174 protein-coding genes, 1 other RNA gene and 1 riboswitch (2 of these 176 cut by a window edge) are annotated in these 230,686 nt (G+C 47.8%); of the genes, 105 read left to right on the top strand and 70 right to left on the bottom strand.

The features are described 5' to 3' along the window. The 6 genes from LL912_RS10695 to LL912_RS10670 all read right to left on the bottom strand — a co-directional run. Window positions 1-1,430 carry the 5' portion of a TolC family protein gene (locus LL912_RS10695; protein ID WP_235553569.1) on the bottom strand. Its footprint begins 19 nt before the window's first position, so 1,430 of the gene's 1,449 nt are visible here — the first part of the coding sequence; the start codon lies at window positions 1,428-1,430; the stop codon falls past the left edge of the window. After that, window positions 1,420-4,584 carry an efflux RND transporter permease subunit gene (locus LL912_RS10690; protein ID WP_235553568.1) on the bottom strand — a complete coding sequence of 1,055 codons (3,165 nt, stop codon included), beginning with the start codon at window positions 4,582-4,584 and terminating at the stop codon, window positions 1,420-1,422. Before LL912_RS10690 ends, LL912_RS10695 begins: the two co-directional genes overlap by 11 nt. 85 nt (window positions 4,585-4,669) lie before the next feature. Continuing rightward, window positions 4,670-5,755 (bottom strand): efflux RND transporter periplasmic adaptor subunit, encoded by a 1,086-nt coding sequence (locus tag LL912_RS10685; RefSeq protein ID WP_235553567.1) that lies wholly within the window; start codon window positions 5,753-5,755, stop codon window positions 4,670-4,672. 132 nt (window positions 5,756-5,887) lie between these two features. Further along, window positions 5,888-6,238 carry a hypothetical protein gene (locus tag LL912_RS10680; RefSeq protein WP_235553566.1) on the bottom strand — a complete coding sequence of 117 codons (351 nt, stop codon included), beginning with the start codon at window positions 6,236-6,238 and terminating at the stop codon, window positions 5,888-5,890. Between the two features lie 237 nt (window positions 6,239-6,475). Next, complete coding sequence (locus LL912_RS10675; RefSeq protein ID WP_235553565.1) at window positions 6,476-6,685, bottom strand: putative signal transducing protein; 210 nt, start codon at window positions 6,683-6,685, stop codon at window positions 6,476-6,478. Window positions 6,686-6,893: 208 nt separating this feature from the next. Then, the gene (locus LL912_RS10670; protein ID WP_235553564.1) at window positions 6,894-7,562 is read right to left on the bottom strand and encodes a TMEM175 family protein; all 669 of its coding nucleotides are present in this window, start codon (window positions 7,560-7,562) and stop codon (window positions 6,894-6,896) included. 303 nt (window positions 7,563-7,865) lie between these two features. Here LL912_RS10670 and LL912_RS10665 point away from each other — a divergent pair, with 303 nt between their 5' ends. Next, window positions 7,866-9,287 (top strand): glycoside hydrolase family 125 protein, encoded by a 1,422-nt coding sequence (locus LL912_RS10665; protein ID WP_235553563.1) that lies wholly within the window; start codon window positions 7,866-7,868, stop codon window positions 9,285-9,287. A 205-nt stretch (window positions 9,288-9,492) separates the two neighbouring features. Here LL912_RS10665 and LL912_RS10660 read toward each other — a convergent pair whose 3' ends face one another. The 7 genes from LL912_RS10660 to LL912_RS10630 all read right to left on the bottom strand — a co-directional run bounded on the left by LL912_RS10660 (window position 9,493) and on the right by LL912_RS10630 (window position 13,445). After that, a complete protein-coding gene (locus LL912_RS10660; protein WP_235553562.1) occupies window positions 9,493-10,248 on the bottom strand; it encodes an SDR family oxidoreductase in 756 nt (251 codons plus the stop codon). Window positions 10,249-10,308: 60 nt separating this feature from the next. Further along, window positions 10,309-10,884, bottom strand: coding sequence for a Crp/Fnr family transcriptional regulator (locus LL912_RS10655; RefSeq protein ID WP_235553561.1), 576 nt, complete (start codon window positions 10,882-10,884; stop codon window positions 10,309-10,311). After that, window positions 10,881-11,462 carry a Crp/Fnr family transcriptional regulator gene (locus LL912_RS10650; RefSeq protein WP_235553560.1) on the bottom strand — a complete coding sequence of 194 codons (582 nt, stop codon included), beginning with the start codon at window positions 11,460-11,462 and terminating at the stop codon, window positions 10,881-10,883. The genes LL912_RS10655 and LL912_RS10650 overlap by 4 nt, the downstream gene beginning before the upstream one ends. Before the next feature lie 96 nt (window positions 11,463-11,558). After that, a complete protein-coding gene (locus LL912_RS10645) occupies window positions 11,559-11,987 on the bottom strand; it encodes a VOC family protein (RefSeq protein WP_235553559.1) in 429 nt (142 codons plus the stop codon). 35 nt (window positions 11,988-12,022) lie between these two features. Further along, entirely contained in the window at window positions 12,023-12,490 is a 468-nt protein-coding gene (locus tag LL912_RS10640) for a helix-turn-helix domain-containing protein (RefSeq protein ID WP_235553558.1), read from the bottom strand. A gap of 123 nt (window positions 12,491-12,613) precedes the next feature. Beyond that, complete coding sequence (locus LL912_RS10635) at window positions 12,614-13,009, bottom strand: VOC family protein (protein ID WP_235553557.1); 396 nt, start codon at window positions 13,007-13,009, stop codon at window positions 12,614-12,616. 34 nt (window positions 13,010-13,043) lie between these two features. Next, window positions 13,044-13,445 (bottom strand): helix-turn-helix domain-containing protein, encoded by a 402-nt coding sequence (locus tag LL912_RS10630; RefSeq protein WP_235553556.1) that lies wholly within the window; start codon window positions 13,443-13,445, stop codon window positions 13,044-13,046. A 452-nt stretch (window positions 13,446-13,897) separates the two neighbouring features. Here LL912_RS10630 and LL912_RS10625 point away from each other — a divergent pair, with 452 nt between their 5' ends. From LL912_RS10625 to LL912_RS10610, 4 genes are all read left to right on the top strand, one after another. Next, entirely contained in the window at window positions 13,898-14,221 is a 324-nt protein-coding gene (locus LL912_RS10625) for a transposase (protein ID WP_235553555.1), read from the top strand. Between the two features lie 14 nt (window positions 14,222-14,235). Continuing rightward, complete coding sequence (locus tag LL912_RS10620; protein WP_235553554.1) at window positions 14,236-15,123, top strand: IS3 family transposase; 888 nt, start codon at window positions 14,236-14,238, stop codon at window positions 15,121-15,123. A gap of 343 nt (window positions 15,124-15,466) precedes the next feature. Then, window positions 15,467-16,576: a pyridoxal phosphate-dependent aminotransferase gene (locus LL912_RS10615; RefSeq protein WP_235553553.1), complete on the top strand. Its 1,110-nt coding sequence runs from the start codon at window positions 15,467-15,469 to the stop codon at window positions 16,574-16,576. Window positions 16,577-16,649: 73 nt separating this feature from the next. Further along, a complete protein-coding gene (locus LL912_RS10610) occupies window positions 16,650-17,054 on the top strand; it encodes a contact-dependent growth inhibition system immunity protein (protein WP_235553552.1) in 405 nt (134 codons plus the stop codon). 89 nt (window positions 17,055-17,143) lie between these two features. On the opposite strand, the gene LL912_RS10605 is transcribed toward LL912_RS10610, so the two are convergent. The 4 genes from LL912_RS10605 to LL912_RS10590 form a co-directional block, all read right to left on the bottom strand. Continuing rightward, a complete protein-coding gene (locus tag LL912_RS10605) occupies window positions 17,144-18,028 on the bottom strand; it encodes a glycoside hydrolase family 43 protein (RefSeq protein ID WP_235553551.1) in 885 nt (294 codons plus the stop codon). Between the two features lie 131 nt (window positions 18,029-18,159). Further along, the gene (locus LL912_RS10600; RefSeq protein ID WP_235553550.1) at window positions 18,160-20,514 is read right to left on the bottom strand and encodes a TonB-dependent receptor; all 2,355 of its coding nucleotides are present in this window, start codon (window positions 20,512-20,514) and stop codon (window positions 18,160-18,162) included. A 622-nt stretch (window positions 20,515-21,136) separates the two neighbouring features. Further along, window positions 21,137-21,535, bottom strand: a complete 399-nt coding sequence (locus LL912_RS10595; protein ID WP_235553549.1) for a hypothetical protein — start codon at window positions 21,533-21,535, stop codon at window positions 21,137-21,139. Window positions 21,536-22,041: 506 nt separating this feature from the next. Continuing rightward, window positions 22,042-22,929 carry a dienelactone hydrolase family protein gene (locus LL912_RS10590; protein ID WP_235553548.1) on the bottom strand — a complete coding sequence of 296 codons (888 nt, stop codon included), beginning with the start codon at window positions 22,927-22,929 and terminating at the stop codon, window positions 22,042-22,044. Window positions 22,930-23,126: 197 nt separating this feature from the next. Here LL912_RS10590 and LL912_RS10585 point away from each other — a divergent pair, with 197 nt between their 5' ends. The 25 genes from LL912_RS10585 (at window position 23,127) to LL912_RS10465 (ending at window position 67,067) form a co-directional block, all read left to right on the top strand. Beyond that, window positions 23,127-23,888: a hypothetical protein gene (locus tag LL912_RS10585; protein ID WP_235553547.1), complete on the top strand. Its 762-nt coding sequence runs from the start codon at window positions 23,127-23,129 to the stop codon at window positions 23,886-23,888. A gap of 92 nt (window positions 23,889-23,980) precedes the next feature. After that, window positions 23,981-24,232 carry a hypothetical protein gene (locus LL912_RS10580; protein WP_235553546.1) on the top strand — a complete coding sequence of 84 codons (252 nt, stop codon included), beginning with the start codon at window positions 23,981-23,983 and terminating at the stop codon, window positions 24,230-24,232. A 22-nt stretch (window positions 24,233-24,254) separates the two neighbouring features. Beyond that, the gene (locus tag LL912_RS10575) at window positions 24,255-26,942 is read left to right on the top strand and encodes a family 78 glycoside hydrolase catalytic domain (protein WP_235553545.1); all 2,688 of its coding nucleotides are present in this window, start codon (window positions 24,255-24,257) and stop codon (window positions 26,940-26,942) included. Next, on the top strand, window positions 26,939-28,042 hold the full coding sequence (locus LL912_RS10570) for a glycoside hydrolase family protein (RefSeq protein WP_235553544.1): 1,104 nt from the start codon (window positions 26,939-26,941) through the stop codon (window positions 28,040-28,042). Before LL912_RS10575 ends, LL912_RS10570 begins: the two co-directional genes overlap by 4 nt. Before the next feature lie 43 nt (window positions 28,043-28,085). Continuing rightward, on the top strand, window positions 28,086-30,512 hold the full coding sequence (locus LL912_RS10565) for a glycoside hydrolase family 2 TIM barrel-domain containing protein (protein WP_235553543.1): 2,427 nt from the start codon (window positions 28,086-28,088) through the stop codon (window positions 30,510-30,512). Between the two features lie 211 nt (window positions 30,513-30,723). Then, on the top strand, window positions 30,724-31,419 hold the full coding sequence (locus LL912_RS10560) for a DUF3826 domain-containing protein (protein ID WP_235553542.1): 696 nt from the start codon (window positions 30,724-30,726) through the stop codon (window positions 31,417-31,419). 39 nt (window positions 31,420-31,458) lie between these two features. Next, entirely contained in the window at window positions 31,459-34,791 is a 3,333-nt protein-coding gene (locus tag LL912_RS10555; protein WP_235553541.1) for a SusC/RagA family TonB-linked outer membrane protein, read from the top strand. A gap of 35 nt (window positions 34,792-34,826) precedes the next feature. After that, window positions 34,827-36,800 carry a RagB/SusD family nutrient uptake outer membrane protein gene (locus LL912_RS10550; RefSeq protein ID WP_235553540.1) on the top strand — a complete coding sequence of 658 codons (1,974 nt, stop codon included), beginning with the start codon at window positions 34,827-34,829 and terminating at the stop codon, window positions 36,798-36,800. A 49-nt stretch (window positions 36,801-36,849) separates the two neighbouring features. Further along, window positions 36,850-38,484, top strand: a complete 1,635-nt coding sequence (locus LL912_RS10545; RefSeq protein ID WP_235553539.1) for a polysaccharide lyase — start codon at window positions 36,850-36,852, stop codon at window positions 38,482-38,484. A gap of 167 nt (window positions 38,485-38,651) precedes the next feature. Next, window positions 38,652-40,316 carry a polysaccharide lyase gene (locus tag LL912_RS10540; RefSeq protein ID WP_235553538.1) on the top strand — a complete coding sequence of 555 codons (1,665 nt, stop codon included), beginning with the start codon at window positions 38,652-38,654 and terminating at the stop codon, window positions 40,314-40,316. Between the two features lie 136 nt (window positions 40,317-40,452). Next, the gene (locus LL912_RS10535; RefSeq protein ID WP_235553537.1) at window positions 40,453-43,554 is read left to right on the top strand and encodes a DUF6298 domain-containing protein; all 3,102 of its coding nucleotides are present in this window, start codon (window positions 40,453-40,455) and stop codon (window positions 43,552-43,554) included. 729 nt (window positions 43,555-44,283) lie between these two features. Then, window positions 44,284-45,684 (top strand): glycoside hydrolase family 140 protein, encoded by a 1,401-nt coding sequence (locus tag LL912_RS10530; RefSeq protein ID WP_235553536.1) that lies wholly within the window; start codon window positions 44,284-44,286, stop codon window positions 45,682-45,684. 100 nt (window positions 45,685-45,784) lie between these two features. Then, window positions 45,785-46,699, top strand: coding sequence for a glycoside hydrolase family 43 protein (locus LL912_RS10525; protein ID WP_235553535.1), 915 nt, complete (start codon window positions 45,785-45,787; stop codon window positions 46,697-46,699). 269 nt (window positions 46,700-46,968) lie between these two features. Continuing rightward, window positions 46,969-48,807 carry an exo-alpha-sialidase gene (locus LL912_RS10520; RefSeq protein ID WP_235553534.1) on the top strand — a complete coding sequence of 613 codons (1,839 nt, stop codon included), beginning with the start codon at window positions 46,969-46,971 and terminating at the stop codon, window positions 48,805-48,807. A gap of 1 nt (window position 48,808) precedes the next feature. Next, window positions 48,809-50,329, top strand: coding sequence for an MGH1-like glycoside hydrolase domain-containing protein (locus tag LL912_RS10515; protein WP_235553533.1), 1,521 nt, complete (start codon window positions 48,809-48,811; stop codon window positions 50,327-50,329). Further along, entirely contained in the window at window positions 50,326-51,795 is a 1,470-nt protein-coding gene (locus LL912_RS10510) for a sialate O-acetylesterase (protein WP_235553532.1), read from the top strand. Before LL912_RS10515 ends, LL912_RS10510 begins: the two co-directional genes overlap by 4 nt. A 66-nt stretch (window positions 51,796-51,861) precedes the next feature. Beyond that, window positions 51,862-54,636 (top strand): glycoside hydrolase family 2 protein, encoded by a 2,775-nt coding sequence (locus LL912_RS10505; protein ID WP_235553531.1) that lies wholly within the window; start codon window positions 51,862-51,864, stop codon window positions 54,634-54,636. After that, window positions 54,633-57,353 (top strand): glycoside hydrolase family 78 protein, encoded by a 2,721-nt coding sequence (locus LL912_RS10500; RefSeq protein WP_235553530.1) that lies wholly within the window; start codon window positions 54,633-54,635, stop codon window positions 57,351-57,353. The genes LL912_RS10505 and LL912_RS10500 overlap by 4 nt, the downstream gene beginning before the upstream one ends. A 7-nt stretch (window positions 57,354-57,360) precedes the next feature. Further along, the gene (locus LL912_RS10495) at window positions 57,361-58,014 is read left to right on the top strand and encodes a DUF3826 domain-containing protein (RefSeq protein ID WP_235553529.1); all 654 of its coding nucleotides are present in this window, start codon (window positions 57,361-57,363) and stop codon (window positions 58,012-58,014) included. A gap of 191 nt (window positions 58,015-58,205) precedes the next feature. Then, the gene (locus tag LL912_RS10490; protein WP_235553528.1) at window positions 58,206-59,324 is read left to right on the top strand and encodes a sialidase family protein; all 1,119 of its coding nucleotides are present in this window, start codon (window positions 58,206-58,208) and stop codon (window positions 59,322-59,324) included. A 174-nt stretch (window positions 59,325-59,498) separates the two neighbouring features. Then, window positions 59,499-60,440: a dihydrodipicolinate synthase family protein gene (locus LL912_RS10485; RefSeq protein ID WP_235553527.1), complete on the top strand. Its 942-nt coding sequence runs from the start codon at window positions 59,499-59,501 to the stop codon at window positions 60,438-60,440. A gap of 77 nt (window positions 60,441-60,517) precedes the next feature. Next, window positions 60,518-61,915 (top strand): alpha/beta hydrolase family protein, encoded by a 1,398-nt coding sequence (locus LL912_RS10480; RefSeq protein ID WP_235553526.1) that lies wholly within the window; start codon window positions 60,518-60,520, stop codon window positions 61,913-61,915. A 218-nt stretch (window positions 61,916-62,133) separates the two neighbouring features. Then, window positions 62,134-62,991 (top strand): sugar phosphate isomerase/epimerase family protein, encoded by an 858-nt coding sequence (locus LL912_RS10475; protein WP_235553525.1) that lies wholly within the window; start codon window positions 62,134-62,136, stop codon window positions 62,989-62,991. Window positions 62,992-63,234: 243 nt separating this feature from the next. Next, window positions 63,235-64,392 carry an alpha-hydroxy acid oxidase gene (locus tag LL912_RS10470; protein ID WP_235553524.1) on the top strand — a complete coding sequence of 386 codons (1,158 nt, stop codon included), beginning with the start codon at window positions 63,235-63,237 and terminating at the stop codon, window positions 64,390-64,392. A gap of 389 nt (window positions 64,393-64,781) precedes the next feature. After that, window positions 64,782-67,067, top strand: a complete 2,286-nt coding sequence (locus LL912_RS10465; RefSeq protein ID WP_235553523.1) for a GH92 family glycosyl hydrolase — start codon at window positions 64,782-64,784, stop codon at window positions 67,065-67,067. A 13-nt stretch (window positions 67,068-67,080) separates the two neighbouring features. Here LL912_RS10465 and LL912_RS10460 read toward each other — a convergent pair whose 3' ends face one another. After that, complete coding sequence (locus LL912_RS10460; protein ID WP_235556520.1) at window positions 67,081-67,296, bottom strand: ORF6N domain-containing protein; 216 nt, start codon at window positions 67,294-67,296, stop codon at window positions 67,081-67,083. A gap of 367 nt (window positions 67,297-67,663) precedes the next feature. On the opposite strand from LL912_RS10460, the gene LL912_RS10455 reads away from it, so the two are divergent. From LL912_RS10455 to LL912_RS10410, 10 genes are all read left to right on the top strand, one after another. After that, window positions 67,664-68,113 (top strand): MaoC family dehydratase, encoded by a 450-nt coding sequence (locus LL912_RS10455; RefSeq protein ID WP_235553522.1) that lies wholly within the window; start codon window positions 67,664-67,666, stop codon window positions 68,111-68,113. Next, window positions 68,106-69,263 carry an ABC transporter substrate-binding protein gene (locus LL912_RS10450; protein ID WP_235553521.1) on the top strand — a complete coding sequence of 386 codons (1,158 nt, stop codon included), beginning with the start codon at window positions 68,106-68,108 and terminating at the stop codon, window positions 69,261-69,263. The genes LL912_RS10455 and LL912_RS10450 overlap by 8 nt, the downstream gene beginning before the upstream one ends. Then, on the top strand, window positions 69,260-70,402 hold the full coding sequence (locus LL912_RS10445) for a CaiB/BaiF CoA transferase family protein (protein ID WP_235553520.1): 1,143 nt from the start codon (window positions 69,260-69,262) through the stop codon (window positions 70,400-70,402). Before LL912_RS10450 ends, LL912_RS10445 begins: the two co-directional genes overlap by 4 nt. Next, complete coding sequence (locus tag LL912_RS10440; protein ID WP_235553519.1) at window positions 70,403-71,578, top strand: CaiB/BaiF CoA transferase family protein; 1,176 nt, start codon at window positions 70,403-70,405, stop codon at window positions 71,576-71,578. Between the two features lie 42 nt (window positions 71,579-71,620). Continuing rightward, a complete protein-coding gene (locus LL912_RS10435) occupies window positions 71,621-72,469 on the top strand; it encodes an amidohydrolase family protein (RefSeq protein WP_235553518.1) in 849 nt (282 codons plus the stop codon). A gap of 62 nt (window positions 72,470-72,531) precedes the next feature. Next, on the top strand, window positions 72,532-73,557 hold the full coding sequence (locus tag LL912_RS10430; protein ID WP_235553517.1) for an L-rhamnose/proton symporter RhaT: 1,026 nt from the start codon (window positions 72,532-72,534) through the stop codon (window positions 73,555-73,557). A gap of 1 nt (window position 73,558) precedes the next feature. Continuing rightward, window positions 73,559-74,608 carry a Gfo/Idh/MocA family protein gene (locus tag LL912_RS10425; protein WP_235553516.1) on the top strand — a complete coding sequence of 350 codons (1,050 nt, stop codon included), beginning with the start codon at window positions 73,559-73,561 and terminating at the stop codon, window positions 74,606-74,608. A 97-nt stretch (window positions 74,609-74,705) separates the two neighbouring features. Then, window positions 74,706-77,414, top strand: a complete 2,709-nt coding sequence (locus LL912_RS10420) for an alpha-d-galacturonidase (RefSeq protein WP_235553515.1) — start codon at window positions 74,706-74,708, stop codon at window positions 77,412-77,414. Window positions 77,415-77,528: 114 nt separating this feature from the next. Beyond that, entirely contained in the window at window positions 77,529-79,079 is a 1,551-nt protein-coding gene (locus LL912_RS10415; protein ID WP_235553514.1) for a glycoside hydrolase family 28 protein, read from the top strand. A 259-nt stretch (window positions 79,080-79,338) separates the two neighbouring features. After that, a complete protein-coding gene (locus tag LL912_RS10410; protein ID WP_235553513.1) occupies window positions 79,339-82,167 on the top strand; it encodes a glycoside hydrolase family 95 protein in 2,829 nt (942 codons plus the stop codon). Window positions 82,168-82,232: 65 nt separating this feature from the next. Here the strand turns inward: LL912_RS10410 and LL912_RS10405 are convergent, their stop codons facing one another. Continuing rightward, on the bottom strand, window positions 82,233-84,539 hold the full coding sequence (locus LL912_RS10405) for a DUF5703 domain-containing protein (RefSeq protein WP_235553512.1): 2,307 nt from the start codon (window positions 84,537-84,539) through the stop codon (window positions 82,233-82,235). 220 nt (window positions 84,540-84,759) lie between these two features. On the opposite strand from LL912_RS10405, the gene LL912_RS10400 reads away from it, so the two are divergent. The 4 genes from LL912_RS10400 to LL912_RS10385 all read left to right on the top strand — a co-directional run bounded on the left by LL912_RS10400 (window position 84,760) and on the right by LL912_RS10385 (window position 90,287). Then, window positions 84,760-85,671, top strand: a complete 912-nt coding sequence (locus LL912_RS10400) for an AraC family transcriptional regulator (RefSeq protein ID WP_235553511.1) — start codon at window positions 84,760-84,762, stop codon at window positions 85,669-85,671. Window positions 85,672-85,680: 9 nt separating this feature from the next. Beyond that, window positions 85,681-86,493, top strand: coding sequence for an endonuclease/exonuclease/phosphatase family protein (locus LL912_RS10395; RefSeq protein WP_235553510.1), 813 nt, complete (start codon window positions 85,681-85,683; stop codon window positions 86,491-86,493). Window positions 86,494-86,760: 267 nt separating this feature from the next. Further along, complete coding sequence (locus LL912_RS10390) at window positions 86,761-88,791, top strand: sulfatase-like hydrolase/transferase (RefSeq protein ID WP_235553509.1); 2,031 nt, start codon at window positions 86,761-86,763, stop codon at window positions 88,789-88,791. A gap of 86 nt (window positions 88,792-88,877) precedes the next feature. Beyond that, window positions 88,878-90,287 carry a sulfatase gene (locus LL912_RS10385; protein ID WP_235553508.1) on the top strand — a complete coding sequence of 470 codons (1,410 nt, stop codon included), beginning with the start codon at window positions 88,878-88,880 and terminating at the stop codon, window positions 90,285-90,287. A gap of 79 nt (window positions 90,288-90,366) precedes the next feature. On the opposite strand, the gene LL912_RS10380 is transcribed toward LL912_RS10385, so the two are convergent. Continuing rightward, window positions 90,367-91,452, bottom strand: coding sequence for a glycoside hydrolase family 43 protein (locus LL912_RS10380; protein ID WP_235553507.1), 1,086 nt, complete (start codon window positions 91,450-91,452; stop codon window positions 90,367-90,369). 11 nt (window positions 91,453-91,463) lie between these two features. Then, window positions 91,464-92,870, bottom strand: a complete 1,407-nt coding sequence (locus LL912_RS10375) for a sulfatase (protein WP_235553506.1) — start codon at window positions 92,868-92,870, stop codon at window positions 91,464-91,466. 398 nt (window positions 92,871-93,268) lie between these two features. On the opposite strand from LL912_RS10375, the gene LL912_RS10370 reads away from it, so the two are divergent. The 20 genes from LL912_RS10370 to LL912_RS10275 all read left to right on the top strand — a co-directional run bounded on the left by LL912_RS10370 (window position 93,269) and on the right by LL912_RS10275 (window position 126,032). Then, window positions 93,269-96,430 (top strand): SusC/RagA family TonB-linked outer membrane protein, encoded by a 3,162-nt coding sequence (locus LL912_RS10370; RefSeq protein WP_235553505.1) that lies wholly within the window; start codon window positions 93,269-93,271, stop codon window positions 96,428-96,430. A 29-nt stretch (window positions 96,431-96,459) separates the two neighbouring features. Continuing rightward, complete coding sequence (locus LL912_RS10365; protein WP_235553504.1) at window positions 96,460-98,148, top strand: RagB/SusD family nutrient uptake outer membrane protein; 1,689 nt, start codon at window positions 96,460-96,462, stop codon at window positions 98,146-98,148. Between the two features lie 49 nt (window positions 98,149-98,197). Beyond that, complete coding sequence (locus tag LL912_RS10360) at window positions 98,198-100,252, top strand: arylsulfatase (RefSeq protein ID WP_235553503.1); 2,055 nt, start codon at window positions 98,198-98,200, stop codon at window positions 100,250-100,252. 1 nt (window position 100,253) lies between these two features. After that, complete coding sequence (locus LL912_RS10355) at window positions 100,254-101,579, top strand: alkaline phosphatase family protein (protein ID WP_235553502.1); 1,326 nt, start codon at window positions 100,254-100,256, stop codon at window positions 101,577-101,579. 11 nt (window positions 101,580-101,590) lie between these two features. After that, a complete protein-coding gene (locus LL912_RS10350) occupies window positions 101,591-102,961 on the top strand; it encodes a sulfatase family protein (RefSeq protein ID WP_235553501.1) in 1,371 nt (456 codons plus the stop codon). 51 nt (window positions 102,962-103,012) lie between these two features. Next, window positions 103,013-104,422: a sulfatase gene (locus tag LL912_RS10345; RefSeq protein WP_235553500.1), complete on the top strand. Its 1,410-nt coding sequence runs from the start codon at window positions 103,013-103,015 to the stop codon at window positions 104,420-104,422. Window positions 104,423-104,427: 5 nt separating this feature from the next. Beyond that, the gene (locus LL912_RS10340; RefSeq protein ID WP_235553499.1) at window positions 104,428-108,522 is read left to right on the top strand and encodes a hybrid sensor histidine kinase/response regulator transcription factor; all 4,095 of its coding nucleotides are present in this window, start codon (window positions 104,428-104,430) and stop codon (window positions 108,520-108,522) included. Next, window positions 108,482-109,912, top strand: a complete 1,431-nt coding sequence (locus LL912_RS10335) for an arylsulfatase B (RefSeq protein WP_235553498.1) — start codon at window positions 108,482-108,484, stop codon at window positions 109,910-109,912. The genes LL912_RS10340 and LL912_RS10335 overlap by 41 nt, the downstream gene beginning before the upstream one ends. 100 nt (window positions 109,913-110,012) lie before the next feature. After that, entirely contained in the window at window positions 110,013-110,894 is an 882-nt protein-coding gene (locus LL912_RS10330; protein ID WP_235553497.1) for an aldose 1-epimerase family protein, read from the top strand. An 88-nt stretch (window positions 110,895-110,982) separates the two neighbouring features. After that, window positions 110,983-112,992 (top strand): site-specific recombinase, encoded by a 2,010-nt coding sequence (locus LL912_RS10325; protein WP_235553496.1) that lies wholly within the window; start codon window positions 110,983-110,985, stop codon window positions 112,990-112,992. A 62-nt stretch (window positions 112,993-113,054) separates the two neighbouring features. Then, the gene (locus tag LL912_RS10320) at window positions 113,055-115,376 is read left to right on the top strand and encodes a TonB-dependent receptor (protein ID WP_235553495.1); all 2,322 of its coding nucleotides are present in this window, start codon (window positions 113,055-113,057) and stop codon (window positions 115,374-115,376) included. Window positions 115,377-115,382: 6 nt separating this feature from the next. Then, a complete protein-coding gene (locus tag LL912_RS10315) occupies window positions 115,383-116,189 on the top strand; it encodes a DUF4249 domain-containing protein (protein ID WP_235553494.1) in 807 nt (268 codons plus the stop codon). Between the two features lie 29 nt (window positions 116,190-116,218). Beyond that, window positions 116,219-116,635, top strand: a complete 417-nt coding sequence (gene mce, locus LL912_RS10310) for a methylmalonyl-CoA epimerase (protein ID WP_235553493.1) — start codon at window positions 116,219-116,221, stop codon at window positions 116,633-116,635. A 67-nt stretch (window positions 116,636-116,702) separates the two neighbouring features. Beyond that, a complete protein-coding gene (locus LL912_RS10305) occupies window positions 116,703-117,734 on the top strand; it encodes a glycoside hydrolase family 76 protein (RefSeq protein WP_235553492.1) in 1,032 nt (343 codons plus the stop codon). 26 nt (window positions 117,735-117,760) lie between these two features. Then, window positions 117,761-118,402, top strand: a complete 642-nt coding sequence (locus LL912_RS10300) for a DUF2306 domain-containing protein (RefSeq protein WP_235553491.1) — start codon at window positions 117,761-117,763, stop codon at window positions 118,400-118,402. Further along, on the top strand, window positions 118,399-119,289 hold the full coding sequence (locus LL912_RS10295) for a YARHG domain-containing protein (RefSeq protein WP_235553490.1): 891 nt from the start codon (window positions 118,399-118,401) through the stop codon (window positions 119,287-119,289). The genes LL912_RS10300 and LL912_RS10295 overlap by 4 nt, the downstream gene beginning before the upstream one ends. Window positions 119,290-119,489: 200 nt before the next feature. Further along, window positions 119,490-120,395, top strand: a complete 906-nt coding sequence (locus LL912_RS10290) for a polysaccharide deacetylase family protein (protein ID WP_235553489.1) — start codon at window positions 119,490-119,492, stop codon at window positions 120,393-120,395. A 120-nt stretch (window positions 120,396-120,515) separates the two neighbouring features. After that, window positions 120,516-121,337, top strand: a complete 822-nt coding sequence (locus LL912_RS10285; protein ID WP_235553488.1) for an alpha/beta hydrolase — start codon at window positions 120,516-120,518, stop codon at window positions 121,335-121,337. 62 nt (window positions 121,338-121,399) lie between these two features. Continuing rightward, window positions 121,400-122,185 (top strand): nucleoside triphosphate pyrophosphohydrolase, encoded by a 786-nt coding sequence (gene mazG, locus LL912_RS10280; protein WP_235553487.1) that lies wholly within the window; start codon window positions 121,400-121,402, stop codon window positions 122,183-122,185. 1 nt (window position 122,186) lies between these two features. Continuing rightward, window positions 122,187-126,032, top strand: coding sequence for a sensor histidine kinase (locus LL912_RS10275; RefSeq protein ID WP_235553486.1), 3,846 nt, complete (start codon window positions 122,187-122,189; stop codon window positions 126,030-126,032). Between the two features lie 259 nt (window positions 126,033-126,291). Here LL912_RS10275 and LL912_RS10270 read toward each other — a convergent pair whose 3' ends face one another. Next, a complete protein-coding gene (locus LL912_RS10270) occupies window positions 126,292-127,974 on the bottom strand; it encodes a helix-hairpin-helix domain-containing protein (RefSeq protein WP_235553485.1) in 1,683 nt (560 codons plus the stop codon). Window positions 127,975-128,029: 55 nt separating this feature from the next. Between LL912_RS10270 and LL912_RS10265 the strand changes: the two genes are divergently transcribed. Further along, the gene (locus LL912_RS10265; protein WP_235553484.1) at window positions 128,030-128,293 is read left to right on the top strand and encodes a hypothetical protein; all 264 of its coding nucleotides are present in this window, start codon (window positions 128,030-128,032) and stop codon (window positions 128,291-128,293) included. A gap of 93 nt (window positions 128,294-128,386) precedes the next feature. On the opposite strand, the gene rpmA is transcribed toward LL912_RS10265, so the two are convergent. Beyond that, a complete protein-coding gene (gene rpmA, locus LL912_RS10260; protein WP_018630198.1) occupies window positions 128,387-128,647 on the bottom strand; it encodes a 50S ribosomal protein L27 in 261 nt (86 codons plus the stop codon). Window positions 128,648-128,739: 92 nt separating this feature from the next. Next, window positions 128,740-129,039 (bottom strand): 50S ribosomal protein L21, encoded by a 300-nt coding sequence (gene rplU, locus LL912_RS10255; protein WP_235553483.1) that lies wholly within the window; start codon window positions 129,037-129,039, stop codon window positions 128,740-128,742. Between the two features lie 154 nt (window positions 129,040-129,193). On the opposite strand from rplU, the gene LL912_RS10250 reads away from it, so the two are divergent. The 4 genes from LL912_RS10250 to LL912_RS10235 all read left to right on the top strand — a co-directional run bounded on the left by LL912_RS10250 (window position 129,194) and on the right by LL912_RS10235 (window position 134,595). Beyond that, window positions 129,194-130,690 (top strand): GH3 family domain-containing protein, encoded by a 1,497-nt coding sequence (locus LL912_RS10250; protein WP_235553482.1) that lies wholly within the window; start codon window positions 129,194-129,196, stop codon window positions 130,688-130,690. Window positions 130,691-130,771: 81 nt separating this feature from the next. Further along, entirely contained in the window at window positions 130,772-131,926 is a 1,155-nt protein-coding gene (locus LL912_RS10245; protein WP_406603605.1) for a 1-deoxy-D-xylulose-5-phosphate reductoisomerase, read from the top strand. A gap of 160 nt (window positions 131,927-132,086) precedes the next feature. Next, window positions 132,087-133,442, top strand: a complete 1,356-nt coding sequence (gene rseP / locus LL912_RS10240; protein ID WP_235553480.1) for an RIP metalloprotease RseP — start codon at window positions 132,087-132,089, stop codon at window positions 133,440-133,442. A 37-nt stretch (window positions 133,443-133,479) separates the two neighbouring features. Then, window positions 133,480-134,595 carry a hypothetical protein gene (locus LL912_RS10235; protein WP_235553479.1) on the top strand — a complete coding sequence of 372 codons (1,116 nt, stop codon included), beginning with the start codon at window positions 133,480-133,482 and terminating at the stop codon, window positions 134,593-134,595. 277 nt (window positions 134,596-134,872) lie between these two features. Here LL912_RS10235 and ssrA read toward each other — a convergent pair. Continuing rightward, window positions 134,873-135,250, bottom strand: a transfer-messenger RNA (tmRNA) gene (gene ssrA / locus LL912_RS10230). Window positions 135,251-135,364: 114 nt separating this feature from the next. Next, the gene (locus LL912_RS10225) at window positions 135,365-135,988 is read right to left on the bottom strand and encodes a hypothetical protein (protein ID WP_235553478.1); all 624 of its coding nucleotides are present in this window, start codon (window positions 135,986-135,988) and stop codon (window positions 135,365-135,367) included. Between the two features lie 185 nt (window positions 135,989-136,173). On the opposite strand from LL912_RS10225, the gene LL912_RS10220 reads away from it, so the two are divergent. From LL912_RS10220 to mnmD, 3 genes are all read left to right on the top strand, one after another. Continuing rightward, a complete protein-coding gene (locus LL912_RS10220) occupies window positions 136,174-136,881 on the top strand; it encodes an HAD family hydrolase (RefSeq protein ID WP_235553477.1) in 708 nt (235 codons plus the stop codon). A 61-nt stretch (window positions 136,882-136,942) separates the two neighbouring features. Continuing rightward, complete coding sequence (locus LL912_RS10215) at window positions 136,943-138,793, top strand: outer membrane protein assembly factor BamB family protein (RefSeq protein WP_235553476.1); 1,851 nt, start codon at window positions 136,943-136,945, stop codon at window positions 138,791-138,793. Then, the gene (gene mnmD, locus LL912_RS10210) at window positions 138,793-139,485 is read left to right on the top strand and encodes a tRNA (5-methylaminomethyl-2-thiouridine)(34)-methyltransferase MnmD (protein WP_235553475.1); all 693 of its coding nucleotides are present in this window, start codon (window positions 138,793-138,795) and stop codon (window positions 139,483-139,485) included. The genes LL912_RS10215 and mnmD overlap by 1 nt, the downstream gene beginning before the upstream one ends. On the opposite strand, the gene LL912_RS10205 is transcribed toward mnmD, so the two are convergent. Both LL912_RS10205 and LL912_RS10200 read right to left on the bottom strand, forming a co-directional pair. After that, window positions 139,465-140,160, bottom strand: a complete 696-nt coding sequence (locus LL912_RS10205) for a DUF4126 domain-containing protein (RefSeq protein ID WP_235553474.1) — start codon at window positions 140,158-140,160, stop codon at window positions 139,465-139,467. The genes mnmD and LL912_RS10205 overlap by 21 nt on opposite strands. Before the next feature lie 116 nt (window positions 140,161-140,276). Beyond that, on the bottom strand, window positions 140,277-140,951 hold the full coding sequence (locus LL912_RS10200; RefSeq protein ID WP_235553473.1) for an NAD(P)H-binding protein: 675 nt from the start codon (window positions 140,949-140,951) through the stop codon (window positions 140,277-140,279). 36 nt (window positions 140,952-140,987) lie between these two features. Between LL912_RS10200 and murB the strand changes: the two genes are divergently transcribed. Beyond that, window positions 140,988-142,004 carry a UDP-N-acetylmuramate dehydrogenase gene (gene murB, locus LL912_RS10195; RefSeq protein ID WP_235553472.1) on the top strand — a complete coding sequence of 339 codons (1,017 nt, stop codon included), beginning with the start codon at window positions 140,988-140,990 and terminating at the stop codon, window positions 142,002-142,004. A 202-nt stretch (window positions 142,005-142,206) separates the two neighbouring features. Continuing rightward, window positions 142,207-142,887, top strand: coding sequence for a porin family protein (locus LL912_RS10190; protein WP_235553471.1), 681 nt, complete (start codon window positions 142,207-142,209; stop codon window positions 142,885-142,887). A 126-nt stretch (window positions 142,888-143,013) separates the two neighbouring features. Here the strand turns inward: LL912_RS10190 and yiaA are convergent, their stop codons facing one another. The 4 genes from yiaA to LL912_RS10170 all read right to left on the bottom strand — a co-directional run bounded on the left by yiaA (window position 143,014) and on the right by LL912_RS10170 (window position 145,441). Continuing rightward, window positions 143,014-143,469, bottom strand: coding sequence for an inner membrane protein YiaA (gene yiaA, locus LL912_RS10185; RefSeq protein ID WP_235553470.1), 456 nt, complete (start codon window positions 143,467-143,469; stop codon window positions 143,014-143,016). Window positions 143,470-143,550: 81 nt separating this feature from the next. Next, window positions 143,551-144,114, bottom strand: coding sequence for a Crp/Fnr family transcriptional regulator (locus LL912_RS10180; protein WP_235553469.1), 564 nt, complete (start codon window positions 144,112-144,114; stop codon window positions 143,551-143,553). Window positions 144,115-144,246: 132 nt separating this feature from the next. Next, on the bottom strand, window positions 144,247-144,642 hold the full coding sequence (locus tag LL912_RS10175) for a hypothetical protein (protein ID WP_235553468.1): 396 nt from the start codon (window positions 144,640-144,642) through the stop codon (window positions 144,247-144,249). Window positions 144,643-144,700: 58 nt separating this feature from the next. Further along, window positions 144,701-145,441 carry a hypothetical protein gene (locus LL912_RS10170; protein WP_235553467.1) on the bottom strand — a complete coding sequence of 247 codons (741 nt, stop codon included), beginning with the start codon at window positions 145,439-145,441 and terminating at the stop codon, window positions 144,701-144,703. Between the two features lie 216 nt (window positions 145,442-145,657). Between LL912_RS10170 and LL912_RS10165 the strand changes: the two genes are divergently transcribed. The 8 genes from LL912_RS10165 (at window position 145,658) to LL912_RS10130 (ending at window position 156,499) form a co-directional block, all read left to right on the top strand. Further along, on the top strand, window positions 145,658-146,443 hold the full coding sequence (locus LL912_RS10165; RefSeq protein WP_235553466.1) for a HipA family kinase: 786 nt from the start codon (window positions 145,658-145,660) through the stop codon (window positions 146,441-146,443). After that, window positions 146,421-146,807, top strand: coding sequence for a DUF3037 domain-containing protein (locus tag LL912_RS10160; RefSeq protein WP_235553465.1), 387 nt, complete (start codon window positions 146,421-146,423; stop codon window positions 146,805-146,807). Before LL912_RS10165 ends, LL912_RS10160 begins: the two co-directional genes overlap by 23 nt. Next, window positions 146,729-147,502: an RNA polymerase sigma-70 factor gene (locus LL912_RS10155; protein WP_235553464.1), complete on the top strand. Its 774-nt coding sequence runs from the start codon at window positions 146,729-146,731 to the stop codon at window positions 147,500-147,502. Before LL912_RS10160 ends, LL912_RS10155 begins: the two co-directional genes overlap by 79 nt. 65 nt (window positions 147,503-147,567) lie before the next feature. Beyond that, complete coding sequence (locus LL912_RS10150) at window positions 147,568-148,602, top strand: FecR family protein (protein WP_235553463.1); 1,035 nt, start codon at window positions 147,568-147,570, stop codon at window positions 148,600-148,602. A gap of 507 nt (window positions 148,603-149,109) precedes the next feature. Further along, window positions 149,110-152,556 (top strand): SusC/RagA family TonB-linked outer membrane protein, encoded by a 3,447-nt coding sequence (locus tag LL912_RS10145; RefSeq protein ID WP_235553462.1) that lies wholly within the window; start codon window positions 149,110-149,112, stop codon window positions 152,554-152,556. Between the two features lie 12 nt (window positions 152,557-152,568). Continuing rightward, window positions 152,569-154,320, top strand: coding sequence for a RagB/SusD family nutrient uptake outer membrane protein (locus tag LL912_RS10140; RefSeq protein ID WP_235553461.1), 1,752 nt, complete (start codon window positions 152,569-152,571; stop codon window positions 154,318-154,320). Between the two features lie 88 nt (window positions 154,321-154,408). Continuing rightward, window positions 154,409-155,212, top strand: a complete 804-nt coding sequence (locus LL912_RS10135; RefSeq protein ID WP_235553460.1) for an endonuclease/exonuclease/phosphatase family protein — start codon at window positions 154,409-154,411, stop codon at window positions 155,210-155,212. 90 nt (window positions 155,213-155,302) lie between these two features. Next, window positions 155,303-156,499, top strand: a complete 1,197-nt coding sequence (locus LL912_RS10130) for an FN3 domain-containing metallophosphoesterase family protein (RefSeq protein WP_235553459.1) — start codon at window positions 155,303-155,305, stop codon at window positions 156,497-156,499. A gap of 91 nt (window positions 156,500-156,590) precedes the next feature. Here LL912_RS10130 and htpG read toward each other — a convergent pair whose 3' ends face one another. Further along, the gene (gene htpG, locus LL912_RS10125) at window positions 156,591-158,477 is read right to left on the bottom strand and encodes a molecular chaperone HtpG (RefSeq protein ID WP_235553458.1); all 1,887 of its coding nucleotides are present in this window, start codon (window positions 158,475-158,477) and stop codon (window positions 156,591-156,593) included. Between the two features lie 447 nt (window positions 158,478-158,924). Here htpG and LL912_RS10120 point away from each other — a divergent pair, with 447 nt between their 5' ends. Continuing rightward, window positions 158,925-161,363: a bifunctional YncE family protein/alkaline phosphatase family protein gene (locus tag LL912_RS10120; RefSeq protein ID WP_235553457.1), complete on the top strand. Its 2,439-nt coding sequence runs from the start codon at window positions 158,925-158,927 to the stop codon at window positions 161,361-161,363. 218 nt (window positions 161,364-161,581) lie between these two features. On the opposite strand, the gene LL912_RS10115 is transcribed toward LL912_RS10120, so the two are convergent. Next, window positions 161,582-162,928: an MATE family efflux transporter gene (locus LL912_RS10115; protein ID WP_235553456.1), complete on the bottom strand. Its 1,347-nt coding sequence runs from the start codon at window positions 162,926-162,928 to the stop codon at window positions 161,582-161,584. A 156-nt stretch (window positions 162,929-163,084) separates the two neighbouring features. Between LL912_RS10115 and LL912_RS10110 the strand changes: the two genes are divergently transcribed. After that, a complete protein-coding gene (locus LL912_RS10110; RefSeq protein ID WP_235553455.1) occupies window positions 163,085-164,344 on the top strand; it encodes a DUF445 domain-containing protein in 1,260 nt (419 codons plus the stop codon). Between the two features lie 10 nt (window positions 164,345-164,354). Here the strand turns inward: LL912_RS10110 and LL912_RS10105 are convergent, their stop codons facing one another. The 5 genes from LL912_RS10105 to eat all read right to left on the bottom strand — a co-directional run bounded on the left by LL912_RS10105 (window position 164,355) and on the right by eat (window position 170,441). Continuing rightward, window positions 164,355-165,722: an aldehyde dehydrogenase family protein gene (locus LL912_RS10105; protein WP_235553454.1), complete on the bottom strand. Its 1,368-nt coding sequence runs from the start codon at window positions 165,720-165,722 to the stop codon at window positions 164,355-164,357. Window positions 165,723-165,725: 3 nt separating this feature from the next. Further along, the gene (locus LL912_RS10100) at window positions 165,726-166,421 is read right to left on the bottom strand and encodes a gamma-glutamyl-gamma-aminobutyrate hydrolase family protein (RefSeq protein ID WP_235553453.1); all 696 of its coding nucleotides are present in this window, start codon (window positions 166,419-166,421) and stop codon (window positions 165,726-165,728) included. A 3-nt stretch (window positions 166,422-166,424) separates the two neighbouring features. Then, a complete protein-coding gene (locus LL912_RS10095; protein WP_235553452.1) occupies window positions 166,425-167,573 on the bottom strand; it encodes an iron-containing alcohol dehydrogenase in 1,149 nt (382 codons plus the stop codon). Between the two features lie 202 nt (window positions 167,574-167,775). After that, entirely contained in the window at window positions 167,776-169,131 is a 1,356-nt protein-coding gene (locus LL912_RS10090) for a glutamine synthetase family protein (protein ID WP_235553451.1), read from the bottom strand. After that, on the bottom strand, window positions 169,128-170,441 hold the full coding sequence (gene eat / locus LL912_RS10085; protein WP_235553450.1) for an ethanolamine permease: 1,314 nt from the start codon (window positions 170,439-170,441) through the stop codon (window positions 169,128-169,130). The genes LL912_RS10090 and eat overlap by 4 nt, the downstream gene beginning before the upstream one ends. Before the next feature lie 217 nt (window positions 170,442-170,658). Here eat and prmA point away from each other — a divergent pair, with 217 nt between their 5' ends. The 4 genes from prmA to LL912_RS10065 all read left to right on the top strand — a co-directional run bounded on the left by prmA (window position 170,659) and on the right by LL912_RS10065 (window position 173,785). Then, window positions 170,659-171,480 (top strand): 50S ribosomal protein L11 methyltransferase, encoded by an 822-nt coding sequence (gene prmA, locus LL912_RS10080; RefSeq protein ID WP_235553449.1) that lies wholly within the window; start codon window positions 170,659-170,661, stop codon window positions 171,478-171,480. Between the two features lie 82 nt (window positions 171,481-171,562). Then, the gene (plsY, locus tag LL912_RS10075) at window positions 171,563-172,210 is read left to right on the top strand and encodes a glycerol-3-phosphate 1-O-acyltransferase PlsY (RefSeq protein ID WP_235553448.1); all 648 of its coding nucleotides are present in this window, start codon (window positions 171,563-171,565) and stop codon (window positions 172,208-172,210) included. 146 nt (window positions 172,211-172,356) lie between these two features. Further along, a complete protein-coding gene (locus LL912_RS10070; RefSeq protein WP_235553447.1) occupies window positions 172,357-173,169 on the top strand; it encodes a M48 family metallopeptidase in 813 nt (270 codons plus the stop codon). A gap of 172 nt (window positions 173,170-173,341) precedes the next feature. Next, window positions 173,342-173,785 (top strand): hypothetical protein, encoded by a 444-nt coding sequence (locus LL912_RS10065; RefSeq protein ID WP_235553446.1) that lies wholly within the window; start codon window positions 173,342-173,344, stop codon window positions 173,783-173,785. A 679-nt stretch (window positions 173,786-174,464) separates the two neighbouring features. Here LL912_RS10065 and LL912_RS10060 read toward each other — a convergent pair. The 3 genes from LL912_RS10060 to LL912_RS10050 form a co-directional block, all read right to left on the bottom strand. Beyond that, window positions 174,465-174,962 carry a CAP domain-containing protein gene (locus tag LL912_RS10060; protein ID WP_235553445.1) on the bottom strand — a complete coding sequence of 166 codons (498 nt, stop codon included), beginning with the start codon at window positions 174,960-174,962 and terminating at the stop codon, window positions 174,465-174,467. 84 nt (window positions 174,963-175,046) lie between these two features. Continuing rightward, window positions 175,047-175,487 (bottom strand): hypothetical protein, encoded by a 441-nt coding sequence (locus LL912_RS10055; RefSeq protein ID WP_235553444.1) that lies wholly within the window; start codon window positions 175,485-175,487, stop codon window positions 175,047-175,049. Window positions 175,488-175,765: 278 nt separating this feature from the next. After that, window positions 175,766-177,646, bottom strand: a complete 1,881-nt coding sequence (locus tag LL912_RS10050) for a chloride channel protein (RefSeq protein WP_235553443.1) — start codon at window positions 177,644-177,646, stop codon at window positions 175,766-175,768. A 146-nt stretch (window positions 177,647-177,792) separates the two neighbouring features. On the opposite strand from LL912_RS10050, the gene LL912_RS10045 reads away from it, so the two are divergent. Next, window positions 177,793-178,485: a Crp/Fnr family transcriptional regulator gene (locus tag LL912_RS10045; protein WP_235553442.1), complete on the top strand. Its 693-nt coding sequence runs from the start codon at window positions 177,793-177,795 to the stop codon at window positions 178,483-178,485. Between the two features lie 156 nt (window positions 178,486-178,641). After that, window positions 178,642-179,067 (top strand): hypothetical protein, encoded by a 426-nt coding sequence (locus LL912_RS10040; protein WP_235553441.1) that lies wholly within the window; start codon window positions 178,642-178,644, stop codon window positions 179,065-179,067. Between the two features lie 315 nt (window positions 179,068-179,382). Here the strand turns inward: LL912_RS10040 and LL912_RS10035 are convergent, their stop codons facing one another. From LL912_RS10035 to msrA, 4 genes are all read right to left on the bottom strand, one after another. Further along, window positions 179,383-180,684, bottom strand: a complete 1,302-nt coding sequence (locus LL912_RS10035) for a radical SAM protein (RefSeq protein ID WP_235553440.1) — start codon at window positions 180,682-180,684, stop codon at window positions 179,383-179,385. A gap of 122 nt (window positions 180,685-180,806) precedes the next feature. Next, on the bottom strand, window positions 180,807-181,412 hold the full coding sequence (locus LL912_RS10030; protein ID WP_235553439.1) for a hypothetical protein: 606 nt from the start codon (window positions 181,410-181,412) through the stop codon (window positions 180,807-180,809). A 29-nt stretch (window positions 181,413-181,441) separates the two neighbouring features. After that, a complete protein-coding gene (locus tag LL912_RS10025; RefSeq protein ID WP_235553438.1) occupies window positions 181,442-182,485 on the bottom strand; it encodes an agmatinase family protein in 1,044 nt (347 codons plus the stop codon). A gap of 173 nt (window positions 182,486-182,658) precedes the next feature. After that, window positions 182,659-183,201 (bottom strand): peptide-methionine (S)-S-oxide reductase MsrA, encoded by a 543-nt coding sequence (gene msrA, locus LL912_RS10020; RefSeq protein ID WP_235553437.1) that lies wholly within the window; start codon window positions 183,199-183,201, stop codon window positions 182,659-182,661. Window positions 183,202-183,511: 310 nt separating this feature from the next. Between msrA and LL912_RS10015 the strand changes: the two genes are divergently transcribed. From LL912_RS10015 to LL912_RS10005, 3 genes are read left to right on the top strand one after another with little or no spacing between them, the layout of a single operon-like run. Then, entirely contained in the window at window positions 183,512-185,623 is a 2,112-nt protein-coding gene (locus LL912_RS10015; protein ID WP_235553436.1) for an endonuclease MutS2, read from the top strand. Window positions 185,624-185,675: 52 nt separating this feature from the next. After that, window positions 185,676-186,740 carry an NAD(P)H-dependent flavin oxidoreductase gene (locus LL912_RS10010; protein WP_235553435.1) on the top strand — a complete coding sequence of 355 codons (1,065 nt, stop codon included), beginning with the start codon at window positions 185,676-185,678 and terminating at the stop codon, window positions 186,738-186,740. Window positions 186,741-186,767: 27 nt separating this feature from the next. Continuing rightward, on the top strand, window positions 186,768-187,244 hold the full coding sequence (locus LL912_RS10005; RefSeq protein WP_235553434.1) for an SRPBCC family protein: 477 nt from the start codon (window positions 186,768-186,770) through the stop codon (window positions 187,242-187,244). 68 nt (window positions 187,245-187,312) lie between these two features. On the opposite strand, the gene LL912_RS10000 is transcribed toward LL912_RS10005, so the two are convergent. The 6 genes from LL912_RS10000 to LL912_RS09975 form a co-directional block, all read right to left on the bottom strand. Continuing rightward, entirely contained in the window at window positions 187,313-187,972 is a 660-nt protein-coding gene (locus LL912_RS10000) for an MgtC/SapB family protein (protein ID WP_235553433.1), read from the bottom strand. 339 nt (window positions 187,973-188,311) lie between these two features. After that, on the bottom strand, window positions 188,312-189,406 hold the full coding sequence (locus LL912_RS09995) for an Imm5 family immunity protein (RefSeq protein WP_235553432.1): 1,095 nt from the start codon (window positions 189,404-189,406) through the stop codon (window positions 188,312-188,314). A 14-nt stretch (window positions 189,407-189,420) separates the two neighbouring features. Then, window positions 189,421-190,992, bottom strand: a complete 1,572-nt coding sequence (locus tag LL912_RS09990; RefSeq protein ID WP_235553431.1) for a hypothetical protein — start codon at window positions 190,990-190,992, stop codon at window positions 189,421-189,423. Next, a complete protein-coding gene (locus LL912_RS09985; protein ID WP_235553430.1) occupies window positions 190,982-191,194 on the bottom strand; it encodes a hypothetical protein in 213 nt (70 codons plus the stop codon). The genes LL912_RS09990 and LL912_RS09985 overlap by 11 nt, the downstream gene beginning before the upstream one ends. A 38-nt stretch (window positions 191,195-191,232) precedes the next feature. Continuing rightward, window positions 191,233-192,117, bottom strand: a complete 885-nt coding sequence (locus LL912_RS09980) for a hypothetical protein (protein ID WP_235553429.1) — start codon at window positions 192,115-192,117, stop codon at window positions 191,233-191,235. Between the two features lie 10 nt (window positions 192,118-192,127). Further along, window positions 192,128-193,972, bottom strand: a complete 1,845-nt coding sequence (locus LL912_RS09975) for a type VI secretion system Vgr family protein (RefSeq protein ID WP_235553428.1) — start codon at window positions 193,970-193,972, stop codon at window positions 192,128-192,130. Between the two features lie 353 nt (window positions 193,973-194,325). Between LL912_RS09975 and LL912_RS09970 the strand changes: the two genes are divergently transcribed. Then, window positions 194,326-196,380: a M13 family metallopeptidase gene (locus tag LL912_RS09970; RefSeq protein WP_235553427.1), complete on the top strand. Its 2,055-nt coding sequence runs from the start codon at window positions 194,326-194,328 to the stop codon at window positions 196,378-196,380. A 297-nt stretch (window positions 196,381-196,677) separates the two neighbouring features. On the opposite strand, the gene LL912_RS09965 is transcribed toward LL912_RS09970, so the two are convergent. The 5 genes from LL912_RS09965 to LL912_RS09945 form a co-directional block, all read right to left on the bottom strand. After that, complete coding sequence (locus LL912_RS09965) at window positions 196,678-197,259, bottom strand: alpha-ketoglutarate-dependent dioxygenase AlkB family protein (RefSeq protein ID WP_235553426.1); 582 nt, start codon at window positions 197,257-197,259, stop codon at window positions 196,678-196,680. 55 nt (window positions 197,260-197,314) lie between these two features. Further along, window positions 197,315-198,157: a methylated-DNA--[protein]-cysteine S-methyltransferase gene (locus LL912_RS09960; RefSeq protein ID WP_235553425.1), complete on the bottom strand. Its 843-nt coding sequence runs from the start codon at window positions 198,155-198,157 to the stop codon at window positions 197,315-197,317. 524 nt (window positions 198,158-198,681) lie between these two features. Continuing rightward, window positions 198,682-199,362, bottom strand: coding sequence for an ABC transporter ATP-binding protein (locus tag LL912_RS09955; protein WP_235553424.1), 681 nt, complete (start codon window positions 199,360-199,362; stop codon window positions 198,682-198,684). Next, window positions 199,359-200,276, bottom strand: coding sequence for a hypothetical protein (locus LL912_RS09950; protein WP_235553423.1), 918 nt, complete (start codon window positions 200,274-200,276; stop codon window positions 199,359-199,361). Before LL912_RS09950 ends, LL912_RS09955 begins: the two co-directional genes overlap by 4 nt. Next, window positions 200,277-200,807, bottom strand: a complete 531-nt coding sequence (locus LL912_RS09945; RefSeq protein WP_235553422.1) for a DinB family protein — start codon at window positions 200,805-200,807, stop codon at window positions 200,277-200,279. It abuts the gene before it with no gap. A gap of 196 nt (window positions 200,808-201,003) precedes the next feature. Between LL912_RS09945 and LL912_RS09940 the strand changes: the two genes are divergently transcribed. Next, entirely contained in the window at window positions 201,004-201,981 is a 978-nt protein-coding gene (locus LL912_RS09940) for an aldo/keto reductase (RefSeq protein WP_235553421.1), read from the top strand. Window positions 201,982-202,006: 25 nt separating this feature from the next. On the opposite strand, the gene LL912_RS09935 is transcribed toward LL912_RS09940, so the two are convergent. Next, window positions 202,007-203,176, bottom strand: coding sequence for a trans-sulfuration enzyme family protein (locus LL912_RS09935; RefSeq protein WP_235553420.1), 1,170 nt, complete (start codon window positions 203,174-203,176; stop codon window positions 202,007-202,009). 142 nt (window positions 203,177-203,318) lie between these two features. Then, window positions 203,319-203,421: riboswitch (SAM riboswitch) on the bottom strand. A 640-nt stretch (window positions 203,422-204,061) separates the two neighbouring features. On the opposite strand from LL912_RS09935, the gene LL912_RS09930 reads away from it, so the two are divergent. Together LL912_RS09930 and LL912_RS09925 are read left to right on the top strand one after the other, a co-directional pair. Beyond that, window positions 204,062-207,331 (top strand): SusC/RagA family TonB-linked outer membrane protein, encoded by a 3,270-nt coding sequence (locus tag LL912_RS09930; protein WP_235553419.1) that lies wholly within the window; start codon window positions 204,062-204,064, stop codon window positions 207,329-207,331. A gap of 22 nt (window positions 207,332-207,353) precedes the next feature. Then, the gene (locus LL912_RS09925; RefSeq protein WP_235553418.1) at window positions 207,354-209,117 is read left to right on the top strand and encodes a RagB/SusD family nutrient uptake outer membrane protein; all 1,764 of its coding nucleotides are present in this window, start codon (window positions 207,354-207,356) and stop codon (window positions 209,115-209,117) included. Here the strand turns inward: LL912_RS09925 and LL912_RS09920 are convergent, their stop codons facing one another. From LL912_RS09920 to ubiE, 3 genes are all read right to left on the bottom strand, one after another. Further along, window positions 209,118-210,119 carry a DMT family transporter gene (locus tag LL912_RS09920; RefSeq protein WP_235553417.1) on the bottom strand — a complete coding sequence of 334 codons (1,002 nt, stop codon included), beginning with the start codon at window positions 210,117-210,119 and terminating at the stop codon, window positions 209,118-209,120. It lies immediately after the preceding gene. A gap of 285 nt (window positions 210,120-210,404) precedes the next feature. Next, the gene (locus LL912_RS09915; RefSeq protein ID WP_235553416.1) at window positions 210,405-211,130 is read right to left on the bottom strand and encodes an ABC transporter substrate-binding protein; all 726 of its coding nucleotides are present in this window, start codon (window positions 211,128-211,130) and stop codon (window positions 210,405-210,407) included. A 101-nt stretch (window positions 211,131-211,231) separates the two neighbouring features. Continuing rightward, complete coding sequence (gene ubiE / locus LL912_RS09910; RefSeq protein ID WP_235553415.1) at window positions 211,232-211,978, bottom strand: bifunctional demethylmenaquinone methyltransferase/2-methoxy-6-polyprenyl-1,4-benzoquinol methylase UbiE; 747 nt, start codon at window positions 211,976-211,978, stop codon at window positions 211,232-211,234. Between the two features lie 202 nt (window positions 211,979-212,180). On the opposite strand from ubiE, the gene LL912_RS09905 reads away from it, so the two are divergent. The 3 genes from LL912_RS09905 to LL912_RS09895 all read left to right on the top strand — a co-directional run bounded on the left by LL912_RS09905 (window position 212,181) and on the right by LL912_RS09895 (window position 215,139). Beyond that, window positions 212,181-213,203 (top strand): GntR family transcriptional regulator, encoded by a 1,023-nt coding sequence (locus LL912_RS09905; RefSeq protein ID WP_235553414.1) that lies wholly within the window; start codon window positions 212,181-212,183, stop codon window positions 213,201-213,203. 10 nt (window positions 213,204-213,213) lie between these two features. Further along, window positions 213,214-213,855, top strand: coding sequence for a ribosome biogenesis GTP-binding protein YihA/YsxC (gene yihA / locus LL912_RS09900; protein ID WP_235553413.1), 642 nt, complete (start codon window positions 213,214-213,216; stop codon window positions 213,853-213,855). 222 nt (window positions 213,856-214,077) lie between these two features. Then, window positions 214,078-215,139 (top strand): TonB-dependent receptor, encoded by a 1,062-nt coding sequence (locus LL912_RS09895; RefSeq protein WP_235553412.1) that lies wholly within the window; start codon window positions 214,078-214,080, stop codon window positions 215,137-215,139. Window positions 215,140-215,942: 803 nt separating this feature from the next. Here the strand turns inward: LL912_RS09895 and LL912_RS09890 are convergent. Together LL912_RS09890 and LL912_RS09885 are read right to left on the bottom strand one after the other, a co-directional pair. Continuing rightward, window positions 215,943-217,259, bottom strand: a complete 1,317-nt coding sequence (locus tag LL912_RS09890; RefSeq protein ID WP_235553411.1) for a MutS-related protein — start codon at window positions 217,257-217,259, stop codon at window positions 215,943-215,945. 84 nt (window positions 217,260-217,343) lie between these two features. Next, on the bottom strand, window positions 217,344-218,705 hold the full coding sequence (locus LL912_RS09885) for a dihydroorotase (protein ID WP_235553410.1): 1,362 nt from the start codon (window positions 218,703-218,705) through the stop codon (window positions 217,344-217,346). Between the two features lie 130 nt (window positions 218,706-218,835). On the opposite strand from LL912_RS09885, the gene LL912_RS09880 reads away from it, so the two are divergent. Together LL912_RS09880 and LL912_RS09875 are read left to right on the top strand one after the other, a co-directional pair. Further along, window positions 218,836-220,569 carry a hypothetical protein gene (locus LL912_RS09880; RefSeq protein WP_235553409.1) on the top strand — a complete coding sequence of 578 codons (1,734 nt, stop codon included), beginning with the start codon at window positions 218,836-218,838 and terminating at the stop codon, window positions 220,567-220,569. 3 nt (window positions 220,570-220,572) lie between these two features. Continuing rightward, the gene (locus LL912_RS09875; RefSeq protein ID WP_235553408.1) at window positions 220,573-221,178 is read left to right on the top strand and encodes a hypothetical protein; all 606 of its coding nucleotides are present in this window, start codon (window positions 220,573-220,575) and stop codon (window positions 221,176-221,178) included. A gap of 8 nt (window positions 221,179-221,186) precedes the next feature. On the opposite strand, the gene LL912_RS09870 is transcribed toward LL912_RS09875, so the two are convergent. From LL912_RS09870 to LL912_RS09850, 5 genes are all read right to left on the bottom strand, one after another. Next, the gene (locus LL912_RS09870; RefSeq protein ID WP_235553407.1) at window positions 221,187-221,618 is read right to left on the bottom strand and encodes a hypothetical protein; all 432 of its coding nucleotides are present in this window, start codon (window positions 221,616-221,618) and stop codon (window positions 221,187-221,189) included. A 98-nt stretch (window positions 221,619-221,716) separates the two neighbouring features. Beyond that, window positions 221,717-221,986, bottom strand: a complete 270-nt coding sequence (locus LL912_RS09865) for a Uma2 family endonuclease (protein ID WP_235556519.1) — start codon at window positions 221,984-221,986, stop codon at window positions 221,717-221,719. Between the two features lie 14 nt (window positions 221,987-222,000). Further along, on the bottom strand, window positions 222,001-222,234 hold the full coding sequence (locus tag LL912_RS09860) for a Uma2 family endonuclease (RefSeq protein ID WP_235553406.1): 234 nt from the start codon (window positions 222,232-222,234) through the stop codon (window positions 222,001-222,003). A gap of 34 nt (window positions 222,235-222,268) precedes the next feature. Then, entirely contained in the window at window positions 222,269-223,627 is a 1,359-nt protein-coding gene (locus LL912_RS09855; protein ID WP_235553405.1) for a pyridoxal-phosphate dependent enzyme, read from the bottom strand. A gap of 1 nt (window position 223,628) precedes the next feature. Beyond that, window positions 223,629-225,218, bottom strand: a complete 1,590-nt coding sequence (locus tag LL912_RS09850; RefSeq protein WP_235553404.1) for a S41 family peptidase — start codon at window positions 225,216-225,218, stop codon at window positions 223,629-223,631. 155 nt (window positions 225,219-225,373) lie between these two features. Here LL912_RS09850 and LL912_RS09845 point away from each other — a divergent pair, with 155 nt between their 5' ends. Further along, on the top strand, window positions 225,374-226,216 hold the full coding sequence (locus tag LL912_RS09845; RefSeq protein WP_235553403.1) for an N-acetylglucosamine kinase: 843 nt from the start codon (window positions 225,374-225,376) through the stop codon (window positions 226,214-226,216). A gap of 27 nt (window positions 226,217-226,243) precedes the next feature. Further along, window positions 226,244-227,071, top strand: coding sequence for an N-acetylmuramic acid 6-phosphate etherase (gene murQ / locus LL912_RS09840; protein WP_235553402.1), 828 nt, complete (start codon window positions 226,244-226,246; stop codon window positions 227,069-227,071). A gap of 243 nt (window positions 227,072-227,314) precedes the next feature. Here murQ and rpsT read toward each other — a convergent pair whose 3' ends face one another. After that, complete coding sequence (gene rpsT, locus LL912_RS09835) at window positions 227,315-227,572, bottom strand: 30S ribosomal protein S20 (RefSeq protein WP_235553401.1); 258 nt, start codon at window positions 227,570-227,572, stop codon at window positions 227,315-227,317. Window positions 227,573-227,805: 233 nt separating this feature from the next. Here rpsT and LL912_RS09830 point away from each other — a divergent pair, with 233 nt between their 5' ends. After that, window positions 227,806-230,550, top strand: a complete 2,745-nt coding sequence (locus LL912_RS09830) for a 2-oxoglutarate dehydrogenase E1 component (protein WP_235553400.1) — start codon at window positions 227,806-227,808, stop codon at window positions 230,548-230,550. Between the two features lie 66 nt (window positions 230,551-230,616). Here the strand turns inward: LL912_RS09830 and LL912_RS09825 are convergent, their stop codons facing one another. After that, window positions 230,617-230,686, bottom strand: partial view of a response regulator gene (locus LL912_RS09825; RefSeq protein ID WP_235553399.1) — the final stretch only. The gene runs 572 nt beyond the window's last position; the window shows 70 of its 642 coding nt (coding positions 573-642); its start codon lies beyond the right edge, outside the window; the stop codon is at window positions 230,617-230,619.

Genomic DNA, 230,686 nt, shown 5'->3' with positions numbered 1-230,686 from the left:
AGCGCTTTGTACAGCTGGATGAGCACATGGGCCTGATCCCGCTGGGCCCTGATGAGATCAAGATCTGCTGTAATCTTGCTTTTCTGTGCGGCAATGATTTCCAGGTAACTGGCATAGGCGGTTACATAAAGATCGTTGGAAACCTCGATGCCCTTACCGAGCGCTTTTACCTCCTTGTTTTTTTCGGCCAGTATTTTTTCATTGGTATCCATATAGCTCAGCAGGGTGCGTACTTCCTGGAAGGCTTTGTTGATCGTACCCTGGTAATTCAGGAATGCAATTTCCTGTTCTGCCGTTGCGATATTAAAGTTCGCTTTCAACTGTTTCTTTTGAAATACCGGCGCACTGATACTTCCCAGCAATTGGGCAGCGATTGATGTGGGATTCAGGAGCCTGGCGGCATTGAAGGATTGCAAGCCGGTTGCAGCACCCAGGTTTACGGTTGGAAAAAAAGCAGCGCGGGCAGCCTGTGCATCGGCATGGCTGGCCTTCAGTTCGTGATAGGCAGCGCGGATATCAGGCCGGTATTGCAGTAGCTGCCGGGGATGCCCATGGCCTGCCAGATACCGGATGGCATGGATATCAATAGCGGCGCTGCGTTCAATGGACCCGGTATAGCTTCCGGTAAGTTCCAGTAATTTGTTTTCGGTGGCGGTAATCTCCTGCTGTACGCTGTAAAGCGCAGCCCTGGTGTTGGCCAGCTGGGCATCAAACTGCTGCACGGCCAGTTCGGTGGCACGGCCTACCTCTTTATGGATTTTTACGATTTCAAGCGCCCGGTGTTGCAGGTCGATGTGCTCATTCAGGATGGCCACTTCTTTGTCGAGCATGATCAGCTCGTAATAAAGCGTAGCTGTATGAGTGATCAGGGCTGCGGTAAGCAGGTCTTTACCCTGCCGGGTGGCCAGGAACCGTTCCCGTGCTGCTTCCCGAAGGTTTCCAAGCCTACCCCAAAGATCAATTTCCCAGGAAGCGCTCAATCCCAGCCAGTAATCCGGTGTGATTACGGTGGGGATGCGTTGGCTGTTTTCAATATTGGAAGAAAGATTGGTGTCGAAATTGCCTACGCCTTCCATGGTGTGCTTGCCATAATGCGTTCCGGAAGCGCGCAGTCCGGCTGTCACCGAGGGTAGCAAGGCGGCCTTCCGTACTTCGAGATAGGCTTCGGCAATTTTTATCCGTTCGCCTGCGATCCGGTGATCGATATTATGAGTCAGCACCCGGCTGATCAGTGCTACCAGGTGTTGGTCGCTGAAAAAGTCGCGATACTGCAGCCGGGCGATACTCAGGCTGTCGCCGGAAGTTTGTGTATATTGTTCAGGAAGCAGGACTGTCGGTTTAACGGCCGTTGTTTTTGGTGCTGCACAACCGACGGAAAGTACGGAAACCGTTAGTGCTGCCAGGATGGTATGCGAATGGTTAATTTTCATGCTCAATGATTTTTATATCGGATTTCTGAAGGGGTACGTCGGCAGACTGCTTTTTACCACGTTCCGACAGCGAGGCAAAAAGTACATAGAGGCCGGGGATGATCAGCAGGCCGAACACCGTCCCGATCAGCATACCGCCGGCAGCTGCCACACCGATGGAGCGGTTGCCGACAGCGCCCGCTCCCGTGGCGATACACAGTGGGATCAGACCGGCAATAAAAGCAAAGGAAGTCATCAGGATGGGACGCAGCCGTTGAGTGGCGCCCTCAATTGCTGCCTGCAATATTGAGTTTCCTTCTTTGCGGCGCTGGATGGCAAACTCAATGATCAGGATGGCATTTTTACCCAATAACCCGATCAGCATGACCAGGGCTACCTGCGCATAAATATTGTTATCCAGGCCGGCCAGTTTCAGGAAGATGAAGGACCCGAATATACCGGCAGGTAAACTCAGGATTACCGGTAAAGGCAGTAAAAAGCTTTCGTACTGAGCCGCCAGCAGCAGGTACACAAACAATAAGCAAAGCGCAAAAATGTATATGGCCTGGTTGCCAGACAGGATCTCTTCGCGCGTCATGCCGCTCCAGTCAAAATCATAGCCACGGGGTAGCTTCTCCGCGGCCACCTTTTCCACTGCTTTAATCGCATCGCTGCTGCTGTAGCCGGTTGCAGCTTCACCGTTGATCATAGCGGAAGTATACATGTTGTAACGGGTAAGCTGTTCCGGTCCGTATACGCGCTCCATACGGATAAAGGAGGAGAATGGTACCATTTCGCCGTTGCTGTTCTTTACATATTGGTGAAGTACATCTGCGGGCTCGGCGCGGAACTGCGGGCTGGCCTGCACCATTACCTTATACATCTGGTTAAAACGTATAAAGTTGGTGGCATAGTAGCTGCCCAGCAGGGTTTGCAGCGTGTTCATTGCATTGTCTACGGTCACATTTTTTTTCGCTGCCATGTCATAATCCACATGGATCAGGTATTGGGGAAAGGAGGCGTCGAAACTGGTAAAGGCATTATTGATTTCTCTGGTACTGTCGATGGCAGCAACAAAAGCCCTGGTGATTTCAGAGGTTTCCGTAATGTCATCCCCTCCTCTGTTTAGCAACCGCAATTCAAAACCGCTGGTATTTCCAAAACCTGGCACCGTTGGAGGCGCAAATACCTCGATCTTTGCATCCGTGAGTTTCGCGGTCCGCGTTTCAATTTCGTCAATGATCTGATCTACGTTTTTCTTCCGTTCCTTCCAGGATTTCAGGTTGATCATGCCCATGCCGTAAGAGGCACCGGCAATTTCATTGGTAAGACTATAACCGGCAAGGGTAGTTACGCTTTCGACACCCTCGATGTCTTTGGTTACAGCGTTCAGTTCGTCCAGCACCTTTTCTGTACGTTCAACGGTGGCGCCCTGTGGGGTGGTCACATTTACATAAATCATGCCCTGGTCTTCTGTTGGAATAAAGCCTCCGGGAAGCACGGCGCCTGCGCCCCAGGTGGCCAGGAAGAACAATACCAGCATGCCGAGCGTTACGATGCGCCGGCCGGCTATTTTACCAAGCACCCGGCGGTATTGAGTGGTGGTTTTATCGAATCCGCTATTAAAGGCATCGAAGAACCGGCCCATCCATCCTTTTTTTCGCGGCCCGGTGTGTTTCAGCATCAGGGCGCAAAGCGCGGGTGTAAGGGTAAGGGCGTTGATGCCGGAAATGACAATGGAAAACGCAAGGGTCAGGGAGAACTGGCGGTAGAATACGCCCACCGGTCCGCTCAGGAAGGCTACGGGTATAAATACGGCCGACATTACCAGGGTGATGGCAATGATCGCCCCCGTGATCTCCTTCATTGCGGCAATGGTGGCTTCCAGGGGAGACAGGTGTTCTTCCGTCATTTTTACATGGACAGCTTCAACCACGACGATGGCATTGTCCACCACAATACCGATGGCCAATACCAGGGCAAACAGCGTCAGCAGGTTGATGGAAAAGCCCAGCAGCAGCATAAACGCAAGAGTGCCTACCAACGCCACGGGAACCGCCAGTACCGGGATCAGGGTAGACCTCCAATCCTGCAGGAAAATGAATACCACGAGGGCTACTAATACAAATGCCTCTACCAGCGTGGTGAGCACGGCACTAATGGAAGCATCCAGGAAACGCGATACATCATAGGCCATACTGTAGTTCATACCGGGCGGAAAACTCGTTTGTTTCAGCTCCTCCATTTTTAGCTTGATATTGTCGATCACCTCGCTGGCATTGGAGCCGGGACGCTGTTTGATCATAATGGATGCCGCCGGTCTGCCATCGCTTTTTGAAACCATGCTGTAACTCATGGCGCCAAATTCCACATCGGCCACATCTTTTAATTTAAGAATAGAGCCGTCGCTATTGGAGCGGATGGCAATGTTCTCATATTGTTTGGGTTCGGAGAATTTTCCGGTGTACCGCAATACATATTGTAAGGCATTCTTTGTTTTACCCGAGCTTTCTCCTGTTTTTCCGGGGGCGGCAGAAACGTTCTGGTTTCGCAGTGCGGTGATCACTTCGTCGGTGGATACATTGTATGCAAATAATTTTTCAGGATTCAGCCATATCCGCATGGCATAGTCTTTATAACCCATAATCTCGGCGCGGCCCACGCCGTCGATGCGTTTCAGCTCTTTCAGGATATTGATGTCGGTGAAGTTATAAATGAAATCTTCATCTGCAGCTGCATCCGTACTGGTGATGTTCAGGTACATCAGCATGCTGTTTACTTCCTTTTCGGTGGTAACCCCTGCCTTGATTACTTCTTCGGGCAGTTCGTCCAATACGGTGGTAACCCGGTTCTGTACGTTCACGGCTGCTACATCAGGATCGGTACCTACCTTAAAGTAAACGGTGATCATGGTAACTCCGTCGTTACCAGAAACGGTAGACATATAGGTCATGCCGGGAACCCCGTTGATGGCGCGTTCCAGGGGAACAGCCACGGCGTCTACAGATACTTCGGCATTGGCACCGGTGTACCGGGCGGTTACCGCCACGGAAGGTGGTACAATATCGGGGAATTGGGTAATGGGCAAACTGAATAGGGCCAGTACACCAATGAGGGTGATAAAAATGGAAAGCACGAGTGAAAGAACCGGCCTCCGGATAAAAGTTTCAACCATGTTTTTTTATTATGCAGATGGTATAAATAAAATTTCAGCGGCCATGGTTTAAAACCCGGCCGGCAATAAAGGAACCAGATGATGGTTATCCTTTTGGAGTGATCTTTTCACCCTCGCGGATGGTCTTGATGCCTTCGTATACGATGCGGTCCTCAGCATTCAATCCTTCGGAGATCACATAGTAATCGGCCAGACGCTGGTCTACCCGGATACTTTTCATTCGCGCAATATTGTTTCGATCCAATACGAATACATAGTTTTTGTCCTGTATTTCAAAAACCGTTTTTTGGGGTAGCAGGATCACATTTTGAAGAGGCCGTGTAATCAGCAGTTTCCCGGAGGCGCCGTGCCGCAGCGTTTTATCGGGATTGCTGAAGCGGGCCTTATAGGCAATGTTGCCGGTATTTTCGTCAATTTCACTTTCAGCGCTTTCCAGGTGCCCCTCGTAAGGATAGCGGGTACCATCCGGCAATACCAGGTTGATCGAAGTGATCTGTTGTGCCTGGCGCCCGTTCAGCAAAGTCTGGAAGTATTCATTTTCCGAAATGTTAAAATAAGCGAATACCGTGCTTACATCCGATATGGTGGTCAGCAGGGAGGCAGTAGTAACCAGACTGCCTTCTTTAAGCGGGATCCGGTCAACAACGCCATCAAAGGGGGCGGTAATGCTGGTATAGGAGATCCGCTGCTGTACGGCGTTTTTATCCGCTAGTGCTACATCGGCTTTCGCCAGCAGCGCTTTGTACTTTGCAGTAACGAGGTCCAGTTCGGTATTGGTGATCACTTTTTTGTCTACCAGCATCTGCACCCGCTCCACTTCCACCTGGGCCACTTTTGCATCGGCCATTGCACTTTTATAGGCGGCAGCAGCTTTATTCAGTTCAATTCGCAGTTCGCTGTCATTAATCTTAAACAGGAGTTGTCCCTTGCGTACCTGCTGTCCCTCCTTAATGTGAATCCTGTCCAGCAATCCATCCATGCGCGGATGGATCTCGATGTTGCGACCCGCCTGTATATTGGCTACATAGGGAATCGCCAGGGTGGTATCTTTTGGCCGGAGGGTAACGACCGGGTATTCTTTGTTGTTAGGAGTGCTGTTTTCCTGGGAATTACTGTGACAGGCTGCAATGGTCGTAATGAGAAACCCGTAAAAAATATAATTTTTTATCATGATCAGTTAATTTAAAAACGATGGGATGGATACCTGGCGGATCGGTGCGGTATGGGCAAAAACATGCACGGACTGCGTATTGCTGATTACGCAGACAGGTATTGATTGAGGAAAAGTGAAGCTATATGGGGCTTAAAAGAGGTAGTAGCGAAAAAGATGCCCGTAGCCCGGCTGTTGCAGTGGTGTAGGGTTATGGTGCTTCCATGCAGGAAGCATTACATTGAAATGAAAAAGGGGCAGGGAAAGGATGCTGAAAAAAGTCCGTTGCGATACCTGGTCCGCCCGGTTAATAAAATGATTGCAAAACCGGTTGATGATAATATGATCACCAGAGTCCTGCGCATTGCTGTTCTTCTGTTGTTGCCTGTCTTTTACTACGGAATTACATGTATGATTTTTTGCGGGCACCAATGCCTCCAGCGTGTCAGCGCTGCTGCCGATAAACAGTATAATTAAAGCAAGTATATGGGCGAATTTCTTCATTTCCCCTGGGTCCGTAATAATTTAAATTTTTAGTAAAAGCTTGCAGATGGCGCGAAGTAAAGAAATATTTAAATAAAATGCAACAAAGCAATTTAAAAAAAATATTAAAATAGTTTTACGTTCCGGCGCTCCATCATCTGGTAGGTTAAAACAACGGAACGTAAAAAAGGTTTAAAAAAAAATACAAAAGGCCGCTCCGTTTGATAAATGGAGCAAGGCGATGAAAAGCAGCATGCATCAGCCTTCCAGGACCTGGTTGGCTTTTTCAAGGTCTTTTGAAAAGATTTTTACTTCGATGCCGGCCAGCGGCGTCATACCCACCACGTCCATGTCATCAATGGTGGCAGTGATACCGGCTTCTTCCAGTTTTTCTTTTGCAGAAACGGCAGCTGCTATATCACTATATGTTCTTATAACAATAATGGTATCCTGGTTGTGATCGGTCATAAGAAAAGATTTTCCCTAAAGTTACAATCTCCCTTCGGGAATTTAAAATATTGAATATTAAAAATCGAATTCAAAAGTATGGGGGGGACTGTTCGATGATCTGCCATCGGCCGATGTCAATATTGATATTCTTACGGAATGAATTTTAACCTTGAGTGTTAAACATTGAACCTTAAACTTTAAACCTGAAACAAAACAAAAGCTAGCGTTAGGGGATAACGTCTTCCTCCGGTATTGCAGTGCCGGAGCCTCTCTTTCGTTGCGAGAGAAAGGCAAAGGCATAATTCAGCTGCACGAGGATGATAAACGCAATGCTTAAGAGCGGGCTGATGAAGCACAACAACGCTCCGGAAAGATATAAAGACTGGGCGGTGATAATTCGCCTGCGAAGCGGGATGTCTACTACTGCTCTTACTTTTTCGTCTACAAAATGATGTCTGCAGGCATAGGCCCAGTTGATATACAACATGGTGCCCATTAAAAAGATATTCAGCCAATATACGGCAATGGGGAACTTAAAATGGGTGTAGTCGCCCAAAAAAGCTGTGGTAAAGGGTAACATGGTAACCGATAGCAGGAAGAGCAGGTTGATCCAGTTCAGATTCCGGTCGCTTCCCTCAATGTATTTGTACTGCGAGGAATGGCCTACCCAAAAAATACCGGTGGTCATAAAGGCCAGAAGGTATACCAGGAACTTGGACTTTAATGCCAGGAAAGCCGCTATCAGGTCCTGCTCAGAGCGGATGGAGTCCATGAAGGGTATGCGGATCTCCAACACCAGCAGGGTTAATGCAACACCAAAAACCCCATCGCTGATGGCGATGATGCGACCGGTATCATGGCCGGCAATTTTATTATATGTATTGTCTTTCCTCATATTTATGCGTTTAGCCAGTGTTTTAATGGTAAGGATTTCTTTCAGTATGCAACTACGGTTCCCCAAAGAATCCTATTTCAAATATGCAATATCAAAAGTAGAATTTGTGGTGAACTTTTCGGAATTTTTGAGTGGTGAGATCGCTTTGTTGAAACATTTGCTCCGGCCTTGGCCTGCGGCGGCCGGATCCGGTGATCGGGCGGAGGACAAACGCCGGTTTGGGAATGGCCCGCCAGGTTTTTGAAAAATCAAGTAGCTTTACAGCAAACAACAAATTTTTGCTTCATCCCAAGCAGGTAAACCATGAACCGTAAAACATTTCTACAGCATACAGGTGTGTTAAGCGCCGGGCTAACATTAAGTCCTTTTTCTTTTGCACAAGGCAAAAACGATTTTCCTTTGGTGCGGGTTCCGGAGGGGGAACGGCACTTTAAAAGCGCGGCAATAGAACAGGCGATAAAGGCATTCCAGTTGAAAGTAAAGAATAAGGAACTTGGCTGGCTCTTTAATAACTGCTTTCCCAATACACTGGATACTACGGTTTTTTATACCGAGAAGGACGGGAAACCAGATACCTATGTCATTACCGGGGATATTGATGCAATGTGGCTGCGGGACAGTTCTGCGCAGGTATTTCCTTATCTGGCATTTACGAAACAGGACCAGGCGCTGCACCGGCTGATAGCCGGCGTGATCCGTAAGCAAACGCATTTTATTTTAAAGGATCCCTATGCAAATGCGTTCTATAACGACGACAGCAAAGTGAGCGAATGGAAGGAAACGGATATTACCGATATGAAGCCTGGTATCCATGAGCGGAAATGGGAGATCGATTCCCTCTGTTATCCCATCCGGCTGGCCTACCGTTTCTGGAAGGAAACCGGCGACACGCTTCCTTTTGATGCTTCCTGGAAGGAAGGAATCGCGCTTACGTTAAAAACGTTTAAAGAGCAGCAACGGAAGGACGGCCCCGGTCCGTATAAGTTTGAACGGAAAACCTCCTGGGCCACCGATGGTATTCCGATGGGTGGTTATGGCTACCCGGTAAAACCAGCGGGTCTCATCTGTTCCATGTTCCGTCCCAGTGATGATGCTACGATATTTGCTTACCTGGTCCCGTCTAACCTCTTCGCTGTAGTAAGCCTGCGGCAGGCATCAGAAATGGTGGGTACGATTTCAGGCGATGCAAAACTGGCAAACGAACTGCTGCGGCTGGCCAATGAAGTGGAAGCAGCGGTAAAAAAGTACGCAGTTGTCACGCATCCGCAGTTGGGAAAAATGTATGCTTATGAAGTAAACGGTTACGGTAGTCATAACCTGATGGACGATGCCAATGTGCCCAGTTTGCTGGCGCTGCCTTATCTGGGTGCGGTACTGCATACCGATCCTTTATACAAGGCTACACGCCACTATGTATGGTCATCGGAAAATCCTTTTTTCTTTAAGGGAAGAGCGGCAGAAGGTATTGGCGGCCCGCATATCGGCAAAGACATGATCTGGCCGATGAGCATTACCATGAAAGCGCTTACCTCCGGTGATGACCGGGAGATCCGCTGGAGTATTGACACATTGCGGAAAACACACGGCGGTACCGGTTTTATGCATGAATCCTTTCATAAGGATGATCCGAAGAGGTTTACCCGGAAATGGTTTGCCTGGTCCAACACCTTGTTTGGAGAATTGCTCTGGAAGACCTTTAATGAGCGGCCGGGCTTATTGGGTTAATCCTGTTGCAGGTTGTTTGTGGTGAGCACGAAAGTGCGCGTAGACAAGGGTTCCTTACTGCGATGTTTGTAATGGCTGACAACGATCCGGAGTTCTTTGTTTTGAAATTTTCAGTTATACTGAAACAGAATGATGTATCGGTAACATATAATGACAAGGACAAGCGGATTGCCTGTTCTTGTCATTTTGTAATACAGTTGCGTGGTTATCGCAGATTTCCGGGCTGGGTAATCCAGTCGGCGTATGTTGTAGCGCCCAGGTATGCGGGTGCTTCTGGAACCAGGGTATCGGTTTCCAGCGGGGCGCCCGAATATAAAGCCGTACTACTGGTAAGCACTTCATTGTTTTTATGAGTGGCTTGCAGGTATTGTTGGATCCATGCGTTCATATCGAACTGCTCGGGGCCGCCAATTTCCAGGATCTTATTGGCAGGGGCGGCCGATGCTACCGAAGCCAGGAATGTGGCTACATCTTTACTGGCAATGGGCTGTATCTGGGCATCCGGCAAAACCACCTGATCGCCGGCCTGGCTCATCTGTGTAATGCCTCTTGCAAATTCGAAGAACTGCGTGGCATGCACAATAGTATAGGGTATGCCTGATGCTTTAATCAGGTCTTCCTGTACCTGTTTGGCGCGGAAATAGCCGCTGGCCTGCAGTTTTTGTGTTCCAACAACAGATAATGCAATATGATGTTGCACGCCGGCTGCTTTTTCTGCCGGAAGCAGGTGCTCGTTGGAGGTTCTGAAAAAATGCATGACAGGTTCATCTGCAAAGGAGGGGGAATTGGACACATCTACAACTACCTGTGCGCCCTGCAGCACTTCGTTCAACCCTTCGCCAGTAAGGGTGTTGACACCCGTATTGGGTGATGCCGGTATGGCCTCATGCCCGGCTTCTTGTAATTGTTGCACTAGCTGACTACCAATAAGGCCGGTACCGCCGATAACTACTATTTTCATCTTTGTGGTTTTTAGTACTGCAAAGATGAAATAAGCAATGGCCGGAAAAGTTAAGCTGGTTTAAGAAATGAACGCCTCCCGGATGGTGCACAGTTCTTCGGTGGATACGCCCATATAAGAGGCAAAAATGGGGTCCGGGATGCGTTGCAGTATTGCGGGATATGTCGTGCGGAAGTACCGGTAAAAGTCGGCTTTGGTTAAAGTGGCATAGGTTTTTTGCTTAAACAGGGCCGCACCATAAGCCCGCTCATGGATTTTATTAAAGTACAGGGCCAGCAGCGGAAAGCGCAGGAGCAACTGCTCATAGTCGTTGCGGCTGATGCTGGTGATCTCCGAATCTTCAAGCGCGGCTATTGCATACACAGCAGTACCTTCATCACAGAAGGTTTTATAATCGGTCAGCCACCAGTTCTCCAGCGCAAAATGGATGACTTCTTTTCGTTGATCCTGGTGATAGAACAGGTACAGGCATCCCTTATTTACAAAATGAATATGAGTGCAGGGCTGCCCTTCTTCTAAAAGCAGCGTTTCCTTTTTTACGACACGGGTGCTAAGAAAAGGTGCCATTGCGGCCAGCGGAATATGAAATTCCGGTACAAGCCTCCGGATATGAAGTTGTAACGGTTCCGGTATCATCGCTTTTTTTCAGTTCTCTTTTTACGTAGTTCACTCAGGTATTCCGGTGTAAAGCCCAGGAAAGAGGCCAGGATCTTCTGGGGCACCCGCTGTATAAAATCAGGATATTTTGATTCAAACAGTTCATAAAATTCATGCTTGGGCATCCGTGAGATCATCTGCACACGAAGTAAAGAAGCCGCATAAGCACGTTCGTATACCCGGCGGAAATATTTTTCCATCAGCGGAACTTCGTCCAGCATCCGGGAATAATTTTCCGGGCCGATGATCATTACCTCTGTAGCCTCCAGTGCCTGGATGGAATAGGCCGATCTTCTTCCTGACCGGAAGGCCTCCAGGTCGGTCATCCACCAGTGCTCCAATGCAAATTGCATCGTTTGCTCGATCCCGTTCTGGTCTGCAAAAAACAGGCGCAGGCAACCCCTGATCACAAAAAAATACGCATGACAATGGTGGCCTTCTTCCAAAAGAAAAGCTTTTTTCCGGAAGCTGCAGGTTTCGAAAAACGGGAGGATGGATGCTTCGGCAGCCTCTCGGACGCCCGTTATTCTTTGTATATGCTGTATCAGTGGGTGCATGCTGCAGCAATATATAGAAAAATAGGGAAGAATGCGGGCTCGGATGAAGGAGGCATCAGCCGCCGGTAAAAAATGGATTTCAAAGAAACGGTGATCCTATGCCTCTCTGTTAAAATTGTTCAACGGCTGAAGTGAGAAAAAATTACCGGAGTCGTCCTTGAACAAAGCTTCGGTGCCATAAAACTCTTTGGTGGGAGGCTTTATAAATTCAACGCCCTTGGCCTTCAGCTCCTCGTACGTGGCAAAGATATCGTTGCAGGTAAGCACCCCGCAGCCAAAAATGCCCTGCCGGATGAGCCTTGTCAGCGTTTCTGCGGTTTCCTTAGGAAACATTTTACTTTCCTTTACCGGAAAAAGCACCAGCTGCAGGTCCGGCTGATCGGGAGGAGATACTGTAAGCCACCTGCTGTCGGGACCCATCGGGATATCATCCACGAGGATAAAGCCCAGTTTGTTTACATAAAAATCATAAGCGCTGTCCTGGTCCAGTACATGGATGTTGGTAACGGTCATTTTTGTGATCATATCTTTCGTTTTAGTGGTGAATAACGAAAGTAAAATTAACCGGCCGGGTGTGGTTCCGTTTCTTCAAAATTGCTATTTTCCGTCCAGCCGTGCTGGTACGCATAGCAGCCGGGTACAAAGGCCAGCGGTGTTTTTGCTTTTTGATCCTGGCGCTGCTGGTAGTGCGCGGCATAGGCAGAAGCGGGCTGGCCTACCATCCGTTTAAATAAACCGCTGAAAGAGCTCAGGCTGTCGAACCCCACCTCAAAGCAGGCATCCGATACCGTGTTGCCCTGGCGCAGCAATTGCTTGGCTTTTTCAATGCGGGTGGCCTTCAGGTATTGGTGAGGCGTTTTGCCGTACACCGTTTTAAAAAGGCGTATAAAATGGTACTTTGAAAAATAGGCCTCATCGGAAATATTATCCAGGTCGATCTTGTCTGCATAGTGCGCATCAATAAACAGCTTTGCCTGTACAATCCTGCGGTACAAATAAACTTTTGGGTATTCCTGTGCTGGGTTCATTTTTGCGTTGCCGGCGTTTCAACCTGGTATTAAAATTAAGATGATCGGCTGAATTTACCGCAATGTTTTGGTTATTCAATCCCGCGTGTAGCATTCAGCCGTTATTGCAAGTGATAAACGCGGTTATAACATCTCCACCAGCTGTATATGATTGCCGCAGGTATCATTGAATACGGCAATTTTCACGGTGCCCATTTCGGTGGGTTCTATACTGAATTCAACACCGAGCCGGGTAAGCCGCGCGTGTTCCGCTCCAACGTCGTCTACATTAAATTGGGTATAAGGAATCCCGGCATCAAAAAGCGCCTCCTGGTAAGCTCTGGCTGCTTCCAGGTGGTTGGGACTGGGTTCCAGCAATAGCTCCGGACCATCCGGCTCTTCTTTGGATACTACCGTCAGCCACCGGTCATCGCCGGTAAGGGGTACATCGTGTTTTTTTACAAAGCCCAGTTTGCCGGTATAAAAATCCAGGGCCTTTTGCTGATCCAGTACAGGAATGCTGATGACTTTTACTCTCATTCTTCAGGATTTAAAAATTAAAGCGGCAAATTCCTTAAAGAACGGCCAGTGCACTTTGCAAAAATTGCTTTTTTTGAAATTCGGCCGGTGACAATCCCGTTTTTTGTTTGAAGAGCGTGCTGAAGGAACTCGGGCATTCAAAACCCACCGCAAAGCAGGTATCGGTCACCGTCATTCCCCTTTTAAGGCAGGCGATGGATTGAACAATGCGCTTATGGATAAGGTATTGTTTGGGCGTTTGCCCGTAGTATCGTTTAAAAAGCCGCAGCAGATGGAACTTGGATGTAAAACCGGCCCGGGCCAGTTGTTCCAGGCTCAGTTCCTTTTCAAAATTGGCATTGATAAAACGCCGGGTCCGGATCACTGCCATCAGGTGTGCTTCATTTGAATAAACGGTGCTCCGGATCCGGTTAATTTCCTGTAGATAAAACGTCATGGACTAAAATTAAGAAGATCCGCCCAATACTGGGTTTGAGGGGTGGCTTGTTTGGCAGAGTATCATACCAAAACCGGTGTCCGTGCAAGGATCGAATGCTAAAATGCAATATCTATTCCTTTCGATAATACTTTTTACACCGGGGCAACAGCCAGCAGTGGAATGATCTTTCAGGGAAGGTAAAGCAGGCAATAATGCTCCTGAATTGGGAGGGAATGAGGCGCTGCTATTGCAATGCCCAATAAAGGATTGGGCAATATTGGATCTGATAACCCAAAAGCTGAATGATATTCAAATTGAGACTATTTCCGGCAATTCTGGTACCGGTTACCTCATTGCCAGTGGTCTGCCGGCGAGCGTTGCAATTCAAATACCTGCTTCCGGTTTTGCCACAAACTGTCTTGTCCTGAAATAGGTTTACACAAAAGGTGTACATTTAAATCGGACAGGTTATGATAAAAGTTAATAAGGAAACAAAAGAGGCAATAGTAGCGGAGTATTTATCAGGCGGCACGAGTTTTCGTAAACTGGCGTCTAAGTATGGGATAACTTCTCGCAGAGTTTATTATTGGGTAAAATGCCATCAGGACAATCAGAAAGAGCAGAAGCAATTGGAAATTGAAGCGGTAGAACCATTGCCCACTGAGGTAAAGCAACTTCAGGCTGAACTGCGCAGGGCAAAGCTGCACAATGAGCTATTGGAGGAAATGTTGCGTTTATCGGAGAACCTTACAGGCGTTGAGCTCAGAAAAAAGTTTGGCACCAGGCAGTTATAAATGTAGGACAAAGGATGCCGAAGAACATTTCTACCCTTTGTTCATTGCTTGGTTATAGTCGGCAAGCTCTTTATCAGGGCGGGCGCCAACAACAGCAGCAAGCATATAAGGAAGCACTAATAATACAACAGGTACAAATGATCCGCCTGACGCAAAAGCGTCTGGGAGGCAGGAAACTACTGGGCCTGCTGGGCAATTTTTTTAAGGAGCACAAGATCTCTATAGGCCGGGATGCTTTCTTTAACCTGCTTTGCCGCAATGGCTTGCTGGTGCGCAGACGTAAGCGTTCAAAACCAATCACTACAGACAGTGTTCATCATTTTAGAAAATATAAAAACATTGTAAAAGGATTTACTCCCATGGCAGCCAACCAACTATGGGTAAGCGATATTACTTATATTCCGCTTGCTGAAGGTTTTGGCTACCTGAGTCTGATCACCGATGCTTATAGTCGCAAAATTGTTGGGTTTGATCTGCATCCGACACTGGGTGCCACGGGTAGTGTAAAAGCCTTGAAAATGGCCTTGCTGTCATTACCCGCTCATCACAACATAATCCACCATAGTGACAGGGGGATCCAGTACTGCAGTAATGAATATGTCCGTGTTTTAAATAAAAATAATATCACCATCAGTATGACCGAAAACGGGGATCCGCTGGAAAATGCAATTGCGGAGCGGATTAATGGTATCTTAAAACAAGAATTCCTGGAAGCACAATATTCTGATTTCCAGGCGGCGCAAACCGCGATAACCCGAGCCATAAACATTTATAACTACCAGCGGCCGCACAGCAGTGTAGATTATTTAACCCCGGTTGCCGCACACCAACAAACAGGCAGGCTCACCCGGCGATGGAAAAATTATTACAACAAAAAGGAGGTAGCAATGGCAGAACCCTAAACGCTTAGCCTGCAAAACAATATTTTCTTTAGCTGTGGGCTACAAAAATATTGTTTTATTACTGGCTTAAAACAGCAGTGTAAACAATATACAGGACTAAACTATATTTGTAAACTTGTAACAGGACTAACACCATTCAAGTGTCAACTTTTTTCAGGACGAGTCAAACTGTTGCAGGGATTTTTGTTTCAATTGTTTTTGCAACAAAAATAGTTGCAACATTTCTGACCCTCCCTGAGAAAAATAGGCAGCGGTGGTGGGCTCAGCTTTTTAAATTTGTACATTAGCATACCTTTCAGGTCGTTGAATGACCAATCTACTCTATACGCATTAAAAAATAAATATGATGCAGACAAACAGGCGAACCTGGCTTCAGCAAATCGGTATTGTAACGGCAGGCTTTAGCGTGGCACCGTTTAAAGCTCTGGCGTTGCCGTCAGTGAAGCATCCAACAGTGACCACTACAGCCGATCAAGCCATCCGCCTCAGCTCCAATGAAAATCCTTACGGACCGTCTCCCTTGGCCCGGGAGGCCATGGCCCGGAGTATCGGCAGCAGTAACCGGTACAACTGGAATACTGCAGAACAATTAATGGCAGCGCTGGCCCAAAAGAACCAGGTAACGGAAGATAATATCTTAATTGCTGCGGGTTCTACGGTGATTCTGGACCTGGTGGTGCAATCTTTCGCCGCTCAGGGCGGAAATTTTATTGTGCCCCATCCGTCCTATACCAATTGGACGAAACGGGCAGAACAACTGGGTCTTGAAAAAAGATCAATACCCTTAACGCCGGCCAAGCAGCTCCCGCTGGATGCTATGCTGGCTGCCATGAATTCCGCAACAAGGATGATTTATGTGTGCAATCCCAACAACCCTACCGGAACCCTTTGTGAACATAATGCGCTTCTTAGCTTTATTAAGACTGCTGCAAAAAAAGCAACCGTGATAGTGGATGAGGCCTATATCGATTTTACGGATCAGCCTTCTGTAAGCCATCTGGTTGCAGAAAACAAAAACCTGATCGTTGTAAGAACATTTTCCAAGATATACGGCCTGGCAGGCGCAAGAACCGGCTACGCCATTGCCCACAAAGATACCATTAGCCGGATTTCCGCTTTACAAACCTGGGCAAACGGTGATGTAAGCGTTGTTTCAAGAGCCGCAGCCCTGGCATCCTTATCGGACACCGGTTTTGTAAAACAATGCTACGCCCAAAATATAGCCGTGCGCAAGTATACCATAGAACAGTTGACCCGGCTGGGCATCACCTGCATTCCTTCTCATACCAATTTTATTTATTTTTCACTGGCCGGTTATAAAAAGGATTTTTTTGGTGTGCTTAAAAATAATAACATACAAGGCACTTTTATCTATGAAGCGGATGGACAATGGACCCGGATAACAGTGGGCACGTTAGATGAAATGCAGCGCTTTATCAGCGTTATTCAATAAACGGATCTTCCGGAATCAACCAAGAAGCAGCCTGCGGAGCACTTGTGCTTTACAGGTAAATCAACCGGCAAAAATGCAGGCAATACAGGATAACTGGCGTCATAAAACGATCTACGAGTTGGAACAGCGTGATTTTGGTACCCCCGGGGATGCACCTACGGGTTTGGTGAAACGCTGTATTGAATTAACCCGGGTGCCGCTCGGTCAATTTTCCATAGAAGATCTGTGCCTGATGATCGGGCAGGGATTCTCGCTGCAATATCTTATTCCCCTGGCAATAGAGCACCTGGAAGCCAATCTTTTTATTGAAGCGCGGTATTTTCCCGGGGACCTGCTTACAAAGATACTTTCAGCCGGCAGGGATTTTTGGTTAAATAACCGGGGGCTTTGGATAACGATAAATGAGCTGGTTAAGGGGCGAAGGCCTGAAATAGAGGAACGGAACATCCCAACGGGGATGTTTGATTCGGTTTGGTAGCGTTGTTGAGACAGTTTCGACTGGCAAACCCTGCGGCGACATAGCGGACAGCTTTACAAAGAATTGCACAAAAAAACGAGACTAGCTGGTCAGACGATTACCCCTTCCGATGTCATTATGATTCTCCGCATGGTGCCATCTTCGTTGTAAAAGAGGTCATCTGCACAAACAGACCTGCGGTGGCTGCCTCCGTTTTTCAACCCGCCATTATGGTAAAAGAAATAAGACCTGCCCTTAAAGTCTACAATACAGGGCCGGTTGGTAGCGCAGTTGCCGGCCAGTTCGTTCAGGATGCCTTTAAACTGCCACGGGCCGTGAATGCTGCGGCTCATGGCATAAGCTACTTTTTCTGGCATTCCGTAGCCATAGGATAAATAATACCAGCCGTTCTTTTTGTGGATATGAGCACCTTCTTCAAATCCCGGGAGGTCCAGTTGTTGTATTTCGCTGCTGAGTCCTAAAAGATCGTTTCTGAGTTTTGCATAATGGCAGATCTTGTTTCCCCAGAAAATATAGCCCGTTCCATCGTCGTCAATGATAACAGATGGATCCAGATTGATCTTTTCATTATCCGTAGGCGGCAACATATCACGGGTAATGAGGGCGCCATTGAGCGCATCGTGAAATTTTCCATCAGGTGCATCGGATACCGCCACACCAATGGCCGAGCCCTCTATGGTTTTGTGATTCACCGCAACATACCAGTAAAAGTGGTCGTTGTGCCGGATGATGCTGGTGGCATAGGCTCCCCCGGAAGCCCATTTAAAGTCCGTTGCTTTTAAAACATGGGCATGTTCTTTCCAATGCAGCAGATCGGCGGAGGAGAAGCAGCGCCAGTCGTTCATTACATAGGCTTCGGTACCAGCCGGCGCCTCGTCATGGCCGGTGTACAAATAGACCCTGTCTTTAAAGACAAGCGCGGTAGGGTCTGCAGTAAACAGATGCCTGATAATGGGATTTCCGGAATGTGTCATAGTACCTGCTTTCAGGTACTCCCTCAAAAGTAATACCAATGATGGGTTACCGCTAAGAATCGGGGGATGCCGGGTTGGCCCGGGCACCTGTTGCTGGTAGATTTGAAAACTTCGTGGAACAATCTGTATGTCTAATAACCGATGGTTATCCCTACATTCACCGAACGGCCCCGGCCTTTGGAGTAAAACCCGGGCTGCATGAACCACTGCGCACGGGCAGGGAAATAATCTTCGTTAAACAGGTTGTCTACACCCAGCGTGATACGGGTGTTTTTACGCACTGCATAGCTGCCCAGCAGGTTGAAGAGGTTGTACGCTTTTACCGCTCCTTCGTTACCGTTGTATACCCCCTTATCATTTTTGTCAAAACGGTTACGGGAGCCAATTCCGGTATAATACAGGGTAAAGTTGAGGTCGGTAAGGGGGGTATAGCTGACCATACCTGTAATCTTGGGCGGCGCAATGCGGCGTCCGTTCAGGTACTTGTCCTCCTTATCGTTGTATTTACCATTATCGTTGATATCGCGCTTGCCTTCTGTATAGCTGTAAGAAGCACCCAGCTGCAGTTGCGGCGACACCGTGTATTGCGCAGCGGCCTCAAATCCGTAGATCTTTTCCGGGTTGCGGGCCGTGTTAAAGAGATCCGTGGCCGGATCATATACCACCTCGATGCCCAGTCTGGAGGTGCTGGTATAACCGGATATGGTCAATTGAAGATTCCGGATGCGGGTATCAAAACCGGCTTCATAGTTGTTTACCAATACCGCGTCGGTATTGATCTTGTTGATATTGTTTACTTTGGCATCGCGCAGTGCCAGCCCGATGTCCATTACGGAAAAGCCCTGGGAGAAACTCACATACGGACTGAAGATGGCCCATTGATTATACTTCAGACCGGCATTAAACAACCGGGCATCGTATTTTAACGTGCCGCCGGTTACTGCAAAAGAAGGAGTTATGGTAGCGCCGCTGGCATTGGTGATGCGCAGGGTCTGGTAGTCATCTACCGCTATGTTTACCTTTTCATAGCGAAAGCCCGCTTTTGCAATAAGGTGACGAAACAGGGTGGCATCAGCCTGAACGAAAGGCGCCAGGTTGTTCATGTTCATGGTGGGTACCCAGGTGCGGCCGTCAACCAGGGGTTGGGCCGTTTTGTCATTCAGGAAATCAAATCCATAAGAAAGATTGGTATTAGCAGTCGTGCCTTGTACTACCGGTGTATGCAAAAACAGGCGGGCACCTTTTTTATCATTAGTGGCCAACGACTGGCCGTCGCCGCCATCAAAACGCCCTACGGATACATAAAAAATATCCTTGCGGGTTTCATAATAGGCATCTGCCGTAAGACTCGTATTTTTAAACAGGCTGTCGATGGTGTACGTCAGGTGCAGGTTGTGATTGTACTTTACACCGGTGGGGATGCCTGCAGGCTTGCCCAGTACGCCGGTGGCTTTTTTGCCATTGGCAATATCTCCGTTCACCAGGGTAAAATTGCTGTTCTGCAAACTGCTGTATAAATTATAAATAAGTTGCAGGCGCTGGTTGGCGACCGGCGTATAGCCCAGCTTGGCAAAAGCATTATAGCTGTCTGTTTCGCCCAGGCTGTAATTGGGCCCTACAATGTCGCCGTCAGCGTCCTTGTATTCTCCTGTTTGCTCATACATGCCGCTGATCACATAATCGAATTGATTCAGTTTCCCGTAGAACTGCTGGCTGATGCGTCCGCCAACCGAGTTCTTCAGGTTCACCAGGGATCCGTTAAGATTGAGCTGGGTTTTGCCGGCAAAGCGGTCGGCAGTACCGGGTACCAGAGTTGTATAGTTCACCAGTCCACCTGCGGCACCGTTCCCATAAATGGCCGTAGCACCTTTAATCACTTCTATCTGTTGCAGCACACCGGGGTCAACCGATCGCAGATCTACTTCTGCATTGCGCAGGGGAGACGACTGGCTGACGCCATCAATCATTACCAGCATGGGGCGTCCGCGCAGGTTCTGCCCTACATTGTTGCCGGTTTGCGCGGTAGGACCAAAGCCCGGTACCTGGTTGGCCAGGATCGTGCTTGGATCGGGGTTGAGCGCGATCTCTTTCTGTAGCGTGGCATGGTTTACTACACTTACGGATGCTACAACATTCCGGATATCCTGCGGGCGGCGTGTAGCGGAAACGATCACTTCTTCCAGGCTGTTTTCACCCGCAGCGAGCTCAATGTTGATCAGCGTATCCTGCGCGAGCATTGGTATTTTTATGAATTGCGGCAGATAACCGGCAGCAGATGCCTCCAGCTGAACCGGTCCGGTTTTTTCCGATACCAGCCGGTATTGCCCGTTTTGATCGGCCGTGGTTTTACCTGCACCTTTTATGGAAAGGGTGGCATAGGGTACCACTTTGTTTTGTTGTTTTACGGAACCCTGTATGGTAACCGATTGTGCAGCGGTCATAGTACCAATGAACAGGCCGGAGCCGAGTATGCAAACCTTCTTCATGTAGCGGATCAAAAATTTTTGCAAATGTAGCGGCTGCAGGGCTGGCGCCGTTTTCGAAATGCGGAAAAATGTGCGATTAAATGATTTCCTTATGAAGCAAGGATCGCATCTGGTGCTTGCTTTCCAGCCCGAGACGGGTTGCATGGCTTTGCGCTGGTACGCGGCAGCATTGCGATGGGTCCTCATAACAAGCTGAAGTCGGTTGTTGTAAGAGGCAACGAAGCGTTGCCTCTTACTTTTTATAGGCTGCCGGGTTTTGTTTAAGGCTTGTTTCCGGAGCGCGCTGCCTTTAGCCTTATTAATGTGAAGGCCGTCGACCTGAGCATTCTTTTAAAGGGCTTTATTAAAAGTCTTCTATTGGGCATCCTGAGTTTTTGATAGGAGGCCCTAATCAATGTGGCAATGACAACACTTCAGAAAAACCGGTATGTTGGAAGATCCAGCATCCTTCCTTTTCACTTTTCCGGCAATGGAAAGTGGAGCAAAATCTGTTCCGCAAGGAGGCAGGCAGGAAATCGACGCTTCAGGCTTTGGCGCCGGCTACACAGTTGCCCGGGGCATCCGCCGCCATTCCGCTCGTCCCGAACCTTCGGGATTCCTTTTCACTACCCGGCGAACTATTTTATAAGAAAGAACACGTTGCCTTTTCTTGTTTTACTTTCATCGGAAGGATTCTTTTACTCAGCAACAGAATGGCAACTACAGCCACCAGCAGGTTTCGCAGCTTCTTTTTTTTACCTGGGGAGGTTTTCAAAAGAAGCATCCCGCCTGTAAAAAAGCAGTGCAGTAAATATTGTACAGTAAACAAGGAGCAAGCGCTTCCGCTTGCTCCTTTGAAAAAGGGAGCATGCTGCTTTTCGATTCGGGTCTGCAGTGTGTGGTTGGTCAAACGCGGTCCGCCACGGCGGATGAGCTTGACTTTTGCTCCATTCCTGGTCAGGCAAAGCGGAAGAAATAAGAATGAAATGTGGCTGGTTATCAACACACCCTGCCATCTGTCATTGGCAACTTGTTTCAGCATCTAAGTATATGATCACTCACCAGGCCCTGAAACAGGAATAGATACTGGACAAGCCCGGATGAGATCCTCGGGGTGATGGTAAATGTGTTTTGTCGTCGCCTCCTCGATTTTGCTATACAAATAAAAATACCCAGAATGAGATTGCGTTTAAAGGACCTTTGCTACAGCCCTATAGCCCTGCCATGGAGGCTGCAGTTCGCGGGCGTAGGGCCGACTGCTTGTTGCAGTATTAATAATTGTTTCAGAGTTTGCAACAAAAATGTTGCAAAATTTCTTGTTGCTATTTTTACTGCAACGAAACGAGTTGCAACAAGAGCAAGTGTGTTTGCCCGTATCCGCTATTGGTCTTTTAGGGGTATGCTGGCATTAAAATGGAGCATTATGCAGGGCGAGCATGAAGCCGGCCATTTTCTGGTTCGGCCTGACATTGGCGATTGTATGGGGCAGGTAATCTTCCTGAGCGCCGCTGGCAGGACCTTTAAGGCGTTCTGAATAAAATTTCTGCCTTATAACAAATGCTTCTTAAAAAAATCAATCGTCCGTTGCCAGGCCAGATCCGCAGCGTCTTTATCATAACGAGGGGTAGTGTTGTTATGAAAGCCATGATTGGCATTGGGATAAATGTATGCCGTATACTTTTTATGATTGTTTTTTAGTGTGGCTTCATAAGCGGGCCATCCCTCGTTAACACGGGTATCCAGCGCCCCGTAATGTAATAACAGGGGGGCTTTTATCTTTGGAACATCGTCTGCCGCGGGCTGTGTACCATAGAAGGGAACGGCGGCCGATAAACCCGGCATCCGCACCGCCATCATATTGGCGATCCATCCGCCAAAACAAAATCCCACTACACCCACTTTCCCATTGCAATTGGGTTGGGTTTTCAAATAATCCGCAGCCGCAATGAAATCTTCCAGCATCTCGTTTTTGTCGCGCTTAGCCTGGAGGTCGCGCCCGGCATCATCATTGCCGGGGTAACCACCAAGCGGCGTTAATGCATCCGGGGCAAGTGCAACAAATCCTGCAAGAGCCACCCTCCGCGCTACATCCTCGATATAAGGATTTAGTCCACGGTTTTCATGTACCACAACCACACCACCGGTCTTCTTTTTCAATCCCTCCGGCCATGCCAGTAACGCCTTGATCGAACCGCCGCCCTTTGGCGAATCGTAATGGATATATGTCGTTTTTACCCGGCCATCCTCCGGCTTTACCTGTGCGGTGGTGGCATAGTCCGGCATTAGAAAACTCATGAGTGCCGGCACCGTAAGCCCGCCGATGGCATAGGTCGAAAGCCGTTGCACAAAGCTTCTGCGGTCGATGCGGTTATGCGCATAATCATCATACAAGTCAAATACTTCCTGGCGGATATCTTCTTTTTTGATGGGATGCATATTGCTGTTTTTGAGTGGAAAATGGATGTTGCAGATACGGGCACTTTCAAATTTAAGCTTTTTTTTGTATGCTCCACGCGGAGAATTCTATTTGAGTTGCAGCGGCCGGAAATACGTAAACGCCCCGGTAGTGTTCATTTTCGCAAATAAGAAGCCATATGCGCAGATCTTCTGCTGATTTTTTTTAACTTAACCCTATGAAATATCGCACCCTTCTTTTATGGCTGTTTACAATGATACCACCGGCACTGTATGCGCAATCGAGCAGATTGAGTGGCGCTCAGCAAATGGTTGTAGAAAAATTGGTCCGGGCTGCAAGCGCCGGTGATAAGCGGCAGATCGCCACTGCGGTTGTTTACCCTTTACGAAGAACGTATCCGCTGGCCGACGTAAAAAGTAAGGCGGAACTGCTGATCCGTTTTGATACGGTCTTTGACGATGAATTGCTGCACCGGATTGCCCGATCTAAAATGGATGATTGGTCGGCCGTTGGTTGGAGAGGCCTGATGCTGGACAATGGTATACTCTGGATGAATGATACAGGCGGCATAACCACCATTAATTACCAGTCGGAGAAAGAAAAGATACTCCTGGAAAGAGCCATACAAAAAGATAAGCAGCAACTCCCGCCTTCTCTGCAACAATTTGTTGCTCCCCTGTATAAGATTGTTACAAACCGCTACCGGATCCGGATCGATGAGCTGGCGGGAGGGCAATGGCGTTATGCGTGCTGGAGTTTGAAGAGCAGAAAGCAGGAACCGGACCTGGTATTGTGTAACGGTGTTTTTGAAGCACAGGGGTCGGGCGGAAATCATACGATTACTTTTGCAAACAACCTGTACCGGTATATGGTTGCTATAAACCGGTTGGGAACCCGTGAAACCCCCGAAGCCGTACTAACCGTATATAAGGGCGCAACGCCTCTGTTAAATGACCCCGGAAAAATAATAAGGAATTAATAAGGTAGCAAGATCCTACATCATTATAGTCGAATTCTACAGCTGTTTTTACAAAAAAAATCGAATCTTTAGGGTTGGTGAAGAAGCGATGTATGAAAGCGATTGCAGCAATCCGGAATTTTTTTATAGCAACAGCGTCCATGCGGACGGGAGGTGGTTATTATAATGATGCAGGAGGCAACAGGATGGTGGAACAGCAGATTCCACTTAAATTTACCCGGTCCGGCCCCGATAAGTCAGGGGAACCTGGTCAGGGTAACCACAGGCATCATGATCAATGCCGGACCTTATACTGCGCGGCTCTTGTTAAAAAGCGCAAAGGGCGTGGTGGTATCCGGAATTGACATTCAGTAAAACGATTGATGTATGAAAAAATGGTTTGTTCTTGGTTGGCTTCTTTGGATCGGTCTTTGGGGCAATGCCCAGCTAAAGGCAGTATACCTGCGTTGCGAATACCTGCAAAATCCGCTGGGGGTGGAGGATCCGCATCCCCGGCTGAGCTGGGAGTTGAACAGCGGTCAGAAAAATGCACGGCAGTCGGCCTACCGCATCCTTGTGGCCGACGATCCGGAGCTGTTGAAAAAAGACCTTGGCAATGCATGGGATTCCCGCAAAGTGCTTTCCGATGCATCTATCCAGATCCGGTACGCCGGCAAACCCTTGGTTTCTGGGAAAAAATATTATTGGAAAGTAATGACCTGGGACGCAAACGGACGCGCGGCTTCTTCCAGCGAGTCCGCACAGTGGCAGATGGGACTGCTCAATAATACAGACTGGTCCGGCGCCCAGTGGATCGCGCGCGACGTATTACCCGATTCCGGCATCATTGTACCCTTTGCGCATGGCAATGGTAAGAAAGAATGGGGCAAACGCCCGGATGTGTTGCCGTTGCTGCGTAAGCGCTTTACCATTACAAAACCGGTAAAGCAGGCCACCGCCTTTGTCAGCGGATTGGGTCATTTTGAGATGTATGTGAACGGGAACAAAACCGGTGATCATTTCCTCGATCCTGGTTGGACACAATATACAAAGCATGCACAGTATGTAACCTTCGATATTACCACCCAGCTGCAAAACGGATCGAATGCCGTAGGCGTAATGCTGGGCAATGGATTTTACTATATCCCCGGGGAACGCTACCGGAAACTGACCGGTGCTTACGGCTTCCCGAAAATGATCGCCAAATTATGGATTGAATATAAAGACGGTTCTGCCGATATGGTAGTATCGGACCAAAGCTGGAAAACCGCGGAATCACCCATCTGTTTTTCCAGCATCTACGGCGGTGAAGATTATGATGCCAACCTGGAACAAACAGGCTGGAACCGGCCGCAGTTCAACGATGCCGGCTGGACGGCAGCCCTGGTTACCAGTGGTCCGCCGCAGTTACAGGCGCAGCTGGCAGAACCGGTGCGGGTGCTGCAAACCTTTAACCCGGTTTCAAAAAAAATGATTGCTAAGGATACCTGTGTATATGACCTGGGACAAAATTTTTCGGGCATCCCGGCCATAAAAATTACGGGTAAAAAAGGCGATACCATCCGGCTGCGGCCGGCAGAGCTGATCAGTGAAAATGGCACAGCCAATCAAAAAGCCACCGGCTCACCACATATTTACACCTATGTACTTAAAGGAGATGGCGTAGAAGAATGGCAGCCCCGGTTTACCTATTATGGATTCCGCTACGTGCAGGTGGAAGGCGCTACACCGGAGGAAAATACCTCGGGATTACCGGTAATAAAAGAATTGAAAGGATTGCATATCCGCAACAGCGCCCCCGAAATCGGTGCGTTTAATAGCTCCAACGAATTGTTTAATAAAACCAGTGATCTGATCCGCTGGGCAATCCGCAGCAATATGGTAAGCGTATTTACCGATTGCCCGCACCGCGAAAAGCTGGGCTGGCTGGAGGAAACCCATCTCATGGGCAGCTCGGTACAATACAATTATGATATTGCGGCGCTTTGTAAAAAAGTAGTAAGGGATATGATCAATGCGCAAACTGAAGATGGCCTGATCCCTGATATAGCCCCGGAGTATGTACATTTTGATGGCGGCTTCCGCGATTCGCCGGAATGGGGCAGTGCGGGCATTATCTTTACCTGGTACGCTTTTCAATGGTATGGGGATACGGCCTTGCTCAAAGAAGCCTATCCGATGATGAAAAAATATGTTTCCTACCTAAAAGCGAAATCCAAAAATCACATCCTGGAATTTGGGCTGAGCGACTGGTATGACATCGGTCCGGAGCATCCCGGTGTTTCGCAGCTTACGCCGATGGGCGTTACGGCTACCGCTACTTACTACTACAACCTGACCATCCTTTCGAAAGTGGCGGCATTGCTGGGAATCAACACTGATGTGCCATTTTTTGACAACTGGGCGAAAGAAGTAAAAACTGCCTTCAATGAAAAATTCTTTAACCGGCAAACCAACCAATATGCTACAGGCAGCCAGGCAGCCAATGCCATGGCCCTGTACATGAACCTGGTGGAACCGGAACACCGCGAAGCTGTAGTGCAGAACCTGGTAAAGGACATTCGCGGCCGCAACAATGCCCTTACCGGTGGTGATGTTGGGTATCGTTATGTATTGCGTGCCCTTGAAGACGCGGGCTACAGTGATGTGATCTATGATATGAACAACCGCAGCGATGTACCGGGATACGGGTACCAGCTGGCGCATGGGGCTACCGCGCTTACAGAATCCTGGGCCGCATTGTCTTCAGTATCCAATAATCACTTTATGCTCGGGCACCTGATGGAATGGTTCTATTCCGGCCTTTGCGGCATTCGTCAGGCCGAAGGTTCCGTTGGGTTTAAAGACATTGAAATAAGACCGCACCCCGTAGGAGCGATGGATCATGCCGAGGCCAGCTATCATTCGGTGCGTGGGTTGATCAATGTTCGCTGGCAAAAACAGGGGGATCAGCTTACGATCGATGTCGTGATCCCTGCTAATACCACGGCTACGGTTTATTTCCCGCAAGGCTATGACAAAGCACCCGTAAAAACAGGATCGGGCAGCTATCGCTTTACCGCAAAGAAAAAATGATGAGAGCATCTCTGTTTATCGGATGTATTTTACTGAACTATGTTGCTTGTACGCAAAACAGGGAAGTGCCGCAGGCCATAATGCAAAAAGTATATGAAGCGGTAAAAACCCCATATAAATATGGGCTGGTGTTGGCTCCGGGGAGCTCGTCAAAAAAACTGGACTGTCCTACCGTGTTCTGCAGCAACGGGAAATGGTATATGTCCTATATCGAGTTTGATGGCGATGGATATGAGACCTGGCTGGCACAAAGCAGCGACCTGCTACACTGGAAACCGCTTGGGAAAATGCTGTCCAAGGCGAATGATTCATTAAAATGGGATGGTTACCAGAAAGCGGGCTATATAGCATTGATTGATCCTGCATGGGGCGGAAGTTATAGCGCAGAACCATACAATGGGAATTACTGGATGAGCTATATCGGCGGGCATACACCCGGTTATGAAACCGGGTTGCTGTCCATTGGTATGGCGTATACGCCGCACGATATCCAGCGCCCGCATGAATGGCGTACGCTGGAGCAACCGGTATTAAAGGCCACCGACCCGGATACACGCTGGTGGGAGAATAAAAAGCTGTATAAGAGCTCCGTGATCTGGGATAAAAAAAAGACCCTGGGCTATCCTTTTGTAATGTACTATAACGCCAATGGAGATACCAGCCACAATACGCCCAAATGGCGCTGGTTTGAGCGCATTGGTATGGCGGTATCAAAGGATATGGTGCACTGGAAACGCTACCAGGTAGATCCCGTAGTACACCACCGCATTGGCATCACCGGAGATGGCGTAGTGCAAAAAATGGGAGATCTTTGGGTGCTGTTTTATTTTGGTGCGTTCTGGGAAAACAGGAAGAATGAAACCTTTAACCGCTTCGCCTGTTCGTACGACCTGGTGCATTGGACGGATTGGAATGGGGCAGACCTGATCCGCTCTTCGGAGCCCTATGATCGGAAATATGCGCACAAGCCCTGTGTGATCAAACATAAGGGGGTGGTCTATCATTTTTACTGCGCGGTAAACGATAAGGATCAGCGGGGCATTGCGGTGGCTACATCGGTGGATAAGGGAAAAAGTGCGGTGCGTTTTGCAAACGAATAGACCTGTGCGGTTTGTAAAATCTCACAGGGTTTTAAAAAAGAAAATGAAGTACCTGTTATCATTAAGTATTTGCTTGTTATTGATTACCGTTTCCGCTGCGCAGCAGGGCCCTCGCCGGGTGATCGATTTTGACAAAGGCTGGCGCTTCCGCCTGGGCGATGCGGCATCCTGGAAGGAAAAGGAATGGAATGATGTTTCTTGGCGGCCGCTGGATCTGCCACATGACTGGAGTATTGAAGGCCGGTTTGATTCCACCCATCCCGCGGGAAATGCCGGCGGCGCATTGCCCGGAGGAGTGGGTTGGTACCGCAAGACCTTTACGTTGGATAAGGTTACGGCTAAAAACAAAGTCCGTATTGAATTTGACGGAGTGTACCGCAATGCCGAAGTGTGGGTCAACGGACAATATCTTGGGAAATGGCCGTATGGGTATACTTCTTTTGATTATGATTTGACGCCATACCTCAGGTTGGGCAAACAAAAAAATGTCATTGCTGTAAGAGTTGATAATAGCCGGCAACCCAATTCAAGATGGTACACCGGGTCCGGTATTTACAGAAGTACCCGGCTGGTGATCACAGAAAAGATTGCTTTTGAACGCTGGGGAACTTTTGTGTATACGACCCGGGGCGATAAGAGACAAATGGTATTTCATGCCACCTCGGTAGTTTTAAATCCCGCCGCCAGTAAATCAAAACTGAAAGTGACTTGTACACTTTCCGACCCTTCCGGAAAAAAAATCGCAGTGATCGACGGAACGCCGGAGGCAGCCGGCCGGTTTCGTTTTAAAACGGTATTGAAGGATCCTGTGTTATGGTCGGTGGCCGCACCACAGCTTTACAAGGCCGTATTTAAAATAGTTGACGGCAGCCGGCAAACCGATCAATGGGCGACATCTTTTGGGGTCCGCTATTTTGCATTCGATGCACAAAAGGGGTTCTCATTGAACGGTGTGCCGATGAAGATAAAGGGTGTATGCATGCATCATGATCTGGGCGCATTGGGTGCAGCCTTTAACCGGTCGGCGGCACGCCGGCAATTGCGCATTATGCAGGAGATGGGGGTGAATGCCATCCGTACTGCGCACAATCCACCGGATCCGCAGTTCCTGGATCTCTGCGATGAAATGGGATTCCTGGTAATGGATGAATCCTTTGATATGTGGGCAAAAAAGAAGAATAAATATGATTACTACAGCGATTTTCCCGGGTGGTCCCGGCGCGACCTGGAACATATGGTAAAACGCGACCGTAATCATCCAAGCGTGTTTATGTGGAGTATCGGGAACGAAATAAGAGAGCAGTTCGATTCCACAGGGATCACACTTGCAAAGGAGTTGGTGGGTATTGTAAAGGCCCTGGATACCACCCGGCCGGTTACCTGTGCATTGAGTGAGAACCGTCCGGAGAAAAATTTTATTTATCAGTCGAAAGCACTGGATGTGGTGGGGCTCAATTATCATATTGAAGCCTATGAAGATTTTCCTAAAAATTATCCCGGCGAAAAATTTATTGCCACTGAAAATGTATCCGGACTGGCGACGCGTGGGCGTTATGACGGACCGGCAGATTCGCTGCGCCTTTGGCCATCCAGTTCAAAATTTAAATTTGTTGAGAACGGAAACCCGGATTATACGGTTTCCGCATACGACAATGTAGCCGCATATTGGGGATCTACACATGAACAGACCTGGCGCATCATTAAGAAGCATGACTATTTATCGGGACTCTTTGTTTGGTCGGGGTTTGATTTCCTGGGAGAGCCCGTACCGTATCCTTATCCCGCCCGAAGTTCGTATTACGGCATTGTAGACCTGGCTGGCTTTCCAAAGGATGTATATTATATGTACCAGAGCGAGTGGGCCAGCAAACCCGTACTGCATATTGCGCCGCACTGGAATCCGGCTAAAGGCGATGGGACAGGCTGGGAGGCAGGGCAACCCGTAGATGTAAAAGTCTATTACAGTAAGGCCGATGAAGCCGAATTGTTCCTGAATGGTCGTTCGCTGGGAACCAGGAAGAAGGCCGATACGGCGTTTCATGTATTGTGGCGGGTACCCTATGTGCCCGGCGAGTTAAAAGTAATTTCCCGGAAGAACGGGAAAGCCGTTCTGGAACAGGTTGTACGTACCACGGGTGCACCGGCGCGGATCGTATTGGAGATCGAAAACCCGGTATTGCAACTGGAAAGAGATGATCGCGCGTTTGTATCCATCCGTATTTTGGACGAGGATGGGAACCTGGTTCCGGATGCAAGGAACGAAGTACATGTTGCCAATACTGCCGCTGCAGCGGTGGTAGCAATGGATAATGGTTATCAGGCGGATCTGATGCCATTTCAAATCCCTCGCCGACGGGTATACAATGGGCTTGGGCTGGCCATTATAAAAGGGCTTAAAAAAGGCACTGCTGTCATTACCGTGACATCGCCTGGATTGAAGCCGGCATCAATCCAGGTTCTGGTGAAATAATTCATTTTGTTAAAAGTAATATTGAAACAGGCTCCAACGTCTGTTTTTTTATTGGGCACGATCGCTCGGTACATAAAAACAATGCAAACCATTGCGGAGAATAGGAATATTTTCCATTTTATTAGTGAAACCGTACATTGCACAGCGGTCTCCGGCGTTTTACTTTTAACGTCGGATTTAGAATAAGGATTTCAGCCAAATAGCGATTGTCATGAAGTATATTTTTTACCGAAGAAAAAGCGGGGATATTTTTACGAAAAGTGTATTAATTGTTGTTTCTACAATTTTTAATCTGTTGCATGTGTGTGGGCAAAATACCAGTAAAGATACAACCTATCGTCAGGCAATCAGCCAGCGGGCGTATAAGATTGTGGCCCCGCTGAAATTGAAAGACTCGGTGACGTTTTATAAAGTGAAAGAGGCGATTGCAACACAGTATATGAATCTGAGCGGGCTCGATGAGAAGCTGGAAGCCGCCATCCGGAACATAAAGGAGACCACAGCTGATAAAGAAGCTGCGGCAAAAAAGGTTAATGGTTTGGCGGCGACAACAGAAGCGGCCCGTATTCAATTGCACAACGACTATATCCGACACCTGGCAGCCCTGCTCACGAGGGAACAGATCGATGTTATAAAAAACGGTATGACCTATAACGTACTGCCCATTACCTATAAGGGATACCTGGAAATGATTCCCCGGCTCACAACAGAGGAACAGAAATTTATTATGGATGCACTTGTTGAGGCAAGGGAGCATGCCATGGATGCCGGTACTTCGGATAAAAAACATGCCTGGTTTGGCAAATACAAGGGAAGGATCAATAACTATCTTTCCGCACATGGGTATGATATGAATAAGGAAAGCAAGGCCTGGCAGGAACGGGTCAAGGCCAGTCAAAAGCACTAAACAGCAACCAGAACCATAAAATTAAAACAGCAAAGCCATATGTTTTATCAGACTCTTTTAAAGGTCGTATTTGTATGCACGATTAGTTGTTGGGGACTACGCATTGCGGCCCAAACAAAAACAATAACCGGCCAGGTATTGGAGGATTCTACCAATACGCCGGTGCAGGGTGTTACCATTAAAGTAAAAAATGGCCCCCAGACCGCAGTAACGAATCTACAGGGAAATTTTACGCTTAATGTTCCGTCTCAGGGAGCAACGCTTCAGTATTCGCATGTAGGCTACCAGTATGGCGAAAGGGTGGTGGATCCATCCAATGCGGAAGCCCTGGTGATCCGGGTGAAAAAACTGGAGGTGAACCTGGATGATGTGGTGGTGATTGGGTATGGAAGTCAAAAACGGGAAAACCTTACCGGTTCAGTAGCCACCGTTGATATGGGAAAGATCTCAGATTTTCCGGTAAGCAGTATTGCTGAAGCGCTCAAGGGACAAATACCGGGTTTGAATGTAACCGGAGGGAGTCAGCGTCCGGGTGAAAATGCAACGTTGAGTATCCGGCAACAATTCGGATTTAGTAAGGATGGCAGTAGCCCGCTGCCACTAATAATTATTGATGATGTGATACAGTTGGACCCCAGTTCTGGTTTGCCAACCATGGATCAATTTAATGTACTAGATCCTTCTGAAGTGGAAAGCATCACCGTACTTCGCGATGCCAGTGCAGCCATTTACGGCTCCAGAGCTTCGCAGGGTGCTATTATTGTAAAGACCAAAAAAGGAAAAACAGGTGCGCCTAAAATATCCTATTCCGGAAAATTTGAATTTAATGATGCTGTCAGCTTTGGGAAAACCATGAGCGCCTACGAACATGGTATTTTTGCAAACCGGTTTGGCCGTGCCTCCGGTTGGTCGCCCTCCTCATTTTTTGACGCAACAGAGCTGGAAAACCTGAAAAGTACGAACTATGATTGGCTGAAAGAGGCATGGAAACCTGGCGGTGCTATGCAGCATTCATTGAATGTGAGCGGGGGGTCTGAGCGAGCTACTTATTTTGCCGGGGTAGGCTACTATACGCAGAAACCCAATCTTGGTAGTCAGGATTATAATAAATGGTCATTTAGAACCGGCGTGGATGTCAAGGTTGTGAATAATTTAAAACTGTCGGCAACAGTTTCTGCCAATAATTCAAAAGTAGAAAAGTCATTCACTAAAATAAGCATCAATGACGGAGCCTATACTTCCGGAGCGGAGCAAACAGATTACGCTATTCTGGCCCATATGCCTAAGTATATCCCCTGGCAATATACCGTTAATGGAGCAACAGAATATATATCTCCGGCCCTCGGACCGCATCGTGTTCAAACCAACCCTTCAGGGCAAAACAATATTTCCGGATGGAACTATTTTGGATTGCTCAACAACGGATCATTTACCATGGATGATGATAATGCGTACAATGCGAATTTTTCGTTGCAGTATAATGTGCCGTTTATTAAAGGACTGGCGTTTCGTGTTTCTTATGGGCTTAGTTATTCGACCGGTAACAACGAGCAGGCAATGCTTGGTTTAAGACTGGCGGCCGCTACCAATACCAACGCAATGGGGTATCACCTGTATTCGGATTCTTCTCAATGGAATGTTGCGGTGAATAACAATCGTTCTACTGTACGCTATTCAGATGAAATCGGCAAAGTGCAGCAGTCCAACTTCTTTATCAACTATGATAATAAATTTGGTAAACATAACATCTCGGCAATGGCTTCTGTAGAAAAGGGGCAGCAAAATTATCAGAAGAAATTTATTATATATGATACTCCCATCATGGGAGCCTATAATGGCTCTTCACCCTCTGCAGGTACGTTGAATACATCCAATACCTATGTAAACCGTACTGAGGGTGGTAATTTAGCCTACCTGGGCAGGGTGAATTACGACTATGATGGTAAATATCTTTTGCAGTTTGTATTCCGTTCAGATGCATCTACAAAATTTGCGCCGGCTAATTACTGGGGATTTTTCCCGGGTGTGTCGGCGGGTTGGGTTGTATCCCGTGAGCGTTGGTTTGCTGATCATGTTAGCTGGATCAATAACCTGAAACTGAGAGCTTCTTATGGAAAAACCGGGAAAGACAATCTGAAACCCTGGCGCTGGATGCAAACCTATGGTTACGCTGCTGATAAAGGACTTGGCTTTGGAAACGTGAACGGCGGACTTTTGGTGTCTGGTCTCACACCAGACGCAACGCCCAACCCGAATGTGACCTGGGATAAGACCATCAAAAAGAACATAGGTGTAGATATGTCGGTTCTTAATAACAGGCTGACGCTGACTTATGACCGGTACTGGGAAAATAATTATGACCTGTTAATGCCGATGGCCGGTATGGTAGGTGTACCCATTTCCGTTGGGGGCGCATTTGCAGAACAGAATTATGGTGCTGTAAAAGCATGGGGATCGGAGTTCAGCGCTACGTGGAAAGACCAGGTAGGCGATTTTGGTTATAGCATAGGAGTGAATTTTGGTACCAGTGATAACCGGGTTACAAAATGGCTGCCTGTGGCATTTGATTATCCCTCAAAGAACCAGACCCAGGAAGGCTATTCTACAATTACTCCTGCCTGGGGTTTCTTAACCTGGAAGGGAAATGCAGCCGGTGACGGATTACTGCGCACAGATGCAGATATCGATGCCTACTGGAATTATTTGACAGACCTTGCTACCGCTGCAGGCACTACACCTTCTTATCTTGGTTTTACCACGAAAACAAGCATAAAAAAAGGAATGCTGGCTTACCAGGACCTGGGAGGAGCTTTGGACGCGAATGGAAAAACGATTGCAGGGCCCAATGGCCGGGTGGAGGAGCACCAGGATTACACACAGCTGGCAAGGAAGAACAGGTCTCAGGGCTTTGTAGCCAATCTTGGATTTTCCTGGAGAGCATTTACTTTAAATACGCAAATTGCTACTTCATGGGGCGGATACAACAGTATCGATTATGTGAAGCAGGGCACCAGCTCCGGGCAGATCCTCTGGTCGCATGAATCTTATTTAAATAACATGTATGACACCTTGGATAATATAAATGGAAGATGGCCCAATCTTGGGTATTATAGTCAAAATGGCTATTCATCCGATTTCTGGCAGATTTCTTCCTTCCGCAGCTATGTGCGTAGCCTGGTTGTAGGGTACACGCTTCCCAGACGTATTTCTTCAAAGCTTAAAATGGATGCACTCAGAGTAAGCCTGGCCGGGTTTAATCTTTGGGATTTTTATAATCCTTATCCCGATAAGTACCGTAATATGTATGATGATCCTAAAGTGGCTTATCCCACTTTGCGTACCTGGTCATTGGGAATTAATGCCAGCTTCTGATAAAAAAATAGTTTAACTAAGATACTTTCAAAATTATGAAAAAGATAATATATGGTTTCCTTGTAATGACGGCTTTTTTAGCCACCGGTTGCAAGAAGGACTTTTTGGAGGATATGAAGAGCTACGATAAATATGACGAAAGCATATTTGGCAACGAGGTACTAACCGGTTGGTATATTGACCGGCTTTATTATGATTATTTTTCGGCCTACAAGTCGCCGGTGGTTTCGGTTGTTGGGTTGTATAATGATACAAGAACCAGGTCAACTGAAGAGATGGGCGGCACGGTTACGGATATGATCAATTCGCAAAAAACACTAACAGATGCCAGTCAGGCAGACGGATACTTCGGAACGGCACTGGCCGCAAATGCAGGAAATACACCCTATACCCGTATCAGGACAGCAAACTTCCTGATACAAAAGATCGACGAAAAAGGACAGTCCCTGTCGGCCGATTTTAAAAATAAAGCAAGAGGACAAATGCTTTTCCTGAGAGGACTTCAATATTTTGATCTCATGCGTATTTATGGCGGTGTTCCAATAGTGACCACGGTCGAAAATGCCACGGCTAGCGATCCATCCATTCAACATCCGCGTGCGAAAACTTCGGAGGTGGTTGACCAGATTATTTCGGATCTTGACTCAGCGGCCTTGCTGTTGCCAACCGCCTGGGGCGCCGGAGATTATGGCCGGTTCACAAAGGGAGCGGCGCTGGCGATGAAAAGCCGCGTGTTATTAACCTTTGCCAGTCCGCTGTTTAATCCGGATTGGGATAACCCTGGCAATGACCGCTGGCAAAAAGCGCTGGATGCGGGTCTGGCAGCAGAAACTGCATTGACGGCTGCTGGTAACGGTTTATATGGCACTACTGCAAGGGATTGGGCTGAAATGTGGTATAAGAATGATAATGCTTTTAATAAAGAAGTTATTATGGTTCAGCTATTGTCAAACTCTACAGCCTCATCGGGTGTAAACAGCAACGGATGGGAACGGAGTATACGGGTAACCAAACAAACAGGTGCCGGCGGGGTTTCTGCTCCCAAAGAAATGGTTGACCTCTTTCCTCTGGCTGATGGTTCACGTCCCACGATCGCTAATGGCTATGATTCACTACATTTCTTCATGAACAGAGATCCGCGCTTCTACCGCACGTTTGCATTTTCCGGTATGAAATGGCCAACAAAGGAAGCGGCGGCTGATGTGGTTTGGTTGTATCGCTGGATGTACAGTTCCAATAAAACGGCTTATAGCGATGGTAACCAGGTTTCCAGTGCTGTGGTTGTTCGTAAGATGACCAATCCCGCAGGCTCCAGCACGGTATCCGGACTGGCTTATTCCGGTACCGATATTATGGAATACAGGTATGCGGAGTTGCTGTTGAATATCGCAGAATGTTATGCGGCTAAAGGCGATATTGCAAACACACTTGTTTATCTTGGAAAGATCCGTGGGCGCGTAGGGATCCCGTCGGCGAACAATTATGGTATCGGCACATTAGCCACCAAATATGCAGCTATCGAAGCATGTTTATATGAACGAAGAGTTGAACTGGCGTATGAAGGCAAGCGTTTCTGGGATGCACAACGCTGGATGTTATATAACGACGACGCTGCAGCGGGAAATAATACCTGCGAAAAACTGGGTATTGCTCCCATTAACGGAACCGCGCGTACGGGGCGGCTATGGCAGTATAAAACCATGGCGGCTAACAGTACCGATCCACTTGCAGCGGCCCGTGGTTCCATTGCCGTTGATCCCGATGCCGCAGATTTTACTACACAACTAAATAATCTGAAAACGTTTTTTGACAACAATCTGGTTGTGGTAAGTACCGACCAACCCATGGATAAGGATGGATCCGGTAATCCATTGTTTATATCCTTCCGGCAGAACTATTATATTTCCGGTTTGAATAATACGGCATTGTCGCTTAATCCCTGGCTGCAGCAAACCATTGGTTGGAACGACTACAATAATGCTCCAGGAGCATTTAACTACCGGCAGTAATAGAAACAACTAAACCAATACGTGCTTGGAATTGATTAAAAAAAAGAAAATGATTAAAAGACTAAAATTTACATCGTTATTATTTTGTATTGGAATTAGTGGGTTCGTTGCAGCACAATACCCCAAAATACCACAGGAGGACCAGGCGCGTTCCAAAGCACTGCTGGAAGCAGCAGAAAAGCATTCGGATTCTATGTGGGCCATTGCCTACCCGATCATACAAAAAGAAGCAAGAGAAGGCCGGCCCTATATTCCATGGGCTTCGCGCTATGACGAATTGCCACATGCTGATATTCCTGCATTTCCAGGCGCCGAGGGCGGTGGTAAGTTTGTAAGAGGCGGCCGCGGTGGGCGCGTGATCGTGGTTACCAACTTAAACGATGATGGCCCGGGTAGTTTCCGCTGGGCCTGCGAGCAGGGCGGTGCCCGGGTAGTGGTATTTAATGTGGCAGGGATTATCCGGCTGAAATCGCCGGTGATTGTAAGAGCACCATATATCACCATTGCCGGGCAAACAGCACCGGGTGACGGGATTTGTATTGCCGGCGAAACCGTGTGGATCAATACGCACGATGTCATTATCCGTTATATGCGTTTCCGTCGTGGCGAAACCTGGGTGGGAAGAAGGGATGATGCCATCGGCGGTAATCCCATTGGAAACATCATGATCGATCACGTATCTGCCACCTGGGGGCTGGATGAAAATATGAGCATGTACCGCCACATGTATAACGACAGTACCGGTAAGATCGAAGATAAATTCGGAACGGTAAATATCACCATTCAGAATTCCATTTTTGGCGAATCGCTCGACACCTGGAATCATGCGTTTGGGAGTACACTGGGCGGGGAGAACTGCAGTTTTATGCGGAACCTCTGGGCCAATAATACGGGCCGTAACCCTTCGGTAGGCTGGAACGGGGTGTTCAACTTTGTAAACAACGTGGTATTTAACTGGGTACACCGCTCCATCGACGGAGGCGATTACCGTGCACAGTTCAATATCATCAATAACTATTTTAAACCCGGACCTGCCACACCTAAAAATACCAACGTCGGGCACCGGATCTTGAAGCCTGAAAGTGGACGTAGTAAATTAAAATACAAAGTATATGGCCGGGCCTATGTGAACGGCAATGTGATGGAGGGTTATCCGGAGGTAACCAAAGATAACTGGAATGGTGGTGTGCAGGTAGAAGAGGAAAAGAATGCCGGGGAGTACACCGACTATATCCGTCAGCCGAAACCGCTGATCATGCCGACGCTCACCATCCTGGATGCCAATTCGGCCAAAAGCTATGTGCTGGCCAATGCTGGTGCTACCTTGCCGAAGCGCGATGCGGTCGATGCGCGGATCGTAAAACAGGTGGAGACGGGCAGGATCAATAATGTGCCGGCCTGCCCATTGCCCAAAACCCAGTTTGAGCACCGGCGGCTTCCGATCGATTCCTACAAGATAGGAATTATTACCGATCCCTGTCAGGCGGGTGGCTACCCGGATTATAAAGGAACACCTTATAGGGATTCCGATAATGACGGCATGCCGGATGATTATGAAAAAAAGGTGGGATTAAATCCCAATAGCGCTTCCGATGCGCAGCTCATTGCAAAGAACGGCTACAGCAATATAGAGAATTACCTGAACAGCGTGGTGAATATCAAAAACGTGGTGCCTTCAAAATGATAATATCCGGGCGAATACTTTTCGCCTGGATAATCTTTCTTAGAGAGCGTCCGCCGGGCTACATATCATGTTGAGCCTGACGAAACATGATTCCGGGATCCATGGTTCGTGTCCTGAAGTCGCAGTTCGTGTCCTCATGAACCTTTTATAAAACAGCAAATAACTACATGCAAAGAAATTGGTTCTATCTTTTTAGTTTTATAAGCCTGCTGGGTTTACAACAACAGGCTACTGCCCAATATCCGGTGATACCCAAATCCGTCGAAGATGCTGCCGATGCCGTGATGGCAGGTTACCGCAAATTATCCGATGCTGCCTGGGAAAAAGCATTACCAGCTGTTGAAGCGGATGCAAAACAGGGCAGGCCCTTTGTGCCCTGGGCTTCAAAACCTTCTGATCTGATAAAAGCAGCCCTCCCCGCATTCCCAGGCGCTGAAGGCGGCGGAGCCTATACGCCGGGCGGAAGAGGGGGCAAAATATTTGTAGTAACCAACCTGAACGATAGTGGCCCCGGTAGTTTTCGCTGGGCCTGCGAGCAGGGCGGCGCGCGGATCATTGTATTTAATGTGGCCGGGATCATCCGGTTGAAAAGCCCGGTAAACATCCGCGCGCCGTATGTTACCATCATGGGACAAAGTGCGCCTGGTGATGGGGTTTGTATCGCCGGAGAATCGGTGCTCATCGATACCCATGATGTCATTATCCGCTTTATGCGTTTCCGGCGTGGCGCCACAGAAGTGACCCGCCGCGATGACGGACTGGGCGGCAATCCTGTGGGTAATATCATCATTGATCATGTGTCTGCGAGCTGGGGGCTGGATGAGAACATGAGCATCTACCGCCACGTATACGATCGGAAGGCAGACGGCAAGGGAGAGAAACTGCCTACGGTAAATGTGACCATCCAGAATTCGATCTTTTCGGAAGCGCTGGATACCTACAACCATGCATTTGGCAGTACCATTGGCGGACGCAACAGCACCTTTATGCGCAATCTCTGGGCAAACAACATCGCCAGAAACCCTTCCGTGGGGATGGATGGCGATTTTGGATTTGTAAACAACGTGATCTTTAACTGGTGGAACCGCAGTGCGGACGGCGGCGATCATAAATCGCTGTATAATTTTATCAATAACTACTACAAACCCGGGCCCATCACCCCTAAAGACCGGCCGATCGGTTATCGTATTTTAAAACCGGAATCCGGCAGGGCATTTAAGGACAGCCTGGTGTTTGGAAAAGCCTATGTGAACGGGAATATTGTAGAAAGGAATGAGCGTGTAACAAAGGATAACTGGGACGGCGGTGTACAGCTGGAAGATGTAAAAGATGCTGCAACATACCTGCAGCAGATACGGGTTGACCAGCCATTTCCCATAGCAGCCTTCCCGGTGTTGCCGGCAGCTGATGCTTACAGTTATGTATTGCAAAATGCAGGAGCGTTGTTACCGGTACGAGATGCGGTAGACAAACGGATCGTGGAAGATGTGCGTACGGGAACAATCACGTATAGTCCGGATGCACACACCGCGCCGGTATCAAAGTTCCTGAAACGCCGGCTTCCGGCCGATTCTTATAAGAACGGTATTATTTCCGATATCGCCCAGGTAGGCGGTTACCCGGAGTATAACGGCACGCCTTATAAGGATTCGGATAATGATGGCATACCGGATGCCGTTGAAAAGAAGATGGGACTAAATCCCAATAAGGCATCCGATGCCGCAGCTATTGCTAAAAACGGCTACAGCAATATCGAAAATTATCTGAATGGGCTGGTGGCATTGAAGACGGTAACGCCGGAAAATGGGAAGCCCTTGTCTACGTTTAAATAGGACTCCAGGATCCCCGTTCCGGATTTATTGCTGCTGCAGGCTGAGCGCTGAATGCTGATAGCTGAGGTCTCAAATCTCAATCCTGGATTCTCAATTCAACCGATTAGCTTTGTAGAAGCGCAGTAAATTTGCAATAATGAAGTTTTCCCTTTCTCTTTTATTGAGTTTTGTGTTTGTTACAGCAAGCGGACAAAAACCAAAACCGCCCAAACCGGTATTACCCGTTTCGGTTGAAAAGGGTCAGCTCATTTACAATGCAGATTCCATAACGGGGGACCGTATCCCGGATTATTCTTATTGTGGGTACAAGGCATCCGAAGCAGCGATACCATTGGTGCCGGTAAAGGCCGTAGTACCTGTTAAGGCTGGAGACGCCACCGCGCGTATCCAGGCAGCCATTGATTATGTAGCTGCGCTTCGCCCGGATAAAGATGGGTTCCGGGGCGCGGTGCTACTTCAAAAAGGCACCTATGCAATAAGCGGACAGCTGGTCATCCGTCAACCGGGTATTGTATTGCGTGGATCCGGCGCCGCTGGTGAAACGGTTTTGCTGGGAACAGGCGTCAGCCGTGATGCGTTGATACGCGTAGTGGGAAAAAATGATAAAATAGTTGGTGCAAAGACGGAGGTTACACAGGATTATGTGCCGGTAAATGCTATAGCATTAACGGTTGCCAATGGAAACAATTTTAAACCCGGCGATCGAGTGGAGATCCGTCGTCCGTCCACCGCGGAATGGATCGATGTGCTGGGTACCCGTAGCTTTGGTGGTGGTTTGTCGGCCCTGGGCTGGAAGCCCGGAGATGCCGACCTGGTTTTTGAACGGACGATTACTGCCGTTAAAGGAAATACGATCACTATTGACGTACCCCTCACCAATTCACTGGATAAAAAATACGGCGCCGGTACGGTAACCGCTTTTTCATGGCCGGGAAGGATTGATCATGTGGGGATCGAGAATCTGTCGCTGGTTTCTGAATTTGAGAAAAAAAATCCCAAAGATGAAGACCATCGCTGGATGGCCATCACCATGGAAAATGTGGAAGATGCCTGGGTACGCCAGCTGTCTTTTAAACATTTTGCCGGGTCCGCAGTACACCTGCTGGAAACAACAAGACGCATAACGGTGGAGGATTGCATTTCAACGGAACCGGTCTCCGAGATCGGCGGGCAGCGGCGGTATACCTTTTTTACACGCGGTCAGCAAACACTCTTCCAGCGCTGTTATGTAGCTAATGGGTATCATGATTTTTCCGTAGGGCACACAGCTGCCGGTCCCAATGCCTTTGTACAGTGCGTTTCAGAACGGCCGTACAATTTCTCCGGGGCCATTGATAAATGGGCTTCCGGGGTTTTGTTTGATATTGTTTCTGTAGATGGGAATGCGATCCGTTTTGGTAACCGCGGGCAGGATGGCCAGGGTGCCGGATGGGCCGCAGCCAACAGCTTGTTGTGGAACTGTTCAGCGGCGCGCATCGATTGTTATAAACCGCCAACAGCACAAAACTGGGCCTTGGGCTCCTGGAGTCAGTTTGCGGGCGATGGTTACTGGGGCGAATCGAATAACCATCTTAATCCAAGGAGTTTTTATTATGCCCAGTTGCAGCAACGCCTGGGTAAACCCAATCCGCAGCAATCCTTTATTTTAGAGACCGGCACCGAAGCTTCCAGCAGTCCGTCGGTTGAAGTGGCACAAGAGCTCACAAAGGAGGCCATACAACCAAAAGTGCAACTGATCGACTGGATAAAGGAGGCAGCGATACACAATCCGATAGCGGTAGACCCAAAGGGCGCGAAAGTTGTTGATAAAGCCCCGAAGGGCGAATGGACTGTGTATCCGCCCCTTGGGCGGGTAGTAAACGGATGGCTGGTAGGAATGTATGGTAATATACTCACAGGTACAGTACAGGAAGTGCCCTGGTGGAATGGTGGGGTGGAAGGCAGAGACCTGGAGCAGGCTGCAAAGAAACTGGCGATCACCCGTTTTGTACCCGGGCGCGTGGGGCCGGGGCTTACAGATGATCTTGAATCCGTGGTAGATTCGATGAAAGCCAATAATATCGTGGGTTTGAACCAGCACTATGGCCTGTGGTATGAGCGGCGCCGGGATGACCATGAGCGGGTCCGGAGGATGGATGGCGAAGTGTGGCCGCCTTTTTATGAACTGCCTTTTAAAAGAAGCGGGATCGATACGGCCTGGGATGGATTGAGTAAATATGATCTTACAAAGTATAATCCCTGGTACTGGGATCGCATGAAGCAATTTGCCGGAATGGCAGCAATAAATGACCGGGTCTTATTACATCAGAATTATTTTCAGCATAATATTATCGAGGCTGGCGCGCATTATGCCGATTTTCCCTGGCGTACGGCCAATAACATCAACAACACCAGGTTTAATGAACCGGTGAATTTTGCGGGAGATAAGCGTATCTTTTATGCGGAACAGTTTTATGATGTCACCAACCCCGTGCGCCGAAAGCTGCACCAGCAATACATCCGGCAATGCCTGGAAAATTTTAGAGGCTGCGTCAATGTGATCCAGTTTACCGGGGAAGAGTTTACCGGTCCCCTGCATTTTGTACAGTTTTGGCTGGAAACCATTAACGAATGGGAGAAAAAGAATATAAAAGAGTTGATTGGGTTAAGTACTACCAAAGATGTACAGGATGCCATTTTAAAGGATCCGGAATATGCATCGGTAGTAAATGTGATCGACATTAAATACTGGCATTACCAGGCCGATGGCTCCGTATATGCACCAGAGGGTGGAAAGAACCTGGCACCCCGTCAGTGGGCACGATTATTAAAACCCAAAGTCAGTTCTTTTGAGCAGGTTTACCGCGCGGTAAAAGAATACCGGCTCAACTATCCGGATAAAGCGGTCATGTATTCCGCCGATGGTGCGGAGAAATTTGGTTGGGCGGTGTTGATGGCCGGTGGATCGCTACCGGCACTGCCTGCTACGGTCGATAAAGAATTTATGAAAGCCGCGGCGGAAATGCTTCCGGCAACTTCGGATGGGATCGTGTTGCAGGGCACAAACGGCATGATCGTTTACGCCTTACAAGGCAGCAAAGTTCAGGTTGATCTAAAGGCCTTCACCGGAAAAGTGAAGATGCATTATATCAGTGCAAAGACCGGGAAAATCATAAAGACGGAGCTTGTTACTTCCACCAGTACAGCCAAAGCAGTGGATCTCCCGGAGGATGCTGCGCTGTTATGGATCAGTAAGTGACCCGGATAAAATACATATTGCCGGGCGGTATGTGGCATATTTTTTATTGTTCCGGCTGTAGTGCCAGTGGCATCCGCGTTGTGTCACTCACTTGTGCTGCGGTGCAGGTGGCGGCAGCCCTGCGCCTGTCCCGCTGAAAGCGGGATCACACACTTCAGCAACAGAATACAAAGCAACTTATATGATCCGAGCCTACGGCTCTCCATGTTCCATAGATGGCGTTGATCAACAAACTGAAGTTTGTTGTTGAAGGATTAGCACGAGGCGCTGCCTCTTACCTTTTCAGACTTATCGATCTTCGGTTTAAATTTGATTCAGAAGTACGCTGGTGCTGGGGCATAAAAGATAAAGACCATCAGCCTGGAGATTCTCACAACTCTGGAATTTATTCCGGAGGCAGAACATACTACAGAGTGAGGGAGTGCCGTAGGCACGGCGTATATATGCACCTGCATGTCCCACCAGTCTCCCCGTCTCCTGTACTAATAATAAGCAAATTGCAGTGAGCTGAGATTCGAATTTCTGCCAGGAGTTAAAAGCATAAGATATGTAGAGAAGCCGCTGTTTCTCTTGATGGAATATCTTTCTAAACTAATGGAAATATTTACCGGCTGCCTGCTTTTCTCCGCTATCCGTTCTATCTTTAGTTGATAGCTGTTAAGCACCATAAATGCTTGTCTTTTTTGATTGCAATGTTTAACGGCCGGTATCATCGAACGCCTTGTTGTTATGAGCAGACTATTGTACATTTTCGTTTTCTTTTTGACCGGATGGCTCCTCCCGGCCGGGGTGCAGGCACAGGAGTTGCAACCGGTAAAGATCTCCCGGAATAAACGTTTTTTTCAAACCGCAGATGGCAAACCCTTCTTTTGGCTGGGAGATACGGGGTGGTTATTGTTTGTACGACTGACCCGCGAAGAAGTGATCACCTATCTGGATGCCCGGAAGCAACAGGGCTTTAACGTGATTCAGGTGATGGTGCTGCACGATGTAAAAAATGCCCGGAATGTATATGGCGATGATGCTATTGAAGGCGGTGATGCATCCAAACCCATTACGACACCGGGTGCTGATCCGGCCGACTCCGTGGCTTATGATTTCTGGGACCATATAGATTTCGTGATCCGCGAGGCGGCAAAGCGCGGACTGTATATGGCATTGGTTCCCGTTTGGGGCAGCAATGTAAAAGAAGGAAGGGTTACCACGGCACAGGCTGCTGTATTTGCAAAATTCCTGGCGGAGCGGTATAAAGATCAATCCAATATTATCTGGATGAACGGAGGGGATATAAAAGGGACCGATGGCCTTAATGTGTGGAATACCATCGGATCAACTATCAAAAAATATGATCCTCGTCACCTGATGACCTTTCATCCCCGGGGGCGCTATTCTTCTTCCGACTGGTTTCATACAGCCTCCTGGCTTGATTTTAATATGTTTCAAAGTGGGCACCGTACGTATGCACAGGATACCAGTGTGAGCGAGAACAATCATTTCGGAGAAGATAACTGGAAATACGTCAACGTGGATTACCGCCTGAAGCCGGTAAAGCCCACACTGGATGGCGAACCTTCGTATGAAAATATTCCGCATGGATTGCATGATAGCTTACAACCAAGATGGAAGGCGGCCGACCTGCGACGATATGCCTACTGGAGTGTGTTTGCCGGTGGTGCCGGGTTTACCTATGGCGAGAACGCGGTAATGCAGTTCAATACAAAGGGATTTAAGGACGCCAACTATGGAGTAACGCAAGGGTGGAAGCAGGCCGTTCATGCTCCCGGGGCACAACAAATGAAGTTTATTAAAGAGCTGCTGCTGGCGTATGATTATAATAGTCGCGTTCCCGCACAGGAGCTCCTTGTTGACAATAAGGGATCACGCTATAATTACCTGCTTGCAACAAAAGGACGGGGATACGCGATGGTTTATACATACAGCGGCAAACCATTTAAGGTAGATCTTTCCCGCCTCGGTTTTAAGCCGGCAAAAGCAAAATGGTTTTATCCGGCAAATGGAAAATATGCGCCGGTAAAATTAAGCCGGCCGGCTGGGGTGGTGTCATTTGATCCGCCGGAGGCGAAGACAGATGCCGAAGGCACAGACCGGGTGCTGGTGTTGGAGGAATAGAAATAATGGAATGGTCACCCTTCGGCAGGCTTAGGATGACGTGAGCACTTTCTGTCATGCTGAGCCTGTAGAAGCATGAACCGGAGTAATAAACGAACAATTGAAAAGAATTATAATCATACTAATCACGGCGATCGCTGTCAGCTCCTGTTCCAACCGGGCCTACCTCTTCACATCCTTTCATGAACCGGCGGATGCGGGATTGCGTATGCTGTACAGTTACGACGGCTATCACTGGACGGATTTTGATACGGTCTTCCTGAAACCAACAGTGGGACAGCAAAAAGTAATGCGCGATCCTTCGATGGTACAGGGGCCGGATGGCGTTTTTCATTTGGTATGGACCAGCAGCTGGAGGGGCGATAAAGGATTTGGTTATGCTTCGTCAAAAGATTTGATTCACTGGAGTGAGCAACGAATGATCCCGGTAATGGAACAGGAGCCTTCAACAGTAAATGTATGGGCGCCGGAATTATTTTATGATGATGCGGCAAAGGATTACAAGATCATCTGGGCCAGCACCATTCCCGGTCGTTTTGAGCGGGGCGCGGAAGAAGACAGCAATAACCACCGGATGTATGTGACCACTACTAAGGATTTTAAAACATTCACGCCCGCAAAATTATTCCTGGATCCCGGTTTTAGCGTGATCGATGCCGTGATCGTTAAAAAACAAAAAGAGGATTATGTACTGGTGTTAAAGGACAATACAAGACCGGAGCGGAACCTGAAAGTGGCTTTTTCAGATAATGCATCAGGACCCTGGAAAAACGTATCAAAGCCATTCTCCGATAATTTTACGGAAGGCCCTTCGGTAGTGAGGGTAAAGGACCGGTGGCTGATCTATTATGATTCCTATCGCAAAAAGATCTACGAGGTAAAGGCCACAAAGGATTTTCATCATTTTGAGGATGTCACCGGTCAGGTTACGGTACCGGAGGGACATAAACATGGTACGATCGTGCCGGTAAAGAAAAAGATCGTACGGCGATTGCTCAGGTGGTTTAAAGAATGATGAGGAAGGAGTGGTGTGGTACCTTCAATAACCAGGATTAAGGTATTGAAACGGGTCTATGTTTAGGAGGCCGTCCGCCGGACAGTGAAAAGAAAAATCAAGCGGAATGGCGTTCCGCTGGAAGCGGGACAAAGCCTGAAGCGCATATTTTTCTGGTCCCGCCTCGCTGACAAAGAACAGGGAAGGCGGGATTCACCTTTCGGCGGACAAGATTTTTGCTCCACTTTTCATCGACTGGAAAAGTGGAAAAAGAAAAATATAAAAACAACATGCAATTGAAACACTACATACTGGTATTTCTGATTTCAACAGCATCGCTCCTGCATGCGCAGAACGATACCGTCCGTTATACCGGTGAAATCTTATCCAATGTGGATTATCATCACGGGCAGTTGACGCCGGCAGTGGGCGTGCACAATATACAGGTGTTCCGCGCCAATCGTCAGCACCCGGAATGGGCGGGTGGTATGAACTGGACCTACAATCACCAGCCTATGATCTGTTACTGGAACCATACCTTTTATCTTCATTTTTTAAGCGACCCTGTTGGAGAACATATTGCACCGGGCGCCACCTACCTGCTCACCTCCAAAGATGGTTATACCTGGAGCAAGCCGGTAACCTTATTCCCGGTATATCGGATACCCGATGGATTTAAAAAGAAAGAGGATTCGGTGGTTGCAAAAAGTACCGACGCGGTGATGCACCAGCGCATGGGTTTTTATGTGACAAAAAACAACAAGCTACTGGCGCTGGGTTATTATGGTATTGCCCTGCATCCGAAAGATGACCCCAATGATGGAAACGGCATCGGTCGCGTGGTGCGGGAAATAAAGCCGGACGGCAGTTTTGGCCCGGTGTATTTTATCCGTTATAATCATGATTTTAATGAAAAGAACACGCATTATCCTTTTTATAAAAGATCGAAAGATAAAGCCTTTGTTGCCGCCTGTGATGAATTGCTGACGCAACCCCTGCAGATGCAGCAATGGGTGGAGGAAGCCGACCGGAATGATCCGCTGATCCCATTGAAGAAAGAATTCAAGGCCTTTAATTATTACCATTTGCCGGATCAGCGTGTAGTGGGTCTTTGGAAATATGCCCTCACCAGCATCAGCAGCGATGGCGGCCGTACCTGGCAGTACAACCCTACGCGCGCGCCCGGTTTTGTAAATGCCAATGCAAAAATATGGGGACAAAAGACAGGGAGCGGTAAATATATCACGGTTTATAATCCTTCTGAATTCCGCTGGCCGCTGGCGGTTTCTACAAGCGATGACGGGCTGAACTATAAGGATCTGTTGCTGGTGAATGGTGAAATTACATCCATGCGTTATGGAGGTAATTATAAATCATATGGACCCCAGTATGTACGCGGCATCCAGGAAGGGAATGGAGCGCCGCCGGATGGCAGGACCTGGGTAGGATATAGTATGAACAAGGAAGACATCTGGGTAGCGGCGATTCCTCAAAAGATCACCGGTTATGTAAATGAAGATGTAAGCGAAGTGTTTTCACAGATGGATGCGGGAACAGCGCTCGCCGGATGGAATCTTTACAGCCCGCTGTGGGCAAAGGCAGGTATTGAACAACAGGAGGGCGAAAACGTATTGAGATTGCATGATGAAGATCCTTTCGATTATGTAAAGGCGGAGCGGGTAGTGCCGGAGTCGGAACATATGCGGATCGCGTTTGCTGTAACGCCCCGGCAATCGGATCATGGGCGCCTGGATATTGAATTCCAGGATGCGCGGAATACACCCGCCATCCGTATCAGCTTTGACTCCACCGGTTCGCTGATCACAAAAGCGGGTTACCGCGATAAAGGACTGATGAAGTACGAATCCGGAAAAAAATATGAGTTGGTGATCGAGGTAAATACCCGCACCCGTTTTTATACGGTGACCATTAACGGTAGCAAACCTTCCAACAATATTTTATTTGCGCCCATACACCGGCTGCATCACATCAGTTTCCGTACGGGCAGCGTGCGGCGTTTTCCCGATGCCGATACGCCTACCGACCAGCTATATGACCTGCCAGGTGCTGGTGAAAAAGATAAAGAAGCGGTATTTGATGTCCATTATTTTAAATCGACAAAGTTGTAACATGCGGGTAAGATTGCTATATAGTGTATTGTTCTTGATGATAGCTACGGGATCAAAAGCCCAGGTATTGCAGGCGGATGCATTTAAACATTATGTAGACCGGTTCAATACCATGGAAGATGAGAACATTGTTCAGGCCATCCCCAATGCGGCTTCCTGGGAATGGATGAAGGCTAATATCCCGCTTTTTGAATGTCCGGATAAAAACTGGGAGGAGTTGTATTACTATCGCTGGTGGACCCTGCGCAAGCATATAAAACAAACAGATCAGGGCTATGTATTCACCGAATTTCTTGTACAGCGTTCTTATGCAGATAAATATAACCTGATCAGCAGCGGGCTGGGGCATCATATTTATGAAGCCCGCTGGCTACATGATAAAAAATACATGGATGATAACCTGCATATTTGGTACAGGGGAAATGGCGGAAAGCCGATGAAAAAGCTCCGGTTTTACAGTGGCTGGAATGCGGATGCGGTTTACCATCGCTACCTGGTAAATGGCGACAAGAATTTTCTGCTGGATCTGTATCCCGACCTGGAAGCTGATTACAAAGGATGGGAAGAAGAGCGCAAGGCAAAAAGTGGGCTCTTCTGGCAATATGATGTGCGGGATGCCATGGAGGAAACCATCAGTGGAGGCAGAAGAGAAAAAAATCCAAGACCATCCATTAACGGGTATATGTATGGCAACGCAAAAGCACTGGCGCTAATAGCCACCATGAAGGGATTCTCTGAGGATGCGGCCTTATTCAATAAAAAAGCAGATACAATAAAAAAGCAAACCGAGGCCTTACTGTGGAATCCGGCTGCGGATTTCTTTGAAGTACGGAAAGAAAAGGGTGATACCCTGGCCAATGTAATGGAGGAGATCGGATTTATTCCCTGGTACTTCAATATGCCGGGCGGTCAATACAACAAAGCCTGGAAGCGATTGATGGATGCAAAACATTTTTATGCTCCTTTTGGCATTACCACGGCCGACCGGAGTCATCCCGGTTTCCGGACCCATGGCTGCTGCAATTGCGAATGGGATGGCGCGGTATGGCCCTTTGCCACGGCCCAGACCCTTACCGCGATGGGCAATTTCCTGCGCAGTTATCAACAATCGATCATTTCCAGGAAGGATTACTACCAGTTGATGGATACCTATGTACGCTCGCAACACCGGGATGGGAAACCTTATATCGGCGAATACCTCGATGAAAAAACCGGCGCCTGGCTGAAAGGAGAAGAGCGGAGCCGGTATTATAATCATTCCACGTTTAATGACCTGGTGATCTCCGGTATCGCCGGCCTGGTGCCAAGAGCCGATAACCGGATCGAAGTGAACCCCTTGCTCCCCGCGGGAACATGGGATTGGTTTGCGCTGGATAATGTTTTGTACCACGGAAAGATCATTACGATCATCTGGGATAGGACGGGAAAAAAATACCATAAAGGAAAAGGCTTGTCGGTTTGGGCAGATGGTAAACTGGTGCAGCGTTCCAAACGGTTAACAAAGATTACAGGAGAGTTATGATAAAATATGGATTGATCCTGATAATGATGATGGTACTTGTGCCGAGGCTGGATGCACAATTAGCCCTTGCAAAGATTATCGGTCACAATATGGTATTGCAGCAGGGACAGCCGTTGCCCATTTGGGGACAGGCTCGGGCAGGAACACTTGTAACTATCCGGTTTAAGAAACAGCAAAGAGAAACCAGGGCAGATGCATCCGGGAACTGGAAGGTTATACTGAAACCGGAAAAGGCGTCTTTTGATCCGGCGATGCTGGAGATCCGGTCGGATAACGAAACAATAAGATTACAAAATATCCTGGTAGGGGAAGTGTGGCTTTGCTCAGGGCAATCAAATATGGAATTTGCCATGCGCAAGATCGGTAAGCTACAGCCGCCACCGGGGGCGCATTGGCCGGTTGACGAACTGGAAACGGCGCATAATACGCATATCCGCATTTTTTTAGCCGAGCGCAAAAAAATGATGCCTGATTCCACGCACGCGGGGTGGAATCAGGCGGAAGGAACGGCCTTGCGCAGCTTTTCAGCCGTTGGGTATTTCTTTGCAAAAGAATTACAGGCCCGGCTGAAAGTGCCGGTAGGTGTGATCTCCGCGGCCATACCCGGTAGCCGGATTGAACCCTGGATGCCGAGGGATGCTTTTATGGAACTTGATTTTTTTAGCAACCAAAGAGACAGTACGCATAAAATAGACGGCGATCCGGGCAAGTTTTATACCACGATGATCCAACCGTTGATACCCTTTGCGCTAAAAGGATTTTTATGGTACCAGGGAGAATCCAACTGTTTTTTGAACGAACGCCAGCAATACAGTTATAAAATGGAGGCGCTGATCCGGTACTGGCGTAAACAATGGGGTAATGACCATTTACCTTTTTATTATGTGCAGATCGCGCCCTATTATTATTCAAAAGCAACGGACCGCCCTTATACAGTATATAGTGAACCGGAGTTCTGGGAGGCACAGGCCGCGGCCTTAAGGATCCCGCATACGGTCATGATCAGCACCCTGGATCTGAACGATGATCCGGCGGATCTGCACCCGGTAAATAAATGGGACCTTGGAAAGCGCATGGCCGGAACGGCGCTTAGTGCTGCTTATAAGGTTAGCAGTGCTGCGCCAATGGGGCCGGTATTTAAAAGCGCCGTAAAAAAAGGGGATACATTTGTAATTGATTTTAACTATAAAGGAAAAGGGCTGATAAGCCGGGAGGGAAGGCCGCTGGAAGGATTTGAAGTGGAAAACGAAAACGGCGATTATGTAAAAGCAGATGCCGTTATTAAAGATAGCAAGATTCAGGTACATGCGGCAGGAGTGGTGGCCCCCCGTGCGGTGCGTTATGCCTGGCGGGAAGATGCCCGGGCATCGTTATATAATAAAGAAGGCTTGCCGGCATTGCCGTTCCGTACCGCTCCGCGAAACTATAAGTTTCGCGGCATTATACCTGCACTGAAGCTGAAGTGAGTGATCCACCACGGCGGACAGGCAACAAGGGAGCCGATAGCAGCACTGCCGATGACAACATAAAAAATGCGCAGACTTATTTATATATTTTTCTTATTCTTCTTTGTGAGCGCCAACGCTCAGCAAACGGAGGTGAAATACCTTTCTGGCAAGGGAAGCGGCGATATGGTGCAGTGGAACTTTTATTGCACGGGCGGTATGAACGCAAACAAATGGACCACCATCGGAGTGCCCTCCTGCTGGGAGTTACAGGGGTTTGGGAAATATAACTACGGGTTTGCAAAGGAGAGCGTTAAAGGGAAAGAAAAAGGATTGTATAAGCATCGGTTCACCGTTCCTGCGGATTGGAAAGACAAAATGGTGAACATTGTTTTTGAGGGTGTGATGACGGATGCGGAAGTAAAGGTGAACGGAAAGCTGGCCGGTCCGGTGCACCAGGGGGCCTTTTATGCCTTCCGGTATGAGATCAGCAAGCTGTTGAAATACGGAAAGGAAAACCTGCTGGAAGTAACGGTGGCCAAACACTCGGCCAATCAATCGGTAAATGCGGCAGAGCGCGAAGGCGATTTCTGGATCTTCGGTGGCATCTTCCGCCCGGTATGGTTGGAAGTCTTGCCACCCTTGCATATCAGCAAAGTAGCCATCAATGCGGGAGCGGATGGATCATTTGCTGCTGTTGTAAACACGAATGCTGCTAAACAGGAACAGCTAAAGGTTGAACTCCTTAATAGCAAAGGTGAAAAACTGCCTGGTAATATGTCCGGTGTTTTTGACTGGAAAAAGGGTTCCTTTTTTATAACGGAGGCCGTAAACGATATTCGACCCTGGACGCCGGAAACACCGGAATTGTATACCGCTGTTTTTACTTTATATAAAAGTAATCAACCGGTTCATAGCCTGTCGAAAAAATTTGGTTTCCGTACCGTCGAGCTCCGGAAGCGGGACGGCATTTATGTGAACGGCGTAAAAGTGAAGTTCAAAGGCATCAACCGGCATTCCTTCCGCCCGGAGACCGGTCGTACACTAAGTAAACAGAACAGCATTGAGGATGTATTGCTGATAAAGGAAATGAACATGAACGCGGTGCGGATGAGTCATTACCCGCCCGATGGGCATTTCCTGGAGGTATGCGATTCGCTGGGGTTGTTTGTGATGGATGAACTGGCGGGCTGGCATGGGCACTATGATACACCCACGGGTACAAAGCTGCTGAAGGAAATGATCGATCATGATGTGAATCATCCATCCATTGTGTTATGGTCGAATGGAAATGAAGGGGGGCATAATGTTGAACTGGACTCCCTGTTTACGGCGTTCGATCTGCAGCAGCGACCGGTGGTGCATCCCTGGCAGTTGTTTAACGGGATCGAAACTCAGCATTACCGGCAATACAATTACGGAATTGGCAATTATGATAACGGACATGATATCGTACTGCCCACCGAGTTTTTACACGGACAATACGATGGCGGTCATGGCGCCGGACTGGGAGATTACTGGGATAAAATGTGGCGAGACCCGCTGCATGCAGGCGGCTTCCTGTGGGATTTTGCCGACCAGGCCGTGGTGCGGAAAGATCTGCACGACTCCCTGGATACCGATAAGCACCGTGGGGCGGATGGTATTGTGGGGCCGCACCATGAGAAGGAGGGTAGCTTTTACGCCGTGAAACAGATCTGGAGCCCGGTGTATGTTGAACGAAGGGAGCTGACACCGGATTTTGATGGCAGGTTAACGATCGAGAACCGCTACCTGTACACCAACCTGGATCAATGCCGTTTTAGCTGGGAGTTGAAACGGTTAGGTCTGAGTGCAACAGCAGAGAAAAAGGGAACCGCTGTGGCGCCCTCTGTGGCACCTGGTGGCAAAGGTGTGCTGGAGCTGCAATTGCCGGCTGACTGGAACACCTATGATGTGTTGTATGTAACGGTCAGGGATAAAAATCAAATGGAGCTCTTTACCTGGAGCTTCCCGATCAGCTTGCCGGATAAAAAGGCGATGGAAATGGTAAAGCAAGACGGAGAAGGGGCGGTGCAACTGGTTACCGTAGATTCCATTTATAAAATCCGCGTAAGTGATGTGCAGCTCAGCATCAATAAAAATACGGGATTGCTGCTGTCGGTCGAAAATGCAAAAGGGCGGATGCCGCTTGCAAATGGTCCCCGCATCCAGGAAGGGGTAACCAATTTTAAGAATTTTTCCCATCGCTTTGAAGGAAAGCAGCTCATTATTGAATCGGCATTTGATAAAAAAGAAAGCTTTAATACATTGCGGTGGACGATCTATCCCAGCGGATGGATCAAAATGGAGGTGCATTATTTCCCTTTAGCACTGCACACGAATATGCTGGGCGTTAATTTTGATTACCCTGAAACACAGATGCGCTCGGTAACCTATATGGGCAATGGTCCCTACCGGGTATGGAAGAACCGGATGAAGGGCACAACCTTCGGTGTTTGGAACAAGCAATACAACAATACGGAGACCGGCGAACAGTGGGTATACCCGGAATTTAAAGGGTATTATTCCAATTTTTATGGCGGGTATTTCGATGGAAAAGACCAGCGGTTTACGGTGGCCACAGAAACGGAAGACCTGTTTTTGCGGTTATTTTCTGCAGCGCCAAAGACCGATCCCTGGCACAATTACGAACCGCTTTTCCCGGAGGGAGATATTTCCTTTATGCAGGCGATCCCTTCCATCGGCAATAAAACACAGACCAGCGAGAGCACCGGTCCCATGGGGCAAAAAAATATTTTTTACGATTACGAGAAAGATCCCGGCAGGGCGCTGAAAATGATCCTGTGGTTTAATTTTTCCGCAAATACAACAAAGCAATGAGCAGGCGGATGATCATCTTATGGCTACTGGCCTTTCCCGCTGTAATGCAGGCCCAGCTGGCCGTACAGGAGTTGAAATGCGAGCAGCTCAATAATCCTGTTGGCATTGATGTGGTACAGCCCCGGCTGAGCTGGCAATTAAAAAGCGATCAGCACCATGTAAAACAGACAGCCTACCGGATATGGGTGGCTTCCTCAAAAGCATTGCTGGATACGGGTAAGCCGGATCTCTGGAACAGTGGTAAAGTTATTTCGGATGAGTCATTATTGATTGCATATAAAGGAAAGCCGCTTACCAGTAATGATAATTGTTATTGGAAAGTGCAGGTCTTTTCCAATAAGAACGACAGCGCCTGGAGCGATATGGGGCAATGGAGCATGGGACTATTGCAAGCCGGCGATTGGAAAGCAAAATGGATCGGTTATGATAAAGCATCGTCCTGGGATAGTATTACACAATGGTCGCGGCTTTCTGCCAGGTATTTCCGGAAAGGATTTGATGTAGAACAAAAAATAAAGACCGCAGTATTGCATATTGCGGGTTTGGGGGTATATGAACTCTACCTGAACGGAAAAAAGATCGGCGGCCAGGTACTGGCGCCCGTACCCACCGATTACCGGAAATCGGTACGGTACAATAGTTTTGATGTATCGGCTAACCTGGTTGATGGAAAAAATGCGATCGGTGTGGTGCTGGGCAACGGCCGCTTTTTTACTATGCGTCAGAATTACAAGCCCAAAAAGATCAACACCTTTGGCTATCCCAAACTGTTGCTGCAACTGGAGATCACTTATGCTGATGGCAGTCGGAAGCTGATTGTGTCGGATGATTCCTGGAAATTTACGGCAGATGGTCCCATCCGCACCAACAACGAATACGACGGGGAAGAGTATGATGCCACTAAAGAATTTCCAGGATGGACAACCGCCTCTTTTGACGACACAAAATGGACCCGACCGCGACTGGTAAGCGCGCCGGAAGGAAGGCTGCGGGCTCAGCTGACACCCGGGATGCGGGTCATGGACTCGATGCTGCCAAAAAAAATTAACCGGTTAAAGGATAGCGTTTATATCCTGGACATGGGACAGAACTTTGCCGGATGGCTGCGGATGAAAGTAAAGGGCATGCGCGGACAAAAAGTAAAATTACGTTTTGCAGAGAGCCTGCAACCGGATGGATCGCTTTATACGGCTAACCTCCGGGATGCGCGGGTTACAGACATTTATACCTTAAAAGGCGGTGCAGAAGAACAATGGCAGCCTTCATTTGTATACCATGGATTCCGCTACGTGGAGATCACCGGCTATCCCGGTATTCCATCAGTGAATAATTTTATGGGATTGCTGATCTATGATCAGATGGCCACCACCGGTAAACTGGAAACCTCCAATGTCACGCTGAACCAGGTGTTGAAAAATGCCTGGTGGAGCATTGCTTCCAATTACAAAGGTATGCCGGTGGATTGTCCGCAGCGCAATGAGCGGCAGCCTTGGCTGGGCGATCGCACCCAGGGCGCTCTGGGTGAAAGTTATTTGTTTAACAACGCTACCTTATATGCCAAATGGCTGGATGATATCCGGGAATCGCAAACAGAGGAAGGCGCGGTCCCCGATGTGGCACCGGCCTTCTGGAATTATTACAGCGACAATGTGACCTGGCCTGCCGCTTATATCCTGGTGGCGGAAATGCTGTACCGGCAGTACGGCGACCGGCAATCGATCGAGAAGCATTATCCTTCCATGAAAAAGTGGATGGAATATATGTGGCGGAAATACAGGAAGGAGGACCTGATCACAAAGGATAAATACGGCGACTGGTGTGTGCCGCCGGAAAGCCTGGAACTGATCCGTTCAAAAGACCCGCTGCGGAATACGAACGGAACCTTGCTGGCCACGGCTTATTATTATCACCTGCTGAAAGTAATGAAACAGTTTGCTGTGTTGACCGGCAGGCCCGGAGATGTGACCGGTTATGATCAGCGGGCGGCCCGCATAAAAGCGGCCTTCAACAAAACATTCCTGAAGAATGGTAATCACTATGATAATAATACGGCAACCGCTAACCTGCTGCCACTGTATTTTGGGATGGTACCAAAGCCAAAGATAGCAGCGGTGAAAGAGCAGCTGTTACAGAAATTAAAAAAAGATAATATGCACATCAGCACCGGTGTGATCGGTACCCAGTGGCTGATGCGCGGGTTGACAAAATACGAATATGCTGATGCTGCATTTACAGTGGCTACTAATAAAACTTATCCCAGCTGGGGGTATATGGCAGCACAAGGAGCTACCACCATCTGGGAATTGTGGAATGGAAATACCGCCAACCCGCAGATGAATTCGCAGAACCATGTGATGCTACTGGGCGACCTGGTCACCTGGGGTTTTGAAAGCCTGGCGGGTATTCAAACCGAACCGGGCGCTGCGGCTTTTAAGAAGATCCGCATGCAGCCGGCATTTGCAAAAGGTCTGGATAGCGTGAATGCCTCTTATGAATCACCCTACGGGCTAATAAAAAGTTCCTGGAAACGGGACGGGAATGCACTAGATTGGGCGATCGAACTACCGCCAAATACATCGGCGGTAATCAGCATTCCGTCAGATAAGGTAACGGTATCAGGTCAACCATTAAAGCAGGTGGCCGACCGGAAAAATAATACCACGCACCTGGAATTGGGAAGTGGCAGGTATTCGTTTAAAATAAGATTAAATCAATAAGGCAGGAATGAAACAGGTATGGTGTTTTTGTTTGTTATTGCTGTTTGGTAATGTAAATGCCCAGGATGCGGGAGCACCGGATGAATTGCAGCAAAAGGCGCAGCGTTGGGTAGACAGTCTGAAGCTGAATGATAAAATGAAAGCCGATAAGATACGACAAGCAATCGTAACGCATTTTACAGCGGTAAGGGACTGGCATAATTCCCATCCGTTTACACAGGTTCCTGCCGGGATCAATCCGGCTACGGGCAATAAGTTATCCGATCTCGACCGGCAGTTGATCGTTTGTTCTTCTAAACCCGCCACCATTCATACATCGCTCATGGAGGTATTAAATGCGGAGTTGAATGCGGAGCAGGTAGCCTTTATCCTGGACCAGTACACGATCGGAAAAGCGGCTTTTACCTTAAAAGGATATGAAGCCATTGTGCCGGACCTTACCGAAAAAGAACGCGCCGAGATCCGCAAAAACCTGGAGCAAGCACGTGAACAGGCGATCGACTATAAGAATATGAAAGAGATCTCGGCCATCTTTGAGATCTATAAAACAAAATGCGAGCAATACCTGAATAACAATGGCAGGAACTGGCGGCAGTTGTTTAAGAATTACGTGGATAAGGTAAAAGCAGAAAAGGAAAAGAAAAAAAGCGGAGCTTTGTAAGCGTGGATTTTACCTGTCATGCCGAGCCTGCCGCCTGTCCGTCGTGGCGGGAAGCATGACCCGGTGCCTCCCGTACCACAGTACAAGAGTGCGATCCGCCACGGCGGACAGGCGCAAGTAAAGCCGCCATCCCGATAGTTATCGGGACTGCTGCCGGGCAAAAAATGAATAATGATAAAGCATAAATAACAATGATAAAAAAACTAAACCTGTTGATCGTTTGTTTGTTAATAACCGTTTTAGCTACCGCGCAGGCCAACCGCTGGAAACAAGGCATCCTGGTAGATGAATTTATCTATGATACCGCATCCTTCCCGCAGGCGCATGCCTCCACCATTGCTGAAACGCCGGACGGATTGATCGCCGCCTGGTTTGGCGGTACAAAGGAAGGCAATAAGGATGTCTGCATCTGGACGAGCCATTTGGTAAACGATCAATGGACCGCTCCTGAAATGGTGGCGGATGGCGTGCTGAACGACTCTACGCGCTATGCCTGCTATAACCCGGTGTTGTACTATGCACCTACGGGAGAATTATTATTGTTTTATAAGATAGGACCCAATGTAGCGGGGTGGACGGGTTGGTTGAAACGTTCCAAAGACAATGGCAAGACCTGGAGTGAGCGGGAAGCCCTGCCCGATGACTTCCTGGGACCCATCAAGAACAAGCCCGAGCTGGTCAATGGCGTTTTGATCTGTCCGTCCAGTACTGAGAAGAATGGTTGGAAGGTACATTTTGAATATACGAAGGACTGGGGTCATACCTGGACAAAATCGGCACCCATCAACGATGGCGTGCAATTTTCGGCCATACAGCCTTCCATTTTAAAATATAAGAACGGGGATCTGCAGGTGGTAGGTCGCACCCGCAACACGGTGATCTATCAAAGCCAGAGTAAAGACAATGGCATGACCTGGTCGCCCATGACAGCGCTGGACCTGCCCAACAACAATTCGGGTACGGATGCCGTAACCTTAAAAGACGGCCGCCAGCTGCTGGTGTACAATCATGTGCTGCCGGATTCCTCCTGGAAGAAAGGGAAAGGACCACGCACGCCGCTGAACGTAGCACTTTCAAAGGATGGCAGGCAGTGGATGGCAGCCCTGGTGCTGGAAGATTCGCCCGTTAGTCAGTATTCCTATCCCTCCGTGATCCAGGGAAAGGATGGCATGGTGCACATTGTGTACACCTGGCGTCGGCAAAAGATCAAGTATGTAAAGCTTGATCCGGCAAAGCTGAAACTTACTCCCATAAAGAACAAGCGGTGGCCTGGCGCCATCAGCTCGAGAGGCGTGGTGACAGACGATTAAGAAAGTTTCGCATGGTCGGTCTACCCCAATGACCACGTGTTGGGATGGTAGTTGCTGTATTGCGTGAGGCATATGCCCTCCAAAAAATAACAAAATCCTACATCTGGTTAGTAGTATCGTGCAGTTCTTAAATAAAAAAAAGTACAAACTTTATCGGTCTCAAAAAATGGATGCATGAAAGCGATTGCAGGAAAGTTTGTCCCCGTAATGATCACGCCTTTTGATCTGAAAGCCGGTATCGATTATGATGCCGTTACACAATTAGTGGAATTCTACCTGGAAGCTGGTGTGGAAGGTTTTTTCGCCAACTGCCTCAGCAGCGAGATGTTCAGCATTACCGAAGAAGAGCGGCTGGCACTCACACAGCATGTAGTCAAATGCGTGAACGGCCGCGTTCCGGTGGTGGCTACGGGCTCCTTTGGACTTGCAATAGAAGATAAAGTACAGTTTACAAAAAAGATCTATGACACCGGTGTGGATGCGGTGATCATGATCAGCGGACATTTTGCAAAACTGGAAGAGGACGATGCCGTACTGTTACGCAATTTTGAAAAATTGTTTTCGCTTACAGGCGATATCCCGCTGGGCATTTATGAATGCCCGGCTCCTTACAAACGCATACTGGGTGCGGATGTGTTTAAACAGCTGTTACAGTCCGACCGCTTGGTTTATCACAAGGATACGTCCATCACGCATGAAAACGTAATAGCCAAACTCGGCGTGTTAAAAGAAACAAACAGTTCGCTTGAGTTCTATGATGCGCATACGCCCAATGCCTTGTTCAGCATGTTGCAGGGCGCAGTAGGCATGTCATCCATCTCTGGGAACTTTTATCCCGAGGTGCTGGTGTGGATGGTGAAGAACGCAAATAACCCCGGGCAGCAGCAAACGGCGAAATGGTTACAGGCGGAACTTACAAGTGTGGATCCCATGATCCACCAGGCCTATCCCATGAGCGCCAAGTATTTCCTGGAAAAGCGCGGACTGCCGGTGCGCACCATCAGCCGGGCTTATGCGCTGCATTTGACGCCCGATCAGAAAAAGGAAGTGGATGCGCTCTACAATCGGTTCCTGGGTTGGTGCGACCGGTTAGGGATTCAACCCGTGGGATTGTAATTTACCATGGTACCTGTCTGCACGTACCGCTTTATGGTTAATTTTATTATTATTTGGTCAGCTTCAGTACTACTATTATGCTTTACTTGCGTCGCACTCTTGTACTTTGGGTATCCTTGCTCGGTTTTTTTTCCAGGGCGCAGGAAAATACGGACAACCGCTATGCGGAGCCGTTGGATCAGGTATTAAAGAAGATAGAAACACGCTATGGCGTTGCCATCCGTTACCCGGATGCATTGGTAAAAGGAAAGATATTGAACTATGCCCGCTGGCGTTTTCGCCAGGATGTGGAGGAAACGCTCAATAATGTGCTGGCACCTTTTGATCTGAAGGCAAAAAAAGACGGCGATAAGAAATATAAGATCAGCGATTATGAATACTATCGCTGGTCGGTGGAAGACGGCTGGGCCGAGCTGGATCGTATCGCGGCGCAGTATAAAAATATACCGGAATGGGAATCGCGGAAAAAGGAACTAAAACAATGCATCCTTGAAAAATTACGGCTGGCGAAATTACCTGCCCGGCCTGTCAGCAAACCCATTATCACCCCGTTAAGAAAATACAATGGCTATACGGTAGCGAACATCGCGCTGGAAATATTGCCGGGTGTGTGGATTAACGGATCGTTGTATAAGCCGGAAACATATAAAGGAAAGATCCCGGTGATCCTGAATCCCGATGGCCATTGGCCGCAACAGCGGTACCGTGCTGATTGTCAGTTGCGCTGTGCGGCGCTTGCCAAAATGGGCGCGATGGCTTTTAGTTATGATCTCTTTGCCTGGGGAGAATCCTTACTACAGTTTAAAACGGAAGATCATCGCCGCAGTCTGGCCATGACCATACAGGCACTGGGGGCCATCCGCATCCTGGATTATATGCTGGCGTTAAAAGACGCCGATACCAGCCGGGTGGGCATTACGGGCGGCTCCGGCGGCGGAAGTCATACGGTATTGATGACGGCGATTGATGATCGTATCAAAGTATCAGCTCCCGTGGTTTCGCTCTCTTCTTATTTTTATGGCGGCTGCCCTTGCGAAAGTGGGATGGATATTCACAGTTGCGCCCGTGGCACGGATAATGTGGAGATCGCTGCCATGGCTGCTCCGCGTCCGCAATTGGTCGTAAGTGATGGGGGCGACTGGACGGATAAAATGCCGGAGCATGATTTTCCCTACCTGCAGAAAATGTACAGCTGGTATGGGAAAAAAGCCGATGTACAGAATGTACACCTGCCCGCCGAAAAGCACGACTTCGGTATCAACAAAAGAATGGCGGTATACCGTTTTATGGCACAATACCTGGGGCTGAATATTAAAGCCATCGAAAATAAACAAGGGCAGATTGATGAATCAGAGATAACGATCGAAGAAGAAAAGAAAATGTATGTCTTTGGTGATCATGGTGAGCGATTGCCGGCGCATGCGGTAAAAGGATTTGACAATCTATCAACCATTTTTGACGCTGCGGTGAAATAGTGTATAGTTGATGGCTCATAGCCGCTATAACGGATTATCGTCACCTCGACCGAAGTGGAGAGGTCTTTGCGGATACCTCCTTATATGTATGATTTTGATGCTTACTTGTTGAGATGGATTTTGTAAAGGTTTCTCGGCTGCGCTCGAAACGGCGATGATTTTGTCTCGAGGGATGTTCGAGACGTCCACGTCTCGAGCAAATATTAAACTTACTAAACATGAAAAAAATACTCTTATATCTTCTCATCCTTGCACTACCGCTTGCCGGCATGGCCCAAAAATCGCAACGCTATAAAATCGCATTGATCGACCTGATGCTGTTAAAACGCCAAAAGCTCAGTGCGCTGCCATTAGCGAAGGGACTCAATGCCGATGGAATAGAAATTGATATGGGCGGACTGGGTAACCGCACCACCTTCGATAATAAGTTGGCCGTGGATTCCATAAGAGCGCAGTATCTCCAAAAAGCAAAAGAGCTGAATCTGGAGATCCCTTCGCTGGCTATGACAGGGTATTATGCACAATCCTATTGTGGTAGGGAACACTATAAAGAATCGATCGCCGATTGTATTGCCACGATGAAACAGATGAATGTTAACATGGCTTTTCTGCCCCTCGGTATACAATGCGATCTGAAAACAAATCCGGAAAAACGGCCCGCCGTCGTAGCCCGTTTAAAGGAAGCAGGCAAAATGGCGCAGGATGCTGGTGTGGTCATTGCTATTGAAACGGCATTGCCGGCAAAAGAAGAGATAGCGTTGTTAAAAGAGATCGCTTCTCCAGCCATTAAGATCTATTTTAATTTCTCTAATCCGCTGAAAGAAGGCCGGGATCTGTATAAGGAACTCCGGATACTCGGGGCAAAGAATATTGCCATGATCCATTGCACCAATAAAGACAGCGTGTGGTTACAGAACGATCCGCAACTGGACCTGTATACGATAAAGAAGACCCTGGACAAAATGAAATGGAGCGGATGGTTGGTCGTAGAACGTTCCCGCGACGCACAACGCCCCCGGGATGTAAAGTATAATTATGGCGCCAATGTGGCTTACCTGAAAAAAATCTTTCAATAACAGGCCAGCAAAGTATTGGTCCCTGTCTCCCATGTCTCCCCGTCACCCCAACCACAAAGCAGGCAACAATAATGAAATTAAGCCCCTGCTGCAACCAAAGATCCCACTCCAATAAACCATTTTTACCAATTATAAAACAATTTATTCAGGAAAGGCTGCTACCGGATGGCACAGGACAGGGATTTGGATTTTATTTGCTAATCTTGCTGTTTTTGATAAACGGTTTTCTTTGCGAACAGAATTATGAGCACAAATTTACTGCAGTATAATCCTCAATATCCTTCCGTGGCGGATCTGAAAAGAAAGGCCAAAAGACGGCTTCCGAAATTTGCCTTCGATTATCTCGAAGGGGGATGTAACGACGAACTGAATGTATGGCGGAATGAAGAGGATTTTAAGCATATTTTCCTGATGCCTCAGTACCTGAAAAAGCACAGGGGGGTGGATATGCGGACGGAATTATTCGGTCATGTTTATGATGCGCCCTTCGGAATTGCCCCGGTTGGTTTGCAGGGTCTCATGTGGCCCAATGCCCCGGAGATCCTGGCCAAAGCCGCATTAAAGCATAATATCCCTTATATTTTAAGTACGGTATCCACCAGCAGCATTGAGCGTATTGCCGAAGTTACCGAAAGCAAATTCTGGTTCCAGTTATACCATCCCACGGAAAATGAATTGCGGGATGATCTCCTGCGCCGGCTGGAAGCCGTGAGCTGTCCCGTCCTGGTGGTGCTCATTGATGTGCCCTCTTTTGGGTTGCGCTATCGCGAAATAAAAGCCGGACTTTCCATGCCTCCTAAAAATACGATCGGCAATTTTGTGCAGGCCGCCCTGCATCCGGTCTGGGGATTGGAGACGCTACGCGTGGGAATTCCTTCCTTTGCTACATTGAAGCCCTATATGAAAAAGGGTATGGACATGAAACAGCTGGGCAAGTTTATGAATGCTACATTTACGGGAAGAGTGGATGCGGATAAGGTTGCGGCCATAAGGGATAAGTGGAAGGGCAAACTGGTAGTGAAAGGTGTGGTAAGTGAGCAGGATGCCGAGTTGTGCGCAAAGATTGGGGCGGACGGCATTATTGTTTCCAACCATGGTGGTCGCCAGATCGATGCGGGGGAATCAACCATTCGTCCGTTAAAAGGACTGGCTGAAAAGTATAAAGACAAATACAAGGTGATGATCGACAGCGGGCTTCGCTCGGGTCCGGATATAGGCCGGTCGCTGGCCTGCGGTGCTGATTTTACCTTTATGGGCCGGCCCTTTATGTATGGAGTGGGAGCCCTGGGCAAAGCGGGGGGGGACCATACCATCGCGATGCTCAAAGCCCAATTGAAACAAGTGATGGAGCAGCTTTGCTGTGAGACCATCCACGATTTTCCACAAGCATTGATACAGTAAGGTTGATTTTTGGAGCAACTCGTTAACGATAGATAGATCATGCAATGTATTGACGCCAAGCGATAATGAGTTCATGGAACTCCGGAGCAGATCCGGAGTTTTTTTTGCAACGGTTGGTTTGCAGGAAATGAAAGTGCCGTCTGTATGAAAGACGATCGGTATGTTCTTCCATCGATATCGGAGCTGGATTGCAACCGGAGGCTCGAATTAGTATAAATTCGTGGACTTTTTTTTCGATAAAAAATAACGTAATAGTGCTGTTCAAATTGCTGCTGAAACGGGTGTGCCCGGCCTGAAATCGTTAAAAAGCAGCAAAATTAACACAAAGCCGTTATTTTTGTAAGGCATTGCAAAAACGATTTTGTTATTTAAAAATAGTATTATTGCTCATGAAGAAGATTGCACGCTACGCCTTTTTGTTATTGGCCGGAGGCTTTTCGCTCCTCTTACATGCTCAGAAGAATGATCCTGTAGAATTGGTGAATCCGCTGATGGGTACCCAGTCCAAACCCAGTCTTTCGAATGGGAATACCTATCCTGCAGTGGGCGTGCCCTGGGGGATGAACCTCTGGAGCGCGCAGACCGGCAAAATGGGTGATGGTTGGATGTATACGTATGACGCCGATAAGATCCGCGGCTTCAAACAAACGCACCAGCCCTCACCATGGATGAACGACTATGGCCAGATCTCCATTATGCCAGTTACTGGGAGAATGGTTTTTGAACAAGATGCACGTGCCAGCTGGTTCTCACACAAAGCGGAGGTTTCGAAGCCTTATTATTACAATGTGTATCTGGCGGATCATAATGTAACAACCGAGCTCACACCTACCGAGCGGACGGCACAATTCCGGTTCACATTCCCAAAGAGCGATAGTTCTTTTGTAGTGATCGACGCATTTGATAAGGGGTCTTACATTAAGATCATCCCTGCAGAAAAAAAGATCATCGGATATTCTACCAAACATGCCCGCGGACCATTGCCGGATTTTAAGAACTACTTTGTGATCTATTTCGACAAGCCATTTGCCAATGCGCATACCTGGGAGGGTAATAAGCTCAATGAATCGGCATTGGAGCTTACGTCTGATCACAGCGGTGCTATCGTGGGATTCAAGACGGTTAAAGGTGAAAAAGTACATATGAAGATCGGCACTTCCTTCATCAGTTTTGAACAGGCCGAGTTAAACGTGAAACGCGAGCTGGCCAACGATGACTTTGAACAAACGATGGCTAAGGCCAAGAAGGCCTGGAACGACCGCCTGGGGCGGATTGAGATAGAGGGTGCATCCATCGACCAGCAGCGGACCTTCTATTCGGCGATGTATCGTACCCTGTTCTTTCCGCATAAAATGTATGAGCTGGATGCTTCCAACCAGGTGGTACACTACAGTCCACATAACGGGAAAATCCTTCCCGGCTACCGTTTTTCTGGTACCGGTTTCTGGGATACCTTTCGCGCATTGTATCCCTTCCTGAATTTCCTGTACCCGTCCATTAATAAGGAAATGCAGGCCGGGCTCGTAAACGATTACAAAGAAGGCGGCTGGTTGCCGGAGTGGAGCAGCCCGGGTTATTCGGATGTAATGGTGGGCAATAACTCTGCATCGGTAGTATCGGATGCCTATTTAAAAGGACTTAGAGGGTACGATATCAATACACTGTACGAAGCATTATTGCACGGTGCCAACAACGAGGGGCCAAGGGCTACTGGCCGCCGGGGCGTAACCTATTATAATGAGCTGGGTTATGTGCCCTATGATGTAAAGATCAATGAGAATGCAGCGCGTACCCTGGAGTATGCTTATGACGACTTCACCATTTATCAATTGGGCAAGGCCCTGGGTCGGCCAAAGGCGGAATTGGCCCTGTATAAGAAGCGCTCTCAGAACTATAAAAATCTTTTTGACCCGGAGCACAACCTGATGAGAGGCAAGAATAAAGACGGTAAATTTCAAAGTCCGTTTAACCCTTATAAATGGGGGGATGCGTTCACAGAAGGCAATAGCTGGCATTACTCCTGGAGTGTATTTCACGATATTCAGGGTTTGATCGATCTGATGGGCGGGAAATCTAATTTTGTAAAACAGCTGGATAATGTGTTCAGTCTGCCCCCGGTTTTTGACGACAGTTATTATGGCGGCGTGATCCATGAGATACGCGAAATGCAGATCGCTAATATGGGCCAGTATGCACACGGCAACCAGCCCATACAGCATATGATCTATTTGTATAATTATGCCGGTGCACCCTGGAAGGCTCAATACTGGGTGCGTGAAACAATAAACCGGATGTATAAACCAACGCCGGATGGCTATTGTGGCGATGAAGATAACGGGCAAACAAGTGCCTGGTATGTATTTTCAGCGCTGGGCTTTTACCCTGTAACGCCAGGCGTGGATCAGTATGTGGTGGGCGCACCGTTATTTAAGAAGGCTACCGTACATCTGGAGAACGGTAAAAAGATCGTCATCAACGCCCCGGCCAACAGCGATCAGAACCGGTATGTGCAGTCTGCTTCTTTTAACGGACAAACCTATACTAAAAACTGGTTGAGCTTTAGTACGCTGCAAAAGGGAGCCGTTATCAACTTTACCATGAGTGCACAGCCCAATAAAACCCGCGGAGCGGCAGATTCAGATGTACCGTATTCTATGAGCCGCGACGATAAATAGTGATATTTTAATGTTATAACAGGATCCGGCTTTCCCAGGAGAGCCGGATTTTTTTGCTGTATGATGCAGGCCGGATCCTACCTGCGTATTGCCGCAACAACTTGATGTCGCAAATTGCGACATCAAGTTGTCGAACTCTTTTGCCGGAGCGTAAACATAAAATCCTTTGGAAAACGGTTCCGTTACGTTTTACCTGTTCATTTAAGCGTCTGGTTTCCACGTTGTACATTTCAGCAAGATCCTGGTCCTGTATTACTTTTTGGCCACGGATGACATAGATCCGGTTCAAAATTTTTTGTTCGGCCACCAGAAGTTACAACTCTTGTTTTGCCATCGGTGCTGTTTTTAGGTTTGTTAATGATTGACTTCCGTCTTGGCGCTGCTGTATTAGCAGTCAATCTCTATAAAGTTAACAAAAAAAGATAAAAGGATGAAGTGTCGATTCTAGAGACAACCGCTTCCAGGTATCGTAATCGTATAGTAAAATCTTCCATTAGCTTAGTGAATCCTAACATTTCCCGGCAGAGCGATTCGATCTATTTTCGAGTTGTTGGCAAAAGGGAGTATTGCGCCCGGTAGCCATTAAATGCTGTCATATGGCTGTAAAGATATATTTCGAAGATTTTGTACCGGGGGAAAAGCGAATCACTACCGGAAGAACCATTACTGAGACCGATATTGTATTGCATGCGGGGCAAACCGGTGACTTTTATCCCCATCACATGGACGCAGAATGGTGTAAAACACAGCCTTTTCAACAACGGATCGCACATGGTACGCTGATCTTTAGTGTAGCAGTAGGATCAACGGCCGGGATCATCAATGAAGTGGCCATGACCTATGGTTACGAACGGTTGCGGTTCATCGCTCCGGTTTTTATCAATGATACTATAAGAACTACGGTGACAATAAAGGAAAAAAAAGAGCATAAAAAGCCGGGATACGGCATCGTTTCAGAATTGCTGGAAGTACACAATCAACACGGACAGCTGGTGCTGGTTTGCGAACATCTATTACTGGTTGAAAAAAAAGAGCAGCATGGATAAGGTGGTACTAAAGGGCATTACCTGGGATCACAGCAGGGGTATTGTACCGCTACAGGCTGCGGCGCAGCGGTTTAATGAACTGCACCCCAATGTGCAGGTGCTTTGGGAAAAACGGAGCCTGCAGGCCTTTGCAGATTACTCCATTGAAAAGCTAACGGAGACCTATGATCTGTTGATCATTGATCATCCATGGGTGGGTAGTGCTTCCGTGACCAATTGCGTATTGCCGCTCGATGAATATCTGCCGGAAACATTTTTAAATGAACTTAAGGAGCATTCGGTTGGTGCTTCTCATAACAGTTATGCTTATGATGGCAAACAATGGGCCCTGGCCATTGATGCAGCTACGCCTGTTGCAAGCATGCGTGCAGATCTGTTGAATCAGGAACAGATACCTGTGCCGCAAACATGGGAGGAAGTGATGTCGATAGCAGAAAGAGGAAAGGCTGCAGCACCAGCTATCCCGATTGACCTGCTGATGAATTTTTATACCTTCTGCCGGGCAGATGGAGGCAGCCTGTTCCGGGATGGGGAAGTGATTGATGCTGTAACAGGTGCTACTGCATTAGCTACAATGAAAGAATTTTACAGTTTGTTGAATCCCCACTTTTTTTCAATGAATCCCATAGCCGTAGCGGAGGCAATGAGCAATTCGGATGATTACTGGTATTGTCCCTTTGCTTATGGGTATTCCAATTATTCGAGAAGGCATTATAGCAAGGAACTGCTGACATATACGAATGTCGTTTCATTTAATGGACAGCCCCTGCAGACGACCCTGGGCGGTACCGGTATTGCGGTATCAGCGCATGGCCGCTATCAATCGGTAGCAGTGGATTTCGCGCAGTTCGTTTGTGCGCCGGGGTGGCAGGGAACGGAATATATTTTGACCGGCGGACAGCCGGGATATGATTTTGGATATGAAGATGCTATGAATAATCAGGTAAGCAATGGGTTTTTCAAAAATACACGCAGAACCCTGGAACAGGCATATGTGCGCCCGCGTTATCATGGCTACCTGCATTTTCAGGATGCTGGAGGCTTTTATATCCAAGAGTATTTGAAAGGAAACAACCGGTCGCCGCAAATGGTGCTTGCTAAATTGAATATGCTTTATGAAGAAAGTTTAAAATCGGAATTGACCCTATGAGGCAACTACCATTAAACGGATTAATTGTGCTGGAATTCAGCCAGTATTTGTCGGGTCCTTCTGCTGGTCTGCGCCTGGCGGATCTGGGAGCGCGCGTTATCAAAATAGAACGGCCGCAGGGAGGTGATCCTTGCCGGAAGCTGGCGGTAAAGAATTTATGGGTAGATGGAGATGCGCTGAACTTCCATGCGATTAATCGCAATAAAGAAAGCTTTACAGCCGATCTGAAAAATAAGGAAGACCTGGAATTGGTAAAAAAGCTGATTGTGAAGGCAGATGTGATCACGCATAATTTCCGGCCGGGGGTGATGGAAAAGATTGGCCTTGCTTATAAAGATGCAAAGGCGATTAACGAAAAGGTCATTTACGCAGAGATCAGTGGCTTTGGCCGTAAAGGCCCCTGGGCCCAAAAGCCGGGTCAGGATCTGTTGGTTCAGTCATTATCGGGGCTCGCTTATACTACCGGGAACAGTGAAGGACCTCCGGTTCCTTTTGGGTTGTCGGCCGTAGACGCGATCAGCGGCATCCACCTGGTACAGGCCGTGCTCGGGGCGTTGATCCGCAGACAACGGGAAGGAAAAGGCGCATATATCGAGCTCAGCCTGATCGAGTCGGCGATTGGTATGCAATTTGAATTGTTTACAACCTTCTTTCATAGTAAAAACGGCATTCGCCGCAGCCGGGTTAACAATGGAAATCCCCTACTGGGAGCACCTTATGGAATCTACAAAACAGCGGACCACTTTATTTCACTGGCGATGATGGATCTGAAAGACCTTGCGGCGGCATTGGAATGGGAAGAGTTGAACGCCTTTGAGCAGCGGGATGTTTTTCAAAAGCGCGATGAAATAAAAATGCAGATCGCAAAAAAATTAAAAACGAATACCACGCAGTTTTGGCTGGAGCGCCTGCGGAAGCACGGACTTTGGGCCACTACAGTGTACAACTGGAAGGATCTTACACAAGCAGAAGGATACCAGGGGCTGAAAATGGAACAGGCGTTGGTGGCAGGTGATAAACCGATCCGGACGACCAGATGTCCGGTTACACTGAACGGGGAAAAATTGGTTTCATCAAAGGCAGCGCCAGCGCTGGGGGCTCACCGGGATGCGATCATTAAACAATTAATTGAAGAGTAGATGAGCTTTCTAAACGAAATCTTGGTGGTTGACTTCAGCCAATTCCTTTCCGGGCCATCGGCTTCCCTAACACTTGCCGATCTGGGCGCCCGGGTGATCAAGATCGAGCGCCCGGTTACCGGTGATATCTGTCGCGAACTGTATGTGTCGGATGTGGTCATCGACGGGGAGTCTTCAATATTTCAGGCGATCAACCGGAGTAAAGAAAGTTATACGGCCGATCTTAAAAATGGGGTGGATCTTCTTAAAATAAGAAAGTTGCTAAAGTACGCGGATGTGGTAATCCACAATTTCCGGCCGGGCGTGATGGAGCGGCTGGGCCTGGATTACGAGTCTGTAAAACAGCTGAATCCATCCGTAGTGTATGGCAGCATCAGTGGTTTTGGTACAGAAGGCCCCTGGAAGGGCCTGCCGGGGCAGGATCTTTTGTTGCAATCGACAACCGGCATTGCTATGTTGAACGGTACTGCCCACGAAAACCCCACCCCCCTGGGTGTTTCCATTGTCGATATTTTATCAGGGGCGCACCTGGCCCAGGGAATCTTATCCTTGCTATATCAAACAATGATATCGGGGGAAGGTGGCAAAGTAGAGGTGAGCATGCTGGAAAGCGCACTCGATTTTCAGTTTGAATTACTGACCTGTTATTATAACGATGGCGGCGAACTGCCACAGCGCAGCGAGGTGAACGGCGGACATCCTTATGTAGGCGCGCCCTATGGCATTTATAAAACAGCCGATTCATGGCTGGCGCTGGCGATGACGGATATTGTACGGCTGGGACAGTTAACAGATTGCTATGCGCTGTTAGCCTATACGAATAGCAATGAATGGTTTACCCAACGCGACGCGATCAAACAGGTATTGGCTGCACATCTGCAACAGCGCGCTACAAAGGAATGGCTGGCAGTACTGGAGCCGGCGGATATCTGGTGTTCGGAAGTACTGGACTATGCTGCGCTTAGAAATCATCCGGCATATAAGGAACTGGAAATGGAAATGACCGTAAAAAACAGCAACGGTACGGTAATTACTACCACGCGCTGCCCGTTCAGGGTAGATGGACAGCTGCTTATCAGTAAAACCGGGGCTCCGTTGCTTGGAGAGCACACCATGGCCATCGATAAAGAATTTGGATTAAATCAATTGCAGAAAGAAGGCGCTGTAGTATCTTAGTTGATTTTAAACAAAGCAATTAAAAAAATAAACGACAGCAGAATGATCATTGATACACATATACATATCTGGGATACTAATAAATCATCGTACGGCTGGTTATCCGGCGCACCGGAGCTGTTAAAGCGAACGTATACGATTGATGAGCTGGATGCGGCAAGAAAAACAGCAGGCATAGATGCGGGGGTTTTTGTACAGGCTGATGTGCAGATGGAAGATTCATTGCATATGCTGGAAGTAGCCCGGAACTCGGAATGGATCAAAGGCGTTGTAAGCTGGCTGCCATTGGCAGATACAGGATGGACGGCGAAATTGTTAGAAGAAAAATTACTGAAGGATGAATATTTTGTCGGCGTTCGGCACCTTATTCATGATGAAAAGGACCCGCAATGGTTATTACAACCTGCAGTAATAGAAAGCCTGAAAATACTGGCAGCTCATAACATTCCGTATGATGTGGTGGGGGTGCTGCCAGAACATATTGAAACCATTTTAAAAGTTACGGAACTGGTCCCGGATTTGCAAATGGTTTTCGATCACCTGAATGCACCGCCCATCAGTAGCGGTGCGCATTACGGGCGTTGGGGGGAATTGATGCAGGAAGTAGCAAAAAATAAAAATGTATACGCAAAGATCTCCGGTTTGGGAACAGTAGCGGGAGCACAGAAGTTTACCGCGGAAGAACTAAAGCCCTACATTGGCTTTGTACTGGAACATTTCGGTGCAGATCATTGTTTTTGCGGTGGAGACTGGCCGGTATCCTTGCTGGCAAAGGATTATGTGTATACCTGGGAAGTTTATAAAACGGTACTGTCGTCTTTGCTTTCAGGCGAAGCATTGGCGTCTGTGTACGCTGGCAATGCGATCGGTTTTTATGGTTTGAAGCTGTAACGCATAAGTCAATTGTTGCCTCCTATGGACCCGGCGTCGGGGCATAAACGAATTAATAACAGATGCAATTATTCAACGGTATATTTTTTCACGGAGTAGGTGCTTCATCTGCGGCACTGTGTTATACGCCGGAAAAAAAAGTAAGGGGCTGGTCCTGGCAAACTTATTGGCTGGCGCAGGCTGCTGTTTGCTGGCTGCTCCTGCCGGTGGTGGTAGCCTTGATCACCGTGCCGTCCCTGGGCCAGGTTTTAAAAGAAGCACCGCGGGCTGCTATGATCCAGTCTTTTTTGCTGGGCATGGCCTATGGTGTGGGTGGAACGGCATTTGGTATGGCCATTCGTTACATCGGTTTTTCACTGACCTACGCGGTTTCTGTTGGGTTGTCCTGCGTGCTGGGCACATTGATTCCTCCGATAATGGATGGTTCGATCAGTACGGTAATAAACAGCAGCGGCGGCAACTGGATCCTTACCGGGGTTTTTCTCGGAGCGGTTGGTATCGCGTTTTGTGGGGTTGCCGGGCGGATGAAGGAAAAAGCGCTCAGCGGCGCACAGGGATATTCTTTTAAAAAGGGATTGCCGTTATGCATAGTAGCAGGCATCCTCTCTGCTTTTTACGGGTTTGCCATCAATGCCGGCAAACCGATTTCAGATCTTGCTGCTGCCCATGGCGCGGGGAATTTTCAGGTAAATGCGGTATATATCTTTTCCAATTCGGGCGCATTTTTAACCACTCTGTTTTATACGTTGAACCTGCATCGGAAGCATCGCACATTTGGAGAATATAAACAGGTTGTTGTGAGTGGTGCCCTGATCACGAATTATTTAATGGCGGCGCTCACCGGGTTCTTCTGGTATGGACAGTTTTTCTTTTACGGCCTGGGCCATGTGAATCTGGGGAAATATGAGTTCTCCAGTTGGGCCATACACATGATCCTGCTGGTGCTGTTCAGTACGGTGGTGGGCATGGTATTCAAAGAGTGGAAATTTACCAATGCCCGTACCCGGCAGGTACTGATAAGTGCGCTATTGATCTTATTACTTTCGGTGATCTTGTTAACCTACGGTAATTATATTGGAGGATCCTGATATGAATGAACGTGCCGTCGACATATGTATGATTGGGGCTGGTGGCATTGTAAATGATGCGCATTTGCCGGCCTACCGTATTGCAGGGTTTAACGTAAAGGGGATCGTCGATCGTAATCATCAGAAAGCGGTTGTTCTTGCCGGAAAGTTCAATATCCCAAAGGTATACGATTCACTGGATGCAATGGTGGCCGACCAGGACGAACACGTTATTTACGACTGTGCCTTGCCGGCTTCAGAAATAGTGGGTGTATTACAGGAGCTGCCGGATGCGGCAACCGTGCTGATTCAGAAGCCGATGGGTGAACGTATTGAAGATGCCAGGATCATACGGGATACTGCACACGCAAAAAATATGCGGGCGGGGGTAAACTTTCAGCTCCGGTTTGCGCCCTCAGTTCTGGAGGCAAAAAAAATGATCCATAATGGACAGATTGGAACCCTTACAGATATAGAAATCTATGTGAATGTATATACACCCTGGGATCGCTGGTCCTTCCTGTTTGGTAAGCCACGCATGGAGATCAATTACCACAGCATTCATTATATCGATTTGATGCGCTCCTTTCTGGGCAATCCTTCCAGTATATACGCAAAAACATTCAGGCACCCGGATGCATTGCAACTGGCTTCTGTTAAGAGCTCTATGATCATGGATTACGGTGATCTTATAAGAGCGACCATTCATACCAATCACCACCATGATTTTGGGTACCAGCACCAGAAATCCTATATAAAAATAGAGGGCACCAAGGGTGCCATAAAAATGAGCCTGGGCGCACTGATCAATTATCCACACGGCATACCGGATACATTTGAGTATATAACGATCATTCCGGGCACAGTGCCGGAATGGAAATCGAAAAAAATAGAAGGCTCCTGGTTTCCCCACGCATTCATCGGTACCATGGAGCAGATGATGTTGGCAAAAAAGGGAATGATTGAACAGCCGGAGCATCATATTGAAGATGCATATGATACGATGCGATGTGTGGAAGCGGCCTACATCAGCAGTGAGCAGGGCGGAGTGTCGTTGTCATCGATACGATGAACGCATTACTCATGTCGTGGCCAATGAATGATGTGGCTTCCGGCCAACCCCAACACAGAACAGATTATTTTACTATTGACTATAGAATTCTTGAAGGATGAGAGGAGGAGTAACGATTTTTTTACTGGCGCTTGCCATAAAACTGTATGCTTTACCGGGGAAGGGATCTGTAACCATCGGTGTTCCGTCAGCCGCAACAGAACGGGTAAAGTATGGAGCGGACCAATTGAAAAATACGCTTATTGCTGCAGGTTATACGGTTCATGTTAATCCCGCATCAATGAAACAGGCAAATGGCACCTATATCGGCTTGCACAGCGACGCTGGCGGGAAAAAGGAAAGCTTTTCAATTGAAGCAAGGGGAGTAGAGATTACCATAACCGGAGCAGATGCTACTGGAATCTTGTATGGCTGTTTGGCGCTGGCAGATAAGGTTAAAGAAAGTGGCGAACTGCCAAAAGCGTTATCCTTTTCAGATGCACCGGAAATGGTGCTACGCGGCGCATGTATCGGTATCCAGAAACCCTATTATCTGCCGGGGCACAATGTGTACGAATACCCGTATACACCCCAAACCTTTCCCTGGTTATATGATAAAAAACTTTGGATCCAGGTGCTGGACTCGATGGTTTATAACCGGATGAATTCCTTATATCTCTGGAACGGGCATCCCTTTGCGTCCCTTGTAAAACTAAAAGATTACCCTTATGCCGTTGAAGTAGATGAGGCTACCTTTAAAAAAAATGAAGAAATGTACCGCTTCCTGACCACTGAAGCAGATAAGCGGGGAATCTGGGTAATACAGATGTTTTATAATATCATCGTGTCAAAGCCTTTTGCAGAAAAGAATCACCTGAAAACGCAGGAACGTGAGCGGCCCATCATTCCCGTTATTGCCGACTATACCCGTAAGTCGATCGCTGCTTTTGTAGAAAAATATCCCAATGTCGGGCTGATGGTCTGCCTGGGCGAAGCCATGGAAGGAATAGGCAATGACGATATAGAGTGGTTTACAAAAACCATTATTCCAGGGGTGCGGGATGGCATGAAGACCCTGGGCATTACAGAAGAACCGCCGATCGTATTGCGGGCACATGATACCGATGCCCCTGCTGTGATGAAGGCAGCGCTGCCCTTATACAAAAATTTATACACGGAGGCAAAGTTTAATGGGGAGGCATTAACCGTGCCGAGGCCCAGGGGTACATGGGCGCAGCTTCACCAAACGCTGAGTCAGTTGGGAAGCATGCATATTGCCAATGTGCATATCCTGGCTAACCTGGAGCCTTTCCGGTACGGGTCACCGGATTTTATTCAGCAAAGCGTACTAGGAATGAATGAGGTGCTGGGGGCACATGGGTTACACCTGTATCCCGAATCTTCTTATTGGGACTGGCCGTATAGTGCGGACAGTATCCGGGGAGGAGAACGACTGTTACAGATTGAACGCGACTGGATCTGGTATAAGGCCTGGAGCCGCTATGCCTGGCGGTCAAAACGTAACCGGCAGGAAGAAATCGGTTTCTGGAGTGAGCGGATGGGAGATCAGTTTGGCATTGGCAAGGAAAAAGGTGCTGCCGTCTTACAGGCCTATGAAGCAATGGGTGAGATTGCGCCGAAATTGTTACGCCGCTTTGGCATCACGGATGGTAACCGGCAAACACTGACGCTGGGCATGCTGATGACGCAGCTCATCAACCCCTATCGCTACGGGTTGTTTACCCTGTTGTATGATGGAGAGAGCCCGGAAGGCGAAATGCTGATCGACTATGCCGATAAGGAATGGAAGGGGAACGCTCATCACGGAGAAACCCCGGTGCAGATCGCACGTGAGGTGCGGGCGCATGGCGATGCAGCCGTTGCAGCTTTGAAAACGATCGGGAATGTGTCAAAAAATAAGGAAGAATTTGCGCGCATTGAAAACGATGCGGCCTGCTACAGGGCGCTGGCTTATCATTATGCAGCAAAGACTGAAGCCGCTTTGTTGGTATTACGATACAAATATTCGGATGATATAAAAGATCTGGAAAAGGCATTGCCACTGTTAAAGGAAAGCGTGGACTGGTATAAAAAACTGGTGTCACTAACGGAGGGAACATATCTCTATGCCAACAGTATGCAGACCCAACAGCGGAAGATCCCGATCCGGGGCGTAGATGGCACTTTTAAAACATGGAAGGAAGTACTGGTCCCGTTTGAAAAAGAGCTCACGGTGTTTCAACACAAACTGGATTCCCTAAAAAGTAATCCGAAGGTTAATGCGGTTAAGACAAGGCCCTACATAGCAGCCAAAATCATGAACAAAGACAAACCGGTGGCCCGGTTTTTTGTTGACAGCCTTGCACAACCTTTTTCAGACACCACCTTATCCATCCGGTCATTGGCACCTGAACTGAAAGGATTGAAAGGGTTGAAGCTTTCTTATAAAGCACAATTACAGCAAGGAACGTTCTATACATTTAGTAATACCCGGCCTGTAAAAGTGCTCGTAGGCTTTTTTCAACCGCAAAAATCAGCTTTTGCGAAGGATACATTTTTCCTGAAAGCACCAGAGCTGGAAACCAATGCGCTGGCCAATGATTATGGTCAGGCAGAAACCAGGATCGCCAATGCGTTGGTGATCCCCGGTATGCCGCAATTAAATGTACACATGTACGAATTTAAACCGGGTATCAATACGCTTAAGCTCGAAAAAGGAGTAGCCATTGTGCTTGGATTTATAGAGGGTAGCCAACCGGTAAAGGTTTATGATGCCGGTTTGTATGAGAGTGGCAATAAAAAGCAGGTAGACTGGTTGTTTGAGTAACAATATGGTACGGTTTGAAGCCTCGGACAGGGAGCTTCACAAACCGAAGAGATGGCAGATGCTGGCGATGATTCTTTCGCGGTTGATTCCTTAACTAAATAATGAATAGATATTATGAAGGTTTTTTTTGCAGTTGCAGCTTTTTTTGCCTTTTTTTCCGGAGGTGCCCGGCAATACTATGATGTTACTAAATTCGGCGCCAAAAAAGACAGCAGTGCGAAAGCAACAGCTGCTATTGTGAAAGCCATCAAAGCCGCATCGGCGGGGGGAGGCGGCACAGTTTATTTTCCGGCTGGAAAATACCTCACCGGCCCTATTCATTTGCAAAGTAATATTACCATCCTGATCGATGCCGGTGCAGAACTGCATTTCAGCGATAATTTTGATGATTATCTGCCCATGGTAGAAAGTCGTTACGAGGGTGTGGATGTGACGAGTTTTTCACCGTTGTTTTATGCAAACAGAGCCGAAAATATTACGATCACAGGGAGGGGCACGATCTACGGGCACGGTAAGAAATGGTGGGATTTTGTAGAGGGGTATAAAGAAGGGCAGGCACGTTCCAAATGGCAACTGGAATTTGACCGTCTGAATAAGGATATCTTATTGCCGGATGATCCACGGCAAATGAAACGTGGATTTCTACGTCCGCCTTTTATCCAGTTCCTGCACAGCAAAAATATTCTTATCCAGGGGATCACCATCAGAAATTCACCATTCTGGACCATCAACCCGCAGTTTTGCGATAATGTGACCGTACACGCGGTTACTATTATTAACCCTGGTCAGAACGCTCCCAATACAGACGGTATAAACCCCGAAAGTTGCAGCAATGTGCATATCAGCGATTGCCATATTAGCGTGGGTGATGACTGCATTACCATCAAATCGGGAAAAGATGCCCCGGGACGGGCAAAGGCCCGCTCGGCAGAAAACTACACCATTACCAATTGCACCATGCTTAGCGGGCATGGCGGTGTGGTGATCGGCAGTGAGATGAGCGGGGGCATTAAAAAGATTGTGATCAGTAATTGTGTATTTGACGGCACCGACCGGGGCATCCGTATTAAAACAACCCGCGGGAGAGGTGGCGTGGTGGAGGATATAAGGGTGAGCAATATTGTGATGAAGGATATAAAGCAACAGGCTATTGTGCTGGATATGGAATATGCAAAGGCGCCGGAAGAACCGGTATCGGAGCGAACGCCCCGTTTCCGGAACATCCGCCTCAGCAATATTACGGCGTATACCAGGGAAGCCATGTATGTGAACGGACTGAAAGAAATGCCCGTTTCGGAGATTAGCCTGAATGACGCGGTCTTTGAAGCGGAACGAGGTATTACGCTTAAAAATGCGATAGATGTTTCACTTAATAATGTACGGGTGAACACGCAAACAGGCCCGGCATTAAAAGTGGATGCTGCAGAACGGCTGTCGATCCTTAATTTTGAAGCCGCGAAGCTTCCGGCGGATGTGCCCCTGTTGCGTTTGAATGATGTAAAAGGGGCGCGCATCCAGGATTGCTGGCCATTTAGTAGCGAACAAAAATTTGCAGAGATCTCGGGGAGCGCTTCTGATCATATCATGTTTGAAGACAACGTGGTAACAGATGCGCAGATCAGGGTGGGGAGCGAGGTAAGAAAAGAAGCGGTAAAGCTGGACTAGTGTTTTCCGGAGGGGCAAGGTTTCCCGCAGATAGTGCAGATGGTTCCGCAGATGAGCGCGGAGTAGGCAGCGAGGGGATGCATTATACTGTATTCATCCGTGAACAAGATCAGCGGATCTCAGCGGGTAACTTTCCCGCAGATGGATCTGCAGATGAGTGCAAAGAGGATTCATTTATACTGCGTAATCAACGAATGAGATCAGCGGGCAAAAACATCTCCCGCAGATTTTACCCCGATCATTTATAGAAAATCTGAAAATGAAAAAATATAAGTATCTGTTTTTACTGGCGGCGGTTCTTTTGGAAGGGGCGGCCACACATTCACAGGAGTTGAAGCTTTGGTACAATCGGCCAGCAACGGAATGGGTGGAAGCATTACCCATCGGTAATGGTCGCCTGGGGGCCATGGTTTTTGGCGGTATAGCAGATGACCGGCTCCAGTTTAATGAAGAAACATTATGGTCGGGTGGGCCACGGGATTATAACCGCAAAGGGGCTTACCAATACCTCGATTCCATACGCGGGCTGTTGTTTGCCGGTAAACAAAAAGAAGCAGAGGACCTGGCCGGGCGTGAATTCCTGGGATTGAAATCCGCCGAAGGCGACCGCGAAGCCTGGTCCAGAAAAATGAAGGATATTCTGAAACAAAAGAACAATCCTTCCATAGCAACTTATAACGACCGCAGCTGGAAAACGATTCATGTGCCCAATTATGACGGTTGGGAAAAAGAAGGGCTTGGAGAACTGGATGGTGCCGTATGGTTCCGCACCAGCTTTGAACTGCCTGCAGATTGGAAGGGCAAATCGTTGGAACTGGACCTGAACAAGATTTCTGAAGAGGACATCAGTTTTGTAAACGGGATAAAAGTGGGCGCGCAAAACAATAGTGAAGCGCGTATATACAAAGTACCGGAGGCTGCATTGAAACCCGGTAAAAACAGCATTGCGATCCTTGTGCTGAATGTGGCAGGCAAGGGTGGAATCCTGGGATTTAAAGATGCGGGAAAACCGATCGGCATTTATCCTGCAGGCAAACCGGATGCAAAACTCCCGCTGAACGGGCAGTGGAAATATTGGATTCAATCCGACAAAGTACCACCTGTAGGTGAATACCAGGCCCGATATCAGCCCTTCGGCGATGTCCATTTTCATTTTGACGTGGATGCTGCCTCGGTTACGGAGTACCGGCGTACGCTTAACCTGGAAGATGCTACCTTAACCACTTCTTATAAAACGAATGACATAACATTTAAGCGTATCTATATCGCCAGCGTACCCGACCAGATAATAGCGGTTAACTTTACAGCCGACAAGGCCGGCGCCATCCATTTTGAAACCCTGCTTTCCAGTCCGCACCGGAATTTTATCCTTACAAAAATAGATCCGCATACGGTGGCACTTCATGTACAGGTAAAAGACGGCGCTTTGTTTGGCGACAGCTATGTGCGGATAACCACGAGGAACGGAACGGTTACGGTAAACGACAACCGCCTGGTGGTAAATGGCGCCGATGAAGCAACGGTATGGATCGCGGCCGCCACCAATTACCGCAGTTACAAAGATGTGTCGGGACAACCGGCTGTGCTTTGCAAAGCAACATTACAGAAGATCGGACAAAAATCATTTGCTGCGGTATTGAATGACCATGTAAAAGAATACCGGCAATATTTCAATACACTTTCGGTTAATTTCTCGAACCCGGCCCTGCCCACGGTAAATGCAAAATTACCCACGGATCAGCGCCTGGCCCAATTTGCTCGTACCGGAGATCCGGAGTTCGTAGCGCTGTACCTGCAATACGGGCGTTACCTGCTTATCAGCAGCTCAAGACCGGGAACCTATCCGGCGAATTTACAAGGCATTTGGAACGACCTGTTGTCACCTCCCTGGGGAAGTAAGTACACTACGAATATCAATGCAGAGATGAACTACTGGCCGGCGGAATTGTTGGGACTTTCGCCTTTGCACAGTGCGTTTTTTAAGATGACACAGGAAGTAGCTGCATCGGGCCGGGAAACGGCCGGCGAATATTATAAGGCTCCAGGCTGGGTGTTGCATCATAACACGGATCTTTGGCGGGGAACCGCACCTATCAACGCATCTGATCATGGTATCTGGGTTACGGGTGGCGCCTGGTTTTGCGAGCACCTCTGGGAGCGGTACCTGTTTACAAAAGACGAACGCTTTCTGAGAGATACCGCTTATCCGATGATGAAGGATGCCGCTTTATTCTTTAACAGCTTCCTCATCAAAGACCCGCTGACCGGTTACCTGATCAGTACGCCTTCCAATTCACCAGAGCAGGGTGGGTTGGTAGCAGGGCCAACCATGGATCATCAGATCATCCGGGCCTTGTTTAAGAATACGATTGAAGCATCAAAGGTCCTAAACAGGGATGCCGCATTCAGAAAAGAACTGGAGGATAAATACAAGCGGATTGCACCCAATAAAATCGGGCGTTATGGCCAGTTACAGGAGTGGATGCAGGACGTGGATGATACTGCGAATAAGCACCGCCATGTGTCCCATCTCTGGGGCGTATACCCCGGTAACGAGATCAATTGGGAAACAACCCCGGAGCTGATGAAGGCGGCCCGCCAGTCGCTGATCTACCGCGGCGATGCAGCCACCGGCTGGAGCCTGGGCTGGAAGATCAATCTTTGGGCGCGTTTCAAGGATGGCAATCATACCTACAAACTCATTCAGATGTTGCTGAGCCCTGCGGGAAGAGGTGCAGGAAGCTACCCTAATCTATTTGATGCGCACCCACCCTTCCAGATCGACGGGAATTTTGGCGGCGCGGCCGGTATCGGTGAAATGCTGGTGCAATCGCATACCGCATTTGTTGATATCCTGCCGGCACTGCCGGAGGCATTGCCTGCTGGTCGGATCAACGGCATTCATGCCCGCGGAGGCTTGGTACTGGATCTGAAATGGGAAAACAAACAGCTTACAGCGCTTACTATAAGGGCGATTGCAGATGGCAAGGTTACCTTACGTTACAATGGCACCGTACTGCCTTTGGCATTTAAAAAAGGAAGCAGTTATAAAGTGGCTTCTGGTTTTAAAAGCATTGACGCATTATAACAGTCTGTTTGTTCCGGTAATGCAACGCTTGCTCCCGGGGTATACATGGTTCATAGATCACCAGATCAGTGCAGCAGATTTACCACATCTTTTTCCCGGCTTTGGGGAATGACTTTTAACGCGGTCAGTTTACCGTTTTTTAAGATGCCTTCCACTGTTGTTTGGCGGGGTGCATGAAGTTTAAAGGATACATCCCATTCTTTCGGCCAGGCAGGAAAAAGATAAATCTTGTTGTCCACAGCTTGTAACAACATTTCCTGCAGACCGATCATGCCCGAACCACCCCAGTTGTGATCAGGTACCCAGTCATAACCCGGCCCCCAGAACGCGGGAAAGCGGCGGCCGCTGTTTTTCAGTTTTAAGATCGCCAGTCGCCTGGCTTCCACTGTTAATCCAAGCCGGGCGGCAAAAATATGATCCTGTTTCCAGCCCACAGCACTTCTGAACTTCAGGGCAAAGGTATCCAGCTGATAGGTGTTGATGGCGGTATCCAGACCAGGTCTTCCCACACCAAAGATACCCCAGGGAAAAACCGGGTAAAGCATGGAAGACTCCGTATTGTTTATCCTTGCCCATACCCGTGCCGGTGCAATGGTGGTCTTCCCATTGTATTGCATAAAGGGAATGGGGGGAATTCTTTTCAGAAAAGCGGTGAAATAATTCCGTTCTTCATCTGTTAAGGGAACCGGTGCTGATAATAATTTTTGAGTCACCGTTTTTAAAGCTGCGATGGTGGAGCTGGCGTTATATGCCAATTTAAACGTTTCTGCACCGGAACCAGGATAGAGTACCAGGTGGCCATTCTGATCCAGGATTTTATTGCCGCTCTTTTTAGCAAGGTATTGGTAATGCTCATCAAAGAAAACCAGGCAGCTTTTGATCAACGGGAGATAGGTAGCAATAGACATACCCTCATAGTCTTGAGCTTCCAGCAGCATCATGCAAAACTCCAGCACGGTATCCCATTCGTATTCCAGCCAGGCATTGTATTCCATGCCAGGGTCGAAGTCTGCCGGGCGTTTCCAGCCATATTCTGTAGGATTGGGCAACCCGAAATTTTCAATCTGCTCATTAAAGTTGGCACCCTTATGATTCCAGTAATGCTTGCTGCGCAGTTCAGCGGTATGTAACAGCCGGTTGTAAAAATCGAATTGCGGCTTCATCAGTTCCGCGTCTCCGCTTTTCAGCATCGGCCAGTATACCAGGCGCTGGTTCTGCGCGGTAAACGTGCCGCCGCCCCAGTTCCGGTGGTCGGGTGTGCCGCGGATCGTGCTATCCGTAAATACCGGGTCTACGGTAAACAGGCCTCCGTTAAATTTCGTGGGATAGGAGCCGTAGGCATTGGCCGCCAGCATATACCGAAAAAGCTGGTAATTGCGCCCCAGCTGCCAGGCGGTATCTGCCGGGTCTTTTTTATCCGGGTTGATGCAGATATAGCTCCGGCTCCAGAACTGCTGCCACCACTGCCATGTAGCGGCCTGGTCCTTTGCTGCGGAACGGCTTTTTTGAACCAGTGCTTCCAGTTCACGCAGCCAGGCGCTCAGGCTGTGGGTTTGATGATTGTGCAGTGTGATTCGCAATGCATGGTGCTTCTGCGCGCTGCGGCTTTTCAGGCTCCAGCTTTTAAAGGGCGTATTTGTATAGATGCCTTCACCCGTTGCTCCGGCAACAAAGCCAGTACCTTCCACTATGCCACCGGAGGTAAGCCAGCGGAGCGGGTTAAAAAGCTGCTGTTTAACACCTGTTAGCTTTTGCTGCGCTACCGCAGCATCAAACACCGTAGAGTCGGTATTGCGGTGATAAAAAAGGATGCGATCCTTATCAAAGCGAACGGTATCTTTTTTTGTGATCACGTTTACATGGCGGGCCCACTTCCAGGAATTGGCATTGTTCTCTTTGCCTTTTTGAAGACGATCGGCAAACCGCCAGTTTTCGTATACAGCTTCGGCAGTAACCGGAACCGAGCTGTTGATGTCGATATGGACCACCGGTTGAAATACAGAGACCCAAACCTGTAATGTTGCGGTTCCTTTTGCGTTTTTTGTCCGGATGACCGCCGATCCCTTTTGAAGATCCAATTGTTGCTGGAAGGATCCATTTTCAAAGATGTTGGGATATAACCGGATCCGAAGACGCCCCCCCTTTAGAAGGGTATTGTTTTCATCAAAGGCACCGCTTTGCGAAAAATAGAGCAACACCTCGTTGTTTTCTACCCAAAGATTGGTTCCAACCGACCCGCCGCCAACGGGCATCGATTCTGATGCATTCCTGCTCTGCGTATTCCATGCTACGGCATAATCCTGTATCAGGGATTGTGCCGGGGTTGTGCCCGTTAGCATGAGTAGGCCCACACAAAAGAATAAGCGAAGCATGATATATAATTGTTATTACTACAATTATAAAAGTAAATCAAATATCCTTCTAAGACCGGTTTTTAGTCTTTATTTTTGCCGATGTATACCGTTCTGTACGTTGATCATCGGAATCTGGCGTAACTTTAACGATTGCTGCCGATTGTCACAAATACTGCCTTAAAGTTGATGGTAAGCCAAAAGTTTATTATTATTGACCTGATTTTTTTGCCGCACAAATATGGAACAAGCAGAAAAGAAGCAGGGATCTTTTAAAAATATCTGGTACGGGATCGGACGTAAACGGATCGAGATTCCGTTCCCGGTGCTCCGCGATAAGATCCTGAAAGACCCACTGCTGAACAGTTTATACATTTCCAGTCTGGGTTTTTATCCCAATGCCAAAGCGCATTTTACCAAACGGAAGAAAGGTTTGCCCGGAAATATGTTGTTCTATTGTGTGGACGGGCATGGTTTTTTTGAATATGGCGGGGAACATTTTGACGTAGGGCCTAATGAATTTTTTATGCTGCCCTGTAATGAAGCACATGCATACGGCTCTGCTGAAAAAGATCCCTGGAGCATTTACTGGATCCATTTCGGAGGAATGAACCTCCCGTATTTTAATGAAATGAATGCGGTGAAGGATGGTTTCAAGCCTACCCGTGTAAAAGACAACGGGGAGATTCCCATACTGTTTAATAAAATGTATGAAGCGCTGGAGTTGGGTTACAGTGCCGATAATCTGTATTTTGCGAACCTGAGCCTGCGGCAGTTCTTCTCCTATTTTATTTATAACAGCAGGCATTATCCCGTTGTGGAGAAAAAAGAGCTGGATGCTGTAGATAGCGCTATTTTATATATGCAGGAACGCCTGCAGGAGAGTATTACCTTAAAAGACCTGAGCCGGCACTCCAATTATTCGGTATCGCGTTTTTCCAATTTATTCAAGCAAAAAACCGGTTATGCGCCTATGGACTATTTTATGCAGATGAAGATTCAGCAGGCCTGCCAGCTGCTCGACTTTACCGATAAGGCCATTAAAGACGTGGCCATCACTATGGGTTTTGACGACCCGTATTATTTTTCAAAACGATTCAAACAGGTTATTGGAATGCCCCCATTGAAATACAGGGCTATTAAGAAAGATTAAAAAACAATTATGAGAAAAATGAACATATTGGGATGCGTTGCCGTATTAGCAATGCTATCCTGTGCCCGCAAAACTGCACCCGAAAAAAGCAATACGGGTATCGATGCCATTACTTTTATGTCGTATAATGTGCATCACTGTAATCCTCCTTCCAAGCCAGGCGTCATCGACGTGGATGCCATTGTGCGGGTAATAAAAAGGGAGAATCCCGATGTGGTGGCCTTGCAGGAAATCGATGTCAATACCGGCCGTTCGGGAAAGATCAACCAGGCGGCCTTATTATCACAGAAAACCGGTTATCATGCATTTCACTTTTCAAAATCGATCGATCATGATGGCGGCGACTATGGAATCATGATCCTTTCAAAATATCCGTTATCGGATATGTCAACCCATAAATTACCCACAGACCCCGCAACAGGTGGGGAACCCCGGGTTTTATCATTAGCTACGGCAACATTGCCAGACGGAAAAAAAGTCAGGGTGGCTTCAACACATCTCGATTTTCATGGAAAAACCAATGGGAAATTGCAGATGACTGAAGTGAACCGGATCCTTGCCGATGAAAAGCTACCGGTGATTATCGGAGGTGATTTTAATGCTACCGAAAACAGCGAAACCATCCAGTTACTGGATCAGTCATTTACCCGAACCTGTAAAAACTGTGCATTTACAATAGAAGAGGGCAAAGAAAAACAAGCCATCGACTTTATTGCGTACAAGCCTGGTAACGTGTTCTCGGCGCTTTCGCACCGGGTCATTGCTGAAGATTATGCTTCGGATCACCGGCCGGTGCAGGCGGTGCTGAAGATCAGCTTTTAATGAGCTCCGTATTGAAACATCTGCCGGTGCCGGAGGGTGCTGCCCGGTAGCTGCAGAAAAGCGCAATCGGAATGTTCGGCGATCCGTGTCCGGGTATAACACCCCGGGCATTTCAGGTAGGTGGGAGTGGGTTGTTTTGGAAATGGATGGGTTTTTTTGCGATATTTGGAATCGGGTCCTTAAACAAATGGCTACCGGCAAAGTCTAAATGAGTAACTATTTTCCTGCTCCGGCTCATTCCGGGATCAGGAGATGAAAACGGTTCATATGTATAAAGTCTTTCTTTTTTTCTGTATGCTCCTCCCTTCCGGGGTACAGGCTCAATCCAATCCTCAGCGACCCAACATCATTTTTATCCTGGTCGATGACCTGGGATATGGGGATGTGGGGGTCTTTCACCAGAACATGCGAAAGGCTCTGCATGATCCGGCCGTTCCGTTTATGATTACACCTTCCCTGGACCGCATGGCATCCGGCGGGGCCATAGTTACACAGCAATATGCCAATGCACCAGTATGTGTATCCTCCAGGTCATCCCTGCTTACCGGCGTTACGCAAGGTCATGCTGTTGTGCGCAATAACCAGTTTGACCGGGCGCTGGAAAATAATTATACCATAGCATCCACTCTGAAAGCAGCGGGCTATAGTACGGTGGCCATTGGTAAATGGGGCTTGCAGGGTACTGGTAAAAAAGACTGGCCCGGGCATCCGCTGAAAAGAGGGTTTGATTACTATTATGGGTATATACGGCATAGCGACGGTCATGAGCATTATCCCAAGGAAGGTCTTTACCGCAAAACAAAGGAAGTATATGATAACACCGTGAATGTTACAGACGGCCTGGATAAATGTTATACCGGTGATCTCTGGACAGCCCGCGCCAAACAGTGGATCCTGGATCACCGGAAAGCAAAAAAAGGAACGCCGTTCTTTATGTACCTTGCTTATGACACTCCGCATGCCGTGATCGAACTGCCTACACAAGAGTATCCTGCCGGGGGAGGGCTTACAGGCGGGTTGAAATGGATTGGTAAGCCTGGGCATATGATCAATACGGCCTCAGGCGAAATAGACTCCTGGATGGCGCCCGAATTTAAGAATGCGAAGTACCTTGATAAAGCTACTGGGAAAATGACGCCCTGGAAGGATGTGAATAAACGCTATGCAACAGTAGTGCAGCGACTGGATGCGCAGGTGGGCGATCTGTTACAATTACTGAAGGATCTGAGGATCGACGAAAACACGATCGTTGTGTTTACATCCGACAATGGCCCTTCGCAGGAATCTTACCTGAAAGAGGATTATACACCAGCATTTTTCCAGGGGTATGGGCCCTTTGACGGTATCAAGCGCGATCAATGGGAAGGAGGCATGCGTACACCTACGATCGTACAATGGAAGGGTAAAGTTGCCCCGGGAAAAACTGTGCGGCAACCCTCTTTTCTGTCCGACTGGATGCCTACCTTCCTTGATGCGGCGGGCATGGTTGCCCCCGCAAGAACCGATGGCGTATCATTATTGCCGGCGCTTACGGGCAAAGGCACACAGCAAAAGCAAACGCTTTATTCTGAATATTTCGTTGAAGGAAAGACACCGGGTTATGCTGATTTTGAGGAAAGCCGCCGGAACCGGATGCGCAATCAGATGCAGTTTATACGGGACGGCGATTATGTGGGCGTGCGTTATGACATCAAAAACAGTGATGATGATTTTGAGATCTATGATGTGGTGAAGGATCCGAAAGAAAAGCAGAACCAGGCGTCGGAGCTTCCGGAACTGCAAAAAAGATTTAAAGAAAAAGTCCTGCAAATGCGGATCCGATCCGAAGAAGCACCGCGCCCCTACGACAGTGTACCGGTTCCGCCAGTTCCGGAAAACGGTGCAGAAAAAGGCATCCGTTACCAACTTTATAAAGGATCCTTTTTATGGGTGCCCCAAGTTGCAGTGTTACCGGCCGTAAAGTCGGGCCGCACTGACCTGAAGACCGCAACAAACGCTTTATCCAATGCCGACGCAGGCTCTATTACCGGTTATATCCGCGTTCCGGCGGATGGAGCCTATACATTTTATCTAAAGGCGGAGGGAAAAGCTTTTATCCGCCTGCATAATATTGCCTTGCTGGATGCAGACTATAGATACATTCCTGGCACGGAATTGCAGCAGACACTTTTACTTAAAGCAGGTTTGCATCCAATCCGGTTATCGTTTAAAAAAGAGGAGCAGCGCATAGGCGGCGAGCTGTACTGGAGCGGACCGGGTTTCGAGAAACGGTTATTGAAGCGGGAGGATTTTTATTAAAATGAAGTACGCGTTGTTGCGGACGTCGATGCGTGCCGTATCCATTCATTTTTACGGCCTTGTTTTGCAAATACACAACTGAATATATGTTTTACAGAGGCATTGGGCTGTTGCTGCTTGCAGGCATTTGCTTTGGAGCCGGAGCACAGGCCCGCCCCAATATCATATTGATACTTGCAGATGATCTGGGTTATAAGGATTGCGGCTTTACAGGCAGCAAGACCTTTCAAACCCCGGTGATCGACGGGTTGTCGCGCAGTGGAATGGTGTTTACCCAGGCCTATGCGGCTGCAGGCAACTGTGCCCCTTCAAGAGCCTGTTTAATGAGCGGACTTTATACGCCCCGGCATGGCGTATATGCCGTGGGCAGCACCACGCGCGGAGCCAAAGATCAGATGCGCCTGCTGCCGGTTCCCAATACAAACAGTCTCCGGCCGGGTATCGTTACCATGGCCGAGGCATTAAAGGCAAAGGGCTATGCAACCGGGTTGTTTGGTAAATGGCACCTGGGAAAAGAAACCGCTACCAGCCCTTTGGCTCAGGGATTTGACACTTATGTGGATACCCGGCTCCCCAATCCCAACAAACGAAGAAATGAACCGGAGGACCCTAAAGGAATCTTTTCCCTAACAGATGCTGCTTTGAATTTTGTGGAGAAAAACAAGCAACATCCATTTTTTGTGTTTCTGTCGCATCATGCCATTCATTCGGCCCAGGAGGCAAGACCTGCCAGCATCGAACGGTTCCGGAAGCAGGGATTAACTGCCCGCCAGGCGCTTTATGCAGCCTGTGTCTACGATCTGGATGAGAGCATCGGAAAAGTAAAACAGTACCTGGAAACTGCAGGACTTTCCTCAAACACGCTGGTGATTTTTACCAGCGATAATGGGGCTACGCAGGAGTCTTCACAGGAACCACTGCGGGGTAACAAAGGCTGTTATTATGAAGGGGGGATCCGCGAACCCTTTATCGCCTGGTGGCCCGGGAAAATAAAACCGGGCTATAACGCTACGCCGGTGATCAATATTGATCTGTACCCAACTTTTCTTGAACTGGCAGGTGGGGCGGTCTCAAACCTGGATGGGGAGAGTCTTTTGCCGCTGCTAACGGGGCGCGCAGGATATACCCGCAGGCCGGCCCTATTCTGGCATTTTCCTGGTTACCTGGATCAGCCGGTGATCCGTGGGAGGGATCAGGTATTTCGTTCAAGACCGGTGACTGTAATCCGGAAAGGAGATTGGAAGCTGCACCTGTATCATGAAGAATGGCTGTTGGATGGTGGCGATGCGGCTATCGATCACAACAATGCCATCGAGTTATACAACCTCAAAGCAGACGAGGGGGAGCGGAATAATCTTGCATCGGGGAATAAAGCCAAACGCGACGAGCTGCTGAAAGACCTGTTGCAGTGGTTGAAACAAACAAAAGCACCCCTGCCGCAGCCACTAAAAGACCGGAAACAACTGGATCAGGGCGATAACGCAGAAAGCGAATGACTTATTTTTATCCCGCAGATGGGCGCGGATTCCTCTGGTACCGGTTTAGCGTAAATCAGCGGGAATAAATAAAGCGAGACTACTTCGTTGTGGGGCCCGCTACTTTCAGCAAGCCGTTTTTATCAATGTTCATAGGATCGATAAATACCACCCGCTCATCACCGGTCTGGCTGGTGCGGGCGTGATAAACGCAATACATTTGTTTGCCATCGGGTGAAAAGGTAATGCTGTTATGCCCGGTTCCGGTAACGATGCCGCCTTTTTCAATATTCTTTTGCAATACCGGGTTGTTGGCTGCCTTTTTAAAGGGACCTAATGGTGTTTTGGAGGTAGCATAGCCCACGGCATAGTTTTTACCGCCAAAATAATTGGCAGAATACATCATATAGTAAAGATTCTTATGCTTAAAGATAAAGGAGCCTTCGGTCCAGCGCCGGTTCACTTCTTTTGAGGTAACGGAGCGGCTTTCCCATTCCGATTGCCGGTCGCTCATCTTTACAGGCGGACGCAGCAGCAAGACGGGTTCACCAATAACACCGCTGAAATCCGGTTTCAACTCCACCCCGTATACCCAGCTTTCTTCGATCTCTTTAAACCAGCCCTTTTTCCTGGCCCAGTCGGCGATTTCACTATCAACGGCGTGTTTATAACAGCAGCGGGAATAGTAAAGATATACTTTTCCGTCGGGTTCAAATAAAACATTGGCGTCGATGAGGGGATAGCCCGGATCAAAAACCGGCCGTGCATATAGGTCAACAAAAGGTCCTGTGGGTTTGTCCGCAACCGCAACACCGATCTTGAAATTTTCCAGTTCGTTGTTTGGGTTTTCTTTCCATTGTGCACTGTAGAACAGGTAAAATTTACCATTATGTTCATATACCTCTGGCGCCCAGAACGAATGGATGCCCCACCCGTTTTTATTATCTCCGGAATAAATCTGTCCCTCCGGTTTCCAGTTTACCAGGTCTTTTGAGGAATAAGCGCTGAACCCTTTTTTTGCGCCGCCGCCTGTGCCGTACATATAATATTGGTCTCCTTTTACGTGCAACACATATGGGTCGCCAAATTGAACGGGCAGCGGATTATTGGAAACCGCGGTGGTATTTTGGGCGATCCCGATCTGAAGGGACAGTAAAAGAAAAAATAGCGAAATCGTTCGTTTCATTATCAAATAATTTAATGGGTTGCGTTTACAGATTGCTGCCATTGCTGCAATGTGGCATCCAGCGCAGCCACACGGCTGGGATACACTGCGGCCAGATCGGTTTTTTCACCGGGATCCTCATCCAGGTTATATAATTCCTTATGTCCGTCGTCAAAAAAAGTAATCAGCTTCCAGGCGCCGCTGCGGATGCTCCCCGCAGACCGGCCGCCTAAGAAATGTGGCTTTTCCAGCGGATAATGCCAGTAAAAATCCCGTTGAGGCAAAGATCCTTCCGGGTTTTGTAGCAATGAGCTGAATGAAATGCCGTCCAATGGCTGGTGCCTGCCTTTGGCACCGGTTAACGCTGCCAGCGTAGGATAAATATCATAACTGGCAAGTGGTTGTTTGCAAATGGCGTTCGCCTGTATTTTTCCGGGCCACCAGGCTATAAACGGCTCACGGATGCCGCCTTCATATAACGTACTTTTGCCGCCCCGCAGTGGTGCATTGGTGGTAATGGTTGTTTCACCGCCGTTGTCGCTGGTAAAAATAATAAGAGTATTGCGATCGATTTGCAGCTCTTTTAAAAGATGCACAATGGCACCCACGCCATCATCGATCCCTTTGAGCTGTGCTGCCAGGTGCGGATTATTGCGGGTGGCTTTTGAGCCGGAAGGCCATTTTTTATAAGGGGCGTTTTCCGGGTTTTGTTGGCTTGGCGGACTGGCACCCGCATTTTTTTTTCGCTGAAAATGGCGAACCAGTTCCGGTTTGCCGTGTACCGTTGTATGAACTGCATAATGGCTCAGGAACAAAAAGAAAGGCTGGTTCCGGTTCCGCTTTATAAATTCCAGGGCTTCCAGGTTTTGTCGGTCGGTAATATATTCATGAGTTCCCGGCAGCCGTTTTACAATTTCGCGGTTGAAATCATAAGGATAAAAATATGTGCCTTCACCAATCCCCCGGTTCTCGCTTACAAGTACTTCATCAAATCCATGCCGGTCTGGGAGCGTTTCCTCCGGCGCACCTTCTTTTACATACCCGGACAAATGCCATTTTCCAACAATACCCGTATGATAACCCTGCATTTTTAACAGTTCAGGAAGCGTTACATAACCGGTATCCAGGTGCCTGGCAGCCCGGGGACGCAGGTAGTCGGTAATGCCGACACGCGCCGGGTATTGGCCGGTCATTAATGCCACGCGGTAGGGAGAGCAAACGGGAGCAGCAGCGTAGAAGCAGGAGAACCGCATGCCTTCGGTTGCAAGCCGGTCCAATGCAGGCGTTTCGTTAAAGGTATTTCCATAACTGCCCAGTTCGCTATAGCCCAGGTCATCGGCGAGGATAAAAATAATATTGGGCCGTTGCTGTGCCTCCGTATATAAGGACAACAATAAAGAGAAAAAGATCATATGACGTTTCAGCCTGGAAAAATGCATTTAACCTGTACGATTGCTTCACGCAATATAAACAACTCTCCCCGATCTGCGCCATATAAGTCGACCATCTGGCTGTAACAAATGTAGGGATTGCTGTAACAAATGTCGGAAAAACAGTGCTGAGGCTGATTTTCCTTGGTAATAAAAGTAAAAGTCTACTAAATTTGTGGACTTTTATAATTTTTATCAAACAATTTAGAAACGACATGATGACCCCTGTTTTAAAAGGTTGTTCCGGCGCCCACCGGCGATCCGGTAACTGCAAGACAATTGTTACAGCAATCCCTACAATAATGACAGTGCCAGGTATCGGCTGTTGCTATATTGCGGCCACGATTGCAGGAAGTATTGCTGCTATTCAGCACCCTATCTTTTTATTGAATTGCTAAAATGTCATTATGAGAACTGTAGTATTAATAAATTACAGCCGGACGCCGGGCTTTCGGAAACAGCTATTGATCCTGTTTGCCATATTGCTGGCAGGCATCACTGCGGGGGCGCAGGACAACCGGATCCGGGTAACGGGAACCATAAAAAATTTATGGGGTGATCCCGTACCGGATGCTTCGGTGATTGTAAAAGGCCGCAGTGCCGGAACTACATCTAAATCCGACGGAACCTTTTCCCTCAATGTTCCCGGAAATGCGGTATTACTGGTGTCACATGCACAATACAAGCGGGTAGAAGTGGCTGTGCGCAATAAAACACAATTATTTATTACCCTGGATTCGACCGTGTCTGATATGGATGAGGTGGTGGTTGTGGGGTACGGACAGCTTAAAAAAAGCGATGTGACCGGTGCGATAAGCAAACTGAACCTGGACAAGGAAATGGATAATCGCTTCATATCGGTAACCGAAGCGTTGCAGGGTCGAATGGCCGGAGTACAGATCATCAACAATACAGGGGAGCCAGGCGGGGGCGTAACCTTCAACATCCGGGGGAAAACTTCGGTGACCGGTGATAACCAGCCGCTGATCGTTATCGACGGACAGCCCGTTGAATCCAGTTATGGTGCTACCAAGGCGGGTATGGGAGTAGATGGAGGGCTGGATATTTCTGCAGCCAACCCCTTGGCTTCGCTGAATCCGAATGATATTGCTTCCGTGGACATCCTGAAAGATGCTTCATCAACGGCCATTTACGGATCGAGGGGTGCAAATGGTGTAGTATTGATTACCACCAAGTCGGGCAAAGCGGGTAAGAATGGCCGTGATAAACTTACCTATACCACAAGATTTGACCTGAGCCGTTTGCCCCGGAAAATAAAAATGTTAGGTGCCCGCGATTTTATGACCTATAAAAACGAAGCCAACCTGAATGACGGAAAGGACTCGGTGTATACCCAACATGCAATAGACTCCATACTGGCAACCGGCATCAGCATGGACTGGCAGGATGCAATCTATGAAACGGCGTTGTCGCAGGACCACCAGGTTGCTTTATCCGGCCGCGACGGGCGCAACGACTATCTGGTGAGCGGCAATTATTCGGACCAGCGGGGCATCATCAAAAATGCACAGTACAAGCGCTACGGCTTCCGCGCCAATTTTTCGCGGCAGGTCAACGACAAACTGAAGATCAGTATTAAAAATTATTTTTCGATGGCAGACCGGTATTATGGTCAGCAATCCAACTGGACCGGTATCATGGGCTCTTCAGCGGTAATGGGCGCATTGGTCACCAACCCGCTTCAGGAGCCTTTTGAGGCGGATGGGGATCTTGACGAAACCTTTGCCAATAATCCGGTGCTGGTAACTACATTGGTGAAGGATAAAACGCAGATCCGCACCCTGACCAGCAACCTGAACCTCGACTATGAGATTGTGAAGGGTTTGAAATACACGCTGCGCGCGGGGTTGAACGATATGTACTCGCTCCGGAATGTATATTATCCGCGCGGTACTTTTGTGGGCAACACGGCTCCCAACGGCTATGCTACCCGGGCAGATAACTCCAATACAAACTATCTGGCAGATCACCTGCTTACATACCGGAAAGTACTGGACCAAAAACATTCGCTGAACATTGTGGCGGGCTACTCCTATCAGCGCTGGATTAACAAATCGACCAGCGTAACGAATATGAATTTTCCTTCGGATCAGATGACCTACTATAATTTCAATAGTGCATTGTCGCCCGGGAGATTCCTCACAAATGGACCCCGCACCAAAGTACTGCAGTCGTTCCTTAGCCGGATCAATTATACCTATGATCAGCGGTATGTGGTGACACTAACGGGCAGGGCGGACGGGTCGTCCCGACTGGCCCCGGGAAATAAATGGAACTTCTTTCCAGCTGCAGGACTAGGATGGAATACGTCAAATGAAGCGTTTTTCGAACCCTGGAAAAAAGTAATCTCTACGTTGAAATTCCGCGCCAGCTATGGTGTCAGCGGAAATGAGAATGTGGCCATCGGAGCCACCCAGGCAAAATATGGAATCGATTATGTGGTGCTGGGCAGCGGTATTGCACCCGGCTATGTACTCAGCGATTTTCAAAACCCAAACCTGGGCTGGGAGAATACAAAGCAGCTGAATATCGGTATGGATCTTTCTTTTTTAAAAGACCGTCTGAGTTTTTCGATCGATTATTATAAAAAGAATACAACCGACCTGCTCATTAACCTGGCCCTACCCAGCTCCTCCGGTTACAGCGATATGTTTACCAATATAGGAGAAGTACTCAATAAGGGCATTGATATGGAGGCCACATATAATGTAATCAACAAAGGGCCACTTACCTGGAATATTTCCGCCAACTTCTCCAAGTATTCCAATAAAGTATTGGATATGGGATCATTGGGTATTACCTATGGCCGCGTTTATGTGGTGGCCGGAGCAATCATTCTTAGTCAGCCCCTGCAAGTGGCAAAAGTCGGTTATCCCATTTCTTCTTTCTGGGGGTATAAAACCAACGGCGTTTACCAAACGCAGGAAGAAGTGGATGCCGGTCCTGAAAAGGGAAAGACAAAACCAGGTATGACCCGGTTTGTAGATGTGAATGGCGACGGGCAGATCACGGAAGATGATAAAACGATTATCGGAAATCCTGCGCCCGATTTTACATATGGGATGAGCCATGAGTTTACCTATAAAAATTTTTCATTCGGGATTAACGTTATTGGAAGCAGGGGCAACCAGCTTATCAACCTGAATCAATGGATGGTAGGTGCCAACAATACCAGCGGTAATTTCAATGCCACGCAGGAAGCCTGGGACCGCCGCTGGACCGGCCCCGGCACCAGCAATCAATATACCCGCCCCACCAATAATACGATTCGCTTTTCGCAGCGGTTTCCCGATTGGATGGTGGAAGATGCCTCCTTCCTGAGGATTCAGACCGTGCGCCTGGGATATGCTTTTAATTTGAAAAAGAAGGCGCCCATTCAGGGATTGCGGGTATTTGTGTCTGCTACAAATCTTTACACCTTTACCAATTATTCCTGGTATGACCCAAACATCAATGCGTTTGATAGCGATGCGCTTGGCAGTGGTATGGATTATGGTACGTTACCGCTGCCCCGTACGTTCTCGGCCGGATTAGAACTAGGGTTGTGATCATTCATTCATTGTATAAAAAAGAATTCATGAAATATATTATTGCATTACTGCTGACAGTCGCTGTATTAGAAGGCTGCAGCTTAAAGGAAGACCTGCTCGATGTGCCCACTCCGGCTACCATCAACAGTGAACGGGACCTGGAAGTGGTAGTAAAGGGATTGTATGCGCGCCTGAATAATTCCAATGCCTTTAAATTCCGGGGCATGGCCATGTTATTTCTTTCCGCAGATGATTTGTATGCCGCTGCGTCTGGTGAGTTGCTGCCTTTTTCGGATCGTACCCTTACTTCGGTAAATGTATCAGGTTTTTGGAGCGTGTTGTATTTTACCATCGGCAGTGCCAATGACCTGATCGCACAGCTGGATGCAAAAAACCTCGATCCCGCGGCGGAACAACGTGCTTACGGAGACGCATATTTTATCAGGGCGTTCTGCTACTATTACCTGGTACGGTTATATGGTGGCGTACCGCTACGGTTGAAGGCTACGGATGTTGATGCTGATTTCTACCTGCCGCGCAGCTCAGTACAGGAAGTGTATACGCAGATCTTTTCTGACCTGGAAAGAGCGGCTGCATTGTTGCCCCTGGCAAAAAACATCCCGGTGGCAGAACTGGGCCGTGCATCCAAAGGAGCGGCGCAGGCCATTTACGCCCAGGCCGCATTAACCTATGGCAATCAGCTGGCGTTAAAAGGACAGGATGGAAATACCTATTATCAGAAAACTATAACCTATGCCGATTCAGTGATCCAAAGCAACCAGTACCAGTTGCTGGCGAATTACAAAGACCTGTTTGACATCAACCGAGAGAATGATGCCTACAACGAAGTGATCTTCGGTGTGCGGTTTATGGTAGATCAGCAGGACCGGGCTCAACCGGCAGCAGGCTCAGAGTTTGCATTGCGCTTTGGTGCACCCAATACGCATCAGGTTTGTGGCAATCCGCCCAATGGAGCGGGAGATGGTTCTATGCGGGTAATGCCCTGGGTAGCGGATTATTATCGTACCGGTGATTACGATTCATTGATCAACGGGATAAAGGTCATCGATTACCGTAACGAAGGCGCTTTTTTTCAGAAAGGGTATAATGTTACCCAAAAAAAATATTATGCTGTGTATCCCAACCTGCCTGCGGCAGATGAAGGGACCATCACCACGCCGCTGATCAGCAAGTATATTGATCCCAATGGCAAAGATGGGCGTAATAACGGGAATGATTTTTTTGTTATTCGTTTTGCAGAGATCTACCTGATAAAAGCTGAAGCAGAAAATGAATTGAACGGACCCACTGCAACAGCGCTTGAAGCCTTCAATAAGGTAAGGGCGCGGGCCCGGAACGCAAATGGTATTCAACGGGCTGTGCCGGCCAATATTGAGCCGGGGATATCCAAAGATGCATTCCGGGTGAAGGTATTTGACGACCGTGGTCTTGAACTGGCAGGGGAAGGACAGCGCTGGTTCGATCTCGTTCGCATGCGCAGTCCGCTGAGCCCGTCACAAACCATGTTTGAATACCAGTTTAAAGAAGTGCTGTCAAAATACCCGCAAAAGATGCCGACGTACAATACGACCACAAAAAAGTATACCAATGAATTTGCCGTCAATGCGCCGCAGATGAGTATTGAGATGCCCAAAAGCCTGCTGTACCCGCTGCCGGCCGATGAGATCACGCAAAATCCGAATATCGGAACTGCCAATCAGAATCCTGGGTGGTAATTTAAACCCGGGAATCAAAAGAAGGTCTAACTTTAAATTTTAATAACGAATGTTCCGCTTTTCAGTCTTTATACTTTTATTGGGCGTTTCCGTGTTTGCCGGCGCGCAGGTAAAGCCTAATATCCTGCTCATAATGGCAGATGATATGGGCTATTCCGATATAGGAGCCTACGGCGGGGAAATTAAAACACCGCATCTTGATCAGCTGGCAAAAGAAGGCATCCGTTACCGGCAATTTTATAATGCGGCAAGATGTTGCCCAACGCGGGCGTCGCTGCTGACAGGTCTTTATCCACACCAGGCGGGGATGGGCTGGATGGCGGCAGCAGATCTGGGAACCGGTCCGGCTTACCAGGATAACCTGAACAACGAATGTGTCACTATTGCTGAAGTGCTGAAAACAGCAGGCTACAGTACCTACATGACTGGCAAATGGCATGTGACCAATGAGCGGAAGATAGACGGTGCAGTAACCGATAGCTGGCCCCGGCAACGGGGATTCGACCGTTATTTCGGTATCATACCCGGTGGTGCCAATTACTTTACTCCAATGCTTTACAGCGATAACCGGAAATATAAGGCACCGGATCATTTTTATCTGACTAATGCGATCTCCGATACCAGTGTGCGTTTTTTGAATGATCATTTCCGTGGCGAAAAAAAAGCCCCGTTTTTTATGTACGTGGCGTATACCGCACCACACTGGCCGCTGCACGCGCTTAAAGAACGGATCGATAAATACAGGGAAACGTATAAAAAAGGCTGGGATGCCATAAGAGCCGAACGTTTTAAAAAACAAAAAGAGATCGGTTTGTTCCCCGCTTCGGCTGTATGTACGCCGAGAGACGCCACAGTTTCCGCATGGGACCGGCTGACAGATAAGGAGCAGGAGGAAATGAGCATGCGCATGGCAATCTACGCCGCGCAGATCGATATCATGGATGAGGGCATTGGGAAGATCATGCAAACGCTGAAAGAAAACAATGCACTGGACAATACGTTGATCTTTTTTCTTAGTGATAACGGCGCCTGTGCAGAGTTTATCAGCAGTGGTGAAAGCAAGGCGGTGGATGGAACCGCTGAAACATTTGAAAGTTACCGCCTGCCCTGGGCCAATGTGAGTAGCACGCCGTTTCAGCAGTATAAACATTTCACGCATGAAGGAGGAATTGCCACACCGCTGATTGTGCACTGGCCGGAAGGCATCAACGCCCGCCTGAATGATCAGTTCGTTTCCGGTTACGGGCATATCACCGATATTATGGCTACCTGTGTGGCCGTGTCAGGTGCACGGTACCCATCCGTTTTTCGGGGGCACAAGATTCATCCGATGGAGGGAAAAAGTCTCCTTCCGCATTTTTCGGGTCAGTCCAATAACCGTGGCCGGATCTACTGGGAGCATGAAGCCAATATCGCCCTGCGCAATGGCAAATGGAAGTTGGTGGCCAAAACGCCGGAGGGTGCCGCTTTTTCAATGGACTCGTTACAATTGTATGATATGGAAGCAGATCCTACGGAGATGAACAACCTGGGCCGAACGGATCCCCGGAGGGTAACAGCCATGTATGCCGATTGGGAAGCATGGGCCCGTAAGATAGGCGCCTTCCCCCTGGATACAAGGGAGTATAACGTGCGGATGCAGGCCTACCGCAGGAATATTAATGGAGGTTTTGATGACAACCTGGGTGGTTGGAATGTACACCGTGCGGAAGAAATGAAAGGCTCGATAGCAATTGATGACAATAGCCGTATCTCCGGGGAAAGGTCGGCATACATTACGGTAGCGCAGCCTGCCGCCAGGCCTGCGAGTCTCTCAATGCTGTGGCCCTTTAGAGCGCAACAGGGCGAACGTTTTTTAGTAAGACTGAAGGCAACCGCGCTACAAAACACCCACTTCTTCGTCCGCCTGGAAAGCACCGCCCCGGGGGCAGGGAAAGTGATTGACCGGGAAGTAGAATTAAAACCGCATAAGGAACAGTTTGAATTTGCATCCGAAGCCATTCCTGAAAATGGTATGTACCGGGTGGGTCTTTATTTTGGAACGGCAGCCGCCGGCACCAGGTTGTGGATCGATGATGTGGAATTAGTGCCTATAAAGAAATAATATGTTGATTAAAAGAATATTTTTTGTTGTATTGGCCTTTAGCCTAATAACGCAGGTAAAGGCGCAATCTTCAAAACATGTAGTACTGATCAGTATTGATGGGCTCCGGCCGGAATTTTACCTGGATCCTGCATGGCCTGCTCCCCATCTGAAGCAGCTAAAACAACAGGGGGTTTATGCCCGCCAGGTGGTTGGCGTATTCCCAACCATAACATACCCCTCGCATACATCGATTGTTACCGGTCAGCCACCAGGCAAACATGGTATTTATTATAATGTCCCTTTTGAAGCGCCAAAGGGTCGCTGGTATTGGGAAGACAGTGCGATAAGGGCACCCACACTCTGGAAGGCAGTTAAGAACGCAGGTCTTACATCCGGGGCCGTGATGTGGCCCGTGACGGTTGGAGCTCCCATTGACTATAATTTTCCGGTGCGCCGTGCCGACGGTGATGAAAAAACGGACCAGCTTTCTGTAACCCGGCCTTACATCACACCGGTCCAGATGCTGGATCAGATGGCGGCCTCCGGTAGCGGAACAGTTACTGCGGATGATTTTAAATACAGGAATGTGGACCGTACCATTGGCCGGATGGCCGCCTTTATATTTAAGCAGTACGAACCGGCATTGCTGGCCATTCATTTCATACAGGCCGACCATGCCCAGCATGAGCATGGCCGCGATGCCCCGGAAGTAAAAGAAGCAGTGGCTCTGATTGATAGTATGATCGGGCAGGTGATAACCACGATAAAAGAGGCCGGGCAGGCATCAAATACAACCATCATTGTGACGGGAGATCACGGGTTTGTAGATGCTACACAAAGCTTTGCGCCAAATGTGCTGCTGGAAAAGAATGGGCTGATCAGCGGCGAGAATTGGAAGGCAAAGTTTTATACTGCAGGTGGCTCCGCCTTTCTATATACAAAGAAAGCCGGTGATGCTGTCACGGCCCGGCAGGTGGAACAATTGTTACGTCGGTTACCCGAAAGTGATCAATGGTTCCGCATCGTAACAAAGAAAGAGCTTAAGAATATAAGCGCAAACCCCGAAGTGGCGCTGGCCTTGGCCATGAAAAAAGGAGTTGTAGCCAGCAATGCCGTCAAGGGACCCCTGATCCGCAATAAAACATTGGGCGGTGCACACGGTTATTATCCCGATTTCGATCAGATCTCTACCGGGTTTATTGCTGCAGGTTATGGTGTTAAAAAAGGCAGTGCGCTGGCGCGGCTGCGCATGCTGGATATTGCACCGCTGATCTGCCGATTGCTGGGCATACCATCCATTGGCGGTAGCTCCAATGCCTTGCCCGATATTTTTTCAAACCGATAAAAGATGATTATATGACAAAAAGAACGGGGCTCTTATTGTTTGTACTGCTGTTAACAGGCATTGTTATTAAAAGCCAGGCGCAGGGTGGCAAACAGCCAAATATCGTTGTGATCATGGCCGACGATCTGGATTCACGGCAGCTCAGCTGCTATGGCGGCCGGAATTTGAAAACCACCCATATCGACCGGCTGGCGGAGCAGGGAATGCAATTCAATAACATGATCGCATCAGAGGCTATGTGTGTGCCTACGCGCGCCTCTTTGTTCACCGGTTTGTATCCGGTACGGCATGGATCTTATCAGAATCACAAACCGGTATACGATACCTTAAAAAGTATCGGGCATTACCTTTCCGGTTTGGGATACACGGTTGCTCTAACCGGAAAAGACCATAGCACAAAGCCCCGGGCAGTGTTCCCGTTCGAGATCATTAAAGGCTTTGAGCCCAACTGTGTATCGCCCACAGATGATTATTCGCTGGCCGACGTAAAAGCTTTTATGAGCGGGCAACAGACGCCTTTTTGTCTTTTTGTAATGAGCATCAACCCCCATGCGCCCTGGACGGTAGGAGATACCACCGAGTTTGATCCGGAGAAACTGATCCTGCCGCCGCACTGGGTAGATACCAAGCCTACAAGAAAACAATTCCAGAAATACCTGGCTGAAGTGCGCCGGCTGGACAACCAGGTAGGAGAACTAATGCAGGCGGTAAAAGAAACAGGAAAGGAAGATAATACGGTGTTTGTCTTTCTTGGAGAACAGGGCGCTCAGTTTCCCGGTGCCAAATGGACGCTCTGGGATGCAGGGCAAAAAAGTTCCATGATCGTACGCTGGCCCGGCGTGGTACAACCCAAAACAGCTACCAGTGCCATTGTACAATATGAAGATATTACGCCTACATTTATTAATATCGCAGGCGGTAATCCTGTTGCACACCTGGACGGCCGCAGCTTCCTGGGAGTACTGCAGGGTAAAACGCAGCAGGCCAGGAATGTAGCTTTTGGCATTCATAATAATTTGCCGGAAGGTCCGCCGTATCCGATCCGCAGCATTCGCGATGGCCGGTATAAGTTGTTGCTGAATCTCACACCCGGTAAAAATTATCACATCAAGTATATGATGAATCCTAAAAATGCGTATTGGGTGAGCTGGAAGGAAAAAGCCGAGACCTCTCCCAAAGATAAAATACTGGTGGAACGCAATATTCACCGGCCCGCAATGGAATTTTATGACCTTGAAAACGATCCCTATGAGTTGCACAACCTGGCCGGCGATAAAAAATATGCAGCGCAGATAGCCGCATATCGCCAAAAGCTGCAAAGCTGGATGAAACAACAGGGAGATCCGGGGGCAACACTGGACATCCCGTTTGAGCGGAAATAATCCCATCAGCCTGTGAACAGATTCGAAATTTAAACCACTGAACATAAACAGATGAAAAAAACAAGATGGCTCGTTTTAATGGTTGTAAGCCTGTGGACCGCGGTTGCGGAAGCGCAGCAACGGCCGAATATTATTTTTATTATGGCCGATGACCTGGGATCGGCAGAACTGGGATGCTATGGCAATACGTTTAACGAAACCCCGAACCTGGACAAGCTGGCCGGGGAAGGGGCACGATTTACACAGGCCTACTCGGCGGCACCCATTTGCTCACCTTCCCGTGCCGGCATCATGACGGGGCAGTACCCGGCCCGGGTGCGGATTACGGATTTCCTGGATAACAATGCCGATCGTTACCTGGATCCGGCAAAGTCTTATACCATTAACCGGGCATTGTCGGCAACGGGGTACCATACCGGAATTATTGGTAAGTGGCACCTTGATACAAAATTCGATGCGCCGAAGGGCAACCCGCAGCAACATGGCTTTGATGAGGTGATCGGCTCCGAAACAAAGTATATCGCAGATGGAGATTATTTTTACCCGTACGATAAAATAAGCACTTTTGATACAGGCAAAGAAGGGGAGTATCTTACAGACCGGCAGTGCAGTGAAGCCTCCAAATTTATTATGCGTAACAAAGCAAATCCCTTCTTTCTTTATCTTACCTTTTATAGCGTGCACACTAAACTGGATGCCCCCGAGGCCCTGGTGAAAAAGTATAAGGCAAAGTTTGATGCAAAATATGGCGAAGGAAAAGCTGAATCCCTGTTTGGCCCGCAGAATGAACGGCATGAGGCAGATCACCTGGACAATCCCTATCTCGCCGCCATGATCGAACGGATCGATGCAGGTGTGGGTTCCATTATGGAAACGCTGAAAAAAGGAGGGATCGATAAAAACACACTCGTGATCTTTTTTTCAGACAACGGCGGCGTATGGCACCTGGGCAATAATGGGCCGCTTAGGGCCGGTAAGTCCTGGTTGTATGAAGGCGGTATCCGCGAAAACCTGATCGCGCGCTGGCCGGCAACCATCCGGCCGCATACCACAGTAGACACACGCGTAATGGCCACTGATTTTTATCCTACCTTCCTGGAACTGGCCCAAACAAAAAACCGGAAAAATATCCTGCTGGATGGTAAAAGCATAGTACCCCTGCTGCAGGGAAAAATCATGACAGAACGTGAGCCGTTCTTCTGGCATTACCCCTCTGAAACCGGCCGTTGGATAAACCGTATGTGCAGTGCGGTACGCGATGGTGATTATAAATTATTGTATTTCTACAAAGCGGATCGCACAGAATTATACAACCTGAAGAACGATCCTTCGGAGCAAACAGATCTTGCAGCCCGGATGCCGGAGAAGACAGCGGAGCTTAAAAAGAAACTGGAACAATGGCTGAAGATGGTGGATGCAGAAGTGCCGGACACTGCCATAAGAAAGAAAGTAAAAAAATAAATGGATTGAAAGGATCCTTACATAACAGCAGTAGCGGACATCCTGGCCGTCGCGTAAGGAAAGGAGGGCAGTGGTTCCTGGTCATGGTCATGTTGTTGGGCGCTCCGTTGTTACGGGCCCAGCAATTGCTGTTTAAAAATTACAGCGTCCGAAACGGAATGTCTTCCAACACCGTCTGGAATATTTTGCAGGATGACCAGGGGTATATTTGGTTTGGAACCAAGAATGGACTGAACCGGTTTGACGGGTATAACTTTAAGATCTACCAGGTACGCGAAGACCGGGATCATGCGGACAACAGCCTGATCCATTCCATTTGCAGGATGAGCAGTACCACCTTCTGGGTGGGTACGGAAGAAGGGCTTTATTCCTTTGATCTGAGCCGTGAAAAATTTTCACGCATTGCTTTTGCAAAACAAGACCTGATCTTCGATATCCTGAGGTCTTCAAATGGAGAAACCTGGGTTGCTACCCGCAGCAATGGAGTGTACCGCTTTGATCCCCGTAGCGGCAAAGTACACAATTATCGTGCTATGCCCGGTGGCCTTTCATTAAACCAGGTACGGAAACTGGTAGAAGATGCCCGCGGAAATATCTGGATGGGCACCTTCGGCGAAGGCATTGATGTACTGAACCCAGCAACAAACCGGTTTGTGCATCATAAGGCCGCAGCCGGGGCCGGATGCCTGTCCAGCAATTTTATTCTTTCGCTTTATAAGGACCGGGAAGGCAATGTATGGGCGGGCACGCTTTCGGGTGGCCTGAATAAATGGGTGGCGCAGGAGCAGCACTTCCAGGTATTTCGTACAGGTGGTAGCGGGTCGATCAGCGACGATATTGTGCGGGCGGTATATCAGCCCTTATCCGGGCAGGTATATGTGGCAACAGAAAAGGGCCTGAATGTATTGAATACGGCTACGGGCACGTTTACGAGTTACAAAAATAATCGCGGTGATCCGTATACCATCAGCGATAACGCCATTTATTCTATTTATGAAGACCGCCAGGGCGGTATCTGGGTGGGTACCTATTTTGGCGGCGTCAATTATTTTTCACCCGGAGATGCATCGTTTGAGCTGTATTATCCCAACGGTAACAGCTATGGGCTATCGGGTAGCGCTGTAAGCTGTTTCCTGGAAGACCGACCGGGAAATTTCTGGGTGGGCACGGAGAATGGCGGGTTAAATTATTTTGAAACGGCCACCGGAAAGTTCTATAAGTACCCCTTCGCTCCCTATACGCAGCCGCTTTCTTATTCCAATATTCACGCTTTATATAAAGACCGTAATAACCGGCTTTGGGTAGGTACATTTTCCGGAGGATTGAATGTAGTAGACCTCAACACCGGGGCCGTAACACAATATCATCACAACCCGACCGACCCGGGTAGTATCAGTTCCAACAGTATCTACAGCATTTACGAAGACCGCAGCGGTGTTGTTTGGGTGGGAACAGTAAAGGGATTGAATATTTTTGATCCGGTAAAGAATCAATTTGTAAAGGTTGCGGATATGGATCTGCATAACAGCTGTATCTATAAAATATACGAAGATGCCGACCGCTGCCTGTGGATCGCAACCTATGAAAATGGGCTTATAAAAAGGGATGTTAAAACCGGAAAATGGCAGCAGTTCCGTACAACAGATCATGCGGCATCCATCAGTTCTAACAAGATCATTTCCCTGTATGATGATCCGGAGGGTCAGCTATGGGCCGGTACCGATGGCGGCGGGTTAAACCGGCTCGATAAACGGACGGGTATCTGTACGAGGTACGGACCAGGCCAGGGAATGAGCAATGTGGTCTTTGGTATCGTGCCGGATAATAATGGTTTTTTGTGGCTTTCAACCAACAACGGATTGCTTCGCTTTTCGAAGAAGAATGGACGGGTCTGGTCGTTTACCGGCCTTAACAACCTGCAGGGAAAGCTCTATAATTACAATGCCTATTACCGCGCCCGGGATGGTCGTATTTTCCTAGGCGGCATCAATGGGTTCAACGCGTTTTACCCGGAAAAAATACGGACCGAAACATTGCAGAGTAACCTGATCCTGACCAGCTTTAAGATCTTTGATCATGAACCGGATCTGGAGGATAAAAAAAGCGTTCTGCAACAGCTGGTCGGATTTACGCAAAAGATCCAGCTTGCATATAGTCAATCGGTGATCAGCTTTGAATATGCACTCCTGGATTTTAAAGATCCAGGTAAAATAAAATACGCCTACAAAATGGAGGGCTTCGATAAACAATGGAATAATGTAGGCCCCCAACGGGTGGCTACCTATACCAATCTGCCCCCGGGAGCATATACTTTTAAAGTTAAGGCAACCGATATCTACGGCAACTGGAACAATAGGGAGGCAGTGGTAGCGGTTCGGGTTCGGCCCCCGTTTTACCGAACCAACCTGGCCTATATCCTGTACGCTGTGATGTTGGTGGCGGCCGTTTTTTTACTACGCAATTATTACAAACGGCGCGAGATCCGGAAAAATGAAGTGCGGCTGGAAAAAATGAAAGTACAGCGGGAGAAAGAATTCTATCAACAAAAAATGGATTTCTTTACGACGATGGCGCATGAAATACGAACCCCGCTTTCACTGATTATGGCGCCCCTGGAAAACCTCAAAGAGGCCGGACTGCAAAGCGATCAGCGGAGGCATTTGAAGGTAATGGAGGAGAATAGCGAACGCCTGCAATCGCTGGTAAACCAGTTGCTCGATTTTCGCAGGATCGAGAGTGATATTTATACCATACGCAAGGAGCCGCTGGAATTGATCTCTTTTGTGCAGGCGCTTTACGCCCGTTTTGGTATCATTGCTGCACAAAAGAAAATCAGGTTCCTGTTAACAACAGATATAGACCGTTTCACGATCGATGCAGATCCGGAGGCATTGCAAAAAATACTCAATAACCTGCTGATGAATGCTTTTAAATTTGCGGCATCGGAAGTGGAGCTTCGTGTGCATCAGCAGGAGCCGGATACCAGGGGGCAGGGGGCTGTTTCTATACAGGTAAAAGACGACGGTATTGGCATACCGGAGACGGAGCTGGTTACCGTATTCAAACCCTTTTATAAAGTGGCAAATATCACCGGGCAACTGAATAATGCCGGCGGTACCGGCATCGGGCTTTCACTGGCAAAGGCGCTTGCCGAAAAACATGCCGGATCATTAGTGGCAATAAACGGGAAGGACGGCTTTACAACCTTCGTGCTTACACTTCCTTTTGAAACGGTTGTAACCAGTGAGGAGTCTGCGTTGCCGGTTGCGGAAACAATAGTGGGGGATGAGGCTGGCAGAACAACGATCCTCGTAGTAGAAGATGATCTCAATATGCTGGATTTTATTTCATCCAGTCTGAAGGGAGAGGGGTATCATACCTGTTGTGCGATCAATGGAAAAGAAGCACTTGGTATTTTGCACACCCGGCAGATCGAGCTGGTATTGTCTGATGTAATGATGCCCGAACTGGATGGTATCGCCCTGTGCCGGCGGATCAGGGAACAGATCAGCAGCAGCCATATACCGGTAGTGCTGCTTACAGCAAAAGGTACCACAGACGCGGAGTTGCAGGCGCTGGAAAGTGGCGCCGATGCCTATATCATGAAGCCGTTCAAGTGGAAGCAGCTCACGGCTACAATCAAGAACCTGCTGGAGACAAGAGCCCGCCTGAAAGAGAAATTCAGCGCTCACCCCTTTGTGGAGGCAGATACCCTTTACAATAATCCCAGCGACAAGATCTTCATTGAAAAGATTACAGCAATTATTGAAGAGCGGCTGGATGATTACCAGTTGTCGGTAGAAGAACTCAGCAAGGCGGTTGCGATGAGCCGTTCTACATTGCATAAGAAGCTAAAAGCGGTTTCAGGCAATAGCCCGAATGAATTTATCCGGGTGATCCGGTTAAAAGAAGCTGCTAAATTATTGTTATCGGGTCAATGCAATGTTTCTGAAGCCGGATACCGGACCGGCTTTAACTCGCCCTCTTATTTTACCAAATGTTTTACACTTCAGTTTGGTGTAACCCCTAGTGAATTTGTTGAAAAATATTTATCAGAGCATGCATATAAAGATTCCATCTTTCGAAAGGACCAGGCATAATATCGGAATGCTGTTCATTTGCTCCTTTCTGCTGTTACAGGTCCGGGCCCAGCAGTCCCGGCCCAATATAGTGATTATTGTGGCCGATGATATGGGCTGGGGAGATGTAGGGTTTCACGGCAGTGAGATCCGAACTCCGCATATCGACCAGCTGGCCCGTGAGGGCGTAATCCTGAACCGGTATTATGTTAGTCCGATCTGCTCGCCCACGCGCACCGGTATCATGACCGGGCGATTGCCGGAACGCTACGGATTGCGGGAAAATGTGATCGCCCCCTGGCTGGATTTTGGTGTAGATACAGCGGCCGAATTTCTGCCACAGATGCTGGCTCAGGCCGGCTATAAAAACCGGGCGGCGATCGGGAAATGGCACCTGGGGCACTCAAAAAGAAAATACCTTCCTTTGAGCAGGGGATTTACCCATTTTTATGGGCACTACAACGGCGCCATCGACTATTTTACACACAAGCGCGAAGGAGAACTGGATTGGCATAACGACTGGGAAGCATCAAAGGATACCGGCTATACTACGGACCTGATCACCGGGGAGGCAGTACGATGCATCGGCAATTATAAAAACCATGGGCCATTCTTTTTATACATCGCCTATAATGCGCCGCATGGACCGCTTCAGGCGAAAGAAGCGGATCTCCTTCAGTATGGCTTTGATCCTTCCAAACCGGTCTTCGGTAAGGAGCCGGCCGGAAACGAAGGCGCCATGGGAAGAGGAAATACGCGCCGGCAAACCTACGCGGCAATGGTTACCGCAATGGATGCGGGCATCGGCAGGATCATGGAGGCGCTCCGGAAGGCTGGTATCGAAAAAAATACACTGGTATTATTCCAAAGCGATAACGGGGCCGCTCAGAAAGAGGGCGGACGGAATCAGCCCCTGCGCGGCTTTAAATTCCAGGAGTGGGAAGGCGGGGTGCGGGTACCTGCAGTAATCCGGTGGCCCGCCGGGTTTAAAGGTGGCTGGACCTCTGAGCAAGTGGCCGGTTATATCGATATAGCGCCCACGCTCCGGGAGATTGCCGGTATACGAACACCTCCTCCTCAACCCTATGACGGCGTTTCTATTTTGAAAAATCTTAAAGCACAAAGAAATGATCCCCGTGAGTTCTATCTCGGTAATGGCACACTGATCAAGAATGGATGGAAACTGGTGGCGCCCAAACCTGCAGTTTCGCAAACAGCAGCCCAGCTTTTTGCTATTGATAAAGACCCTTACGAAAAAGAAAACCTGGTCGCCCGTTACCCGGGGCAGGTAAAGACACTAATGGATGCATCAAAAAAATATCAGGCGATTATTCCTGCAGAAAAAGTGCCGCCCTACGAACAGGGAAGAGCAACATTCAAGGCGCCCCCCAACTGGGATATCAGCAGATAATTTGGTTTTTACAATTGCCAAACATTGAAAAACAGGAATTTATTGTAAAAACAGATACTAAAATGGTATATTTTCCGTTTATTGTTCAAATTGGCATGCTATGGCAAAAATATACCAGATTGAAAACAGTGTATTGAAAATCGCTGTTTCAGAAAAAGGTGCGGAACTGCAAAGTCTGATTGATAGGAGTACCGGTCAGGAATATATGTGGAGCGGCGACCCGGTAGTATGGGGCAAGCATTCTCCCGTATTGTTTCCGATTGTAGGCGCACTTAAGGATAATGCCTATCAGTTTGAAGGACGCAGCTATCACCTGAACCGTCATGGCTTTGCACGTGAAATGAATTTTTTGCCGGTAGGACAGCTGGCCGATGAACTGGTTTTTGCGCTGAAAAGCACGGCAGATACACTGGAATTATATCCTTTTGACTTTGATCTTAAATTAAGATACCGGCTTGAAGGGAAGACCCTAAGCGTTACCTATGATGTGCAGAATACCGGCAGCAAGAATATGTGGTTTTCCGTAGGTGGGCATCCCGCATTTAAATTACCTTTGTTTAAAGGCGATGCTTATGTGGAATACTACCTTGAGTTTGAAGAAAAGGAAGATGCCCGGAGATGGCCCATCGAAGAAGGCGGATTGCTGGCGCAGAACCCCGTTCCCTTTTTCAATGATACCAATGTGCTGCGTTTAAATAAAGGCCTGTTTGCAAAAGATGCGGTGGTGCTGAAAGATCTTAAATCACGAAAGTTGCGGTTGCGCTCTGATAAAACCGGAAAGGGCTTTGATTTTAGCTGGGAGGGCTTTCCCTATCTGGGTATATGGGCAGTTCCGGGCGCTGATTTTGTTTGTATTGAACCCTGGTGCGGTATTGCCGACACGGTAGGCGCCGGCCAGGATTTTACCAAGAAGGAGGGCATCAATGTATTGGAGCCTGGCCGGCACTTTGAAAGAACCTGGTCCGTAACAATAATTTCATAAGTTATCCGGTAGTTGTACAAAAATAGTTTTTACTATTTTTAGGCAGGGCAATGACCCGGCGTTCCCGGAGTCCGGTTAAAAGAAACGGATGCATTTATTTAAACGAAAAAGAAAAGAAAAAAGCTTTTGTGAAAAAGTACTGGAGGATGAATCGGCTTACGAAATCCGTACAAAAGAAGAAAGCCTTCATTTCCTGATTGCTTTTTTTGGCGACCTGCGGCCGCCAAAAAAAGAACAGCACCTGGCGGATGCACGGATGAATGAAATGATTCTTTTCCTGGAGGCGCATCCGACGCTCGTTTCCAGGTTGCAGCAATCGATCCTTGTACAGCTGATCAATACCCGGCTGGAAGGCGCATTTACAGAAAGTGGTATCCCGCTCAGCAGCGGTTTTTGGGATGAACTGATTGGTAAGCTAAAACATAAACTGCTCCCTAAAGAACAGAATAAGGATGATTTTGTATACGTGCTCGACCGGGTGTTTCATAAGAAAAATGACCACATATGGGTCGAGGCGATCCGGCGTGCCACCTGGATCAGTTTTTTTGAATTGCTGCAGTTTACCTTACAGGCGAAGGATCCGCGTTTGACAGAACACCTTATCGACGCCCTTACCGTGTTATCCTTTCAGGTGGCCAACAACGGACTGGAAAAAGAGATCTCCGGTTATATTGCTCCTTTTCGTTCGATACCGGAAAACCCTTTTCTGTTACAAAGCCGTCTGTTGCATGAACTGCAGCAACACGAAAAACCCGATCCGTATAAGATCCGGGAAGTAGTCAACCAGCTAAAGCAAACGCTTTTTGAAATTGAAAATGAGATCCGCTATATCCGGCTGCACCAGGACCAGCGGGGCACCAGTATCCGACAAAGTTATTTATTGCTGATCCTTAGCGCGCGCATTGAACGCATGCACATCCTGTTAGATACGATTGATAATGATGATCATTTTGATATCGGCCGTTTTGTGGACCTTTTTAAATTGCTGGTTCGGAACGAAAATCTCAAGAACAGTATTCGTCAGTTTATTTCGCAGGGGGTGGGCTATATTGCATATCAGATTGCGGAACACAAGGGGCAAAGGGGCGGCAAGTATATTACCAGCACCCGCAGGGACTACCTGAATATGCTCGCCAGTGCCATGTGGGGCGGACTTATTATCTGTTTTGTAGCTGTTGTTAAAAATATCCTTGGTAAGCTGCATTATGCCTATTTCTGGCAGGGTTTCTGGTACAGTATCAACTATAGTGCGGGGTTTGTGTTAATTGATCAAACCGGTTCCACGCTGGCTACCAAGCAACCGGCGTTTACAGCAAATGCCGTGGCGGTTTCGCTGGACTCAAAAAAACACCTGGACCAGCCCGATCTTCAAAGCCTGGCGTTTACGGTGGCCAAAGTGATCCGGAGCCAAACAGCCTCTTTTGTGGGAAATCTCATTGTCGTATTTCCCGGCACCTACCTGCTGGCATGGGCCTATCACCAATTAATGGGGCAAAAGCTGGTATCCGGTAAAGCTGCTTTTACACTGCTGCAGGACCAACACCCTTTTCAAAGTCTTTCATTGTTATATGCCTGCAATACCGGGGTGTTTTTGTTTTTGAGCGGTATCATTGCAGGATACGTGCAGAATAAGATGCGATTCAGCAATATCGGCAGCCGGCTGGCTCATCATCCGGGATGGCACAGCAGTACTTCCGCCAAAAAAAGGGGTTGGTGGGCAGGTTTTATCGAAAGGAATGCAGGTTCCTATGCCGGGAACATCAGCCTGGGATTTTTCCTGGGAATGGCGGCCAATGTGGGTAAAATATTCGGTGTGCCCTTCGATATCCGGCATATTACCATCTCATCCGGTAATATGGCCATTGGCGTTTACGGACTGGGTATCGGAAACATTCCCACGGGTTATTTAGTAACGGTGTTCCTGGGTGTTCTGGGAATCGGTTTCTTTAATTTCCTGGTGAGTTTTTCTCTGGCTTTTTTCGTAGCCGTTAAATCAAGAGGCATTCAGTTGCGGCGTTATCCCGAGCTGATCCGTATCATTGTACGGCATTTTTTTAAAAAGCCCTTATCCTTTATCATTCCGCCTCGTGGAGCTTGACAATAATAATCTGCCGCAGTTCGGTTATTTTTGTTGAATTGAGGTTGTTTATGACATCATTTATGAAGCAGACAGGTATTCTTTTTATCGCCATATTGTGCACCCTGGTTTCCTTTGCGCAGGAAAAGGTTACCCTTAGCGGCACCATAAAGTCGGCCGCAAGCGGGGAAACACTGATCAATGCAAGTGTAGAGATACAGGGCGGTGCTGCCGGCACCACTTCCAATGAGTATGGGTTCTATTCGCTTACACTTTCAAAGGGAAGTTATACGGTTTCCTATTCTGCCGTTGGCTATGAAACGGTAACAGAAACCATCCGGCTGGACGGAAATAAATTACAAAATGTATTGCTGCCGGACCAGGTGGTAAACCTGGATGATGTGCAGGTAACCGCCAATACAAAGGGCCGCACCATCCGTGGTACCCAGATGGGGGTAGAGCGGCTGACCATGAAGGAAATCAATACTATTCCGATGTTGCTGGGAGAACGGGATATTTTAAAAGCCATCCAGTTGCTGCCGGGAATTAAATCTGCCGGAGATGGAAACAGCGGTTTCTATGTAAGAGGAGGCTCTACCGATCAGAACCTGATCCTGCTCGACGAAGCCAATGTGTACAATGCCTCACATCTCATGGGGTTCTTTTCCACGTTTAATTCGGATATTGTAAAAGATGTAACAGTTTATAAAGGCGGTATGCCGGCGCAATACGGGGGAAGGCTTTCTTCTGTGCTGGACGTAAAAATGAATGAAGGCAATAATCAGCGGTATGCGGTAAGCGGCGGCTTGGGATTGATATCCGCCAAGCTCAATGTGGAAGGGCCTATACAGGAGGACCGCTCTTCCTTCCTGGTATCCGGCAGGCGCACTTACGCCGATTTCTTCCTGCCGCTTTTGGGCGATTCCACGAATAAGAATACCCGCTTGTTTTTTTATGATGTGAATGCCAAGATGAATTATACGCTTGGTAAAAAGGACCGGCTGTATCTTTCCGGTTACCTGGGGCGGGATGTGCTGAAACTTGAAAAGCAATTTGGTTTGGATTGGGGAAATAAAACCGGCACCCTGCGCTGGAATCATATATTCAACGACCGGCTCTTTTCCAATACCTCGTTCATCTACAGCGATTTTAACTATAATATAGCGATCAATAATGCCAACAACGACCTGAATATTTTTTCCCAGATACGCGATCTGAACCTGAAGGAAGAAATTCAATGGTATGCCGGCTCACGCCATTCGCTCCGTTTTGGATTTAATTCCATTTATCATACGATCACGCCCGGGGAGATCACCAGCTCTGGCAAAACAAGCTATAATAACCTGTACCTGCAAGACCGGTATTCCTGGGAAACGGCGGTTTTTGCCACGGATACCTGGAATGCGGCTTCCTGGTTGAACCTGACCTTTGGTATGCGTCTGTCGTCCTTTGCCATTTTTGGGCCGGGCGATTTTTATGAAGTAGACGGAAATGGTACGATTACCGATACATTAAGCTACCGTAAAGGCGCACTGGTAAAAAACTATTGGAACCTGGAGCCCCGGCTTGCCGCCAGTTTTATTCTAAACAGCAGTACGTCGTTAAAAGCGTCCTATGCCCGCAACGCCCAGAACCTGCACCTCATCTCCAATTCGGCTGCAAATTTTCCGACTGATAAATGGGTGGCAAGCACCAACAGCATCAAACCCGAGGTCGTAGATATTTATTCACTGGGCTGGTATAAAAATCTTTCCGGTAACCGATACGAGCTCACTGCAGAAGTGTATTACAAAGCTTTCCAGAATCAGATCGATTACCGCACTGGAGCCGATGTATATACCAATGACGCTATAGAAACGCAGTTGTTGTCGGGCATCGGGAGAGCCTATGGCCTCGAATTGCTGCTGAAAAAAAAACAGGGAAGACTCACCGGCTGGGTAGGCTATACGCTTTCTAAAACCGAGAGAAAGATTGCCGGTATTAACGACGGGGAATGGTACAATGCCCGGCAGGACCGTACTCATGACGTGGCCATCGTTACCAATTACCAGTTGAATAAAAAATGGAATCTTTCTGCCAATTGGGTGTATTACACCGGCGATGCCGTTACTTTTCCCAGTGGCAAATATGTAATCGATAAGCAAATTGTGTTTTATTACACCAAACGCAATGCTTACCGGATGCCGGCTTATCACCGGCTGGACCTGGGTGCTACACGGCAGCTGAAAACCCGGCGTAAGAATACATCGTCGGAGCTGGCTTTCAGTTTGTTTAATGCCTACGGACGGGAAAATGCTTACCTCATCACGTTCCAGCAAAACGACAAGAACACTGATATAACGGAAGCCGTACAGACCTCTCTTTTCCGTTTTGTGCCGTCTATTTCCTGGCATTTTAAATTTTAGGGTAACATGAATCGAAACGTTTTTTTTATTTACGGTTTGTTTGGCTTTCTACTTTTAGCGGTAACAGGTTGTCAAAAAGTGATCCAGGTAGACATCAACAGTGTCAATAAAAAATATGTGATTGAAGGTACGCTGACGGATAACGACGATTCTTACAGTGTAATTGTTTCTAAAACACTGAATGTATCGGATCTCAATGTCTTTGAAGGGGTTGAGAATGCTTTTGTAACCATTGCCGAAGTAGGCAAGGCGCCCGTGTTGCTCCAGCATAAAGGCAACGGGCTTTACCGGGCCAATGCTTCAGGAAAGCCGGGCGCTACCTATCAGCTTTCGGTTAAAATCGGAAACGAGGTTTTTACAGCCAGCTCCAGGATGCCGCAGAAAGTATCAATGGATTCGCTATACACCACCAGCCGGGTATTTGTGGGCCGGCAGCGGCTCATTGCTACGGTGGAGTTCAAGGATCCACCAGGAGAGGGGAATGCATACCGGTTTACACAATTTGTAGACGGACGGAAAGAGAATACCATTTTTGTAACCAATGACAAACTGATCGATGGGCGCAACGTGGTTTATGAATTGATGATTTTTTCAGGGGATGGAGATTCCGATCTGAAAAAAGGAGATAACCTGCGCGTGGAAATGCGCTGCATCAGTAAAGATAATTATGACTTCTGGTACAGTTTAACACAAAGTGGGTTAGGCCAAAATCAGAGCGCTTCTCCTGGAAACCCGGCCTCAAATATCCGGGGCGGCGCATTGGGATATTTCAGTGCCAATACCTTTGAAAAAAAAGAAATCTATATTAAATAATGATCGGATTGTTATATAAACGATAAAAAATGAAGCCATCACACATCGAGCATATTGGTTTGGCTGTTCGCAATCTGGAAGAAAGCATTCGCTATTGGGAAGACGTTTTCGGACTGCAATGCTACCGGGTAGAGGAAGTGGCAGACCAGAAAGTGCGGACCGCATTTTTTAAGATCGGGGATACCAAGATCGAGCTGCTGGAATCTATGGACGCAGACGGACCGGTTGCCCGGTTTATTGAAAAGAAAGGGGAGGGCGTACATCATATTGCATTTGCGGTGGATCATCTTGAAGAAGCGTTGCAAGCTGCAAAGGAAAAAGGCATTACCCTTATTGACACTGCGCCCAGACCTGGTGCGGAAGGATTGCAGATCGCATTTTTACATCCAAAGTCAACCCATGGAGTGCTGACGGAATTGTGCTCAAAACCGAATGATGAATCGTAAACGAAATGCAATTTCCTGGTACTGCGGATGGGTTCCGGCCATTTTTCTTTTTTGGATAAATAGCACAATGGCTCAGCCGCGGAACTATACACAGGAATACATACAGCTCAAAGAGCAGATCATAAAACATTATTATAAGCCGGCGTTGCAGTACTACGCAGAGCAGGTACCGGCCCGGCCCGGCGACCGGAAAGCTTCTTATCTCTGGCCGCTCTGTGCGCTTTTTGAGGCCTACCAGGTAGGAGCCCTCGTGGAAACGGGTGCCAAAGATGTTGAACAGACGTTCGGCATTATCCGGAAATACTATGATCCGCGGGCGCCCGCGGCCGGGTATGCATCGTATCCTCCGGAATTGGGCGGGGGCGATCGTTTTTATGATGACAATCAATGGATCGGAATTACCGCCATGCGTCAGTATGAAACCTCCAGGGACCCGAAATGGCTGAAAGCTGCAACCGGGATCTACCGTTTTATGATGACCGGACTGGATACGGTTTCCGGAGGCGGACTTTACTGGCAGGAAGGGGATACGCGTACAAAGAACACCTGCAGCAATGGCCCCGGCATCCTGCTGGCGCTACAGTTATACAAAGCAACGGGCAATCGCGGGTATCTAAAAACGGCGACTTCCTTATATCAGTGGGTGAACCATTGGCTCCGTACGCCCCTGGGCTTGTATTATGATCATTTGAATGTAAAGGAGCAGCGAGTCGATAAACGGGTTTATTCTTATAACACCGGAACCATGCTTGAAGCCAATGTGCTTTTTTATGAAATCACCCGTAATGCAACCTATCTTACTGCTGCTCAAAAAATGGCGGCAGACGCCGATACCTATTTTCTGAAGAACCAGGAGCTAAAAGATAATTTCTGGTTCAACGCCGTATTATTGAGGGGTTTCCTGCGTCTTTGGCGTGTAGACGGAGATGCACGCTACCTGGAAGCCTTCCGGGCTGCCATAGATCATGCCATTGCGCACAAAACACCACAAGGTTTGATAGGCAAGGACGGCAGATCCCAGAACCTGGTGCCCCAGGGTGGGATGCTGGAGTTATTGGCGCAGATGGCGGTATTGCAAAAACAAGGCGTCCTGAAATAATGCTATTTTTGCGATAAATTTCCGTGTTGCAGCTAACAAAAAAACATAAAACAACTGCTCAGTTCCTTGCGCTGTTGGTGTTGGGTTTCTTCAGCTTTTTAATGCTGGAGATCACGCTGCGCTATGTTCCGGCCAGGAGTACAGCCGCATTCCTGCAGATAAAACAAACCGAGGTAGAAGGCCTCTGGTATTATCTCCCGGTATTTTATACGCACGTCTATGCTTCCATCTGCTGCCTGGCAGCGGGCTTTACCCAGTTCAGTCCTTACCTGCTTCAAAAGCAGCGTAACCTGCACCGGACAATGGGATATATATACGTGGTAGTGGTGTTGTGCTTTTCGGCCCCAACCGGTTTTGTAATGGGAATGCATGCGAATGGAGGATGGGTGGCCGTTTTATGCTTTACCACCTTATCGGTGTTATGGTGGTGGTGCACATTACAGGCGGTGAGGGCCGCCCGGAAAAGAGATTTCAGGCGGCACCGGTTCATGATGATCCGGAGCTATGCGCTCACATTATCGGCCATTACCCTGCGGCTGTGGAAATGGCTTTTAGTACAGCTTTTTCATCCCGCCCCCATGGACGTATACATAATCGTAGCCGGCTTGGGTTGGATTCCCAATTGGCTGGTTGCCGAATATCTGATCTGTAAAATCAAGTCAAAATGAAATATACCGGCTCGCTCGTACTGTTTTTTTTAATCCCGTTTTTTGCGTGTAACTCAAAAAAGAAACCAGGTGAAGACCGGAAACCGGCGGCTCTGGTGCAGGAATTACCTCCGGAATTGCATACGGAGCTCTATGGTAACTGGGTGGGCGATTTTGTAAGTATGTCCGACGGAACGCCGGATTATGAAGATGTGGCCCGGATCAACATCCGGTTGAGCCGGATCACCGCCGAAGGAGTAGAAGGCCGGAGCGTGGTAAAGGGGAACGACCGGCCCATGAAGGGAACACTAGCCATTACCGGAAGTCAATATTCCTTTGTGATGGACGAACCCGGCAACGACCGGCACGATGGCCGGTTTGAATTTTCCATTGTAGGCGACACCCTTAAAGGGAAATGGAAGGCCTATAAAACTGCTGAAGTGAAGCACCCTGTAAAAGAGTTTACGCTTGTGAAAAAGCCGTTTCGCTACAATGCAAGCCTGATGCTCCCGGAGGATTGGGAGTATGTGGATTATGAAAACGGACGTACTCAAACGGAACTTTACACCAATGAGGATGGAACGGTAGATACGTCTATAAACAAGGTTTACCGGGCGGCTTCGGAAGAGGTGTACAGGTTAAACGGATCGACGGAAGAATTTTCTGAAAAACAACTCAAAAACCTAAAGAAGCTGGACCTGGAGATCATCCGCAATACCATTTTTGCACGGCATGGGTATTCGTTTAAAAGTAAAGGCGTGCGGCAGTTCTTTGACCAGGTAGACTGGTATGTGCCGGTAACCAACAGCATTGACGGAGTGCTTACGGAGGTGGAGCAAAAGAATGTAGCGTTATTGAAACGCTTTGAAAAATATGCCCAGGACAATTATGATACTTTTGGCCGCTAACCGGCAGGCAAAGATCTTGACCGGAATCATTGGAAGATTTTTTTGAAATCATAAGTGCTTTGACTAGTTTTACACCCGAATTGTAAAATAACATGGAATGCACATTTGGAAAGTCTGCCTGCTGTTTAGGAGACTTCTGACCTTAGCTGACCCCACCATTGGCACCGCCTGGTTTTACAATTTCTTTGATTTTAAGAAATATGAAACTATTGACGAAAGGGAGCGCCCATAAAGGGCATCCTGGTTTTATGAGGAAATGCTATTGCTTATTGGGTTTCCTGTTGTTCCTGCTGTTTCACTCCTGTAATGATTCTACTACAAAGGGGCAAAAACTGGGAGCGGATCTTGATATCCCGGACTCTGTGGAAATCAATCTGAAAGATCCCCAAACGGAAAAAGTACCCGAAAAAAAGAAGCGGATCTTTATGACTTTTGACGACGGCCCCAACCTGGGAACCCGCAACCTGCTAACGATTCTGAAAGAGGAGAAAGTGCCAGCTACGATGTTTTTGATCGGGCTGCATACGAAGGCCAGCCCCGAGCAAAAACTTATGTGGGAGCAATTGCAGACCTTCCCCGGTATCGAGCTTTTTAACCACAGCTATTCGCATGCCTGGAGAAACCGGTTTACCGGTTTTTATAAAAACCCCGATTCGGTCATTTCCGATTTTAATCGGGCGCAGGCGATGATGATGCTGAAAGAACCCATCGCCCGTACCCCTGGCCGCAATGCTTGGCGTATCGACAGCATCAGCCGTACCGATCTGCTGAAGAATAAGTCGGTGATTGACTCGCTTCAGCAAAAAGGCGGATATGTGCTTATTGGTTGGGATCTGGAGTGGCAGTTCAATCATAAAAACTCGCAGGCTCTGCAGAGCCCCGATCAGCTGATCCAGCAGGTCGATCACTTGTTTGCTTCCAATAAAACGATGAAACCCGATAACCTGGTCATACTGGCGCACGACCAGATGTGGAAATCGTCTGCAGACTCACTAAAGCTACATGAATTCATCCGGAAGCTAAAGGCAAAACCCGGATATGAACTGGCTGTTATTACAGAATATCCTGGAGTAAAAGAAGCATTGATCAATCAAAAACGCTTCTGATAGCAGGATCAATGAATAAATAAAGGCAGGTGGCAGCTCCACCTGCCTTTTGATTTGTTACCGGTACTTACCATTTTTTGTATAAATTCGTCCGTATTAATATTAAATGCATCCGAAACAATGAAAAAGTGTTTGATTATCGGGCTCCTGTTATTGGCGGGTTTGAATCTGTGGGCAGCAAAAGTAGATACGCTGGAAGTGTACAGCCCTTCTATGAAAAAGAATATTAAAACCTCGGTGATCTTACCGGATGGTTATACAAAAGCCAAAATGTACCCGGTAGTGTACCTGCTGCATGGATACAGCAACAGCTATGCTTACTGGCCCAGTGTAAAAGGAGCGCTGGCTGGTGCAGACCGGTACCAAATGATCCTGGTATGCCCGGATGGGGGATATGGTAGCTGGTACTGGGATAGCCCGGTTGACCCTTCCTTTCAATATGAAACCTTTGTTTCCGGGGAACTGGTAGCCTGGGTAGATAAGAATTATGCTACCATTGCATCGGCTAAAGGCAGGGGAATTGCCGGCCTTAGCATGGGTGGACACGGCGCGCTCTATCTGGCCATAAAACATCCGGATGTGTTTGGCGCTACCGGAAGCATGAGCGGAGGAGTGGATATCCGGCCTTTTCCAAATAACTGGGATATGGCCAAACGGTTGGGCAAATACAAAGATGATCCCGAACGCTGGGAAAAAAATACCGTCATTAATATGTTGTATCTGATCGAACCCAAAACATTGAAAATTATTATTGATTGCGGTACCGAGGATTTTTTTTACAAGGTAAACGAAAACCTGCATCAGGAGTTATTATTGCGCAATATTCCGCATGATTATATTACCCGGCCGGGAGCGCATAACTCAACCTACTGGCAAAATGCGATCTATTATCAGCTATTATTTATGGACCGCTTTTTCTCGGAACCCGAGGCAGGAAAATAGTACAGACGGTAAATTTATCCACCAGATTCCCTGACCGGGAAAACAATCATTAAAATCAGCGTATGAGTCAGGAAGCTTTTAACCGATTGGTGCAGATCATGAATGAGCTCAGAGAACAGTGTCCCTGGGATCGCAAACAAACCATTCATACGTTGCGGCAAATGACCATTGAAGAAACCTATGAGTTGGGTGATGCGATTATCGACGAAAACTGGAAGGATATCCGTGAAGAACTGGGAGATCTCCTGCTGCACATTGTTTTCTATTCCAAAATTGCTACAGAACAGGAACAGTTTACGATTGAAGATGTGCTGACCGGCATAGCAGAAAAGCTGATTAAACGACATCCGCATATTTATCCGCCAAAGGAGGCGATTGACGGTTTAAAAGAAGTGCGCTCAGAGGAAGATGTAAAAAAGAACTGGGAGCAGCTAAAGTTAAAGGAAGGCAAAACTTCCGTATTAAGCGGAGTGCCCCGTTCACTGCCGGCTGTGGTAAAAGCCATGCGGTTACAGGAAAAGGCCCGGCAGGTAGGCTTTGAATGGGAATCGGCGCCACAGGTTTGGGAAAAGGTAACCGAAGAAACAGGGGAACTCATGGAAGCTGTAGAGCAGGGAGCATCCGAAAAAATAACGGAAGAGTTCGGTGATTTATTGTTTTCTCTGATCAACTACGCACGGTTTTTGAAGATAGATGCGGAAGCTGCGCTGGAACGCACCAATAAGAAGTTCATCCACCGGTTTACCAGGATGGAACAACTAGCGGGAGAAAACGGCAGCTCGCTTTCCGCACTAACGCTGGAAGAAATGGATGCCTTATGGAACCGTATAAAAACAGAACCGCATTAATATGAAACGGCGCAGCAGAAATAAATATCTATGGGAGCTGCTGCTTTTATTGACCGCCCTGGCTTTTTTCGCAGGGGCGCTTTTGCTGAGTTCCAGCTACCTGAAAAACACTTCACTGGATGCTCAAACCAAAATTTTTGAGAAGGAGATAAAAGAAAAGGTGCGCCAGTTTGAACAGGTGTTGGCCAATCGTGATTTAATGGACCGGTTGACCCAGTCGCGGGAATCACTCCGGGATCTTGCCAATTTGCCCGACAGTCGCTTTTATTTCTACTTGTATAAAAATGACCAGGATAAACAGTTCCTGCGATTCTGGAATACGGGGCTCGTGGTGCCTTCGGATGAGCTTCTATACAGTGATCGCGACGAGGAAGGCATTAAGCTGGCGAATGGCTATTATTATGCTATCCGGAAGCCGGTGCCCAATCATCCCGACTTTACGGCATTTTGCCTGGTGCTGATGAAGTCGTCCTTTTTTGTGCAAACCGATTATCTGAGAGATTCTTACCCCTTCGACAGGACAATGGATCAGGTTATGGATATTGACACTATACCCACTGCCCATGTGATCCACGGCATCAGTGGTGCTCCGGTGTTTTACCTGAAAAAAAAGCCCGAGGAAAAATTTGCCCGGGAACTGGATGGGGGCGATCCGGTTGCAACGGTTGGCATGCACGGGCGATATGCTCCAAAGACACTATCGCAGGACTCTCCCTTTTCCGTGGTTTTAAAAATTCTTGGTCTCTTCCTGTTTTTTCTTTCCTGCTACCTGTTGCTGGCCAAGCGGTTTGCAGCTTCCAATTACCGGCTGCAGATCTGGCTGTTGCTGGCCTGCCTGCTGGCATTCAGAGTTGGAATGTACATCATGAGCGCTGTCTGGAATTTTTCCGAATTCCGGTTGTTCGATCCGGACCTGTACAGCTCCGGTTTTCTCCTGCCCTCATTTGGCGACCTGCTGATCAATAGCCTGCTTTTTTGCTGGATCGCGGTATTTGTGTGGAACCGTCTTTCGGTTCGCCCATTTGATCCGGGAACCTACTCAAAGAAAATAGCCCGGATAGCAGGTATAAGCTGCCTGGTAATACTGATTGCAGCCACTTTCAGTATCGCAGGAGTGATCAAAGACAGCATCTCCAAGTCGAAGATCTCATTTGATGTAACCAATATCGACAGTCTGAGCGTATTTACAATGGTGGGATTCCTGATTCTTGCCTGTCTTTGCTTGGGTTTTTATTATCTCAGCCGAACGCTTTATAAATACATTTTCGCCGTTTTCCGGACCCGTATCTGGCAGGTGTATCTTTGGACCGCCGTATTGGGATTGTTGTCTATCTCCGTATTTGTCAATGGAAGGGATGTTACTTTTTGTTTGCCGGTGCTGTTGTGGCTGCTGGCCTATACATTTATTTTTACCAGGGAAGCGCGCATCAACCGGTTTATAAAATTCAGTGTATCCGGAACGGTCCTCTGGATCTTTATATTTTCCATCAGCCTGTGCCTGTTAATGCTGAATGAAATTACAAAGGCGGAAATGAATCTGCGGGTATTGTATTGCCAGAAACTTGCCACGCAAACGGATCCGGCCAGTGAGCGGCTGATCAGTATTGCGAACCGGTACCTGGATAGTAATTATTTCCGGAATAACTTTCACCGCTTATATGATGAGGATCAGAATGCCTATTTGAGAGATAGTATCCGCCAACGGAACTATATCGGGTACCTGAATAACTATGTAACCAACCTGTACATCTTCGACAGTCTCGACAACCCGTTATTCAATCCATTTCCGCAAACGGTGGCCTCCCTGAACACTACCATCGCCAACCGGTCGAGGTCTACTTCTTTACCCGATATGTACTTTTATGAGTCGGAGGCCTTTGATAATTTTGCGTATATCACACGCAGGGTCATTCAGAACGCTGAAACCGGCCGGCTTATCGGTACCGTCTATATCGTTTCCAATCCCCGCAGGTTTGCCGTCGCCAATATTAAACCGGAACTGTTTAAGCAGTTCAAACAGGGCGAGTTCTCTATTCCCGCAGTGTACCAGTTTGCAATCTATCACAACAACCAGCTGACCTCTTCCTCCGTTTCCAAGAAATACCCATTTACAACCCTGCTTACACCGGGGCAGTTCCCGCAAAAAAAGGTTGAACTGCGGGAGCGGGCCGGGTATAATGAAGTTTGGTATCGCGCCAGTGCTTCCAAGGTGATTATTATGGCGCGCAAGAGCGAAATGTTCCTGGAAGCGACCACCTTATTCTCTTATCTTTTTTGTTCGTTCCTGTTCCTGGTGGCGTTGATCAATGTACTGATGATCATGCTGGGGGCATTCATGAACAAAAAACTGCTTCGTAACTCAACATTTTTCCCAACGATCCGCAGCCAGATCCATGGTACATTCATCCTGATCAATGTGCTGGCCTTCGTTGTGGTGGGAGCGGCAACCATTTCGTTCTTTGTAAACCGGTTTGAGGAGTCGAATAATGATCGGCTGAGCAGAACGATGAATATCATGCTGAATGAGATCAACCTGCACGATACACTGAGAACCATATCGGCCGGCGGATCGTCAGCTGAAGACTTGTTCCAGGCCAATGCATTTAATGCCATTATAAAAAAAGTATCGGATATTCACGGGCTGGATGTAAACGTGTATGATTTTACCGGTGAGTTAAGAGCTACCAGTCAGGCCGAAGTGTATAGCCAGGGTGTTTTGAGCACCCGGATGTCGCCCCGGGCCTTTTATAGCCTGTTAAGGCTGCGCAGAGCGCAGTATATTCAGCGGGAGCGTGTTTCGGAGCTTTCTTACAATACGATCTATGCTCCGGTAGGAGCAAACAGTGCAGCTCCGTATGCATATCTCAGCATTCCCTATTTTGCCTCGCAGCAGGAGCTCAACCAGGAAATTTCTAATTTCCTGATCACGCTGATCAATTTGTACGCTTTCATATTTCTTTTAACCGGGCTGCTGGCCCTGCTGATCACCAACCGTATTACGGGATCATTTACGGTGATCAGTAATAAAATGAAGGAGATCAGTCTTTCCCGTGTTAATGAGGAAATTGTATGGGAGCGGAATGATGAGATCGGGCAATTGGTAAAGGAATATAATAAGATGGTTTCGCAGTTGCAGAAAAGTGCCGACATCCTGGCAAAATCGGAGCGTGAGGAAGCCTGGCGGGAAATGGCACGGCAGGTTGCTCATGAGATCAAGAACCCGCTTACGCCCATGAAGCTCAGCCTCCAGTACCTTCAGAAAGCAATTGCTGAAAATAGTTCCAACGTGCAGCAGCTCACCTCTAATGTTGCAAAAACCCTTGTAGAGCAGATCGACTATCTTTCAAAGATCGCTGCTGATTTTTCGCAGTTTGCCAATATCAACCATGTGAATGAAATGATCTTTGATTTGCATGAGGTATTGCAGCCGCTGGCGAGCATTTACAGTAAAAATCCTGATGTCGAATTCCACTGGCACTTGCTGCCGGGAGAGGTTGCGATCCGGGCCGATAAAACCCAGATGAACCGCTTGTTCACCAATCTTTTTGTAAATGCCATTGATGCCTGTGAAAAAAATGCAAGAGGCATTATTACAGTAAAAGAATCGGTGGAAGGCGGAGCGGTAACCATCAGTGTTACGGATAATGGATCGGGCATCGGTGAAGCCATGCGCAGTAAAATCTTTACGCCTAATTTTACTACCAAAAGCTCCGGTACTGGTCTGGGGCTGGCTATGTGCAAGGGTATTGTGGAAAAAGCAAATGGCAGGATCTGGTTTGAGACCGAGCTGGGAGTGGGCACTACTTTCTTTGTGAGGCTGCCACTGATCAGTCCGTTGGAAATTTAGAATAACCGATGAAAAATAGTGAATGCGGAAGCGGAGAATTTGAAAATGTGAGAATGTGGGAATAAGATGGTGATACGTATCCTGATGGGATCAAAAACCAAAAACCAGAAGCCAGAAATCAGACACGAAACACGAGAAGCTGAATTTCAAACCTGAAATAATAAATAGTGAATGGTCAATGGATCACAGAGTATAAAACGGATCCAACCCGCCGTGGCCGGCATACCTGGACCGTTAAACCCTGAATTTTGGAACAAATTCAACGGATTGCTGCCTTCCTTTTTGTGATAAAATCTTCAAATGCAGGTAACGGAAAACTGCTTAAATTATAGGCCGGTGTCAGCCCGCCTTTTTGTGCGGCAATCACGCCAAACCGGATATCGTCAAACCCTTCAATGGTGTGGGCATCGGGGTTAATAGAAAGTAAGGCGCCGCTGTCCATCGCATATGAAATCCAACTCCAGTCCAGGTCGAGGCGATGCGGATTGGCATTGATCTCGATAACCACCTGGTTGGCCACACAGGCGTCAATAATTTTTTTATGATCAATAGGGTAGCCGTTGCGGCTCAGCAACAGCCTACCGGTAAGATGGCCCAGGATCGTGGTATAGGGGTTTTCTATGGCTTTTATCAGCCGCTCCATAGCTTTTGTTTCGTTCATGTACAGGTTGCTGTGTATGGAAGCGATCACAAGGTCAAATGTGGCCAGTACTTCATTGCTGTAATCCAGGCTGCCGTCGCCAAGGATATCACACTCGATACTTTTATAAATTTTGAAGGGCGCCAGCTTTTCATTCAGCATATCGATGGCCTGATGCTGCTGTATAATACGTTCTTCGGTAAGCCCATTAGCATAGGCCGCCGATTTGGAGTGGTCGGAGATGACCAGGTACTCCATTTTTTTATCGATCAGCGCTTTGGCCATTTCCTCTATTGTAAAGAGCCCATCGGACCAGGTGCTGTGATTGTGCACGATTCCCCTGATGTCGCTAACCTGGATCAGTTGGGGGAGCTCATTCTTCGCAGCATGGTCGATTATGGAAACAGATTCACGTAAACAGGCGGGGATATAGGGGAGTGTTGCTTTTTCAAAGATCTCGGATTCACTGTTGAAAGCAGTAGATTCAAAATTGCCGGGATAAAACCGTTGCAGGAAAGCCGCCGAGAACTCTGGTGATGAAGAAGTGGTAAATAAAAACTGGGGAATGCGCTCCTGAACAGCATATACCCGGAGGCGAAGCCCGTTGTTTAATTTATAGAGAACACTTTGGTCTGTTTCTTCCAGCAGTTCGGGAGGATAGGCTGTTTGAAACTTTTGCTTAATGGTGTCCAGCTGGTCTGCTATAATAAATTCCAGCTCATGCAGGGTAGGCAGCTGCCGGTAGTAATTACCGGTATTCCATACCTTATCAGTTCCAAAAAGCTTTTCAAGATAGTTTTGAATAGAGGGAAAGAGCTCATGGATCTGTGCATAAAGGAAATGCCCTTTATGCTGCGTATAAAAATTGATGGATTCTAATATTTTTACCTGGGTCTTTTCCCCAAACCCTTTATAACGCGTTAGTCGGTTCTCGATACAGGCATATTCTAGTTCGCCCACAGAAATGATCCCCATCTCTTTCCAGATGACATGGATTTTTTTGGGCCCCAGCCCTTTCAACTCAAGCATTTCGGTAACTCCCGGAGGCGTATCGGCCAAAAGATCTTCCAGGACCTTCATTTTCCCTGTGTCCATCAATTCAATGATCTTTGCGGCCACGGACGCACCCAGCCCTTTGATCCCCGCATAACTGCTGCGGTCCATTGCTGTTAGCTGTTCTTCGAGTCGTTCGATATGGAAGGCGGCGATTGAGTAGGTTTTGGCCTTAAACGCATTCTCGCCGTGGATATCCATTAATTTGGCCAGCAATTCAAAATGACTGGCAATGGTACTGTTGTTCATGACTGCAAAGTAGGAAAGCAGGCGCAATAAAAAAAGCCTTCCATCCGGAAGGCCTTTGAATTTCTTTTTGAAAAGAGATTCTTATTTTTTCTTCGCTGCTGCCTTTTTAGGAGCTGCTTTTTTTGCTGCTGCTTTTTTAGGAGCCGCTTTTTTTGCTGCTGCTTTTTTAGGAGCTGCTTTTTTTGCTGCTGCTTTTTTAGGAGCCGCTTTCTTTACTGCTGCTTTTTTAGGAGCTGCTTTTTTTGCTGCTGCTTTTTTAGGAGCTGCTTTCTTTGCTGCTGCTTTTTTAACTGCCATTTTTTTTGAATTTAATGATTAGTAAATAATGGATTATCGGCGGTAAAATTATACAATTATTTAATGCCGCCAAATTTTTTTTCCACAATTTATTCAGTCACAGCAAAAAGCATCATTACGCCTGGGCTTCGCTTACAGAAACAAAGGTTCTGTTCTTCCTTCCTTTTCTGAATTCAACGATACCATCAGACAAAGCAAACAGGGTGAAATCTTTTCCAACGCCTACATTTTTACCAGGATGGTAAACGGTGCCACGCTGACGAATGATAACATTACCGGCAATCGCAGGCTGTCCTCCGAAGATTTTCACTCCAAGACGCTTGCTTTCTGAATCACGGCCGTTTTTAACGCTACCTTCTCCTTTCTTATGTGCCATTTTTTACGAGTTTAAAAGTTGATACGATTAAAAAGCTCACAGGATGATCATACATCAGCCCGTTTACTATTCAATTTAAATGAACGCTTTTATTAAGCGATATTCGTTACTTTAATTTTTGTATAAGCGGTACGGTGCCCTTTCTTTTTGTGAAAGCCCTTTCTTCTTTTTGTCTTGTAGGCAATCACTGTATCCCCTTTAACGTGGTCTACAATTTCTGCACTTACTTTAGTGGCAACATTACCGCCGACAGATAACGTTCCATCAACGTGGGCCAGTAAAACTTCCAGGTTCACAGCGTCACCGGAATTGCCTTCGATATGTGGCACAAACAGAGTTTGATCTTTTTCAACTTTAAATTGTTGACCGGCCACCTTAATAATTGCTATCATTGTCTAAAAATTAGGACGGCAAAGGTAAGGAGATTTTTTAATTTTGCAAACAGAACCTTTAAATATATCTTCCTTTATCGATCCCTTCTCTCTTAACAAGCATTATATTTGTGGTTCCGGTACGCCGGCAGCATCGAAAAAATGAATTAATGCAATGAAATTCAAATCCTTCCTGGCCAAGCCCTTTGCATCGATTGTTTCCAAAAATATTAAAAAAGGAATGCAGACGGCGGTTGAAGACCAGGAAAATATTCTGAAATACCTGATTAAAACGGCGAGGCCCACCCAGTTTGGGAAAGAGCATAAGTTTTCGGAACTTAATGATTACAAACAATTTAGGCAAGCTGTTCCTGTCCGCAATTACGAGGAGCTCAAATCATACATTGAAGAAATAAAGGCTGGTAAGCACAATGTACTCTGGAAGGGGCAGCCGCTGTATTTTGCCAAAACCTCTGGTACGGTAAGCGGCACCAAGTATATACCGATTTCCAAAGAATCGATCAGCAACCATATCAACGGGGCGCGGAACGCCTTATTATGTTATATGGCGGAAACCGGGAATACCGCTTTTGCGGATGGAAAACTGATTTTTTTAAGCGGTTCGCCGGTTTTGGAGCGGGTAGGCGGTATTCCTACCGGCCGTTTGAGCGGTATTGTAAACCATCATGTACCCCGGTATCTGCGGAAAAACCAGCTTCCGGAATATGAAACTAATTGCATTGAAGATTGGGAAACCAAGCTGGGGAAAATCGTAGACGAAACCATCCGGCAGGATATGACATTGATCAGCGGTATTCCACCATGGATGCAAATGTACTTTGATGAGCTGATCCGGCGGTCCGGTAAGCCTGTTGGGGAGCTGTTCCCGAATTTTTCGGTAATGGTCTACGGCGGAGTGAATTTTGAACCCTATCAGGCAAAATTATTTCAAAGTATCGGGCGGAAAGTGGACGGTATCGAAACCTTTCCGGCATCCGAGGGATTTTTCGCTTTCCAGGATACGCAAACCGAACCGGGATTATTGCTCAATACCAACAGCGGCATCTTTTTTGAGTTTATCCCCGCAGAGGACATCGGCAAGGAAAACCCGCGGCGGCTATCGCTGGGAGAAGTGGAAACAGGAGTGAACTATGCGCTGATCATCAATAGCAATGCGGGTTTGTGGGGATACGATATCGGAGATATGGTAAAATTTGTGTCAGTGAATCCTTACCGGTTGGTGGTTACAGGGCGTACCAAGCATTTTATTTCGGCCTTTGGAGAGCATGTGATCGGGGAGGAAGTGGAATACAGCCTGTTGCGGGCAGCCAAAGAACACAATATACATATTACGGAATTTACCGTGGCCCCATATGTAAGTTCGGATGCTGGGAAATCGTACCATCAGTGGTTTGTTGAATTTGAAAATGAGCCGGAAGATCTGCAGCATTTTTCGCAAAAGGTAGATCAGTATCTCCGGGAAAAGAACTCCTATTATGATGACCTGATTTCGGGGAATATTCTGCAGCAGCTGATCATTACGCCTGTAAAGAAAAACGGGTTTATCGATTATATGCGCTCTATTGGAAAACTGGGGGGACAGAATAAAGTACCCCGTTTGAGCAACGACCGCAAAATCGCCGAAGGCCTGACGCAATGGCTCCGGAATTAAGCATTTTTTTATTCTTGAAACAGCCCCTATCTTAGCCGCCTTAAGAAAAGAACACTAGAAAAGTAAATGGGAGACGAACGTATGATAAAACGAATCGCCATTTTTGGCTCCACCGGTTCTATCGGAAAGCAGGCTTTGGATGTCATAGAAAAGAACCCGGATCAGTTTTCTGTAGAAGTATTAACGGCGTTTTCAAATGATCAGTTGCTGATTGAACAGGCGCTGACGTATAACCCGAATATTGTTGTCATCGGCGATGAAAACAAATATGGCGCTGTAAAAGACGCGTTGGCAAAAACAGATATTAAGGTCTTTGCCGGTGAAGATGCATTGGAAGAAGTGGCCGGCATGGATGTATACGACCTGATGCTGGCGGCTATTGTGGGCTTTGCCGGGTTTAAGCCAACCATTAAAGCGATAGAGAATGGAAAGGCCATTGCCCTGGCTAATAAAGAAACCCTCGTAGTTGCGGGGGATATAGTGATGCAAATGGCGGTGGACAACCGTGTACCCATCATCCCGGTAGATTCCGAGCACTCCGCAATCTTCCAGTGCCTGATCGGGGAAACCCGCAATAAGATCGAAAAGGTATACCTCACAGCTTCAGGCGGACCATTTATCGGACGGAAGCCCAACTACCTCGTTAATGTTAAAAGAGAGCATGCCCTCCAGCATCCTAACTGGGAAATGGGGGCCAAGATCTCCATCGACTCTGCTACCTTAATGAACAAAGGGTTGGAAATGATTGAGGCAAAATGGCTTTTTAACCTGAAGCCCAATCAGATCGATGTGCTTATTCATCCGCAAAGTGCCATTCACAGCATGGTGCAATTTGAGGATGGCAGCATCAAAGCGCAGATCGGGTTGCCGGATATGCGGTTGCCCATCCAGTATGCCATGGGATTTCCGTCGCGGATCCTGAATGACCACCCACGCTTTGATTTTAAGCGGATGAATACATTTACGTTTGAAGAACCCGATCTGAAAACATTCCGCAACCTGGCCCTGGCCATGGAAGCGCTGGAAACCGGTGGAAACCTGCCCTGTATCATGAACGCCGCAAACGAAATTGCGGTATACGCGTTCTTGAAGAACCGGATCGGATTCCTGGAAATGACCGATGTGATCGAAAAAGTAATGGCACAGGTAATACATATACAACAACCCACACTGTCCGATTATTTTGAAAGCGATGCCGAAGCCCGCACCCTGGCGGCCGACATCATCCGGTTATAAGCAATTGTTAATTGTTGCCCTGCGCCGGTTATTTTAAATTTGATACCTGATATTTGGATTTTGATATTTTAGAATTTAGGGCTTAGAATTTAGAATGTAGCGTTTAGAATTTTATCACCCTATCTTTGCCATCTTAATAAATGATATATCTTAATAATACATGGTTTTATTAGCATTTAACTGGTCGGCCCTTGGTGCCAATATAGGTCAGTTTATATTGTCATTCTCCATTCTGATTGCTTTACACGAGTTTGGACATTTTATTACGGCCAAATGGTTTGGCTGCCGCGTTGAAAAATTTTACCTGTTCTTTAATCCCTGGTTCTCCCTCTGGAAAAAGAAAATAGGAGAAACAGAATATGGTATCGGTTGGGTGCCTCTCGGCGGCTACGTGAAGATTAGTGGTATGATCGATGAAAGCATGGACAAGGAAGCCATGAAACAGCCGGCACAGCCCTGGGAGTTCCGTTCAAAGCCCGCCTGGCAGCGCCTGATCATTATGTTAGCTGGGGTGATCATCAACTTTGTATTGGCACTGATCATATTTGCGATGATCCTTTTTGTATGGGGAGAGGAAAAATTGCCGGTGGCTAATATGAAATATGGAATTGCCGCCGATTCCATGGCGCTGAAAGTAGGATTACGGGACGGTGACATCATAACGAAGGTGAATGGGCAGGAGCTGAAATATTTTGACGAACTGCCCAAACGGCTGCTGCTGAGCGAAAAAAATACGCTTAGCGTAACAAGAGATGGTAAGGATACGATGATCAATTTTCCTCCCGGATTTTTGAAAGAACTGAGCCGTAACCAGCTAAAGAATTTTGTTTCTGTGCGTTTTCCCAATGTAGTAGACAGCGTAGATGAGTCCATTGCGAAATTTACTTCCGGCCAGTTGCTAAAAGGCGACCGCATCGTTGGCATTAACGGGGTGCCGGCATTGTATTATAGCGATTTTGCAAAGCGGGTAAAAAACTACAAGAACCAGGTGGTTACCCTTACTGTGCTTCGCAATAATACAGACACGGTACAGGTTGGAGCTAAACTGAATGATGCCGGGAAAGTGGGATACAGCACCCAGTCTGCTTTAAAGTTCATCAGTTTTGAAAAGAAAGAATACGGTTTCCTGGAGTCCATCCCCGCCGGAATTAAATATGGCGTGAACCGGTTGCTGGAATATATTGAGGGCATCAAACTGTTGTTCACATCAAAAGAACATGCGGTAAGCGATAACCTGGGTAGTGTGATCAGCATTGGTAAAACCTTTGGCGGATCCTGGGACTGGGAGCGCTTCTGGACCATGACGGGTTTATTCTCCATCATCCTGGCCTTTATGAACGTGCTGCCGATACCGGCGCTTGATGGCGGCCATGCGCTGTTTACCTTATACGAAATGATCACCGGACGGAAGCCGGGCGATAAATTTATGGAATATGCCCAAATGGTAGGTATGGTGTTATTGCTGGGACTAATGGCCTATGCGCTGGGGCTTGATATTTTCAGGCTTTTTAAATAAGGCCTGCCGCTATTGGGAAATCATAATCCTGCAACAAATGCAATCAAACCTGGGAAAAGCAATGGCCCTTTGCCTGACCGTGTTCCTCATTGCCTGCAATACGGAGGAGGAGCAGGCCGCACCGGTGGTAAGCAAAAAGGATACCGTTGTTGCAGTGCCATCGTCCCCCCGGTTATTAAAACAGACACTGGATACAGCTACCACGTCCTATCAGTTTATAAAGGGGTTGGTAATGAGTGAGGCGCCGGATGGCCGGTATAAGGAGCTGAACCTTGACAGCCTGCCTTTCTTTATTGCGCTGGAAGAAGAGGGGATGCCTTATACAGTTTACTACTCTATTGTTGCCAGAGAAGATCTGAACGGAGACCGGATTCCGGATTACATAGTCCGGAGAGAATCGGAGGGGATGTTGGGAGGAAGTGCACAAACCAACAGTCAGCTGGATTATTATATCATGAAGGACAGCCTCCGGTACGCCCAGCGGCATTCCATACTAACATATGCGCCATTTTCTTATAACATCATTTCAGATTACCGGTTTGATAAAGATGTGCTAACTGTTTCACTTTCAAAAAACTTCCGGACCTATCCGGATGCTAATGAAACGCCACCGCATGATTTCAGTTTTGTTTATAAAGACGGCAACCTTTATGAAACCAGCTATCTTACCAACTGCACGCTTGGGAAACAGAAGGATAAATATATTTTCTTTGAAGGGCCGGTAACCGTGATACGGAAACGCAGCATCAACCAGCATAATTTTACCGAAACACTGGAAGAGAAAAAACGCGCCGGAGATACCAGTATCACCGCCAGTTTATCGGGTTGTGATAATACCCAGCTCGATTTTGAAGTGGGCATTCCCCATAGCAACACTGATACCAGCAGCGTTGCTGCAAAAAAAGAATTATTGCTTACACTATTGCAATCCCTTACAGGCAGTACCCGGTTTGCCAGGGAGCTTACGCAACTGGCGCACTATTATGAAGCACATGGTTACCAGGAGGGCGGGGTGAATGTGGATGACCGGCTTTCGGGTTCGGTTTGGATCCGGAGGCAGGCTGACGGCGTGTTGTCGGTCCGTGTTGATGTACTCATTACCGAGAATGAAAAACAGGGAGATAACTGGGAGGTGCTAAACCGCGCGAGATAACGTGACGGATGCCACCGATGTGCCAACGCTTTTCCGGCAATCCGGTCTTGTTTGCGCTGCAAGCTGCTCAAGAGGAATATTCATTTTGAATAGTGTTCTATACCCCGGAGGGTTCCTCTAATAGATGGCTGGCTCTTGCCGGTTAAAAAATATAATCGCCCTGCTCTTTGTTGTAATACCCTTACGTCCATTTTTTACATTATGGTCAATACATGACTTACAGGTCGGTAAGGTAATAAAAACCCAAGAAACTGATTTTCAGAAACTTGGGTCTAATTTGTGGAGGCGAGGGGAGTCGAACCCCTGTCCAAACATATCCTCCAAAGGCCTTCTACATGCTTATTCCTTATATTATTTGTCGGCGCAGCACCGGAAAAGGACAAACCAATGAAACGCTTAGCTGTATGCGTCTTTTGCTACAGGCACAGCCTATTGCAGCAGCATCCTGTTTTTGTTTGATGAGTCGGCGGCGGAGCGTGGTAACAGAACAACCGGCTCAACGCGGCCCTAATGACTACTTAATCACTGATTAGGCAGCCATGGCATACTGAGTATTGCCATTTATAGTTTGAGTATTCAGATTTACGGGCTAATTACACAACGCCCGGCATGCTTCTACCTTCAAAGATCTACGCTGTCAAAACCAAACGCCCCCTGGCGGTTGTTCATTCAAAAATCAGCATACAAAGGTACGGATTAATCAGCAGATTTATGACGTTCAATTGTGTTTGCTGCAGTGCTTCATTTTTCTTTTTAAAGTAGCTACCGCTTATCTGATTTTTTTTAATACTTTTTCCACGCGTTTCCGTTTGCTTTCTTTTTCAAAATCGTTCAGCCGCGCTGAAAGCGTTTGAATAAAGGCTGCTTTATTGTGTTCGTTAATAATAGATACAGCATTTTCTGCATACATGGGCAACTGGTTGGCAGGGCAATAGCCTAATTGTTCATTTAAGAGGCTAAATGCACCAGCTGCATATTGCTTTACCGCACATAGCCGGATGAGGATGGCTACAAAATGATCTCTTGTAATTACGGAGCCGCCCTCCGCCGCGGCCGCCATTGCCGGAAGGGCCTGGAAGACCGCCTTGGAATTTTCAGCGGCAATGTAATTTAGTGCCGCCATGGCGCCCCATTGTAGCCGGTTGTTTTTGCTGCCAAGGAGCCGGATAAAGTCACTAAAATAGGGTGCAATGAGGGTGGGCTTCAAGTTGCCGACCTCATACAGGGTTTTGATGCAATCGTGCTGAATGTCTTTGTTTTTATTGGACAGGTTTTCCACAAGCTCCCGGACGGCTTTTTTATTATTTGTTATTGCTATTTGTGTTGCCAGTTCCTGGTTGGGCACTTCATCGTTGCGCCCCATGGATGTAGCTAATTGTGCGATAATGCTCATGACGTTGTTTTTGGATTTTACGAAGCTTGTTATACACCTTGTCAATAATAATACGATCAGCTGTTGTAAGGTAGCAAGAAGCAGGAAATCGGAGAGAAATATTTTTATAGCGGCAGGCCGATATGCGGGTTCCGCACCATTTACTATCTTAGCGCTGTTACGATCGATAATCAAACAAACCAGAGATGCGGGATATACTTACAGATGAACAGCGCGGTGCTATGGCAGGTCCGGTTTCCGGGCACACAGGCCGGGAAAATATTTTCTTTGATCTGGATGGTACTTTAACCGATTCCGGAACCGGAATCATCAATTCCGTGTTATATGCGCTGGAGAAAATGGCAATCGAGGAGCCGCATCCGGACGAACTGTCGCGATTTATCGGACCTCCGTTGCATCACACCTTTAGTACCCGCTATGCCCTTACCGATAAGGATACGGACAGGGCCGTGCGCTTTTACAGGGAATACTTCAGTGAAAAAGGATGGGCCGAAAACCAGGTTTACTCCGGTATAAGCATCATGTTAAACGGGCTGGCAAAAAAATACCGGCTATTTGTGGTTACTTCAAAACCAGAAGTATTTGCACGAAGGATCGTTACCCATTTTGACCTGGAGCCTTTTTTTGAGCAGGTTACGGGCAGCCGGCTTGACAATACCCTTACGGATAAAACAGAACTGATCCGATACACCCTGTCATTGCATCAGCTGGATCCGGAAAAGACCCTGATGGTGGGCGACCGGAAATATGATATTATAGGAGCAAAAAACAACAGGGTCGCAACTGCCGGTGTATTGTACGGGTACGGTACCGAGGCCGAACTGCTGGAACACGGGCCGGATCACTTGCTGATGACCGTAGAAGACCTCAGCCGGCTCCTGCTTAACGAATAATTGATATTGATTTTTTGAAGGACGGATTTGCTGTTATACGGATCTTGCCTATCTTGCTATAATGAAACGAATTCTTTGTATTGTTCTTTGCTGCTTTTTTGTAAAACTGGCTGCTGCCCAGGCCTCCTTTCAGTTTGCCCAGATCTCTGATCTGCATATCGGTTCCAATAACGCCGACGAAGATCTCCGGCGAACCGTAAAAGATATCAATGCCAATCCGGATATTCGGTTTGTGATCGCTTCCGGCGATATCACCGAGTTTGGAGCGGATGCAGAAATAAAACTGGCGAAACAAATTCTGGACTCACTGAACAAGCCCTGGTACATCGTTCCGGGTAATCATGACGACAACTGGTCCGAGAGTGGCACTAATACCTTTAACCGCGTATTTGGCAATGAAGTATTTGCCTTCAGTTATGGGGGCATTCATTTTTTGGGCGCCAACTGCGGTCCCAATATGAAAATGAGTCCGGGACAGGTGCCATACGGTAATATCGTATGGTTAGATTCAGTGCTTGCCACCATTCCTGCAAGGGAGCCGGTGATATTTGTAGATCACTATCCCCTGGATTCTTCGTTAAACAACTGGTACGAGATCGCCGACCGGTTGAAAAAGCACAATATACAGCTTTACATGTGCGGCCATGGCCATCAGAATCGCCGGTATGATTTTGAAGGGATACCTGGTGTAATGGGACGTTCGAACCTGCGGGCAAAAGATAGCATCGGGGGCTACAATATCATCACCATCGAAAACGGACGTGCCACTTACCGCGAGCGGAAGCCGGGGATGGAAACAAAAAAAGAGTGGGCTGCCGTGGTATTAAAAGATCATCACCTGGAAAGGGATACACGTAGCTGGTTCCGGCCATCGTATGCAATAAACCAGCGCTATCCTCAGGTAAAAGAAATCTGGCGCTACCAGGATTCTTCGGATATCGGGAATGGGTTCGTATTGTATAAAAACCGGATCATTACGCCCGACAGCCGCGGGAGGGTGCTGGCCATTGATCCGGATGCCAACCGGGTAGTATGGCGGTTTGTAACAGGCGGAAAGATCTACGCAGCTCCAGCTATAGAAAAAAACAGGATCGTCATCCCTTCAACGGATGGCACCATTTATTGTTTGAATGCAGACAACGGTTCTTTACTTTGGTCCGTGCCTACCGCAAAATCGATCGTTGCTACGCCGGTTATAAGAAATGGAGCTGTGTTTGTGGGATCTTCCGAAGGTAAGTTCAGGGCACTCCGGTTATCGGATGGGAAAGCAATATGGGAATATGATGCTATAAAAAACTTTGTAAAAGCGGTTCCGCTTTATACAGAAGGTAAACTGATCTTTGGTAGTTGGGGTAACGAATTGTATGCCCTCAGTAGCAAAACCGGGAAGGCAGAATGGGTCTTCCGGGACGGCTACAGCAACCGGATGCTTTCGCCGGCATCCTGTTTGCCGGTTACTGCTTTTGGCCGCATTTTTATGGTGGCGCCAGACCGGTATATGACGGTATTGGATGCTACCACCGGCAAGCTGATCTGGAAACACCGCTGGAATGAGCACTGGGTGCGGGAGTCAATGGGGCTGTCGGCAGATAAAAAACTGGTATTTGCCAAAACCATGCAAGGACACCTGGTGGGTGTAGATACTAAAGCCGATAGCGCTGTTGTTGTCTGGAAAACAGAAAATGTATTTAACTATGAACTCAACCCTTCAACAATCACCGAGCAGAAAGGGCGGGTATATGCCTTTAGCGATAAAGGCGTAATTGCCGCATTTGACCGCAAAACCGGCGCTACCGTGTGGGTGCATAAAGTAGCCAATTGCCTGGTGCATGATCTTCAGTTTATCAACGACCACAAAATAGCCATAACAACCATGGATGGGAAGATAGTCGTACTACAAATCAGCAATTAATGGAGCCTGCGGATTATCATATTATTCATTCCGGTGATGGCTCCGATAGTGTGGGGATCTCCGGAACAACGATCAGTTTTCATTCAACACGGGGAGCTTTCACAGAGTCGATGCAGGTGTTCATTGAAAATGGCCTGAAATATTATTTGGAACAATACCAGCCAGCAGAACTTAACATACTTGAGATTGGTTTCGGTACAGGGTTAAATGCCTTGCTGACTGTACTGGCTTTAAGTATGCCACAGCTTTACACCCGTTATACAAGTATCGACCGGTACCCGTTGCCGGCGATGGTTTACGGCCGGCTTAATTACGATACATTTGCCGGGAGCACTGGTATATATCAGCAATTGATGACGGCTTCCTGGAACCGTGAAGTACCAATCGGGGAGCGCCTGCTGCTGCAAAAAATTCGGGCAGATTTACTGGAATATCAGCCGGAGGGCGTATACGATATTTGTTATTTTGATGCGTTTGCGCCGGATGATCAACCTGAACTATGGACGCCTGGAGTTTTCAAAAAAATACGAAGCCATATGAGAGATGGCGGGGTACTGGTTACGTATTGTTCCAAATCCGTAGTGCGTAGAACCCTGGCTGAGGTCGGGTTTGCTGTAGAGAAACTCAAGGGGCCGCCCGGAAAAAGGGAAGTCGTACGAGCTACTGCTGTGTCAGGGTTTTCCGGCTACTAGTGGCTTGCCACGAATCTTCCGGATCATTTTTTTGATGATCCAGATAAAGAACAGGACGAACAATACTGCCATGATAACCGGTATCAGGAAACTTAGAATCGACCCGCCTACGGCAGCGGCATTTTCACCGGTGGCCACCACATTGTTGCCCATACCCAGTGTTGTTTTACTACTCAGCAGCCGCAACAAACCGGTTCCTGAAGCAATCAGGCCGGCACCGCCGCCACCGGCAATAATACCAATGATCCATTTCATCCAGTCGTTTTCAATTGGGATCACCGAGGTGGCCAGCAGGGTACCGGCAACCGCGGCTAAAGGTGTTGCAATGGTATCCAGGATATTGTCGATAAAGGGAATATAGTAGCCGGCAATTTCGAAGACCGTGGCAATGCCTAATGCCACCAATGCAGGCGTAGAAGAAAGCCAGAGGAAACTTTCAGAGAAGTGAAAGAGATCGAACCGCCCAGCAAGCCCGGCCACCAGCATGGGTACAAAAACCCTGAAACCGCAGCAGGCGGCCAATGCAATGCCCAAGGCGGCCGCAGAGAAGGTTTGCACATCCCAGTTCATACTGTAAGTTACACCAATTTTAAGAACCAATAATTGATTTTTGAAGGTGGGCGCTGGCCGGTATGGTCGTATTGCCTTAGAAGCGCCGGCTTGTTTGATTTTCACTGGCGGCGGATAACACAATTGAAGTTTGCAGATTTCGGCATCCGCAATGCCATATTGCATAAAAAAGCGCTGTTGAACACGGCTCGCTGTAAAGGACTCTGGTTGCTGTTTTCCTTTTATACAGTTCTGGCAAGGGCCTGCATCTCATTAAATGTATACCGGTATACACCCGGTTGTTCCTGCCTTGCTGCGCCGATCATTGCCCGGGCCACATCGTTTGCTTCAATGGCTTTGTATTTGGTCCAGGAACCGGAAAATAAAGCCGATGCGGGCTTCATGATCCGCTGGCTGATGGCTTCTATCCGTCGCTTTTCTTTTCTGTTACCCAGTAACAGGGCCGGTTGCATAATATGCAAACAGGGCATACCGGAAGCAATAAGATCTGCTTCTGTTTTTCCTTTCAGTTGCAGATAAAAGTTACGACTGCTGCTGTTGGCACCTACAGCAGATACCAGTACCATTTTCCGGCAGCCTGTTTCCTGCGCCATCCTGCATACCCGCAGCGGGATATCATGATCAATTTGCCAGTATCGTTTTTTATCGCCGCCCATTTTTTTAAGGGTGGTGCCAATCGCACAAAACACTACATCCACATCTATGAGAGCCAGCAGCAGCGATTCGGCGTCATTGAAGTCAACCAGCTTTATTTCCTGTTTGGCGTGTATCGGTTCCGACGGCCATCGCACCAGTGTTTTTACCCTTCCATATTCCGGATCGCGGACGAGTTCCTCTAGCAAATGCGATCCGATAAGACCTCCGGATCCGATGATTGCTGCGGTTTTTTTTCCCATAAAAAGAATAATGTTACTTTGCAATAGTTTAAAGCTATGGAAATTTTAGATCATTTTTCTTTAAAACCCTATAACAGTTTTGGTATTCAGGCTGAGGCCCGGTATTTTGTTCAAACAACTTCCGTTGCCGAATTAAAGGAAGCGCTTGAATGGGCTGAAAAGCGAACATTACCCACACTGGTGATCGGAGGAGGAAGTAATATCCTTTTAACGGAGCCCTATAACGGGCTGGTTATAAAAAATGAGTTGCTGGGGTACGAAGTGTTAAGCAGGGATGACGATTTTATTTTTGTAAAAGTATGCGCAGGGGAAGTATGGCACCAGTTTGTAATGCATTGCCTGGAACATCAATATGCAGGAGTAGAAAACCTGGCATTGATCCCCGGTTGTGTGGGCGCCTCCCCGATGCAGAATATTGGTGCATATGGCGTGGAGATCCGGGATGTATTCCAGGAGCTGACTGCGGTACACCGACATGAAGGATATACCCGCATATTTTCCAATGAAGAATGTGCATTTGGATACCGGGAAAGTGTTTTTAAGAATACATACCGGGATCAGTTTGTGATCACGGATGTAACCTACCGCCTCCGGACAAAACCCGTATTTAATATTGAGTACGGTGCCATACGCCAGGAGTTGGAGCGATTGCGTGTTTCAGAACTTTCGATACAGGCCATAGCAAGGGCCGTAATCAATATCCGCTCTTCAAAACTTCCGGATCCAGCAGTGATTGGAAATGCCGGAAGCTTTTTTAAAAATCCTTCAGTCGACCGGGCGAAATATGAGGCACTGAAAACCGTCAATCCCGAACTGGTAGCCTATGAAAATGAAGACGGAAGCATGAAGCTGGCGGCAGGCTGGCTCATTGAGCAGGCCGGATGGAAGGGCTACCGGAAGGGCGACGCAGGGGTGCATGAAAAACAAGCCCTGGTACTGGTAAACTACGGGAAAGCCACCGGCAGTGAGATCCTTGAGTTGTGCAATCAGGTAATCGATTCGGTGATGAAAAAGTACGGTGTGGAATTGCACCCGGAAGTAAATATTATTTAAAATATAGCCATCAGTTATCGGCGATCAGATTTTAGTATTTAGAATTTAGTGCTTCATTTGGTTCTTGTTATTTGTATGCTGATATTTTTCAATGCTCCATCCACAGCCAGATTTTGCTTTTAGAATTTAGCTCTTTGTATTTAGCGTTGAGAATTTAGTGCTTTCATCTCAAAATACCTACTTTTGCGCAAATTTTGTAAAAATGAAAAAATCTTTATTGCTAACAATGGCCTGCGTGTTTACAGGAATGACCCTGTTTGCACAAAGAAGTTTTTATGGTCGCCCTGTACGTTTGGGATTTAAGGTTGATCCCGTATTTGTAAATACCCTGCGCCCTCTTGAAAACGGCCTGGAAAAAGATGGTTCCGGTTTTGGTGTGAACTATGGGCTGATGGCCGATGTGCAGTTCTCGGATACGCGCGGCGCTTTCGCAACGGGTTTGGAAGTTGCACATGCATCTTCCTCCATCCTGATCAAAGATGCTTCAAAAGGATTGTACTCCGGCAACGACAACCAGAAGTATAAATTGAAACTGCAGTATCTGCAGATCCCGCTGAGTGTAAAACTAAAGACCAATGATATCAACGGTCTCCGCTGGTGGGGACAATTTGGTACGTACATGGGGGCGCTGATCGGCTCCCGGTTAGATTACACTTCAGGAGACAAATCTGAAGACAATGTAAATGCAATGAGCAAGACCAATAAATTGAATATGGGGCTGCTTTTAGGGGCGGGTGGTGAATACCGGCTTGCAGAAAAAACGGATCTGTATTTTGGACTGGGTTTTGAAAACGGATTTACCGATATTACCAGAAACAAAGACTGGAAGGATGATAAAGTAGCGTTGAACCGTTGGGCATTGCGTCTCGGTGTGTTTTTCTAAATAAAATGATTGTGAAGGGAAAAGGCCGTAACGATGTTACGGCTTTTTTTATGTCCTGCAAAAAAGGGCGACAGTGCTGTCGCCCGGTGTTTGGAGGGGTTAGTGGTATACATTCAAACAAATTGTCTAAAAAGGCTCATTCCTGGAAAAAGCCGCTGCGTCTGGGGTATGTGATTTTGAATCATCAGAAAAGGCCGCCCGGCTATCCCGCGTATTTTTTTGTACCGCAATAGCCGCAAAAATGCTGAGGGTAAAGGATATGGCATAAAATCCTTTTTCACTTTTTGTAAGCGTGGCATTCCACAATCCAACCGTCAGCAAAACAATGGACAGGACGGTTGTAAACCAGGCAATGCCATAATAGAGATTGGTAACCGGAATACCTTCCAGTTGATCCCTAACCGCTTTTTGTACAGATATGGCGGAAAAAAGTCCGAACATTAACACGGTAAAATAGTAGCCTTTTTCATTTAGCTGCATTTCGGCATTCCACAAACCGATAATATAAGCCGTTACACCGGTTAGCAGGGCAAACCAGGAGGCGGCGATAAAAGCATTGGATGGTTGTTGCGTTTGTTTCATAATTCTTATTTTATGAGCACAAATCTATAAGGACACACAATGTCTTTTTTTGACAAATGTCAAAAAGCCTTCCTTGAATTGTTAAAAGCGGCTCCGGATCCGGCTAAGTGTTTCGGGACTGACACCGAGGTAAGAAGAGATCTGTCCCAGCGGTACGCGTTCCAGGATATGCGGCGCTTCCTCCATCAGGTGTGCATAGCGTTCGGTGGCTGTTCGCAACTGGGCATTTACATAACGTTCTTCCAGCCGGATATAGTATTGTTCATAAATGATCCGTACCAGGCGTTCTATTTCATGATGGGTGTCAAACAGGCGGGTTAGTTGTTCTTTTGATATACTCCATAATATACAGCCTTCCAAAAGTTGAATGTTCTCCATGCTGGGTTGCTGTGTGATAAAGCTGTGAAAGGATGTAATAAAATGCGCTTCAAACCCAAACCAGTTGGTGAGCTCTTTTCCATCCACATTGATATAACCCCGTAATGCGCCCTGTTGCAAAAAGTAAAGTTGTTTGCATACCTGGCCTTCTGTGATCAGGAATTTTCCTTTTGCCAATACCCGCTCCTCAAAGTTTTCGGCAAGCGCTTCCCGGGCAGTGACGCTTAGCGGGTAGTATTGTTCAATGTGATGAAAAAGGAGCTTCATACGTTCCCTTCAGGAATTTAAATCGTCGGTGAAACTGAATGTAAAAATAAGCATTCCGTTGCTGCTTCTTAATCTTTCCGGAACAGCGCTGTAATTCACTCCGCCGAAATGAAGAACAGGAATAGCACGGTTTTAACGCTGCGGCGTGATCCAGGTCTTATTCCACTTTTTGAGTTCATACCCGGAGGCGGGCTCAATTTTAGCGACTTCTACCGGGCTTTTATTTTCTATAAAAACCCAGGCATGTACAGGAGCATTGGCTCGCACGGCCTGCTTTAATACGGTGTGATAACGGGTGCTGCTCTTCAATCTTAAGTCGAGGTAATATAGAGTCGCGGAAGGATATAAGGCCATGAAAACCGAATCGTTTTTTAAACGTAGGGAGCCGGGCATTAATAAGCCCTGGTACTGTATGGGCAGATGGTCTTTGGTAATTGTTGCTCTTGCGGCATGATGCTTCCTGTTACACGCCGGCAATCCAGCAACAGAAAGGGTCAATACCAGCAGCAGGTATTGTATTTTTTTCATGCAGGAATGAACTGTATTCATTTAAAATGATAAATAGTAGCTCAAAAGTAACAGAAAGCTAAAGAAATCGCTGGTAGGCAAGATATTGATGGGTGGATACTTCGGTAATACCGGCATCTGGAAACTGTTGTTGCAGCGCTTCTGTTAACACGCTCCGCAACTCAATAACGTTAATAGATTGCACCGGGATAACCTGGTATAGTTCCTTTGCATCGGTATAATTTAATGTAAGCCGGAGTCTGTCATAGGTCCAGGTGCCTTCTTTAATACCATGGGCGGTTTTTGTTGCTGTAAAACGAAATTGTCCGGTGGTGAAAGCATACCGGAATGTTCCGGAAACCCCGTTATCATACAGCTTCAGCGATAAAGCCTGGTACAATGAATCCGTAAGCTTCTGGTCGCCGGTTCTTACCGTAACATAACTTTTCATGCCGTCTTTTGCTACCGAAACCCAATTCCCGGGGTAGTCACTCAGCATATCGATAGGCCATACCAGCACTTTAAACTGTTGTTGTTGCTCATTCTTCAATAAAACGGTTGCCTTACCTGGTTTATGAGAGCGGATCGTAAGGTGATGACCGTCGGTAGTCACCTGCGCAATTTCTGGATGATCGTTGGAAACAGTAAAGGCGCTTCCGGTCAGCTTCAGGCTTGCGAGCGGAACCGTGGAATCGGCGCCAGCCCATAGTTTTAATACCGGGGGCTCTTTAGCGTCGTTTTTTTCAATTTCTCCAGCGTTTTTTTGGCAAGCCATTGCCGCACAGCAAAGGGCAATGATCGCCAGGTATCCTTTTTTCATAATGTATTCGTAAGCATGTTTCCCGGGTATAACGCAAAACAGAACCATGGTGCAACAGCCCGGGAAATATATTTTATCCGAACTGCACGGTAAATATTGTAAAGCAAACTGCAGCACAGCCCGTTTTGGTATCAGGCGCGGTTGGCCCTGCTTTTGATTGCCCAATCAGCAAATGAAGGAGATTAGCTACATTTGATCCAAATTTGATCTGCATTTATGCCCGATATCCGTTCTGTACAGGTAACCCGATACGTGACACCACTGCGTGAAGGCGGTTCGCTGCCCGCCATCGCGGAAGCTGATGATGGTTTTTTATACGCTCTTAAATTCAGGGGCGCCGGCCAGGGTGTAAAGGCGCTGGTGGCTGAATTCATCGGCGGAGAGGTGGCCCGTCTGCTGCAACTGAAAGTACCCGAACTGGTGTTCGCCTATCTCGACGAAGCATTCGGTCGTACTGAGGGCGACGAAGAGATCCAGGACCTGCTAAAGGCCAGCGAGGGCTGGAACCTGGCCCTGCATTACCTGAGCGGCTCGGTTACCTTTGATCCCGCGGTTACCGAAGTAGCGCCGCTCCTGGCCTCAACAATTGTATGGCTGGATGCCTTCCTCACGAACATGGATCGAACGGTAAGAAACACAAATATGTTATTATGGCACCGTGAACTCTGGCTGATCGATCACGGCGCCTGTCTGTATTTTCATCATAACTGGGAAAGCTGGCCTGAACAGATGAAAAGCAGCTTTCCGCTTATAAAAGATCATGTGCTGCTGAAAAATGCTTCGGAGCTGGAAGCCGCGGATGCTTTTTGCAGAAGCGTGCTCACAGAGCAGCGGCTGCATGAAGTTGTAAATGCGATCCCGATGGAGTGGCTGATGTATGAAGAAACACTTGGTGATCCTGAAGCAGCACGCGAAGTGTATTTGAAATTTCTCACCTGGCGGTTAAATCATTCTTCCACTTTTTTAAAAACGGCGCTGGATGCAAGAGTTGCTGGTATATGAGTATGCGGTGATCCGTGTAGTGCCACGGGTAGAACGTGAAGAATTTATCAATGTTGGGGTGATCGCGTTCTGTAAAAAAACAAGGTATTTGGAAAGCCTGATTTCAATAAACCGGGAAAAGCTGCATTGCGTTCACCCCGAAATCGATCTGGAATGTATTGAAAGCAATTTAAGAGCGTTCAGGGAAATTGCCGCCGGCGATCCAAAATCAGGGTCGGGGATTGCTCTATTGGATGCGCCTTCCCGTTTTCGCTGGCTTACCGCTACACGCAGTACCATGATCCAATGTTCGAAAGTGCACCCGGGAAAGGCGCTGGTTATGGATGGAGTGGTAGACCTGTTGCTCAAAAGATTTGTTTTATAAGAAAGGAAGTAAAGGTTGCCACGGGAAGCATCCAGGTTGATGACTATGCCTGGAACCGTTCGGCTTCTTTTTTGGGTTTACCGTATATTGCCTATTTTAGCCAGCTGATGCAAAAAGAGCAATTGCCATATCTGATCGGGCTGATCTCCGGGGAAAATGATGAGCATGCATTCAATGAACTGATGCGCTATTATTATCCCGGGTTGTTATCTTTTGCAAATTCCATTCTCAACGACCGAGCACTTGCCGAAGAGGTAATCCAGGACATCTTCGTGCAGATCTGGGAAAATAAAAAAACACTTCCTGCTATCAATAATTTATCCAATTATTTATACCGGGCGGTAAAATATTCCTGCCTGGCAGAATTATCCAAAAAGAAACGGATTCATTATGGCGATCTGGGCGAATCACTGGCGATGGCCTACACCAAATCCGATTCGAAGATTCTCAGCGAGGAAAGTTTAAAATATATTGCAGAAGCCATTAGCAAATTGCCGCCCCGGTGCCGGCTGATCTTCCGGCTGATAAAAGACGAGGGGCTCAAGTACAGCGAGGTGGCCAGCATTTTAGATATATCTGTAAAAACTGTGGAAGCACAGATGACCATCGCATTAAGGGCGCTTTCCTTAAGTCTTCAGGCTGCTTTCCCTGAGTACCGGAACAATTTTTTTTCAAAAAAAACCGGGTCTTCTTAAAAAAAACATCGTTCGTTTAGGGGTTTGCCCTTAAAAAACACACTATATAAAGGCGAAGGCTTTATATGGATAACGACCGGTTATTGGAACTATTAGGCAAAAGAAGTGCAGGTGAACTCACTTTGAAGGAGCAGATCGAGTTGGGGCAGCTTCTGAAAGAGCATCCCGATGACCAGTTGTTTTCGCTGGCCCTGGAGGAGTTGATGACGGTTCCTACCTCATACGCGGAGACGGTTCCCGAAAAAGCAGTGGATGAATTCATCAACCAGGTGCATCAGAAGATTGCCCGGAAAAGGAAGGGGGGACGGCGTTTTCAGATCAACCGGTGGCTGGGTGCCGCGGCAGCGGTGCTGATCCTGGTGCTGACGGGCATCGGCTATTACCGCAGCAGGGACGCTGGTAATACCGTACCGAACGTAGTGGCTACCAGGAAGGGGAACAAAACCAATATTGTACTTCCCGATGGTACAAAGGTTTGGGTTAATGCAGACAGCCGCCTGGCCTATGCCGCTTTATTTGGCCGGGATACAAGGGAGGTGGAATTAACCGGAGAAGCCTATTTTGATGTGGTGCACGACTCAAAACGCCCGTTTATCGTGCATACAAAAAATATTGACGTAAGAGTGCTGGGAACTGCATTTAATGTACGGAGTTATGCAAACGAACCGAGTACGCAAACTACATTGATAAGAGGGGCTGTTCAGGTTAGCCTGAAGCACGCAAAAGATAAAAAAATTATGCTGGCGCCGGGAGAAAAACTGGTGATTCAAAATACTTACCCTGTGCAATCATTAAATGGGGAACAGGCGCATCTTCCTCAGATTGAGTTGCTGGCAGTAAACTCCAACCCAGTGGATTCTTTTGTGTCGGAAACCGAATGGGTTAACAATAAACTGGTATTTGATAAAGACCATCTGGAGCAGATCATTCCGGTACTGGAGCGGTGGTATAATATAAGAATAGTGTGCAGGAATAAGCCCATTACTCAAACCTTCAGTGGAACATTTGAAAACGATAAGCTTGAAGACGTATTACAGTCACTACAACTGTCTGCAGGCATCAGATATAAAATCGAAAAAGAGGTGGTGACCTTTTATTAGAGTTTCGAACGGCGGCAAGTTTGCGGATATGTCTGCAACAGACCGGTCTGATGCACTTTGCATGATGCCTGTAATGTACAGCAGCACTGGATTTAAAGCTGCTGTGGGGAACGCTTTTGCATAAGAGAAGGTATATAAGGAAAGAGAGGGGCCTGCCATATTAAATAATTTTTAAGCGCGCTTCCGGATGATGTGAATTCAGATAATCCATATTACCTTCGCCCGCACATCCCCAATAAAGCCTTTTCGGTCCCTGAAACTTGCCTCCGGATATCCGGAGTACTTTTAAATTAAATCAAACCTTAATAAAATAAATACTATGACCGGTACAACATAATGCTTAAAAAAAAATGGGAAATGCTGGAACATTCCCCATCGAAAGACAGTACATAATTGCAGGATCTGCAATCATTTTTTCTATCTCATCCTTAAAACAAAAATATGAAAAAAAGTGATTGCCCTGGGAGTGCTATGCCAGGGCATTTGATTATCAAATATCTATTGTTGATGAAGCTCAGTTTTGTTGTGCTGCTTGCCACGTCCTTCCAGGCATTTTCAATCAATGGTATATCCCAGAGCAGGATCACCATGGAGGTAAAGAACACCTCGATATCAGCGATCCTGAACAAGATCCAATCCCGGTATGAGTACCGGTTCTTTTATACGGATGAACTCGGTCTGAATAACAAAAAGATTGATCTGTTGGCAAAAAATGCAACCATCGATTATGTAATGGAGCAACTATTAGGTGTGACCGGTTATTCGTATAAAAAAATGAATAACGGCCTGGTGGTGATCATCGGTCAGCCTGCAGGTATTGCAGCGCTGCAGGTAAAGGGGCATATAACGGATGAAAACGGCAGTCCGTTGGCCGGTGTCAGCATTATCGAGAAAGGAACAGCTAATGGTACTTCCTCAGGGGAGGACGGAAGTTTTTCGTTAAATGTAAAGGATGAAAATGCCGTGCTGATCGTCTCTACGGTTGGGTATGTGATACAGGAAATAACTGTAAAGACGCAGCGCGATTTCCGCGTTGTGCTAAAGAAAGAAGAGAATAAGCTGGACGAGGTGATCGTGGTTGGATATGGAACGCAGAAAAAGGTGAACCTTACCGGGGCTGTAAGTCAGGTAGGAGCCGAGGCGCTGGAAAACCGGCCGGTGGCCAATATTTCACAGGCCTTACAGGGCGCCATTCCGAACGTGAACATCAATTTTAACACCGGAAGACCAGGGGCAGAAGGAAGTTTCAATATCCGGGGCAATACTTCCATTAACGGCGGAGGCGCGCCGCTCATCCTCATCGACGGAGTACCGGGAAACCTTAATAACATCAACCCGCGGGATGTGGAAAACATCAGCGTACTGAAAGATGCCGCCTCTGCGGCTATTTATGGGGCTCGCGGATCATTTGGGGTGATCCTGGTGACCACCAAGAAAGCAAAGCGGGGTAAGATGACGGTGAACTATTCCAACAATTTTGGCTGGGCCGGTCTAACCACCCGTACCGATTTTATTACCGATGGCTATACCTCGGCAAAGCTGAATGACGAGGCTTTTTTACGGGCTACAGGCAACACCTATACCCGTTATACGGAAGAAGATTATGAAGAGCTGAAAAAGCGACAAACCGACAAATCCCTGCCGAATGTAGTGATCACCAACCGCAACGGTAAAGATCAGTATATGTATTATGGAAACACGGATTGGTGGCATACCATGTTCCGCGACTGGCAGCCGTCCAGGGAACATGCGCTTACCATTACCGGTGGTTCGGAAAAGATCGACTTCCTGATTTCCGGAAGGGCGTACGGGAAAGACGGGATGATGCAGATCAATCAGGATCAATACACTTCGTATAATTTCAGGGCTAAGATCACGGCCCGTTTATCCGACAAACTGGAACTGTTTACCAATACCTATTTCAATACCAATAAGTATACGTACCCGGGCTGGGGATGGAACAGCAATTTTGTATCCATTACGGTACATGCCCTGCCTTCCTATGTGCCCTTGAACCCGGATGGTACCGCAACCTACAGCTCGGGATTGAACAGCTATTCCATCGGCGATGGCATTTTTGCCGATCTTTTCCATGGCAAATCCAAGGGAGATGAAAAACGGATGGAGCTGATTAACCTGGTAGGCGCCACTTTTAAGCCCATTAAAGGAATGGAGATCACAGGAAACTACTCCTACACGTTTAATCCCTATTCCACCATGCAGCGCAGAACAAAGGCTCCCTGGTCTATTAATCCCGGGGTGATCAGTTTTGTGGGAAATGATTACCTGGCGGAATCCGCCAACCTCGTGCAATATCAGGCGGTAAACCTGTTTGGCAGTTACGGAAAAAAAATAGGCGATCACAACTTTAAGATCATGGCTGGTTATAACCAGGAACTGCGCACGTTCAAACAGATCTCAGCAAGAAATACCGACCTGCTCTCCGAAGACCTAAATGATTTCCGGTTGGCTACCGGGCAGGCAACACTCGATGGGCAAGCAGAAGAATGGGCCTTGCAGGGGTATTTTTCAAGACTAAATTATGATTTTAACGGAAAGTACCTGCTGGAGTTTAACGGCCGCTATGACGGATCTTCCCGTTTCCCCAAGGGCCAGCGCTTTGGCTTTTTCCCTTCTATATCCGGAGGCTGGCGGGTGAGCCAGGAGCCCTTCTGGAATGCCTTAAAAGGAGCAGTCAATGAATTCAAATTAAGGGCTTCGTACGGATCGCTTGGCAACCAACAGGAGGCAGATCCTTACGGATATATTCTTACGATGCGCCGCGAAACCATGAACTATATTTTCAACGGTGCAAAGGGTCAGTCCCTTGCTGTTCCTAAGCCGATTGTACAAAACCTCACCTGGGAGCGCTCAAAGTCGGTTGATTTTGGTGTAGACCTTGGTATGGTAAATAACCGGCTTGCAGTTACCTACGACTGGTATGTACGCAATACGCTGGATATGCTCATCCCCGGGAAGACCCTGCCGGCCGTCTACGGAGAAGCATCTCCCAAGACCAACGCCGGCGACATGCAAACAAGGGGCTGGGAACTATTAGTGGCCTGGAACGATCATGTATCAGTAGCGGGCAAACCTTTTAACTATAATGTAAGTGTAGGTATTGGCGATTACAAGGCAAAGATTACCCGTTTTGATAACCCGCAAAACCTGTTGAGCAATTACTATGTAGGACAGGAGCTGGGAGAGATCTGGGGATACAAGATCGGCGGATATTTTAAAACCGATGCCGAAGCCGCCGAATACCAGAAAACGGTGAACCAGGATTTTGTAAACAAGCAGCGGCTGGGAGCACCGGGCAACTGGTCGAAATTAATGGCCGGCGATCTGAAGTTCATTGATGTAAACGGGGATGGTATCGTAAACAACGGGAAAAATACATTGGAGGATCATGGAGATCTTATCAAAATAGGAAATAAACAGCCCCGCTATACATTTGGTGTTAACATGGGGGCCGACTGGAATGGTTTTGACCTTTCCCTATTCCTGCAGGGCATTGCCAAACAATACTGGTATCCGGGAGCAAATGCCGATAAATTCTGGGGACCATATTCCCGGCCTTATTATTCCTTTATACCGGTTGACTTTGAAGAAAAGGTCTGGAGTGAAGACCGGCCCGATGCCTATTTTCCCAAGCTGCGTGGCTATGAAGCATTGAATGCCGGTGGTTCACTGAATGCACCGAACGACCGCTATCTGCAAAACCTGGCCTATATCCGGCTGAAGAACCTGACCGTTGGTTACTCGCTTCCGGCCGGATTATTGTCAAAAGCAAAGATCTCCAGGTGTCGGATCTACCTGAGCGGCGACAATATTTTTACAGCCACCAAGCTTAAAACAAAATACATCGATCCGGAAATGGCAGCGGCGGAAGCCAACGGACGGATCTATCCGATCAGCAAAATTTATTCTTTTGGACTGGATCTTTCTTTTTAAAATTCAAACGATATGAAGCAATATAAAATAGTCGTGCTGTTTATTTTTATGTCGGGTTTCCTGGTTCAGTGTAAAAAAGGATTCCTGGACCGGGCGCCACAAAGTGAAATTATCCCGGAGATCTTTTTTAACACCGAAAAGGACCTGGAATTGTATACGAATTCTTTCTACGCCAATACTGCGGCGATACCGACTGCTGAAGGAGTTTATAACGAAGATGATGACAACGTGATCAAAAACAGCTTGAGTGATTTTTTAACCGGCAAGCGGGTGGTCCCCGTTTCGGGCGGAAGCTGGAACTGGTATTATTTAAGGAATATCAATTATTTTTTATTAAACTACCAAAAGGCGCAAGTGCCCGGCGCGAAACACTATGGTGGGGTGGCGCACCTGTTCCGGGCCCTTTTTTATTTTGATAAGGTAGCTACGTTTGGAGATGTTCCCTGGTATAGCGCGGTGATCGATATAAAGGACTCTTCATTACTAAACCGGCCCCGGGATAAACGAACCCTGGTGATGGACAGTATACTGGCCGATCTGGATACGGCGATCAGCTGGATGGATACAAAAAAATCTGTTGAAAAAGTCACAAAATGGACGGCCCTTGCTTATAAATCGAGGATCTGCCTGTTTGAAGGCACCTTTCGCAAATACCACCCCGAGTTTAATTTGCCGGATGCAGACCGGTTTTTGACAGAGGCCGCTAAAGCCGCGGAAATACTGATTAACAGCGGTTCTTATGAACTGTATTCGAGCACACCAGACAAAGCTTACCAGGAGCTGTTTGCCTCAAAGTCGGCGATCGAAAAAGAAGTGATCCTGACGCGCCGGTTCAGTAATGATCTGCAGATATGGCATAATGTAAATTATTATACGCTGACGGCATCTTACGGCCGGCCGGGGCTGGAAAAGAAGCTTGTAAACAGTTACCTGATGAAGGATGGTTCAAGGTTTACAGACAAAGCCGGTTACAATACCCTTACTTTCTTTAATGAAGTACAGAACCGTGATCCGAGATTATCTCAAACCATCCGGACTCCCGGATATACCCGTACCGGGAATACAAAAAAATTGCCGCCGGATTTTACCGGAACTGTTACCGGGTATCAGCTGATAAAATTCGTGACCACAGAAGCGGAAGATTTTTATAACCGGTCGACCAACGACATGCCTGTTATGCGCTATGCGGAGGTGCTGCTGAATTTTGCAGAAGCCAAGGCGGAGTTGGGTACACTGACGCAGGCGGATATCGATAAATCAATAAAATTGCTACGCGATCGTGTGGGAATGCCCAATCTGAATCTGGTAGCTGCCAACGCAACTCCCGATAGCTATCTGGCCGCGCAGTATACCCATGTTTCAGGTGCTAATAAGGGAATCATTCTTGAAGTCCGCCGCGAACGAAGGATCGAGCTGGTGATGGAAAGCTTCCGTCGCCGGGACCTGTTACGATGGAAGGAAGGACATCTTTTTGCAGAGCAGTTTAAAGGCATGTATTTCCCGGGCGTAGGCCCTTATGACCTGGACGGGGATGGCAAGGTGGATGTATATATTTATACCGGAACAAGGCCGCCGGAAAGCGGGCCGCAGTACCTGAAACTGGGCAGTGAGGTCATCCTGGAAAATAATACAAATGGAGGTGCGATCCTGGTAAATCCCCAGGTTGCCAAGATATTTAATGAAGACCGGGATTACCTGGAGCCGATCCCGGTACAGGAAATCCAGTTAAACCCCAGCCTGGTACAAAATCCTAACTGGAAGTAACCAGGGTCGAATCAAAAAGAAGATGATACTGGTATTTTCATACCGGTATCATCTCTTTTCAAAATTGCAAAACAGAAACAGCATAACGATGAGCAGAAATTATTTATTCGCAGTCCTGCTTTTATTTACTGCAGCATGTGGTACTGTTGCCCGTGCCCAAACCATAAAAGTACTTACCTATAATGTCTATCATGGAGAAGAACATTATGCGAATGGAAAGAGCAATCTCAAAAAGATTGCAGCGGTAATCAACCGGTATAAGCCCGATTTTGTGGCTATGCAGGAGGTAGACAGCATGACCAAAAGAACGGCGTCCTTTAACGGTGGTGTTAAAAAGGACCTGGTAGCGGAACTGGCAAAAATGACTGGTATGCATGGATACTTTGCAAAGGCAATGGACTATAGCGAGGGCGGTTATGGTGAAGGCTTGTTATCGCGCTATCCTGGTAAACCTGTGGTGCATCACCTGCCTATTCCCGCCGGGGGCGAAGGAAGAGCGCTGATCACCATTGAGCACCGGTTCCCAAACGGAAAAAAGATGGTATTTGCCGGTACGCATCTTTGTCATGAATTTGATGAAAACCGGCAGGCACAGGCAAAGGCTGTTGCCGATATTTTGTTGGGGATGAACCTGCCGGTGGCGGTTGGCGGCGACTTTAATATTACGCCGGAATCCAAAGCGTATGCGATCATTACGCAGCGAATGGACGATGCTGCCGTGCGGTTCGGTAATCCGCAGCTTACGTTCCCCTATACCAAGCCAAAGATCCGGCTGGATTATATTTTCCTAAACCAGGGAAGAACGTGGAATGTAAAAAAAGTAGAAGTGATCGGTAATGAAGACGCTTCCGATCATAAGCCGGTATTGGTTACGCTGGAACTGGTAAAATAGGGAAGCCTCGGGTAGTGTCTTCACTGCCCGGCCAGGAAGAATAGGATGCACCTGAATATTCAGGTATGTTTAACAAAACAAAAGATGTTTATGAAAATGAAAGGACTCCGGGTAAGCCCGCTTCCGGTAAAGATGACGCTTTGGTTGCTTTTTCTTACCGTTTCATTAAGCAGTAGGGCACAGGAAAAAATACAGATCACGCATGGGCCTTATCTGCAGGCGATGACCGATTCCAGTGTATCCATCATATGGACTACGAACAAACCGGCAACAGCCTGGGTAGAACTGGCTCCGGATGATGACAGTCATTTTTACCAGAAAGAGCGTCCCAAATATTTCAGTGCCGCTAACGGGTTAAAGAAGGTGGGTACAGTGCACCGGGTAACGCTGACGGATTTAACGGCCGACACGCATTACCGCTACCGGGTGTATAGCCAGGAAGTGCTGAAGCACGAATGGGTAAAAGTGCAATATGGCGATGTGGCCGCTACAGCCGTATACCAGAGAAAGCCGCTCATGTTCCGTACCAACGGAACGCCCGGCCCTTTTGAGTTTGCGGTGGTCAATGATATTCACGAACGGAACCCGGTATTGAAGCAATTGCTGGGGCAGGTTGATTTTTCGAGAACCGGGTTTGTGGTATTTAACGGCGATATGGTCAACAGCTCTTTGAGCGAGGAGCAGGTGTTCCGTGGTTTTATGGACACAGCCACCTTATTATTCGCCAGTGAGATACCAATGTATTATGCCCGCGGAAATCATGAAACCCGGGGACCATTTGCAGCGCAGTTTCCCGAATATTTTCCGGGCAATAACGGGCGTCTTTATTATATGTTTACCCGGGGGGACGCCTGTTTTATTGTTTTAGATGGAGGAGAAGATAAGCCCGATTCGGATATTGAATACAGTGGCATTACGGACATGGATGCCTACCGGACCGAACAGGCAAAATGGCTGCGTGCTATCATACAAACCGATGCATTCCAAAAGGCCAAATATAAGATCGCCATTTGTCATATCCCGCCTGCCAACGGTTGGCACGGAAACCAGGAGATTACAAAAAAATGGGTGCCCATTCTTAATGAGGCTGGCATCCAGGTAATGCTGAGCGCGCACGAACACCGGCACCGCATTCAACAACCTTCAGATGCTACGCGGTTTCCCATTATTGTAAATTCCAATAATCATATCATTAAAGCAAGTATTACCGAATCGGAAGCCCGCTTTCGCATTTTTGATCCGATGGGCAAATTGGTCGACCAGCTCAGCATCGTACCGGCAAAATAGAAAAGTAAACTCCAGGAAGAAACGGTTACTTCCGAAATAAAAAAAGCGGCTCTTAAATACGAGCTGCTTTTTAATACTATGCGGAAAATCTTTAGATCATCTTCACGCTTCTTTCTACAAATGAAGTAAGGTCTGCTCCGGTGAGCATGCCCTGCGCTAATAAGGCCAGGTCAAAAGCCTGCCGTGCCAACGCCTGCCGTGCATCAGCATTGGTTTCAGCCAGGATCTTTGTAGCCAGTGGGTGGTTGGCATTGATAGCTACTTTATATTTATCAGGAAGGGTTCCGTAAAAACTCATGCCGCCGCCCATGGCAGCCATATCTTTCATCCGGCGCATAAACTCATCCATGGTAACGGTTACCGGCATGGCTTCGGCAGAAAGTGTTTCCACGCTTACGTCCATACCTGGTTTGGTAATGGCCTTTTCAAAAACTTCTTTGATCTCCTTGGTTTGTTCTTCGGATAAATTGCTGGAAAGGGTCTCACCCTTGTCGATCAGTTTTTCCAGAACATCGGCATCCACCCGTTTGATCTGCGTTTTTTCCAGGTCACGTTCCAGGTGGCTGATAAAATGGTTGTCGAGCGGACTGTCCATCAGCAGTACGTCATAGCCTTTTTTATTGGCCGCCTGTATATATCCGTCCTGCCTTTCTGCATTGGGGGTGTACAGGTATACCAGGTTATCGTCTTTATCTTTTTGAGCCGGTGTTACTTTATCCTTGTATTCATTTAGGGTATAAAACTCTTTCTTTGTGTTACCCAGCAATACAAAGTCTTTTGCCCGCTCCCAGAATTTGGGTTCACTGATAGCCCCATATTTTACAAATACGCCGATATCATTCCATTTTTCTTCATAGCTCTTGCGGTCGTTCTTAAAGAGCTCTGCCAGTTTATCTGCTACTTTTTTAGTAATATAGGTATTGATCTTTTTTACATTACCGTCTGACTGCAGGAAGGAGCGGGAAACGTTCAGCGGGATATCAGGAGAATCGATTACCCCGTGCAACAACATCAGGAATTCAGGTACAATGTCTTTCACCTCATCGGTAATAAATACCTGGCGACTGTACAGCTTGATCTTATTGCGCTGCAGTTCGATATCGTTTTTGATCTTGGGAAAATAAAGCACCCCGGTCAGATGGAAGGGGTAGTCCACATTCAGGTGGATCCAGAACAGGGGGTCTTCGCTCATGGGGTACAGCTCCCGGTAAAAATTCAGGTAATCCTCATCTTTCAGTTCGCTGGGCGCCTTTGTCCAGATAGGAACACCGGTGTTAACGATATTGGGTACCTCTACGCTTTTATATTTGGGTTTGCCTTCTTCGTCTTCACCATCGGGTTCGCTTTCTGTTTTAGTGCCAAACTGAACGGGTACCGGCAGGAACTTTGCATATTTTTCGAGGATGCTTTCAATGCGGTGGGGCTCCAGGAAGTCTTTGTTCTCATCATTTACGTAAAGGATCACATCGGTACCCCTGGTGGTGCGGCTACCTTCGCTGATCTCAAATTCAGTGCTGCCATCGCAGGACCATTTTGCAGGTTCCGCTCCGGGTTGGAAACTTAAGGTCTGGATTTCCACCCGGTCGGCCACCATAAAGGCCGAATAAAATCCAAGTCCGAAACGGCCAATGATCTCGGAAGCGTCTTTTGCTTCTTTGAATTTCTCCATAAACTCCTCCGCACCGGAGAAAGCGATCTGGTTGATGTATTTTTTTATTTCTTCAGCGGTCATACCGATCCCATTATCAGAGATGGTAATCGTCTTTGATTCCTTATTCAGTTTTATCTCCACTAAAGGAGCGCCGATCTCACCGCTAAACTGGCCCAGTGACGCCAGGCGCTTTGCTTTTTGAATCGCATCTACCGCATTGGAAACCAATTCGCGAAGAAAGATCTCATGATCCGAATAAAGGAATTTTTTAATAATCGGGAAAATGTTCTCCGTATGAATGGAAATTGAGCCTTTTTCTTGTATCATAATGCCTAGAAATTTTTTTCGTTTTACATCAAATGCAATACCATCGCCGGTGTTAAGGTCATTTTGTCAGGTTAAGGACATGTTTTAGGTTTAATGTTCAAGGTTGGATCCCGTTTGATGCTTGATGATATGGGTTAAAAGCCGAATACTGAATGCGTGTTTCTTGGTTGAGTTGTTCAGGGGACAGGGAATGTTTTGTTTCAGGTTTAAGGTTCAATGTTTCAGGGTAGGCTTTCATGAGTAAATTAAAAGTTATTGTGGTTGGTTTGGGGGGCAGGGATACCAGGGTGCCATAGGAATGATGCCAGATAGTGATAATGGATCTTCATGGCCACAACATGTTCACATTTTCCAGATTTTCAAATTCTCAGATTCCTCCATATTAACTTTGCCTTATTTATCATCGTTCCTGGTGATCAGTAAAGGCAAAAACGATTAATTTGTAACATGAATCGAGTATCCTGTTTTATTGCTGCAATAGTACTGGCTATAATGGTTGTTCCCGGCTTTTCGCAGCCCCGGGTTGAACGTGATAAAATTTTACTTCCCAATGGCTGGTCGCTGACTCCGGCCGGAACCCAGCTTCCCCTGGGTGATCTGCCACTGAATCTGGTGATCAGCAATAACCGACGTCTGGCGGCCGTTACCAATAACGGGCAGAGCACGCAGACAATCGATCTGGTGGATCTGATGACAAAAAAAAGAATCGACAGCATCATCATAGCGAAATCCTGGTACGGACTGGCTTTTAGCAGTAACGACCATTATCTCTATGCATCCGGCGGCCATGATAATGTGGTAAAAAGATATGCGCTACAAAACAACCGCCTGGCTTTAAAGGACTCTTTTGTATTGGGTGAAAAATGGCCGAACCGTATCGGAACTGCTGGTTTGGATGTGGATGATAAAAGCACCAACCAGCTGTATGTGGTTACCCGGGAAGACAGTAGCCTCTATATATTTGACCTGGCCACTAAAAAAATAAAGTGTAAAACCGGGCTTGGATCGGAAGCCTATACCTGCAAACTGTCTCCCGACCGGAAAAAGCTTTATATCAGTATTTGGGGCGGAGGCAAATTGCTTGTATGGGATGTGGCCAGGCAAAAGATCACAGCAACGATCGCTACCGGAAATCATCCGAATGAGATCTGTATCAGTAAGAATGGAAAGCTGCTTTATGTGGCCAACGCTAATGACAACTCGGTGTCTGTGATCAACACGGCAAACAACAAAGTGACGGAGACGTTGAATGCGGCTCTTTATCCCAATGCCCCCAGTGGTTCTACCAGCAACGGAGTGGCGCTTTCAGCGGATGAGAAGACGCTGTATGTAGCTAACGCTGATAACAACTGCCTGGCAGTGTTTGATGTATCGGTGCCGTCAAAATCGGTTTCAAAGGGATTTATCCCCGTAGGCTGGTATCCCACCAATGTGAAGGTGGTGGGGAAGCAGATCCTGGTTACCAATGGTAAGGGGCTGTCATCCATGGCCAACCCTTATGGTCCCAACCCGGTGAATAAAAAAGAAGTGGTACTGCGGCATGCGGGCGATAGCAGTCGTTCTGCAAAAGTGCAGTATATAGCCGGGCTGTTTCGGGGCAGCCTGAGTTTTATTCATACACCCACACCACAGCAACTGGCGGTATATGCGCGTTCCGTCTACCAAAATACGCCCTATTCGAAAAGCAAAGAACTGAATGCACAGGGTGAAGCGGGTAATCCGGTTCCCATGAAAGTGGGCGCTCCTTCTCCCATTAAGCACGTGTTTTATGTGATCAAGGAAAACCGGACCTACGACCAGGTGCTGGGAGATGTTGCACGCGGAAACGGCGACAGCAGTCTTTGCCTGTTTGGTGAACGGATTACGCCGAACCAGCATAAGATTGTGAGCGACTTTGTACTGTTGGATAATTTTTATGTGGATGCGGAAGTAAGCGCCGACGGGCATAACTGGAGCATGGGCGCCTATGCCACCGACTATCTGGAAAAAACCTGGCCCTCGAGTTATGGCGGCCGTGGTGGTACATACGGTGGAGAGGGCGAGCGGAAGGTTGCCAATAACCGCGATGGGTTTATCTGGGATCATGCGGCAAGGAGTAAGGTCTCTTTCCGTACCTATGGCGAGTTTGTGGATGATGGGAAAGCAAAGCTGGATGTGCTCAGCGGACATTTTGCCCGGGGTTATACCGGCTACGATCTGAGTGTGGCAGATACCACCCGCTTCCGTCAGTGGAAGCAGGACTTTGACTCGTTGGTGGCGGCCAATGCGCTTCCTCAGCTGACTACTTTACGTTTTGGTAATGATCATACGGAAGGAATGCGGGCGGGCCGCAAGACGCCTTTTGCCCATGTGGCCGATAATGACCTGGCTGTGGGAATGTTTGTCGATTACATAAGTAAGAGTCCCATCTGGAAAGAATGCGCCATCTTTATCCTGGAAGACGATGCCCAAAATGGGCCGGATCATGTGGATGCCCACCGGAGTACGGCCTATGTAATCAGTCCCTATGTAAAACGGCGGTCTGTAGATCATACTATGTATTCCACTTCCGGCATGCTGCGTACCATAGAACTGATCCTGGGTATGCCACCTATGACGCAGTATGATGCTGCTGCAACGCCCATGTGGCGCTGTTTTACCGCTGTACCGGATTTTACTGCATTTGATCATTTGCCTGCAAATATGAACCTGCTGGAGCGTAATCCTGCGCAAGGGAGGCTGGCCGCCTGGAGCGAGCAGTTTGACTGGTCGAAAGAAGATGCCGTTCCGGACCTGGTATTTAATGATATCCTTTGGATGGGCATTAAAGGTACACCGGCACCTTCTCCTGTTCGGGCGGCGTTCCTGAAGTTCCCGGAAAAGAAAAAGAAAGGGGATGATGATTGATCTTTAGCGAACCTGCGGTTTTGATGTCCGCCACAAGGGCACCAAGGCACGAAGATGGACTCAGTCTAGGTTCTTCTTTGTGTTTGCTGGTGTCTTTCTGTCGTGGTTTTTATTTCACGCAACGGCGCAGAGGAGCGAAGATGCAGCGGCTTAGGCGTTTGCCACCAAGGCACGAAAATGGACTCAGTCTAGTTCTTTTTTGTGTTTCCTGGTGTCTTTCAGCCTTCGTGGTTCATATTTCGCTCTTTCGCTTTCTTCAAAAAACGAAGCGTTAAAAACAACGCCGAAACCGTAAGCCCTACGATCAATCCCAGCCAGATACCTACCCCGCCCATCTTAAAATGAAAAGCCAGCAGGCATCCGATCGGAATGCCTAATACCCAGTAGGCAATGGCAATAAAAATAGTGGGTACATTTACGTCTTTGATACCCCTTAGCAAACCAGCGCTGATGGCCTGGATGGAATCGGAGATCTGGAAAACGGCCGCCAGCAGCAGGAAGGTGGCCGCCAGCGAAAGCACTTCCGTATTATTGTTAAAGAGGTGCGGTAGCTGGTTACGTAACAAAATGAATAATAAGCAGCAAAACGAACCGTAAATCAGCGCGAGCACAATGGTGCTTTTGCCGATTACGGAAATGCGTTTCAGGTCCCTGGCACCAAAGGCGGTGCTTACGCGGATAGAGCCGGCTTGCGATAGCCCCATAGATACCATAAATGTAAATGAAGCACAGCTCAATGCAATCTGGTGCGCCGCTTGTGTAGTGGCGTGAATGGTACCCATCAATATACCTGACACCGCGAAGGCCCCGGCTTCCATCCCGATCTGCAGACTGCTGGGAATACCGATTTTTAATAGCTGCCGGAAAGTAGTGCCGTTCAGTTTCCATTGGTTCCTGGCTACGGCAATATAGGGCCTGAATACGCGATGATTAAGGATCACCAGAGCCAGCGCTACAAAAATAGCGGTACGGGTGATGAGGGTGGCATAACCTGCGCCGATTAATCCAAATTCAGGTACACCCCAATGCCCGTAAATAAAAACCCAGTTAAGGAGCGCATTCAATGGTATGGCGGCGAGTGACAGCACCATGGCTGTTTTGGTATACTGCAGGCCGTCAGCAAATTGTTTTAGGGTCATAAACAGGATCATGGGAATGATCGAAATGCCCATAACCCGCATCAGGGGAGCTGCATAAGTTACTACCTCGGGATCCTGGTCCAGGTGGTATAAGACCTCAGTGCCGGCTACAATCGCCGCGGCAATAATAATGGCGGCAAGGGTGCAGAGAATAAACCCGTTGTAGAGGTAATGAGAGATCAGCTGGCGGTCGTATTTCCCATGCGCCAGAGAAACCATCTGTGCTACCGAAATGGTAACACCGATGCCCAATACAAAGGGAATATTGATTACGTTCAATACCAGGGCTGCAGCAGCCAGTTCCTTGTATCCCAGCGCGCCGATCATTGCGGTGTCTACCAGGTGTAAGGAGATTTGCGCAATTTCGCCAAGAATAATGGGAAACGCGAGCAGTAACGTATTTCTGGCCTCTTTCTTGTAATTCATAGACGGGCAAAATTAGCATTCATAAATGAGGGATCACATTAAACGGCATAATTTTTTATACTTTCGGGAATCGGGTATTGAGAATCGGGAATTCAGAATCTAAATTCCAGAATTTCTCATTTCACTTCTCAAATCCCGATTCTCAACTCTTCAACCATGAATAATGAAATAAAATCGGCAGATGCAATAAAAGCTGCGCAACTAAAAAAACATAAGGCGCTGGCTACCGGCCTGTTTTTACTGATGGCGTTGGTATTCCTGGGTTGTGTATATCTGTTAAAAAGTCGTACCGATATATGGATCGGGTATGTAAAAGCGTTTGCTGAGGCGGCGATGGTGGGCGCATTGGCCGACTGGTTTGCGGTAACCGCCCTGTTTCATCACCCCATGGGGCTGCCCATACCACATACCAACCTGATTGAGAACAGCAAGAAACGTATCGGTGATAACCTTGGAAATTTTGTAGTGAGCAATTTTCTGAATGCTAAAACACTGCGTCCTTATATCGAACGGCTGGAGTTGAGCTCCGTGGCCGCTGCCTGGCTGGTCAAAGCGCAGCATGTACAATTACTGGTTACCGAAGCTTCGAGGTTGCTGAAGCGGATGATAGAAACATCGGATGCCCAGCTGATCACTGGTTTTATAGCCCGTAAGGCCGGGGAGCTCCTGGATGGCGTGCGGTTGAATGAGGTTGTGGCGAATGGTCTGGGGCTGATTGTAGAACGAGGTGATCATGAGCGCGTTCTGAATTTTGTACTTGGAAAGGTGCGCAATTATGTAATCGAAAATGAAGCACTGGTAAAGCAGCGGGTAAAGGAAGGGAGCCATTTCCTGATTCCCGGATTTGTAAATAATTATATCGCTACCAAACTCACGGCCGGTATTGCCAACTATTTGCAGGAGATCGAAAAAGATCCGCAGCACAAGATCCGGAAGGATTTTAATAAGCAATTACTGGTGTTTGCCGAAACGCTCAAAACCAGCCCCGAGTGGCAGCGCGACCTGGAATCGTTGAAAAATGACCTGCTTACTCCACAAAAATTGGAGCAATATGCCGGAGATATCTGGAAGCGGTTGCAGGCACACGCGCTTCAGGATCTTTCGTCGGAAGATTCGGCGCTGCGCCGGTATTTTAAAAAATCAGTAGAGGAACTGGCTGCCAACCTGCAGCAGGATGCCGAAATGCGCACCAAGATCGATCGCTGGATCCGTTATAACGCCTATCACTATATCCTCCGTAATACGAAGCAGGCGGGCGCGCTCATCAGCAATACCGTTGGTAACTGGGAAGGGAAGGAGTTGAGCAATAAGCTGGAACTGGAAGTAGGGAAAGACCTGCAGTTTATCCGCATCAATGGCACCCTGGTGGGAGGCATTGTTGGCCTGCTCATTTACACCATCAGCAGATTATTGTAAGAAATGCGCGTTAAGCCTTCCTGAGGTGGTAAGCCTTGGGTTTCGTAAAAGCTCTTAATCCCGCATGGGACAGCGTGGCACCAAAACCCGAATGGTTGCGGCCGCTCCAGGGTAGCGCCGCACTTACACGGTCGCAGCAATTCCAATATCCTGTTCCGGCATTTACCTGTTGCAGGATGGTTGCGGCTCTTGCCTGGTCACTGCTATACACAGATGCGGTAAGACCATATTCCGTATCGTTCATTTGCGCGATGGCCGCTGCATCATCTTTTACCTCCATGATCCCGATAATCGGCCCAAAGGATTCCTCTTTCATGACGCGCATATCGGCGGTTACGTTAGTAAGAACCGTTGGCTGAAAATAATAGCCCTTCCCTTCGGTTTTTTTCCCACCGGTAAGTAGTGTGGCGCCTTTTTGTAAAGCATCATCAACCTGGGCTTCCAGCACTGCAATCTGCTCTTTGCGGGTAAGCGGACCAAAATACACGCCGTCCTCTGTAGGCGCTCCGGTCTTCCAGGAACGCAGTTCCTTTACAAAGGCTTCCACATAAGCGTCGTATTTATTTGCATGCACATAGATCCGTTCTACCGAGCAACAGCTTTGCCCGTTGTTATAAAAAGCCCCGTCTGCAGTGGCCGCTGCAACGGCTGCAATATCCGTTATATCGTCTGCTACATAGAGCGGGTCTTTGCCGCCCAGTTCGCACTGGCAGGGTACCATCTTGGCCGCCACTTTATTGTAAATGAAACTGCCGGTCTTATAGCTACCGGTAAAATAATAGCCGTCGAAGGGCATATCTAAAAGCGCCGCTCCCACACTACCGGTGCCGATAGCGGTTAAAAACAGGCCGGCATCCAATCCGGCTTGCTTCCACAGGCGTTCTATTTCCAGCCCGGTAAGCGATGCGTATTCTGAAGGTTTGTACAGAACTGCATTGCCTGCCAGCAGGGCAGGAACAAATACATTTACGCCTACCAGGTAGGGATAGTTCCAGGCGGAGATATTTGCAATCACACCCAGGGGCTCGTATACAATGCGCTCTTCCATATCCGGTGCTACATTCATTACCTCGTCACTAAGATACTTTGCCGCATTCCCGGTGAGCCAGTTAATGCGGCCAATGGCACCCCGGATCTCGTTGGCCGATTGGGTTAGCGGTTTTCCTACTTCGCTGGTGAGCACCTGCGACAGGACGGCACAATTGGCTTCCAGTAATTCAGCGAATTTTTTTACGATGGCAACGCGTTCTTCCAGCGGGCGGGCTTTCCAGTTGGGTTGGGCAGCTTTCAGCCGCTGCCATTTTTCCAGGAGGGATTGCGTATTGTCTTCTGTAAGTGTGGCGATCCGCTCTTCCGTGGCGGGGTTAATAACTTCCATGTATTAATTATGTTGTATGGCTTCCAAAAATTTTTTACGTATTCCGTCCGAGGGCGGAGTTTGTTGCAGTCCGAAATGATACATCCGTTCCGGGTGCCACTGTACACAAAGCAGGAACGGATAGCCGGTTGTTTCGGTCCGTTCCAGTGCTTCGGCAACTCCATCCGGCGCTGTGGCGGTAATCTGTAAGTTCCAGCCAAGGTTGCCGATGGCCTGGTGGTGTGCGCTGTTTACGGCACAGTGCTCGCTGCCTAATGCTTCGTGCAGGATACTGTCCGGTTTTATATGAATGCCGTGTACCTTGTCCTGGCTGTTGGCCACCCGGTGTACTTCATTCTTTGTTTCAAGGTCCTGAACAAGGGTGCCGCCATAGATGCAATTGATGAGCTGCATGCCTCGGCAAATACCTAGTACAGGTGTGTTTTGTTCCTGTGCCTGGCGGAAAACAGCGGTTTCAAAAGCATCCCGTTCTTCCTGGAATTGTTCCGGCGCATTGGGATAGCCGGTCTTCCCGGAATAGTATTCAGGTGCAAGGTCGATTCCTCCGGAAAGTACAATACCATCGCAACTGGCCGCGGCGTTGAGGTTGTTGAGTTCCGCCGAAAGGGTGATGACTTCTATGGGGTCTGTTCCTTTGAGCCAGTTGACATAATTAGCATGTTTGAGCTCTGACCCCGTATATGTTAATCCGATCTTCATACGTTACAATGCTTCCAGGTAAAGTTGTTTGAACTGTTCCCTTGATACCGGTTTGGGGTTATTGGGATGTGCAAAGTCTGCAATGGCCAGGTCGGCCAGGGTTTCTACATACTCTTCTTTAACGCCGATCGCCGATAAATGATGCGGAACACCGATGGTGGTATTCAGTTCAAACAGGTAATCCACCACATCTTTTCCGTCTGATCCTTCCAGGTTTAAAGCTGCGGCAATTTTTTTAAATTTCGCTTCTTGCCCCTCTATATTGAAGCGCATGCCATAGGGCAGGTTAACCGCATTGGCCAGGCCATGGTGGGTATCCAGCAGGGACGACAGCGGATGCGCGAGCGAATGCACCACGCCCAGGCCTTTCTGAAAGGCCACGGCACCCATCAGCGAAGCAATCAGCATTTTACTACGGGATTCGAGGTCCGGCCTGCGTACAGCTGTTGCAATGGATTCACCGATCAGCGAAATGCCTTGCAGGGCAATGCCATCGCACATAGGGTGTTCCATATTTACCAGGTAAGCTTCCAGGTTATGGGTAAGCGCGTCCATACCGGTTGCAGCGGTAATGGCAGGCGGGATATCCATTGTAAGCAGGGGGTCGGCGAATACTACTCTTGCCAGCAGTTTGGGCGAGAACAGTATTTTCTTTTGATGGGTTTCGTCATCGGCAATAATGGCGCTCCGGCCCACTTCACTGCCGGTGCCGGCTGTGGTAGGGATGGTAATAAAATGCGGCACATCATTGGTAACGTATATATCGCCTCCTATAAGATCGTCGTACTTAAACAGGTCTTCGCGGTGGTGCACCCGCAGTACGATGGCCCGGGCCACATCCAGCGCAGCGCCGCCTCCAATGCCAATTACGGCATCCCGTGCGGTAGCGTCGTACAAATCGGTACCCCGGTATACATCCGATTTTACGGGATTTTTATGGATGTCGTGAAAGACTTCCACCGAAGCTCCGCCTGCCCGCAGGGATGTCAAAATTTTCTTAAAAAAATCCAGTTGCGCAATCACCGGATCCGTTACAATTAACGGGCGATCCAGTGCCTGCTTTTTTAAATAGTCGCCGAGCTCGTTGCTGGATCCAGCTCCAAAACGGATGGTGGTTGGGAAATTGTATTGATAGATTTTGTCAAATGCCATAAAGCAAAAATATTATAAAATAAAGTTGTTTTTTTTCTCCCGGGTATATTTCAGCAAACAGATGGTTTGCATTGATTCACCGCTGCCCGAAATGACCTGTCTGCTTTCTGCATTGCGCGGTGAGGCTCGTATATCCATTCAGGGACCTGGCTTGATGAAATCAATGGAGGCCTATTGACCGGCTGCAAAAGGACCGAAGCTTTTATATGATTTCAAAATAGCGTCTCATTTCCCAGTCGGTTACGGTTTTTAGATGTTGTTTCCATTCCCATTCACGGGTGGTTACAAAGTGTTCCGTGAATTTTTCGCCAAACAGTTCCCGGGCCACTGTCGATGCTTTCATGGCCGCTGTAGCTTGTTCCAGGGTACGCGGCAGTACACCGTGAGATTCGTCGGTATACCCGTTGCCGGTTACGGCTTCCTGGAGATCGAGTTTGTGCCGGATGCCATACAAACCGGATGCTATAGCAGCAGCCATAGCAAGGTAGGGGTTGGCATCGGCGCCGATCACCCTTGTTTCCAGCCGGCAGGCTGCTTCACTTTGCTGCAATACCCGTAAGGCCACCGTGCGGTTGTCGATTCCCCAGGTGATGGTGGTGGGAGCCCAGGCACCTTCTACCAATCGTTTGTAACTGTTGACGGTGGGGGCAAACATCGGCAGGATCTGTGGCAGGCAGTAAAGCTGACCGGCTATATAATGCCGGAATGTAGCGCTAATCTGCTGTTTGTCTTTGCCGTTGTAGAACACATTTTTTTTACCGGTTTTATCCCGCAGGCTTTGATGCACATGTCCGCCGCAGCCTGGAAGACTTTCATGGATTTTTGCCATAAACGTGGCCATGATACCATGCTGGTACGCGATTTCTTTTACCGCGGTTTTAAACAATGCGGCCCGGTCTGCAGCTGTAAGGATATCGGAATATTCAATAGCGGCTTCATACGTGCCCGGCCCGGTTTCGGTATGAATGCCTTCGATGGGGATGTCAAAATCGCGCAACTGGTCAAACAGCGCCGTAAAAAAGCGGTTGTTGAGCGAACTTCTTAAAATGGAATAGCCAAACATGCCTGGAGTAAGGGGGGTAAGCTGTTGAAACCCCTTCTCCGCAATAGTTTGTGGTGTTTCGGCAAAATTGTACCACTCAAATTCCTGTGCTGCGTAAGGTGTAAATCCCTGCTGCTGGGCATCGCCAAGCACTTTTTTCAATAGTTGTCGCGGACAAACACAGGCTGGTGCCCCTTTGCTGTCAATGATCGCTCCAAGAAAGAAAGGAAGCCCGTTTTCCCAGGGGATCTTGCGGAAGGTGCTGAGGTCGATCCGCGCAGGCGCATCGGGGTAGCCCGTATGCCAGCCCGTATAGCTGCAATTGGTATAGGACACGTCACCGGAATCCCAGCCAAAAATCACATCACAAAAAGAAGTTTCTTTTTCTGCGATGCCCAGGAATTTTTTTGCAGAAATATATTTTCCGCGGAGAATGCCGTCAATATCCACATAGGCGATTTTTACTTTTCCTGATTTGTGGGTTTTAACGTACTGTAAAATTTCTTTTGTTGTCATAAAGATTTCTTGAAAAACAGGCTGAATAAAATATAACTGATCAGCAGCAGCCCCAGGTAAACCAGCCCGAGTTTGAAATTATAAACGATCACCGCAATAAAGGAGATGCCAGCGAGTATCAATGCAATAAAAGGAAACAACGGGTAAAAGGGTACTTTAAAGGGACGCTCCAGTGCGGGCTCTTTTCGCCTCAGTCGGATAACGGCAATCATGGAAATGATATAAAGGGTCAGCGCACCGAATACCGAGAGGATGATGATTTCCCCGGTCTTCCCGGTAAGCAGTGCAATAATGCCTACGACCATATTTGCAATGAGCGCGTTGGAGGGCGTCTGAAACCGGTGGTTTACCTTTCCCAGCCATTGCGGTGCAAAGCGGGCCCTTCCGAATTCGAATGAAGACCGTCCTGCGGCGAGGATAATACCGTGAAAGGATGCCACCAATCCAAATAACCCGACAGTGATGAGCATGTGGTACAGGAAGGCGTTATTGGTAACAATATGTGACAGGGCCAGCGGAAGGGGAGAGTCGGATGTAGCGCCTTCCTTTGTATATACCACGGCCTCCCAGCCAGCAACTCCAACTGAGCTGATAAAAGTAAGTGCGCAAAGAACCACCAGTGTGAAAATAGCTGATCCAAATCCCTTTAGGATGGTGCGCTGCGGGTTCTTGGTTTCTTCTGCTACATTAGCGATACCTTCTATACCCAGGAAAAACCAGATGGCAAACGGGATGCTGGGAAAGATACCGGCCCATCCCGCAGGGAGCGCATTTTTTTTGAGATGCACCGCATCAAAATGCGGCAGCGTAATACCGGCAAACAGCAATAGCTCGCCCACAGCCATAATCGTGATCACCAGTTCGAATGTTGCGGCTGCTTTTACACCGGATATATTCAACGCGGTAAAAATAATATACACGGCAATGGCGATGCCCAACACCGGAAGCTGGGGAAAGAATAAATTAAAATAAGCACCAATAGCAAAAGCAATGGCCGGCGGCGCGAAGATGAATTCAATATTTTGGGCCATACCTGCAAAAAAAGCCAGGTCTTTTCCCAGCGTACGGCCGGCGTAGTCGAAAGCTCCTCCTGCCTTGGGAATGGCACAGGCCAGTTCTGTATAGCTGAACGTAAATGCTACATACATAAGTGCAATAAACAGGGTGGCAATGCCCATGCCGAGGGTGCCTCCTTTTTCAAGACCCAGGTTCCAGCCAAAATACATTCCCGAAATAACATACCCTACGCCCAGGCCCCATAACATGGTTGCATTAAGCGTTCTTTTCAACTGCTGTGCAGGATTCGTCATATGCCTTGCTAAATAATTGGTTTAAATGAAACGTTATCGTATAAAGATATTGATAATATAAACTGCTCTATTGCTGCAAGTGACTTTTTTTTACCAGCAGGAAACTATCATATAAAGCGCCGACGGCTATCCCGGATCGTAAAAGAATTTGCAGATGCTGTCGATTTGCGATACCTTGGCCTGCTTTGATTTTTAGACGAGCATTAAATTTATAAAAATGAGCGTTGGTGCAACATATACAGAGGTGGTGTTTTTGAACACTACGGCAACGATTTCAGAATTGCTGATTGCGGCGCTTGCCGATAAAGCAGACGGGTTTGAAGAAGGAGATACCCTGTTGAAGGCGTTCTTTGGTGAAGGCCGGATTACCCGGGATGAACTTGATGCGGTTTGCAGTCCGTTACAGATCGGTTACGAGATCAGCAAGCTGGAGTCGCAGAACTGGAACGCGCTTTGGGAATCTAATTTTGAACCCGTAGTGGTCGGCGATTTTGTGGCGGTACGGGCCTCTTTTCACCCGTCTTTCGAAAACGTGGAGCAGGAAATTGTGATCAATCCCAAAATGAGTTTCGGCACCGGACACCATGCTACCACCTGGCTGATGATGCAGCAAATGCGCGGCATTTCCTTTGGCGGCAAGCGGGTGTTTGACTTTGGCACGGGTACGGGTATACTGGCGATCCTGGCCCAAAAACTGGGTGCTGCTGCGGTTCTGGCAACCGATATTGATGAATGGAGCATCGAAAATGCCCGGGAGAATTTTGAGATCAACCATTGTACCGGAATCCGGTTACGGCAGTCCGGTTCAGCAGTGCAAAGTGAAAATTTTGACGTGATTCTTGCTAATATTAATAAAAATGTGCTCATGGAAACCATACCTCAATTAAAGCTGCAACTGGTTGCCGGAGGCCTTTTGCTTTTAAGTGGTTTACTGGAAGCGGATGAACCCGGAATTGTGGAACGGGCCGTGGAAGCTGGGTTGGTGCTTGATGGTAAGTTTCTGAAAGACAAATGGTTATGTCTCAGGTTTCATGTGTAAAATTTTATAACAATGTTAAATATTTATTAAGTGCCGGTTAGCTTTTTATCGCTATTTTTGTATTTCACTTAGCTGGATATACATGAATTATGTACTACTCTTTTTATTAGCGTATTGTTTAGGCAGTATTCCTACTGCGGTTTGGGTGAGTAAAGGTTTTTTTGGAATCGATATCCGGGATTATGGCAGTGGTAATGCCGGGGCCACTAATACCTTCAGGGTACTGGGACCTCGGTGGGGCTCTTTTGTGATGATCTGTGATTCCCTGAAAGGATTTCTGGCGGTAAAACTGGCCCTGTTTCTTCCTCAGTTTGCAGATAATGATATTGCTTTTTTAAACATTCAGCTCATCTTTGGAATTGCGGCGGTATTGGGGCATATATTCCCCGTATGGGCTAATTTCCGTGGGGGGAAAGGAGTGGCAACTTTATTTGGCCTGGTTATCGGTATCAGTCCCTGGACGGCCTTGGCATGCTCCGGTATTTTTTTGCTGGTCTTGTATCTCACACGTTTTGTATCCCTGAGCTCCATACTGGCCAGCCTGGCGTTTCCGGTTTTTATATTGGTTATCTTTAATGTAGACAATCATTTTTACCGGGTATTTGCTGTGGCTGTGGCATTGCTGGTGATCCTCACACATCAGAAAAACATCGGGCGTATTCTCAAAGGTGCCGAAAATAAAGTGCCGATCTTTAAAAACAGAGACCGCCGCAGACAGCGCAACCAATAGCCGGCAGGGCCCGGTACAGCGGTCAGCAAATAGCCATCAGCTGTCGCCAAAACTGAAAACCAGACACTGAAAGCTAATAGCTAAAGGCTGATTGCTTCTTTTTTTTGGTACAAAGATTGTTTATTTGCAAATTAAAATCCTTCACTATGATCAAGAACTTGTTCATCTTTATCGCTGCAGCAGCAGTAGGAGCAGGATGTTCTACCAATGCCATTACCGGGCGTAGCCAGATGAAGTTATTGCCGGAATCGGAGTTGCAGCAGATGGCGGTATCTGAATACCAAACCTTTCTTTCTTCCAATAAAGTAGTGGCCAGTTCCAGCAACCGGGATGCAGAAATGGTAAACCGGGTAGGACAACGGATCATTAACGCTGTAACCGCATTTTACCGGCAGAACAACCTGAGCGGTGACCTGAGCGGTTATAAATGGGAAACCAAACTGGTTCAGAGCAACGAAGCCAATGCCTGGTGCATGCCGGGAGGGAAAATTGTGGTGTATACCGGGTTATTACCGATCACTCAAAACGAGGCAGCGTTGGCTAATGTAATGGGACATGAAGTAAGCCATGCATTATTCGGACATACCAATGAGCGGATGAGCCAGACCGTTGCAGCACAATATGGTACCAATATCCTGGATGCGTTTATGGCTAATAAAACATCCAGTGGAATGCGGCAGTTATTTGGTACAGCGGTTGGATTGGGCTCACAGGTTGGTATTCTGGCATTTTCCCGTAAGCAGGAGCTGGAGGCCGACCACTATGGAATGATCTGGGCTGCGATGGCAGGCTATAACCCCCAGGAAGCCATCGGTCTCTGGCAGCGGATGCAGGCCCAGGCGCAGGGTAGCCGGCCTCCTGAATTCTTAAGTACGCACCCCGGGCCCGAGCGTAGAATTGAACAACTGCAAAAGTTTATGCCGGAAGCTATGAAATATTACCGTCCGGTAGGTAAATAAGCAACATGTATTTGAATAGATAAAGCCCTTACTTTCATCAAAGTAGGGGTTTTGTCTGTAAAAGCTTGTCTAAAACTTGAATTTTTCGTACTTTTGCACTTTAATTAGATGAATCTTGTTTGCTAATTGAGTATTTAAGTCAGATTTTTTTAATAAACCCCTTCAAGTTCTTATGACTCAAACAGTGTTCGAAAAATTACAGTACGCGGAAGAAAAAAATCTCTTAATTCAAGGACTCCCCTCATCCATCGAAAAACAATTCAGTAAATTATCCTTTGCCAAGAACATGACCCCTTTGTTGAAATCAAGGAAGCTTGATTTTGCGTTGGTGTTTGCGGTAAACGAAAATCAGCTGAATGGAATTTTGAATGAAGTAATGCCTTGTTTAAAGGAGAATACAAAATTTTGGGTGGCGCACCCGAAATCTACTTCCAAGATCGTAACCGATCTGAACAGAGAGCGTAGCTGGTGCCAACTTACCGACAAGGGTTATGCAGGAATGGATAGTGTGGAGCTGGATCATGTGTGGACCGCGACCCGATTTGAAAAATGTTGTGAAACGGAGCGCGACAGCAGCGCCCGTGCGAAAGGTAAAAGAAGGGCAGAATTGGTTTAAGTTAATGGTAATTAAAAAATGGGTAAGACCTCATTCTGTTATTCCAGAATGAGGTCTTGTCTTTTAAGAGCAGACCAACAGTATTCAGAAGGGCCCATTTTTTTCAGAATTGAGAGCGTCGTTCATTTTCTGTTATGAAAAAACACCGGGTTGGCTTGTTTCGGGGAGATCGGTTGCTCCTTAAAATCCTTTCCGTCAATCATAGTACCGGACTAGCCTCCGGGGCCGGTCCTGACAAAAGCCGGTGATAAATGCACCGCTTGTATTGCAGGAAAAGAGCTGCCGGTTATATATGCGGCCTGGAACTATGAACAAGTCTCCGGTTCTGCGCGGCCGGCATCGCTTCCTGGGGTCTTGCTTTAAAAGTATAAAACAGGGTTTTGATGGAATACATGCATTCCCCTGATTGCAGTCATTGGTTCCCGTTATGGCAGAGTATATCTTGCAGGGGAATTATTGTAGGTAACAAAGTGCCATTTTATCCCGTCCGGTTTTGGCAAAAAATAATGCACAGTCAACGCCGGATGTTATCTGCCGGTATTCAGTTAAAAGCAGAGCCTGGAGTCATTGCATAAAAGACTACGTAATAAACCAGTAGGGAATGGATAACGTAAAAAGAGCGGTATTAAAATACTAAAGGGCTATCCTATGCCGGGGCGGTAATTCCTTACTGCTTCTTTTATCTGTTGGCAGGCGCGGCCAGGATTAAGGTCCAGTAGGTCCCGGCGCGGGCAGCGCCGATTTCAGTTACATTCCGGCTCATCATATTCCTGCAATGCTGGGGGCTTTGCAACCAGCTTTGAATGACCTCGGTATTGCTTTGTTGTCCCATAGCAATATTTTCGGCAACATAGCTCCACGGGTATCCCGAAGCTGAAACCCTTTTTTCCGGCATCATTCCATTGCGTCCGCGATGCGTGAGCTGGCCGCTGCGCTGCATATAATTACTGTGTGCTTCGGCAGCAGTTTCCAGCTTATTATTCCAGCTTAAAGGCGGTGCTGCCGGGTATCTACGGCCGCCGCAATTACATCCTTTCGCGCGAACAGCGTTGATCTGTTGTAAAAGGCTCCTGCCGACAGGACTCTTATTATCTCCTGCAAACCGGGGTTGTTTTGAAGAAGAACAAGCCATCACTGCAACACACAGGATCAGCGCAAAGGATGCGATACGGTTCATACGTTCGATACGGTTTTCAGGAATAAAAGTCAAACTTTATGCCACAGAATTATCTTTAAAGGCCGGCAGCGCTTATCTGGCAAGCTATGGAACCGGAATAGAAGCCTGCCAGACGGCCTTAAACCACTGGAGATCCTCTTTTGCCTTTAGCTCCATCAGCAATACCCCGTTTGCGCCCCGGCTGCCATAAAGCGCTGTAGCTGTAGTACCGGTTATTTGCGTGATACGCGTAAAGGCTGTTTCCCGGATTAAGGCGGCAAGGGCTGGGGCCGTGGCAGCTGGTAGTGATTCGCAGGAATCCCGCCGGAGCGGATAGTCGTCGATCAAGACAAGGGGTGTGGGAATGTGCCGGTCGTTGCTGTACAGGGCCTGCTGTTGTTGTTGTGGAAGCTGTGCTTGCCGGGTTACGGTCTGGAGGCCAACATTACAGGCTGGCCGGGGTACCACAGTTTGCGTATCGGAAAGCAACCGGGCTGCGATCATTGCCCGCTGACCGGTTACCGGTTGCCGGGATAGCTGTTTCATCCATAGGTTGTGCTGTTGATAAGTCGTGATCTGATGACCGGGCTGCGCGAATAATAGGTGCATCATGCAGCCCAGAAGTAGCAACAGGAAACTGTTTTCATTGCGTTTTATGCTAATATGCCAGCAAGGGAGCGATTACACAACATGCTGTATTATCCGCAGCATTTATAGTTTACGCATTCCGCTTAAGACTCTGGTTGCAATTGTGACCGGCTGCCTGCTATTTCACAGGTTATAAGACAGAAACAAGAAGATCTGCTCAGTTCATGCCTGGAGGATTACACTTTTTCCTGGTTCCGTGGTTGGCCGGGATTCCGGCGTACCAGCCGGTTTCCTTTTATCAGCAGCTTCAGCGTTTGCCGCTTCAATGAAATGTGTACCTGTTTCTGCTCACTGGCGTTCCGTACATGCTGGTAAGCAGTCATGATATTTTTGTAATTGATGCTGCCGATTACTACCTGGTCCTTGTTCGTTACAGGTAGCAGATCCACATTAAACCGGAGCATGATTTCCACCGCTGTTTTCAGAGACCCGTTTTCCCGTACCCATACCGATTTGCGTTTGATAAGGGTATCTACACGGGCGGTTGGATCCTGATGCTCGCTCTGCAAACTGGAAGAACTGACCACACCTCTGAGTTGATGATCGCTGCCGGCAATAATAAAATAGCTGGCGCGGGCATCCGGGTGCTGATCGAGCCAGCGCCTGACATCGGCGATCTGGTTATCATTATTGATAAGCAGGGCCTCGTTGCTCATGACATCTTTTACCTGGTATTGTTCCAGCACATCCGGCGTATAGTTCACCGGGGTGCGTACACCTCGGCGCGCAATTTTTTCAGTCATGATGGTATGCTCCATCAGGTAAAAAGAAATGAAATAGGCCAGCGCACAGGCTGCCAACAATGCCAGCAGCGCATGTACCTGTCCCGTGGTTTCAAGCGCAAAAAGGATTGAAGTCAGCAGGGCCCGGGATGCTCCGGCAAACATGGCCGACATACCAATAAGTGCTGCAAGAGAAACCGAAACATCCAGTTGCGGAAAAAAATAGTGCAATGCCATACCGGTAAGGGCTCCTGCGGCCCCTCCGATGGTAAGTAGCGGAGCCAGGGTGCCACCCGAAGTGCCACTGGATAAAGCGATGGCCCAGGATAGAAATTTAAAGAGAAACAGCAGCGCGATCATCTTAAGGGGGGGACTACCGGATAATACGTCGGTAATGTTGTTGTAACCCACACCTAGTGTATTGGGATAAAAATAGCCGATGATGCCTACCGCCAATCCGCCAATAGCCGGCCACCACATCCAGTGTATCGGCAGGCGTTCAAAGAGCGCTTCGAGTCCGTATACGGCCTTGGTAACCACTACAGCAAGCAAACCGATCAGGACTCCTTCGATGCTGTATAGGAATAACGCCGGATTTGAAGGCGTGGCGATGGTTTGTGTGATGGCAAATACAGGTTCACTGCTAAACAGGAAGTGATGCCCGGCTGCTCCGGTGATGCAGGCCAGGGCTACCGGCAAAATGGAAGCAGCAGAAAATTCAAACAGCAGGAGCTCGATCGCCAGGAAAATAGCGGCAATAGGGCTTCCGAAGATGGCCGACATACCCGCGGTAGCACCGGCAGCCAGCAATACCTTCCGTTCCTGGTGCGATATTTTGAGCAGCTGTCCCAGCGTGGAACCCAATGCACCGCCGGTGGCAATGATCGGGCCTTCTGCGCCAAAGGGCCCCCCTGTTCCAATGGCAATAGCAGCGGAAAGCGGCTTTAAATAAGTGATGGTGGGTTTTATTTTACTGTTGTTGGTAAGGATCTGTTCCATGGCCTCGGGAATTCCATGCCCTCTGATGGCCCGGGAACCATACAGTGCCATAAAGCCAACCATGATGCCGCCGATCACAGGTATGACCATTACCCACATGCCCAGGTGATGCTCGCCGGGAGAGGCATCGGCCGCTGAAAATGTACCAAAGAAAGCCAAATTGGTTACCAGGTTGATCAGGCTGATCAGGAGTTTTGCTACCAGGCTTACCAATGCACCGATGCCGATGGCCAGCAGGGAAATGAATACGAGCCGGATCTTTTTTGAGGAGGGCCGTTGCTCCATTTGTTCGGAGGCCAGGGTGGATTGAAGCGAAGTTGAAATCGGAATGCTCATAAATGTTTATTCTAAAAAGAAGCTGCAAAAATATGATTTAAATCACATTTTTTCTGTAAAAGAAGAAAGAATTCCTTTAATCTGGAGGAAGAACATTGATTCTCAAAACAATTCTTAACAGTATTTTTTTATTTTTGAAAACAGCAATGAAAGAAAAGCAGGAAGTCTCATCCGATGATAATATTTTATACCGCCACTGCATGCCCGAATGGCGCACAACGGTGGATGCCAACCGGCAACTGCTCGTCGTAAAAAAAGGTCAGCCCGTTTTTTCAGAAAAGGAGATAGTAAAAGGCGTGTTCTTTATCCGGAAGGGAAAAGTAAAAATTCACCAACGCTGGGGCAATGAAAAAGAACTCATCATCCGGTTTGCAAAAAACGGGGATATGATTGGTTACCGGGGGCTGGGAAAAGGAAAGGTGTACCCGGTATCGGCTACAGCGCTTGAAGATACGGAACTGATGTATCTGGATATCCCGTTCTTTGAAGCTACCCTGCAGGTTAATCCCCGGCTAACGTACGCGCTGATGGATTTTTATGCAAATGAGCTAGAAGCCACAGAAAAACGGGTGCGCAATATGGCGCATATGGAGGTGAAAGGGAGGATTGCTGAGGCCATCCTCATGCTGCACGAGCGCTTTGGTGTAAATGATGCAGGGTATATTGATATCAAACTCACCCGGCAGGATATGGCCTCCTTTGTTGGTACTACCTATGAAACCATTTCCCGTACAATTAGCGAACTGGAAGCCGAAAAACTGATCCGTACCAGCGGTAAAAATATTGCCCTTCTGAAGGAGAAGCAGCTGATGAAACTGGCAGAGTCGAATATGAAATAGCCTTTTCCGGTTGCCGGGTCGGGCTTTGAGACGGTCCTGGCGGAAAGGCTGGTGCTCCATGATTTTCAGGGGGCATCAATAATTGCTGCTGGTGCAGCGATGGTTAAAAAATGATGCGTGGTTTTAAAAATGTGATTTATATCATATTTTTGTATCATGGAAACAAAAAATTACAATGGCCATATTTATAAACCGCTGATGGCCGGTTTATTTGCAGGCTACATTGCCACCGTTTTTAACCTGGTATATGATGTGCTTTTCCGGGAGCAGACAGCGTTTCCCCTGCACGATCTGATCAATGTGTCCACCATCATCTTTGCCACGCTTTTTGCGTTACCCCTGGCCGGTGTGGCATTTGCGTTTATTGATCGGTATTTCAGGAACGGAACCCCGATTTATGTGTCGCTGTCCGCGGTATTTACATTGCTCTGTGTTTATGGCGTGCTCCAGGTGCATCGTTCGCCAGATCCGGTGGTGACCACCGAGTTTCACGAACTGTTGCTCGGCCTGACGATCATTTCGGGCATTTTTGCAACCGTGGCAGTGCCTTGGCTGGTAAAGCACCAAGATATTTATATGTAGAGAAGCGTGATCGGCGGTCAGCTTTTAGCTTTCAGATAACCCGTGTGGTTTGGAATTTTGGCTCCTGATTTTTGACTCTTGAGTCCTTTAGAAATTTTATCCGCCGGGCGGACATGAAGCCCTGTTATTTGCAGAAGTCAACTGCCGTGTCTTTGCTTCTTTGCGTCGTTGCATGAAATAAGAACCACGAAGACGGGAGACACAAAGACCCACGAAGAATGTTAACCTTTGTGCATCTTAGAGTCTTCATACCTTTGTGGCAACAGCTAAACCGCTGCGTCTTTGCTCCATTGCGTGAAACAAAATTGCCTGTGATTAATAATGCGCAAAATCCACTTCGTAGTTGCCCTTTATCCGTTCCATGGGCGGGTTATAATACCCGTATTTCAGGTGCGGGAATTCTTCTTTGATCAGTTCCATCAGTTGTTTTACCCCCATGAACTCGCCGGTCTCACTAACCCCGATCTTGCCCAGGTACCAGTCGGGATCAATGTTGAAGTTGCGCCATTGGATCATCTTCAATCCTGTATCCCGGATCAGTTTCCGCAAGGCCTCGTATTCGGCAACACTGTCCGTCATGCCGGGGAACACAAAATAGTTGATAGAGGTCCAGCCACCAAAGCCATTTACTATTTTCAGGCTTTCTACAATATCCTCAAACTGGTAATTATTAGGACGGTAATACGGCATATAGATCTCGCTTCGGGCACTGTTGGTACTTACCCGGATTGAGTTTAACCCCGCTTCGCAAAGACGTTTTACCGCATCGGGACGTGACCCGTTGGTATTGATGTTGATACTCCCTTTTGAAGTATGCTTGCGGATCTCGATGATTGCTTTTTCCAGTGTTTCCCACATTAGCAGCGGTTCGCCTTCGCAGCCCTGGCCGAAACTGATCAGCGGATATGGCGCGGTTTCAAGATGCGGCACCGTAAATTCCACAATCTCTTCCACGGAGGGTTTAAACTGCAGACGGTCCTGGGTAGACACGATGGTTTCCTCATCGGGTTGAAGCGAAATGCAACCTACACAATTGGCATTGCAGGCTGGTGATGCAGGCACGGGGCATTCCCAGCGGCCGATAAAATAGTTTCTTGCAGCAGGACAATGATAGGTGAGCGCACAATTGTTCGCCAGGTGATGAACCAGCCGGTTGTGCGGGTAGGCTTTTGTGAGTTGTGCTACGCCCAGTTTTACTTTGTCTGCATCAAAACCGGCACATTCCTGGCGGATGTCCTGTTCGATACGGATGGCGGGAACATAGAATTTGTCGTTCTGCCAGGATACGGCGGTGTAGCAAAACAGCGGCAGGGTAGGCGCCTCTGGCTTGGTTTCGTAAGCGGCAATATAAAAGCCTGTATGCGCCGGCGGGATAAAGGCGGCCACGGCCCAGCCTTTATCACAAAGTCGTAATTCACCGGTTATGACATCAATGCCAATCCCTATCCGTTCAGGCAACTCATAAAGCGAGCCGCCGTCCGGCAACTCGATCCAGTCTTCTACTGGTACGGGCAAGGCATCCCACCCGCTGCGCCCAACAGCGTAGAGACTGGTATCTTCAAAAATATTTCCGTTGCCATCAGAGTACAACAGGTACGGGGAGGATGTTAATGCCATTATTTTAATACTAAACGCTAAATTCTAAATTTCGAAAGATTAAAAAAACAAAGATCAAAAGACAAAATTCAAGCAGAACCGGATCATCTGAAAGCTAAAAGCTAATCGCTGATAACTGTTAGTTAACAGCTTTGCACAGCCAGCTGCTTCCTGCAAAATTCGTTAAATATTTCTTCAGAAACGATCTGATCCGCATCTTTTATAAAATGCTGGTATATTTTATTATTCTTAAGGTCGATGGTAAGAATGCCGGCTTTAAGAACCAGGTTGCTGACCTCGCTCCAGGCGATTTTTTTAACGGGAAAGGAAGGGTAACGGATTTCCTCCGCTGTTATTGTTATGACCAGCTGCCTGCGTGCTACCAGATAAAGAAACCACAAGAGCACGTTGATCGCAAATCCCCATCCCAGCGCATACTGATACCATCGGAAACCCAGGATGAGGAGAACGATACCCAGTGATTGTAGGGTATTTCTTTTTCTTAAGAAGTAAATATCACGAAGGATGAACAGTACAAAAAGCAGCACACACACAAGCACGCTGACCTTTAAATTAGGACTATTGCGCTGATAATCCATCAACAACTGTCCCAGGATATTAAAAAAAATAATGCCATAGGCAAAAACCTGGTAGATCAGTACCCGGGCATTCGGGATCTCAAAACGGTACTCCCGGCCGGCATCGGTTACGGTGGCTGCGGGTTTGTGATCTGGTGCCGGATGACTCAATAGCTGGATAATTTTATTCCGCGAAGGGGTTATTGATTGCTATCTGCAAGCAGGTTGCATAATTTGTAAAGCGCTCTTGCTCCCACGTTTGCATTCCAGTCTGTTTCCCCGGTGCCGACTTCCACCAGATCGAACCCGATCAGCTGGCGGCCGCTTTCCACGATCTTCTTAAAGAGGAAGAAAACGCGGTCCAGTTCAAATCCGCCGGGCACAGGAGTGCCGGTATCGGGACATAATTTGGGGTCGAGCCCGTCTATATCAAAACTGATATGTACTTTCTGCGGCAGCTTGCCTACAATCTCTTCAGCGATATTCTTAAATGTATCCCCATCAAACTGACGCTCTTTTATTTCCTGGTCAAAATAGGTAATGACCCTGTATTCACTGTTTTTTATATATTCCCACTCGTCCTGTCCAAGGTCACGAACGCCTACCTGCACGATGTTTTTGATCTGCGGAATTTCATTCAGGGCATTGTACATAATGCTGGCATGGGAGTAAACAAACCCTTCATAGGCTTTCCGCAGATCACAGTGGGCATCGATCTGAAGAATCCCGAATTCACCGTGTTTTTCTGCCAGTGCCTTAAACAATCCCAGGGGAGTACTATGGTCGCCTCCCAGCAGTCCTACCAGTTTATTGTCATTCAGCAATACCCTGGCCTGGTCATACACCCAGTTATTCAAATAAACACCGCCTTCGTTTACTTCTTTGATGGTGCGGCACATAAACTGGTTCTTGCCCAGTTCTTCACCCTTGGAGATATAGTCAATATAGAGTTCGGCTTCTTTGCGCAGGAAATCACTTTTCAGGAGCACCGTCCGATCGGTTGGTTGCAGATAATACCCTCTTTTCCAGGCATTGGGATAATCGGGATCATACAGATCAACCTGCAGGCTGGCTTTCAGGATGGATTCCGGCGCCCGGGCCGTTCCGGCACCGTAGCTTACGGTTACTTCCCAGGGAACGTTGATAATGATCAGGTCGGCGTTTTCTTCGGTACTGGGCAGCCCAAAAATGTTGTTGTTCGGGTTGGCTACACAGTTCTGATCGAAATTTGTTATGTCCAACATTATTGTCTCCTTTTTTTGGAAGGCGCAAAGTTATGCGCTTTTTATCGCATCCGGCAACAATTAACGTTTGTTATATCCTGAGGTTTGAGTATGGAGAGCCGGGAAATGAGACCTTTACAGGCATATCAATTTGGATATCTCATATCTGAAATCTCAAACCTCAATTCCGCCTTCTATTTCAGCTTGTCTTTGAATACTTTACGAAATTTATCCACTTTTGGCCGGATAACCATGGTGCAATAGGGATTTTTATTTTCGTTATTGTTAAAATACGACTGATGGTAGTCCTCTGCCGGGTAAAATACGGTAAAGGGTTTTATTTCCGTTACAATCGGGTTGTCAAAAGCCCCGCTTTTGTCCAGTTCCTGCTTGTAATGTTCCGCTTTTGCTTTCTGGTCGGCATTATGATAATAAATCCCGCTGCGGTATTGTGTGCCTACATCCCCGCCCTGCCGGTTCAGTGTGGTAGGATCATGGGTTTTCCAGAAGATCTCCAGCAGCTCGTCAAAAGAAACAACCGAAGGGTCATAAACGATCTGTAAAGCCTCGGCATGTCCTGTATTGCCGGTACATACTTCCTTATAGGTAGGATTTTTTGTATGCCCGTCTGTATAGCCGCTGGTAACCGAGGATACACCTTTTACATCCTGAAAAATCGCTTCTGTGCACCAGAAGCATCCGTTGGCGAAAGTGGCTGTGTCTGTTTGTTGACTCATTGTAGAAGATTTTGCTGCCGGCCCTGCAAAAACCACGGGCTCCTTTTTTTTCTGTGCACAGGCTGTTGCCGCCAGCGCGATCAATATTAATATGGGAATAACAGTTTTCAATGTATTACTGACTGTAAATTACAGATTCGAACGTTAATTTACAACTTAATAACAAGCGTTGGCGGCAGAAAGTTTAATATGTTGCGCGACCGGAGCCGTGCAGAGCACTTTTTTAGAATTTGGAGTTTTGCATTTGCTATTTAGTATTTAGTGTTTCCTCTCGTATCTTTGCAGGCTTGAAAATTTGTAGCGCACGTTTATGAAATTATACCCGGAATCGGCATATATACAATTAGAGTTTGATAAGATCAGAGAATTGCTGGCAAAGCACTGTGAAACGGATTATGCGCAACGTAAGGCCGAACAGCTGCGCATCCATACGCATAAACGGTTTATTGACGAAGAGCTGAAGCAGTCGCATGAGTTTAAGCAGTTGCTACAGAACGCCGTTTATTTCCCCAATGATTATATTTTAAACCTGGCCAGGGAGCTGAAGCTGCTTTCCATTGCCGGCGCCTTGCTTACAGGAGAACAATTGCTGCAGATCCGGAAGCTGGCGGAGAGTATTGAAAAAATCTTCCGCTGGTTTGATGCGGAACGGAAGCTGGCATATGAAAGCCTGTACCGGGTGATAAAAGATACTTATTATGAAAAAGCCATTATCAGCCTGATCGATGAGGTCGTAGATGAAATTGGGCAGGTGAAGGACAGTGCCTCGCCGGCTCTGAAGGAAATCCGGCTGAGCCTCTATCGCAAGCGTACCGAGTTGCGGCGCATCTTTGACAAGATTGTTTCAAAACTCAACAAGCAGGGGTACCTGGCGGAGATTGAAGAAAGTTTTATGAACGGACGCCGCGTGATTGCGGTATTTGCAGAACAGAAGCGGGCGGTAAAAGGAATTCTTCATGGCGAGAGCGATAGTCGTAAAACGGCGTTTATTGAGCCGGAAGAAACCATGCACCTGAACAATGAAGTGGCCGACCTGGAGCATGAAGAGCGCAAGGAGGTAGACCGTATCCTGCGGCAGCTTACCGCTACATTGTCAACCTATGCCTCTTTACTTCAAACCTGGCATACGGTGCTTGGTGAATATGATTTTATACGTGCCAAGGCCAAATTTGCCGGGGATATTAATGGAGAATTTCCAGTAGTTGCCGATAAGGCCCAGGTACACCTGGTAAATGCGTACCACCCGCTGTTATATTTATACAACAAACGCTCCGGCAAACCCACTTTTCCGGTGTCCATTACCCTGGATGAAAACCAGCGGATACTGGTGGTAAGCGGCCCGAACGCAGGCGGAAAAACCGTTACGATGAAAACGGTGGGATTGTTGCAGATGATGGTGCAAAGCGGTTTACTGGTTCCGGTACATCCCAACAGCGAGTTTGGGGTGTTTAAACAATTGATGATCCACATCGGTGATACGCAGAGCCTGGAGTTTGAGCTCAGTACCTACAGCAGCCATCTCATCCATATGAAATATTTTATGGAGCATGCCAATGGTAAAACCCTGTTCTTTATCGATGAGCTGGGTAGCGGTAGTGACCCCAACCTTGGCGGAGCTTTTGCAGAAGTAATCCTGCTGGAATTGCTGAAAAAGCATTCCTATGGAATTGTAACCACCCATTACCTGAATCTGAAAGTGATGGCAGGGAAAACACATGGCATTGTGAACGGGGCCATGGCCTTTGACGAAAAGAACCTGTTACCCATGTTCCAGCTGGTGGTAGGGCGTCCGGGAAGCTCTTATACGTTTTCGATTGCAGAGCGGATCGGGCTGGATAAGCGCCTGATCAACCAGGCAAGGCAAATGGTGGATGATGATCAGTACCGGCTGGATAAACTACTGAATAAAACAGAGCAGAACCTGCGCGACCTGACGAAGAAAGACAAGGAACTTGAACGGCTGATCAAAGAAAATGAGCGGCTGAAAAAGGAAATGGAGCGGGTGATGGATAAAGAAAAACACCGGCAACAGATGAGCGTACTGCGGGAGCAGAATAAGATATCTGAAGAACGGATCACCTATCTGAAAGATATGGAGCGCAAGCTCAAGCAGATCACCATTGAATGGAAGAAGGAGGAGGATAAACAAAAACTCATTAAGCAGATCAACAACCTGCTCTTCAATAAGCAGGAAAAGAAAGCGGTGGGAAAGATTCAGAAAAAAATCGAATCCAAATACCAGGAAGTGGGCGGGGATATAAAAGTAGGGGACACGGTAAAGATGAAGCGGAACCACCAGGTGGGAGAAGTGCTGGAGATCAAGAGTAAACGCGCGGTGGTAAAAATTGGCTTATTGCCTATGCAGGTTGAACTGGCAGACCTGGTAGTGGTGAAAGAAAAAGAAACAGCGGAAAAGCCATAGTTTACTGCAGCGCTTTACGTAGTGGCGGTGCGGATAATACAAAAATTAAGATATGCATACCCACACATTACTTCGGCAACTGCAGATCCGGTACCCGGTGATACAGGCACCGATGCTGGGAGTGTCAACCCCGGAAATGGCCGCGGCTGCATCCAATGCAGGCGGACTGGGATCGCTTGCGGTAGGTGGTCTTTCACCGGATGCTGTTGCAACCTTGCTGGACCAGACGCGGGCGCTAACTTCAAAACCCTTTGCCGTTAACCTGTTTGTGCACAATGTCCCGGAGCTGGATGCTGCAACTCCGGAGCCTATGCAGCAGCTGATACAACGCTTGGCGGCTGAACGCGGATATATATTGACCGATGCTGATCTCCGGCTGCCCCGTCTGTATACGTATAAAGACCAGCTGGATGTACTGGTTAAGGAAGACGTGCGCCTGGTGAGCTTTACTTTCGGGTGCCCGGACGATGACAGTATCCGGTTGCTGAAGACTCATAACCTATTGCTGACCGGTACGGCTACCAGTTTGAAAGAAGCCGCCTGGTTACAGGATAAAGGTATCGATATGGTAGTGGCACAGGGTATTGAGGCCGGCGGGCATCGGGGCAGTTTTTTGCACCTGGGCGATGATCTTCCGCAACAATCGCTGGAAGCTTTATTACAGGACATGAAGACCGACATACATATTCCCGTGATCGCTGCTGGCGGAATACGGGACGTGGCAGGAGCAAAAAAGATGATTGATCTGGGGGCCGCCGCCGTTCAGTTAGGAACGCTTTTTATTCCTACAAGGGAAAGCCAGGCCATTCCCGGATATAAACAATTGCTGAGCGGGAAAACGGAAATGCGGTCCGTGTTAACGACTGCCTTTTCCGGGCGGTGGGCAAGAGGGTTGTCCAATGCTTTTATCAGGGCGATCGAAACCTCAGGTATACCCGTGCTTCCCTACCCATATCAGAATGCCTTAACAACTGCGCTTCGTAAAAAGGCCCAGGCGCAGAATGATCCGGAGTTTACCAGTCTGTGGGCCGGAACGGAATTGCCGCTTACTACGGTTGCAGATATGTCTGCAACAATTGTAACGCAGTTTGGCAGGGCGTTAGCCGATGAGTCCTAACCACTAGAGAATTTTAACCGTCTTTTTATGCAGGTTCAAACCACATGGAAATTCAGTGCTGCCCCGGACCGGTTGTGGCCGTTGTTGTTTCATTCAAAAATGAAGGATCAAAGGCCCTGTTATTTTCGTTTGGGGCTTCCCAAGCCCATTGAATGCCGGCTGGTGGATGAGCGCGGAGGTGTGGGTGCTACCCGGGAGTGCATTTCCGACAAGGGTGTGATCCGGCAAACCATCCTGGAATGGATGCCGGAGGAAAAACTTCGGTTTGAGATGCGTGAAACCAACATCTATTTTGGCCCTTGTGTGGACACTATCGTGGAAACCTTTGTTCTGAATCCTGTGAATGTGACAACAACCCGGATGACGCGTACCACTGAATTTAAATTGAAACCCGGAGCCCGCCGCTGGGGTGCGCTGCCTATGTGGATCGGTCTGAAAAGTATTCACCGGTATGTATTCTATAACTGGGAACATATCCTGAAATCCGGCCTCCGGGAAGCATAATACCGCGGATGCTTCGGGCGTCAAGGCTATCAGCCGTTCCTGTTCAGGCTCATTTTTTTCAATGACTTTTAAAATTGATAGGAAATGATCTTCGGGTCCTGCACCAGCCGGGCAACCAACTGGTCGTGGTTTTTAAGCGGGCCCCTGACCTGCCAGGTTCGCGAAAATCCTTCCGGCCTTTTTTGTTCATTCAATAACAAGATTTTTAAATGGTTTTCGCGGAACCAGGCAATACAACTATCAAGATCCGCAATGGTTGCTGTTGCAATTTTATATTCCCGGATCTTATGACGGTTGTCGATGAATTTCTGAACCGGCATCAGCAGCTTCAGAATGACAATAACGATGACGGTACCCACCAGGGCAAGATAAATATACCCGGCGCCTACACTCATCCCCAGGGAAGCCGTAGCCCAAATAGTAGTGGCAGTGGTAATGCCCTCGATTTTAGTGCGGTCTTTGAAAATAACGCCGGCCCCCAGGAAGCCAATACCGGTAATGATATTTGCAGCAAGCCGGTCGGGGTTGTTAATTCCTATCCGGATGGATAAGATCGTAAAAATACAGGAACCGAAGGATACCAGGATAAAGGTTCTTAAACCCGCTGACTTGTTTTTATATTCTCTTTCAGCGCCGATGATCATACCGATCAGTATGGAAACGCAGATCATAATCAGTTGGGTAGCGATGGCTTCCAGGTCGAACCCGTTTATAACAGCTTCAATCATGTGTTGAAGTTACAAATTTTATCCTACCTGAAGGCAAACAAAAAGACTAAGCCCGGTATGATTGCATGCTCCTGAATTGCTCTTCGGAAATAAACCTGTTACCTGCAGTATTAAGCACATTGGCTTTATAAATCAGTGCCGGCTGCAGGAAGCGTTCAGGGTTTAATGTTTAAAGATTCCGTCACTTGAAACCTGAACACTGCCCGTATGAATCTGTTAGCGGCTGGTTAAACCCAGGATATCTCTCCGCCATTGCGGTGTAAAGGCCGCATCCCAGCCATATGTTTCAAAATCTTTTATAAAATCGAGCGGGGTTACCCAATCATTACTGTATATGGTTTACAGATAGGCCGCTTTTTTTCCCAGGATCGCCTGCCACCAATCAGGAGTATATGCTTTTGCCCTTGGAAAAGCTTCAAATTCCTGCTTGAAGTTTTCGGGGTCCTGCCTGCTTTCGGGAAGGGCCGTGCGCAGATCATAATTCAGGTCCAATGTAAAGTCCTGGTTCTTTTCGGCCACAAGGCGGAAGCCCATCCAGGCGCCTTCTTTTGGTGCCTGCTCATACATGGCATATTTGATTTTGTTCATTAGGATAATGGTAGACTGATCGCCTTTCTGAAGAAAATACTTCAGTTTAAACGGAACTTTATTCCCGCCGGATATATAAAACCCCTTCATTCCGATCCCGGCCTTCATACACTCACCACTTAACTCCAGTTGTTCCCATTGAACATCCGGATCACTCTTTTGAAGATCGGCTAGTGAGAGCTCAATGACTTTTTTGAGCAGGTCCACCAGCGCCGGCTGCCTATAGGTTTGCGTGCGGCTGAAGGTTTCTGAAACAACGGCCTCCGTTTTGGGTATATCAGATAACCGCTCGCCGGGTTGCTGCGCCAGCTGGTCAATAGCCTCGAGATACCATTGCCAAAATGCCCGCCGTTTTTGGGGATTGCCCTCGTTTACAAAAGGATTGCCACCGGCAAAAGCTATAGAAGCATAGAAGTCGGGATTCCAGGTGTCCCAGTCAAAAGAGCCGTCATCCTGACCATCATAGTCTTCAATATCCAGGATCATTGCAGCACCGGTGGCGATACTGTAGCACAACGATACCGCACTGAGTCCGGCCATACCGGCCATGCCCGGGGTGCTTTCCATATAGTTCCGGTACTGATCCCCCAGTTTCATAAAATCGGTTGGCTCCTGATTGTAAAGAAATGCGTCGGCCCTGGTCAGCATGGCGGTCATAGATGCATTTTCCGGGAAATCCTGGTACCAGACCGGAAGTACTTTTTTGGTACATTCGAGAAAGAGTTTGTTAACGATGTCCGAATTGTTCAGACTTTTCATAACGGCCACCCGGTGCTTTAATGGAAGATGCCCCTGCGGATTTTCATTCAACGCTTCTACTGCTGCTGCTAATACTTGTTCAAGCATGTTTGCTGTTTTTATTAATCAATAGGATCCCATCCGATGTCAATGGGTTCCGTTCCACCCGGCTCAAAAATATGCGTTCCGTTTGGATCTGTGATCACTACGTCCTGTCCCAGGGCATCTGCCTGCTTCTGTGCAAATTCACGACAGTTGCTGCACATAGGCCGCGAAACCCCAACGGGGTCTCCTGGGTTATTGGTCATTACCTGTTTTTCCGCATGGCTGGCGCTGGCCTGCCCGGGTACTCCATTATCAATGCTTGCATTTTCATTGAGTGTATGATTAATGTTGTTGGAATGGTTGATGACATCCTGTGGGGGCACATCAGTAACGCCCCCCATATTGGTCCTTGTTCTTTGACTGATCCTGTCCGGAGCATAACCGCTAACCGTATTGATGCCGTCTGATGCGGTTGTTTTGCCGTTTTGACTAACGGGCAGTTTACCGGCATTATTGTTGGCTTTGTTATAGGCATCCCTGGATTCACGGATGGCCTGTTCCCGGGTCAGCGGTACTTTTTCTGCTTCATAAGCTCCGTCACCTTCCTGTTTGGCGGCTTCCGTTTTCTGCGCCTCCGGCTGTGGCTTGCCATTTTCATCTTCGGGTTTTTGGGTTTCCCCTTCCTCCGCCCTGGAGCCAGCCGGCTCTTCAGCCCCGGGTTTGCTTTTCCCTTCAAGATCCCGCAGGCCTTTACCAACCGGGCTGAACATAAGCGCAATGCCAGCAAAGTCTTGCCAGGAGCCGCCGCCGGTAAATACGTTTTTTACCGATTGCAAGGCTCCGGTTTCCATGCCGAAAAAACCGGATGTAAAGTCTCCGGCGCCTGCTGTGCCCGTATTGCCATAAGCGGCTGCCGTGCTCTGCGCACCCATAACCCCTCTCAGGGCCAGACCAAATTTACCAAAGCTCTGAATCGCATTTACCAGAAAATTATTGGGCATACTTTTGGCAAACTGCAAGGCCGCCTGACCCAGCCCGCGCACCCCGGCGCCGCCGCCCATCGCCGCCGCTCCGCCGCTAAGGGCGGCACCTCCCATTCCCACCGCGGCACCTGCCATCATACCTTCCATCAGTCCGCCAATGTAATTTGCGGCCCCAACTGAAAGCGCCTGGCTCCAGTTCTTGATCTGGGGGGCAAAAGTAATCACGCCCCCGATGGGGCAGGTCATTATATGATCGCCGGTAATAGTGCGGGTTCCCTGGGAAATAAAATTTTGTTTCCCGCCCACCCAGGTACGTTTGCCTGCCATCTTCTGTCCGCAGAGCATGGCGCCTACCACCGCTCCGATCGCGGCACCTGCAAGCCCGGCCAGTGCACCGATGGCAATCAGCGCCGCGCCTCCCGTAGCCACCGTAAGTACGCCTAAAAGGATGGCACCTACTACCAGCACGGCTGCGGCAAGGGCCATCAGGAGCATGTATTTTTTGCAGCTAAAATCCACACAGCTGCTGGTAGACTTGTCTTCTGTAGTAATATAAATATCGCCGCTCTTTTTTTTAAGTCCCAGCCTTGTTCCCTGGAAGGGCGCGGGCATATTCCCTTCACTGCAGATCCAGAAGTCTTTTTCGGTGATGATCTTATTGCCCATAGCTGCTGCGTTTTTGGAGGGTTTGCGTACGTTGATGCCATTCAACACGGATGCGGCCGCCCGGAGCAATCGATAACCGGAGTATGCGGGCGCTTCGTTTTAAAATGTCGCCGGTCGCTTTCTGCGTCAGCAGGGCAAGGGTGTAGCAACGGCCGGAACGGTTCCACTGGAAATGCCTGTTTCCAATCTGAAAGGTTTTCATCTGTTGTGTTTTTTCCTGCATGGTGAAGACAATATTTATTAAACAGGTTCGTAAAATGCCGGCTGCGCCTTTAACCGCTCCCTGTATTTTTCTTCAGACAGAAAATGATAATCCAGTTTGAGATAGAGGTTCTTTTCATCGGCGATCTCCTGTTTCTGGCGCGCTGCTTCAAGGATCTTGCCGGTCTTTTTATCCAGCAGATAATGGCTGTTGTCTGCAATTTCAGGCTCCAGTTTGTGTAATGGGAGCTGATCAGCAAACTGTGCGTACGCTTTCCTGGTAAATCCTCCGAGCGCGAAAAGCGGAGTGCCGCGGATCTCCAGTTGCAGGGTATGGCTGCCTTCTGAAATCAGGTGCCCGCCAAATTGCATCTGAAGCATCGCTGTATTAAAAAAGTTATACTGCTGCTCTCGCTTTGCGCGAAACGGAAAATAGTTGCCATAAAGATGGTTAAAATAGAGCATGAAAAATTCATTGTGCTGTATTGCCGTTACTACTTTGTCAGGGCTTTGAAACAAATTGTCGTTTAAAAGAATTACGTCTTTTATTTCCGGAGTATGTTCAATATGTTGTTGCATTTCTTCTTTAACAGTGGTCCATTTATCGAGGATAATATCCTGGTTCAATACTCTTTTTACCTGGCCCCGGTGGTCAAGGATCAGGTGCAGCTCATTATACATCCGTCCAAATACATCGCTTACCTGCTGCACTTCTTTTGTAAGGGGGTTGGTTGCTTCCAGTAACAGGTTGTCAAGCCGGATTAACTCCACTTCCAGTTCTTCAGGCATTACCCGCAGCACCCGGAAGTCCCAGCGGATCCGGGCTCGGGAATAGCTGGTGATATTCACCGCCCGCATATCGGTTTCAATGATCAATGTATACTTTTCTGAAAACGGCTCATTGATATTAATGATTCCACTCATAAGGCTGTTATTAGTTTACAAATACATCTCCGCCATCCAGCTTGGTAATCCCTTTTATATGATTATTGGGGGCGCTCATATTTAGCTGACCGGTCATGGTAGCGTGCAGGTTAGCTCCGTCGAGCGTTACTTTTCCGGAATTATCGATGATGAGCTGATGGGCTCCTACAGCGATTTTTACACTTGTTTTTCCATTGATGGTGACATTGCCCGCATTGTCCATGGTGAGCACGCTGCTGCCATTTCCTACGTCCGTTGTATGTTTTTCTCCTACATTATTGGTTTGAACAGAACCTACTTTGTTGGTTTGGTTGGTGCCCACTTTGTTGGTATGATTGGCACCCGCATTTACGGTGTAGTCGCTGTTGGTATTGGTAACGGCATTCCCGGCGCCGTCAAATTTCATATCGGCACCACCTTTATCTGTCAGGTGCACGCTGCCTTCATTATCGTTCAATACCAGTTTGTTTCCGCTGCGGCTCTGCAGGGCTTTAATGTCGTTACCGGCATTGCCAAAACTGCTATTGGCCTTGCCATGGTATACGGCGCCGATCACATAGGGTTTGGTGGCGCTGTCGCCTTCAAATCCTACAATCACTTCTTCTCCAACTTCGGGGAGCAGGAACATGCCTTTTCCGCCTCCTGCATGCGGCGTGGTTACACGGATCCAGGGCGTTCGTTCCGATCCGTTCATCCAATGGAACTTTACACGGATCCGGCCCAGGCCATTGTAATCATTATTATCGGTAACAATGGCACTCTGGGTTTCGCAAACGGGGTCTGGTTGTGCTTCAACCGGAGGCATTTTTATACTGGCAGGAACGGCGGAAAAATCATTTTCATAATTGCCCTGTGCATCCACATAGTGGTTAACCGCTGTTACCAGATAATCGCCATACCCTTCAGACTGGCTGCTGAATACATTATTGCCTTTTACCTCAATGGTACCGCCCACTGCAACACCCGGATGCCCGCTTTGGCCGTTAAAACGCACCAGCCTGCTGCTTTCCATGGCGCTGCGGATATTGAGCAGCTCGTCCTGTTGTTTCTTATTGGTAAGGAACTGGTTATTCCAGATTTTAGGCTGGGTGCTGTAAACGGTTTGCCCGGCTTTATACACCTGCTCCCCCCAGGGATTGAGCCCAGCTTTTTGTTCAACGCCATTGGGCGCGCTGGTATACACCTGGCTATTCATATAATCCCATCCCATCATTTGCATTTGCGTAGGCCGGGCCTGCAATGAAATATTAAAGCTGCTGAGGTGGCTTCCGTATACCAGGGAGGCGGTTGCGCCGGCAGCCGGCTGCCCCATCACCAGGTTCCGCCCATTCCAGAAAAGCCATTCTCCAAAAGTGCTGCAGAGCCGTTTTAAGAACTGCCAGGCGGTTTCCTTGTATTGTACCATGTAAGCCAGGGTTTCTCCGTAAGCGACCTGTATTTTGGGTTCCAGCAGGTTTTGTGGAAAAAATTTAAGCACATCCTGTGCAATGTTTTTAACCGCTTTCTTTTCCCAGCTTTTGCAATGCGGGCCGCTGTCAAGAATAATAGTTGGACTGTATCCGGTAATGATCACATCTCCGTGATGCCCGGTAAACCGCGCTGTTTCCACGCCGGTTACAACGCCATTAAATAACAGGGCGCCGGCAGTACCCACACCTGCAATCCGTGCGCCAAAAGAGGCGCCGATCATATTTTTGGAACTGTTGAAGATGCCGGCCTTCCCGTCGATGGTTTGCGCCGGACAGGTAAGTGTAAAACGATGGTGGTCAAAGATTGCCTGGTTTAAGGAAAATGCCGTGAATTGAGCAATGGGTTTCCCGTTGATGCTGAACAAGGGTTGGGTAAGCTGAGCCATAAATAAGTTTTTTGTCGGTTATGGAATGCGTGCGCAAAAGGTAAAAGAACTTTCCTGCGGGAGGGATGAAAGGGCTGCAGTTCCTCCTGCGGATGGTTTCTTATTCTATAAAACGGGTATTTCTTACAGAACAGGAACGGTATGGAAAAAGGCACAAAGTTTATACCAATATGAACCAGGAGCTCAGGAACGGAAGCGGTTTAAAAATAACTTAACCTGGATTAAGTTGATGTTGAACCATTGAGTAAAGAAATGGAGCTGCCCGGAGGCGTTTTCCCGCCTGCCTGCCGTTTGTGTAAATATGTACCCGATACAATACCGGATAATTAACTTTGACGGATAATTAATAGCATATGCAATACAAAAAAATACTGGTTGCAGGGGTTCTCGCCGCAGGAGCAGCGGGCTGTGGTGTAACTCCCGGCAAGCCTGGTGAGCAAGCGACCGCAGAACCTGCCACTTACCTGAGCAGGGCCAATATGGATACAACAGTAAAGCCGGGGGATGATTTCTTCCTGTATGTAAATGGTACCTGGGTGCGAAATACACCCATACCAGGTGATAAAACCCGTTGGGGGAGCTTTGATGAGCTGCGGGATAAAACCAACAAATCCGTTCATACCTTGCTGGAAGCAGTAGCAAAAGAAACGGCAACGGCGGGCACGGCTTCATTCAATGTGGCGGCATTTTATAAAAGCGGTATGGATACGGCGGCCATCGATAAGGCCGGTAGCTCCGTACTTCAGCAGCAACTGGATGCCATTAATGCCATCACTAGCCCTCAGCAACTGCTGGATGTGATCATTGCAAACGGTAAAATGGGACTGCAGACCGTTTTTCCTCATTTTATCGGGCCGGATGACAAAAATGTTTCCCAGAATATCATCCAGTTTACACAGGGCGGATTGGGATTGCCGTCGAAGGACTATTATACTGATAAGGACGCCGGTGCCGAAAAGAACCGCGAAGCCTATAAAGCGTATATCAAACAGATACTGCAATTGGGTGGTGCCGATTCGGTAAACGCTGCAAAAAGTGCCGGCGCTATCTTTGATTTGGAGCAAAAGCTGGCAGCGGCTTCCCTGTATCCGAAAGAGATGCGGGACCCGCAAAAGATGTACAATAAATTCAACCTGGATGCACTTTCCCGCCAAACACCTGGTATTTCCTGGAAAGACGTTTTTGCAAAAATGGATATCAGCGGGCAGGATTCACTCCTTGTTGCCGTACCGCAATATTATAAGGCCCTTTCGGGGCTGCTGACTTCCATACCGCTGGATACCTGGAAAAGCTACCTCACCTATAACCTTCTTTCCGATATGGCCCCCTACCTGGGACGGAGTTTTGACGAAGCGCACTTCAATTTTTATGATAAAACCCTGAGCGGACAAAAAGAGCAAAAGCCGCGATGGGAGCGGGTAATGCAAGTGATCAATAATTCGATTGGAGAACAACTGGGAAAGCTGTATGTAGACCGGTATTTTAAACCGGAGGCCAAGCAGAAGATGGTGGAGCTGGTGCAGAACCTGCAGGATGCCTTTAGCAACCGCATCAAAAACCTCGACTGGATGAGCGATGCCACCAAACAGAAGGCGCAGGCCAAGCTGGGCGCCTTTATGAAAAAGATCGGCTACCCTGACCACTGGAAGGAATATTCCGGGCTGGAAATCGCTCCGGACCGTTATGCACAGAATGTGCTGAATGCTGCCGCCTTTGAATATCAACGCAACCTGGCCAAACTGGGAAAACCGGTGGACCGCACGGAATGGGGCATGACGCCCAATACCGTCAATGCCTATTATAACCCGGCATTTAATGAAATTGTTTTTCCTGCGGCAATCCTGCAATTCCCTTTCTTTGATTTTGGTGCAGATGATGCCGTAAACTATGGAGGTATCGGCGCGGTAATCGGTCATGAAATGACCCATGGTTTCGACGACCAGGGCGCACAGTATGCAGCGGACGGGAACCTGAAAAACTGGTGGACCCCGGAAGACGAGAAGAAGTTCAGGGAGAAAACAAAAATGGTAGAAGAACAGTTCAATCGTTACACCGTACTGGATTCCATACACGTAAACGGCGCGCTTACCCTGGGTGAGAATATTGCCGACCTGGGCGGAATCGCGATCGCCTACGATGCGTTTAAAAAAACCAAACAGGGACAGGGTAACGAGCTCATTGATGGCTTTACTCCGGACCAGCGCTTTTTTATGAGCTGGGGCCAGATATGGAGAAGCAAGTCAACTCCGGAGCGTGCGAAGCAACTTATCAAAATAGATCCGCATGCACCTGCTGAATGGAGAGGAAACGGACCCTTAACAAATTTTGAACCCTGGTATAAAGCCTTTAATGTAAAACCGGGTGATAAAATGTATAAACCCGAAAATGAACGGGCAAAAATCTGGTAATTTGTTTTTGCTTATTTTGTTAGAAAGGCCGTCCTGATTTGATCAGGATGGCTTTTTTACCGCAATGGTCAACAGGCAATGGTGAATACGTAAAATTGGGGAGTTAAATCGTAAGCGGTAACTTCCAAGATCCAAAAGACAAATCTCAAAAACAGATACCATTATCACTATCCTATTTGCTGCCTGTATCCTAAACTAATTGAAAACCGTTAGCTTATAGTTGAGGGCCAATGGCTGAAAACTGATCGCCAAAAGCAAACGGGGTGTCATCCGGAAGCGTTAAACAAAATGCCATACTCAAGTCTCGCGTATGCTCCGGAACGTGAGATTGACCCGGGGCTTCAGCACCTTCTTCGTGGGGGGCAGGCGGTGCAGCCAGTGGGTTTGGGTAGTTCCTTTCATGACAAGCAAACTCCCATGCTCCAGGAAGCAATCGACCCGCTCTCCGCTGGTTTTATGCTTGAACGCAAATTTCCGTTCTGCGCCAAAACTCAGCGAGGCAATGGCTCCGTTTTTCTTTAGTTCCCGTTCCTCATCGCAGTGCCAGGCCATGCCCTCGGTACCGGTATGGTAGAGATTGAGCAGGCAGGAATTATATTGCTCGCCGGTTTTTTCTTCACTTAATTGTTTTAGCTCCAGCAACTCCTTTGTCCAGGGCAATGCTGTTTTGGTAGCGTTGGAGTACGTGTATGCAAAGTTCTTATTGCCATACCAGGCCACCTCTCTTTTGGTAATGATCCGCTTTCCGAAGATCACGGCTTCGTCATTCCGCCATTCAATGGTCTCCATCAGCCGGTTAAAATAAGTAGCTGCTGTTTCCGGTGTAAAGATCCGGCCATAATAATGTACCATGCCGTCAAAGGGAAGAAGATTCTGCATAAAGAAAATCGTATTTTATAAAGTCTGCAACCACCGCCTTTTTAGTATTTAGAACTTAATCTTTAGTCCTGGCCTGTTCCCAACCAATAATGGCCGCTTTTCGCAACGCTCCCCACATATAACCCCCGGTATGCCCGGTAGACTGGATAACACGGTGACAGGGGATAAGATAAGCTACGGGATTGCTTCCGATTGCGGTGCCCACGGCACGGGATGCATTCGGGCTTCCGATCTGTGCGGCCAGCGAGCCGTAGGTGGTTAGCTGCCCCATAGGAATCTTCAGCAGGCTTTCCCAAACCTTTAGCTGAAAATCGGTGCCTTTCAGGTGTAATTTGATTTCGGGCAGCGGCAGGTCATTGTTTTGAAAAATCGCCAGCGCGTTTTGTTGCAGCCGGTCCAGGCGCTCCAGGAAGCTTGCATTCGGAAATCGTTGTTTCAATTCCTGCAATGCGGTTGGAGCGTCATCATAAAAAACCATATGACAGATCCCCCGGGAAGTGGATGCTACCATCAGGTTGCCAAAGGGGCTGGTTGCAAAACTATAATGGATGTGTAGGTTGCTACCTCCATTTTTGTATTCGGCGGGTGTCATCCCTTCGATATTGATAAACAGGTCGTGTAACCGCCCGGTTCCGGAAAGCCCTGTTTCAAAAGCAGCGTCTGCAACAGAAGCCTGGCTGCTTTTCAATACCTGCTTGGCATGTTCCAGACTGATGTATTGTAGGAATTTTTTCGGACTGATCCCGGCCCAATCGGTAAAGATGCGTTGAAAATGATAAGGGCTGGTGTGGGCGGCCTTTGCAATGGCTTCCAGATCAGGCTGCTCCTTAAAATGGCTTCGGATGTATTCGATGGCCGTTGCCACCTTGGTGAAATTTATTGCTTCCTGTACCTTCATAATACGAATTTATAACACAAAATTGAGGACTACGGCTGTAAAAGGAAACCCGATTCTTGCGTTGTTCAGCAGGAGGATGGTTTTGCCTGGAGGGACTGGAGTTTTTGACGTCGAATGTACGCAAATAAGTTGCCTGCATGCTCTGATTGCGTAGCGTCTGCGGCAAATAAAATTTGTGTTGATGGTAATAAAAGTGTGGCATTGCTCAAAATCAGTCAGCCGGAATAAATGAGCAGACAGGAATATATGCAGTCTGTTAACGGTTGCTGTGAAAGATGTACTGCAGATAGCAAAAAAAGAGTGTCCTGATGAACACTCCCGGCTGTCTTTGATAGATTCTCAATCTTTTATATAGGGATAATAGTATATTCAAACCCTTTGTAAAGCAGCCAGTTGTGTATTGGATATTGTACTGCAAAGCAACTGTTTTTTTATCAAAAAAACCTTGACTTAAGTTAATAAATTAAGGTGTTTTTTTGCTGCCGTAAGGTTCAAGAAATAGAAAGGAAACGGCTGTTGACGGCTTATTTCAATGCCATCTGCTCGATCTTATTACCGATGGATACCTGTTTCATTTCCTGTTCCAGCAGATCAAAGTCGGCCCGCAGCACTTTTTTTGTGAACAACCCGTTTTGGAGCAGGAGTATTTCGTCGCAGGTTTCATGCAGCGTGGAGAAAATATGCGAAGAGATCAGGATGGTTTTTCCCAGTTCCTTCAATTTTTGAATGATGGCTGTAATCAGCAGGTTGCTTTGTATATCTACTCCGTTAAAAGGCTCGTCTAAAATGAAGTAATCATTCTCCTGCATCAGGATCGCCATCAGTGCCAGCTTCTTCTTCATACCTGTAGAATAGGTAGCGGCATATTGGTGTAAGGGCAGGTCGAAAATGTTTTTTTGTTCCGGTTGTACAAGGAGTTTATGCCTTGCCCTGCAGAGCAGCTCCAGGTATTCTGCCCCGGTGATTTTTGAAAAGAAAAACGGTTCTGTCTGCAAAAGACCCAGGTGGTTTTTCAGCGGAAGGTGGTCGGCGGTGATCTGTCCTTCGTATGCTTCGATACCTGCAATACAATTAAACAGGGTGGTTTTCCCTGCACCATTTTCACCAACAATACCATATACGCGTCCGGTGTGAAACGTAGCAGCGATGTTGTTTAAAACGACATGGTGGCCGAAGCTCTTGGAAAGGGATGTGATCTGGATCATGAAAGATATGTTGCAAGCCGGTCAACAGACCGGGAATAAAAAAAAGGAATGAGGCCTAGCAGCAGGGGAGGGAAGAAGATACTGGCCAAAAAAATGAGCAGCTGTACCAGCTGGATCTCACCAGGGTAGGCGATGTATTTTACCAGGATGATCTGTGTAATGTATGCATAGCTCAATAATTGGATACCGGCGGTCACCCACCATTTTTCAGGAAAAGCGATGAATAATGCTGCCAGGGGAAGAAAGGTTAAGAGGGTGCTATGCCATACTGCAGTCTTTATTTTTTCCTTTAAAAAACCAGCAGGACTGCAAGCGAAGTTCCACACATAAAACAAAGGCTCCGGCTTGGTATAAAAGGAGCAGATCAGCAGGATTATACCTCCTTGTGCAAACAGGCAGAGATTGAAATTGTTAACGAAAATGCCGATGCCCATCAGGGCATATGCCCCCAGAATAAGCAACAACGATTGACGGAAACCGGTCAGAAACTCAAAAGGCCGTTTTCCAAACGGTGTTGGTATAGTGGTGCTGATATCCGGTACCTGATTGATCAGGCTCAGCAACAGGGCCGCCGGCAACAGCAGTAATCCTGTAATGAAATAGTGACTGCAGAGTAAAAACAGCACAAAAGGCGTTACTACAATGGCGTTTTCGGCCAGCCGAATCCTGCGCAGGGATTTTTGCGGAAAAGTGATGCGGAGAAAATCGGTTCTTTTCTGGGTGCCAAGCTGTAGCATCCAGGAAGCTGCAGTAAACAGGTAAAGATAAACGGCTGCGCTGGTCTTTAAGAATAACAACCATGACACCAGAATAAAGCCTGCAGTACCCAATACCCATCCCCATAAGGGGTGCAGACCAAAGTCCTTTAACTGTCGGTTGAGCAGCCGGAACTGTAAACGGAAATAAAAATTCATTTACTGGGCATTCAGCAACGGGAAATAACGTTCTTCAATGATCTTAAAATGATGTGCCTGGTGTCCTACAATCGTGAAACCCACTGCGAGTACAGACATTTCTGTATTATAGGTATGGCCGATGGAAAGCAGCTGCTCGTTGCTGAGATTTTTATAAAACGCAAGGGTACTCTGGCGAACCGCCACCAGCTCATCCAGCAGGGATTCAAGGGTTCTTTCGCCGGCATTGGAATTGTTGGCAAAGAGGTTCTCATCAAATGATTGGGCCGGAGTGCTGTCCTTCCGGGCGAAACGCAATGCCCGGTAAATAAACACCCGCTCGGTATCGGCAATATGTAAAAGGAGTTGCTTGATCGTCCACTTGCCGGGTGCGTATACCTGGTCGCCCAGACTGTTGATCTTTTCTTTATCCAGCTGGTAAACATCAAGAATGCTTTTTTGAATAGCGGGTACAATTTCCAGTTCTTCCGGTACCTGGTTAATGTAACGGTCGAAATACGCCGGCATGGGATGAATGGCTGATTTATTCATGTTATTACTGGTTTAAATCGAATGTAGTTACAAATATAACCTAATAAGATGGTTTCAGCGGATAACTGCAACAAGCGCATAAAGATAGTTCAGTCATGAAAGGGTTGGCTGATCGGGCAAAAAGATGATTCAACCTTTCCAGGACAGATCCGAACAATTCTCCCTATCGGCCTGTTTTAGTTATTAAAACCAGCGTATGAACAAGAGAGTACTGGGACGTACAGATTTGCAGATTGCACCAGTTGTATTTGGTGGAAACGTTTTTGGATGGACCATAGACGAACGCACTTCATTCCAACTGCTGGATCATTTCGTAGATGAAGGGTTTAATATGATTGATACGGCCAATCAATACTCCTATTGGGCACCCGGCAATAAAGGTGGCGAATCAGAAACGATCATTGGTAACTGGCTGAAGAAAACCGGCAAAAGAAATGCTGTGTTGATTGCTACAAAGGTAGGAGGAAGCATGACGGGTCAGCCGCAACCGGATACCTCAAAAGCATATATTCTGAAACAGGTAGAACTTTCATTAAAGCGATTGCAGACAGATACCATCGATCTTTACCAAACGCATTTTGATAATGAGGATGTTCCGGTAGAAGAGACACTGGAGGCTTATGCGCAACTGATTAAAGAAGGAAAAGTACGCTGGATCGGCGCCTCCAATTTATCGCCACAGCGCCTGAATGCTTCGCTGAAAGCATCCGCTGGGCTTCAGTTACCGGTTTATCAAACCTTGCAGCCGGAATACAACCTTTATCAGCGGGAACGATATGAAACACAGTATGAGCCTATCGTAAAAGCCCAGGGGTTAGGTGTCATCGCTTATTACGCATTGGCCAGTGGGTTCCTGACAGGAAAGTACCGGAGTGAGGCAGATCTTGCAAAAAGCACCCGGGGAGCCGGCATCAGGAAGATGCTGGATGAACGGGGAAGGAAGATTCTGGCGGCCCTGGATGGGGTATCGGACGCTTACCGTACGTCTCCTGCAGCAGTGGCGCTGGCATGGCTTCTGTCCCGTCCTTCCATTACGGCGCCCATTGTAAGTGCCACCAGTATAGCGCAGATGCTGGGAATGACGGATGCCGTGAGGCTGCAGCTATCAGATGATGCCCTGGCAACACTGAACGCGGCCAGCGCGTATTCACCAACAGACCTGTCAGGCATTTAAGCCTAACAGGTCCTGGCTCAACTTGCTATCGTGCTGCAACGGTAAGTCTTCCGGTTGCAATGCGCAGGGCCTTTTCAAGGTCCCGGACCAGGTCTTCTGCATCTTCCAAACCAACAGAAAGCCGCACCAGGCTATCGGTAACACCCGCGCGGCGACGGATGGCTGCAGGAATGGATTTATGGGTCATTTCACTGGGTAAACAGATCAAACTTTTTACGCCGCCGAGGCTTTCAGCCAGTTGGAAATAGCGGGTAGATTTAACCAGCTGGGTTGCAACACCCGTTTCGTCTACCTTCAGATCGAAGCTTACAACACCGCCAAAATATTGTTGCTGTTGTTGGGCAATGGCATGATTGTGATGGTCCGGAAGCCCGGGATAGTATACATTTTTTACAAGGTCCTGGGTTTGCAGAAATTCGGCGATAGCCTGGGCATTCTTTGAGTGTTGGGCAATGCGCAAAGGAAGTGTTTCTATTCCCCGGATGGCAAGCCAGCTGTCAAAAGGTCCGAGGATGGCACCGGACGCATTTTGAATGAATTTGATCTGATCGTCAAGCTCGTCTGTTTTGGTTACAACGATCCCGGCAATCACATCGCTATGTCCCGCAAGATATTTGGTAGCACTGTGCACTACGATATCGGCTCCCAAGTCCAATGGTTTTTGGGCAGCGGGAGAGGCAAAGGTATTGTCTACACAAAGCAAAATGCCCTGCGTTTTTGCAATGTTGGCAATTGCACGGATATCTGAAATTTTTAATGTGGGATTGGTGGGCGTTTCAATCCAGATCAGCTTTGTTTTTGGAGTGATGGCAGCTGCTACCTTTGTTACGTCGGTGGTGTCTGTGTACCGTACTCCGATACCAAACTTCTGGTATACATGGGTAAACAGGCGGAAGGCGCCGCCGTAAATGTCATCTACTGCCAGGATCTCATCGCCTGCAGCAAGGAGTTTTACAACTGCATCAATGGCTGCCAGGCCGCTGGCAAATGCAAATCCACGGCTGCCGCCTTCCAGTTCGGCGATCAGTTTTTCCAGTGCGGCACGTGTGGGATTATTGGTACGCGAGTAGTCATAACCGCGGTGCATGCCGGGCGCCTCCTGTACAAAGGTGGAAGTTTGATAAATGGGGGTGGAAATGGCGCCGGTCAGTTCATCTGCCGGAATGCTGTGTAAGATCTTTGTTTGCACTTTCATTTTTTTGTTTTTAACGGTGAAGAATGCTCATGAAAATCCATCCGGAAAAACGAAAAGGAATGCCGGGAGCAAAAAAAAATGCACTCCCGACAAGTCAGAAGCGCATTCAACTATTTTACAAATAAATGAAAAGGCTTTTTCTAACTTATCTTTCCACAAGTGTGGTTGAAGGTGGCACCTTCCCGCGTGAGCGGAGGTTGCCAAGACGTCATTGGGTCAAGTCCCTCGGTCTTTCTGGATAAGAATATTTTCAAGAACTGCAGCAAAATTATAGACTATTTATTGAGGCTACCAAATTTTTGACGAGATTTTTTACACTAAAAAATAATCCTCGCAAAAATCAGATCTGTTTGCTGGCTGGATCCGGTTTGTTTCCAGGCACGACGGCCGGCGATTTTAACCGGCGTCAAAAGCAGGTTATAACTTTTCTGCATTCGGGTATAAGCAGCCGTCTTTGTTTGCCATTGTCTTTTCCAATAACGGGCGGGGTGCAACAGGATAGGCTATGGATGGCAATACTCTCGAAGAGATGTTTGTTGATTTTTTTAATAAAGATCCGGATCTATTATAGAAATAATAATCTTTTGTCATTTTTATTTTAAAAAATAAGCAAAAAAATTTTGTTCGTGTATTTTTTTCGATAACATTTGTCTTGCTATTCACTATTTTTTAACGAACCCCCGAACCTTCTATGACCCAAAAAAATCAGACCTGATTCAGCTCCGGTTTTAAGTAAAAAAGAAAAATCTCGAAGTAAAGATGTGCCTGAGAATGTAAAGCGCGTCTGCATATGCAGGCCTGCCATGCTGGATTATTGCTATAACCGGCCTTTTACCTGCCAGAAATGTACCTCAATTTATTAAACTCAAAAAATTACGAGCGCTTATGCAAACAAGACTCAAGAAGTATTTGTTGGGTTTGCCGCTATTGCTATGTTGCCTTTTGTTGAAGGGGAATATCCTGCATGCCGCAAAACCCGTTACCGGTAACCGCATTCCGGTCCCGATTCAGGCATCGCCTGTTGAAGGAAAAGTAACCGACTCTGCCGGCAACCCTGTAGCCGGTGCTACTGTTAAGATCAAAGGGAAGACATCAGCCGTTGCCACAGCTGCCGACGGTTCATTCCGGATCAATACAACTCCTGGCGAGATACTGGAAATATCTGCCATTGGTTTTCAATCACAGGAAATAACGGTAGGTAATGAAACCTCCTTGCAGATCCGACTTTCCGCTGTTGCTGCAGCCCTCGATGAAGTGGTGGTAGTGGGGTATGGTGCGCAAAAACGTTCCAATCTTACAGGAGCCGTTACCAGCATCAGTACCAAAAAATTAACCGATATACCGGCAGCGAATATGTCCAATACGCTTGCAGGCCGCGCTCCGGGTGTAACCGTTACGAATACCTCCGGTCTTTCCGGCGCCAGCTCCAGTATCCGTATCCGGGGCGCTAATGGCGAGCCGCTGTATGTAATTGATGGTGTAATTAAAGGCAAGGCGGAGTTTGATGCGCTGGATCCTAATGAGATCGATCAGTTAAACGTGTTAAAGGATGCGGCAACGGCTTCGATCTATGGTTCGAGAGCAGGTAACGGTGTAATTGTAGTAACGACAAAAAAAGGAACCGCCCAAAAGCCAACCTTGCATTTTCAAACCTCGTATTCAAGATCTACCCCTACAAGAACCTTGCTGAGCGATCGTACCACAGCCATTGATGAACTGATCTATCAGAACCGGGTGGTGCAGTTCAATAATGAGTACAATAAAAAAAATGATCCGCTGCCCAATGGTGAAACGGAGTTTAATTATTTCAGGGATAAGAACTATAATGTAAACGACTGGGTTTGGCGCAATCCGACGGTGCAGAAATATCTGCTGGATGTTTCCGGGGGAAGTGAAAAACTGAATTATTATAACATGGTCAGCTATACCGGTGAAAATGGGTCGTATGAGAACCTCGGGTATAAGAAATTCAATCTTCGTTCAAACATTACCGCAAAAATCACCAACGATATCAAGCTGAACATGAATATTGCTGCGGCACAACAAAACTCAGATAAGTTTTACTGGCCCTTTTCCCCGGACGATGATTATGATGTATCGGATTTTTACCGGGTAACCTTTAACTGGCCCAAGCTCTATCCGTTTTATATCAATGCCGACGGAACTCCGGCCGATCATATTACCGATTACCCTGTACAAACCCCGATGGGCAGCTGGCAGGCCTGGAGCGTGATTGACCAGGTAATGGGCGATCGTTATATCAAAACAAGGAAGCGCCAGTTGAATACCATCGCAACCCTCGATATTAACCTGCACAAGATCACCCGGGGCCTGGCCGCTAAAATTGTGGGTAACTATGAAGCCAATGATTTTCTGCGGAAATGGTATATGACTTTCCAGAAAAACTATGTGTTCATACAGGGCGATCCGAAGAACCGGTTCGTGCCGGGTCCGCCGGATCCCAACAAGGTCAATATTTTTAATTTTAGCCAGCAGGCGCCATTTTTGCGCTATCAGCAGGACAATGGCTGGAAGTATCAGTTCAATGCCTTCCTGACCTATAATCGTAGTTTTGGAAAGCATACGGTGGATGCCCTTGCAGTATTTGAGCAGCGGCAGGATCATTTTTACCGGTCAATTTCTACAGCATATAATCCTATAGCAAATATCGATCAGTTCTTTCCTTATTCTGCAGACCCTGCCGACCGGTTTGCCGATGGGCTGGAAGGACTGGGCGCCGCGCAGTCCTGGATCGGAAGGCTGAATTATAATTATGCCAATCGGTACATTGTAGAAGCATCGCTGCGGTATGATGGCAATAGTGCTTTTGCCAAAGGGCACAAATGGGGCGCATACCCGTCTGTGTCACTGGCCTGGCGGCTTTCGCAGGAATCTTTCTTCAAATACCATGTGGCTTTTTTGAATGAGCTGAAACTAAGAGCCTCTTATGGTACCACAGGAAATGACCTGAATTATTCCAATATCGGCGATCCGCAAACCATTCAGGGATTCCTGTATAAGGAAACCTATCAGAACAGTACACCCTATGTGTTTGGCGACCGCCTGTATAAAACCATCCGCCCCAGCCCGGTACCGGTGCCCGGTCTGACCTGGGCCACAGTGGAGAACAAGAACATCGGTCTGGACTTTGCCACGCTGAACAGCCGGCTTTCCGGGAGACTTGACTTCTTTACCAACCGGATGAAGGACATCCTGGCTTCGCGGGTGGTGGCAATACCGGATGTTTATGGTACTACGCCTGCGCCGGAGAACTATGCAGTCCGTTCTTTCAAAGGCGCGGAGTTTGATGTGCAATGGAATGACCGCGCCGGAAAGGAATGGTCTTATGCCGTATATGCCAATATGGGCTATGCCCGTGACCGCTGGGATGTGCTGGATGAGCCGGTGGCCTACGGACCGGATGGCGTGGAGCATTTCCGCACCCGCATTGGCCAGCCCGAAGACCGTATCTATGGTTTTAAGGCACTGGGTATTATCCGCACGCAGGAGCAACTTGATAAGCTGACGGCGGAAGGCTATAACTATTATGGCCGCAAACCTTATATGGGGGCCATTATCTATGAAGACATAAGAGGCGATGGTTACACGGCCGGTGCCGATGGAAGGATCGATGGGAATGATGTACAATTGCTGAGCAAGAACGGAAAACCCAGGGTCAACTACGGATTTGGTTTCAATGTATCCTGGAAAGGACTTTCGCTGGATGCACATTTTCAGGGGGTAACTTCCTATGATGTGATGATCAGTAACCAGGACGGGCCGGGTATCCGGCAGTGGGGCGGCAACTTCCGCGTATATTATCCCATCTGGGCCAGTGATGTGTGGACCCCCGAAAATCCTGATGCCCGGTATCCGCGCGTGGTGGGGCAGAACTGGCTGGAATCCGGCAGCGATGGCTCCACCTTCTGGATCCGGAACGGCGCTTACATGCGTTTGAAGAACCTGAACATTGGTTACACGCTTCCGGAGCGGTGGATCAGCCACCTGAAACTGGTAAATGCTCAGGTGTTCCTGAACGGCACCAATCTCTTTGCGATTTCGAAGCTCAAGGAGTTCCAGGATCCCGAGCAGAAGAACTATGATTCTTACCCGGTGATGAAAACACTTACCGCTGGTTTGAACCTTACCTTTTAAATGACCTCAAACAGATATTCAAATGAAAAAGCTATGTTTATTTTTATGCATTGTTGCCCTGGGTACCCGCTGTTCCAAGGTGCTGGATATTGAAGATGTGAACAACTATCAGCCGGAACAGGTCTGGAATGATCTGCAACAGGCCAATGCGTTTGTGGCTAATTTATATAATAAATTCGGGAACTGGAATGTGGGTGCAGACCGCAACAGTGAGCAACTCTCCGGTATTACCTTTGGTGAGGACGCTATAACGGTAACCGGCGCCTCTACCGCTAACTGGGATTATGCCAATGTGCGGCTGGCCAACCTGGCGATCCGCGATGTGCAGGCCGGAACACTGAGCCAGGCAGAAAAGGAAAGCATCCTGGCACAAGCGTATTTTATGCGTGCCTATACTTATTTTTCAATGGTGAAAGAATACGGTGGGGTGCCGATCGTAACGATGCCGCTGGACCGTTACCAGGATGATCTGGATCTGCCCCGCAATTCCACAAAAGAATGTTTTGATTTTATTATTGAAGACCTGGATAAGGCCCTCGCACTGCTACCGGCCAAGATTGATGTAACTTCTCCCGACTGGGGGCATATCGACGGGAATTTTGCACAGGCGTTCAAGGCAAAAGTACTGTTGTATAAAGCCTCACCGTTGTTCAATCCGGGCAATCCATGGAACAATGCTTATTGGGCCGGTGCTTATACAGAGAACAAAAAAGCATACGAAAGCCTGAAGAGCCAGGGATACGGACTGATCGAGGATTATGCAAAAATTGCTTTGTCTGAAAAGAATTCGGAGATCGTGTTTCCGGTAATCAATAAGTTTCCCGGTAAAACCGCCAATTGGGATTTTGGTGCACGGCCGGGTTCCTTAAGCAGGGGCAATGCTTCGGCATGTCCTACCTGGGAATTTGTAAAGGAATTCCCCATGAAGGATGGCAAACGTTACAATGATCCCACAGGTGCCTATTACAAAACAGATGCGGCATTTCTTCAGTCTTACTGGAAGAGCCGGGATCCGCGCTTTGAAAAATCCGTTCTCTGGAATGCAAGGACCTTTCCGGTTGCCGGCACACCCAAAGGATATAAGCAGTACACCAGCGTAGGCATCGCTTCGGCCAATGATAATTTCGGGATCAATCCCAACGTTGCGGATAAATCAACCAATAACAATACCTACACCGGTTTTTTTATTCTGAAGAACTGCAACCTGAGCCTTACACAGCCGAATGTGCAGCAGTATGATATCGATTTTGTGCTGATGCGTTTTGCGGAAGTCATGCTGAACTATGCGGAAGCAGCAAACGAAACGGGCCATACTGCAGATGCACTGGTTCTGCTGCGCGAAATCCGGAAACGCGCCGGTATTGAACCGGGAGCGGGAAGCATGTATGGCATTACCGCGGTGTCAAGGGCAGATGTGCGGGAAGCCATTATGAACGAACGGAATATTGAGCTGTGCTTTGAGGGGCATCGCTTCAACGACCTTCGCCGCTGGCGTTTGTTCAGCCTGCTGGATCAGAAAACAAAGAATGGGGTGGAAGCCATTGCCGTCAATGCCAATGGTTCCGAAATGCCCATTCTGCAGGCGCAGCAACAGGCGAGTACGTTCAGCCTGTCCGAAGATAACTTTAAGTATTCCGTAGTACAGGTACCGCAAACAGGCGTACAAAAAAATATCGTTCCGGATAAGTATTATTTTTATCCGATAGCCCAAAGTATCATTAATAAAACCACCAAGCTGGAACAGAATAAAGACTGGGGTGGCTCTTTTGACCCTACTCTGCATTAATCATCCCGCGGACAGGGGCGCAGGCCTGTGAGCCGCGTCCTTGTCCGCGGAATTTTTATCGCCAACAATGGTCGGCGGTGCTGCGTTACGCGCTTTACGGCTCAGCAAAAATACCGTTGCAATAATTAAACCGCTGCCGATCCAGTCTGTAAGACCGAAAGGTACCTGCAGCCACAGAACGGCAATAACCGTTGCAGAAAGCGGCTCGGCCGAAGCCAGCAGACTGGCTTTTTGTCCGCCAATGATCTTTACTGCAGAGAGGTAGGCATAAAAAGGAACCAGCGTTCCCAAAAGGATAACAAACAAGGTATAGCTGTACGTATAACCATCCCAGATACCTTCTGCTTGCCAGGGGGCCTTAATAAACGAAATCGCCACGCCTCCAATCAGCAGGCCCCAGCCAATGACCGTGGCGGAGCTGTATTTTTTTAACAGGGCGACCGGCTGCAGCGTGTAAATGGCCAGCGCTACGGCGGAGGCGATACCCAATACCAGCGCCGTTTTTGAAATGTTCAGGCTGTTGGCCTTGCCATGGGTTACCAGCAAAAAAGTACCGGATACGGCCAGAAGGATTGCAAAACACTCCAGCCGGGTAGGTACTTTTTTGTTTTTAAGAGCCAGGTACCCCGCAATCATCACCGGGCCGGCGTATTGCAGCACCGTAGCGGTGGCCGCATTGGAATGGCGGATGGCAGCAAAATACGTATACTGTACCGCCAGCATGCCGGTAAGGCCAAATACAGACAGCTGAAGCCTGTCTTTTTTTGTTTGCCAGATCTTCCACAGGTCGTTGTTTTTTTTCATGCCGGAAAAGGCAAGCAACAGTACACCGGAGACCAGCATTCGCATAGCCATCAGCCATTCTACGTTGATGTTCCGCTGTTGGAAAAGAAACTGGCTGAAAGTACCGGATATACCCCATAAAGAGGCCCCGGAGAGTGCCAGTAAAATACCTTTGAGCGGGTGATTCTTTTTTAAATGGCTGTAATGCTGTTTTATCATAAATACCAGAGAAATTGAGCGCGCAAATTTAGAAAAGAAGCGGGGCAATATCTTATTAAATTTATCGGGTGTTTTGCAATTTTGTTCCCGTAGCGTTATCAGATCACCGGGGAAGGGATGTTATGCGGGCAGTTGCAGGCAATGTGATGTACGCTTACAAAGAATGGATCCGCCGCCTGTTTTTCACCGGTAAAAATATCCGGCACCGCAATACATTTGTGGTTCTGTACGGGTAATACGGGTATGGAACGGCCACTGTAAGTGTTGATACATCGGTAACCGCTCTTACCGAGGCATCCGTAACCGCCGGAAATACGCCGGCGCTTTGAGCATCCGGCTGCCATACCAGCTGAAGAGTTCTCCATCGGCCAGCAGGATTTTTACATCCGGGTAAAGCTCCTGTAATGCGGCTTTATGCTGCTCTCCGAACGGGTATGGTTCGGAAGCAAGGATGAAGTATTCAGGCGGGTGTGCCTGTAAGGCGTTCAGGTCTGCTACAGGGTACCGGTTGAAGGGGGCATATAAATTGATAAAGCCTGCCTTTTGCATCATATCATTGATAAACGTGTCGCCCCCAACAGTCATCCAGGGATCTTTCCAGATAAAATATACCGCAGTGCAGGGAGGACCGGTGTCAAGGCTTGCAAAGGCATCTTCGATGACTGCAGTTAGTGCATGGGCTTCTTCTTTCCGGTTGGTATGATCGCCGAGTTCGCGGATCATTGCCAGTGCACCTGTATAATCGTTTACATCGGTGAGAAGAACAGGGAACCTGCCGGCCAGTACTTCCACCTGTTCTTTTACATTCTCCTCCTTATTGGCGATGATCAGATCGGGTTTTAACGCAATGATTTTTTCCAGGTTCAGTGTTTTGGTGCCGCCCACACGTGTTTTGGTCCGGAACCAGGCCTGGGGATGAATACAGAATTTAGTGATGCCGATCACTTCCTGTTCCAACCCCAGGGTGTATAAAAGTTCTGTTATTGATGGAACAAGGGATACGATTCTCACGTTTGAAGTTCAGGTTTAAGGTTAGAAGGTATTCCTGACACCGGCTCATTGAATCTCAAACCGGACAGTCCGGGCCTGACCGCTGCTTATTCAAGTGTGCATTATCGTTTTTCCGCCGTATATATGCAGCAGATACCCAGCGTAAGCGCTTTATACCGTGCATTGGAAAAGCCTACTTTTTGCAGGATATCAGTAAAATCCTTCCGTTCCGGAAATGCCCGCGCCGATTTGTTGAGGTACTGGTAGGCTTCTTTATTCTGTTTCAAAAGGCCGGCGATCTGCGGCGCCACTACGTTCATATAAATCTGGTACAACCCTTTAAACAACCCGGGTTTAGGCCTCGAAAATTCGATGATGAGCAATTGACCGCCGGGTTTTAATACCCGGTACATTTCCGATAAACCTTTTTCCAGGTTTTCAAAATTGCGGACACCGAACGCAGCCATGGCTGCATCAAAGCGGTTATTGGGAAACTGCAGGTTTTCAGAGTCACCCGGTTCAAGAGTGATCCGGTCGCTCAGTCCTTCTCTGGAAATTTTTTGCCGGCCTACCTCCAGCATCTGGGCAGAGATATCAACACCGGTTACCTGTTGCGGCTCCAGCATCTTATACGCCCGCAATGCCATGTCGCCGGTTCCGGTGGCAATATCCAGTATTTGCTGCGGCCGGTATTTCTTCAGCATGCCGATCGCTTTCCTGCGCCAGGCTACATCTGTGCGGCCCGAAAGCACGCGGTTGGTAAGGTCATACCGGGGTGCAATGCGGTCAAACATTTCAGCAACCTGTTCTTTCTTTGTTTTTTCAGATCCTTGATAAGGAATGATATGATCGTGCGAAAATTCTGTCATAAACCGCAAAGGTAACAAGATTTTATACAGTGATGCAGGGGGATTTCGCCGGCGGGATGGCGAACACCTGTTTTCTTTGCTGGCTGTATGATTTTTATTTTCCGGCGATGGTGCCGGGCATCCTCCGGAAGCAGCGATGTATTTCTTCCCGGCGTCTTCATTATTTTTCCTATTTTTATTTGTTCAGCATGTCATTATAGAAATGAGTATTTTTAAATATATTGAACTGGATGTTTTATCTGCCACACCTAAGTATCAGCAATTGGCTCAGTCCATTATGAATGCCATTGCAGATGGCAGCATTCAGCAAAACGATCTTTTGCCTTCGATTAATGAATTGAGTTATGAGTTTGAGATTTCCCGCGATACAGCAGAAAAAGCGTACAAACAGCTGAAACGGATGGGGGTGCTGGGGTCAGTGCCGGGGAAAGGGTATTTTGTAAAAACTGCAGAACTCCAGAGCTCACTGAAAATTTTCCTGCTGTTTAATAAACTGAGCACGCACAAGAAGATTATTTATGATGCGTTCGTAAAAACATTGGGCCCTGCAGCGCTTATTGATTTTTACATTTACAACAATGATTTCAATCTGTTTAAAAAGTTGCTGTCCGGAATCGAGAAACCGTATACTCATTTTGTGATCATTCCACATTTTTTGGAAGGAGGAGCAGGTGCATCGGAGATCATCAATGGCCTTCCGAAAGAAAAGTTAATCCTGTTAGATAAGCTGGTACCCGGCATCAGCGGCGATTTCAGCGCTGTATACGAAAATTTTGAAGAAGATATTTACCAGGCGCTGGAACAGGCACTGGGCCGGCTGCGCCAATATGAAACAATAAAAATCATAGTACCGGAGTATTCCTATTTTCCTGAAGAAATTACCAAAGGCTTTAAGCGGTTTTGCGGGCAATATGCTTTTCATGGCGAAGTAGTGCATCATATTCAGAAGGAACCCATCGCTTCTAAAGAAGTATATATCTGCTTAATGGAAGATGACCTGGTAACGCTGGTAGATAAAATTATGGCCGCCCGGCTGGAGATTGGCGAGGATGTGGGTGTCATCAGTTACAATGAAACGCCCCTGAAGCGACTGATCCTCCGGGGAATCACCACCTTTTCTACCGATTTTGCCGCAATGGGTGAGGAGACCGCCCGGCTCATTCTCAGCGGCGAAAAACGGCAGGTTGCCGTGCCTTTTCATTTACGATTGCGCCCTTCCCTGTAAATTTGCAGCTATGGAAATAGTATCTGCTGCTTACGTTAAAAGCAGCGCGGAATATATGCAGTGCCCCAAGGCCGACCGGCCCGAATATGCTTTTATCGGAAGAAGTAATGTGGGTAAGTCCTCACTCATCAATATGCTCTGCAATAAAAAGGCGCTGGCTAAAACATCTGCGGCCCCGGGTAAAACACAACTGATCAATCATTTTGAAATTATTTCGGGGTACCGGGATAAGAGCGGAAAAATGGAACGCAAATCCTGGTACCTGGTGGACCTTCCCGGCTATGGATATGCCAAGGTCTCGCAAAAACAACGCAAAGGATGGTCGATGATGATTGAAAAATATATTCTTAAAAGGGAGAACCTGGTAAGTTTATTTGTATTGATCGACAGTCGTCATGAACCACAAAAACTCGACCTGGAATTTATCAATCAACTGGGTGAATGGGGTATTCCTTTTGCATTGGTGTTTACCAAAGCCGACAAAAACAAGCCGGGTGCGACTATCCGCACAGTGGAAGCGTTTTTGAATATGCTGAAAGATAGTTGGGAAGCATTGCCGCCGTATTTTGTGACTTCCGCCGTAGACAAACTGGGAAGGGACGAAGTGCTGGGATATATAGCCACCTTGAACACCGGTGATGCGGTAGCATAAAAACATTTTTCTTTAATACATTGCTGAAGCCGCAGAGCCTTAATGGCTGATGCCGGAATCTGCAATACCTGCCCATTATTCCCTGTATTCAATTTTTTCGTAGGTCAATCATGGCTACTCATTAGCTAAGCAGTTAATCCGGTTCAGCTAACAGGTACCGGAATGGAATAAAAAAAATCAATTTTTTTTGCAACGATGATGCATTTATATATATTTGCAACAATGTTGCATCGGTGTTTTGTATATCAGAAATTTTTAAGATGCGCGCTGCTGGCGGGTTTGCTGGCACAGCTGAATATGGCGGCACAAACAAAAGAAAGCACTTCAGCAACGGCCGCTGGGGATACAATGGTGTTGAAAATGGTGACGGTATCCGGCAGCAAGAATCATCAAATGAACAAAACGCTTCCGGTTGCCGTGCTTTCGGGGAACGAATTGAGAAAGAGGAGCGGACAAAACCTGGCGCAGGTGCTGCAGGATGTACCAGGTATATCCATGCTTCAAACAGGAGCGACTATTTCCAAACCGGTGATCAATGGCCTGCATGGTAATCGTATCCTTCTCATCAATAACGGCGTAAAGCAGGAAGGACAACAATGGGGGGCGGAGCATGCCCCGGAGATTGATCCGGCTATTGCAGGAGCGATCCATGTATTAAAAGGTGCGGCCGGCGTACGCTACGGAGCTGAAGCCATGGGAGGTGTAATTGTGCTGGATCCGCCGAAGCTTCCTTTTGGGAAACAGGTTAGTGGTGAAGCAGGCACTGCATGGGCATCGAACGGGCGCATGTTTGGCGGCGGATTTACCTTGAAGGGCGGCTGGGTGAATCATCCGGAATGGGCCTGGCGTATACAGGGAAGCAGCAGGAAAAGCGGCAATTTTAAAACAGCTGATTATTTTCTGAACAACACCGGCGTAAGAGAATTGAACTTTTCTGCAGAAGCCGGGTTCCGGAAAAAACGGTGGATGCTATCGGCCTATGGAAGTTACGTGCATACAGCGCTGGGTATTTTTTCCGGCGCGCATATAGGGGATACCGCAGACCTTAAAGTGCGTATGCAACATGAAATGCCTTTTGAAACGGGAAACTTTTCCTATCGGATCGATGCGCCCCGGCAGCAGGTGGTACACCGGTTATACAAAACGACGGCACGGTATCAGTTAAGCGACAGCAATCGCATAGAATGCTGGTATGCTTATCAGGAAGACCAGCGGAAGGAGTTTGACCTGAGAGGGGCTGCAGGTAAAATTCTATGCGGCGGATGGAGACCTGCTGAATGGTGAGTTTCTGGAGGAGGCTGCTATTCACCAGTTTTTTTTCCTGCCTTCTGTAAGCGGGGTACTGAATTACGTTTATTAGGATGACCGTGTTGGGTTTACCGGCGACTTCAATGTATTACAAACCGGCAAAGATCTGTCGCTGACAGCCTCCCTGCGTCACGGCATCAATAAAGCCGTGCAGCGGGAATGGAACGATCCCAACTATAATACGTATGGGAGTGAAGATTTCAAAACCGTGCTGCAGTTGAAAACGGTGGCGGCCGGAGATCATGCCCATGATTAAAGCATCAGTGTTAAGTACCCCGATGTGGGTCTTAGGCCGGGTGGGCGGGGGCTCCCCGGCTTTTTTGCTGCGCGGAAAGCATCCGAATCTGGATACACGCCGTGTGGAGAATACCTGCTACTAAAAGTGGCACTCTTTGCTAGGCGTCTATTTAATCAAACGTGGAAAATACGGCCATTTGCAGATGCCGGTATGGAGTTGGATTGTATATGGGAGACAGAGCTGGGCGGCGGTCTTCAAAAATAAAAAGGCTCCAAAAAACTGTTGTTGATAACGAAACAGACCTGGGGCTGATTGCGGGGTTGGGTATCCTGCATTGCCTTAATAACCGGTTCGCTTATCTCCGGGCTTTGGAAATGATGATCACGGGCTCTCGCAAAAAAATGCAATTTGATCGGTGGAACGTTGTTCTATATAGCGAGCAGGAGCATTACCATTGGTATCGGGCCAGCGGTACTATGGAAGGTCCATTATTAATGAATAACCCGCATGGTTACAGGGTGAAATCGGGGCGGGATGAGCATTACAGCCGGTCCAGCATTTCCACTACCTTTTCTTTTTTCAGGATAAAATATCCCAGGCGGTCCTTGCTGATGCCTTCTTTTAGCTGGTAGCTGAAGGAAAGTGTATCATCATTTATGGTGGTTTCAAAATGTTTAAAAGAAATGGCCGGGGTGGTTTCCAGTTCTTCTCCGATTTCGTATAAATGGGTAGAAAGTATAAACAGCGAGCTTTTTACTTTCAGCAATCCGCGGATGACCGCCAGGGAGCAGCGCATGGCATCCTGTACATTGGTGCCTTTAAACAATTCGTCGATCAGTACCAGCCATTTCTGGCCATTGCTTACTTTTTCTACAGTGTTCCGGATCCGCTGTACTTCGTTAAAGAAAAAACTTTCGCCTTTTACAATGTTGTCCACTACATTAATATTGCTGATCAGGCCGTCGAAAAGGGTCAGCTTCATCGACCGGGCCGGTACGCCCATGCCGATATGGGCCAGGAATACAGCGGCGCCTACTGATTTGATAAGGGTGCTTTTGCCCGCCATATTCGCCCCCGTAAGAAACAGGAAGTTGTTTTTTTGTGTGATGTCCAGATCATAGGGAACAGGTTTTTGAAGCAGGATATGGTAAAGTCCCTTTGCTTCAATCACCGGGGTGTTCTGGTCGGTAAATTCCGGGAAGGCCAGGTTATACTGCTTTACAGCCATCGCCATCGAATACCATGCATCCAGGCGGCTGTAAATGTCCATCAGTTCCTGTATGGCGTGTTTATGAGCTTCCCGTAGCTGGCCGGCGTAATACAGGTTCTTGCTCATGGAAAAAGATTGATCCTTTACCGATTCAGACAACTGGCTAAAAGCTTCTATCTTCAGGAGCTGTTCGATCCGCTCTATATAGATGCTGAAGCTTGCGGGCAATGCCACTCCGTTTAACAGGGAGGCGATCTTCCGGATGCTTCGGAAAAAATCGGCAAAATGATTGATCGAAAAGCGCACCATGGCATAATCGGCATGGTGCAGCACCCTGTAAATAGCGGCATCCAGCGCGTTTGGACTGTTGCTGACGCGATCCAGTGCGTAATCCAGAAACCGGTCCATTACCAGGATGGTTCCGTTGGTAATATCCTCCGGCCACTCATCTACATGCAGGATCAGTTTACTGAGGATGCGTTGTGTGCCCCGTATCTTTTCGATATCGTTGAACGGATTAGAGAAAAAATGCCGCAACCATTCCCGTCCCCCAAAGGTGCGGGTGAAGTTCAGTTTGTGAAAGATGGAATAATCCTCTTCCGGATGAAAGATAGCGATGTCGTTAAAAGAGATGCCGTCGATCTGCATAAATTTTGTTTAAGGTTTAGCGTTCAACGTTGGCGCCAACTTTAAACTTTGAACGTTGAACCTGGAGTCCCCCGGCGCAGCCCGTTACCGGTTAAATAGTAACCGCGCTCCTTTTACAGACTCATTCCATTGTCCATTTCCATAAACTAAATTTCCGTTTACGAAGGTATGGCTGATGCTTGCCGGAAATTCGAAAGGAGTGCCCCTGCCGTCTATGTTTTCAAAAGGGCTCCAGCCGCATTTATATAAAATATTGTCCTTTTTTACGGCAAAAGGAGCATTCATGTCTGCAATGACCAGGTCGGCCTGGTACCCCTCACGAATGTAACCACGGTCTTTGATCTGGAAGCAGTCAGCTACAGCATGGCTCATTTTTTCCACCACTTTTTCGATAGAGATCCTTCCCTGTTTTACATAATAAAGCATCAGCGGCAACGAATGCTGAACCAGGGGTACGCCTGCATGGGCTTTGAGATAGGGTTCTTGTTTTTCTTCCCAGGTATGGGGAGCATGATCGGTAGCAATGAGGTCCAGCCGGTCGTCCAGCAGCGCATTCCACAGGGCCTCCCGGTTGTGCGGTGCTTTAATAGCGGGATTGCATTTAATAAGATTTCCCTGGATGGCATAATCATCCGCCGTAAAATGAAGATGATGCACGCATACCTCGGCGGTGATCCGTTTCTCTTTAAGCGGCAACATATTGGTAAACAGCTGCAATTCCTTTTCTGTGCTGATGTGCAGGATATGCAGGCGGGAACCATGTTTTTTGGCCAGCTGAACGGCATAAAATGAAGATTCAAAGCAGGCTTCCGCGTCACGGATCACCGGGTGGTCGGCAGCCGTAAGTTCCTTTCCGGACTCAAGGGCTTTTTGCATATTGGCTTTAATGATGCGTTCATCTTCACAATGGGTGGCGATCAGCAGCTCACTTCCGGCAAATAGTTTTTCCAGTACCAGGGGATTATCTACCAGCAGGTTCCCGGTGCTGGAGCCCATAAACGCCTTAATGCCGCAGATCCGGTCCTTATATTGATTGGCCATCAGCGCATCATCTGCATTCTGGTTGTTGGTGCCGATAAAAAAAGAATAATTGGCCAGCGAAGTATTGCGCGCGATCTCATATTTATGTTCAAGTAAGTCCAGGGTAAAGGCAGGGGGGACGGTATTGGGCATTTCCATAAAACTGGTTACACCGCCGGCTACCGCGGCCTTGCTTTCGGTATAAATAGTGGCTTTATGCGTGAGTCCCGGCTCGCGGAAATGTACCTGGTCGTCAATAACGCCGGGCAGTAGGTACCTGCCTTCCCCGTTGATTTCGGTCAGGCCGGTTTGAACAGCAATACTGCCGGCGATCTTTTCAATTTTTCCGTTCCGGATCAGCACGTCGCCTGTACTGATTTGTCCTTCATTTACAATATGTATGTTCCTGATCAGAAATGTTTGCATGGTTTTTGTTATTAAGTGCACCAATGTCGGTAAAGTACAAAAAAACTCCGAAATTAATCAATTGAAGGGAATCCGGTTCTAATACCTTGATGGTCTTATCTTTGCCATAGGAAGGCCGTAGAAAAAAATCATGAAACCTTATCTTACGTATATGCAAATCAAAAAACTCCTAAAGCTTGCGCTGATCCTGTTGCCGTTTTACAGTCAGGCCCAAACCGACAATATCGAGCTGAGTGATAAACAAAACCGGCTCATTAACCGGCTTGACATAAAGCTGAGGGGAGATTCTGTCCTGCAGTTTACAACGGTGAAGCCCTATGGCCGCAAACGGGCCACGGAGCGTGTAGAACGGATCGATTCACTGGACAAGGCCGGGGCGCTGGAGGGCGTACTGACCCGCATCGACCGGTATAATATCCGCAGTATGATGATGAACAATTCCGACTGGACAAATAATTATGCCGATTCTTTTCAACGCAAGCCGATCCTGGGCGCTTTTTTTAAAAACCCCGCCCATTTGTATGCGGTAGACAAGCGGGATCAGTATAGCCTGATTATTGACCCGGTGATCAACTTTGAATTGGGCAAAGCCACCGGTACAAAGACGTTTGTGAATACCCGGGGGCTCCGTGTGCGGGGGCAGATCGATCAGCGGGTGGGGTATTACCTCTATTTCTCTGAAAACCAGGAGCGCGACCCATTGTATGTACAGGATTATAATAAGGCGCATGTGAGTGTGCCGGGCCTGGGATATTATAAAACATTTAAAGGCGATGGATTTGATTACTGGGATGTGCGTGGAGGTGTAACGTTCCATGCCGGGAAGTATATCGACTTTCAGATCGCGCATGATAAATTTTTTATCGGTGACGGGTACCGCACCCTATTCATCAGCGATTTCAGCGCCCCCTATCCGTTCTTAAAGCTTGGCGTTCAGGCCGGAAATTTTCAGCTGACTTCAGTAGCTGCACAAACGATCGCTCCATTTGAGAATTTTTACTTCGGAAAAGACTCTACCCGGCCCCGGAATTACATGATGTTCCACTATCTTACCTGGCAGCCCACCAACTGGCTGAAGCTGGGCTTTTTTGAAAGCACCATGTACAATAGCAAAAAGAACGGTGGGTTGCAGGTAGGCTATCTCAACCCTTCTATGTTTAACCGGGCGTATTCCTCCTATACCGGTAACAGCGCCAAATCCAGCATCGGGCTCGATGTGAAGGCCAATTTTGCAAAACACTTCCAGGCTTACGGGCAGTGGCTGATCAATGAATTTGTGGTCAGTAAAGTGTTTAAATCCGGTGGCCCTTGGGTGAATAAATTTGGCTACCAGATCGGCGCAAAATATGCCGATGCTTTTACTGTTAAGAACCTTGACCTGCAGGTGGAGGGAAACTTTGTACGTCCCTTTACTTATACGGATAAGTGGGCGCAGAATAATTTCCTGCATTACAATCAACCGCTGGCGCACCCGCTGGGAGCCAACTTTAAGGAATTTGTGGGCATTGCACACTACCAGCCGCTGCCACGCTTGTATTTAAAAGCCATGCTGGTAATGTATAATAAGGGACTGGATACAGTAAACTATAATACGGCCTGGCATTCGCCCAGTTACGGCGGCGATCTGTTCCGGAACTATACCGATGGACGTGAGCGCGAGGAAGGCTATTTTATCGGAGGGGGAATCAGTAATAAAGGGATGATCGGCTCAATGACGGTTTCCTATGAGATCCTGCAAAACCTGTTTTTTGATGTTACAGGCATGTACCGGAAATACCGCATCGAAACAGTGCCGGATCAAACTACCAAGTGGTTGTCTGTTGGCTTACGATGGAACATGGCGCGACGGGATTTTGTGTTTTAGCGTATGAGGAAAATTTTGTTAGCCGTAGCCGGCCTGTTCTGGGTGCAACTGGTCACGGCGCAAACACCGGTCATCCGGTGGTCGCCTTCGCGTATGCTGCGCCTGTCGGACTATACGATTATAAAACCCGGTCAGGAACCGCCTGCAGCCCTGGGAAGGAATATGGCTGTAACCCGTACAGGGTTTGTGTATACCTTAACGCGGATCACCTCCGGTGCCAATAAGGGAAAGGCTATGATCCGCATTTATGCGCAAATGACCCCTGCGCATTCCTATATGGTTGCAGCGGTTGCAAACGGGAGCTTGGAAGACCGAGCCTACCTGTTGAATCACGAGCAAAAACATTTTGACATTTCAGAGATCTACGCCCGGGAATTATCGCGCTTTGTACGGACACAGTCTCTGGGTAAAACGCCCATGGAGCGCATGACCAATGAAATGAACTGGCTGTTTAAGGAGCTGGATACTTTTCAAAAAAAATATGATACAGAAACAGCGAATGGGCGCAATAAAAACAACCAGGAAATCTGGAACCTGCTTATAGCACAGCGGTTAAAGGCGTTGCAGCCCTATGCGGCTAAAGATTATATCCTTTCCATGCCCCGCTGATGTAATTGTTAGAAAATAGAGCCAGGCTGGTTCGAGCTGGTCAATGCCAGCTCCAGGTCGGTATGAAACTTTTCAAACTTCTCTTTATTAGCCGATTTGTAAATGGCCTTTATCAAAAGGAATATAAGTATAAATCCCAGGCCACCCGCGCCTCCAAATACCGGTACTTTCAGGAGCAGGGTAAGAATCAGTGAAACAACGATAATGCTTACAAGCAGCGCCGCGAGGGTGATGAATACCGGTGGAATAAAATCAGTAACCAGGACGGTGTTATTTTTGGTTGGGCGGATTACATGTTTTACTGCCCCGGATGGAACCAGGAGATGCTGGGGGCCGAATGCATTAAAAAACGCTTTTCTTGTTTTAATATTCGGATAGTGAAAAGATAAGTTGCTCTGTATTTCTGTTAATGTTCTTCCTGTTGGATTGGTAAATTTCATACAAAAGTGGTTTTTGATTTGGGCGCCAAAGATACATGTTTCGGCTCAACAGGGATGCAGCGTTATTGTGACAGTATTTAAAAAGAAAAGCGGGTTCTTTAACTCCAGATAGCCGCATAGTCAACATGGATCCCATTATCTTTCTCAAGGTCAAATGAAAAAGCCGATGTGGCCGGCTGCAGCTCATATCGGTTGTTTACAAGCTGATAAATTTCGAGGGCTTCTTTTTCAGGGTCGGCGATCAGGTAATAAAGAATGCCCTGCTGTTCGTATAACGCATATTTGGTATGCCGGTCGCGCAATGCGGTAGCAGGTGATAATACTTCCACCACTAATACAGTAGCAGAATCCAGGTAGGCTTTGGTGATTGCACCGCATACGATCAGTACATCCGGAACCAGAATGGTATCTTCAGAGATCTTATAATCCAGCGATCATAAGAATGGCATTGTTGACAGGAACAGGCTTTCAATGTGTTTATAAAGGCATACCGGATTTCAACAGCCACACGCTGGTGCTTTGGCTGCGGCATGGGACCCATGGCAATCGGAATGCCGTCGATCAACTCCCGGCGGCCTTCCCAATGCACCCAGTCATCATATGTATAATGCGGCAATATTTTTGTGCATAAGCCATATGGTATACAAATTTTATTTGGCTATACTTTGCACGATGTCGTACTTGGTAACAATATGATAATTGCCGGCTTCATCCTGTGCCAGCACGGCTCCGTTGGCCTTGCTGATCAGCGACCCGATGCGCTCCACCGGTGTATCAAAAGCTACAATGGGGTAGGAGGGTTCCAGGATATGTTGCAGGCTCTCATTTTTAATATTCGGATCGGAAAAGATTTTCTGGAACAGGCCGCCTTCGCTTACAGCACCGATCACGCTGCCGTTCTCCATAACCGGGATGTGCTCAATATCGTATTTGCGCATCAGCTCCACCGCTTCCGATACCGGTGCTGTTTGCTGTATGGTTACCAGGGGACGGTTGCTGCGGCTACTGATAATGTCTTTAAAGGTTTTCACTTCCATAAATCCCCGCTCCATCATCCATTGGTCGTTATAGATCTTCGCCACATAGCGGCTGCCATGGTCATGAAAAATGCAAACCACAAGATCGTCTTTGGTAAGACTGTCTTTGAGTTGCAGCAGTCCTTTGATGCAGCTTCCCGCACTGTACCCGCAAAACAATCCTTCCTCCTTGGCCAGTTTACGGGCCATAATGGCGCCGTCCTTATCGGTAACCTGCGTAAATGCATCGATCACACGCATGTCGTAGTTCTTCGGTACAAAATCCTCACCAAAACCCTCGCTGAAATAAGGATATACTTCGTTCATATCCACCTCACCGGTATGAAAGTACTTGGTCAACAGGGAACCATAAGCATCCACGGCCCATACCTTTATATTGGGGTTTTGCTCCTTCAGGTATTGAGCCGTACCGGTAATGGTACCGCCGGTACCTGCCGTGCACACCAGGTGGGTGATTTTACCCTCGGTCTGTTTCCAGATCTCCGGCCCCGTGGTTTCATAATGTGCCAGTCTGTTGGCCAGGTTATCATACTGGTTCATATGATAGGCATTGGGGGTTTCCTTGGCCAGCCGTGCCGCCACGCTGTAATAACTCTGCGGATCCTCAGGTTCTACGTTGGTAGGACAAACAATCACTTCGGCGCCCATGGCCTTCAACACATCGGCCTTTTCTTTGGATTGTTTATCGGTGGTTACAAAAATGCATTTATACCCTTTTACGATGGCGCCCAGGGCCAGGCCCATCCCCGTGTTGCCGCTGGTGCCTTCAATGATGGTGCCTCCCGGTTTCAGGTGTCCTTCCGCTTCCGCCACTTCGATCATCTTAATGGCCATGCGGTCTTTGATGCTATTGCCGGGATTAAAATAATCTACTTTAGCCGCTACGGTACAGGGCAATTCCCGGGTGATGCGGTTTAAACGGATCAGGGGCGTATTGCCGATGGTTTCCAGTATATTATTTTTAATATCCATCTTATTTAGTTTTTAAAAGGTCTACCGCTTTTAACACAACTGAATCGGTAAGGTTCAGGATCTGGTAATATCCGCTGTCTCTCCATTTAAACCGTGCCAGGTAGGCTTCCATCCGGTTGGATACACGCAGTTTCTCAGCCTCCGGGATATGTGTTAAATTTACGGTATCTTTTTGAGCCCGGCTTACAAACTGTTGCCACATGGCCTTTCCCGGATCAAAGGCCTGGGAAAAGGAAACCGGGGAGGTATAAGGCTCCATTACTTTCTGATTATTGAGGTAATAATGGAAGACAAAATCGGTAAACGCTCCATTAAAGAATAAACGGTTGATTTCTTTTGATGTTTTGGAAGTATCCAGGCCTACAAAAACATCCGGCATAATACCGCCGCCGCCATAAAGAATGCGGCCCCCGGGGGTTTTGTATTGTTTGCCGGTATGCACTTTATTGCTGTCTGCAAAATAGGCCTGACCATTGGCGTAACGCTCCCAGATCTCATCCATATATACTTTTCTTCCTTTATTGTAAGGACGCTGAATGCTTCTGCCCAGCGGGGTATAATAGCGGGATACCGTCAGTTTTAATGCCGAGCCGTCGCTTAGCGGGAAAATCTCCTGTACCAGGCCCTTTCCAAAGGTCCGGCGGCCAATGATGGTGGCCCTGTCCCAGTCCTGTAAGGCTCCGCTCAGGATCTCGCTGGCGCTGGCCGAAAGTTCATCTACCAGTACCGTCAACTTCCCGGTTTCAAAAATCCCGGGCCGTTTACAGCGGTATTCTTTTTTAGGACTGTTAGTGCCCTGGGTATATACCACCAGTTTGTCGCCGCTCAGAAACTCGTCTGCAATATCAATGGCCTGCTCCATATAACCGCCGGGATTGCCCCGCAGATCCAGTACCAGCTCGGTGAGCCCCTCTTTTTTAAGGCGCTCCATGGTTTCCATAAACTCTCGGTAAGTGGTAGAGCCAAATTTATCCAGCTTAATATATCCGGCCTCTTTGTTGATCATATAAGCGGCCACCAGGGTAGGGGTTGGTATATTATTCCGGGTTACCGGAACGTTCAGGAGGGCTTTGTCCCGCAGGATCTGGAGATTTACAACGGTTCCTTTTTCTCCCCGGATCAGGTTGCGAACCGTGGTACTGCTGGTTTTTTTACCCGCCAGGAGCGAATCATTTACCTTGATGATCTGGTCGCCGATTTTTAACCCGGCTTTTTCGCTGGGGCCTCCTTTTAATACATAAGTGATGTTGACCGTATCCCGGATCTGGTTGTACTCAACGCCAATGCCTTCAAATTTGCCCGAAAGCGCCTCATTGGTTTCTTTAAGATCCATTGGCGGAAGGTATACGGAGTGAGGATCCAGTTCATCCATCATTTCCCGGATGGCATTGGCCTCCAGGGTATCCAGTTTTACAGAGTCCACATATTTCTGGCGGATGATTTCAAGTGCTTCTTCCAGTGCTGTGCTGCGCCCGGATTTTGCAAATCCTCCGTTGGGTTGTGCCCCGCGCAGCTTGTAACCGATAAACATTCCAAGGATCATTACCAGCGAGAACAGCAGCGGCAGCCAGACCTCAAATTTCTTTTTCATTCGTGTGATTTATGCGAGGCTGCAAAATAGACAAACTTTGCTGTTTATTTTAGAAATCAAATCATTTTCTGATTATTTTATAAATAAGCTATTTTTGATACTTAATGCGGTGTAAATTTACCCGGATAAACTATCGGTACTAAACTCCAGTCTCAATGTCAAAAGTGCAACTTATCGCAGATGCGGGATCTACGAAAGTGGAATGGTGTCTTCTCAATAATGGGAAAACAAAAACGGTGCTTACCAGCGGCGTGAGTCCTTATTTTTTAAACGGGGATCAGATTGCGGCATTATTAACAAAGGAGTTGCTTCCAAAGCTAAAAAATGCGGCCGTTGAAGAAGTTTTTTATTATGGTACCGGCTGTTTGAACCCCGATAACCGAAAAATGGTGCAAAAAAGCCTGCGGGGGTTGTTTAAAGGAGCCAAGGTACAGGTTTGGCACGATGTGGAAGGTGCGGCCCGTGGTCTTTGTGGGCGGAGCAAAGGGGTTGCCTGTATCCTGGGTACAGGGTCCAGTGCCTGTTACTACGACGGGCGGAAAATTCAGAAAAACAGCCCGGGGCTGGGATATGTGCTGGGTGATGAGGGGAGTGGCGCCTACCTGGGAAGAAAGGTGATCCAGTACTTTTTGTATAACACCTTTGATGAAGATCTGCGCGCCCGTTTTGACGCCGCCTATGTAACCAATGCCACGGAAATATTGGAACGGGTATATAAACAACCGCTGCCCAACCGATATCTGGCGGGTTTTGCAAAGTTCCTGGCAGACAATCGCGGACATTATATGGTTGAGAATATTATTGAAGATGGTTTAAATGATTTCTTTTTTACGCACCTTTGCAAATTCCAGGAAGCCTGGAGGTACCCGATCAGCTTTGTTGGAAGCATCGCTTTTGGTTTTAAAGATGTATTGAAAGAACTTTGCAGCAGTTATAGTTTTGAGTTGGGTAAGGTGCTTCAAAAGCCCATGAAAGGGCTTGTTGAATATCATTCCTGAATTGTTTAAAAGAAATTAATCGGTTATATGGCAGGAGAAAAGATCACGGAGCAGGCTAGCAGATATGATCACCTGGAAAAAATGTCGGTACATGAGTTGCTTACGTCTATGAACAAGGAAGACCAGGCGGTACCGCTGGCTGTTCAGAAAGTGATTCCCGAGATTGAGAAACTGATCGAGGCGATCGTGGAAAATATGATCGGAGGCGGACGGTTGTTTTACATAGGGGCTGGTACCAGCGGGCGTTTGGGCATTCTGGATGCCAGCGAAATTCCACCCACCTATGGGTTGCCCACAGGTGTTGTAATTGGTATCATTGCAGGTGGCTGGAAAGCAATCACCACCCCGGTTGAAAATGCCGAGGATGATGAAGCGCAGGGCTGGAGAGACCTGGAAGCGCATGGCGTAAATGAAAAAGATGTAGTTGTAGGCGTAGCCGCCAGCGGCTCGACCCCTTATGTAATTGGAGCGCTGCGCGAATGCCAGAAAAAAGGCATTGTTACCGGAAGCATCAGTTCCAATCCCAATGCCCCGGTTAGTGCGGTGGCCGATTTTCCGGTAGAGGTAATCGTAGGCCCTGAGTTTGTTACAGGAAGTACCCGTATGAAAAGCGGTACCGCCCAAAAACTGGTGCTGAATATGATCTCCACTACGGTAATGATCCAGTTGGGCCGGGTAGAAGGAAACCGGATGGTGAACATGCAGCTGACCAATGATAAACTGGTTGACCGCGGCACCAAAATGGTAATGGAAAAAACAGGACTAAAGGATTATGAACATGCCAAACAGCTGTTGCTGGAAAATAAAAGTGTCAAGAACGCGGTGATTGCTTACAACCAGGCTCAAACGCATTAAAGCAGGACGTTTTCTTGCATAAGGTGCCTGTATCATGCCGAAGCCCGGCCGGTTCCGGCCAGGGGTGGGTATAAGGACCGGGAATATCCGGGTTCAAAGTGTGTGCTTCAGAATAATCCCAATGGGAAATGAGGGCTCAAAAGGGCCGTTTCTATTTTTAAGAAACAGTGAAAATAAATATAACAACAAAAGGAAGAGTGAAGCTCTTCCTTTTTTATTTCTTAAAAAGATGAAGTATTCGTATTAGGCTGCCGCAGCCGCGTTGATCTTTTTAGCCAGTTTGCTCTTCAGGTTTGCCGCTTTGTTGCGGTGGATAACCCCTCTTTTAGCTAATTTGTCGATCATGCTCTCTACCAAAGGCAATTGTTCTTTGGCTTCAGCACCTTCCGTAGCCCTCAGACTTTTAATGGCATTACGGGTTGTTTTACCATAATACTTATTTCTGTCGCGACGCTTTAAGGCCTGACGTGCATGTTTCTTTGTAGCTTTATGATTCGCCATTGATCTCTTTTTTTGGACGGCAAAGGTAACGGAAATAAATCAAATATTGATAAAATCTTCCTTTTTTCTTTCCGACGGCACCATACCCGGGTTCTTATTTTCTAAACATACCTTAAAATCAAAAAATAGAACGCGGTGATTGATCGAATATTGCGTATCTTGTGGGGCAATTTCCGAAGATTTTTTCTCATCAAATATTATACGACAAACAATATATAAATAGCTGATTTACAATGAAGGATTTTTCGTACATTACAAGCTCTTCCCCGGAATTTATAGAAAACATGTACAAGGAGTTTGTAAATAACCCCGAGAATGTAGACGTTGAATTGAAAAAGTTTTTTGAGGGCTTTGATTTTGCCGTAGGAAACGGCCTGGCGCAGAAGAACGGGGCGCCGGCGGCGGTTTCCGGCACAGGGGGAGGATCCGACTGGAAAAAGGAGATTGCTGTATACCGGCTTATTTTGGGATACCGGAATAAAGGTCATTTGCTGGCAGATACCAATCCTATAAAACAACGAAAAGACCGTGGCGCCAACCTGGATCTTCCTTTTTTTGGGCTGTCGGAAGCTGACCTGGACCATGAATATGAAGCGGGAAACCTGATCGGGTTAGGAACCACTTCGCTCAGAAATATCCTGGCGCATCTGAAAAAATGCTATGCGGGGCATGTGGGGATCGAGTTCAAGTATATCAGCGATCAGAAGAAGGTAGACTGGCTGACCAATGAAATGGAGAAAAAATTTACCAACCCGCTGCCACTGGAACAAAAAAAGCGCATTCTGCAGAAACTGAATGAGGGAGTAATGTTCGAGAAGTTTCTTCACACAAAGTATGTAGGCCAGAAACGCTTTTCGCTTGAAGGAGGCGAAACAACGATTGCAGCGCTCGATGCCATTATTAACAAAGGTGCGGCCCTGGAAGTAAAGGAAGTGGTGATCGGTATGGCTCACCGCGGGCGGCTGAACGTACTGGCCAATATTTTAGGGAAAACCTATGAGCAGATCTTTAGTGAGTTTGAGGGAACCGGCGAGATTAACCAGACCATGGGAAGCGGGGATGTTAAATATCATCTGGGTTTCGGAAGTGTAATCGAAGCCACAAATGGTGAAAAAGTACATTTAAAATTAATGCCCAATCCCTCGCATCTGGAGGCGGTGGACCCGGTGGTTCTGGGCTTTGCAAGAAGCAGCGCTAATATCCTGCACGGCGAGCGTTACGAAAGCGTTTTGCCGATACTGATACACGGCGATGCGGCCCTGGCCGGACAGGGGGTGGTATATGAGTTGCTGCAAATGTCGAAACTGAATGGTTTTTATACCGGCGGTACCATCCATTTTGTAATCAATAACCAAATTGGTTTTACCACCGATTTTTCTGATGCCCGGAGTGCGGACTATTGTACTTCGCTTGCCGCAATGGTGCAGTCGCCCGTGCTGCATGTGAATGGAGATGATCCCGAGGCTGTAGTAAAATGTGCAGAGATCGCCACCCGCTATCGGAACGAGTTTCATGCGGATGTATTTATTGATATGGTTTGCTACCGCAGGCACGGACATAACGAAGGAGATGATCCGAAGTTTACCCAGCCCGCGATGTATGCGTTGATTGATAAACACGCCAATCCACGGGAAGTATATGTGAAATACCTGCTGGATAATGGCGAGGAAGATGCGAAGGAGCTGGCAAAAGAGATGGAGAAAAAGTTCTGGGCCGATCTTCAGGATCGGCTGGATGAGGTAAAGCAAAAGCCCCTGCCGTATACGTACCAGGAACCGGAACTGCAATGGAAAAGCCTCCGCAAGGCCACACCGGCTGATTTTGACCAGAGCCCGGATACGGCCATTAGCCCGGAGTTGTTTAAAATGGTTTTCGACGGATTGATGACCGTTCCCGAAGGGTTTACACCTTTAAAAAAAGTGGCTAAACTGCTGCAGGATAAAGTGAAATTATTGGAGACCGAGCAAAAAGTAGATTGGGCTACTGGTGAATTAATGGCATTTGGCAGCTTGTTGATGGATGGCTTTGATGTACGTATGACCGGCCAGGATGTGGGCCGCGGTACCTTTAGTTCCCGCCACGCCATATTGAGAGATGAGGTAACGGATGCCTCCTATAATCGCCTGAGTAATTTACCTACAGATAAAAAGTTCCGGATCTTTAACTCCCTGCTGAGTGAATACGCCGTGCTCGGGTTCGAATACGGTTTTGCCCTTGCATCTCCCAATGTACTGGTGCTTTGGGAAGCCCAGTTTGGCGATTTTGTAAACGGCGCACAAACCATGATTGATCAGTTTATTACCAGTGCCGAGCAGAAATGGAACCGGATGAACGGGTTGGTCATGCTGCTGCCACACGGTTTTGAAGGGCAGGGGCCCGAGCACAGCAGTGCCCGGATCGAACGCTTTTTACAGTCCTGTGCCGAGCTGAACATTGTAGTAACCAATATTACCACTTCGGCAAACTATTTTCATGCACTGCGCCGGCAGCTGCGGTGGCCCTTCCGCAAGCCTATGGTGAATTTTGCGCCCAAGGCCAACCTCCGGCACCCCGGCAGCTATTCTTCAAAAGAGGCGTTTACCAATGGACGGTTCCGGGAAGTGATCGACGATACTTATGCGGATGATCCGGTAGCTGTAAAAACCGTATTATTCTGTTCAGGGAAAATTTATTTCGACCTGGCAGAAAAACAGCAGAAAGATAACCGGAAAAATGTGGCCATTATTCGGCTGGAGCAGTTGTATCCGCTTCCCAAAAAGCAGCTGGATGCACTGTATGCAAAGTACAAAAATGCTGTATGGTATTGGGTGCAGGAAGAGCCGCTCAATATGGGCGCTGCCTCCTTCCTCCAGATGAACCTTAAAGATATCAATTATGGTATCATCGGCCGCAAACCCAGTGCTGCACCTGCTTCCGGATTTATGAAAGTGCATAAGGCCGAGCAGGAAGAAATCATTAACACAGCCTTTTCAATGTAACGGGAAATAGCAGGCGGAATAGAAATTCCGCCCTTTTTTTATCTATTCAAAACTAAACATGAGCGTTTATAGCAGCTTCTGATTCAGGGCTTTTACAACAGCCTCTGAAACGGAATTTACCTGTAATTTTTCATAC

Origin of the sequence: Niabella agricola, from assembly GCF_021538615.1 — a bacterium.
GTDB classification, from domain to species: Bacteria; Bacteroidota; Bacteroidia; order Chitinophagales; family Chitinophagaceae; genus Niabella; species Niabella agricola.
This window is presented reverse-complemented; position numbering and strand designations above follow the sequence as displayed.

Excerpts from the sequence above, each read along its gene's own strand:
- LL912_RS10690 (WP_235553568.1), bottom strand. The coding sequence starts at position 4,584 with ATGGTTGAAACTTTTATCCGGAGGCCGGTTCTTTCACTCGTGCTTTCC.
- LL912_RS10685 (WP_235553567.1), bottom strand. The coding sequence starts at position 5,755 with ATGATAAAAAATTATATTTTTTACGGGTTTCTCATTACGACCATTGCA.
- LL912_RS10680 (WP_235553566.1), bottom strand. The coding sequence starts at position 6,238 with ATGAAGAAATTCGCCCATATACTTGCTTTAATTATACTGTTTATCGGC.
- LL912_RS10675 (WP_235553565.1), bottom strand. The coding sequence starts at position 6,685 with ATGACCGATCACAACCAGGATACCATTATTGTTATAAGAACATATAGT.
- LL912_RS10670 (WP_235553564.1), bottom strand. The coding sequence starts at position 7,562 with ATGAGGAAAGACAATACATATAATAAAATTGCCGGCCATGATACCGGT.
- LL912_RS10665 (WP_235553563.1), top strand. The coding sequence starts at position 7,866 with ATGAACCGTAAAACATTTCTACAGCATACAGGTGTGTTAAGCGCCGGG.
- LL912_RS10660 (WP_235553562.1), bottom strand. The coding sequence starts at position 10,248 with ATGAAAATAGTAGTTATCGGCGGTACCGGCCTTATTGGTAGTCAGCTA.
- LL912_RS10655 (WP_235553561.1), bottom strand. The coding sequence starts at position 10,884 with ATGATACCGGAACCGTTACAACTTCATATCCGGAGGCTTGTACCGGAA.
- LL912_RS10650 (WP_235553560.1), bottom strand. The coding sequence starts at position 11,462 with ATGCACCCACTGATACAGCATATACAAAGAATAACGGGCGTCCGAGAG.
- LL912_RS10645 (WP_235553559.1), bottom strand. The coding sequence starts at position 11,987 with ATGATCACAAAAATGACCGTTACCAACATCCATGTACTGGACCAGGAC.
- LL912_RS10640 (WP_235553558.1), bottom strand. The coding sequence starts at position 12,490 with ATGAACCCAGCACAGGAATACCCAAAAGTTTATTTGTACCGCAGGATT.
- LL912_RS10635 (WP_235553557.1), bottom strand. The coding sequence starts at position 13,009 with ATGAGAGTAAAAGTCATCAGCATTCCTGTACTGGATCAGCAAAAGGCC.
- LL912_RS10630 (WP_235553556.1), bottom strand. The coding sequence starts at position 13,445 with ATGACGTTTTATCTACAGGAAATTAACCGGATCCGGAGCACCGTTTAT.
- LL912_RS10625 (WP_235553555.1), top strand. The coding sequence starts at position 13,898 with ATGATAAAAGTTAATAAGGAAACAAAAGAGGCAATAGTAGCGGAGTAT.
- LL912_RS10620 (WP_235553554.1), top strand. The coding sequence starts at position 14,236 with ATGCCGAAGAACATTTCTACCCTTTGTTCATTGCTTGGTTATAGTCGG.
- LL912_RS10615 (WP_235553553.1), top strand. The coding sequence starts at position 15,467 with ATGATGCAGACAAACAGGCGAACCTGGCTTCAGCAAATCGGTATTGTA.
- LL912_RS10610 (WP_235553552.1), top strand. The coding sequence starts at position 16,650 with ATGCAGGCAATACAGGATAACTGGCGTCATAAAACGATCTACGAGTTG.
- LL912_RS10605 (WP_235553551.1), bottom strand. The coding sequence starts at position 18,028 with ATGACACATTCCGGAAATCCCATTATCAGGCATCTGTTTACTGCAGAC.
- LL912_RS10600 (WP_235553550.1), bottom strand. The coding sequence starts at position 20,514 with ATGAAGAAGGTTTGCATACTCGGCTCCGGCCTGTTCATTGGTACTATG.
- LL912_RS10595 (WP_235553549.1), bottom strand. The coding sequence starts at position 21,535 with ATGCTGAAACAAGTTGCCAATGACAGATGGCAGGGTGTGTTGATAACC.
- LL912_RS10590 (WP_235553548.1), bottom strand. The coding sequence starts at position 22,929 with ATGCATCCCATCAAAAAAGAAGATATCCGCCAGGAAGTATTTGACTTG.
- LL912_RS10585 (WP_235553547.1), top strand. The coding sequence starts at position 23,127 with ATGAAATATCGCACCCTTCTTTTATGGCTGTTTACAATGATACCACCG.
- LL912_RS10580 (WP_235553546.1), top strand. The coding sequence starts at position 23,981 with ATGAAAGCGATTGCAGCAATCCGGAATTTTTTTATAGCAACAGCGTCC.
- LL912_RS10575 (WP_235553545.1), top strand. The coding sequence starts at position 24,255 with ATGAAAAAATGGTTTGTTCTTGGTTGGCTTCTTTGGATCGGTCTTTGG.
- LL912_RS10570 (WP_235553544.1), top strand. The coding sequence starts at position 26,939 with ATGATGAGAGCATCTCTGTTTATCGGATGTATTTTACTGAACTATGTT.
- LL912_RS10565 (WP_235553543.1), top strand. The coding sequence starts at position 28,086 with ATGAAGTACCTGTTATCATTAAGTATTTGCTTGTTATTGATTACCGTT.
- LL912_RS10560 (WP_235553542.1), top strand. The coding sequence starts at position 30,724 with ATGAAGTATATTTTTTACCGAAGAAAAAGCGGGGATATTTTTACGAAA.
- LL912_RS10555 (WP_235553541.1), top strand. The coding sequence starts at position 31,459 with ATGTTTTATCAGACTCTTTTAAAGGTCGTATTTGTATGCACGATTAGT.
- LL912_RS10550 (WP_235553540.1), top strand. The coding sequence starts at position 34,827 with ATGAAAAAGATAATATATGGTTTCCTTGTAATGACGGCTTTTTTAGCC.
- LL912_RS10545 (WP_235553539.1), top strand. The coding sequence starts at position 36,850 with ATGATTAAAAGACTAAAATTTACATCGTTATTATTTTGTATTGGAATT.
- LL912_RS10540 (WP_235553538.1), top strand. The coding sequence starts at position 38,652 with ATGCAAAGAAATTGGTTCTATCTTTTTAGTTTTATAAGCCTGCTGGGT.
- LL912_RS10535 (WP_235553537.1), top strand. The coding sequence starts at position 40,453 with ATGAAGTTTTCCCTTTCTCTTTTATTGAGTTTTGTGTTTGTTACAGCA.
- LL912_RS10530 (WP_235553536.1), top strand. The coding sequence starts at position 44,284 with ATGAGCAGACTATTGTACATTTTCGTTTTCTTTTTGACCGGATGGCTC.
- LL912_RS10520 (WP_235553534.1), top strand. The coding sequence starts at position 46,969 with ATGCAATTGAAACACTACATACTGGTATTTCTGATTTCAACAGCATCG.
- LL912_RS10515 (WP_235553533.1), top strand. The coding sequence starts at position 48,809 with ATGCGGGTAAGATTGCTATATAGTGTATTGTTCTTGATGATAGCTACG.
- LL912_RS10510 (WP_235553532.1), top strand. The coding sequence starts at position 50,326 with ATGATAAAATATGGATTGATCCTGATAATGATGATGGTACTTGTGCCG.
- LL912_RS10505 (WP_235553531.1), top strand. The coding sequence starts at position 51,862 with ATGCGCAGACTTATTTATATATTTTTCTTATTCTTCTTTGTGAGCGCC.
- LL912_RS10500 (WP_235553530.1), top strand. The coding sequence starts at position 54,633 with ATGAGCAGGCGGATGATCATCTTATGGCTACTGGCCTTTCCCGCTGTA.
- LL912_RS10495 (WP_235553529.1), top strand. The coding sequence starts at position 57,361 with ATGAAACAGGTATGGTGTTTTTGTTTGTTATTGCTGTTTGGTAATGTA.
- LL912_RS10490 (WP_235553528.1), top strand. The coding sequence starts at position 58,206 with ATGATAAAAAAACTAAACCTGTTGATCGTTTGTTTGTTAATAACCGTT.
- LL912_RS10485 (WP_235553527.1), top strand. The coding sequence starts at position 59,499 with ATGAAAGCGATTGCAGGAAAGTTTGTCCCCGTAATGATCACGCCTTTT.
- LL912_RS10480 (WP_235553526.1), top strand. The coding sequence starts at position 60,518 with ATGCTTTACTTGCGTCGCACTCTTGTACTTTGGGTATCCTTGCTCGGT.
- LL912_RS10475 (WP_235553525.1), top strand. The coding sequence starts at position 62,134 with ATGAAAAAAATACTCTTATATCTTCTCATCCTTGCACTACCGCTTGCC.
- LL912_RS10470 (WP_235553524.1), top strand. The coding sequence starts at position 63,235 with ATGAGCACAAATTTACTGCAGTATAATCCTCAATATCCTTCCGTGGCG.
- LL912_RS10465 (WP_235553523.1), top strand. The coding sequence starts at position 64,782 with ATGAAGAAGATTGCACGCTACGCCTTTTTGTTATTGGCCGGAGGCTTT.
- LL912_RS10460 (WP_235556520.1), bottom strand. The coding sequence starts at position 67,296 with ATGTACAACGTGGAAACCAGACGCTTAAATGAACAGGTAAAACGTAAC.
- LL912_RS10455 (WP_235553522.1), top strand. The coding sequence starts at position 67,664 with ATGGCTGTAAAGATATATTTCGAAGATTTTGTACCGGGGGAAAAGCGA.
- LL912_RS10450 (WP_235553521.1), top strand. The coding sequence starts at position 68,106 with ATGGATAAGGTGGTACTAAAGGGCATTACCTGGGATCACAGCAGGGGT.
- LL912_RS10445 (WP_235553520.1), top strand. The coding sequence starts at position 69,260 with ATGAGGCAACTACCATTAAACGGATTAATTGTGCTGGAATTCAGCCAG.
- LL912_RS10440 (WP_235553519.1), top strand. The coding sequence starts at position 70,403 with ATGAGCTTTCTAAACGAAATCTTGGTGGTTGACTTCAGCCAATTCCTT.
- LL912_RS10435 (WP_235553518.1), top strand. The coding sequence starts at position 71,621 with ATGATCATTGATACACATATACATATCTGGGATACTAATAAATCATCG.
- LL912_RS10430 (WP_235553517.1), top strand. The coding sequence starts at position 72,532 with ATGCAATTATTCAACGGTATATTTTTTCACGGAGTAGGTGCTTCATCT.
- LL912_RS10425 (WP_235553516.1), top strand. The coding sequence starts at position 73,559 with ATGAATGAACGTGCCGTCGACATATGTATGATTGGGGCTGGTGGCATT.
- LL912_RS10420 (WP_235553515.1), top strand. The coding sequence starts at position 74,706 with ATGAGAGGAGGAGTAACGATTTTTTTACTGGCGCTTGCCATAAAACTG.
- LL912_RS10415 (WP_235553514.1), top strand. The coding sequence starts at position 77,529 with ATGAAGGTTTTTTTTGCAGTTGCAGCTTTTTTTGCCTTTTTTTCCGGA.
- LL912_RS10410 (WP_235553513.1), top strand. The coding sequence starts at position 79,339 with ATGAAAAAATATAAGTATCTGTTTTTACTGGCGGCGGTTCTTTTGGAA.
- LL912_RS10405 (WP_235553512.1), bottom strand. The coding sequence starts at position 84,539 with ATGCTTCGCTTATTCTTTTGTGTGGGCCTACTCATGCTAACGGGCACA.
- LL912_RS10400 (WP_235553511.1), top strand. The coding sequence starts at position 84,760 with ATGGAACAAGCAGAAAAGAAGCAGGGATCTTTTAAAAATATCTGGTAC.
- LL912_RS10395 (WP_235553510.1), top strand. The coding sequence starts at position 85,681 with ATGAGAAAAATGAACATATTGGGATGCGTTGCCGTATTAGCAATGCTA.
- LL912_RS10390 (WP_235553509.1), top strand. The coding sequence starts at position 86,761 with ATGTATAAAGTCTTTCTTTTTTTCTGTATGCTCCTCCCTTCCGGGGTA.
- LL912_RS10385 (WP_235553508.1), top strand. The coding sequence starts at position 88,878 with ATGTTTTACAGAGGCATTGGGCTGTTGCTGCTTGCAGGCATTTGCTTT.
- LL912_RS10380 (WP_235553507.1), bottom strand. The coding sequence starts at position 91,452 with ATGAAACGAACGATTTCGCTATTTTTTCTTTTACTGTCCCTTCAGATC.
- LL912_RS10375 (WP_235553506.1), bottom strand. The coding sequence starts at position 92,870 with ATGCATTTTTCCAGGCTGAAACGTCATATGATCTTTTTCTCTTTATTG.
- LL912_RS10370 (WP_235553505.1), top strand. The coding sequence starts at position 93,269 with ATGAGAACTGTAGTATTAATAAATTACAGCCGGACGCCGGGCTTTCGG.
- LL912_RS10365 (WP_235553504.1), top strand. The coding sequence starts at position 96,460 with ATGAAATATATTATTGCATTACTGCTGACAGTCGCTGTATTAGAAGGC.
- LL912_RS10360 (WP_235553503.1), top strand. The coding sequence starts at position 98,198 with ATGTTCCGCTTTTCAGTCTTTATACTTTTATTGGGCGTTTCCGTGTTT.
- LL912_RS10355 (WP_235553502.1), top strand. The coding sequence starts at position 100,254 with ATGTTGATTAAAAGAATATTTTTTGTTGTATTGGCCTTTAGCCTAATA.
- LL912_RS10350 (WP_235553501.1), top strand. The coding sequence starts at position 101,591 with ATGACAAAAAGAACGGGGCTCTTATTGTTTGTACTGCTGTTAACAGGC.
- LL912_RS10345 (WP_235553500.1), top strand. The coding sequence starts at position 103,013 with ATGAAAAAAACAAGATGGCTCGTTTTAATGGTTGTAAGCCTGTGGACC.
- LL912_RS10335 (WP_235553498.1), top strand. The coding sequence starts at position 108,482 with ATGCATATAAAGATTCCATCTTTCGAAAGGACCAGGCATAATATCGGA.
- LL912_RS10330 (WP_235553497.1), top strand. The coding sequence starts at position 110,013 with ATGGCAAAAATATACCAGATTGAAAACAGTGTATTGAAAATCGCTGTT.
- LL912_RS10325 (WP_235553496.1), top strand. The coding sequence starts at position 110,983 with ATGCATTTATTTAAACGAAAAAGAAAAGAAAAAAGCTTTTGTGAAAAA.
- LL912_RS10320 (WP_235553495.1), top strand. The coding sequence starts at position 113,055 with ATGAAGCAGACAGGTATTCTTTTTATCGCCATATTGTGCACCCTGGTT.
- LL912_RS10315 (WP_235553494.1), top strand. The coding sequence starts at position 115,383 with ATGAATCGAAACGTTTTTTTTATTTACGGTTTGTTTGGCTTTCTACTT.
- mce (WP_235553493.1), top strand. The coding sequence starts at position 116,219 with ATGAAGCCATCACACATCGAGCATATTGGTTTGGCTGTTCGCAATCTG.
- LL912_RS10305 (WP_235553492.1), top strand. The coding sequence starts at position 116,703 with ATGGCTCAGCCGCGGAACTATACACAGGAATACATACAGCTCAAAGAG.
- LL912_RS10295 (WP_235553490.1), top strand. The coding sequence starts at position 118,399 with ATGAAATATACCGGCTCGCTCGTACTGTTTTTTTTAATCCCGTTTTTT.
- LL912_RS10290 (WP_235553489.1), top strand. The coding sequence starts at position 119,490 with ATGAAACTATTGACGAAAGGGAGCGCCCATAAAGGGCATCCTGGTTTT.
- LL912_RS10285 (WP_235553488.1), top strand. The coding sequence starts at position 120,516 with ATGAAAAAGTGTTTGATTATCGGGCTCCTGTTATTGGCGGGTTTGAAT.
- mazG (WP_235553487.1), top strand. The coding sequence starts at position 121,400 with ATGAGTCAGGAAGCTTTTAACCGATTGGTGCAGATCATGAATGAGCTC.
- LL912_RS10275 (WP_235553486.1), top strand. The coding sequence starts at position 122,187 with ATGAAACGGCGCAGCAGAAATAAATATCTATGGGAGCTGCTGCTTTTA.
- LL912_RS10270 (WP_235553485.1), bottom strand. The coding sequence starts at position 127,974 with ATGAACAACAGTACCATTGCCAGTCATTTTGAATTGCTGGCCAAATTA.
- rpmA (WP_018630198.1), bottom strand. The coding sequence starts at position 128,647 with ATGGCACATAAGAAAGGAGAAGGTAGCGTTAAAAACGGCCGTGATTCA.
- rplU (WP_235553483.1), bottom strand. The coding sequence starts at position 129,039 with ATGATAGCAATTATTAAGGTGGCCGGTCAACAATTTAAAGTTGAAAAA.
- LL912_RS10250 (WP_235553482.1), top strand. The coding sequence starts at position 129,194 with ATGAAATTCAAATCCTTCCTGGCCAAGCCCTTTGCATCGATTGTTTCC.
- LL912_RS10245 (WP_406603605.1), top strand. The coding sequence starts at position 130,772 with ATGATAAAACGAATCGCCATTTTTGGCTCCACCGGTTCTATCGGAAAG.
- rseP (WP_235553480.1), top strand. The coding sequence starts at position 132,087 with ATGGTTTTATTAGCATTTAACTGGTCGGCCCTTGGTGCCAATATAGGT.
- LL912_RS10235 (WP_235553479.1), top strand. The coding sequence starts at position 133,480 with ATGCAATCAAACCTGGGAAAAGCAATGGCCCTTTGCCTGACCGTGTTC.
- LL912_RS10225 (WP_235553478.1), bottom strand. The coding sequence starts at position 135,988 with ATGAGCATTATCGCACAATTAGCTACATCCATGGGGCGCAACGATGAA.
- LL912_RS10220 (WP_235553477.1), top strand. The coding sequence starts at position 136,174 with ATGCGGGATATACTTACAGATGAACAGCGCGGTGCTATGGCAGGTCCG.
- LL912_RS10215 (WP_235553476.1), top strand. The coding sequence starts at position 136,943 with ATGAAACGAATTCTTTGTATTGTTCTTTGCTGCTTTTTTGTAAAACTG.
- mnmD (WP_235553475.1), top strand. The coding sequence starts at position 138,793 with ATGGAGCCTGCGGATTATCATATTATTCATTCCGGTGATGGCTCCGAT.
- LL912_RS10200 (WP_235553473.1), bottom strand. The coding sequence starts at position 140,951 with ATGGGAAAAAAAACCGCAGCAATCATCGGATCCGGAGGTCTTATCGGA.
- murB (WP_235553472.1), top strand. The coding sequence starts at position 140,988 with ATGGAAATTTTAGATCATTTTTCTTTAAAACCCTATAACAGTTTTGGT.
- LL912_RS10190 (WP_235553471.1), top strand. The coding sequence starts at position 142,207 with ATGAAAAAATCTTTATTGCTAACAATGGCCTGCGTGTTTACAGGAATG.
- yiaA (WP_235553470.1), bottom strand. The coding sequence starts at position 143,469 with ATGAAACAAACGCAACAACCATCCAATGCTTTTATCGCCGCCTCCTGG.
- LL912_RS10180 (WP_235553469.1), bottom strand. The coding sequence starts at position 144,114 with ATGAAGCTCCTTTTTCATCACATTGAACAATACTACCCGCTAAGCGTC.
- LL912_RS10175 (WP_235553468.1), bottom strand. The coding sequence starts at position 144,642 with ATGAAAAAAATACAATACCTGCTGCTGGTATTGACCCTTTCTGTTGCT.
- LL912_RS10170 (WP_235553467.1), bottom strand. The coding sequence starts at position 145,441 with ATGAAAAAAGGATACCTGGCGATCATTGCCCTTTGCTGTGCGGCAATG.
- LL912_RS10165 (WP_235553466.1), top strand. The coding sequence starts at position 145,658 with ATGCCCGATATCCGTTCTGTACAGGTAACCCGATACGTGACACCACTG.
- LL912_RS10160 (WP_235553465.1), top strand. The coding sequence starts at position 146,421 with ATGCAAGAGTTGCTGGTATATGAGTATGCGGTGATCCGTGTAGTGCCA.
- LL912_RS10155 (WP_235553464.1), top strand. The coding sequence starts at position 146,729 with ATGTTCGAAAGTGCACCCGGGAAAGGCGCTGGTTATGGATGGAGTGGT.
- LL912_RS10150 (WP_235553463.1), top strand. The coding sequence starts at position 147,568 with ATGGATAACGACCGGTTATTGGAACTATTAGGCAAAAGAAGTGCAGGT.
- LL912_RS10145 (WP_235553462.1), top strand. The coding sequence starts at position 149,110 with ATGAAGCTCAGTTTTGTTGTGCTGCTTGCCACGTCCTTCCAGGCATTT.
- LL912_RS10140 (WP_235553461.1), top strand. The coding sequence starts at position 152,569 with ATGAAGCAATATAAAATAGTCGTGCTGTTTATTTTTATGTCGGGTTTC.
- LL912_RS10135 (WP_235553460.1), top strand. The coding sequence starts at position 154,409 with ATGAGCAGAAATTATTTATTCGCAGTCCTGCTTTTATTTACTGCAGCA.
- LL912_RS10130 (WP_235553459.1), top strand. The coding sequence starts at position 155,303 with ATGAAAATGAAAGGACTCCGGGTAAGCCCGCTTCCGGTAAAGATGACG.
- htpG (WP_235553458.1), bottom strand. The coding sequence starts at position 158,477 with ATGATACAAGAAAAAGGCTCAATTTCCATTCATACGGAGAACATTTTC.
- LL912_RS10120 (WP_235553457.1), top strand. The coding sequence starts at position 158,925 with ATGAATCGAGTATCCTGTTTTATTGCTGCAATAGTACTGGCTATAATG.
- LL912_RS10115 (WP_235553456.1), bottom strand. The coding sequence starts at position 162,928 with ATGAATTACAAGAAAGAGGCCAGAAATACGTTACTGCTCGCGTTTCCC.
- LL912_RS10110 (WP_235553455.1), top strand. The coding sequence starts at position 163,085 with ATGAATAATGAAATAAAATCGGCAGATGCAATAAAAGCTGCGCAACTA.
- LL912_RS10105 (WP_235553454.1), bottom strand. The coding sequence starts at position 165,722 with ATGGAAGTTATTAACCCCGCCACGGAAGAGCGGATCGCCACACTTACA.
- LL912_RS10100 (WP_235553453.1), bottom strand. The coding sequence starts at position 166,421 with ATGAAGATCGGATTAACATATACGGGGTCAGAGCTCAAACATGCTAAT.
- LL912_RS10095 (WP_235553452.1), bottom strand. The coding sequence starts at position 167,573 with ATGGCATTTGACAAAATCTATCAATACAATTTCCCAACCACCATCCGT.
- LL912_RS10090 (WP_235553451.1), bottom strand. The coding sequence starts at position 169,131 with ATGACAACAAAAGAAATTTTACAGTACGTTAAAACCCACAAATCAGGA.
- eat (WP_235553450.1), bottom strand. The coding sequence starts at position 170,441 with ATGACGAATCCTGCACAGCAGTTGAAAAGAACGCTTAATGCAACCATG.
- prmA (WP_235553449.1), top strand. The coding sequence starts at position 170,659 with ATGAGCGTTGGTGCAACATATACAGAGGTGGTGTTTTTGAACACTACG.
- plsY (WP_235553448.1), top strand. The coding sequence starts at position 171,563 with ATGAATTATGTACTACTCTTTTTATTAGCGTATTGTTTAGGCAGTATT.
- LL912_RS10070 (WP_235553447.1), top strand. The coding sequence starts at position 172,357 with ATGATCAAGAACTTGTTCATCTTTATCGCTGCAGCAGCAGTAGGAGCA.
- LL912_RS10065 (WP_235553446.1), top strand. The coding sequence starts at position 173,342 with ATGACTCAAACAGTGTTCGAAAAATTACAGTACGCGGAAGAAAAAAAT.
- LL912_RS10060 (WP_235553445.1), bottom strand. The coding sequence starts at position 174,962 with ATGAACCGTATCGCATCCTTTGCGCTGATCCTGTGTGTTGCAGTGATG.
- LL912_RS10055 (WP_235553444.1), bottom strand. The coding sequence starts at position 175,487 with ATGAAACAGCTATCCCGGCAACCGGTAACCGGTCAGCGGGCAATGATC.
- LL912_RS10050 (WP_235553443.1), bottom strand. The coding sequence starts at position 177,646 with ATGAGCATTCCGATTTCAACTTCGCTTCAATCCACCCTGGCCTCCGAA.
- LL912_RS10045 (WP_235553442.1), top strand. The coding sequence starts at position 177,793 with ATGAAAGAAAAGCAGGAAGTCTCATCCGATGATAATATTTTATACCGC.
- LL912_RS10040 (WP_235553441.1), top strand. The coding sequence starts at position 178,642 with ATGGAAACAAAAAATTACAATGGCCATATTTATAAACCGCTGATGGCC.
- LL912_RS10035 (WP_235553440.1), bottom strand. The coding sequence starts at position 180,684 with ATGGCATTAACATCCTCCCCGTACCTGTTGTACTCTGATGGCAACGGA.
- LL912_RS10025 (WP_235553438.1), bottom strand. The coding sequence starts at position 182,485 with ATGTTGGACATAACAAATTTCGATCAGAACTGTGTAGCCAACCCGAAC.
- msrA (WP_235553437.1), bottom strand. The coding sequence starts at position 183,201 with ATGAGTCAACAAACAGACACAGCCACTTTCGCCAACGGATGCTTCTGG.
- LL912_RS10015 (WP_235553436.1), top strand. The coding sequence starts at position 183,512 with ATGAAATTATACCCGGAATCGGCATATATACAATTAGAGTTTGATAAG.
- LL912_RS10010 (WP_235553435.1), top strand. The coding sequence starts at position 185,676 with ATGCATACCCACACATTACTTCGGCAACTGCAGATCCGGTACCCGGTG.
- LL912_RS10005 (WP_235553434.1), top strand. The coding sequence starts at position 186,768 with ATGCAGGTTCAAACCACATGGAAATTCAGTGCTGCCCCGGACCGGTTG.
- LL912_RS10000 (WP_235553433.1), bottom strand. The coding sequence starts at position 187,972 with ATGATTGAAGCTGTTATAAACGGGTTCGACCTGGAAGCCATCGCTACC.
- LL912_RS09995 (WP_235553432.1), bottom strand. The coding sequence starts at position 189,406 with ATGCTTGAACAAGTATTAGCAGCAGCAGTAGAAGCGTTGAATGAAAAT.
- LL912_RS09990 (WP_235553431.1), bottom strand. The coding sequence starts at position 190,992 with ATGGGCAATAAGATCATCACCGAAAAAGACTTCTGGATCTGCAGTGAA.
- LL912_RS09985 (WP_235553430.1), bottom strand. The coding sequence starts at position 191,194 with ATGAAAACCTTTCAGATTGGAAACAGGCATTTCCAGTGGAACCGTTCC.
- LL912_RS09980 (WP_235553429.1), bottom strand. The coding sequence starts at position 192,117 with ATGAGTGGAATCATTAATATCAATGAGCCGTTTTCAGAAAAGTATACA.
- LL912_RS09975 (WP_235553428.1), bottom strand. The coding sequence starts at position 193,972 with ATGGCTCAGCTTACCCAACCCTTGTTCAGCATCAACGGGAAACCCATT.
- LL912_RS09970 (WP_235553427.1), top strand. The coding sequence starts at position 194,326 with ATGCAATACAAAAAAATACTGGTTGCAGGGGTTCTCGCCGCAGGAGCA.
- LL912_RS09965 (WP_235553426.1), bottom strand. The coding sequence starts at position 197,259 with ATGCAGAATCTTCTTCCCTTTGACGGCATGGTACATTATTATGGCCGG.
- LL912_RS09960 (WP_235553425.1), bottom strand. The coding sequence starts at position 198,157 with ATGAAGGTACAGGAAGCAATAAATTTCACCAAGGTGGCAACGGCCATC.
- LL912_RS09955 (WP_235553424.1), bottom strand. The coding sequence starts at position 199,362 with ATGATCCAGATCACATCCCTTTCCAAGAGCTTCGGCCACCATGTCGTT.
- LL912_RS09950 (WP_235553423.1), bottom strand. The coding sequence starts at position 200,276 with ATGAATTTTTATTTCCGTTTACAGTTCCGGCTGCTCAACCGACAGTTA.
- LL912_RS09945 (WP_235553422.1), bottom strand. The coding sequence starts at position 200,807 with ATGAATAAATCAGCCATTCATCCCATGCCGGCGTATTTCGACCGTTAC.
- LL912_RS09940 (WP_235553421.1), top strand. The coding sequence starts at position 201,004 with ATGAACAAGAGAGTACTGGGACGTACAGATTTGCAGATTGCACCAGTT.
- LL912_RS09935 (WP_235553420.1), bottom strand. The coding sequence starts at position 203,176 with ATGAAAGTGCAAACAAAGATCTTACACAGCATTCCGGCAGATGAACTG.
- LL912_RS09930 (WP_235553419.1), top strand. The coding sequence starts at position 204,062 with ATGCAAACAAGACTCAAGAAGTATTTGTTGGGTTTGCCGCTATTGCTA.
- LL912_RS09925 (WP_235553418.1), top strand. The coding sequence starts at position 207,354 with ATGAAAAAGCTATGTTTATTTTTATGCATTGTTGCCCTGGGTACCCGC.
- LL912_RS09920 (WP_235553417.1), bottom strand. The coding sequence starts at position 210,119 with ATGATAAAACAGCATTACAGCCATTTAAAAAAGAATCACCCGCTCAAA.
- ubiE (WP_235553415.1), bottom strand. The coding sequence starts at position 211,978 with ATGACAGAATTTTCGCACGATCATATCATTCCTTATCAAGGATCTGAA.
- LL912_RS09905 (WP_235553414.1), top strand. The coding sequence starts at position 212,181 with ATGAGTATTTTTAAATATATTGAACTGGATGTTTTATCTGCCACACCT.
- yihA (WP_235553413.1), top strand. The coding sequence starts at position 213,214 with ATGGAAATAGTATCTGCTGCTTACGTTAAAAGCAGCGCGGAATATATG.
- LL912_RS09895 (WP_235553412.1), top strand. The coding sequence starts at position 214,078 with ATGTTGCATCGGTGTTTTGTATATCAGAAATTTTTAAGATGCGCGCTG.
- LL912_RS09890 (WP_235553411.1), bottom strand. The coding sequence starts at position 217,259 with ATGCAGATCGACGGCATCTCTTTTAACGACATCGCTATCTTTCATCCG.
- LL912_RS09885 (WP_235553410.1), bottom strand. The coding sequence starts at position 218,705 with ATGCAAACATTTCTGATCAGGAACATACATATTGTAAATGAAGGACAA.
- LL912_RS09880 (WP_235553409.1), top strand. The coding sequence starts at position 218,836 with ATGAAACCTTATCTTACGTATATGCAAATCAAAAAACTCCTAAAGCTT.
- LL912_RS09875 (WP_235553408.1), top strand. The coding sequence starts at position 220,573 with ATGAGGAAAATTTTGTTAGCCGTAGCCGGCCTGTTCTGGGTGCAACTG.
- LL912_RS09870 (WP_235553407.1), bottom strand. The coding sequence starts at position 221,618 with ATGAAATTTACCAATCCAACAGGAAGAACATTAACAGAAATACAGAGC.
- LL912_RS09855 (WP_235553405.1), bottom strand. The coding sequence starts at position 223,627 with ATGGATATTAAAAATAATATACTGGAAACCATCGGCAATACGCCCCTG.
- LL912_RS09850 (WP_235553404.1), bottom strand. The coding sequence starts at position 225,218 with ATGAAAAAGAAATTTGAGGTCTGGCTGCCGCTGCTGTTCTCGCTGGTA.
- LL912_RS09845 (WP_235553403.1), top strand. The coding sequence starts at position 225,374 with ATGTCAAAAGTGCAACTTATCGCAGATGCGGGATCTACGAAAGTGGAA.
- murQ (WP_235553402.1), top strand. The coding sequence starts at position 226,244 with ATGGCAGGAGAAAAGATCACGGAGCAGGCTAGCAGATATGATCACCTG.
- rpsT (WP_235553401.1), bottom strand. The coding sequence starts at position 227,572 with ATGGCGAATCATAAAGCTACAAAGAAACATGCACGTCAGGCCTTAAAG.
- LL912_RS09830 (WP_235553400.1), top strand. The coding sequence starts at position 227,806 with ATGAAGGATTTTTCGTACATTACAAGCTCTTCCCCGGAATTTATAGAA.